The sequence below is a fragment of the Pseudomonas trutticola BRTCR10 genome, assembly GCF_056155105.1.
In genome coordinates, this window is the sequence record NZ_CM149552.1 from 5,730,492 (window position 1) to 5,961,177 (window position 230,686).

General features: G+C 58.8%; 212 protein-coding genes, 6 tRNA genes and 3 rRNA genes (2 of these 221 only partly in view). 89 read left to right on the forward strand and 132 right to left on the reverse strand.

What is annotated here, in order from left to right; genetic code table 11:
• From ACVVH8_RS26035 to ACVVH8_RS26050, 4 genes are all read left to right on the forward strand, one after another.
• Positions 1 to 674 carry the 3' portion of a hydroxymethylpyrimidine/phosphomethylpyrimidine kinase gene (locus ACVVH8_RS26035; protein ID WP_475227063.1) on the forward strand. It extends 124 nt beyond the left edge of the window, so 674 of the gene's 798 nt are visible here — the last part of the coding sequence; the start codon falls outside the window, past its left edge; its stop codon occupies positions 672 to 674.
• An 18-nt stretch (positions 675 to 692) separates the two neighbouring features.
• Positions 693 to 1,316 carry a thiamine phosphate synthase gene (thiE, locus tag ACVVH8_RS26040; RefSeq protein WP_103303671.1) on the forward strand — a complete coding sequence of 208 codons (624 nt, stop codon included), beginning with the start codon at positions 693 to 695 and terminating at the stop codon, positions 1,314 to 1,316.
• Positions 1,317 to 1,331: 15 nt separating this feature from the next.
• Entirely contained in the window at positions 1,332 to 2,615 is a 1,284-nt protein-coding gene (gene hemL / locus ACVVH8_RS26045; RefSeq protein ID WP_475227066.1) for a glutamate-1-semialdehyde 2,1-aminomutase, read from the forward strand.
• Positions 2,616 to 2,840: 225 nt separating this feature from the next.
• Positions 2,841 to 3,395: a tetratricopeptide repeat protein gene (locus tag ACVVH8_RS26050; protein ID WP_003228518.1), complete on the forward strand. Its 555-nt coding sequence runs from the start codon at positions 2,841 to 2,843 to the stop codon at positions 3,393 to 3,395.
• 192 nt (positions 3,396 to 3,587) lie between these two features.
• On the opposite strand, the gene ACVVH8_RS26055 is transcribed toward ACVVH8_RS26050, so the two are convergent.
• On the reverse strand, positions 3,588 to 3,917 hold the full coding sequence (locus tag ACVVH8_RS26055) for a DUF1820 family protein (RefSeq protein ID WP_077045543.1): 330 nt from the start codon (positions 3,915 to 3,917) through the stop codon (positions 3,588 to 3,590).
• A 132-nt stretch (positions 3,918 to 4,049) separates the two neighbouring features.
• Between ACVVH8_RS26055 and miaB the strand changes: the two genes are divergently transcribed.
• The 5 genes from miaB to lnt all read left to right on the forward strand — a co-directional run bounded on the left by miaB (position 4,050) and on the right by lnt (position 9,752).
• Positions 4,050 to 5,378 carry a tRNA (N6-isopentenyl adenosine(37)-C2)-methylthiotransferase MiaB gene (gene miaB / locus ACVVH8_RS26060; RefSeq protein ID WP_103303673.1) on the forward strand — a complete coding sequence of 443 codons (1,329 nt, stop codon included), beginning with the start codon at positions 4,050 to 4,052 and terminating at the stop codon, positions 5,376 to 5,378.
• Positions 5,379 to 5,621: 243 nt separating this feature from the next.
• Entirely contained in the window at positions 5,622 to 6,620 is a 999-nt protein-coding gene (locus tag ACVVH8_RS26065; RefSeq protein ID WP_042704951.1) for a PhoH family protein, read from the forward strand.
• On the forward strand, positions 6,613 to 7,107 hold the full coding sequence (gene ybeY, locus ACVVH8_RS26070) for an rRNA maturation RNase YbeY (RefSeq protein WP_475227069.1): 495 nt from the start codon (positions 6,613 to 6,615) through the stop codon (positions 7,105 to 7,107). The genes ACVVH8_RS26065 and ybeY overlap by 8 nt, the downstream gene beginning before the upstream one ends.
• Before the next feature lie 5 nt (positions 7,108 to 7,112).
• Positions 7,113 to 7,952, forward strand: a complete 840-nt coding sequence (locus ACVVH8_RS26075) for an HlyC/CorC family transporter (RefSeq protein WP_007909641.1) — start codon at positions 7,113 to 7,115, stop codon at positions 7,950 to 7,952.
• Between the two features lie 276 nt (positions 7,953 to 8,228).
• A complete protein-coding gene (gene lnt, locus ACVVH8_RS26080) occupies positions 8,229 to 9,752 on the forward strand; it encodes an apolipoprotein N-acyltransferase (protein ID WP_475231234.1) in 1,524 nt (507 codons plus the stop codon).
• A 123-nt stretch (positions 9,753 to 9,875) separates the two neighbouring features.
• On the opposite strand, the gene ACVVH8_RS26085 is transcribed toward lnt, so the two are convergent.
• Both ACVVH8_RS26085 and ACVVH8_RS26090 read right to left on the reverse strand, forming a co-directional pair.
• Positions 9,876 to 10,643: a YdcF family protein gene (locus ACVVH8_RS26085; RefSeq protein WP_103303675.1), complete on the reverse strand. Its 768-nt coding sequence runs from the start codon at positions 10,641 to 10,643 to the stop codon at positions 9,876 to 9,878.
• A 105-nt stretch (positions 10,644 to 10,748) separates the two neighbouring features.
• Positions 10,749 to 11,072 carry a hypothetical protein gene (locus tag ACVVH8_RS26090; protein WP_103303676.1) on the reverse strand — a complete coding sequence of 108 codons (324 nt, stop codon included), beginning with the start codon at positions 11,070 to 11,072 and terminating at the stop codon, positions 10,749 to 10,751.
• A 254-nt stretch (positions 11,073 to 11,326) separates the two neighbouring features.
• Here ACVVH8_RS26090 and leuS point away from each other — a divergent pair, with 254 nt between their 5' ends.
• From leuS to ACVVH8_RS26115, 5 genes are all read left to right on the forward strand, one after another.
• Positions 11,327 to 13,933 carry a leucine--tRNA ligase gene (gene leuS / locus ACVVH8_RS26095; protein WP_475227073.1) on the forward strand — a complete coding sequence of 869 codons (2,607 nt, stop codon included), beginning with the start codon at positions 11,327 to 11,329 and terminating at the stop codon, positions 13,931 to 13,933.
• 87 nt (positions 13,934 to 14,020) lie between these two features.
• On the forward strand, positions 14,021 to 14,626 hold the full coding sequence (locus tag ACVVH8_RS26100) for an LPS-assembly lipoprotein LptE (RefSeq protein WP_103303678.1): 606 nt from the start codon (positions 14,021 to 14,023) through the stop codon (positions 14,624 to 14,626).
• A gap of 39 nt (positions 14,627 to 14,665) precedes the next feature.
• Entirely contained in the window at positions 14,666 to 15,703 is a 1,038-nt protein-coding gene (gene holA / locus ACVVH8_RS26105; protein ID WP_475227076.1) for a DNA polymerase III subunit delta, read from the forward strand.
• A gap of 138 nt (positions 15,704 to 15,841) precedes the next feature.
• Entirely contained in the window at positions 15,842 to 16,006 is a 165-nt protein-coding gene (gene arfA / locus ACVVH8_RS26110) for an alternative ribosome rescue factor ArfA (RefSeq protein ID WP_103303680.1), read from the forward strand.
• A gap of 61 nt (positions 16,007 to 16,067) precedes the next feature.
• Positions 16,068 to 17,390 (forward strand): lytic murein transglycosylase, encoded by a 1,323-nt coding sequence (locus tag ACVVH8_RS26115; RefSeq protein ID WP_103303681.1) that lies wholly within the window; start codon positions 16,068 to 16,070, stop codon positions 17,388 to 17,390.
• 117 nt (positions 17,391 to 17,507) lie between these two features.
• On the opposite strand, the gene ACVVH8_RS26120 is transcribed toward ACVVH8_RS26115, so the two are convergent.
• The 13 genes from ACVVH8_RS26120 to ACVVH8_RS26180 all read right to left on the reverse strand — a co-directional run bounded on the left by ACVVH8_RS26120 (position 17,508) and on the right by ACVVH8_RS26180 (position 30,165).
• On the reverse strand, positions 17,508 to 18,458 hold the full coding sequence (locus tag ACVVH8_RS26120) for a S66 peptidase family protein (RefSeq protein WP_475227079.1): 951 nt from the start codon (positions 18,456 to 18,458) through the stop codon (positions 17,508 to 17,510).
• Positions 18,459 to 18,708: 250 nt separating this feature from the next.
• The gene (gene lipA / locus ACVVH8_RS26125) at positions 18,709 to 19,707 is read right to left on the reverse strand and encodes a lipoyl synthase (protein WP_160768663.1); all 999 of its coding nucleotides are present in this window, start codon (positions 19,705 to 19,707) and stop codon (positions 18,709 to 18,711) included.
• A gap of 25 nt (positions 19,708 to 19,732) precedes the next feature.
• On the reverse strand, positions 19,733 to 20,380 hold the full coding sequence (gene lipB, locus ACVVH8_RS26130; protein WP_475227081.1) for a lipoyl(octanoyl) transferase LipB: 648 nt from the start codon (positions 20,378 to 20,380) through the stop codon (positions 19,733 to 19,735).
• Positions 20,380 to 20,655: a DUF493 domain-containing protein gene (locus ACVVH8_RS26135; protein ID WP_095188445.1), complete on the reverse strand. Its 276-nt coding sequence runs from the start codon at positions 20,653 to 20,655 to the stop codon at positions 20,380 to 20,382. Before ACVVH8_RS26135 ends, lipB begins: the two co-directional genes overlap by 1 nt.
• A 79-nt stretch (positions 20,656 to 20,734) precedes the next feature.
• Entirely contained in the window at positions 20,735 to 21,892 is a 1,158-nt protein-coding gene (locus ACVVH8_RS26140) for a D-alanyl-D-alanine carboxypeptidase family protein (protein ID WP_038361911.1), read from the reverse strand.
• Positions 21,893 to 22,079: 187 nt separating this feature from the next.
• The gene (locus tag ACVVH8_RS26145; protein WP_103303684.1) at positions 22,080 to 23,090 is read right to left on the reverse strand and encodes a septal ring lytic transglycosylase RlpA family protein; all 1,011 of its coding nucleotides are present in this window, start codon (positions 23,088 to 23,090) and stop codon (positions 22,080 to 22,082) included.
• Complete coding sequence (gene mltB / locus ACVVH8_RS26150; RefSeq protein WP_103303685.1) at positions 23,090 to 24,100, reverse strand: lytic murein transglycosylase B; 1,011 nt, start codon at positions 24,098 to 24,100, stop codon at positions 23,090 to 23,092. The genes ACVVH8_RS26145 and mltB overlap by 1 nt, the downstream gene beginning before the upstream one ends.
• A 17-nt stretch (positions 24,101 to 24,117) precedes the next feature.
• Entirely contained in the window at positions 24,118 to 25,221 is a 1,104-nt protein-coding gene (gene rodA, locus ACVVH8_RS26155; protein WP_177431391.1) for a rod shape-determining protein RodA, read from the reverse strand.
• 31 nt (positions 25,222 to 25,252) lie between these two features.
• The gene (gene mrdA / locus ACVVH8_RS26160; RefSeq protein ID WP_475227084.1) at positions 25,253 to 27,148 is read right to left on the reverse strand and encodes a penicillin-binding protein 2; all 1,896 of its coding nucleotides are present in this window, start codon (positions 27,146 to 27,148) and stop codon (positions 25,253 to 25,255) included.
• A gap of 10 nt (positions 27,149 to 27,158) precedes the next feature.
• On the reverse strand, positions 27,159 to 27,626 hold the full coding sequence (gene rlmH / locus ACVVH8_RS26165; RefSeq protein WP_475227087.1) for a 23S rRNA (pseudouridine(1915)-N(3))-methyltransferase RlmH: 468 nt from the start codon (positions 27,624 to 27,626) through the stop codon (positions 27,159 to 27,161).
• Between the two features lie 9 nt (positions 27,627 to 27,635).
• A complete protein-coding gene (gene rsfS, locus ACVVH8_RS26170; RefSeq protein WP_016986117.1) occupies positions 27,636 to 28,130 on the reverse strand; it encodes a ribosome silencing factor in 495 nt (164 codons plus the stop codon).
• 72 nt (positions 28,131 to 28,202) lie between these two features.
• Positions 28,203 to 28,925 carry a nicotinate-nucleotide adenylyltransferase gene (gene nadD, locus ACVVH8_RS26175; RefSeq protein WP_103303688.1) on the reverse strand — a complete coding sequence of 241 codons (723 nt, stop codon included), beginning with the start codon at positions 28,923 to 28,925 and terminating at the stop codon, positions 28,203 to 28,205.
• Positions 28,894 to 30,165: a glutamate-5-semialdehyde dehydrogenase gene (locus ACVVH8_RS26180; protein ID WP_475227090.1), complete on the reverse strand. Its 1,272-nt coding sequence runs from the start codon at positions 30,163 to 30,165 to the stop codon at positions 28,894 to 28,896. Before ACVVH8_RS26180 ends, nadD begins: the two co-directional genes overlap by 32 nt.
• 177 nt (positions 30,166 to 30,342) lie before the next feature.
• Between ACVVH8_RS26180 and ACVVH8_RS26185 the strand changes: the two genes are divergently transcribed.
• The 6 genes from ACVVH8_RS26185 to ACVVH8_RS26210 all read left to right on the forward strand — a co-directional run bounded on the left by ACVVH8_RS26185 (position 30,343) and on the right by ACVVH8_RS26210 (position 42,859).
• The gene (locus ACVVH8_RS26185; RefSeq protein WP_103303690.1) at positions 30,343 to 31,062 is read left to right on the forward strand and encodes a DNA-3-methyladenine glycosylase; all 720 of its coding nucleotides are present in this window, start codon (positions 30,343 to 30,345) and stop codon (positions 31,060 to 31,062) included.
• Between the two features lie 133 nt (positions 31,063 to 31,195).
• Entirely contained in the window at positions 31,196 to 32,512 is a 1,317-nt protein-coding gene (locus ACVVH8_RS26190; RefSeq protein ID WP_103303692.1) for a bifunctional DedA family/phosphatase PAP2 family protein, read from the forward strand.
• Positions 32,513 to 33,048: 536 nt separating this feature from the next.
• On the forward strand, positions 33,049 to 34,920 hold the full coding sequence (locus tag ACVVH8_RS26195; protein ID WP_475227092.1) for a hypothetical protein: 1,872 nt from the start codon (positions 33,049 to 33,051) through the stop codon (positions 34,918 to 34,920).
• A 177-nt stretch (positions 34,921 to 35,097) separates the two neighbouring features.
• On the forward strand, positions 35,098 to 38,589 hold the full coding sequence (locus ACVVH8_RS26200; protein ID WP_475227094.1) for a calcium-binding protein: 3,492 nt from the start codon (positions 35,098 to 35,100) through the stop codon (positions 38,587 to 38,589).
• A gap of 369 nt (positions 38,590 to 38,958) precedes the next feature.
• Entirely contained in the window at positions 38,959 to 40,737 is a 1,779-nt protein-coding gene (locus ACVVH8_RS26205) for a hypothetical protein (protein WP_475227096.1), read from the forward strand.
• Between the two features lie 163 nt (positions 40,738 to 40,900).
• Positions 40,901 to 42,859 (forward strand): hypothetical protein, encoded by a 1,959-nt coding sequence (locus tag ACVVH8_RS26210; protein ID WP_475227099.1) that lies wholly within the window; start codon positions 40,901 to 40,903, stop codon positions 42,857 to 42,859.
• 62 nt (positions 42,860 to 42,921) lie between these two features.
• Here the strand turns inward: ACVVH8_RS26210 and ACVVH8_RS26215 are convergent, their stop codons facing one another.
• From ACVVH8_RS26215 to ACVVH8_RS26235, 5 genes are all read right to left on the reverse strand, one after another.
• Positions 42,922 to 43,500: a hypothetical protein gene (locus ACVVH8_RS26215; RefSeq protein ID WP_475227101.1), complete on the reverse strand. Its 579-nt coding sequence runs from the start codon at positions 43,498 to 43,500 to the stop codon at positions 42,922 to 42,924.
• Between the two features lie 77 nt (positions 43,501 to 43,577).
• Positions 43,578 to 43,808 carry a hypothetical protein gene (locus ACVVH8_RS26220; RefSeq protein ID WP_103303698.1) on the reverse strand — a complete coding sequence of 77 codons (231 nt, stop codon included), beginning with the start codon at positions 43,806 to 43,808 and terminating at the stop codon, positions 43,578 to 43,580.
• 114 nt (positions 43,809 to 43,922) lie between these two features.
• Entirely contained in the window at positions 43,923 to 44,513 is a 591-nt protein-coding gene (locus tag ACVVH8_RS26225) for an LON peptidase substrate-binding domain-containing protein (RefSeq protein ID WP_213026679.1), read from the reverse strand.
• A 10-nt stretch (positions 44,514 to 44,523) separates the two neighbouring features.
• Complete coding sequence (locus ACVVH8_RS26230; RefSeq protein ID WP_103303700.1) at positions 44,524 to 45,240, reverse strand: LrgB family protein; 717 nt, start codon at positions 45,238 to 45,240, stop codon at positions 44,524 to 44,526.
• Entirely contained in the window at positions 45,240 to 45,602 is a 363-nt protein-coding gene (locus ACVVH8_RS26235) for a CidA/LrgA family protein (protein WP_213026680.1), read from the reverse strand. The genes ACVVH8_RS26230 and ACVVH8_RS26235 overlap by 1 nt, the downstream gene beginning before the upstream one ends.
• Positions 45,603 to 45,782: 180 nt before the next feature.
• Between ACVVH8_RS26235 and ACVVH8_RS26240 the strand changes: the two genes are divergently transcribed.
• The 3 genes from ACVVH8_RS26240 to ACVVH8_RS26250 all read left to right on the forward strand — a co-directional run bounded on the left by ACVVH8_RS26240 (position 45,783) and on the right by ACVVH8_RS26250 (position 48,745).
• On the forward strand, positions 45,783 to 46,238 hold the full coding sequence (locus ACVVH8_RS26240; protein WP_475227104.1) for a MaoC family dehydratase: 456 nt from the start codon (positions 45,783 to 45,785) through the stop codon (positions 46,236 to 46,238).
• Positions 46,239 to 46,348: 110 nt separating this feature from the next.
• Positions 46,349 to 48,076 carry a C13 family peptidase gene (locus ACVVH8_RS26245; protein ID WP_103303702.1) on the forward strand — a complete coding sequence of 576 codons (1,728 nt, stop codon included), beginning with the start codon at positions 46,349 to 46,351 and terminating at the stop codon, positions 48,074 to 48,076.
• A gap of 27 nt (positions 48,077 to 48,103) precedes the next feature.
• A complete protein-coding gene (locus tag ACVVH8_RS26250; protein ID WP_475227107.1) occupies positions 48,104 to 48,745 on the forward strand; it encodes an oxidoreductase in 642 nt (213 codons plus the stop codon).
• A 130-nt stretch (positions 48,746 to 48,875) separates the two neighbouring features.
• Here the strand turns inward: ACVVH8_RS26250 and ACVVH8_RS26255 are convergent, their stop codons facing one another.
• The 4 genes from ACVVH8_RS26255 to ACVVH8_RS26270 all read right to left on the reverse strand — a co-directional run bounded on the left by ACVVH8_RS26255 (position 48,876) and on the right by ACVVH8_RS26270 (position 53,344).
• The gene (locus ACVVH8_RS26255) at positions 48,876 to 49,172 is read right to left on the reverse strand and encodes a YceK/YidQ family lipoprotein (protein ID WP_475227110.1); all 297 of its coding nucleotides are present in this window, start codon (positions 49,170 to 49,172) and stop codon (positions 48,876 to 48,878) included.
• A complete protein-coding gene (gene ubiX / locus ACVVH8_RS26260; protein ID WP_315445968.1) occupies positions 49,165 to 49,812 on the reverse strand; it encodes a flavin prenyltransferase UbiX in 648 nt (215 codons plus the stop codon). The genes ACVVH8_RS26255 and ubiX overlap by 8 nt, the downstream gene beginning before the upstream one ends.
• Positions 49,809 to 51,158: a UDP-N-acetylmuramate:L-alanyl-gamma-D-glutamyl-meso-diaminopimelate ligase gene (mpl, locus tag ACVVH8_RS26265; RefSeq protein WP_103303705.1), complete on the reverse strand. Its 1,350-nt coding sequence runs from the start codon at positions 51,156 to 51,158 to the stop codon at positions 49,809 to 49,811. The genes ubiX and mpl overlap by 4 nt, the downstream gene beginning before the upstream one ends.
• A gap of 266 nt (positions 51,159 to 51,424) precedes the next feature.
• Positions 51,425 to 53,344: a sigma-54-dependent Fis family transcriptional regulator gene (locus ACVVH8_RS26270; RefSeq protein ID WP_103303706.1), complete on the reverse strand. Its 1,920-nt coding sequence runs from the start codon at positions 53,342 to 53,344 to the stop codon at positions 51,425 to 51,427.
• A gap of 302 nt (positions 53,345 to 53,646) precedes the next feature.
• On the opposite strand from ACVVH8_RS26270, the gene exaC reads away from it, so the two are divergent.
• The 12 genes from exaC (at position 53,647) to ACVVH8_RS26330 (ending at position 66,394) form a co-directional block, all read left to right on the forward strand.
• Positions 53,647 to 55,167, forward strand: coding sequence for an acetaldehyde dehydrogenase ExaC (gene exaC / locus ACVVH8_RS26275; RefSeq protein WP_213026685.1), 1,521 nt, complete (start codon positions 53,647 to 53,649; stop codon positions 55,165 to 55,167).
• A 370-nt stretch (positions 55,168 to 55,537) separates the two neighbouring features.
• Entirely contained in the window at positions 55,538 to 56,908 is a 1,371-nt protein-coding gene (eat, locus tag ACVVH8_RS26280) for an ethanolamine permease (protein WP_103303708.1), read from the forward strand.
• A gap of 265 nt (positions 56,909 to 57,173) precedes the next feature.
• Positions 57,174 to 58,568, forward strand: a complete 1,395-nt coding sequence (locus ACVVH8_RS26285) for an ethanolamine ammonia-lyase subunit EutB (protein ID WP_475227113.1) — start codon at positions 57,174 to 57,176, stop codon at positions 58,566 to 58,568.
• Positions 58,569 to 58,573: 5 nt separating this feature from the next.
• Positions 58,574 to 59,398, forward strand: a complete 825-nt coding sequence (gene eutC, locus ACVVH8_RS26290; protein ID WP_103303710.1) for an ethanolamine ammonia-lyase subunit EutC — start codon at positions 58,574 to 58,576, stop codon at positions 59,396 to 59,398.
• A 115-nt stretch (positions 59,399 to 59,513) separates the two neighbouring features.
• Positions 59,514 to 59,975, forward strand: coding sequence for a GNAT family N-acetyltransferase (locus tag ACVVH8_RS26295; protein ID WP_074691599.1), 462 nt, complete (start codon positions 59,514 to 59,516; stop codon positions 59,973 to 59,975).
• A 375-nt stretch (positions 59,976 to 60,350) separates the two neighbouring features.
• On the forward strand, positions 60,351 to 61,001 hold the full coding sequence (locus tag ACVVH8_RS26300; protein WP_103303711.1) for a DedA family protein: 651 nt from the start codon (positions 60,351 to 60,353) through the stop codon (positions 60,999 to 61,001).
• Positions 61,002 to 61,005: 4 nt separating this feature from the next.
• The gene (locus ACVVH8_RS26305) at positions 61,006 to 61,818 is read left to right on the forward strand and encodes a M90 family metallopeptidase (protein WP_103303712.1); all 813 of its coding nucleotides are present in this window, start codon (positions 61,006 to 61,008) and stop codon (positions 61,816 to 61,818) included.
• 112 nt (positions 61,819 to 61,930) lie between these two features.
• Entirely contained in the window at positions 61,931 to 62,458 is a 528-nt protein-coding gene (ppa, locus tag ACVVH8_RS26310) for an inorganic diphosphatase (RefSeq protein WP_008052339.1), read from the forward strand.
• A 223-nt stretch (positions 62,459 to 62,681) separates the two neighbouring features.
• The gene (locus tag ACVVH8_RS26315; RefSeq protein ID WP_475227116.1) at positions 62,682 to 63,428 is read left to right on the forward strand and encodes a S24 family peptidase; all 747 of its coding nucleotides are present in this window, start codon (positions 62,682 to 62,684) and stop codon (positions 63,426 to 63,428) included.
• 474 nt (positions 63,429 to 63,902) lie between these two features.
• Positions 63,903 to 64,325: a DUF4952 domain-containing protein gene (locus ACVVH8_RS26320; RefSeq protein WP_475227118.1), complete on the forward strand. Its 423-nt coding sequence runs from the start codon at positions 63,903 to 63,905 to the stop codon at positions 64,323 to 64,325.
• 313 nt (positions 64,326 to 64,638) lie between these two features.
• Positions 64,639 to 65,808 carry a GGDEF domain-containing protein gene (locus ACVVH8_RS26325; protein WP_475227120.1) on the forward strand — a complete coding sequence of 390 codons (1,170 nt, stop codon included), beginning with the start codon at positions 64,639 to 64,641 and terminating at the stop codon, positions 65,806 to 65,808.
• A 154-nt stretch (positions 65,809 to 65,962) separates the two neighbouring features.
• Positions 65,963 to 66,394 (forward strand): hypothetical protein, encoded by a 432-nt coding sequence (locus tag ACVVH8_RS26330; protein WP_103303716.1) that lies wholly within the window; start codon positions 65,963 to 65,965, stop codon positions 66,392 to 66,394.
• A gap of 9 nt (positions 66,395 to 66,403) precedes the next feature.
• On the opposite strand, the gene ACVVH8_RS26335 is transcribed toward ACVVH8_RS26330, so the two are convergent.
• From ACVVH8_RS26335 to ACVVH8_RS26360, 6 genes are read right to left on the reverse strand one after another with little or no spacing between them, the layout of a single operon-like run.
• The gene (locus ACVVH8_RS26335) at positions 66,404 to 67,216 is read right to left on the reverse strand and encodes a YfaP family protein (protein ID WP_103303717.1); all 813 of its coding nucleotides are present in this window, start codon (positions 67,214 to 67,216) and stop codon (positions 66,404 to 66,406) included.
• A gap of 3 nt (positions 67,217 to 67,219) precedes the next feature.
• Positions 67,220 to 68,839: a DUF2300 domain-containing protein gene (locus tag ACVVH8_RS26340; RefSeq protein ID WP_475227124.1), complete on the reverse strand. Its 1,620-nt coding sequence runs from the start codon at positions 68,837 to 68,839 to the stop codon at positions 67,220 to 67,222.
• 1 nt (position 68,840) lies between these two features.
• On the reverse strand, positions 68,841 to 73,415 hold the full coding sequence (locus ACVVH8_RS26345) for an alpha-2-macroglobulin family protein (RefSeq protein ID WP_475227127.1): 4,575 nt from the start codon (positions 73,413 to 73,415) through the stop codon (positions 68,841 to 68,843).
• On the reverse strand, positions 73,412 to 74,062 hold the full coding sequence (locus tag ACVVH8_RS26350) for a DUF1175 domain-containing protein (protein ID WP_034153738.1): 651 nt from the start codon (positions 74,060 to 74,062) through the stop codon (positions 73,412 to 73,414). Before ACVVH8_RS26350 ends, ACVVH8_RS26345 begins: the two co-directional genes overlap by 4 nt.
• Positions 74,047 to 75,759 (reverse strand): DUF2138 domain-containing protein, encoded by a 1,713-nt coding sequence (locus ACVVH8_RS26355; RefSeq protein WP_475227130.1) that lies wholly within the window; start codon positions 75,757 to 75,759, stop codon positions 74,047 to 74,049. The genes ACVVH8_RS26350 and ACVVH8_RS26355 overlap by 16 nt, the downstream gene beginning before the upstream one ends.
• Positions 75,760 to 75,794: 35 nt before the next feature.
• Positions 75,795 to 76,586 carry a YfaP family protein gene (locus ACVVH8_RS26360; RefSeq protein ID WP_103303720.1) on the reverse strand — a complete coding sequence of 264 codons (792 nt, stop codon included), beginning with the start codon at positions 76,584 to 76,586 and terminating at the stop codon, positions 75,795 to 75,797.
• Positions 76,587 to 76,864: 278 nt separating this feature from the next.
• On the opposite strand from ACVVH8_RS26360, the gene ACVVH8_RS26365 reads away from it, so the two are divergent.
• The 5 genes from ACVVH8_RS26365 to ACVVH8_RS26385 all read left to right on the forward strand — a co-directional run bounded on the left by ACVVH8_RS26365 (position 76,865) and on the right by ACVVH8_RS26385 (position 83,419).
• Entirely contained in the window at positions 76,865 to 78,010 is a 1,146-nt protein-coding gene (locus ACVVH8_RS26365; RefSeq protein WP_475227132.1) for a Fic family protein, read from the forward strand.
• Positions 78,011 to 78,247: 237 nt separating this feature from the next.
• The gene (locus ACVVH8_RS26370; RefSeq protein WP_003228627.1) at positions 78,248 to 78,490 is read left to right on the forward strand and encodes an exodeoxyribonuclease VII small subunit; all 243 of its coding nucleotides are present in this window, start codon (positions 78,248 to 78,250) and stop codon (positions 78,488 to 78,490) included.
• The gene (ispA, locus tag ACVVH8_RS26375) at positions 78,487 to 79,374 is read left to right on the forward strand and encodes a (2E,6E)-farnesyl diphosphate synthase (RefSeq protein ID WP_475227135.1); all 888 of its coding nucleotides are present in this window, start codon (positions 78,487 to 78,489) and stop codon (positions 79,372 to 79,374) included. Before ACVVH8_RS26370 ends, ispA begins: the two co-directional genes overlap by 4 nt.
• A gap of 91 nt (positions 79,375 to 79,465) precedes the next feature.
• Complete coding sequence (gene dxs / locus ACVVH8_RS26380) at positions 79,466 to 81,364, forward strand: 1-deoxy-D-xylulose-5-phosphate synthase (RefSeq protein ID WP_103303722.1); 1,899 nt, start codon at positions 79,466 to 79,468, stop codon at positions 81,362 to 81,364.
• 171 nt (positions 81,365 to 81,535) lie between these two features.
• Positions 81,536 to 83,419, forward strand: coding sequence for a TonB-dependent receptor domain-containing protein (locus ACVVH8_RS26385; protein WP_475227139.1), 1,884 nt, complete (start codon positions 81,536 to 81,538; stop codon positions 83,417 to 83,419).
• Positions 83,420 to 83,562: 143 nt separating this feature from the next.
• Here ACVVH8_RS26385 and ACVVH8_RS26390 read toward each other — a convergent pair whose 3' ends face one another.
• The 12 genes from ACVVH8_RS26390 to nrdR all read right to left on the reverse strand — a co-directional run bounded on the left by ACVVH8_RS26390 (position 83,563) and on the right by nrdR (position 92,499).
• Complete coding sequence (locus tag ACVVH8_RS26390; protein ID WP_475227142.1) at positions 83,563 to 84,369, reverse strand: cobalamin-binding protein; 807 nt, start codon at positions 84,367 to 84,369, stop codon at positions 83,563 to 83,565.
• Positions 84,369 to 84,788, reverse strand: a complete 420-nt coding sequence (locus ACVVH8_RS26395) for an MFS transporter (protein WP_103303725.1) — start codon at positions 84,786 to 84,788, stop codon at positions 84,369 to 84,371. Before ACVVH8_RS26395 ends, ACVVH8_RS26390 begins: the two co-directional genes overlap by 1 nt.
• Positions 84,785 to 85,402 carry a GTP cyclohydrolase II gene (gene ribA, locus ACVVH8_RS26400; protein WP_103303726.1) on the reverse strand — a complete coding sequence of 206 codons (618 nt, stop codon included), beginning with the start codon at positions 85,400 to 85,402 and terminating at the stop codon, positions 84,785 to 84,787. Before ribA ends, ACVVH8_RS26395 begins: the two co-directional genes overlap by 4 nt.
• 244 nt (positions 85,403 to 85,646) lie before the next feature.
• Positions 85,647 to 86,393 (reverse strand): substrate-binding periplasmic protein, encoded by a 747-nt coding sequence (locus ACVVH8_RS26405; protein ID WP_103303727.1) that lies wholly within the window; start codon positions 86,391 to 86,393, stop codon positions 85,647 to 85,649.
• A gap of 37 nt (positions 86,394 to 86,430) precedes the next feature.
• The gene (locus ACVVH8_RS26410; RefSeq protein ID WP_103303728.1) at positions 86,431 to 86,934 is read right to left on the reverse strand and encodes a phosphatidylglycerophosphatase A family protein; all 504 of its coding nucleotides are present in this window, start codon (positions 86,932 to 86,934) and stop codon (positions 86,431 to 86,433) included.
• The gene (gene thiL / locus ACVVH8_RS26415) at positions 86,931 to 87,896 is read right to left on the reverse strand and encodes a thiamine-phosphate kinase (RefSeq protein ID WP_213026703.1); all 966 of its coding nucleotides are present in this window, start codon (positions 87,894 to 87,896) and stop codon (positions 86,931 to 86,933) included. Before thiL ends, ACVVH8_RS26410 begins: the two co-directional genes overlap by 4 nt.
• 27 nt (positions 87,897 to 87,923) lie before the next feature.
• Entirely contained in the window at positions 87,924 to 88,424 is a 501-nt protein-coding gene (nusB, locus tag ACVVH8_RS26420) for a transcription antitermination factor NusB (protein WP_103303730.1), read from the reverse strand.
• Positions 88,421 to 88,897, reverse strand: a complete 477-nt coding sequence (ribH, locus tag ACVVH8_RS26425) for a 6,7-dimethyl-8-ribityllumazine synthase (RefSeq protein WP_003228649.1) — start codon at positions 88,895 to 88,897, stop codon at positions 88,421 to 88,423. Before ribH ends, nusB begins: the two co-directional genes overlap by 4 nt.
• Positions 88,898 to 89,083: 186 nt before the next feature.
• Positions 89,084 to 90,175 (reverse strand): bifunctional 3,4-dihydroxy-2-butanone-4-phosphate synthase/GTP cyclohydrolase II, encoded by a 1,092-nt coding sequence (ribBA, locus tag ACVVH8_RS26430; protein WP_103303731.1) that lies wholly within the window; start codon positions 90,173 to 90,175, stop codon positions 89,084 to 89,086.
• 16 nt (positions 90,176 to 90,191) lie between these two features.
• Entirely contained in the window at positions 90,192 to 90,857 is a 666-nt protein-coding gene (locus ACVVH8_RS26435; RefSeq protein WP_103303732.1) for a riboflavin synthase, read from the reverse strand.
• Between the two features lie 47 nt (positions 90,858 to 90,904).
• Positions 90,905 to 92,038, reverse strand: a complete 1,134-nt coding sequence (ribD, locus tag ACVVH8_RS26440; RefSeq protein WP_475227145.1) for a bifunctional diaminohydroxyphosphoribosylaminopyrimidine deaminase/5-amino-6-(5-phosphoribosylamino)uracil reductase RibD — start codon at positions 92,036 to 92,038, stop codon at positions 90,905 to 90,907.
• A complete protein-coding gene (gene nrdR, locus ACVVH8_RS26445; RefSeq protein WP_003228656.1) occupies positions 92,035 to 92,499 on the reverse strand; it encodes a transcriptional regulator NrdR in 465 nt (154 codons plus the stop codon). Before nrdR ends, ribD begins: the two co-directional genes overlap by 4 nt.
• Before the next feature lie 128 nt (positions 92,500 to 92,627).
• On the opposite strand from nrdR, the gene ACVVH8_RS26450 reads away from it, so the two are divergent.
• The 3 genes from ACVVH8_RS26450 to trxA all read left to right on the forward strand — a co-directional run bounded on the left by ACVVH8_RS26450 (position 92,628) and on the right by trxA (position 94,803).
• Positions 92,628 to 93,092, forward strand: coding sequence for a YbaY family lipoprotein (locus tag ACVVH8_RS26450; RefSeq protein ID WP_103303777.1), 465 nt, complete (start codon positions 92,628 to 92,630; stop codon positions 93,090 to 93,092).
• The gene (locus tag ACVVH8_RS26455) at positions 93,089 to 93,742 is read left to right on the forward strand and encodes a class I SAM-dependent methyltransferase (protein ID WP_103303734.1); all 654 of its coding nucleotides are present in this window, start codon (positions 93,089 to 93,091) and stop codon (positions 93,740 to 93,742) included. The genes ACVVH8_RS26450 and ACVVH8_RS26455 overlap by 4 nt, the downstream gene beginning before the upstream one ends.
• 188 nt (positions 93,743 to 93,930) lie before the next feature.
• Positions 93,931 to 94,803 carry a thioredoxin gene (gene trxA / locus ACVVH8_RS26460; protein WP_103303735.1) on the forward strand — a complete coding sequence of 291 codons (873 nt, stop codon included), beginning with the start codon at positions 93,931 to 93,933 and terminating at the stop codon, positions 94,801 to 94,803.
• 89 nt (positions 94,804 to 94,892) lie between these two features.
• Here trxA and ACVVH8_RS26465 read toward each other — a convergent pair whose 3' ends face one another.
• Positions 94,893 to 95,249 carry a hypothetical protein gene (locus ACVVH8_RS26465; protein ID WP_213026706.1) on the reverse strand — a complete coding sequence of 119 codons (357 nt, stop codon included), beginning with the start codon at positions 95,247 to 95,249 and terminating at the stop codon, positions 94,893 to 94,895.
• A gap of 216 nt (positions 95,250 to 95,465) precedes the next feature.
• On the opposite strand from ACVVH8_RS26465, the gene ACVVH8_RS26470 reads away from it, so the two are divergent.
• From ACVVH8_RS26470 to ACVVH8_RS26495, 6 genes are all read left to right on the forward strand, one after another.
• Entirely contained in the window at positions 95,466 to 96,032 is a 567-nt protein-coding gene (locus tag ACVVH8_RS26470; RefSeq protein ID WP_475227148.1) for a hypothetical protein, read from the forward strand.
• Between the two features lie 158 nt (positions 96,033 to 96,190).
• Positions 96,191 to 96,784 (forward strand): DUF2796 domain-containing protein, encoded by a 594-nt coding sequence (locus tag ACVVH8_RS26475; RefSeq protein WP_475227151.1) that lies wholly within the window; start codon positions 96,191 to 96,193, stop codon positions 96,782 to 96,784.
• Between the two features lie 139 nt (positions 96,785 to 96,923).
• Positions 96,924 to 97,634, forward strand: coding sequence for an ABC transporter ATP-binding protein (locus ACVVH8_RS26480; protein WP_475227154.1), 711 nt, complete (start codon positions 96,924 to 96,926; stop codon positions 97,632 to 97,634).
• 1 nt (position 97,635) lies between these two features.
• Positions 97,636 to 98,901 (forward strand): ABC transporter permease, encoded by a 1,266-nt coding sequence (locus tag ACVVH8_RS26485; protein WP_475227158.1) that lies wholly within the window; start codon positions 97,636 to 97,638, stop codon positions 98,899 to 98,901.
• 11 nt (positions 98,902 to 98,912) lie between these two features.
• A complete protein-coding gene (locus ACVVH8_RS26490) occupies positions 98,913 to 99,431 on the forward strand; it encodes a DUF3299 domain-containing protein (protein ID WP_103303778.1) in 519 nt (172 codons plus the stop codon).
• A gap of 247 nt (positions 99,432 to 99,678) precedes the next feature.
• Complete coding sequence (locus tag ACVVH8_RS26495) at positions 99,679 to 100,377, forward strand: OmpW/AlkL family protein (protein WP_103303741.1); 699 nt, start codon at positions 99,679 to 99,681, stop codon at positions 100,375 to 100,377.
• A 240-nt stretch (positions 100,378 to 100,617) separates the two neighbouring features.
• Here the strand turns inward: ACVVH8_RS26495 and ACVVH8_RS26500 are convergent, their stop codons facing one another.
• Both ACVVH8_RS26500 and ACVVH8_RS26505 read right to left on the reverse strand, forming a co-directional pair.
• On the reverse strand, positions 100,618 to 101,547 hold the full coding sequence (locus tag ACVVH8_RS26500; RefSeq protein ID WP_213026709.1) for an NAD-dependent epimerase/dehydratase family protein: 930 nt from the start codon (positions 101,545 to 101,547) through the stop codon (positions 100,618 to 100,620).
• Positions 101,540 to 102,424: a sugar nucleotide-binding protein gene (locus ACVVH8_RS26505; RefSeq protein WP_103303743.1), complete on the reverse strand. Its 885-nt coding sequence runs from the start codon at positions 102,422 to 102,424 to the stop codon at positions 101,540 to 101,542. Before ACVVH8_RS26505 ends, ACVVH8_RS26500 begins: the two co-directional genes overlap by 8 nt.
• A gap of 302 nt (positions 102,425 to 102,726) precedes the next feature.
• On the opposite strand from ACVVH8_RS26505, the gene ACVVH8_RS26510 reads away from it, so the two are divergent.
• Positions 102,727 to 107,013 (forward strand): DEAD/DEAH box helicase, encoded by a 4,287-nt coding sequence (locus tag ACVVH8_RS26510; RefSeq protein ID WP_475227160.1) that lies wholly within the window; start codon positions 102,727 to 102,729, stop codon positions 107,011 to 107,013.
• Positions 107,014 to 107,169: 156 nt separating this feature from the next.
• On the opposite strand, the gene ACVVH8_RS26515 is transcribed toward ACVVH8_RS26510, so the two are convergent.
• The gene (locus ACVVH8_RS26515) at positions 107,170 to 109,260 is read right to left on the reverse strand and encodes a mechanosensitive ion channel family protein (protein ID WP_475227163.1); all 2,091 of its coding nucleotides are present in this window, start codon (positions 109,258 to 109,260) and stop codon (positions 107,170 to 107,172) included.
• 421 nt (positions 109,261 to 109,681) lie between these two features.
• Between ACVVH8_RS26515 and ACVVH8_RS26520 the strand changes: the two genes are divergently transcribed.
• The 4 genes from ACVVH8_RS26520 to ACVVH8_RS26535 are packed head-to-tail and all read left to right on the forward strand — an operon-like array spanning position 109,682 to position 113,656.
• Entirely contained in the window at positions 109,682 to 110,608 is a 927-nt protein-coding gene (locus ACVVH8_RS26520; RefSeq protein ID WP_475227166.1) for a DUF72 domain-containing protein, read from the forward strand.
• Positions 110,605 to 111,402 (forward strand): endonuclease/exonuclease/phosphatase family protein, encoded by a 798-nt coding sequence (locus ACVVH8_RS26525; RefSeq protein ID WP_103303747.1) that lies wholly within the window; start codon positions 110,605 to 110,607, stop codon positions 111,400 to 111,402. The genes ACVVH8_RS26520 and ACVVH8_RS26525 overlap by 4 nt, the downstream gene beginning before the upstream one ends.
• A complete protein-coding gene (gene clsB / locus ACVVH8_RS26530) occupies positions 111,399 to 112,673 on the forward strand; it encodes a cardiolipin synthase ClsB (RefSeq protein WP_475227169.1) in 1,275 nt (424 codons plus the stop codon). The genes ACVVH8_RS26525 and clsB overlap by 4 nt, the downstream gene beginning before the upstream one ends.
• Complete coding sequence (locus tag ACVVH8_RS26535; protein WP_315445933.1) at positions 112,670 to 113,656, forward strand: lysylphosphatidylglycerol synthase domain-containing protein; 987 nt, start codon at positions 112,670 to 112,672, stop codon at positions 113,654 to 113,656. The genes clsB and ACVVH8_RS26535 overlap by 4 nt, the downstream gene beginning before the upstream one ends.
• Positions 113,657 to 113,900: 244 nt before the next feature.
• On the opposite strand, the gene ACVVH8_RS26540 is transcribed toward ACVVH8_RS26535, so the two are convergent.
• From ACVVH8_RS26540 to ACVVH8_RS26550, 3 genes are all read right to left on the reverse strand, one after another.
• A complete protein-coding gene (locus ACVVH8_RS26540; protein WP_103303750.1) occupies positions 113,901 to 114,659 on the reverse strand; it encodes an alpha/beta hydrolase family protein in 759 nt (252 codons plus the stop codon).
• On the reverse strand, positions 114,649 to 115,758 hold the full coding sequence (locus ACVVH8_RS26545; protein ID WP_475227171.1) for a DUF3182 family protein: 1,110 nt from the start codon (positions 115,756 to 115,758) through the stop codon (positions 114,649 to 114,651). The genes ACVVH8_RS26540 and ACVVH8_RS26545 overlap by 11 nt, the downstream gene beginning before the upstream one ends.
• 301 nt (positions 115,759 to 116,059) lie before the next feature.
• Entirely contained in the window at positions 116,060 to 117,052 is a 993-nt protein-coding gene (locus ACVVH8_RS26550; RefSeq protein WP_475227174.1) for a GlxA family transcriptional regulator, read from the reverse strand.
• A gap of 100 nt (positions 117,053 to 117,152) precedes the next feature.
• Between ACVVH8_RS26550 and ACVVH8_RS26555 the strand changes: the two genes are divergently transcribed.
• The 7 genes from ACVVH8_RS26555 to ACVVH8_RS26585 all read left to right on the forward strand — a co-directional run bounded on the left by ACVVH8_RS26555 (position 117,153) and on the right by ACVVH8_RS26585 (position 122,397).
• Positions 117,153 to 117,701 (forward strand): cysteine hydrolase family protein, encoded by a 549-nt coding sequence (locus ACVVH8_RS26555; protein WP_103303753.1) that lies wholly within the window; start codon positions 117,153 to 117,155, stop codon positions 117,699 to 117,701.
• A gap of 238 nt (positions 117,702 to 117,939) precedes the next feature.
• On the forward strand, positions 117,940 to 118,521 hold the full coding sequence (locus ACVVH8_RS26560; RefSeq protein WP_230679397.1) for a YjfI family protein: 582 nt from the start codon (positions 117,940 to 117,942) through the stop codon (positions 118,519 to 118,521).
• Between the two features lie 17 nt (positions 118,522 to 118,538).
• On the forward strand, positions 118,539 to 119,237 hold the full coding sequence (locus tag ACVVH8_RS26565) for a PspA/IM30 family protein (protein ID WP_475227176.1): 699 nt from the start codon (positions 118,539 to 118,541) through the stop codon (positions 119,235 to 119,237).
• Between the two features lie 210 nt (positions 119,238 to 119,447).
• On the forward strand, positions 119,448 to 120,086 hold the full coding sequence (locus ACVVH8_RS26570; protein ID WP_103303756.1) for a DUF2491 family protein: 639 nt from the start codon (positions 119,448 to 119,450) through the stop codon (positions 120,084 to 120,086).
• A 15-nt stretch (positions 120,087 to 120,101) separates the two neighbouring features.
• The gene (locus ACVVH8_RS26575) at positions 120,102 to 120,527 is read left to right on the forward strand and encodes a DUF350 domain-containing protein (RefSeq protein WP_103303757.1); all 426 of its coding nucleotides are present in this window, start codon (positions 120,102 to 120,104) and stop codon (positions 120,525 to 120,527) included.
• Positions 120,528 to 120,544: 17 nt separating this feature from the next.
• Positions 120,545 to 121,237 carry a DUF1190 domain-containing protein gene (locus ACVVH8_RS26580; protein ID WP_475227179.1) on the forward strand — a complete coding sequence of 231 codons (693 nt, stop codon included), beginning with the start codon at positions 120,545 to 120,547 and terminating at the stop codon, positions 121,235 to 121,237.
• Positions 121,238 to 121,239: 2 nt separating this feature from the next.
• Positions 121,240 to 122,397 (forward strand): glutathionylspermidine synthase family protein, encoded by a 1,158-nt coding sequence (locus tag ACVVH8_RS26585; RefSeq protein WP_401302944.1) that lies wholly within the window; start codon positions 121,240 to 121,242, stop codon positions 122,395 to 122,397.
• A gap of 77 nt (positions 122,398 to 122,474) precedes the next feature.
• Here the strand turns inward: ACVVH8_RS26585 and ACVVH8_RS26590 are convergent, their stop codons facing one another.
• The 3 genes from ACVVH8_RS26590 to ACVVH8_RS26600 form a co-directional block, all read right to left on the reverse strand.
• Complete coding sequence (locus ACVVH8_RS26590) at positions 122,475 to 123,680, reverse strand: acyltransferase family protein (protein ID WP_475227182.1); 1,206 nt, start codon at positions 123,678 to 123,680, stop codon at positions 122,475 to 122,477.
• Between the two features lie 273 nt (positions 123,681 to 123,953).
• Positions 123,954 to 124,478 carry a single-stranded DNA-binding protein gene (locus ACVVH8_RS26595; protein WP_008081898.1) on the reverse strand — a complete coding sequence of 175 codons (525 nt, stop codon included), beginning with the start codon at positions 124,476 to 124,478 and terminating at the stop codon, positions 123,954 to 123,956.
• Positions 124,479 to 124,487: 9 nt separating this feature from the next.
• Positions 124,488 to 125,885: an MFS transporter gene (locus ACVVH8_RS26600; RefSeq protein ID WP_103303761.1), complete on the reverse strand. Its 1,398-nt coding sequence runs from the start codon at positions 125,883 to 125,885 to the stop codon at positions 124,488 to 124,490.
• A gap of 191 nt (positions 125,886 to 126,076) precedes the next feature.
• On the opposite strand from ACVVH8_RS26600, the gene uvrA reads away from it, so the two are divergent.
• A complete protein-coding gene (gene uvrA, locus ACVVH8_RS26605) occupies positions 126,077 to 128,911 on the forward strand; it encodes an excinuclease ABC subunit UvrA (protein ID WP_103303762.1) in 2,835 nt (944 codons plus the stop codon).
• A gap of 65 nt (positions 128,912 to 128,976) precedes the next feature.
• On the opposite strand, the gene bfr is transcribed toward uvrA, so the two are convergent.
• From bfr to tyrS, 55 genes are all read right to left on the reverse strand, one after another.
• Positions 128,977 to 129,441: a bacterioferritin gene (bfr, locus tag ACVVH8_RS26610; RefSeq protein WP_103303763.1), complete on the reverse strand. Its 465-nt coding sequence runs from the start codon at positions 129,439 to 129,441 to the stop codon at positions 128,977 to 128,979.
• Positions 129,442 to 129,590: 149 nt separating this feature from the next.
• Positions 129,591 to 131,045 carry a catalase gene (locus ACVVH8_RS26615; protein ID WP_103303764.1) on the reverse strand — a complete coding sequence of 485 codons (1,455 nt, stop codon included), beginning with the start codon at positions 131,043 to 131,045 and terminating at the stop codon, positions 129,591 to 129,593.
• Positions 131,046 to 131,285: 240 nt separating this feature from the next.
• The gene (rplQ, locus tag ACVVH8_RS26620) at positions 131,286 to 131,672 is read right to left on the reverse strand and encodes a 50S ribosomal protein L17 (RefSeq protein WP_003176402.1); all 387 of its coding nucleotides are present in this window, start codon (positions 131,670 to 131,672) and stop codon (positions 131,286 to 131,288) included.
• 42 nt (positions 131,673 to 131,714) lie between these two features.
• On the reverse strand, positions 131,715 to 132,716 hold the full coding sequence (locus ACVVH8_RS26625; RefSeq protein ID WP_003186012.1) for a DNA-directed RNA polymerase subunit alpha: 1,002 nt from the start codon (positions 132,714 to 132,716) through the stop codon (positions 131,715 to 131,717).
• Positions 132,717 to 132,738: 22 nt separating this feature from the next.
• Positions 132,739 to 133,359 (reverse strand): 30S ribosomal protein S4, encoded by a 621-nt coding sequence (rpsD, locus tag ACVVH8_RS26630; RefSeq protein WP_003176404.1) that lies wholly within the window; start codon positions 133,357 to 133,359, stop codon positions 132,739 to 132,741.
• Positions 133,360 to 133,377: 18 nt separating this feature from the next.
• Positions 133,378 to 133,767 (reverse strand): 30S ribosomal protein S11, encoded by a 390-nt coding sequence (gene rpsK, locus ACVVH8_RS26635; RefSeq protein ID WP_002555466.1) that lies wholly within the window; start codon positions 133,765 to 133,767, stop codon positions 133,378 to 133,380.
• 30 nt (positions 133,768 to 133,797) lie between these two features.
• Positions 133,798 to 134,154, reverse strand: coding sequence for a 30S ribosomal protein S13 (gene rpsM / locus ACVVH8_RS26640; RefSeq protein ID WP_003186020.1), 357 nt, complete (start codon positions 134,152 to 134,154; stop codon positions 133,798 to 133,800).
• 130 nt (positions 134,155 to 134,284) lie between these two features.
• Positions 134,285 to 134,401 carry a 50S ribosomal protein L36 gene (gene rpmJ, locus ACVVH8_RS26645; protein ID WP_002555468.1) on the reverse strand — a complete coding sequence of 39 codons (117 nt, stop codon included), beginning with the start codon at positions 134,399 to 134,401 and terminating at the stop codon, positions 134,285 to 134,287.
• Between the two features lie 27 nt (positions 134,402 to 134,428).
• On the reverse strand, positions 134,429 to 135,757 hold the full coding sequence (gene secY / locus ACVVH8_RS26650) for a preprotein translocase subunit SecY (protein ID WP_003228718.1): 1,329 nt from the start codon (positions 135,755 to 135,757) through the stop codon (positions 134,429 to 134,431).
• Complete coding sequence (rplO, locus tag ACVVH8_RS26655) at positions 135,758 to 136,195, reverse strand: 50S ribosomal protein L15 (protein WP_003228720.1); 438 nt, start codon at positions 136,193 to 136,195, stop codon at positions 135,758 to 135,760.
• Between the two features lie 3 nt (positions 136,196 to 136,198).
• A complete protein-coding gene (rpmD, locus tag ACVVH8_RS26660; protein ID WP_003176408.1) occupies positions 136,199 to 136,375 on the reverse strand; it encodes a 50S ribosomal protein L30 in 177 nt (58 codons plus the stop codon).
• 2 nt (positions 136,376 to 136,377) lie between these two features.
• Positions 136,378 to 136,878: a 30S ribosomal protein S5 gene (gene rpsE, locus ACVVH8_RS26665; RefSeq protein ID WP_003186035.1), complete on the reverse strand. Its 501-nt coding sequence runs from the start codon at positions 136,876 to 136,878 to the stop codon at positions 136,378 to 136,380.
• 3 nt (positions 136,879 to 136,881) lie between these two features.
• Positions 136,882 to 137,232 carry a 50S ribosomal protein L18 gene (gene rplR, locus ACVVH8_RS26670; RefSeq protein ID WP_003186037.1) on the reverse strand — a complete coding sequence of 117 codons (351 nt, stop codon included), beginning with the start codon at positions 137,230 to 137,232 and terminating at the stop codon, positions 136,882 to 136,884.
• 10 nt (positions 137,233 to 137,242) lie between these two features.
• Positions 137,243 to 137,776 (reverse strand): 50S ribosomal protein L6, encoded by a 534-nt coding sequence (gene rplF, locus ACVVH8_RS26675; RefSeq protein ID WP_003176412.1) that lies wholly within the window; start codon positions 137,774 to 137,776, stop codon positions 137,243 to 137,245.
• Between the two features lie 12 nt (positions 137,777 to 137,788).
• A complete protein-coding gene (gene rpsH, locus ACVVH8_RS26680) occupies positions 137,789 to 138,181 on the reverse strand; it encodes a 30S ribosomal protein S8 (protein WP_007966178.1) in 393 nt (130 codons plus the stop codon).
• Positions 138,182 to 138,390: 209 nt separating this feature from the next.
• Positions 138,391 to 138,696: a 30S ribosomal protein S14 gene (rpsN, locus tag ACVVH8_RS26685; RefSeq protein ID WP_003228726.1), complete on the reverse strand. Its 306-nt coding sequence runs from the start codon at positions 138,694 to 138,696 to the stop codon at positions 138,391 to 138,393.
• A 13-nt stretch (positions 138,697 to 138,709) separates the two neighbouring features.
• Positions 138,710 to 139,249, reverse strand: coding sequence for a 50S ribosomal protein L5 (gene rplE / locus ACVVH8_RS26690; RefSeq protein WP_003176415.1), 540 nt, complete (start codon positions 139,247 to 139,249; stop codon positions 138,710 to 138,712).
• A gap of 20 nt (positions 139,250 to 139,269) precedes the next feature.
• Positions 139,270 to 139,584 carry a 50S ribosomal protein L24 gene (gene rplX / locus ACVVH8_RS26695; RefSeq protein WP_008081905.1) on the reverse strand — a complete coding sequence of 105 codons (315 nt, stop codon included), beginning with the start codon at positions 139,582 to 139,584 and terminating at the stop codon, positions 139,270 to 139,272.
• An 11-nt stretch (positions 139,585 to 139,595) separates the two neighbouring features.
• A complete protein-coding gene (rplN, locus tag ACVVH8_RS26700) occupies positions 139,596 to 139,964 on the reverse strand; it encodes a 50S ribosomal protein L14 (RefSeq protein ID WP_002555479.1) in 369 nt (122 codons plus the stop codon).
• 23 nt (positions 139,965 to 139,987) lie between these two features.
• Positions 139,988 to 140,254 carry a 30S ribosomal protein S17 gene (gene rpsQ / locus ACVVH8_RS26705; protein WP_003194644.1) on the reverse strand — a complete coding sequence of 89 codons (267 nt, stop codon included), beginning with the start codon at positions 140,252 to 140,254 and terminating at the stop codon, positions 139,988 to 139,990.
• A 2-nt stretch (positions 140,255 to 140,256) separates the two neighbouring features.
• Positions 140,257 to 140,448 (reverse strand): 50S ribosomal protein L29, encoded by a 192-nt coding sequence (gene rpmC, locus ACVVH8_RS26710; protein ID WP_002555481.1) that lies wholly within the window; start codon positions 140,446 to 140,448, stop codon positions 140,257 to 140,259.
• Complete coding sequence (gene rplP, locus ACVVH8_RS26715; RefSeq protein WP_007896757.1) at positions 140,448 to 140,861, reverse strand: 50S ribosomal protein L16; 414 nt, start codon at positions 140,859 to 140,861, stop codon at positions 140,448 to 140,450. Before rplP ends, rpmC begins: the two co-directional genes overlap by 1 nt.
• Positions 140,862 to 140,873: 12 nt before the next feature.
• On the reverse strand, positions 140,874 to 141,560 hold the full coding sequence (gene rpsC / locus ACVVH8_RS26720; RefSeq protein ID WP_003176422.1) for a 30S ribosomal protein S3: 687 nt from the start codon (positions 141,558 to 141,560) through the stop codon (positions 140,874 to 140,876).
• 13 nt (positions 141,561 to 141,573) lie between these two features.
• Positions 141,574 to 141,906 (reverse strand): 50S ribosomal protein L22, encoded by a 333-nt coding sequence (gene rplV / locus ACVVH8_RS26725; protein WP_003103908.1) that lies wholly within the window; start codon positions 141,904 to 141,906, stop codon positions 141,574 to 141,576.
• 11 nt (positions 141,907 to 141,917) lie between these two features.
• Positions 141,918 to 142,193 (reverse strand): 30S ribosomal protein S19, encoded by a 276-nt coding sequence (gene rpsS / locus ACVVH8_RS26730; RefSeq protein ID WP_003228731.1) that lies wholly within the window; start codon positions 142,191 to 142,193, stop codon positions 141,918 to 141,920.
• 16 nt (positions 142,194 to 142,209) lie between these two features.
• The gene (gene rplB, locus ACVVH8_RS26735; protein WP_003228734.1) at positions 142,210 to 143,034 is read right to left on the reverse strand and encodes a 50S ribosomal protein L2; all 825 of its coding nucleotides are present in this window, start codon (positions 143,032 to 143,034) and stop codon (positions 142,210 to 142,212) included.
• A 14-nt stretch (positions 143,035 to 143,048) separates the two neighbouring features.
• Positions 143,049 to 143,348: a 50S ribosomal protein L23 gene (gene rplW, locus ACVVH8_RS26740; protein WP_002555488.1), complete on the reverse strand. Its 300-nt coding sequence runs from the start codon at positions 143,346 to 143,348 to the stop codon at positions 143,049 to 143,051.
• Complete coding sequence (rplD, locus tag ACVVH8_RS26745) at positions 143,345 to 143,947, reverse strand: 50S ribosomal protein L4 (protein ID WP_103303765.1); 603 nt, start codon at positions 143,945 to 143,947, stop codon at positions 143,345 to 143,347. The genes rplW and rplD overlap by 4 nt, the downstream gene beginning before the upstream one ends.
• Positions 143,948 to 143,959: 12 nt before the next feature.
• Complete coding sequence (gene rplC / locus ACVVH8_RS26750; protein ID WP_003228738.1) at positions 143,960 to 144,595, reverse strand: 50S ribosomal protein L3; 636 nt, start codon at positions 144,593 to 144,595, stop codon at positions 143,960 to 143,962.
• An 80-nt stretch (positions 144,596 to 144,675) separates the two neighbouring features.
• The gene (rpsJ, locus tag ACVVH8_RS26755) at positions 144,676 to 144,987 is read right to left on the reverse strand and encodes a 30S ribosomal protein S10 (RefSeq protein ID WP_003186070.1); all 312 of its coding nucleotides are present in this window, start codon (positions 144,985 to 144,987) and stop codon (positions 144,676 to 144,678) included.
• A 157-nt stretch (positions 144,988 to 145,144) separates the two neighbouring features.
• The gene (gene tuf, locus ACVVH8_RS26760) at positions 145,145 to 146,338 is read right to left on the reverse strand and encodes an elongation factor Tu (RefSeq protein ID WP_103303766.1); all 1,194 of its coding nucleotides are present in this window, start codon (positions 146,336 to 146,338) and stop codon (positions 145,145 to 145,147) included.
• Positions 146,339 to 146,369: 31 nt separating this feature from the next.
• Positions 146,370 to 148,475: an elongation factor G gene (fusA, locus tag ACVVH8_RS26765; protein WP_103303767.1), complete on the reverse strand. Its 2,106-nt coding sequence runs from the start codon at positions 148,473 to 148,475 to the stop codon at positions 146,370 to 146,372.
• A 30-nt stretch (positions 148,476 to 148,505) separates the two neighbouring features.
• Complete coding sequence (gene rpsG, locus ACVVH8_RS26770) at positions 148,506 to 148,979, reverse strand: 30S ribosomal protein S7 (RefSeq protein WP_007916467.1); 474 nt, start codon at positions 148,977 to 148,979, stop codon at positions 148,506 to 148,508.
• A 107-nt stretch (positions 148,980 to 149,086) separates the two neighbouring features.
• On the reverse strand, positions 149,087 to 149,458 hold the full coding sequence (gene rpsL / locus ACVVH8_RS26775) for a 30S ribosomal protein S12 (RefSeq protein ID WP_003186084.1): 372 nt from the start codon (positions 149,456 to 149,458) through the stop codon (positions 149,087 to 149,089).
• 215 nt (positions 149,459 to 149,673) lie between these two features.
• Positions 149,674 to 153,873 carry a DNA-directed RNA polymerase subunit beta' gene (gene rpoC, locus ACVVH8_RS26780; protein ID WP_025113548.1) on the reverse strand — a complete coding sequence of 1,400 codons (4,200 nt, stop codon included), beginning with the start codon at positions 153,871 to 153,873 and terminating at the stop codon, positions 149,674 to 149,676.
• Between the two features lie 64 nt (positions 153,874 to 153,937).
• The gene (gene rpoB / locus ACVVH8_RS26785; RefSeq protein ID WP_103303768.1) at positions 153,938 to 158,011 is read right to left on the reverse strand and encodes a DNA-directed RNA polymerase subunit beta; all 4,074 of its coding nucleotides are present in this window, start codon (positions 158,009 to 158,011) and stop codon (positions 153,938 to 153,940) included.
• Between the two features lie 221 nt (positions 158,012 to 158,232).
• Entirely contained in the window at positions 158,233 to 158,598 is a 366-nt protein-coding gene (gene rplL / locus ACVVH8_RS26790; RefSeq protein WP_003228750.1) for a 50S ribosomal protein L7/L12, read from the reverse strand.
• A 74-nt stretch (positions 158,599 to 158,672) separates the two neighbouring features.
• Positions 158,673 to 159,173: a 50S ribosomal protein L10 gene (gene rplJ / locus ACVVH8_RS26795; RefSeq protein ID WP_008081912.1), complete on the reverse strand. Its 501-nt coding sequence runs from the start codon at positions 159,171 to 159,173 to the stop codon at positions 158,673 to 158,675.
• 198 nt (positions 159,174 to 159,371) lie between these two features.
• Entirely contained in the window at positions 159,372 to 160,067 is a 696-nt protein-coding gene (gene rplA, locus ACVVH8_RS26800) for a 50S ribosomal protein L1 (RefSeq protein ID WP_003228754.1), read from the reverse strand.
• A complete protein-coding gene (gene rplK, locus ACVVH8_RS26805) occupies positions 160,067 to 160,498 on the reverse strand; it encodes a 50S ribosomal protein L11 (RefSeq protein ID WP_003228756.1) in 432 nt (143 codons plus the stop codon). Before rplK ends, rplA begins: the two co-directional genes overlap by 1 nt.
• Positions 160,499 to 160,615: 117 nt before the next feature.
• On the reverse strand, positions 160,616 to 161,149 hold the full coding sequence (gene nusG / locus ACVVH8_RS26810; RefSeq protein ID WP_007916492.1) for a transcription termination/antitermination protein NusG: 534 nt from the start codon (positions 161,147 to 161,149) through the stop codon (positions 160,616 to 160,618).
• Positions 161,150 to 161,158: 9 nt separating this feature from the next.
• Positions 161,159 to 161,527: a preprotein translocase subunit SecE gene (secE, locus tag ACVVH8_RS26815; protein ID WP_007916493.1), complete on the reverse strand. Its 369-nt coding sequence runs from the start codon at positions 161,525 to 161,527 to the stop codon at positions 161,159 to 161,161.
• A 45-nt stretch (positions 161,528 to 161,572) separates the two neighbouring features.
• A tRNA-Trp gene (locus ACVVH8_RS26820) sits at positions 161,573 to 161,648 on the reverse strand.
• 53 nt (positions 161,649 to 161,701) lie between these two features.
• Complete coding sequence (gene tuf, locus ACVVH8_RS26825) at positions 161,702 to 162,895, reverse strand: elongation factor Tu (protein WP_475227186.1); 1,194 nt, start codon at positions 162,893 to 162,895, stop codon at positions 161,702 to 161,704.
• Positions 162,896 to 162,980: 85 nt separating this feature from the next.
• A tRNA-Thr gene (locus ACVVH8_RS26830) sits at positions 162,981 to 163,056 on the reverse strand.
• A gap of 26 nt (positions 163,057 to 163,082) precedes the next feature.
• Positions 163,083 to 163,156: transfer RNA gene (locus ACVVH8_RS26835), tRNA-Gly, on the reverse strand.
• Between the two features lie 25 nt (positions 163,157 to 163,181).
• Positions 163,182 to 163,266 (reverse strand) — tRNA-Tyr (locus tag ACVVH8_RS26840).
• Between the two features lie 143 nt (positions 163,267 to 163,409).
• The gene (locus ACVVH8_RS26845; RefSeq protein ID WP_475227189.1) at positions 163,410 to 163,847 is read right to left on the reverse strand and encodes a hypothetical protein; all 438 of its coding nucleotides are present in this window, start codon (positions 163,845 to 163,847) and stop codon (positions 163,410 to 163,412) included.
• A 394-nt stretch (positions 163,848 to 164,241) separates the two neighbouring features.
• Positions 164,242 to 165,195 carry a bifunctional biotin--[acetyl-CoA-carboxylase] ligase/biotin operon repressor BirA gene (gene birA, locus ACVVH8_RS26850; RefSeq protein WP_103303770.1) on the reverse strand — a complete coding sequence of 318 codons (954 nt, stop codon included), beginning with the start codon at positions 165,193 to 165,195 and terminating at the stop codon, positions 164,242 to 164,244.
• Positions 165,196 to 165,327: 132 nt separating this feature from the next.
• Positions 165,328 to 165,443: ribosomal RNA gene (gene rrf / locus ACVVH8_RS26855) — 5S ribosomal RNA — on the reverse strand.
• 154 nt (positions 165,444 to 165,597) lie between these two features.
• A 23S ribosomal RNA gene (locus tag ACVVH8_RS26860) occupies positions 165,598 to 168,491 on the reverse strand.
• Positions 168,492 to 168,738: 247 nt separating this feature from the next.
• A tRNA-Ala gene (locus ACVVH8_RS26865) sits at positions 168,739 to 168,814 on the reverse strand.
• A gap of 30 nt (positions 168,815 to 168,844) precedes the next feature.
• A tRNA-Ile gene (locus tag ACVVH8_RS26870) sits at positions 168,845 to 168,921 on the reverse strand.
• A gap of 81 nt (positions 168,922 to 169,002) precedes the next feature.
• Positions 169,003 to 170,539, reverse strand: a 16S ribosomal RNA gene (locus ACVVH8_RS26875).
• The 16S, 23S and 5S rRNA genes sit together here with 2 tRNA genes alongside, the layout of an rRNA operon.
• 553 nt (positions 170,540 to 171,092) lie before the next feature.
• Entirely contained in the window at positions 171,093 to 172,292 is a 1,200-nt protein-coding gene (gene tyrS, locus ACVVH8_RS26880; protein WP_475227191.1) for a tyrosine--tRNA ligase, read from the reverse strand.
• 213 nt (positions 172,293 to 172,505) lie between these two features.
• Between tyrS and ACVVH8_RS26885 the strand changes: the two genes are divergently transcribed.
• Both ACVVH8_RS26885 and ACVVH8_RS26890 read left to right on the forward strand, forming a co-directional pair.
• A complete protein-coding gene (locus tag ACVVH8_RS26885) occupies positions 172,506 to 173,930 on the forward strand; it encodes a peptidoglycan DD-metalloendopeptidase family protein (RefSeq protein ID WP_475227194.1) in 1,425 nt (474 codons plus the stop codon).
• A gap of 3 nt (positions 173,931 to 173,933) precedes the next feature.
• On the forward strand, positions 173,934 to 175,025 hold the full coding sequence (locus ACVVH8_RS26890) for an anhydro-N-acetylmuramic acid kinase (RefSeq protein WP_475227196.1): 1,092 nt from the start codon (positions 173,934 to 173,936) through the stop codon (positions 175,023 to 175,025).
• A 74-nt stretch (positions 175,026 to 175,099) separates the two neighbouring features.
• Here ACVVH8_RS26890 and erpA read toward each other — a convergent pair whose 3' ends face one another.
• Both erpA and argC read right to left on the reverse strand, forming a co-directional pair.
• On the reverse strand, positions 175,100 to 175,450 hold the full coding sequence (erpA, locus tag ACVVH8_RS26895) for an iron-sulfur cluster insertion protein ErpA (RefSeq protein ID WP_003228776.1): 351 nt from the start codon (positions 175,448 to 175,450) through the stop codon (positions 175,100 to 175,102).
• Positions 175,451 to 175,618: 168 nt separating this feature from the next.
• Complete coding sequence (argC, locus tag ACVVH8_RS26900; RefSeq protein WP_016983465.1) at positions 175,619 to 176,653, reverse strand: N-acetyl-gamma-glutamyl-phosphate reductase; 1,035 nt, start codon at positions 176,651 to 176,653, stop codon at positions 175,619 to 175,621.
• 135 nt (positions 176,654 to 176,788) lie between these two features.
• Here argC and hemJ point away from each other — a divergent pair, with 135 nt between their 5' ends.
• The 6 genes from hemJ (at position 176,789) to coq7 (ending at position 181,365) form a co-directional block, all read left to right on the forward strand.
• Positions 176,789 to 177,217, forward strand: a complete 429-nt coding sequence (gene hemJ / locus ACVVH8_RS26905) for a protoporphyrinogen oxidase HemJ (RefSeq protein WP_103304384.1) — start codon at positions 176,789 to 176,791, stop codon at positions 177,215 to 177,217.
• A gap of 33 nt (positions 177,218 to 177,250) precedes the next feature.
• Positions 177,251 to 178,219 (forward strand): NAD(P)H-dependent flavin oxidoreductase, encoded by a 969-nt coding sequence (locus ACVVH8_RS26910; RefSeq protein ID WP_213026731.1) that lies wholly within the window; start codon positions 177,251 to 177,253, stop codon positions 178,217 to 178,219.
• 77 nt (positions 178,220 to 178,296) lie between these two features.
• A complete protein-coding gene (locus tag ACVVH8_RS26915; RefSeq protein WP_401304221.1) occupies positions 178,297 to 179,253 on the forward strand; it encodes a DUF805 domain-containing protein in 957 nt (318 codons plus the stop codon).
• A gap of 61 nt (positions 179,254 to 179,314) precedes the next feature.
• Positions 179,315 to 180,103 (forward strand): SDR family NAD(P)-dependent oxidoreductase, encoded by a 789-nt coding sequence (locus tag ACVVH8_RS26920; protein WP_025113537.1) that lies wholly within the window; start codon positions 179,315 to 179,317, stop codon positions 180,101 to 180,103.
• Positions 180,104 to 180,184: 81 nt separating this feature from the next.
• The gene (locus ACVVH8_RS26925; protein WP_003228789.1) at positions 180,185 to 180,523 is read left to right on the forward strand and encodes a histidine triad nucleotide-binding protein; all 339 of its coding nucleotides are present in this window, start codon (positions 180,185 to 180,187) and stop codon (positions 180,521 to 180,523) included.
• Positions 180,524 to 180,717: 194 nt separating this feature from the next.
• Complete coding sequence (coq7, locus tag ACVVH8_RS26930) at positions 180,718 to 181,365, forward strand: 2-polyprenyl-3-methyl-6-methoxy-1,4-benzoquinone monooxygenase (RefSeq protein WP_103304494.1); 648 nt, start codon at positions 180,718 to 180,720, stop codon at positions 181,363 to 181,365.
• A gap of 119 nt (positions 181,366 to 181,484) precedes the next feature.
• On the opposite strand, the gene speD is transcribed toward coq7, so the two are convergent.
• Both speD and ACVVH8_RS26940 read right to left on the reverse strand, forming a co-directional pair.
• Positions 181,485 to 182,279 (reverse strand): adenosylmethionine decarboxylase, encoded by a 795-nt coding sequence (gene speD / locus ACVVH8_RS26935; protein ID WP_475227199.1) that lies wholly within the window; start codon positions 182,277 to 182,279, stop codon positions 181,485 to 181,487.
• Positions 182,280 to 182,516: 237 nt separating this feature from the next.
• A complete protein-coding gene (locus ACVVH8_RS26940; protein WP_007941657.1) occupies positions 182,517 to 182,939 on the reverse strand; it encodes an OsmC family protein in 423 nt (140 codons plus the stop codon).
• 237 nt (positions 182,940 to 183,176) lie between these two features.
• On the opposite strand from ACVVH8_RS26940, the gene crp reads away from it, so the two are divergent.
• Complete coding sequence (gene crp / locus ACVVH8_RS26945) at positions 183,177 to 183,821, forward strand: cAMP-activated global transcriptional regulator CRP (RefSeq protein ID WP_103304388.1); 645 nt, start codon at positions 183,177 to 183,179, stop codon at positions 183,819 to 183,821.
• Between the two features lie 9 nt (positions 183,822 to 183,830).
• Here crp and ACVVH8_RS26950 read toward each other — a convergent pair whose 3' ends face one another.
• The 4 genes from ACVVH8_RS26950 to ACVVH8_RS26965 form a co-directional block, all read right to left on the reverse strand.
• Positions 183,831 to 184,529 (reverse strand): lipoate--protein ligase family protein, encoded by a 699-nt coding sequence (locus ACVVH8_RS26950; protein ID WP_475227201.1) that lies wholly within the window; start codon positions 184,527 to 184,529, stop codon positions 183,831 to 183,833.
• A gap of 97 nt (positions 184,530 to 184,626) precedes the next feature.
• Positions 184,627 to 185,466 carry an indole-3-glycerol phosphate synthase TrpC gene (gene trpC, locus ACVVH8_RS26955; protein WP_103304390.1) on the reverse strand — a complete coding sequence of 280 codons (840 nt, stop codon included), beginning with the start codon at positions 185,464 to 185,466 and terminating at the stop codon, positions 184,627 to 184,629.
• Complete coding sequence (gene trpD, locus ACVVH8_RS26960; protein ID WP_475227204.1) at positions 185,463 to 186,512, reverse strand: anthranilate phosphoribosyltransferase; 1,050 nt, start codon at positions 186,510 to 186,512, stop codon at positions 185,463 to 185,465. Before trpD ends, trpC begins: the two co-directional genes overlap by 4 nt.
• Before the next feature lie 9 nt (positions 186,513 to 186,521).
• Positions 186,522 to 187,115 (reverse strand): aminodeoxychorismate/anthranilate synthase component II, encoded by a 594-nt coding sequence (locus ACVVH8_RS26965; protein ID WP_213026735.1) that lies wholly within the window; start codon positions 187,113 to 187,115, stop codon positions 186,522 to 186,524.
• Positions 187,116 to 187,522: 407 nt separating this feature from the next.
• Here ACVVH8_RS26965 and estP point away from each other — a divergent pair, with 407 nt between their 5' ends.
• Complete coding sequence (estP, locus tag ACVVH8_RS26970; RefSeq protein WP_401302911.1) at positions 187,523 to 189,430, forward strand: esterase EstP; 1,908 nt, start codon at positions 187,523 to 187,525, stop codon at positions 189,428 to 189,430.
• A 306-nt stretch (positions 189,431 to 189,736) separates the two neighbouring features.
• Here estP and trpE read toward each other — a convergent pair whose 3' ends face one another.
• The 10 genes from trpE to ACVVH8_RS27020 form a co-directional block, all read right to left on the reverse strand.
• Complete coding sequence (gene trpE, locus ACVVH8_RS26975; RefSeq protein WP_475227206.1) at positions 189,737 to 191,215, reverse strand: anthranilate synthase component I; 1,479 nt, start codon at positions 191,213 to 191,215, stop codon at positions 189,737 to 189,739.
• 71 nt (positions 191,216 to 191,286) lie between these two features.
• The gene (locus ACVVH8_RS26980) at positions 191,287 to 192,105 is read right to left on the reverse strand and encodes a phosphoglycolate phosphatase (protein ID WP_103304395.1); all 819 of its coding nucleotides are present in this window, start codon (positions 192,103 to 192,105) and stop codon (positions 191,287 to 191,289) included.
• Positions 192,102 to 192,776, reverse strand: coding sequence for a ribulose-phosphate 3-epimerase (rpe, locus tag ACVVH8_RS26985; RefSeq protein ID WP_007918813.1), 675 nt, complete (start codon positions 192,774 to 192,776; stop codon positions 192,102 to 192,104). Before rpe ends, ACVVH8_RS26980 begins: the two co-directional genes overlap by 4 nt.
• Before the next feature lie 80 nt (positions 192,777 to 192,856).
• Positions 192,857 to 194,005, reverse strand: coding sequence for an iron-containing alcohol dehydrogenase (locus ACVVH8_RS26990; RefSeq protein ID WP_475227208.1), 1,149 nt, complete (start codon positions 194,003 to 194,005; stop codon positions 192,857 to 192,859).
• Between the two features lie 292 nt (positions 194,006 to 194,297).
• Positions 194,298 to 195,122, reverse strand: a complete 825-nt coding sequence (locus ACVVH8_RS26995; RefSeq protein ID WP_064589486.1) for an ABC transporter permease — start codon at positions 195,120 to 195,122, stop codon at positions 194,298 to 194,300.
• 12 nt (positions 195,123 to 195,134) lie between these two features.
• Complete coding sequence (locus tag ACVVH8_RS27000) at positions 195,135 to 196,382, reverse strand: ABC transporter permease (RefSeq protein WP_103304397.1); 1,248 nt, start codon at positions 196,380 to 196,382, stop codon at positions 195,135 to 195,137.
• 198 nt (positions 196,383 to 196,580) lie between these two features.
• Positions 196,581 to 197,624 carry an ABC transporter substrate-binding protein gene (locus ACVVH8_RS27005; RefSeq protein ID WP_016983607.1) on the reverse strand — a complete coding sequence of 348 codons (1,044 nt, stop codon included), beginning with the start codon at positions 197,622 to 197,624 and terminating at the stop codon, positions 196,581 to 196,583.
• A gap of 48 nt (positions 197,625 to 197,672) precedes the next feature.
• Positions 197,673 to 198,797 (reverse strand): ABC transporter ATP-binding protein, encoded by a 1,125-nt coding sequence (locus ACVVH8_RS27010; RefSeq protein ID WP_475227211.1) that lies wholly within the window; start codon positions 198,795 to 198,797, stop codon positions 197,673 to 197,675.
• 348 nt (positions 198,798 to 199,145) lie between these two features.
• On the reverse strand, positions 199,146 to 199,775 hold the full coding sequence (locus ACVVH8_RS27015; protein WP_103304495.1) for a response regulator: 630 nt from the start codon (positions 199,773 to 199,775) through the stop codon (positions 199,146 to 199,148).
• Between the two features lie 127 nt (positions 199,776 to 199,902).
• A complete protein-coding gene (locus ACVVH8_RS27020; RefSeq protein ID WP_475227213.1) occupies positions 199,903 to 202,299 on the reverse strand; it encodes a PAS domain-containing sensor histidine kinase in 2,397 nt (798 codons plus the stop codon).
• Positions 202,300 to 202,373: 74 nt separating this feature from the next.
• On the opposite strand from ACVVH8_RS27020, the gene ACVVH8_RS27025 reads away from it, so the two are divergent.
• Positions 202,374 to 203,363, forward strand: a complete 990-nt coding sequence (locus ACVVH8_RS27025) for an alpha/beta hydrolase family protein (protein WP_475227215.1) — start codon at positions 202,374 to 202,376, stop codon at positions 203,361 to 203,363.
• 135 nt (positions 203,364 to 203,498) lie between these two features.
• On the opposite strand, the gene ACVVH8_RS27030 is transcribed toward ACVVH8_RS27025, so the two are convergent.
• Genes ACVVH8_RS27030 through ACVVH8_RS27040 form a run of 3 tightly spaced genes read right to left on the reverse strand, consistent with a single transcriptional unit; the run spans position 203,499 to position 205,955 of the window.
• Entirely contained in the window at positions 203,499 to 204,266 is a 768-nt protein-coding gene (locus ACVVH8_RS27030; protein WP_103304403.1) for a TerB family tellurite resistance protein, read from the reverse strand.
• Between the two features lies 1 nt (position 204,267).
• Positions 204,268 to 204,939 carry an N-acetylmuramate alpha-1-phosphate uridylyltransferase MurU gene (gene murU, locus ACVVH8_RS27035; protein ID WP_103304404.1) on the reverse strand — a complete coding sequence of 224 codons (672 nt, stop codon included), beginning with the start codon at positions 204,937 to 204,939 and terminating at the stop codon, positions 204,268 to 204,270.
• Positions 204,936 to 205,955, reverse strand: coding sequence for an aminoglycoside phosphotransferase family protein (locus ACVVH8_RS27040; protein ID WP_475227217.1), 1,020 nt, complete (start codon positions 205,953 to 205,955; stop codon positions 204,936 to 204,938). The genes murU and ACVVH8_RS27040 overlap by 4 nt, the downstream gene beginning before the upstream one ends.
• Positions 205,956 to 206,085: 130 nt before the next feature.
• Between ACVVH8_RS27040 and ACVVH8_RS27045 the strand changes: the two genes are divergently transcribed.
• The 11 genes from ACVVH8_RS27045 (at position 206,086) to ACVVH8_RS27095 (ending at position 220,225) form a co-directional block, all read left to right on the forward strand.
• The gene (locus ACVVH8_RS27045; protein ID WP_401302891.1) at positions 206,086 to 208,923 is read left to right on the forward strand and encodes an LPS-assembly protein LptD; all 2,838 of its coding nucleotides are present in this window, start codon (positions 206,086 to 206,088) and stop codon (positions 208,921 to 208,923) included.
• On the forward strand, positions 208,904 to 210,220 hold the full coding sequence (gene surA, locus ACVVH8_RS27050; RefSeq protein WP_146041241.1) for a peptidylprolyl isomerase SurA: 1,317 nt from the start codon (positions 208,904 to 208,906) through the stop codon (positions 210,218 to 210,220). Before ACVVH8_RS27045 ends, surA begins: the two co-directional genes overlap by 20 nt.
• Positions 210,217 to 211,206, forward strand: a complete 990-nt coding sequence (gene pdxA / locus ACVVH8_RS27055; RefSeq protein ID WP_475227220.1) for a 4-hydroxythreonine-4-phosphate dehydrogenase PdxA — start codon at positions 210,217 to 210,219, stop codon at positions 211,204 to 211,206. Before surA ends, pdxA begins: the two co-directional genes overlap by 4 nt.
• Complete coding sequence (gene rsmA, locus ACVVH8_RS27060) at positions 211,203 to 212,021, forward strand: 16S rRNA (adenine(1518)-N(6)/adenine(1519)-N(6))-dimethyltransferase RsmA (protein WP_103304408.1); 819 nt, start codon at positions 211,203 to 211,205, stop codon at positions 212,019 to 212,021. The genes pdxA and rsmA overlap by 4 nt, the downstream gene beginning before the upstream one ends.
• A 113-nt stretch (positions 212,022 to 212,134) precedes the next feature.
• A complete protein-coding gene (apaG, locus tag ACVVH8_RS27065; RefSeq protein WP_103304409.1) occupies positions 212,135 to 212,515 on the forward strand; it encodes a Co2+/Mg2+ efflux protein ApaG in 381 nt (126 codons plus the stop codon).
• Complete coding sequence (locus tag ACVVH8_RS27070) at positions 212,515 to 213,396, forward strand: symmetrical bis(5'-nucleosyl)-tetraphosphatase (RefSeq protein ID WP_103304410.1); 882 nt, start codon at positions 212,515 to 212,517, stop codon at positions 213,394 to 213,396. The genes apaG and ACVVH8_RS27070 overlap by 1 nt, the downstream gene beginning before the upstream one ends.
• A gap of 33 nt (positions 213,397 to 213,429) precedes the next feature.
• Entirely contained in the window at positions 213,430 to 213,759 is a 330-nt protein-coding gene (gene glpE / locus ACVVH8_RS27075) for a thiosulfate sulfurtransferase GlpE (RefSeq protein WP_016983139.1), read from the forward strand.
• 298 nt (positions 213,760 to 214,057) lie between these two features.
• On the forward strand, positions 214,058 to 215,980 hold the full coding sequence (locus tag ACVVH8_RS27080; protein ID WP_007910115.1) for a PrkA family serine protein kinase: 1,923 nt from the start codon (positions 214,058 to 214,060) through the stop codon (positions 215,978 to 215,980).
• 121 nt (positions 215,981 to 216,101) lie between these two features.
• Complete coding sequence (locus ACVVH8_RS27085; protein WP_007910114.1) at positions 216,102 to 217,373, forward strand: YeaH/YhbH family protein; 1,272 nt, start codon at positions 216,102 to 216,104, stop codon at positions 217,371 to 217,373.
• On the forward strand, positions 217,370 to 218,932 hold the full coding sequence (locus ACVVH8_RS27090) for a SpoVR family protein (RefSeq protein WP_103304412.1): 1,563 nt from the start codon (positions 217,370 to 217,372) through the stop codon (positions 218,930 to 218,932). Before ACVVH8_RS27085 ends, ACVVH8_RS27090 begins: the two co-directional genes overlap by 4 nt.
• A 63-nt stretch (positions 218,933 to 218,995) precedes the next feature.
• Positions 218,996 to 220,225: a multifunctional CCA addition/repair protein gene (locus ACVVH8_RS27095; protein WP_213026749.1), complete on the forward strand. Its 1,230-nt coding sequence runs from the start codon at positions 218,996 to 218,998 to the stop codon at positions 220,223 to 220,225.
• A gap of 82 nt (positions 220,226 to 220,307) precedes the next feature.
• On the opposite strand, the gene folK is transcribed toward ACVVH8_RS27095, so the two are convergent.
• On the reverse strand, positions 220,308 to 220,826 hold the full coding sequence (gene folK / locus ACVVH8_RS27100; RefSeq protein ID WP_213026750.1) for a 2-amino-4-hydroxy-6-hydroxymethyldihydropteridine diphosphokinase: 519 nt from the start codon (positions 220,824 to 220,826) through the stop codon (positions 220,308 to 220,310).
• Positions 220,817 to 221,173, reverse strand: a complete 357-nt coding sequence (gene folB, locus ACVVH8_RS27105; protein ID WP_475227222.1) for a dihydroneopterin aldolase — start codon at positions 221,171 to 221,173, stop codon at positions 220,817 to 220,819. Before folB ends, folK begins: the two co-directional genes overlap by 10 nt.
• 74 nt (positions 221,174 to 221,247) lie before the next feature.
• Between folB and plsY the strand changes: the two genes are divergently transcribed.
• Positions 221,248 to 221,817, forward strand: a complete 570-nt coding sequence (plsY, locus tag ACVVH8_RS27110) for a glycerol-3-phosphate 1-O-acyltransferase PlsY (protein WP_103304415.1) — start codon at positions 221,248 to 221,250, stop codon at positions 221,815 to 221,817.
• A 23-nt stretch (positions 221,818 to 221,840) separates the two neighbouring features.
• On the opposite strand, the gene tsaD is transcribed toward plsY, so the two are convergent.
• Entirely contained in the window at positions 221,841 to 222,866 is a 1,026-nt protein-coding gene (gene tsaD / locus ACVVH8_RS27115; RefSeq protein WP_103304416.1) for a tRNA (adenosine(37)-N6)-threonylcarbamoyltransferase complex transferase subunit TsaD, read from the reverse strand.
• Positions 222,867 to 223,065: 199 nt separating this feature from the next.
• Between tsaD and rpsU the strand changes: the two genes are divergently transcribed.
• From rpsU to ACVVH8_RS27135, 4 genes are all read left to right on the forward strand, one after another.
• A complete protein-coding gene (gene rpsU, locus ACVVH8_RS27120) occupies positions 223,066 to 223,281 on the forward strand; it encodes a 30S ribosomal protein S21 (RefSeq protein ID WP_002551877.1) in 216 nt (71 codons plus the stop codon).
• Between the two features lie 485 nt (positions 223,282 to 223,766).
• Positions 223,767 to 225,731 carry a DNA primase gene (gene dnaG, locus ACVVH8_RS27125; RefSeq protein ID WP_475227227.1) on the forward strand — a complete coding sequence of 655 codons (1,965 nt, stop codon included), beginning with the start codon at positions 223,767 to 223,769 and terminating at the stop codon, positions 225,729 to 225,731.
• A 67-nt stretch (positions 225,732 to 225,798) separates the two neighbouring features.
• Positions 225,799 to 227,646 (forward strand): RNA polymerase sigma factor RpoD, encoded by a 1,848-nt coding sequence (gene rpoD / locus ACVVH8_RS27130; RefSeq protein ID WP_103304418.1) that lies wholly within the window; start codon positions 225,799 to 225,801, stop codon positions 227,644 to 227,646.
• A 126-nt stretch (positions 227,647 to 227,772) separates the two neighbouring features.
• Positions 227,773 to 230,686 carry the 5' portion of a bifunctional diguanylate cyclase/phosphodiesterase gene (locus ACVVH8_RS27135; RefSeq protein WP_103304419.1) on the forward strand. Its footprint extends 833 nt past the window's final position, so only the first 2,914 of its 3,747 coding nucleotides appear in the window; its start codon is at positions 227,773 to 227,775; the stop codon falls past the right edge of the window.

Genomic DNA, 230,686 nt, shown 5'->3' on the forward strand with positions numbered 1-230,686 from the left:
TCACCGCCCTGACCGTGCAAGACACCGTCAACGTCACTGACTTTCGCGTCCTCGACCGTGAGTGGGTGTTGGCCCAGGCCAATGCCGTGCTCAACGACTCCGAAGTCGCGGCGGTCAAACTGGGCATGCTCGGTTCGCTGGAAATGGTCGACACCGTTGTCGAACTGCTCTTGGCGCACCCGCACCTGCCGGTGGTCTGTGACCCGGTGTTGCGCGCCGGTGGCGGCGGACGCCTGGGCAAGGACGAAGTCGGTTATGCGATGCGCGAGCGTCTGCTGCCACTGTCGATCATTGCCACCCCTAACCTTCCCGAAGCCCGCATCCTCGCCGAACTGCCCGAAGGCACCGCAGACGAGTGCGCTGAAAAACTCCTGCCGTTCGTCAAAAACCTGCTGATCACTGGCGGCCACGGCGACGAAACTGAAATCCACAACCGTCTGTACAGCCGCGATGGCTTGCGTGAAACCTTCTATTGCCAGCGTTTGCCGGGCAGCTACCACGGTTCCGGCTGCACGTTGGCCAGCGCTTTGGCTGGTCGTCTGGCACAAGGTGAGAATCTCGCCAGCGCCGTCCGCAGTGCGCTGGATTACACCTGGCGCACCTTGCGCGATGCCGAACAACTGGGCAAAGGCCAGTTCGTACCGCGTCGCCTGCCGCTGGATTTCTGCTCGTAACGCCGTGAGGTCTGCCCGATGAAGCTACGTGGCCTGTATGCCATTACCGACAGCCAATTGCTGGCCGGCAAGTTTCTGTCTTATGTGGAGGCGGCGCTGGAAGGCGGCGTCACCCTGCTGCAATACCGCGACAAGAGCAGCGATGAGGCCCGGCGTTTGCGTGAGGCTGAAGCGTTGCGCGATCTGTGCGAGCGCTACAAGACCCAGTTGATCATCAACGATGACGCTGAGCTGGCCGCACGCCTCAACGTCGGTGTACATCTGGGCCAGACTGACGGCCCGCTGTCGCCGACCCGCGCCCTCCTCGGTTCGAAAGCAATTATCGGTTCGACCTGCCACGCGCAAATCGCGCTGGCCGAACAAGCGGCCAAAGAAGGTGCGAGTTACGTCGCTTTCGGCCGCTTCTTCAATTCCAACACCAAGCCCGGCGCGCCGACCTGCAGCCTCGATCTGCTCGACGAAGCCAAGCGCTCGCTGCACCTGCCGATCTGCGCGATCGGCGGCATCACCCTCGACAACGCAGCGCCATTAGTCGCGCACGGCGTTGATCTGCTGGCCGTCGTCCATGGCCTGTTCGGCGCTGAAAGCACCGCCGAAGTGACCCGCCGCGCCCGCGCATTCAACGAATTACTGAAAGTCTGATTTGAGAGCCCGATCATGTCTCGTTCCGAAACCCTGTTTGCCAATGCCCAGAAACACATTCCCGGTGGCGTGAACTCGCCGGTCCGCGCGTTCAAGAGCGTTGGCGGCACGCCGCTGTTCTTCAAACACGCCGAAGGCGCCTACGTCACTGACGAAGACGACAAGCGTTATGTCGATTACGTTGGCTCGTGGGGCCCGATGATCCTCGGCCACAGCCACCCGGACGTGCTGGACGCCGTGCGCAATCAGCTGCAACACGGTTTGTCCTACGGTGCGCCGACCGCGATGGAAACCGAGATGGCCGATCTGGTCTGCTCGCTGGTGCCGTCGATGGACATGGTACGCATGGTCAGCTCCGGTACCGAAGCGACCATGAGCGCGATCCGCCTGGCCCGTGGCTACACCGGCCGCGACAGCATCATCAAGTTCGAAGGCTGCTACCACGGTCACTCCGACAGCCTGCTGGTCAAGGCCGGCTCCGGCGCACTGACCCAAGGCGTGCCAAGTTCGGCCGGCGTGCCGGCGGCATTCGCCAAGCACACCCTGACCCTGCCGTTCAACGACATCGACGCCGTTGAAAAAATGCTCGCGGAAGTTGGCCAGGATGTGGCGTGCATCATCGTCGAGCCAGTGGCCGGCAACATGAACTGCGTGCCGCCGGCGCCGGGTTTCCTCGAAGGCCTGCGCTCGCTGTGCGACAAGCACGGCGTGGTGCTGATTTTCGACGAAGTGATGACCGGTTTCCGCGTCGCCCTCGGCGGCGCCCAGGCTTACTACGGCGTGAATCCTGACCTGACCACCTTCGGCAAGATCATCGGCGGCGGCATGCCGGTCGGCTGCTTCGGCGGCAAACGCGAAATCATGGAGCGCATCGCACCGCTGGGCCCGGTTTATCAAGCCGGCACCCTGTCCGGTAACCCGTTGGCCATGGCAGCCGGTTTGACCACTCTGCGCCTTATCAGCCGTCCGGGTTTCCACGACGAACTGACCGACTACACCACACGCCTGCTCGACGGCCTGCAACAACGTGCTGATGCTGCGGGTATCCCGTTCGTGACCACTCAGGCGGGCGGTATGTTCGGTCTGTACTTCAGCGGTGCCGACGATATCGTCACTTTTGAAGACGTGATGGCCAGCGACGCCGCGCTGTTCGGGCGTTTCTTCCACCTGATGCTGGAAGGCGGCGTGTACCTGGCGCCAAGTGCATTCGAAGCCGGTTTCACCTCGATCGCTCACGGCGATGCCGAGTTGAAAATCACGCTGGATGCGGCCGAGCGCGCCTTCGCTGCCCTGAAGTAATCGCTTCAACGCTGACGTTGGCCATTGCCAGCGTCAGCTATCACCTACATCGACAGCCGTTTTCCGATGCTCCTGCTAAAAATCCCCCATAAAGTGGGCGATATATTCCCCGCGCAGCAGAAAAACGAGTAAAGACTTTGTAAGGTTGGCCCTGCTTATTTCATAATGCGCGCTTATTGGATCCCTCGACGGGTCCGCGTGCCCTTCAGAGGTAAGTCGATTCCCATGAACCGCACCGGCCGCACCCTTGCCTTGGGCTGCCTGTTGCTCCTTCAGCCCCTGCTCGCGCATGCACAAGCAGGCGGCAACTCGTTGTTGATCCCGGCGATGGGTCGTTGCACCCTCAATACTCAGCCGCAAGACGTCACGCAGGCACTGGCCGCCTGCCAGAAAGCGGCGGACGAAGGGGATGCGCAAGCGCAATACGAGTTGGGTGAGTTCTACTACGACGGCAAAAATGCGCCGCGCGACCTCAATCAAGCCCTGAGCTATTTCGAAAAAGCCTCACTGCAAGGCCACGCTCAGGCGCAATTCAAACTCGGCACCATGTTCTTCCACGGCGAAGGCGTGCAGGCCAACAATATTCAGGCGTACATCGTGCTGAAGATGGCCGCGGTCAACGGCGCCGAAGATGCGCTGGACACCGCCGACGAAGTCTCCGAAAAAATGTCCCGCGAAGACCTCGAAACCGCTACCCAGGTGCTTGGGCAAATTTTCCGTAAATACCTGATGGAATTGCAGAGCGCCGATGGGCGTACGCCGTTTTCGCCTCTTCCCTGAATGTAAGCGGAATGAGGTCTGTGGTGATTGCTCATTGTGGCGAGGAGATTTATCCCCGATCGGCTGCGCAGCAGTCGCAAATCCATTCAGCGCGGTAATTCAAGAAGATCAAAGTTGCAGGTTTTGGGGCCGCTGTGCAGCCCATCGGGGATAAATCCCCTCGCCACAAGAGCCCCTCACTCAATTCAGGTTTTACTTCTCAGGCATCGGCACCGGAAACGGCATAACGTTGCCGACCGCGCCGCGGGCTTCGCTGATTTTCGGGGTACCCAGACGTTCCACCTCGTCGATACGCACAATCGAATGCATCGGCACAAAGCTGCGCACCACGCCTTCAAACTGCGCCTTGAGCTTTTCTTCGCTCGGATCGACGACCACTTGCGTGCGCTCGCCAAAGACGAATTCTTCCACTTCCAGAAAACCCCACAGATCACTTTGATAGATCTGCTTGGCGTACATTTCGAACACCTGGCCCTGGTTGAGGAAAATCACCTTATAGATTGGAGCTTCGCGTTTGGTCATGGCGGGGGATAACATCGGGGATAAAAATGAGGGCGCAAACTATAGCATAGCCACCGGACGCACAGCGGTAGGAACCTGCGGGCTTGTTCCCTATAATGCGCGGTTCTTTGAATCACGTGATGACCCTAATCCATGGCCAAGAAGCTTTACATCGAAACCCACGGTTGCCAGATGAACGAGTACGACAGCTCGCGCATGGTCGATCTGCTGGGTGAACATCAGGCCCTGGAAGTCACCGCTCGCGCGGAAGACGCCGACGTGATTCTGCTCAACACTTGCTCGATCCGCGAGCGCGCCCAGGATCGGGTGTACTCGCAGCTCGGCCGCTGGCGCGAACTGAAACTGGCCAATCCTGAAATGGTGATTGCCGTCGGCGGTTGCGTGGCCAGCCAGGAAGGCGCGGCCATCCGCGACCGCGCGCCGTACGTCGACGTGGTATTCGGCCCGCAGACCCTGCACCGCCTGCCGGAAATGATCGACGCCGCGCGCAGCACCAAGCTGCCGCAAGTCGACGTGTCGTTCCCGGAAATCGAAAAATTCGACCATTTGCCCGAGCCTCGTATCGACGGCCCGAGCGCCTACGTGTCGGTGATGGAAGGCTGCAGCAAGTACTGTACGTTCTGCGTGGTGCCTTACACCCGTGGCGAAGAAGTCAGCCGGCCGTTCGACGACGTGATCGCCGAGATCATTCACCTCGCCGAAAACGGCGTGCGTGAAGTGACCCTGCTCGGGCAGAACGTCAACGGCTACCGTGGTACCACCCATGACGGGCGCCTGGCCGATCTCGCCGAGCTGATCCGCGTGGTCGCCGCCATCGATGGCATCGACCGCATCCGCTACACCACGTCGCACCCGCTGGAGTTCTCCGACAGCCTCATCCAGGCCCACGCCGACGTGCCGGAACTGGTGAAGCACCTGCACTTGCCGGTGCAGTCGGGTTCAGACCGGATTCTGGCGGCGATGAAGCGCAACCACACCGCGCTGGAGTACAAATCCAAGTTGCGCAAACTGCGCGCGGCGGTGCCGGGCATCTGCATCAGTTCGGACTTCATCGTCGGTTTCCCCGGCGAGACCGAGAAAGATTTCGAACAGACCATGAAGCTGATTGCCGACGTCGGTTTCGACTTTTCCTACTCGTTCGTTTACAGCCAGCGCCCGGGCACCCCGGCTGCCGATCTGGCTGACGATACCCCGGAAGAACTGAAGAAAGAACGCCTCAACGCGCTGCAACATCGCTTGAATCAGCAAGGTTTCGAGATCAGCCGACAAATGGTCGGTTCGATCCAGCGCATTCTGGTGACCGATTACTCGAAGAAAGACCCGGGCGAGTTGCAAGGGCGCACCGAGAATAATCGAATCGTCAACTTCCGCTGCGACAATCCAACCCTGATCGGCCAGTTCGCCGACGTGCACATCGACGCGGCGCAACCGCACTCGCTGCGCGGCTCGCTGGTCCAGTAACAAATATCAGAAGCACAGAGAAACCTGTGGGAGCTGGCTTGCCAGCGATAAGGCCATCAGCCCCGACAAATATGTCGCCTGCTGCACTGCTATCGCTGGCAAGTCGAATCGTCGCACCGCAGCTCCCACAGTGGACAGCATTGTTCTTCAGAATGTACTCATCCATTTAAGAGCTTTCGCACCCAAGCCTCTGGCGTTATCCTTGATTTCATCTCAATTGCCCCAGGGCGGCTAAATACGACCTTGAACGCACCCATAGAACCACATCGTTTTATCCTCGAGCCCTTTGAGGCTCGCCGCTTCGCCAATCTGTGCGGGCAATTCGACGAGCATTTGCGCTTGATCGAACAGCGCCTGACCATCGAGATCCGCAACCGCGGAAACCAGTTCGAGCTGATCGGCGACCCCAAGCACACCACGTCTGCGGAAAATCTGATTCGTCGCCTGTACCGGGAAACCAAAGGTTCAGAGCTGTCGCCAGATACGGTTCACCTGTTCCTGCAGGAATCGGCCGTGGTCGAGCTGGACAACCACGCTCCCGCCGAAGCTTCCGTCGCCCTGCGTACCAAGAAAGGCATGATTCGCCCACGCGGCTTGAATCAATTGCGTTACGTGAAGGAAATCCTCGGCAACGATATCAACTTCGGCATCGGCCCGGCCGGTACCGGCAAGACCTATCTGGCCGTGGCTTGCGCTGTCGATGCACTGGAGCGCGAGCAGATCCGCCGCATCCTGCTGGTGCGTCCGGCGGTTGAAGCGGGTGAAAAGCTCGGTTTCCTGCCCGGCGACCTGTCGCAGAAAATCGACCCGTACCTGCGCCCGCTCTACGACGCACTCTATGAAATGCTCGGCTTCGAATACGTGGCCAAGCTGATCGAACGTCAGGTGATCGAAGTTGCGCCGCTGGCCTACATGCGCGGTCGCACGCTGAACAACAGTTTCATCATTCTCGACGAAAGCCAGAACACCACCGTCGAACAAATGAAGATGTTCCTGACCCGGATCGGCTTTGGCTCTACGGCGGTCATCACCGGTGACATCACCCAGGTCGACCTGCCGAAAGGCACCAAATCGGGTCTGCACCATGTGATCGAAGTGCTCAAGGACGTGCCGGGCATCAGCTTCACGCACTTCCAGCCCAAAGACGTAGTGCGTCACCCGCTGGTGCAGCGCATTGTCGAAGCCTACGAGCGTTTCGAGAACCGTGACGATGCGCCCAAGGACACTTCGCGAAATGCTTGAGCTAGACCTGCAAATCGCTACCGAAGCGAGCGCCCCGAGTGAAGCCGACTTCCGCCAATGGTGCGAACTGTCCCTGCGCCAACGCACCGCCGACTCGGAAATGACCATTCGTCTGGTCGACGAGGAAGAAGGCCGCGAACTCAATCACACCTGGCGTCACAAGGATTACGCGACCAACGTCCTGTCGTTCCCGGCCGAAGTACCCGACGAGTTTCTCGATATCCCGCTGCTGGGCGATCTGGTGATCTGCGTGGCCGTGGTCGAGCGCGAAGCCGCCGAACAAGGCAAGGAACTAAAGGCCCACTGGGCACATCTGGTCATTCACGGCTGCTTGCATCTGCTTGGTTACGACCATATAGATGACGAGGAAGCCGAAGAAATGGAAGCACTGGAACGCGAGTTGCTTGCTGAACTTGGGTATCCCGATCCGTACGCGGACGACGAACCCGAACCATCCCCTATCGTTACAACAAAGGATTCAGAGTAATCGCTATGAGCGAAGATCGATCGAGCAACGGGCAGAAGTCATGGCTGGGTAAATTGACCCAGGCTTTTGCCCACGAGCCGAAGAACCGTCAGGAGCTGCTTGAGCTGCTGCGCGATGCACATCAGAACAAACTGCTGGACAGCGAAGCGCTGGCCATCGTCGAAGGCGCCATTCAGGTGGCTGACCTGCAAGTACGCGACATCATGGTGCCGCGTTCGCAGATGATCAGCATCAAGGCGACCCAGACTCCCCGTGAATTCCTCCCCGCTGTGGTCGATTCGGCCCACTCGCGCTACCCGGTCATCGGCGAAAGCCACGATGACGTGATGGGCGTGCTGCTGGCCAAGGATCTGCTGCCGCTGATCCTCAAGGAGAACGGCGACAGCTTCAACATCAAGGACCTGCTGCGCCCGGCCACTTTCGTGCCGGAGTCCAAGCGTCTGAACGTGTTGCTGCGTGAATTCCGCGCCAACCACAACCACATGGCCATCGTCATCGACGAATACGGCGGTGTGGCCGGTCTGGTGACCATCGAAGACGTGCTCGAACAGATCGTCGGCGACATCGAAGACGAGCACGACGTCGAAGAAGACAGCTACATCAAGCCGCTGCCAAGTGGTGACTTCCTGATCAAGGCCCTGACGCCGATCGAGAACTTCAACGAGTTCTTCGACAGCGAGTTTTCCGACGATGAGTTCGACACCGTCGGCGGCCTGGTGATGAGTGCGTTCGGGCACTTGCCAAAACGCAATGAAATCACTGAAATCGGCGCCTATCGTTTCCGCATCCTGAACGCCGACAGCCGTCGGATTCACTTGCTGCGACTGACGCCAATCGCTCGTTAATTCTAAGGATTGGGGTATGTCATCAGCTATTTCCTGCATCGCGTTGCGCCTGAAAGCGGGCCAGGCAAGGCGTAGTCCGCAGGGAATGGCATTCCCTTTCCAAGGACTGCAACGCAGCATGGCCCGCTTTCAGGCGTAACCCAGAGGGCCGGGCCTGCTGTTACGCAGGGCTGCGTTACTCGTCGTTCATTTGAAAAACCAAACTTCACTCCTCGCGCCTTGCCCTGCGTAACAGCAGACCCGGCGCGATACAGGAAATAGCTGATGACATACCCCCTGCGCTGGACAACCCGCCCCGGCTGGCCCGGTAACCTGCTGGCCGTGGCGGCCGGTGCAATCACCACCTTCGCTCTGGCACCGTTCGATATCTGGCCGCTGGCTTTGCTGGCGGTCGGTTTGTTCTATGCCGGTTTGCGCGAGCTGAGCCCGCGCCAGGCGCTGGGCCGTGGCTGGTGCTTCGGTTTCGGCCTGTTTGGCGCCGGGACCAGCTGGATCTACTACAGCATCCACCACTTCGGCGGCGCTTCTGTGCTGCTGGCCGGGTTTCTGATGCTGCTGTTTACCGCAGCGATTGCGTTTTTCTTCGCCCTGCCCGCCTGGCTCTGGGCGCGCTGGTTGCGTCGCAACGAGGCGCCACTGGCCGACGCTTTGGCGTTTGCTGCTTTGTGGGTCGGCCAGGAAGCGTTTCGCGGCTGGTTTCTCACCGGTTTCCCGTGGCTATATTCCGGTTACAGTCAGCTCGACGGCCCGCTGTCCGGCCTCGCACCAGTCGGCGGCATGTGGCTGGTGTCGTTCGTTCTGGCACTGACCGCTGCACTGATCTACAACACGCCACGCCTGCTGCAAACCGGCCGCAAAGCGTTTGTTGCCGTTGGTCTATTGTTGCTGGCCGGGCCGTGGGTGGCAGGCATTGCCCTCAAGAACCACGCCTGGACCAGCCCCTCCGGCGCGCCGCTGACGGTCGCGGCGATCCAGGGCAATGTCGAACAAAGCATGAAGTGGGACCCGGCGCAGCTCAACGCGCAACTGGCGCTGTACCGCGATCTGAGCTTCCGCTCGAAACCGGTGGACCTGCTGATCTGGCCGGAAACTGCGGTGCCGGTGCTCAAGGAGTCCGCCGAGGGCTACCTGAGCATGATGGGCAACTTCGCCGCCGAGCGTAAATCGGCGCTGATCACTGGCGTGCCGATTCGCGAAACGGTGCGTCACGAAAAACGCTTCTTCAACGGCATCACTGTCGTGGGCGAAGGTGACGGCACTTACCTGAAGCAAAAACTGGTGCCGTTCGGTGAATACGTGCCGTTGCAGGACATCCTGCGCGGGTTGATCGCATTCTTCGACCTGCCGATGTCCGACTTTGCCCGTGGCCCGGCCGATCAGGCGCTGTTGCAAGCCAAGGGTTATCAGATTGCACCGTTCATCTGTTACGAAGTGGTGTACCCGGAGTTCGCCGCCAGTCTGTCGGCGCGCAGCGATCTTTTGCTGACGATCAGTAACGACACCTGGTTCGGCACCTCGATCGGTCCGCTGCAACATTTGCAAATGGCACAGATGCGCGCACTCGAGGCCGGACGCTGGATGATCCGCGCCACCAACAACGGCGTGACCGGACTGATCAATCCGTTCGGGCAGATCACCGAACAGATTCCGCAATTCGAGCAAGGTATTTTGTACGGCGAAGTGGTGCCGATGCATAACCTGACGCCGTATCTGCAATGGCGTTCGTGGCCGCTGATCATTTTGTGCTTGCTGCTGTTTGGCTGGGCGCTGATGGCGAGCCGGATGTCGAAAACCCTTTAAAGCCGCCCGACAATGATAGTTCCCACGCTCCGCGTGGGAACGCCGCCGGGGACGCTCCGCGTTCCGCTTCGAATGTGGCGCAGAGCGCCACGGGATGCATTCCCACGCGGAGCGTGGGAACGATCAATCACCGCGGTAGAACAACGAATACCCCACCTGCCCCACCGCTTCATTCAGCAACTGCCCGCTCTGCCAGATCGACTTGAACTCCGGCAGCCAGCCACCAAACGGTCTTGCGTTATCGGTGCCTAAAAATCCGACCGGCGCGGGCACCACTTCGAATCCTGCCTGCTCGAAACACCACACCGCTCGGGGCATGTGCCAAGCCTGCGTCACCACGACCACACGCTTGATCCCCTGAGGCAACAGCATGTCGGCGCTGAACTTCGCGTTTTCCCATGTGGTGCGGCTTTCGCCTTCCTGCCAACGCACGGTCACGCCGAAATCATCCAGCAACGAATCCGCCATCAACTTCGCTTCGGTCGGCGGCGTACCATAATGCAGGCCGCCACTGGTCAGAATCGGCAATCCTGAGGCCTTGGCCAACCGCGCCGCGTAGCGCTGACGCTCAAGCCCCACGCCGGTCGGCTGATCCTCGCCCCAGGCCAGATCACCCCGCTCGCGCCCGGACCCCAGCACCACAATGGCATCGGCCTTTTGTGCCAGCAGCGCCCACTCTTCACGGGCCAGCGGCGGCTCGCGCTCCAGCGCTTTTGCGCCCCACTGCACCACCACCGGCAGGCTCATCAGCCAGAACCCGCCCAAACCGATTGCAAAACACAGTCCAGCCAGTCGCGGCCGCGAGCGTCGCAGCCACCAGGCAAGCAGCAACAGCAGTAAAAGAATGCCGGGCGGCAATAGAAGTTGTTTGATGAAATAACGAAAAGGCATCGGGCATCTCCAAAGATGCCCGAAGCCTAAGTGGGTTAATACAACGCGACAACCGATAGGGTGGGATCCTGTTGAAAAAGATCCGTTTCTTGACCTGCCATGCGCTTACTTGGCCTGCAAAGCCCGCACCTTGACGGTGTCTTTGCGGGGCGCCTTGTCCTTGAGCCAGATGACCTTGGCCGAATGTGCTGCATCGAGCTGCTTCACTGCTTGCGACAAGCATCCATGCGTTTCACGTTCACTACGATCCAGATAGGCCTTGACCAGTTTGAACTCGGCGGGGCTCAAGCCACGCAATTCCAGTTCCAGGGGGCGCTCATCGCGCAGCCGGTCAGCGGTTTTTGCAGCATCCAGGGCCATGCCCAGACGGTTCATCAACCGTTCGTACAACTCAGGTTTCGTGACGTTTTTCTGCTGTTGCTCCACCATCCCTCACCTCATTGAAGATAAGACTCACTCCCCAGTTAGAGCTTAGCTTCGCTGCACAAACCGGCTGCACGCCGCGACCAACGGCCCTCGCCACGGATTGACCGGGCCAAACAGCTGTAATCAGGGTTTCCCTAGGCCAAGCGCGGTCATGTATGCTACGGCGCTTCCTGTAATTCCACTTCCAGCTCGTCCGGGCCATCCCGGAACCTGCGTTGAAGAGGATTAGGCCACCCCTATCCAGTACAAAAGTAGCCATGCACGAACAATATCAGCCCCGTGAAATCGAAGCCGCCGCCCAGTCATTCTGGGACGAGCAAAAGTCCTTTGAAGTCAGTGAACAGCCAGGCAAGGAGACTTACTACTGCCTGTCGATGTTCCCTTACCCCAGCGGCAAGCTACACATGGGGCACGTGCGCAACTACACCATCGGCGACGTGATCTCCCGCTACCAGCGCATGCAAGGCAAGAACGTTCTGCAACCGATGGGTTGGGACGCCTTCGGCATGCCGGCGGAAAACGCCGCGATGAAGAACAACGTCGCACCGGCCAAGTGGACCTACGAAAACATCGCCTACATGAAAACCCAGCTGCGTAGCCTGGGTCTGGCGGTCGACTGGTCGCGTGAAGTCACCACCTGCAAACCGGATTACTACCGCTGGGAACAATGGCTGTTCACTCGCCTGTTCGAAAAAGGCGTGATCTACCGTAAAAACGGCACCGTGAACTGGGACCCGATCGATCAGACCGTTCTGGCCAACGAACAGGTGATCGACGGTCGCGGCTGGCGTTCCGGCGCACTGATCGAAAAGCGCGAAATCCCGATGTACTACTTCAAGATCACCGCCTACGCGGATGAGCTGCTGGAGAGCCTCGACGATCTGCCGGGCTGGCCTGAACAGGTCAAGACCATGCAGCGCAACTGGATCGGCAAATCCCGTGGCATGGAAGTGCAGTTCCCGTACAACGTCGATTCCATCGGCGAAGCCGGCACCCTGAAAGTCTTCACCACCCGTCCGGACACCCTGATGGGCGCAACTTATGTTGCCGTTGCTGCCGAGCACCCGCTGGCCACACAAGCCGCGCAAAACAATCCTGAGCTGCAAGCGTTCATCGCTGAATGCAAGGGCGGCAGCGTTGCCGAAGCCGACGTCGCCACGCAAGAGAAGAAAGGTCTGCCGACCGGCCTGTTCGTCGAGCACCCGCTGACCGGTGAAAAACTGCCTGTCTGGGTCGCCAACTACGTACTGATGCACTACGGCGACGGCGCGGTCATGGCGGTCCCGGCTCACGACGAGCGCGACTTCGAATTCGCCCACAAGTACAACCTGCCGGTGAAATCGGTGGTGCGTACCAGCTCCGGCGACACCAATCCGGCCCCATGGCAAGACGCCTACGGCGAGCATGGCACGCTGATCAACTCCGGTGAGTTCGACGGTCTGGACTTCGCTGGCGCCTTCGACGCCATGGAAGTCGCCCTGATCAAAAAACAACTGGGCGCCTCGCGCACCCAGTTCCGCCTGCGCGACTGGGGCATCAGCCGTCAGCGCTACTGGGGCTGCCCGATCCCGATCATCCACTGCGATGCCTGCGGTGACGTGCCGGTGCCGGAAGACCAACTGCCAGTCGTGCTGCCGGAAGACGTCGTGCCTGACGGCGCCGGTTCGCCACTGGCGCGCATGCCTGAGTTTTACGAGTGCAACTGCCCGAAATGCGGTCAGCCTGCCAAGCGTGAAACCGACACCATGGACACCTTCGTAGAGTCGTCGTGGTACTACGCCCGTTATGCCTCGCCGCACTTTGAAGGCGGTCTGGTCGAGAAATCCGCGGCCGACCACTGGTTGCCGGTGGATCAGTACATCGGCGGTATCGAACACGCGATTCTGCACCTGCTCTACGCGCGCTTCTTCCACAAGCTGATGCGCGACGAAGGCCTGGTGAGCTCCAACGAGCCGTTCAAAAACCTGCTGACCCAAGGCATGGTGATCGCCGAAACGTACTATCGCCGCGAAGCCAACGGTGCCTACACCTGGTTCAACCCGGCAGACGTAGAACTTGAGCGTGATAGCAAAGCCAAAGTCATCAGTGCCAAGCTGAAGTCTGACGGCTTGCCGGTAGAAATCGGCGGCACCGAGAAGATGGCCAAGTCGAAGAACAACGGTGTCGACCCTCAGTCGATGATCGACCAGTTCGGCGCCGACACCTGCCGCCTGTTCATGATGTTCGCATCGCCACCGGACATGAGCGCCGAATGGTCCGACTCCGGCGTTGAAGGTTCGCACCGTTTCCTCAAACGCGTCTGGCGACTGGCGCAAGCCCACGTCACTCAGGGCCTGCCGGGCAAGCTCGACATCGCCAGCCTGAACGACGAGCAGAAAGCCGTTCGCCGTGCGATCCACCTGGCCATCAAACAGGCCAGCCATGACGTCGGTCAGAACCACAAATTCAACACCGCCATCGCTCAGGTGATGACGCTGATGAACGTGCTGGAAAAAGCTCCGCAAGGCACCGAGCAGGATCGCGCGCTGATTCACGAAGGTCTGGAAGCCGTGACATTGCTGCTGGCTCCAATCACGCCGCACATCAGCCACGAGCTGTGGAATCAACTGGGCCATGCTGACGCGGTCATCGATGCCGACTGGCCTGCTGTAGACGAAAGCGCGCTGGTACAAGACAGCCTGACGCTGGTTATTCAAGTGAATGGCAAACTGCGCGGCCAGATCGAAATGCCGGCCAGCGCGACCCGTGAAGAAGTCGAAGCCGCCGCGCGTACCAACGAAAACGTGCTGCGCTTCGTCGATGGCCTGACTATTCGTAAAGTGATTGTAGTGCCCGGGAAACTGGTCAATATCGTCGCCAGCTAATTGGATCGGGCGCCGGGTTTGCCCGGCGCCAAGTAAAACCTTTCGGGCCGCATGAACGGCCCACATGGTTTCAAGGGGAGCAACACAATGATCAAACGCAATCTGCTGGTGATGGGCCTCGCTGTGCTGCTGAGCGCCTGCGGTTTCCAGCTGCGTGGTACCGGTACCAATGAACTGTCGATCAAGGAACTGGATCTGAGCGCACGTAACGCCTATGGCGAGACCGTCACTCAACTGCGTCAGGTACTGGAATCCAGCGGCGTCAAGGTTTACAGCGGTGCACCGTACAAGCTGTTCCTGGCTGACGAACAGGAAAGCCAGCGCATTCTCAGCTACGCCGGTGCCGGCCGTACGGGCGAATATCAGGTCAGCACTGTTCTGAGCTATGACATTCGTGGCGACAAGAACCTTTCCCTGCTGAGCGACAAGCTTGAAGTGCAGAAAGTGTTTATCCACGACGGCAACAACCTCGTCGGCTCTGACCAGGAAGCCAACGACGCGCGTCGCGATATTCGTCGCGAGCTGGTTCAGCGCATGATGCTGCGCCTGCAACAGCTGACCCCGGGTCAACTGGAGCAACTGCAGCAAGCCGCCAACAACCGCGCCAAGGCTGAAGCCGACGCGCTCGAGGCGGCGCAAAAGGCTGAAGCGGAAACCCCGCGTCAGTCGCCGCTTGAAATTCCGCAGCAGTAAGACGTTCGGGGCGCTCAGGCGCCCCGTTCGATTGTTCTTATGAAGCTCGCTCCCGCTCAACTCGGCAAACACCTGCAAGGCGCCCTCGCGCCGGTCTACATCATCAGTGGCGATGACCCGCTGCTGTGCCAGGAAGCCGCCGACGCCATCCGCAGTGCTGCGCGCCAGCAAGGTTTCGACGAACGTCAGGTCTTCGCCGCCGACGCCAATTTCGATTGGGGTACGTTGCTGCAGGCCGGCGCGAGCATGTCGTTGTTCGCCGAGAAACGCCTTCTTGAGCTGCGTCTGCCTTCGGGCAAACCTGGTGACAAGGGCGCTGCCGCCTTCATCGAGTACTGCTCGCGCCCTGCGGAAGACACTGTGCTGCTGATCAGCCTGCCCAAGCTCGATGGCAGTGCGCAGAAGACCAAGTGGGGCAAGGCGCTGGTCGAAGGTCAGCAGACCCAGTTCATCCAGATCTGGCCGGTGGATGCCAATCAGCTGCCAAGCTGGATTCGTCAGCGTTTGTCGCAGGCCGGCTTGTCGGCCAGTCAGGACGCCGTCGAACTGATTGCCGCGCGCGTCGAGGGCAACCTGCTCGCCGCCGCGCAGGAAATCGAAAAGCTCAAGCTGATGGCCGAGGGTGGCCAGATTACCGTCGAAACGGTGCAGGCGGCTGTGGCCGACAGTGCACGATTCGACGTGTTTGGCCTGACCGATGCGGTGCTCAACGGTGAACCGGCCCACGCCCTGCGCATGCTCGAAGGCCTGCGTGGCGAGGGTGTCGAACCGCCAGTGATTCTCTGGGCGCTGGCGCGGGAGTTGCGCCTGCTGGCCAATATCTCGCTGCAATACAGCCAGGGCACGCCGCTGGACAAGTGTTTCAGTCAGGCGAGGCCACCGGTCTGGGACAAGCGCAAACCGTTGATGAGCAAAGCCCTGCAACGCTATACGGCGCAACGCTGGGCGCAGTTGCTGCTCGAAGCGCAGCGCATCGATGCGCAGATCAAGGGCCAGGCGGCCGGATCGCCATGGATGAGCCTGAGTCGTTTGGCGTTATTGATGGCCGGCCAGCGACTGTCTTTGCCTGCTGAATAAGACGCTCAACCGCATAACGGCCATTCGCGAGCCGGCTCGCGAAAGCGCCAGAACATTCCTACACAACAGGCACTGGACAGACGCCCGACATCGGCAGATTATTTGCCGCGCAAAACCCACTCGATCGAGAGAACCCTCATGAGCAAAAAGCCAGCGAAACATCGCCCCAACAAGGCCAAATCCATCGTCGCCCAACCCTTGTTCCGCAGTCGCCAGGAACGACCAACCAAGGGCAAAGGCAGCTACCGCCGCGAAGCCTTCCAGTCTGACAGCTGGGAGGCTTCTTACTTTCTGGCCGCCTGAAGCGCAGTACCCCCCGGTCATGTTAAGGTCTGCACCTGATTCGTTTCCCCTGGAACTGTGCATGCCCCTAAGTCTTTCCCGTCGCTGGCCTGTTCGCCAGATGATCGCTGCCTCCAGCTTCATTCTGCTTGTCGCCTGCGCGGAAAAACCGACCGCCGCCGACGCGCAACCTCTCCAAGCCGCTCCTGTCGCCACGGCCCCAGCGATCATCCCGCCGGTAGTGCCGTCCGCCGACCCTCTCGATCTTCAGCCGACCCAGACCTTTGCCGAATGGCAAGCAGGTTTCCGCAAGGATGCCCTGGCCGCCGGGATCCGCGCCGACCTGTTTGATCGCGCCTTTGCCAATGTCAGCTTCGACGCCAGCGTCATTCGCGCCGACCGCAGTCAGCCGGAATTCTCCCGCCCGGTGTGGGAATACCTCGATGGCGCCCTTTCGCCATTGCGCGTGCGCAAAGGTCAGGCATTGATCAACCAGTACGCCGACATTCTGCAAAGCATCGAACAGCGTTATGGCGTTGACCGTCAGGCCTTGGTGTCGGTGTGGGGCATGGAGAGTAACTTCGGTCAGTTCCAGGGCAGCAAGTCGGTAATCAACTCGCTGGCCACCCTCGCCTACGAAGGCCGCCGCCCGGGCTTTGCCCACGCGCAATTGATCGCAGCCCTGCAGATCCTGCAACAGGGCGATATCACTCCGGAGAAGATGCTTGGCTCTTGGGCTGGCGCGATGGGTCAGACTCAATTCATTCCGACCACCTACAACACCCATGCGGTGGATTTCGATGGCGACGGCCGCCGCGACATCTGGGGCAGCCCTGCCGATGCGCTGGCCTCGACGGCGCATTACCTGCAAAGCTCAGGCTGGCAGCGCGGGCAGCCGTGGGGTTTTGAGGTGCAATTGCCGAGCAGCTTCAACTACACGCTGGCCGACGGCGCCATTCGTAAAAGCGTCGCCGAATGGCGGCAACTGGGCGTGATCCTGCCGAATGGCGGTCAAGTACCTGCGGGCTCCGAGCAACTGTCGGCCGCCCTGTTGCTGCCGGCCGGTTATCGAGGCCCCGCGTTCCTGATCCTCGACAACTTCCGAGCGATCCTCAAGTACAACAATTCTTCGTCGTACGCCCTGGCGGTGAGCCTGTTGTCCGAGCGCTTCAATGGCGGTGGTCTGATCAACGGCACCTGGCCGAAAGATGATCTGCCGCTGAGCCGTACCGAGCGCATCGAGTTGCAGACCCTGCTGAGTGCACGCAACTATGATGCGGGCACAGCGGACGGGATTATCGGCGCCAATACGCGCAAGGCGATCCGCAGTGCACAGCAGTCGTTTGGCTGGCCGGCGGATGGCTATCCGACGCATAAGCTGCTTGAGAGCCTGCGTAGCCAGTAAAAGCATCGCGGGCAAGCCCGCCCACACAGGTTCAGCGGTGATCACAATATCTGTGTACACCACGAACCTTGTGGGAGCGGGCTTGCCCGCGAAGACTGACGAATTGACGATAACTCTCTACCGTCGAACCACCACATCCTGCTCCAGCATCAACTCCTTCTTCCCCGCATCCAGTCGAACCAGCGCGCCCAACGGCAGCGTCAGATTCGGATCGCAGTGCCCGCTACGCCACCCCGATAGCACCGGAATCCGCAACGGTTCGAAAGTCTGCTTGAGCAAGCAGTTGAGCGCCTCGACTTCTACCCCCGCGATATCCCCGACCAGCACACCGCGCAGTTTTGCCAACTTGCCGGCCAGACGCATCTGGGTCAGCAATCGGTCGATGCGATACAGCGGTTCGTTGACATCTTCGATGAGCAAAATCACCCCCTCGACATCGATTTCATAAGGCGTACCGAGGGTCGAGGCGATCATTGCCAGATTGCCGCCTAGCAAGCGTCCATGGGCGATCCCGGGCTCGACCGTGGTCAATGGGTGAGCCACCGGGTGACTCAACACACTCCCCGCCTTCACCTGGCCACGGAGCATGGCGAAAAACGAGGCGACGGTCGGCGGTTCCTTGTCACCCAACAAGTCCGCATTGAGCAACGGCCCGTGAAAGGTTACGAAGCCTGCGTAACGGCTGATGGCCAGGTGCAGGGCGGTGATGTCGCTGTAGCCGACAAACGGCTTGGCGTTGCGGCTCAGCAGATCGAAGTCGATACGGTCCAGCAGCCGTGGCGTACCGTAGCCACCGCGCAGGCAGATAATGGCGTCGACCTCGGGATCAGCGAATGCGGCATGCAAATCGTTGAGTCGCACGTCATCGCTGCCGGCCAGGTAGCCGTCCTTCTCATAAACCCCCGGGAACACCCGTAATTCGTAACCACGGGCACGCATCCACTGCACAGCCTTGTCCGTGTCCAGCGCGCCGGGGCCGGCTGGGGCAATGACACCGATCAGCCCCTCTGACGGCAAGGCCGGTACAGGTTTATGCGGGAACAGGGTGTGGGTCGGTCGAACGGTCATCCGTGGGGCTCCGTGTGTGAAGTCGTGCAGACACAGTAGTCAGGAACACATATAAACAAAAGAGGCATTGTGGCCCAGTAACTTGTGGCGAGGGAGCTTGCTCCCGCTAGAGTGCGCAGCAGTCCCAAGCATACTGGGGTCGCTGCGCAACCCAGCGGGTGCAAGCTCCCTCGCCACAGGTTAAGTGGTCAAACTTCCCATACAAAAATACCCGCCGAGGCGGGTATTTTGTGAAGCCTTCAGCGCTGGATCAGGAACCCAGCAGCTCAGCCTTGACCAGCTTCGCCTGCTCGTCGGCGTGGTACGAAGAACGCACCAGCGGACCCGAAGCAACGTTCTTGAAGCCCATCTTGTAACCTTCCTCGGCGAACCAGGCGAAGGTGTCCGGGTGCACGAAACGCTGCACCGGCAAGTGGCTGCGCGACGGTTGCAGGTACTGACCGAGGGTCAGCATGTCGATGTCGTGTTCGCGCATGCGCTTCATGACTTCGATGACCTCTTCGTCGGTCTCGCCTAGACCCAGCATCAGGCCGGATTTGGTCGGAATGTGCGGCATCATCTGCTTGAAGCGTTGCAGCAGGGTCAGCGACCACTGGTAGTCCGAACCCGGACGCGCAGCCTTGTACAGGCGCGGTACGGTTTCCAGGTTGTGGTTGAACACATCCGGCGGCTCGGCGGCAGTGATTTCCAGGGCGATGTCCATGCGACCACGGTAGTCCGGAACCAGGGTTTCCAACTGCACGTTCGGCGACAGTTTGCGAATTTCGCGGATGCAGTCGGCAAAGTGCTGAGCACCGCCATCACGCAGGTCGTCGCGGTCAACGGAGGTGATCACCACATACTTGAGCTTGAGGTCAGCGATGGCGATGGCCAGGCTTTCCGGCTCGTTGACGTCCAGTGGCTTCGGACGACCGTGGCCAACGTCGCAGAACGGGCAGCGACGGGTGCAGATGTCGCCCATGATCATGAAAGTCGCGGTGCCGCCGGAGAAGCATTCGCCCAGGTTCGGGCAGGACGCTTCTTCGCAAACGCTGTGCAGCTTGTGTTTGCGCAGCAGGCTCTTGATCCGGTCGACTTCCGGCGAAACCGGAATACGTACACGAATCCAGTCAGGTTTTTTCGGCAGTTCGGTGGTCGGAATGATCTTTACCGGGATGCGTGCAACCTTCTCGGCGCCGCGCAGCTTGACGCCGGCTTCAACCTTGGGACGCGGGGCCGGGCGCTCGGTCACGTCGAGCGTCGGGATCATGGTTTGCACTGCATCAGTAGTCATATCAGTCGATTCCGCCCGTCAGGGTCGTCTGCTCAGCATAGTCGAGGTGTTTGACGAGCTGCGCACGCAGCCGGGCACTTACCTCGGCAAATTCAATCGATCCTGCGTGATCGCTCAGCTGGGTCATCGCCAGCCCGGCATAGCCGCAGGGATTAATCCGTCGAAACGGTTCCAGGTTCATATCCACGTTCAGGGCCAGGCCATGAAAGGAACAACCGTGGCGAATCCGCAAACCCAGTGAAGCGATTTTCGCTCCATCGACGTAGACGCCGGGAGCATCGGGCTTGGCCGCTGCGGTCACGCCGTAGCTGGCCAGCAATTCGATCAGGCAAAGCTCCATGCGACTGACCAGATCACGCACGCCGAAACCCAGCTTGCGCACATCCAGCAACAGGTAAGCCACCAATTGGCCGGGGCCATGATAAGTCACCTGCCCGCCGCGATCGACCTGCACCACCGGGATATCTCCCGGCAGCAACAGATGTTCGGCCTTGCCGGCCTGGCCCTGAGTGAACACCGGCGGGTGTTCGACGAGCCAGATTTCGTCGGCGGTATCGCTGCCGCGTTCGTTGGTAAAGCGTTGCATGGCATGCCAGACCGGCTCGTAAGCCATCTGGCCGAGCTCACGAAAGCCCAGCGTGCCAGACATCACAACACCATGTGCACGAAGCCGGTCGCCCGCAGTTCGCTGTTGATGTTGTACAGCTGATCCTGGTCGGTCGCGACGATGTGCAACTGGATAGTGGTGTATTTGCCGTTGCTGCTCGAGCGCTCGTCAACACGCTCATCGTTGATTTTCGCGAATTTCTTCACAATCTCGATGATCTTGTCTTTGTGGCCGACGCCCGTATCGCTGATCACCTTAATCGGATAATCAGTCTGAGGGAATTCGATCTTTGGCGCCTTTACTTCGGTATCGGTCATGGCGTAACGGCCTCGTAAGCCGTGGTAACGCACATGGCCCCGCACCGGATCGGGGCGGGGCCATGCAGGTCAACACAAATCAGTTGAACAAGCCGTAGAAGAATAGACGGATGCTATCCCACATGCGGCGGAAGATACCACCCTCCTCGACGCCATCCAGAGCAATCAGGTCAGCGCTGTGCACGACCTTGTCTTCCAGCTTGACTTCGACTTTACCGATCACGTCGCCCTTGGCGATTGGCGCGGTCAGTTGCGGGTTCATGGTCATGCTGGCAGCGAGCTTCTTCAGCTGGCCTTTCGGCAGAGTCATGGTCAGGTCTTCAGCCAGGCCGGCCTTGACTTGATTGGTGGTGCCTTTCCACACCGGGGCCTGAGCCAGTTCGGTGCCCTTCTGATAGAAGGTCTGGGTTTCGAAGAAGCGGAAACCGTAGGTCAGCAGCTTCTGGGTTTCAGCGGCGCGAGCCACTTCGCTGTTGGTGCCGAACACTACAGCGATCAGGCGCTGGCCGTCACGTACAGCCGAGGACACCATGCAGTAGCCGGCTTCGTCGGTGTGACCGGTTTTCAGGCCGTCAACAGTCTTGTCGCGCCACAGCAGCAGGTTGCGGTTAGGTTGCTTGATACCGTTCCAGAAGAACTCTTTCTGCGAGTAGATCGCGTAGTGAGCCGGGTCTTCGTGGATGATCGCGCGGGCCAGGATCGCCATGTCGTGAGCCGACGAGTAGTGCTCAGGGTTTGGCAGACCGGTCGGGTTCATGAAGTGGGAGTTGGTCATGCCCAGATCGGTGACAGTCTTGTTCATCAGGTCGGCGAAGGCGTCTTCGCTGCCGGCGATGTGCTCGGACAGCGCCACGCTGGCGTCGTTGCCGGACTGAATGATGATGCCGTGCAGCAGGTCGCTGACCGTCACCTGCGAGCCGACCTTGATGAACATCCGCGAACCACCGGTGCGCCAGGCGTTTTCGCTGACGGTCACCGGGTCGTTTTCACCGATCTGGCCGCGACGGATTTCCAGCGTAGCGATGTACGCGGTCATCAGTTTGGTCAGGCTGGCCGGAGGCAGGCGCTGGTCGCCATTGTTTTCGACCAGCACGTTGCCGCTGCTGGCGTCCATCAGAACGTAAGCTTTTGCGGCCAGTTGAGGTGGCGACGGCATCATCTCGGCCGCGAAGGCGGCTGGCGAGAGGAGCAGCGGGACTAGCAGACACAGGCGTTTGGCAAAGGTGGTGATGTTCATCCGTCTCTCGAAATCGCTAATGGAAACTGTCCTTGCGGACAAAATTTAATCAGATGACTTTCTAACGAGCCATCGCGTGTTCAGTTGCTCACTCCAGTCACCCTTGCCGGGCTTTTGTTCTTCGACGAGCCAACAACCTGGTTCACCCCCCAATACCGCAAGTGAACCGTCAATCAAGTTCTACGTATTACTCGGTGACCACACTTGGCGAACCAAGGTTGGCCAGGCGCACGCTGTTCTGCACCTGGGCAATTTCACCCGGCGAGCCGATCGGCCCCAGGCGAACCCGGTGCAGGGTCTGCTGATTGCGCACGATCGAGCTGATGAACACCGGAGCGCTCACCATCCCGCTGAGCTTCGACCTCAGCAGTTCTGCAGCGTCCGGGTTGGCGAACGCGCCCACCTGCAGATACTGGCCAGTTGCTGTTGCAGAAGCGTTTTTTTTTGCACTCATCGGCACAGGGACGGTGTCAGAGGCATGTTGTTGCGGCGGCGGCGTCCACTGCTCGACAGTGCCGGCCGAGGCCGTGATCACCGGAGCGCTGTTCTGCGCGACTTGTGGCTCGTTGAGCATCAAAGGCGCCGGACGGCCCTTGGCGGCCCACCACTGCTGGGGATCGATGCCTTCGACCTTGACCCGCGCCGTACCGATTTCGGCGTAACCGAGTTTCTTGGCGGCCGCGTAAGACAAGTCGATGATGCGATCAGAGTAGAACGGCCCACGGTCGTTGACTCGCAGGATCACGCTCTTGTTGTTGTCCAGATTGGTCACCCGAACGTAACTTGGCAGTGGCAAAGTCTTGTGGGCGGCGCTCATGCCGTACAGGTCATAAACCTCGCCGTTGGCGGTGTTCTGACCGTGAAACTTGGTGCCGTACCACGACGCCGTGCCAGAGGCGACGTAGGTCTTGGATTCCTGCAACGGGAAGTAGGTTTTGCCCAGTACGGTGTACGGGTTGGCCTTGTACGGACCGGTGTGCAGGGTCGGCGTGGCATCCGGGATGCGCGACACATCGACGTCCCACCACGGCGCGCCATCTTTGTGCGCGCGGTTGATATCCAGACCCGGCTGCGCTCGCACAACGGTATTGGCGGTTTTCGGCGTCGGGGAACGGCTGGTCGTGCAACTGGCGACCAATACCGCCAACGCAGCGAATGCCACCAGCTTCAGGGGTTTATTGTTAGGCAATGCCCGCATTACTTGACGCCCCGTGCTTGTACCAGCTGTTCAGACAGTTGATGTACGGCCATGGCGTACATCACGCTGCGGTTATAACGCGTGATCGCGTAGAAATTCTTCAGGCCCATCCAGTATTCAGGGCCGTTGTCGCCTTCGAGGCGAAATGCAGTAACCGGCATATCATCGCGCAGCGCATCATGACTTGACCAGCCCAGCGCTCGCAACTCTCCAACCGTCTTTGTCGGCTCGATGCCGGTGGTCAGACCTTCATCGACCTGCTCGCCGCGCACATCCGCCCGGCTGACCACCGGCTCACCGGCGACCCAGCCGTGACGCTTGAAATAACTCGCGACGCTGCCGATCGCATCATCCGGGTTGTTCCAGATATTGATGTGGCCGTCACCGTCGAAGTCCACCGCATAGGCGCGAAAACTGCTCGGCATGAACTGCGGCAGGCCCATGGCCCCGGCGTACGAGCCTTTGAGCGTCAATGGATCGACCTGCTCTTCACGGGCCAGTAGCAGGAACTCACGCAGTTCCTTGCGGAAAAATTCGGCACGGGGAGGATAGTCGAATCCGAGCGTGGACAAGGCATCGATCACCCGGTAATTACCGGTATTACGTCCGAAAAAGGTCTCAACGCCGATAATCGACACGATGACTTGTGCCGGCACGCCGTATTCCTGCTCGGCACGCGCCAGAGTGGCCTCGTGCTGGCGCCAGAAGTCCACACCTCGCGCAATGCGCGCGTCAGTGATGAACATCGGGCGATATTCTTTCCACTGTTTGACCCGCTCGGCGGGTCTGGAGATGGCGTCGAGAATCGCCTGTTTGCGCTGAGCCTCGCGGAAAACACCCATCAATTGCTCACCGGCGAAACCGTAGTCGCGGGTCATTTCACCGACGAATTCGGCCACCTGAGGTGAGCCTTCGTATTCGCCGGCCAGCGCTTCCTGGACGCTGCCCAGCAGGCCCATCAGGCCAACCAGCGGCGCGCATCGAGTCGCCCAGCCACGCATTACTTGCATTGAACTCTTCACCTTATTCAAACCTGTGCGATCCACTTGCGATGGGTATGGATCGACATCAAAACCCCAAACGCTGACAGCAGCGTCACCAGCGAAGTTCCTCCGTAGCTAATGAATGGCAACGGCACCCCTACGACCGGCAACAGGCCACTGACCATACCGATGTTGACGAAAACGTAAACAAAAAACGTCATGGTCAACGCGCCAGCGAGCAATTTGCCGAACAGCGTCTGCGCCTGAGCGGTGATCACCAGCCCTCGGCCGATCAGTAAAAGGTAAATCAGCAGCAGCGCGCAGATGCCCACCAGACCGAACTCTTCGCCCAGTACGGCAATAATGAAGTCGGTGTGGCTTTCCGGCAGGAAGTCCAGGTGCGACTGGGTGCCGAGCAGCCAGCCCTTGCCGAAGACGCCGCCGGAACCGATCGCGGCTTTCGACTGAATGATGTTCCAGCCCGTGCCGAGCGGATCGCTTTCCGGGTCGAGGAACGTCAGGATTCGTTGCTTCTGGTAGTCGTGCATGATGAAGAACCACATGGCCACGGCCACGGGTACGGCAGCCGCCAGCACGCTGAGAATCCAGCGCCAGCGCAAGCCGCCCATGAACAGCACGAACGCGCCACCAGCGAGAATCAGCAGCGAGGTGCCGAGGTCGGGCTGACGCACGATCAGAATGAAGGGCACACCGATCAGCATCAGGCTGATGCCGACATGCTTGAGTTGCGGCGGCAAGGTGCGTTTGGACAGATACCAGGCAATGGTTGCCGGCATCAGGATCTTCATGAACTCCGAGGGCTGGAAGCGGATCACCCCGGGGATGTTGATCCAGCGCGTGGCACCCATGGCGTTGTGGCCCATGATGTCCACCACCATCAGCAGCACCACGCCGATCACATAACCGAGTGGCACCCAGCGCGCCATGAAACGCGGCTCGAACTGGGCGATGACGATCATCGACACCAGACCGATGCCGAACGAAGTGGCCTGTTTGGCCAGCAGATCCCAGCTCTTGCCGCTGGCCGAATACAACACGAACAGGCTGCCGGCGGCGAGGATCAGCAGCAGGATCAGCAACGGGCCATCGATATGCAGTCTTTGCAGCAGCGTCGCGCGGCGACGCATCACATCCTCACTGGAGAGCATGCGATCAAAATTATTCATCACGGGCCGTAGCCTCCGCACTGATTGGGCTGGCGTATTCGGCCTTCAAACGTCCGTCCTGATCGAGCAGCCAGGCGTCCATGACCTGACGCACCACTGGCGCGGCAACGCCGGAGCCGGATTCACCGTTCTCGACCATCACCGACACGACGATTCGCGGGTCATCGGCCGGGGCGAAGCCGACGAACAAGGCGTGGTCACGATGGCGCTCCTGAACCTTGGAGCGGTCGTACTTCTCGCCCTGCTTGATCGCCACCACCTGCGCCGTACCTGATTTACCGGCGATACGGTATTGCGCGCCAATGGCCGCTTTGCGCGCGGTGCCGCGGGCACCGTGCATCACTTGCTGCATGCCGTGGTTGACCTTGGTCCAGTCCGACGGATCACGCAGGATAATGTCCGGCATCGGGTTTTCGTCCACCGGCTTCACCCCTTCGAGGGATTTGGCCAGGTGCGGGCGGTTCCACACGCCTTTGTTGGCGACCAGCGCCGTGGCCTGGGCCAGTTGCAGCGGGGTTGATTGCATGTAGCCCTGGCCGATCCCGAGAATCAGGGTTTCGCCCGGGAACCAGGCCTGCTTGCGGGTCGCACGTTTCCATTCGCGAGACGGCATCAGGCCAGGAGATTCTTCGAACATGTCCAGCGAGACCTTCTGGCCGATGCCGAACTTGTTCATGTAAGCCGACAGCCTATCGATGCCCAGCTTGTGCGCGAGGTCGTAGAAATAGGTGTCGTTGGAACGCATGATCGCCGTATCGAGGTCGACGAAGCCGTCACCGGTGCGGTTCCAGTTACGGTACTTGTGATCGTAGTTCGGCAGCATGTAGTAGCCCGGGTCGAACACCCGGCTCGACGCCGTCACCACACCCGAATCGAGACCGGCAATCGCCACCGCCGGCTTGATCGTCGAACCCGGCGGGTACAGACCGCGCAGCACACGGTTGAACAGCGGCCGGTCGATGGAATCGCGCAGCTCGGCGTAGGCCTTGAAGCTGATCCCGGTGACGAACAGGTTCGGGTCGAAGCTCGGCTGACTGACCATGGCCAGCACTTCGCCGGTCTTCGGATCCAGCGCAACCACCGCACCACGACGCCCGCCGAGCGCAGCTTCGGCCGCTTCCTGCAATTTGATGTCGAGGCTGAGGACAATATCCTTGCCGGGAATCGGATCGGTACGCTTGAGCACGCGCAAGACGCGGCCACGGGCGTTGGTCTCGACTTCTTCGTAACCGACCTGACCGTGCAACTCCGGCTCGTAGAAACGCTCGATACCGGTCTTGCCGATGTGGTGGGTGCCGCTGTAGTTGACCGGGTCGAGGGTCTTCAGCTCTTTCTCGTTGATCCGCCCCATGTAACCCACCGAGTGCGCGAAGTGCGCGCCCTGTGGATAGTGACGAACCAATTGCGCGACCACTTCAACGCCGGGCAGACGGAACTGATTCACCGCGATGCGGGCGATCTGCTCTTCGGTCAGCTCGAACAGGACCGGCACCGGCTCGAATGGCCGGCGCCCCTGACGCATGCGTTTCTCGAAGATCACCCGGTCCTCGGGCGTCAGTTCCAGCACTTCGACGATCACATCAAGCACTTGCTGCCAGTCGCCGGAGCGCTCGCGGGTCATGCTCAGGCTGAAACTCGGCCGGTTGTCCGCCACCACCACACCGTTGCGGTCGAAAATCAGCCCGCGCGTCGGCGGAATCGGCTGAACGTGGACGCGGTTGTTTTCCGACAGCGTCGAGTGGTACTCGTACTGGATCACCTGCAAGTAATACAGCCGCGCAATCAGCACACAAATCAGCGCCACCACCACAACGGCCCCGAACACGACGCGGCTACGCACCAGGCGTGCGTCCTTTTCGTGGTCCTTGATGCGGATCGGCTGAGACATGAGGGCAGGCTTACTTGTGGTAAGGGTGACCGGACAGCACGGTCCAGGCACGGTACAACTGTTCGCCGATCAGGATCCGCACCAGCGGGTGCGGCAGCGTCAACGGTGACAACGACCATCGCTGATCAGCGCGGGCGCAGACTTCCGGCGCCAGACCTTCCGGTCCACCGACCATGAAATTGACCGTGCGCGAATCCAGCCGCCAACGGTCGAGTTCGACCGCAAGCTGCTCGGTGCTCCAGGGTTTGCCGTGGACTTCCAGCGTGACGATCCGCTCGTTCGGCCCGACCTTGGCCAGCATGGCTTCGCCTTCCTGGCGGATGAAACGGGCCACGTCGGCATTCTTGCCACGGGTGTTGAGCGGTATTTCCACCAGTTCCAGCGCCAGCTCGGACGGAAGACGCTTGGCATATTCACGCCAGCCTTCTTCCACCCATTTGGGCATGCGTGAACCGACGGCGATCAGTCGCAGTCGCACAGCAATCCCTTACAGCTGGTCTTTGTTGAGCTTGGTGAAATGCTCGTGGGTGTTTTCCGGGCTGTGGTGCTTGGCGTCGGCCGCACGGCTTTGCTCGGCACCGGCCCACAGGCGCTCCAGGTCGTAGAACTGACGCGCCGAGGCAGTCATCATGTGCACGATCACCAGATCGAGGTCGAGCAGTACCCAGTCGCTGTCGCCCTTGCCTTCTTCGCCCAGCGGCTTGGCGCCCTGCTTTTTCACTTCTTCGCGAACCTTGTCGAGCATCGCGTTGATCTGGCGATTGGACGTACCGGTGGCGATGATCATGTAGTCAGTGATGCTTTGCTTGTCGCGAACATCAATGATTTGAATGTCCTGCGCCTTGACGTCTTCCAGGGCTGCAACAGCGAGCTTGACCAGTTCGTCACCTTTCAGCGGCTCGTTGGTGTTGACCGGCTCTGGCAGCGGAGCGCTCTTGAATGTGCCTTTGCGCTTAACTTTGGTTTGGTCTTTGTCAGTCATATAAAACTCGTTTTGCTCATATTTTCGGCGGCTTGGCGACACGTGGATTCGTATCAGTGAAGCACGCCTTGTTCAGTTCGACGCACGATACAGACCGTGCGCATCGATGTAGGCCAGGACCGCGTCGGGCACCAGGAAACGTACCGACTTACCGCTGGCCAGCAGTTGACGGATCTGGGTGGCGGAGACCGCGAGCGGAGTCTGCCAGACGAATGCAATCTGTCCGCTCGGCCCTTTCAGGGCCAGCGGGTCGCTCACCGAACGCGCTGCCAGCAGGTTGCGCAAGGCATCCGGCGGTTCGCTGTCGGCGTCCGGGCGCTGTAGCACCAGGATATGGCAATGCTGGAGCAACTCTTCCCAGCGGTGCCAAGTGGGCAGGCCGCAAAATGCGTCCCAGCCCAAAAGCAGAAAAACCTGGGTCTCGGCGGGCATTTCGGCACGCATCAACTCCAGGGTATCAATGGTGTAGGACGGTTTGTCCCGCTGCAATTCGCGGGCGTCCACCACCAGCGGCGGCACTCCGGCCACCGCGCACTCGACCATCGCCAGCCGGTCCTGCGCCGACACCTGCGGCGTATCGCGATGCGGCGGCCGCGCGCTCGGCGTCAGGCGCAACTCATCAAGCGCTAGCGCCTCGGCGACTTCCAGCGCACCGCGCAAATGGCCGATGTGCACCGGATCGAACGTTCCGCCCAGCACGCCGATGCGTCGGGGGCGAGACTCGCTGCCGGTTTGCGGCGCTGTCAGGTCGAGGTCGGTCAAGTCAGACCGGCGCCTGGCCGCGCAACTGGCCATCTCCGACCACGATGTACTTCTCGCAGGTCAGTCCTTCGAGGCCCACCGGGCCGCGGGCGTGCAGCTTATCAGTAGAAATGCCGATCTCGGCACCCAATCCGTATTCAAATCCATCGGCGAAGCAGGTCGGGGTGTTGATCATCACCGACGCCGAGTCGACTTCGGCCACGAACCGGCGGGTGTCGGCGAGGTTTTCGCTGGCGATCGAGTCGGTGTGGTGCGAGCCGTAATGGTTGATGTGTTCGATGGCCTGGTCCAGACCGTCGACCACGCGGATCGACAGGATTGGCGCCAGGTACTCGGTGCTCCAGTCGTCTTCGCTGGCCGCTACGGCCTCGATAATCGCCCGGGTGCGCTCGCAACCACGCAGCTCAACGCCTTTTTCGCGGAACTGGGCGGCCATCGACGGCAGGAAATCCTTGGCAACAGTTTGATCGACCAGCAATGTCTCCATCGCACCGCAGATGCCGTAGCGATAGGTCTTGGCGTTGAAGGCGATACGCTGGGCTTTCGCCAGATCGGCGTGAGCACTGACGTAAACGTGGCAGATGCCATCCAGATGCTTGATCACCGGCACACGGGCATCGCGGCTGATGCGCTCGATCAGGCCGCGGCCACCGCGGGGGACGATCACATCGACGTACTCGGGCATGGTGATCATCGCGCCGACGGCGGCACGGTCGGTGGTTTCGACCACTTGCACCACGGCAGCGGGCAATTCTGCCTCGGCCAGACCGCGTTGAATGCAGGCAGCAATGGCACGGTTGGAGTGAATCGCTTCCGAGCCACCGCGCAGGATGGTTGCGTTGCCAGACTTCAGGCACAGGCTGGCGGCATCGATGGTCACGTTGGGACGGGACTCGTAAATGATCCCGATCACCCCCAGTGGCACGCGCATCTTGCCAACCTGAATCCCCGACGGGCGGAAGCTCATGTCACGGATTGCCCCGACCGGATCCGGCAATGCCGCCACCTGGCGCAAACCAACGATCATGCCGTCGATGCGTGCGGGGGTCAGTTCCAGACGCTCCAGCAATGCCGGCTCCAGACCATTGGCGCGACCAGCGGCCAGATCCTGTTCATTGGCTGCGGCCAGCTCCGCACGAGCAGCGTCCAACGCATTGGCAGCGGCCTGCAAGGCGCGGTTTTTCTGCGCGGTGCTGGCACGGCCGATGACCCGGGAGGCTTCGCGGGCGGCGCGACCCAATCGGGTCATGTAGTCAAGAACGGACTCAGTCATGGTCTGCTGGGGTCTTGGCAAAGAGGAAAGCGGCAGATTATAGCTGTCGCGTCCCGGGACTAACAGCGGTGACGGGCGGATGGTCGAAATGGATTGCGAATTGCCAATGTTCAGCCGTAATTAAGCCTCGGATTGTTATCATTCCGACCTTCTCAGCCTGGATAACCCCTGCCTGCCATGTCCAACCTGACCATTCGCAACAGCGCCGAGCGCCTGCCATTGGGCCTTCCGGACGCTTTTTTCGACCGTGACGCGCAGCTGCTGGCCCGGGATCTGCTGGGAAAAGTCATCCGCCACCGGGTCGGCAATCTGTGGCTGAGCGCGCGAATCATCGAAACCGAAGCCTATTACTGCGAAGAAAAAGGCAGTCACGCCTCCCTCGGATACACAGAAAAACGTAAAGCTTTGTTTCTGGATGGTGGCCACATCTATATGTATTACGCCCGCGGCGGCGATTCGCTGAACTTCAGTGCGCAAGGGCCCGGCAATGCGGTACTGATCAAATCGGCTTATCCGTGGGTCGATGAAATCAGCGGCCCGGCGAGTCTGGCGCAGATGCTGCTGAACAATCCGGATGCACAAGGTCGTCCGCGCCCGTCGCAGAAACTCTGCGCCGGCCAGACATTGCTGTGCAAGGCGCTCGGCTTGAAGGTGCCGGTATGGGACGCCAAGCGTTTCGACCATGAGGTGCTATTGGTGGAAGATACCGGGCCGGCGCCCTCGCACATCATTCAAACCACGCGCCTGGGCATCCCTCACGGTCGTGACGAGCACTTGATGTATCGCTTCGTCGACGCTGCTTACGCTCAATGGTGCACGCGGAACCCGCTGCGCCGGGGTCAGGTCGAAGGTCGCGATTATTTTGTATTGCCCACGTCGGAAGCAGATTTGAAGTAGACGGAATTCCCTGTGGGAGCGAGCCTGCTCGCGAAAGCGCTCGGTCAGCCATGGTTATTTCGCCTGACACTCCCTTTTCGCGAGCAGGCTCGCTCCCACAAGGGCCAATTGAAGATTTGATGGAGTTGTTTGTATGGGCCCATGGCTCGATAGCGTGACCGGATGGCTGGCCGCCAATCCACAATGGCTGGCCGCAGCGGTGTTCATTGTGGCCTTTGTCGAATGCCTGGCGATTGCCGGGTTGATCGTACCCGGCACCGTGATGCTGTTTGCCGTGGCAGTGATGGCCGGCAGCGGCGCCTTGTCGTTGAGCGAAACCCTGTTGCTGGGTTTTCTCGGCGGCATCCTCGGCGATCTGGTTTCGTACTTCCTCGGCCGCCACTTCCACCAGAACATCCGCAGACTGCCCGGCCTGCGCCATCATCCGGAATGGATGGCGGGCGCCGAGACCTATTTCCAGCGCTACGGGATCGCCAGTCTGCTGGTCGGACGCTTCATCGGCCCGCTAAGACCGATGCTGCCGATGGTCGCGGGGATGTGCGACATGCCTTTCCCGCGCTTCGCCGCCGTCAGCCTGCTGGCCGCCGCCGGCTGGAGCCTCGCCTATCTGCTGCCCGGCTGGGCCACCGGCGCGGCTTTCCGTCTGCCATTGCCGGAAGGTTTCTGGCTTGAGGCGGGCATCGTTGCCGCCAGTATTGCCGTCATGGTCGGCCTCAGCGTGAACAGCAGCCTGCGCCGCCACCGCCGCGCGACGATCTGGATCAGCAGCATGAGCCTGCTGATTCTGATCGGTCTGTTCATCGGTTATCCGTACCTGACCGCCCTCGATCAAGGCGTGATGACCCTGGTCCAGGAACATCGCCAACCGGTGCTGGATGAAATCGCGGTCACCCTGACGTTGATCGGCGAGTTCCGCAACATGTTGCTGTTCAGCATCTTGCTGACTGGCCTGTTGCTGGTGTGCCGCCAGTGGCGTCAGGCCGTTTTCGCGGGCGGCACCCTCCTCGTCACCGCACTCGCCAACACCGTCACCAAACAGTTTTTCGCCCGGGTACGCCCGGAAGTGCTGACCGATCCGATCACCAGTTACAGCATGCCCAGTGGCCATGCCTCCGGCTCGTTCGCGCTGTTCCTGACCCTGGCCGTCCTTGCCGGACGCGGGCAGCCGCCACGCATGCGACTGACGTGGCTGCTGATCGGCTGCATACCGGCAATGGCGATTGCGCTGTCGCGCGTCTATCTCGGCGCCCACTGGCCGACGGACATTCTCGCCGGCGCCATGCTCGCCGCCTGCATGTGTGCGGCAAGCCTGTGGCTGAACCAGCGCCAATCGCCGCTCAATGCCATGCCGTTCAAGGTCTGGTGGCTGATCCTGCCGGCAATGGTGGCGTTGTTCGGCTTTTTCGTGCTGCGTCATTTGCCCCATACGCTGTTGCGCTACGCCTACTGATCAAACGCTTCTTTACGCATCTCCCCTGCCCACTCTCCGAGGATTTTTCCGACGAGAGTGAGGCCAACTTCTTATTCCCATCTCTGATTCTTCCCAGCCAACTTCCTACAAGCCTCAGTTTTATCGAAAATAAAAAACTGAAGTTACACATTCAAGATAAAAGCATTGCAACTCCCCCCTCACGCTCAGTACAAAATCAATTAGATTAAGCCCACGCGCTCACCCCGCATCCGACAAAGCAAATCACTCTCGCGAATTTGGCTTTGTACTTGAGCGCACGTCAAATAAATACTCTGCCAATACGTACCCAGCAACAGCCAACTTTATACAAGTTCAATGGCAACGGAGTTTCAATGAGCCCGAAGATACCCAGAAAGCCACCCACTACATCTCCGAACAAGACAGAAAACAATTCACCCACTACTCGACAACCCGACAACAACCCGTTGTCTTCATCGCCTTTCGCCAGGCCGGTCGATACCTGGCCGCACAATACGGCGACTGAAATTTCTCTGTCCCGCACCAGCAGGGATCCGGTGCGCAAGCCTGCCGTGGTCATCAGCGAATTGCCGGGCAGCCGCATTACCGCACAGGCAGCAGACAATCCGTTTAACCAGTACTGGCTGAGACCCGACTTCCTGCGTGGTCTGCAACAGGCCGATGCAGCGGGCTTTCGATTTATTGTCGGACGCCGCTTCGTCGACGTGGAACATGAAGGCGCACTGCATACGGCACATGTCGAATTCGATGCAACACTCGGCACCTGTCAGGTCAAGTTGCTGACGGAGCGCGATGCGTCCGGCCCACTTTTGGTAAAAAATCCCGGACGCCCGACCTGGCGACTCGCGACCCAGACCGGTGCAAACCCCGTCGTCAACCGAGCGCCACAAGCGGCAAACAATACACCGGCAAAAAGACCGGGTCCGGCCGGGGACGTGCAAAGCGAAAGCGCGGCCAAACAGCCGCGCGCTTCCAAACCCGCCACCATACTCAAGCAGAGCCAATACACGGCATCGGTGCACTCTCCCGATGGGCAAGGTTATTACCACCTCAAACCGGCACTGGGCTCACTGGAAACCGGCACGCGCTTCGCCTTCAAGGATCGCCACGGCAACTGGATTGAGGTCGATCCGCCAAGCGCTGGTTTCAGTGCGCAGCCCACGCATTTGAAACACTGGACCGACCAGGAAATCTGGGAGGTGTACGCCATTCAAGGGGCTGACATAGCGCGGTTCAGGGTAGAAGCGCAAACACTCGGCAAGCCCCCGCAATGGGCTGAAGCCAATGTCACGGCAAACCCGGCCGCTGACCTGCTGCACGACAGCCTGCGCTGGCTGCACCCGACACTCAGCCCGGATGCACGCGAAGCGTTGTTGCAGTCCTATAACCTGCTACCGAGCCAATTGCTGCGTTTGCGCCTGGAGATGAAGACCGAACTGAAGATTGCGCCGTGGGCCCAAGCACACAAGCAACTGACGGCAGACTTGAGTAATCCGCAGACTCTCACCCGGCTGAGTCAGGACCTGAGCAACGAACTCAATCTCAAACACGGCGCCCGGCACGACTGGTATCACCCCGAAACCAGCCTGACCACGCCGTTACGTGAGGCACTGCTGGCCAGGTTGGGTTATCGGCGCAACAAGAATGACTGCCTGTATCGAACTGACGTACCGGCCTTGTTCAGGGGCGATGATCGCACCCCGTTCGAACTGGCGAATGACAATGCAATGCTCCCCCGTTATGCGCACAAACCGGGCGCGGCGACGCACAAACCGATCAGCGCCACCTTCAGTCTGAAGGAAGGCCTGATGTATGGCAGCGCACCGGACCCCGAGTATCTCCAGTACAACTCCCAGACCAACAAATATCCCGGCAAAAGCGCCGGTGGGGCCACTTCGGATAGCAGTTCGGGTGACTCCAGTGACAGCGACAGCAGCTCGTCATCCGGTTGGTCGGACGCCGACGATCCAGTCTTTCTGGATAACGAACGCAACTACGTGACGATCCGCGAACGTCAGACCGAAATGTTCATTTACGCGCTGGACACCCGAACCCTGGAAGTCGTGCCGCATGAAGAGAACCACCTGTTCAATTCAAAGGCCCGCGAGCAGCCGCAGACCTGGTTTCCCGACGACGACTATGAAGGCCTGATTTCGGTCACCCAGGCAGGACTCGAAGCCGAGCGCATCTGGCTGTTGAACTCGACCCTGACCAAGGGCGCAAAAGTCCAGGACATTACCGAGCAGGCCGGGGACCGCGCCGAACATATTGAAGCGGCCACCCATGCCGGACGAGCCAATAAACATGAATATGACCAGTTGATTGATCAAGTCGAGGCGAGTGGCAAACCGATATTGATGTTGTCCGGCGATAAAAAAGAATATGGCGATGACATTGTCTGGCCTTGAATAACAAACGCCCGACAGACCTAGCCAGTCAATCCGCAGCAAGTTACCGACTGCTAATAAACAGCAACTCCAACAAACATGATTACAACTCCCGCATGACGCTACGGGAGCACTTTCGTTCGCCCGCCGGTATGGAAACCGGGGCCGCATCGCGGTTATTTATAAAGGATTGAAACAATGGCAAAACTTATTCAACCCGCTGTCGAACTGGTAACTTTTCGCACACTTGAGGTTTCGGAAATCGACGCTTCGGCCAACACCCACGCACCACCGGCCGGGCATCTGCAAGTACCTGCCGCGCTGCCTGAGCCGACAGCCAAACCGGACAAGTCCTCAACACCGACACTCAAGTCTCTCGACAAACGTCATGGCCCGTTGCGCATCGGCGAATTCACCGTGTCCCGGGTCGAGCTTGAGGTTCTCGGGGCGAAAATCAACGGAATGCCCCTCAGTCCGGACAATGTCAATCTGAAAGTGGCCGATCTGGACTTTCTCGACTCCATGAGTTTCGACCCGGCCAAAGTCGTGGCCCGTATCGTTGCCACGGACGTGGCCGCAAGTGAGACCGTGGCGACGCTGATGTTCGAGATTTCCACATTGCGCTCGGTCGATGCGCCCGCTCTCATGGTCAGCGCCGAACCGGTCACGCCCGGCAGCCAGATAGATCGTCTGGACAAGCTGACCAATGCCGCGCAGAAAATCGATATCCGCCGCGTCGACGCTCTCGACTACCTGCCATCCTGGGTCCACAAGGGCAAAACCTACCTCACCAGCGGTGCTGGCGTGGGTTTGCAGGCTTATGGCATCTACAGCGGTTATATGGGTCTGGTAGAAGCCATCAAGGTCGGTGACTGGGGCGAAGCGGCGTTCAACGGTGGCGCCATCAGCGCTGAACTCGGATCCTTGATCATCGAGCGGGGCTTGACCAAAACCGGTGAAGCGATGCTTCAGAATGGTTCGAAGATGTTCGGGCGGTTCCCCGCCACCACCGTAGGAAAATACCTTTCTCGGGGCGCCGGGCTGATCGCGAGCATCATCACTTTGCCGTTTGACATAGTCAGTGCGATCAAATCGTTCAATGCCGCCGCCGCAACTTCCGGCAAGGAAAGCCAGGATCATTACGTTGCGGGCGGTTTGGCGGTGGCAGGCGCAGTCATCAGCATCGCGCTCGGCATCGCCGCAATGCTCGGCTTTGGTGCCATCGCCGGCCCACTGGGCATCCTCGCGGCTGTTGTGCTCATCCTCACGGCAGAAATCTACCGGGCGGTCAGGGTTGTCGACGACATCGATGATTACATCGAGTTGACCGTCCACGAACGCTTGCGCTCCGGCTGGTTCGCCTTCACCCGGCAGGAGCTGGATGAAGACGTCATGGATCGCTTCAAAATCGCACAGTTCTCCGCTCACTATCAAAAACAACTGCAGGGCGCGACCGAGCAACTGCTTGAAGGCGCCTACAAGAATTATGTGGAACATGTCGTCAATGGCAACTACCGGGTGGTGCTCGAACCGGTGAAAGTCTGGCGCTACCAGTGGGACGAAACGCTGGGCGAACAACCCTATAAAGCAGACAAGCTGCCCACCGTAATCAGCGCCGATGACCGCATCGACGCCCGCGACGGGCTGCCGGCCGACCTCAAAGGCGTGATCACCGGCACACCCGGGGACGACAAGGCCATTTTGTGGCGACTGGGTGGCGGCAATGATCAGGTTGTCGGCGTACAGGCCAGGCACAATATTTTCAGTTATGCCGAAGGCGAGAAAATACTGACCGGGGGTGACAAGAATGATGTGTTCTATTTCGAGAGCACCCACCAGGAATTCGCGCGGGTAGAAAAACCGGCAAAAAGCAGCGTCCTTGATGCAGGTGAAGGCAATGACACGCTGACCTTCGAAGGCTCGCGCCCGACCCGCGATACTCGCCATGTGGGTTACGACGTGAACCTGCAGACCGGCAAGATCGCGTTGCGAAGTCACGATGCTACGGTCGCTGACCTGGAAGTGGCACAACTCCAATCCATCGAAAATGTTTCGACACTGCGCAATGGCTCAAATCGAATCACCGGCAGCGACGAGGCCAACCAGATTTCGGCCAACGGCAACGACCACGTCACGGCCGGTGCCGGTGACGATACGATCATCATCCGCGGGACGGACTGTCGGGTCGGTGGCGGCGTCGGCATCGATCGCTATTACATCGCCGACACCGCAGCACGCCCCGTGATCATCGAAGACGGCAAGGAAACGAGCATCATCGAGTTCGGCTGGCCGTTGGCGCGGATTCAACGCTGGCAGGTCATTGGCACCTCGCTGGTCGTCACCTCCCTCAAAGGCGTGGATGGCGAGGAGCCCGATCATGTGTTGACGATTGAAGGGGTTTATCAACAGATCGACGACAAACGCGTGATAAAAAACAGCCGGCTGCTGCTCAAGACCCAGGACCGTTACGAACTGGAACCGATACTGGCGCTGGAACTGGCGGATAACCTGGATCATGACGTCGAGTGCCGGGTGCTGGTCATTGGCGACCGCCCACCTGCGCCGCACATCGCCAACAGCGGCACGGTTGATATCTTTACGCACCCGGCCGCGCATCATTTTGTCTCGCGCAATGGAAAGCGCCTGAATATTTTCGCCCCCGCCAGCACTGCCAAAGCCGCCCGAACCCTTCATCTGGACTACGACGCCGACGAAATCCTCGATGTCAGGGTCAGTTACGACGTCAGTGTCAGCAGCAATGCGGCAGGCGTTCGCTATTTGCAGTACGAACAGTTCAACCTTTGGCTGCGTCTTCCGTCGAAGCTGCTTAATTTCACCGGTGTGATCAAGGCCAGAAAAGAACGCGATAGTCAGACCGGCTTCAACAATATCAGGACCACCCTCGTGCAGGTCAGACACCCGATCGTACTGATCATGCGCGATGGCACCTCGTATAACGTTGCCGCTCCGCGCGTGCCCTACCGGGAAGACGCCGATGCACCAGGCAGCAAAACCCTGACGACCCGGGAATGCCTGAAACTCAGGCAAGGCAAGTACCCGTTCGTCAGACCTGGGCCCATCAAACCCGTGCAACTGGGCGCCAAACCCCAGGAAATCAACTTTCCGCCACCGCCACACAATGGCACTTACGTATTGCACGGCCAGGCGTCTACCTACGATGTCTATCCGGTCAGCAACAGCACGTTCAGCCTGTCCACTCCCGGGGCCATTGCGCAAACGTCCGACGCGTCGGCATGGACCATTTTCACTACAAAAATGACTGAAAAGATTACCCGCGACGATATCCGGCTGGATGCACACCATCTGCAAATCGGTAGCGTCGTCATTCAACTTCCCAGTCTGGACCACGCCGGCCCGGTGGAGTCGATCAGCGTTGCGACGTCGACCGGCAATATCTACCAGGTCGAGCTGCTGTTTGAAGTGATGCAACTTTACGCAATCGACGCGCAGGGCTACGCAGACCTCGACAGCTTGATGGCCGATATTCGTTTGCATCAGGAAAAGAAAGAGCTGGCGACGAAAATCACCGTCAAGAACATCGGCTTTACACCGCCCATGTCCGGGAGGGTTTACTACAACTCAGTGGACAACTATTGGAGCATCGATAGCGATCCAGCCCTGCGCATCAAGGAACAGGACCTGTTTATCAAGGCGAGCCAAACCGCCTGACGCTTTACCTGCTGGTTTGTGCCCTATTCGTCCTCTGCGTCGAACCGGGTTTACCAGAGCCAGCCGACGGATCGGCTCGCTCATTGAACATGGAGTGCAATTTTTATGCGGCAAAAACCTCGACCACGCTCGCCTGTGGCGCCTGAACTGCCAGGCAGTTCCACCAAACGACCACGTTTCGATGAGACGGGCTCTGATCCATTCAGGGATTTCTCTCAATGGAAGCAGGGATTGGACTCCACATCTCCAAGGGACACGCCGTCCACCGAGCCGTCCCCTGCTGATCTGCAAACATCACCTGCCGTGACCGTGCACGATTTGCCGACAACCAGTAACCCGACCACCCACACGCCCGGTCCAGGATCATTGATGGATTACACATTCGACCCGTCTTTGTTGAATAGGAAGACGATAGAAACTGACGCGTTCGGGGTAAAAGACTTCGGCGCCGCTAAGTTCGTGGACCTGGAAATCAACGGTAAAACACATCATGCCTTCGTCATGTTTGACCCAAGCATCAATATGTGGCGAGTAAAGAAGTGGTCGGAACTAGAGCCGGGCCCGGTGATTTACCGATCCATCAAAAACAACCTGTGGCAGGAAAGCCGCCATCTGACCTTTCTGAACAGCCATCAGATCTTTCTGGACGGCGAAAGCCATATAGTTGCCGAATCCGCGAGTGCCAACGGATTCCACGAAGTACGCAATCTCGGCTCCGACAGCGACGCGCCCATTGTCGCCCATGCCTACAGGGACCATAACCATCGATGGGTGGAAGTTGACCTGTCCCAACCCCGAGACACCATCCCGCCACCGGTAAAACTGGCGAATTGGACGGATGGCGATCTGCGGCAAACGTACAACCTGACCGACGCCCAACTGTCGGACTTCCGTGCCGAGGCGGATGCATCCGGCAAACCGCCGTCCTGGGCCACGCGCATCCAGCACGACCAGGATCTCGTGCAGGTGACAGATTCGTTGAGGTGGATCCACCCGACAATGTCCCGCAAAGAGCGTCGCCATCTACTGCGCAGCTACAACTTGACGGCATCGCAATTGAAGCACCTGCGCACGGACCTCGAAAGCTACCAGATGCCCGCATGGGCCGAAGAACATAAACGCATGACCATGAACAAGGACGATGATCAGCGCTTCAAACTGATCGCCGAAGAACTTGAACATCACGTGCAGATGCTGAGGACCCGAGGTAGCAAATTCGACCACGGTGACCCGACTTCTCGCTATAGCAAGGAGTTCCTTGCCGACTACACGGCCCGCCTCGGCTACCTGCGCAACAAATACGACGTGATTTACCGTACCGATATTCCGGCCATGTTCAGAGGCGAGACGCGAACGCCATTCGAGCTGTCCAGGGACAGGCGCATGATCCATCGCAAGGGCAACCCGAGCGGCACAACCACCAAGCGCGCGTTCAGCGCGACCTTCGGCCTGAAAAACGCCGAGAGTTACGCTGCATCATATGGTGGTTACTTTCACGAGCGGCACTACAACTCGCAGGCCAACCGTTACCCCGGCATCGATCCGGACGCGGGGACAAGAAAAAGGCCTTCGGGCGACGACGACAATGTCTCGCAAAACGGCGACGGGTCCGATGGCTACGACTCTGATGCCAGTATCGCTTCCCGTGGAGAACGTGAAGGTAACGAATCCGACTCTGACAGTTCGTTCGTTTTCGATGACACGCAAAACTACACCTCCAATCGCCGCAAGCAGACAACTTCTTTTGTGTATGCCATAGACACACGTGGCGTAGAAGTCGTCCCGGGGCACGAGGAACTAGCCTTCAATAACAAGAACAGATTCTGGTTCGACGAACTGGAAGGGCATATATCAATGCCGACTCGGGGCGTGAGTGCCGAACGAATCTGGCTGGTGCGCTCGGACCTCAGACGGGCAGCCCGAGTGGACGACATTTACGCAATGGCGGAGAGCAACGACAGTCTCGAATATTACGAGGAGAGCATTTGGGCGGGGACCGACTTCGACAACTATCACCGAAGATCCCTCTGCGACGGACTCATCGACGAAATCGCCAGTTCTGGCGGCGTAGTGCTTGAACTGCCGAAAGGTGATCTCACCTTCGCCGACGACATCGTCTGGCCGGTGCCTGAGCACTACCGAACCTGACTGCAACACTGTCGACCAGGCTCGCGCCGGCCTTCGATCATCGAGCCGGCAACGGCCCACGACCTGTTTAACGTGAAACGCCCGATGTGACGTCCATCATCACATCGGGAAACTTCAGTCAGCCATTGGATCGGCTGACTCATCGACATGGAGTCACACCTTAATGCGCAACAAACCCAAAGCCCCTCGATTAACGCCTGAGGCCGATATAGCCACGCTTTCGACATCCCGCCCCGCCACACCTGACAAGGGGCTGGAACACCTGGATTTCAATCTGCCCGGTCGCAAAACACCCGGGGGGGCAAACCCGCTCTCATCAGAGGGCGCAGTGGAAGGTTCATCAGGAAGGACAGTGCACCCCGAGCCTGCGGTGACGGTATCGGTCACGCCGCTATCGGACACTGCCCCGGCGGCGCATACGGCCCCGGTTTCGCCACTGCAACCCTACGTACAAAAGCCCGGACGCGAGCTATCCGCGCCAGATGCAGCCGGACTGAGATCCTACAAAGGCCGGCAATTCGCCGAGGTGGCTGGGGATCATGCAGGAAGCGGCACTCAGACAGTGATGGTGATGTTCGATGAAGTTATGAAAGCCTGGCGGGCAAAGCTGCCGTCCGAACGCAATCCCTCCGGGCCACCGCTTTATCGAATCGCCAACGGCAACACCTGGAGCCTGAAAAAACCGGTTGAGTATTACGATCACCTCGACTACTCCATCCATCATTTACCCGATAGCCAAGGCTACTACGGCGTTTCCAGGCGGGACTTTTTCAATGTCAATCGATGGTTACCCACTGACCTTTGGGCTTTCAGGGATTCTCGTAATGGCAATTGGGTCAAGGTCGTGCGGGTCACCGCGCTGGGAGATTCATCTGCTACACCGCTTGCACACTGGACCGATGGCGAAATCTGGAGTGCGTACCGCCTGCACGGTGCCGAAGCTCAAGTCTTTCGCACCGAAGCACAATCCCTTGGCAGGGCACCTGACTGGGCCCGCCGTTTCGACGAACCGGACGTCTCCCGGTATTTGACCGACTCGTTGAAATGGCTGCATCCGCACAAGTCCCTGAGCGAACGCTCGGACCTCCTGCGCAGCTACAACTTGACGGCGGCCCAGCAAACTCGTTTGCGGCAGGACCTGCAAAATGGACCGTTCCCCGAATGGGCCGAACAGCACAAGCAATTGACTCAGAGCAATGACGAGCAGCGGTTCAAGCACATTGCCGAGGAACTGGATCCGTATTGCCTGCGATTAAGAAATGAAGGCGAAAACTTCAGCGACTCATTACCCGACGTTGATAAACGCTATGACCGTCAGTTTCTGGAGAGCTATCTGCAGCAAGCAGGTTACAAGCGCAATGTGCATGACTCGCTGTATCGGACTGATATCCCGGGAATGTTTCGCGCTGATCTGCGCACACCTTTTGAACTGGCCAGGGACAAACGCCTGGTAAAGTTGCGGGGCAATCCCTCCGACACCACAACCAAACGGGCTTTAAGCGCGACATTTGGTCTGGCCAATGCCTTGTCCTACATGAGTTTTGATTACTACTCCAACCCTCGGCATTACAACAGCCAGGCCAATCGCTACCCAGGGCATTTCAGTGACAGTGATTCGTCAACCGGAAATCGACACAGCACGGACGGGGAATCGGATACATCGTTTGAAATGGACGACTCGCGCGACTATCCACTGCTAAGGCGCAACCAAAAACTTGGGTTTCTTTATGTCATCGACACCCGCGGCGTCGAAGTCGTACCCCGGGTGGAAAACATTTATCTGAACAACATGGACTTTGACGGCGATACGCTCGAAGGCCGGATATCAATGCCTACGCGGGGAATCAGCGCCGAGCGGATCTGGCTGGTGCACTCGGACCTGAAGCGAGCTGCCCGGGTGGAAGATATCTTTCGACAAGCGGGCGACGACGCCGAGGAAATCGAGAGCGCAACGTGGGCAGGCGTCGATGCCGACTCCGTAGAACGCGTTGGCCACACCCCTTACGATGCATTGATCAATCAAATAGCCGACTCTGGCGGGGAAATACTGGATTTGCCGAATGGTAACGGTACATTTGCCAATGACATTGTCTGGTCCGTTCCCGAACATTACAGAACCTGATTCACAAACAAGTTGAACATGTGAATTACGCCATTCATTGCACAAATGAATGGCGTATACCCTCAGGCTTCGAGGGGCAGCTTATCAATAAGCTTGAACACAAAAACTACCGGTTTATTGTTATAGGCGACATGCCCGGTCACATTGGGATCTACACTCTTGAAAATATTCATTCGATTAACTGTGTCACGATACAACGGCTTTTTATTCGACTCGCTCGCCAGTTCAATATAAGTCGGGCCGACTTCAAGTTCACCCAGCGTGGCGCGCATCACTCCGGTTTTACTGATTGAAAAGAACTCACTCTGTTCGTGCCGACTGACCAGCAGATTGTGCGTACGACTCTCTATAACCAAACGTGCGCCATCATTCACACCGCGCAGCACAATGTTGATCGCATAGCTGTCACCCTGTGGCGTGAATTTAAGCAGCAGCGGTTTATCATCCTCATGGTCGGCGAGCGTAATAAAGCTCGATTCGCGCGCGTCCGCCAGTGCCACTTCAGTATCGAGTTTTTCACGCTGGGTTATCCGCGAGTCGCGCAAGCGCTGCTTCAAGCGTTGTTGATTAAGCACCACCGGCAGCCCGTTGACATAGAGATTTGCAGTGAATGCAACGTTGTCGCTTTTATTTGTAGACATAAAACCACCTCCTCGCAGAAGTCTTGCCGCTTATGCATTCGCAGCACCTGATCATTCTGCATGACAAGAAAATTGATTCAGGCCGCAACCATCGGAGCGACAGACTCTGCCGTGGCGGAAACACGAGCAATTTCGTTGACAGGAATTTTGGCGGCCTTGCGTTTACGACGCTCAATGACCATCAAATCGGCGTAGACCGCCGCCGCTTCAATAACGTGATTAACGTTATGATCGCTACCGGCATGTTTGAAAATATACTTACCGGCAATATCGTCCCAGAACCCCCACTCATCTTCATAAACAGTCATGAATATTCCTTATTCTTAATAAAAGGCACCCGCATCCTGCGGGCAACTTGAAATTAAGTTAAAGGAATAGCCAACACAATGCTGGCAAGTACCGCGAGTTGATTCAAAGTAAAACTAGGCGAACAGCTCACCTTGTAATTCATCGAGCAATGCTTGTATTGCATCCAGGCGTTGCTGAGGGTCGTCGAGTTGCAGCAGGTCGATCTTGTCTTCTTCCGCAAAGGGCAACAGATACGCCAACTGATTGGCCAGCGATTGCTGGCCGACCGCTTCGGTGCCCATGTTCAACGCTTCGACCATCGGATGTTCCGCCAGCGCCTTGAGCAACGCCACCAAATCGGCGTCTTCATCCTGCAACGGTTGCTCGGGTTCGTCGTCCAGCCACTCGACGTCGGCGATGATCAGTTGATCGCGCTGCACTTCAGTGCGCAGCACGTGGAAGCGTCGCCCGCCCTGCACGCGAATCCCCAGCAGGCCATTGTCCTGCTGTTGGAAATCGGTAATGCGCGCCTCGCATCCGACCAGAGCAAAACCTTGCGGCGCGACGCCGACTTCATGGCCATCGAGGATGCACACCACGCCAAAGCCGACGCCCTGCTTCATGCAGCGGCCGATCATGTCCAGATAGCGCGCCTCGAATATCTGCAAGTCGAGGTTGCAGCCGGGAAACAGCACTGTGTTCAGCGGAAAAAGCGGCAGACTCATAGACATTTCCTTACACCACCATCGACACCGCCAACGGCAGGAACACCGCCGTGGCCACGCCCATCAGACTCATCGCCAGCGCCGCGAAGGCGCCGCACTCCTCACTTTCCTGCATCGCCACCGCCGTGCCGACCGCATGCGCGGTCATGCCCAGCGCCATGCCGCGTGCCTCGGGGCTGTGCACGCCGAGACGGTTCAACAACGCCGGGCCGAAGATCGCGCCGATCACCCCGGTGATCAGCACGAACACCGCTGCCAGCGCCGCGACGCCACCGATCTGCTCGGCCACCAGCATCGCAATCGGTGAGGTCACCGACTTCGGCGCCATGGTCATCAGGATCATGTGCTCGGCGCCGAACCACCAGCCCAGCGCCACACCCATGCCCGTGGCGACCACCCCGCCTATCACCAGCGTAGTAAAAATCGGCCAGAACAATTGACGGATGCGCCGCAGGTTGAGATACAGCGGCACGGCCAGCGCCACTGTCGCCGGCCCCAGCAAAATACTGAGAATCTCGGTGCTCTTGCGGTACTCGGCATAGGTCAGGCCGCAGCCCACCAGCACGCCGATCACCAACAGCATGGAGACCAGCACCGGTTGCAGAAAGATCCAGCGGGTTTTCTCGAACGCCGCCAGCACCAGTTGATAGGCACCGAGGGTGATGCCGATGCCGAACAGTGGATGATGAATCACCGACGCCCAGGCGCCATGCCAGTCGAAGAGCATCAGGACTCCTCCGAATGCCGCGCGTGGCGCTTGACCAGACGCTGCATCAGCACACCGGCGAACGCCATCGACAGGATCAGCGACACCACCAGCGCACCGACTATCGCCCAGAAATCGGCGGCAATCGCCGTGGCATAGACCATCACGCCCACCGCGGGTGGCACCAGCAGCAACGGCAGATAACGCAGCAAACTGCTGGCGGCGAGGTTCAGCGGCTCGCCGACTTCACCGCGAATGATCAGGAATATCAGCAGCAACAGCAGGCCGATGATCGGCCCCGGCAATACCGGCAACAGCAAATGATTGAGTGCCGTGCCGAGCAATTGGAACAGCACCAGCAGGGTCAGGCCACGTAACAACATCTGACATCTCCGACAGAAAGCGCCCGGCATTATAAGCACGCCTGCGCTATGGATCGGCATTCGCCAAAAGCATGGTCGGTTGACCGGAGCAAATCGCCATGATGATCTACAGTGGTTCGCAGGGCGGTCAAATCCCCCACCTGAAAAACTATAAAACCGATGAACCCAAGGAGAGTCTCAATGCCCTATGTTCCCGTTGCAGAGCTCAAAGATTATGTCGGCAAGGAACTCGGACGTTCCGAATGGCTCACCATCGATCAGGAACGCATCAACCTGTTCGCCGAAGCCACCGGTGATTATCAGTTCATTCACGTCGACCCGCTCAAAGCCGCGCAAACGCCATTTGGCAGCACCATCGCCCACGGTTTCCTGTCGTTGTCGCTGATCCCGAAATTGATGGAAGACATCCTCGTGCTGCCGCAGGGCGTGAAGATGGTGGTCAACTACGGCCTCGACAGCGTGCGTTTCATCCAGCCGGTCAAGGTCAATTCCAAAGTTCGCCTGAAGGTCGATCTGGGCGAAGTGACCGAGAAAAAACCGGGCCAGTGGTTGCTCAAAGCCACCGCAACACTGGAGATAGAAGGCTCGGACAAACCGGCCTACATCGCCGAGCCGCTGTCGCTCTGCTTCGTTTAAGCGCCGGGATGCGAAGCAGCGCACGCTGTTTCGCATCCGCTCACTTCCGGCGGCTGTATAAGGTCACATAGCTGCGGCATACTCGGTCGCCTAATTGCCCGGATCCCGCTATGCGCCCACTCGCTTCTCTTGCCCCTATTGCCTTGACCCTGATGCTTGCCGCTTGCGGCGACGGCGAGTCGCTGTTGCCGCCGGATGCGCGCCTGCCGGACGGCGGACGCTATCGTGGCGAGTTGGTCGATGGCTTGCTGCAGGGCCAAGGGCGCGTCGACTACCCTAACGGCAGTTGGTACGCCGGGCAGTTCGACAAGGGCCAGTGGCATGGCCAGGGCGAATGGCACGGCAGCAACGGCGAGGTCTATCGCGGTCAGTTCCAGCAAGGGCTGTTCGACGGTCAAGGCAGCCTGACCACCAACGCCAGCAGTTACACCGGCGGGTTCAAGCTCGGTCGACGTGATGGCGAAGGCACTCTCAAAGAAAACGCCATGACCTACCGTGGAGAGTTCAAGGCCGATCAATATTCCGGGCTCGGCCGTCTGGAAATGGATGACGGCAGCTCCTATCAAGGCCAGTTCGCCCACGGCAAACCGAATGGCGAAGGCCAGCGCGGCGACGCCAGCGGCAACTCGTTCACCGGCCATTTCGTCAACGGCCAGCTGGAAGGCAACGGCACCTTCAACAGCGCCGACGGCGACATCTATGTCGGTGGTTTCAAGAACAATCAATTGCACGGCAAGGGCCGTTACGAAAACGCCGACGGTGATGTCTGGCTCGGCCAGTTCAAGGAAGGCGCGCTGACCGGCAAGGGCGAACTGATCGGCGCCGACGGCAGCCATTACATCGGCTCGTTCAGCGACTGGCGTTTCAGTGGCCAGGGTCGTTTGAACCTGCCCGACGGCAGTTTCTACATCGGCGGCTTCGACAGCGACAGTTACGCCGGACGTGGCACCTTGGTGCTGACCGATGGCAGCGTGCTCAGCGGCACCTGGGTCAACGGCCAGCGTGTGCGCGATGCCGACGGCAAGTTGCTGCCCGACACCCTTGAACTCGGCTTGCTCGCCCAGGGCCGCCTGCTCGATGACGCACTGGCAGCCATCCCGGCCTCGACGCCTGCGGTCGAGTTGTACACCCTGACCCTCGGCGGCGACGGCAAGCAGAGCGTGTTCCTGCGCGAGTCCGATTACGTCGCCAACATGCTCAGCACGCGTTTCGGCGCCTATGGCCAGATCCGTCTGGTCAACCACCGCGACCACCTCGGCGACCGGCCGATGGCCACCCGCGAAAACCTGCGCCGCGCCGCGCAAACCCTGGCCGAACGCAGCGGCCCGGAAGATTTGCTGTTCATCTACCTGACCAGCCACGGCACCGCCGAACACGAACTGGTGCTCGACCAGCCGCGCATGGAACTGGCCGACCTGCCCGCCGACGAACTCGCCGCCGTGCTCGCACCACTGAAAAATCGCGACAAGATCATCGTGATTTCCTCATGCTATTCCGGCGGTTTCATCCCGGCCCTCAAAGACGAACGCACGCTGATCATGACCGCCTCGCGTGCCGATCGCGTTTCCTTCGGCTGTTCCGAGGAGGCTAACTTCACCTACTTCGGCGATGCGCTGTTCGCCCAGGCGCTGAACCAGACCGACGATCTCGAACAAGCTTTCAAACTGGCCAAGGCCACCGTCGCCGAGCGTGAACTGGCGGACAATTTCGAAGCCTCGGAGCCGCAAATCTGGGCGCCGAAAACCGTGCTGTCGCACTGGCAGTTGCTGCGTAAACAGCAAGCCAGAAAAGCGTTGCAAAGTGCTGCATTGAACGACGGAGCGACAAACAGCAACTAAGCTGAACAGTATCAAGGGAGAGACACTATGTACTTGACGCCTCAGCACGTATTGCTTGCCGGAGCCACCGGATTGACCGGTGAACATCTACTCGACCGTTTGCTCAACGAGCCAACGATTACCCGCGTGCTCGCCCCTTCCCGTCGGCCACTGGCCGAACATCCGCATCTGGAAAACCCGGTCGGCGATCCGCAGGCGTTTCTGCCGCAGCTCAGCGGGCGCGTCGACATCGCTTACTGCTGTCTCGGCACCACGATCAAACAGGCCGGTTCGGAAGCTGCGTTCCGTGCGGTGGATCTGGACATGGTGGTGGCGTTCGCCAAGCGTGCGCGGGAGATGGGTGCGCGGCACCTGATCGTGATCAGTGCGCTGGGCGCCGATCCGAAGTCGTCGATTTTCTACAACCGGGTCAAAGGCGAAATGGAGCAAGCGCTCCGCGCCCAAGACTGGCCGCAACTGACCATTTGCCGACCGTCGCTGCTGTTGGGTGAGCGCACAGAGCCACGCTTGGCCGAGCAATTGGCGGGGCCGCTGTCGAAATTGATTCCCGGCAAGTACCGCGGCATCGAAGCCTGCCAACTGGCTCGGGCGATGTGGCGGCTGGCGCTGGAAGAACAGGATGGGGTTCGGGTGATTGAGTCCGATGACTTGCGCAAGTTAGGCAAATAATTCATCCGCCCATGATGATCGTTCCCACGCTCTGCGTGGGAATGCAGCCATGGACGCTCTGCGTCCCAAAAAGCGTGACGCGGAGCGTCACAGGAGGCGTTACCACGCAGAGCGTGGGAACGATCAGTCACTACAAGCCGCCAGTCGCCTGAAAACCTACGCCAAGCACCGTCAGCAAAGACAACGGCAACAGCAGCGTATCGAGCAAAGCACTCGCCGGCAGATCCACACCCGGATAACTCGGCGCCTCAGCGCCAAACCGATCCATCGCGCAACACCCGCCATTCATCGCATACAAATCAAGCCGCGTTCCGGAGTACACCACTGGCGCCCCGGGCTTGGCCGCATCGAGCGTTCGCGCCGTAGCGCACCCGGCCAATTGCAGCGCCAGCAGCATCATCAGCAGAGATGCCAGCAGCTTATTCATCGCTGCTCAGATGATGCTCGCCCCAACGGGGCAGCATGTCCTGTGGAATACCCAGCAGATTGAGAATCCGTGCCACGACGAAATCGATCAGGTCATCGATGGTCTGCGGCTGGTGATAAAAACCAGGGGACGCAGGAAGAATGGTCACGCCCATGTTCGACAGCTTGAGCATGTGCTCCAGATGAATGCTCGAATACGGTGCTTCGCGTGGTACCAGAATCAACTGGCGACGCTCCTTCAATGTCACGTCTGCGGCCCGTTCGATCAGGTTGTTGCAGGCACCGGTGGCAATCGCCGACAGCGTGCCGGTCGAGCACGGCACCACCACCATCGCCGCTGGGGCGCCGGAGCCGGAAGCCACCGGCGACATCCAGTCTTCCTTGCCGTACACGCGGATCTGCCCGGCGGCTGCGCCGGTGTATTCGGTGAGGAACGCCTGCATCGTCTGCGGCTTGGGCGGCAGTGTGACGTCGGTCTCGGTGGCCATCACCAGTTGCGCTGCCTTGGAGATCAGGAAGTGCACCTCGCGATCTTCACGCACCAGACAATCGAGCAGGCGCAAACCGTACTGCGCGCCTGAGGCGCCGGTCATCGCCAGCGTGATGCGTTCCGGGCCGCCGTTCTGCGAAAAAGTGTTCATTGCAGCGCCTCGGCGAGTTTGCCGTGCAGGCCGCCGAAGCCGCCGTTGCTCATGATCACCACGTGGGTGCCGGGCTGAGCTTGGCTCTTCACGCGATCGATGATGCCTTCCAGCGAATCGCTGACAATCGACGGCACGCTGCACAGCGCAGCAGTCGCGCCCAGATCCCAGCCAAGATTGGCCGGCGCGTACCAGATCACCTGGTCGGCGTCGTTCACACTCTCTGGCAAACCGTCACGGTGCGCGCCGAGTTTCATCGAGTTGGAGCGCGGCTCGATGATCGCGATCAGCGGTGCATCGCCGATGCGCTTGCGCAGGCCGTCGAGCGTGGTGGCAATGGCGGTCGGATGATGGGCGAAGTCGTCGTAAATGGTGATGCCGCGCACTTCAGCGACTTTCTCCATGCGCCGTTTGACGTTCTTGAACGCACTCAACCCGGCAATGCCCATCGACGGCACGACACCAACGTGACGCGCCGCCGCCAGCGCGGCCAAGGCATTGGCGACGTTGTGCTGACCGGTCAGCTCCCACTCGACCGTGCCCTGGGACACGCCTTCGAACATCACCTCGAACGCTGAGCCATCGTCTTTAAGCAACTTGACCTGCCACTGACCGCCGACGCCGGTGGTCTGCACCGGGGTCCAGCAGCCCATCTCGATCACACGCTGCAAGGCCGGCTCGGTGGTCGGGTGGATCACCAGGCCTTCGCTCGGGATCGTACGCACCAGATGATGGAATTGCCGCTCGATCGCTGGCAGATCAGGGAAGATGTCCGCGTGATCGAACTCAAGGTTGTTGAGGATCGCGGTGCGTGGGCGGTAGTGAACGAACTTCGAACGTTTGTCGAAGAACGCGCTGTCGTATTCGTCGGCTTCGATCACGAAGAACGGCGTACCGCCCAGACGTGCGGATACCGAGAAGTTCTGCGGCACGCCGCCGATCAGGAAACCCGGGCTCATGCCGGCGTGCTCCAGCACCCAGGCGAGCATGCTGCTGGTGGTGGTTTTGCCGTGGGTGCCAGCGACAGCCAAGACCCAGCGACCTTGCAGCACATGATCGGCCAGCCACTGCGGGCCGGATACGTACGGCAGGCCTTTGTTCAGCACATATTCCACCGCTGGATTGCCGCGGGACATGGCGTTGCCGATCACCACCAGATCCGGCGCCGGATCGAGCTGGGCCGGGTCGTAGCCCTGAGTCAGCTGAATGCCTTGGGCTTCAAGCTGTGTGCTCATCGGCGGATAGACGTTGGCGTCGGAGCCGGTCACGTGATGGCCCAGCTCTTTGGCCAGTACGGCCATCGAGCCCATGAAAGTCCCGCAGATACCCAGAATATGAATGTGCATAGTCGACCTCGTAAAACATGGCCGCAGGTTAGCGTAGGGAGGGGGAAATCGCACTCTTTAGCTGATGGGGCGGGACGGTTGGGCATGGCATTCGGGCTCGGCTGTAGATAGTTGCCCCTCACCCCAGCCCTCTCCCGAGGGAGAGGGAGCCGATCGATGTCGCTTTCAGATCTTGAGTTCGACTCGATAATCCACGTCGGCGTAGCTCGAAATAACAACTCGGTCAGTCCCCTCTCCCTGCGGGAGAGGGTCAGGGTGAGGGGCTTCTAACTGACACACCGCTCAATCCCATGTTTGCGCAGCTTTCTATAAAGGGTGTTACGGCTTACGCCGAGCCGCAACGCGGTTTGGGTCATGTGCCAACGGGTCTGCTCCAAAGCATTGAGCAATGCCGAGCGTTCGGCGTCTTCCAGCGGATGATCGGATTGCATAACCTCCAACTCTACCGCCGGCCGTGCCTGACGAATCATCACCGGCAAATCCTCCAGCCCGATCCGCCCTTCATCACACAACGCCGCCAGCGTACGCAGCACGTTGCGCAACTGCCGCACGTTCCCCGGCCAATTGAACGCCAGCAATGCCTGCCGCGCCGGCTCTTCGATCAGAATCGTTTCGCCGCCCGCCTCCTCGGCCAGCAGGAAATCCAGCAACTGCGATTTATCACTGCGCTCACGCAACGCCGGCAACGCCACTTCCAGGCCATTGAGCCGGTAATACAGATCCTCGCGAAAACTGCCGTCCGCCACCCGCTCCAGCAGATTGCGGTGAGTGGCGCTGATGATCCGCACGTTGACCGCTTCCGGCTCGCCGCCGATCGGCACCACCTGTCGATCCTCCAGCACCCGCAACAAGCGTGTCTGCAAGGCCAACGGCATGTCGCCGATTTCATCGAGGAACAACGTGCCGCCATCGGCCTGCTGCAACTTGCCGCGCATGCCGTCCTTGCGCGCACCGGTGAAGCTGCCGCCGCGATAACCGAACAGCTCGCTCTCGATCAGGCTCTCGGGAATCGCCGCGCAGTTGAGGGCAACGAAGGCTTTACTGGCGCGTTGGCTGGCCTGATGGACAGCCTTGGCGAACGCCTCTTTGCCGGAGCCGGTCTCGCCATTGATCAGCAGCGGCACATCGCGCTCGAACACGCGCAGGGCTTTGCGGAAGTCCGCTTGCAAAGCCGTATCGCCGAGGCAAATGCTCGATAGACGCGGCGCCTCCGCCACAACCGGCGACGAAGGAATGATCGGCGTCGACTTGCGCGACTCGCCGCGTAATACGGCAAACAAATGTCGCCCATCGCGGGTGCGCAACGGCCAACTGGCGCTGGCATTGGCACTCGCGCGGCCGAGCAATTCATCCAGCGAACAATCGAAAAACGCCTCCACCGGCTTGCCCAGCAATCCGCCGCGAATATGCCCCAGCAGATTCAGCGCACTCTGGTTGACCGCACTGATCCGCCCTTCCCCGTCGAACGCCAGCAAGCCCTCACTGAACAACCCGACCGACTCGGCCTGCAAGTGAAAACGCAGCAACCACTGGTTATCGAAGCAACGCAGGAAATAGCAGCTCTCGATCATCTTCGCCGACAGATTGACCAGCGCCATGGTGTGGAACTGGCTCTGCCGCGAAACGTCGTGGCGCGCCGAGGACACGTCGAGCACCGCGAGCAGTTCGCCATGCGGATCGAACACCGGACTCGCCGAACAGGTCAGGCCGGTGTGGCGTCCGCGAAAGTGTTCGTCCTGGTGAATGGTCAGCGCCTGACGTTCGACCAGGCAGGTGCCGATGCCATTGGTGCCTTCACAGGCTTCGCTCCAGTCGGCGCCGAGCCAGAGGCCGGCACGTTCGAAGATCTTGCGTTCGGCAGGTGCAGTGACGCAGTTGAGGATCACCCCGCGCGCATCGGTCAGCAAAACTGCATGGCCGGCGCCGGAGAGTTGTTGATGCAGGCTGCTCATTTCGTTGCCGGCGATCTGCAACACCTGTTGCAGACGCTCGCGGCTTTCAAGCACGCGCCCGTGCTCAAGCACGGTGGGCGCCATGCTCAGGGCCGGATCGAGGTGATAGTCCTCAAGACAGCGCAGCCACGAGCGGGCAATTGATGGATCGGCTCCCGGCCCGTGCAGGTGCGGTTTGCCCTGGGTGGCGGTAAGAACCTGTTGGGCATGGCGACTCAAATGGTTGTCGTGCATTTCTTATTGTTCTCCCCGAGGCTCGGCGGCCCAATGCTTGAGGTGACGCCCAGCATCCTCCAGCCGCTCCGGCAATGCAATGCTGGCAAGACTGCCCGGTCACCAGCTGTGCCAAAAGCGGTACACACTGTCACCCAATCTGTACCGAAACCGTCACAGGCGTTATCCGCCCGTCCGACAAAAACCGCGCAAGGCCTTGATTTCACTGCCCTGCACGGCAGTGGCCCGACCCTTGCTCTACGCTTATAGCAAGCGCACTTGCGCGTTTCTCTAATAAGTACAAAGCCAAGGAGAACATCATCATGCGTTACGCTCACCCCGGTACTGAAGGCGCCAAAGTCTCGTTCAAGAGCAAGTACGGTAACTACATCGGCGGCGAGTTCGTCGCGCCTGTCAAAGGTCAGTACTTCACCAACACCTCGCCAGTGAATGGCCAACCGATTGCCGAATTCCCCCGCTCCACTGCCGAAGACATCGACAAAGCACTGGACGCCGCCCACGCCGCTGCCGATGCCTGGGGCGCGACCTCCGTGCAGGCGCGCTCGCTGATCCTGCTGAAAATTGCCGACCGTATCGAACAGAACCTCGAGCTGCTGGCGATCACCGAAACCTGGGACAACGGCAAAGCCATCCGCGAAACCCTCAACGCCGACATCCCGCTGGCCGCCGACCATTTCCGCTACTTCGCTGGCTGCCTGCGCGCCCAGGAAGGCAGTGCTGCCGAAATCGACGGCAACACCGTGGCCTATCACATTCATGAACCACTGGGCGTGGTCGGCCAGATCATCCCGTGGAACTTCCCGATTCTGATGGCCGCGTGGAAACTCGCACCAGCGCTGGCCGCCGGCAACTGCGTGGTGCTCAAGCCTGCCGAGCAGACCCCGCTGGGCATCTCGGTGCTGGTCGAACTGATCGGCGACCTGCTGCCGCCGGGCGTGCTGAACATTGTTCAGGGCTACGGCAAAGAAGCCGGCGAAGCGCTGGCGACCAGCAAACGCATTGCCAAGATCGCCTTCACCGGCTCGACCCCGGTCGGCTCGCACATCATGAAATGCGCTGCCGAGAACATTATTCCGTCCACCGTTGAGCTGGGTGGCAAATCGCCGAACATCTTCTTCGAAGACATCATGCAGGCCGAGCCGACTTTCATTGAGAAAGCCGCCGAAGGTCTGGTGCTCGCGTTCTTCAACCAGGGCGAAGTCTGCACCTGCCCGTCCCGCGCGCTGGTGCAGGAGTCGATCTACGACGAATTCATGCAAGTTGTGATGAAGAAAGTCCTGCAGATCAAACGTGGCGACCCGCTGGACACCGACACCATGGTCGGCGCCCAGGCGTCGGAACAGCAATTCGACAAAATCCTTTCGTACCTGGAAATCGCCAAGGGCGAAGGTGCCGAGCTACTGACCGGCGGAAAGGTGGAAAAACTCGAGGGCAGTCTGTCGACCGGCTATTACATCCAGCCGACCCTGCTCAAGGGCACGAACAAAATGCGTGTGTTCCAAGAAGAAATCTTCGGCCCGGTGGTGAGCATCACCACCTTCAAGGACGAAGCCGAAGCGCTGGCCATTGCCAACGACACCGAGTTTGGCCTTGGTGCCGGGCTGTGGACCCGCGACATCAACCGCGCCTACCGCATGGGCCGCGCCATCAAGGCCGGTCGTGTATGGACCAACTGCTACCACCTGTACCCGGCGCATGCCGCGTTCGGCGGATACAAGAAGTCCGGCGTCGGCCGTGAGACGCACAAGATGATGCTCGATCACTATCAGCAGACCAAAAACCTGCTGGTGAGCTACGACATCAATCCGTTGGGCTTCTTCTAAAACCTGAGGGCGACACTGATGTTTCGGTGTCGCCCATTCGACCGCCATCGCTGGCAAGCCAGCTCCCACAGGGTTGTGGGTGAATCCACTTTTTGAGTTCGGCTCAGATCACTGTGAGAGCTGGCTCCCACAGGGTTGTGGGTGAATCCACTTTGTTGAGTTCGGCTCAGATTACTGTGGGAGCTGGCTTGCCAGCGATGGCGCCCTGACTGACACACCACCAATGGCCTGGCCGCTCTGGCACGGCCCTTGCGTACCCGTCATTCAGGATTTGCACTGAAACCGCCGCTGCGTGAACAGCACCTATCCACTTCAACCGCCACACCCGAAAGTCCAACAGATCAAACAATAAAAAAGACAGCGAGGACTTATGACTTCCACCACACAGCTCAAACCCACACTCGGCACCCTGCACCTCTGGGGCATTGCCGTCGGCCTGGTGATTTCCGGCGAATACTTCGGCTGGAGTTACGGCTGGGGCACCGCGGGCACTCTGGGTTTTCTGGTCACGGCGCTGATGGTCGCGACGATGTACACCTGCTTCATTTTCAGCTTCACCGAACTGACTACTGCAATCCCACATGCCGGCGGGCCGTTTGCCTACAGCCGTCGGGCGTTCGGCGAGAAGGGCGGACTGATCGCCGGGATCGCCACGCTGATCGAGTTCGTCTTTGCGCCACCGGCGATTGCCATGGCCATCGGCGCCTATCTGAATGTGCAGTACCCGGAGCTTGATCCGAAGATCGCGGCGGTTGGCGCGTATTTCGTGTTCATGACCCTGAATATTCTAGGCGTCAGCATTGCTGCGACTTTTGAACTGGTGGTCACCGTACTGGCCGTCGCCGAATTGCTGGTGTTCATGGGCGTGGTTGCGCCGGGCTTCAGCTTCAGTAACTTCGTGCTTAACGGCTGGTCGGGTTCGAACGAATTCACCATGGGCTCGATCCCCGGGATCTTTGCGGCGATACCGTTTGCGATCTGGTTCTTCCTTGCCATCGAAGGCGCGGCCATGGCCGCCGAAGAAGCCAAAGACCCGAAACGCACAATTCCCAAGGCCTATGTCAGCGGGATTCTGACCCTGGTGTTCCTCGCCATCGGCGTGATGGTGATGGCCGGCGGTGTCGGCGACTGGCGCCAACTGTCGAACATCAACGACCCGCTGCCACAGGCCATGAAAGCCGTGGTCGGTAACAACTCGACATGGATGCACATGCTGGTGTGGATCGGCCTGTTCGGGCTGGTGGCGAGTTTCCACGGCATCATTCTTGGCTACTCGCGACAGTTCTTCGCCCTCGCTCGCGCCGGTTATCTGCCGAAAAGTCTGGCCAAGCTCTCACGCTTTCAAACGCCACACCGGGCTATTCTGGCCGGCGGCGTGATCGGCATTGCGGCGATCTACAGCGACGGTCTGGTCAATCTGCAAGGCATGACGCTGACCGCTGCGATGATCACCATGTCGGTGTTCGGCGCGATCGTGATGTACATCATCAGCATGCTCAGCCTGTTCAAACTGCGTAAAACCGAGCCGAACCTGGAGCGCACCTTCCGCGCCCCTGGCTATCCGGTGGTGCCGGCCATTGCGCTGTTTCTGGCGCTGGTGTGTCTGGTGGCGATGGCGTGGTTCAACACGCTGATCGGTTGCGTGTTCCTGGGCTTCATGGCCGCTGGTTATCTGTACTTCCAGCTGACCGCCAAACAACGCGCCGAAGCGCCGGCAGACGCTATGCTCGAAGGTATTTAGTTGCACCGGCACCGGGCTTCGAACCCGGTGCCCGCTATATAGAAGTGCATACACCTCCCTTGTGCGGGAGATGAACCTGTGGCGAGGGGATTTATCCCCGATCGGCTGCGAAGCAGTCGTAAACCCATTTATCGCTGTGTAGCTGATACTCCGCGATCTCAGGGTTTGCGGCCGCTGCGCGCCCCATCGGGGATAAATCCCCTCACCACGGAGTTCGTTCCCACAAGGAACTGAGTTATCCACAGAATCAAGAGGACACCGCCCCATGGCCGCATTTGCCCATTCCGTCGGCGCCCAGACCTATCGCTTCGACAGCCTCAAGGATGTGATGGCCAAAGCCAGCCCGGCGCGTTCCGGGGACTTCCTCGCCGGCGTCGCCGCGCTCAATGACGGCGAACGCGTGGCCGCACAAATGGCGCTGGCCGACATCCCGCTGACGCTTTTTTTGCAGGAAGCGCTGATTCCTTACGAGTCCGATGAAGTCACCCGGCTGATCATCGACACCCACGACAAACAGGCCTTTGCCGTGGTCAGCCACCTCACCGTCGGCGGTTTCCGCGACTGGCTGCTCAGCGAGGCGGCCGATGAAACCAGCCTGCGCGCCCTCGCCCCCGGACTGACGCCGGAAATGGTCGCGGCGGTGTCGAAGATCATGCGCGTGCAGGATCTGGTGCTGGTCGCGCAGAAAATTCGCGTGGTGACGAAATTTCGCGGCACCCTCGGCCTGCGCGGGCGTCTGTCGACCCGTCTGCAACCCAATCACCCGACCGACGAGCCGTCCGGTATTGCCGCGAGCATTCTAGACGGCCTGCTGTACGGCAACGGCGACGCGATGATCGGCATCAACCCGGCCACCGACAGCATCGCCTCGATCTGCGCGATGCTGGAAATGCTCGACGCGATCATCCAGCGCTACGACATCCCGACTCAGGCCTGCGTGCTGACCCACGTCACCACCTCGATCGAGGCAATCAACCGTGGGGTGCCACTGGACCTGGTGTTCCAGTCCATCGCCGGCACCGAAGCGGCCAACGCCAGTTTCGGCATTAACCTGAATGTCTTGCAGGAAGGCTACGACGCCGGCCTGAGCCTGAATCGCGGCACCCTCGGGCAAAACCTGATGTATTTCGAAACCGGTCAGGGCAGCGCCCTGTCAGCCAACGCCCACCACGGCGTCGATCAACAGACCTGCGAGACACGGGCCTACGCCGTGGCGCGACATTTCAAGCCGTTTCTGGTGAACACAGTCGTAGGATTTATCGGCCCGGAATACCTCTACAACGGCAAACAGATCATCCGCGCCGGCCTCGAAGACCACTTCTGCGGCAAGCTGCTCGGCGTACCGATGGGCTGCGACATCTGCTACACCAACCACGCCGAAGCCGATCAAGACGATATGGACACCCTGCTGACCCTGCTCGGTGTCGCCGGGATCAACTTCATCATGGGCATCCCCGGCTCCGACGACATCATGCTCAATTACCAGACCACTTCGTTCCACGACGCACTCTATGCGCGCCAAACCCTGGGTCTGAAACCGGCGCCGGAGTTTGAACAATGGCTGGCCAGGATGGGCATCTTCACCCAAGCGGATGGCAAGGTGCATTTCGGCAATAACCTGCCGCCGGCCTTTCGCCAGGCCTTGGCGCAACTGGGATGAGTCTTATGGAAAAACCGCCTGTCGACCCGCAAAACCCATGGCTGGAACTGCGCCGGCTGACCCCGGCACGCATCGCCCTCGGCCGTACCGGCACCAGCCTGCCGACCAGTGCCCAGCTGGATTTTCAGTTTGCTCACGCGCAAGCGCGAGATGCGGTGCATCTGCCGTTTGATCACGCCGGACTCAGCGCGCAACTCAGCGAGCGCGGGCGCGAGAGCCTGTTGCTGCACAGCGCGGCGACCGATCGCAACAGCTACCTGCAACGCCCGGATCTGGGGCGCAAGCTCAGCGATGACTCGGCGCAAACCCTGCGCGATTACGCGCAAGCGCATCCCGGCGGCGTTGACCTGGCGATTGTCGTGGCTGACGGCCTGTCGGCACTGGCTGTGCATCGGCATACATTGCCGTTCCTCACACGCCTGGAAGAGCAGATGAGTGCTGACAACTGGTCCATTGCCCCCGTCGTTCTGGTGGAACAGGGGCGGGTCGCCGTCGGTGATGAAATTGGTCAACTGCTCGGCGCAAAAATGGTCGTGATGCTGATCGGTGAGCGCCCGGGCCTCAGTTCGCCGGACAGCCTCGGTTTATATTTCACCTACAATCCAAAAATCGGACTGACCGATGCCTACCGCAATTGCATTTCCAACGTGCGGCTGGAGGGCTTGAGCTACGGGATGGCGGCGCATCGCTTGCTGTACCTGATGCGCGAGGCCTGCCGGCGGCAGCTGTCGGGGGTCAATCTGAAGGACGAGGCGCAGGTTCAGACGCTGGAAGCGGACGCCGGTGCAGACATGAAAGGAAACTTCCTACTCGGTCCGCCCCCAACCTGAACCGTTTCCGCATTGCGTTTCTGCGCAGGTTTCAGGCAGGATCGATACACGGCCGCCAGGGTTTCCCATCGCCGTCAGAGCAGTTGAAGACAGCCACTTGAAGACGAGACCTATCATGCGGATTATTCAAGCGACCCTCGAACATCTGGATTTGTTGACTCCGTTGTTCGTCAAATATCGCGAGTTCTACGGTTCCCTGCCTTATCCGGATTCCTCCCGCGCGTTTCTCGAAAAACGCCTGCGCCGCAAGGAATCGGTGATCTATCTGGCCCTGGCCGATGATGACGACAAAAAACTGATGGGCTTCTGTCAGCTGTATCCAAGCTTTTCCTCGCTGTCGCTCAAGCGCGTGTGGATCCTCAATGACATTTACGTCGCCGAAGACGCCCGCCGCCAATTGGTCGCCGACAACCTGATCCGCACCGCGAAAAAAATGGCCAAGGAAACCCAGGCCGTGCGCATGCGCGTGTCCACCAGTGCCGATAACGAGGTGGCGCAGAAAACCTATGAATCGATCGGATTCAAGGAAGACACCGAGTTCAAGAACTACGTGCTGCCGATCAGCGAAGAGCTCTGAACACCTGCATCGACGGTATATTTGTGGGCAGTTCCTGTGGCGAGGGAGCTTGCTCCCGCCGGGCTGCAAAGCAGCCCCAAGCCCCAACACCTCGATCCTGCAGGCTCACCGCATGCCTGCGGGTTCGGGAGTGCTGCGCCCTCCAGCGGGAGCAAGCTCCATCACCACAACAAAGCGCTCGGCACGACAACCCATGCTTCCCTGACAAATCCTCACACCCCGACATCCCCCGCTACAAAACCAACGCGCTTTTCATCTTTCAGACCGTATAATCCCGATCTTTCCGGCTTGTAAGAAAAACTACACCCCGTTGTAGGCTTACACCAAGTCATCCGCACAGGCCTGCCGAGTCGGGCCATCACCACAGGTGCCTCCATGGATTTCAACCCGCTCGACCTTATCCTGCATCTCGACGTCTACCTCGATTTGCTGGTGAACAATTACGGGCCATGGATCTACGCCATCCTGTTCCTGGTGATTTTCTGCGAGACAGGTCTGGTGGTGATGCCGTTCCTGCCGGGCGATTCGCTGCTGTTCATCGCCGGCGCCGTTGCGGCGGGCGGAGGCATGGACCCCGTGCTGCTCGGCGGCCTGCTGATGCTGGCGGCAATCCTGGGCGACAGCACCAATTACGTGATCGGAAGAACGGCCGGAGAAAGGCTGTTCAGCAACCCGAACTCGAAAATCTTCCGCCGCGATTACCTGCAACAGACCCACGACTTCTACGACAAGCACGGTGGCAAGACCGTGACCCTGGCGCGTTTCCTGCCGATCATTCGTACCTTCGCGCCATTCGTCGCCGGCGTGGCAAAGATGCCCTACCCACGCTTCTTCGGTTTCAGCGTCTTCGGTACCGTGCTGTGGGTCGGCGGTCTGGTGACGCTGGGTTACTTCTTCGGCAACGTGCCGTTCATCAAGAAGAACCTGTCGCTGCTAGTGGTGGGCATCATCCTGCTGTCGCTGGTGCCGATGATCATCGGCGTCGTGCGTAGCCGTTTCGGCGGCACCAAAGCGCAATCGCACTAAGCCGATGTGGTCGCTGAGCGCCTGGCGACGCCGGCGCATTCTGGCGAAGCACCCGATTGCCGATGACATGTGGCAAAGGGTGCGCCATCACCTGAGCTTTCTTGACGGCATCACCGCCGCCGAAGACCAGTGGTTGCGCGAAGCCTGTGTGCTGTTTCTCGAAGACAAACACCTGACCGCCCTGCCCGGCGTCGAACTGCATCAGGAACAACGCCTGCTGCTCGCCGCCCAAGCGCAATTACCGCTGCTCAATCTCGGTGATTTGAACTGGTATCAGGGTTTCCACGAAATCGTCCTCTATCCCGACGACTTCCTCAGCCCGCAACGCCATCGCGATGCCAGCGGCGTCGAGCATGAATGGGATGGCGAACACAGCGGCGAAGCCTGGCAGCAGGGGCCGATCATCCTCGCCTGGCCCGGCGTGATGGCCAGTGGTGGCTGGGAAGGTTACAACCTGGTGATTCACGAACTGGCGCACAAACTCGACATGCTCAACGGCGACGCCAATGGCCTGCCGCCGTTGCACGCCGACATGCGCGTCAGCGACTGGGCCGAGGTGATGCAAAAGGCTTACGACGACCTCAACCATCAACTCGACCGCAACCCTGACGCCGAAACGGCCATTGACCCGTATGCCGCCGAGAACCCGGCCGAGTTCTTCGCCGTCACCAGCGAGTACTTTTTCAGCGCCCCGGATCTGCTCGACGAAGCTTATCCACAGGTCTACGCGCAACTGCAGCTTTTCTATCGTCAGGATCCGTTGGGCAGACTGCGGCAACTTCAGGCCACGGACCCGGTCTATCAGGCGCACGACTAAGCTCTGCACGACTTTCGGTACATGGCGCGCCCGGCAGAATATGCCTATAATCGCCGCCACTTTTTGGTCAATCCGGCCAAGTGTTTTTGGTCAACTACGGGGGCAACGCCCAATGAGCTACAGCAAGATTCCGGCTGGCAAAGACCTGCCGAACGACATCTACGTCGCGATCGAGATCCCGGCCAACCACGCGCCGATCAAATACGAAATCGACAAAGACAGCGATTGCCTGTTCGTTGACCGTTTCATGGCCACCCCAATGTTCTACCCGGCCAACTACGGTTACATCCCGAACACCTTGGCTGACGACGGTGATCCCCTCGACGTGCTGGTTGTGACCCCTTACCCGGTTGCGCCAGGCTCGGTCATCCGCGCACGTCCAGTCGGCATCCTGAACATGACCGACGACGGCGGCGGCGATGCCAAAGTCATCGCAGTTCCACACGACAAGCTGTCCCAGCTGTACGTCGACGTGAAGGAATACACTGACCTGCCACCACTGCTGATCCAGCAGATCGAACACTTCTTCGCGAACTACAAAGATCTCGAAAAAGGCAAATGGGTCAAGATCGAAGGTTGGGCCGGTGCAGACGCCGCTCGCGACGCGATCACCAAGTCGGTTGCTGCCTACAAAGGCTAAGCACCTGCGCTATGCGTGATGCTTGAAGAAAACCCCGGTTGATCCGGGGTTTTTTGTGCCCGGGAAAAACCGCCTTAAACAGAGTGTTTATGGAGGCCTACAAAAAAGTTTTAGCCTGTGTAATTTCCCACAAGGACGTCTTACATCCCGTCGCAAAATTCAGCCCGTTTTTGAACGCCCGGTTTATTCAAACTGCTCTGGCACGGCCGTAGACTCCGTGTTTATGAGAAAGAACACTAGCGGTCCAAGATTCAAGGCACTCCTGGAAGCTGCGAACATCTCGACGACGGGTTTCGCAAAGTTCTGGGGCACGGAAGCCCAAAATGTCCACAACTGGTACACCCGGGGCGTCCCGGCGTATCGCATGGAAGAAGTCTCACGCCTGCTGTCCGTCAACAGCGAATGGCTGAAAACCGGCGAAGGCACAAAAGAGGTGCCGAGCCTGACTCCGCCTGCCAGCAACGGCGACAGCTATGACGCCCAAGATCCCCAGGGCGCCTATCGATTCATCCACCCCAACGACCTCGAACTGGCATTCTTCAAAGAAACACCCCTCGCCAACGGCTCCGACAAAACCCACGTCATTCAAGACCCGGACTTCTCCATCCGCCTGCTACGCGCGCACCTGGACCAACTGGAAATTCGCCCCGCCGACGCCATCTGCGCGCACATGATCGGCAACAGCATGGCCGAACGCATCGAAGACGGCTCTATCGTCGCCATCGACCGCAGCCTGACCCAAGTCGTTGACGGCGAAATCTACGCCATCGAACACGACGGCATGCTGCGCATCAAATACCTGCACCGCATGCCCGGCAACGGCCTGCGACTGCGCAGCCACAACAACGCCGAATACCCGGACGAAGTCTTCCACCCGGCGCAGATTGAACAGCAAAGGATCCATATATTGGGTTGGGTATTCTGGTGGTCGACCCTGAGCAAACGCCGGCCAGTGGTGCCGTTTCTCTGAGTTGTTTTGACTTACGCCGGTTCACACAGAACTCTGTGGGAGCGGGCTTGCCCGCGAAGAGGCCCTGAAAAACAGTACAAAATCCTGATTTGTACCGCTGCAGTCGCTCTAAACCGCACTTCAGGCTGGGAATCCCAGGCAAAACTCAGTATCCTGCGCCCCACATTTGCGCATCGACCCGCTCCCAGCGGCTGCGATGACGCCCGACGCGGCAGACCAACGTCTGACCAAGTCCCACAGCCGGACGCAGATCCGGGTGTACGTTTTGAAGGCTGGCGCGGTTTACCAAAAATAAACCAAGCCAGTCCCCGAGAAGCCGGCCACAAGCCGGCTTTTTAATGTCTGAAATAATCTTCCTGATAACTTGAGCAGTGTGACGCTGTATCAATAGGCGCCCAATACATGGCCTCGCCGCCTGATCGTATGAGAGAAGCACGAGGAAAATACGTTGGCGCACTTATCGTGGATAACTACATGAGCAGACTGATTAGCGGACTTGTCTTCGCTGGCTTATCCCTGTTGGCTGGCAGCGCGATGGCCGGACCGCAATGTGGGGATTTTCTGGCGAAACTCAGCGACAAGCCTGCCTTCGTCGAATTTCTGGAGTGTACTCAAGACAACGAACAGTTGGGCAAACCGCTCAATGCTCGATATCGCGTCAAAGGCTCGGATGCACTTGCGGCTGAACGCTACATGAGCGGCAGCTTCGCAATGCCCAAGCTGCGGTATATCTGTTGCGGCTGGGATTCATCATTTTTTTCTTATCGTGATAACAATACGCAGCTTTGGTATGTGTTAGGAATGGGCTCCGAAGAAACGCCCGTAAACAGGCGTGAATCGTGGTCAGAAGTAACATTCTTTTATATCAATGCGTCAGTTACGACCGAAGATTTCTAAGCCGTATTTGAGGCGCAACGCCAGTAAGCGTCAGCGTGACGCCCGCAGGTTGTGTCGATGCGGCGGCGTCAGGACCAGGCGACGAGCATTTCGGCGTTTCCTTGACGCCCCAAATCTCCAGTACCGATACCACGCCGTTAAACGCGGAAACAGGGTTGAGCCTGGAGGGGTTCCGGTGAATCCCTGCGCAGCCAGCACTTGCCAATTCCACCGCCTCGGTGCTAAATCCCGGCCCAATCACCACCCCTCTGTAATTACCCGCATCCCCTTCACCGGCCGGATTCCGGTATTGAGCCCCACGGGAATCCATGGAATGGTCCTGCATATCCCGACCCTGCTGGTCGTTTCGGTCTTCGTCTTCTTTTTGATGGGACTGCTGACCCTGCACGCCTGGTATCGCGAAACCCGTGAACCTTCACTGGCCTACCTCGGCGGCATGATGTTGCTGGGGGCGCTGGGTGTGGTGCTGGTCAGTTGGCGTGATCGGGGCGCCGATTTCATTCCGATCCTTTTCGGCAACGTTGTTCTGCTGCTCAGTGCAGCGTTCAACTGGACGGCCATGCGCACACTGGTCGGTCGCAAGCCTTGCTTGCCGGGGATTCTGGCTGGCTGCGTGATCTGGCTGCTGATGTGTCTGATACCGGCCTTCTACCATTCGATGCCGAACCGTGTGTTGGTCTATTCGCTGCTGGCATTCGGTTACGGCGTATTGACGACGCTGGAACTCTGGCGCAGCCGCCACAGCCTGGACGTCGCATTCATGCCAGCGTTGCTGTTGACGGTTTCGCATACCGTGTTCTACGCCGTGCGCAGTGCCACCGATGACGGCTTGCCGGTGACCAAAGCCTTGCTCGGCAACGGTGAAGGCGTACCGTTCTTTTCGTTCATGCTGTTTGAGTCGATGTTGTATGTCATTGGCATCGCTTACATCACTCTGGCGATGGTGAAAGAGCGCGCCGAGCTGAAACTCAGGGCTGCGGCGTTCAGCGATCCATTGACCGGCATCGGCAATCGTCGAGCCTTCATGCTGCACGCCAGCCACTTGCTGGACGACAGTCAACAGCGGGCCGAACCGGCGGCGCTGTTGCTTTGCGATCTGGATCACTTCAAGCGTTTGAACGACACCTACGGCCATCCTGTCGGCGATCAGGCGTTGATCGCGTTCAGCGATGTCCTGATGGATAGCCTGCGTGAGGAGGATGTTTTCGGGCGCATCGGCGGCGAGGAGTTTGCCTGCCTGCTCGGTGCATGCAATGAGCCGACTGCGCTGGAGATTGCCGAGCGAATCCGCCACGCCTTCGCCCGGCTCTCCATTCTGGAACCGGGTCTGCTCAGCGTCAGTATCGGCGTGGTCACCACCCGTGAATCGGGTTACGACCTGTCGCGGCTGCTTTCTGAGGCGGATCAGGCGCTTTATGGCGCCAAGCATCAGGGACGCAATCGGGTGCAGACGTTGCGTTCGTTGTATCTGGGGCTGGCGTAGCGCGTCCGTAGCAGAAGCCGAAATCCTGAAAAGCGCCATCGCCAGCAACTCGACAACCACATTGCCATTGGTTTGCTGGAAACCCTTTAAGTAGCCGTCCAACGTAGTTGGCCAAGCTATAAGTCCGAGAATCACTCCACAAGGAAGTTAAAAATTGATCCCCCGCACTCTGAGTTCACAACTGAAATCCGCCGCCGCAATAACGCTGTACCTCTGTCTTTCCGCATGCGTCGGAGTAGGCATCTCCCTCCCGGAAAAAGTCACACTGAAAACCGATGCCTACAGAGCGCAAAGTTACCGCTCGATCACCCCGCAAATCACCCGAACAGCAACATCAACTCCCACCCGCGAATGGTGCGGGATCACGGTCTGGGCGCTGGTGATCCCGGTGCCGTTGAAGCTGCCGGTGTGCAGTTCGTACTACGAGCAATCCTTTGGCAGCGACGAATTCGGCAGGGAAGTTGTTCTGCTCGACACGCAACAAACAGTGTCATCCCCGCTCTACGCCTGCGGCCCACTCATGGTGCTGGGGCCGATTGTTCACGGTTACGAAGGCAATGCCCTGTGCGGTGTTTTTCCTAAATGATTAGGTGATTCACGGGTAGCTGAAGGACTTCACCAAGGTCAACTCCCCCACCGCCCGCATCGGCACCAGGAAGGTCTCCATTTTCTCGCTTGGAGTTCCTTCCTCCGTGATCACCGTGACTTGCGCGGTGGTCAGCGGTTGCACCGCTTCATCGCTGCCGTCTTCATCGCTGCGATAACCACCGCCGAAGTAGTTTACGTACACCAGATACTGCCCCTTGATCGGCGCCGGCATGGCGAAGATTTCCGGGCCGTAACCCGTGGTCACGTCAACGTCGAGCGCTGCGCCGTTGGCGGCGGTGCGGTCGCCGTACCAGATGTGCGCGCCGTCGGGGGTGATCAGGTGCAGGTCGAGGTCGGTGCCGTCGCTGTCCCACGCCAGCAGAACGCGCAGCTTGGCCGGGGTGGCGCCGCCGCTGGTGTTGAGGAACTGCGTGCGGTGACGTTGTTGCCCGTCGGGGCTGCGCACTTCGACGCTGTTGCTGCCGTTGGGGAAGGAGAACGGGCGGTCGAAGCGCCCGCTGTCGTCGATTTTCAACGGCATGCTGACGCCGTTGACGATCAAGCGGCCGGGCTCGCGGCTCTTTGGCGTGGCTTTGATTTCGCCGCTGATGCGGGCGGTGTTGGCCTGACCGACCGGGGTATTTACCGACGAGGCCGGGTAGTTAACGGTCTGGCGGAAGCTTTCACCCTCGCCTTCGGGGGCGCCGCTGCGCCAGCCGCCGATCGGGGTGTCGAGTTTGACGCTGTCGGCGGCGATGGCCGGCGATAGCGCGGTCAACGTGCAGAGCAGCAGCAAGACCTGTGGATAACGGAGTGTCATGGCCTATTCCAGCAAGAGGTGACGGGCGAGCCCTTCAATGTAGGTTTCATCCTGGCCATTGGGATGTGCTTCAAAGGCCAGGTGCAGATATTCGTGAGTCAGGTCGAGGCGATCCTGCAGAGTCAGCACGCCGCGCACGTAGATACGTTGGCGTTCGCGGTCGACGAAGGGCCTGCCGAACGCCAGTTTGCACACGGCGAAAGTGCTGACTTCGTTGTAGCCGGTTTCGCTTTCCAGTTTCGGGCGCCAGCCGCGTCGTTGTTTCTGCAGCCAGTCTTGCGCAGCGGGCAGTGCTTCGCAGGAAGCGACCGGGTTATCCCAGCGGCTGAGGCTGGCGCGCGGGTAGGCGTGCAGCAGAATCGCGTCGTAACGTTGACCGGCCTTGGCTTGCTCGACGGCTTGTTGCCAGGCGAGTTTGTCCGGGCCGGGTTGATCGGAGTGATAGGTGACGGTGCTGCCGGCCAACACCAGATCCGCCGTCCACGCCGCGATGTTGCGTGAGTCCACCGAAGCTGGCCGTGGTGCGACGCGCTGGCGATTGCTGCTGTCATCGATGCTCAGGCAGTCGCCGTTGCGTGTGGCGTTTTGCAGCAGATAAGTGCGGATTGCCACGGCCAGCGCTTTGGCCGCTTCGACAGGTTGCGGTTTGGCTTCGCGCTCAAGGACGCGGGCGACGTACTCTTCGCGATCAAGCCTTGCGACCAGTTTGTCGTTGAGCAGAAACAGTTCGCCGTCGCTGTGGATATCCAGCGCGTTGCCATTGGCGAATTCGATGCGGTAGTCGCCCTGCAACGGGCCGGATGTCACCACCCGCTCGTCAGCCAAAACCCGCGTGAGCGGATAGCGCGAGAACAATCCGACTTCAACACAACGTCCCACATCTGCCGGCCATGCCGCTGGCAACACCGTCGCCAGTGCCTGACCGTAATGCCGCAAAACCATCTGACTGGTGCCGCGTCCACCAGCCCAAAGCGGCGAGCCATCAGCCGTCCAACCAGCAAAACCACCCTGCCGCGAATGCCGATCCTGATCGCCGAGCCAGCTCCAGGTTTTCACCCGCAGGCGTCCGCCGAGTTCACCGACGACATTGCCGTCGGCAGCGTTCAGCACCACATCGAGCAACACCCGGCGCATCTGCTCCTGCGCTGGCAGCGAAGCCAACACCTTGAGCAAGTCAGCCACAGAAACCCGCGTGGCCGGCTGCACGGAAGGCAATTCCAGCAACCACGACGGCGCCTGCCGAGCCTGCCAATACGTGCGCCAATCGGCAGACGAAATGCCCAATCGCGCCGGTTCAAAGTACAACCCGCAGGATTTCACCAGTGCCTGATCACGCTCGATCTTGCCGCCCGCCGAGCAGCAGTAGACTTCCTCTTTCGACTGCCCGCGACATTCATAAGCCGGTTCGCGTGCACCGGTATCCACCAGCCACGCATAAACGAACAACTTCCACAGACTGCCCAGCGGTGCATCCAGCGAAGACGGCAACGGTTCGCGAGCAATCAGCTGCGTTTGACTCAACGACAACAACTCACCCTTGTACGCCACGCGCAACGGCTCGTCCTGCGCCGTCGCCAGCGCAGGAATCAGCCATAACAGCAGCCACAACAGCGGCCGGGTCATGTCAGTTGACCGTGACCTGACCGAGGGCGGCTTTCGCTTCCTGAGCCTGATGTTGCGGCGCGTAGACCTGGGTGAAACGCACCGGCGGCAGGCTGAACTGCCCCTTCTGCGAGAACCGCACCAGATGACGCAGACGCAATTCGCCGCTCAGCGCATCCACCGGCACCGCGTAGGCCAGTTGCCCCGGTTCGAAGCGCGCCTTCTCCAGCGCGGTCGGCTCGGTGCCGTCCTTGCCCTGCAACTTGATGCCCCACGTGGTGCGTTCGACATCGGCACCCGGTGGCAGCGGCACTTCGAGCATGCCGTAGCGCAGCGGCTTCGGCGCTTTGCTGGTGAGGATCACTTCGTCCAGATACAGGCTGTCGCTGGACAGAGGCTTAGTGCCGACCGCCTCCAGTTTGAAGGTGAACGCTTCGTCGCCCGGCACCAGTCGCGACAGACGACGGGTGATGGTCACGGCCATTGGATCGACGGCCGGTTGCTGGGTCTGGAAGCTCAGCGCGGCGCGCAGCGGACGCTCTTGAGTGCCCGAGACGGACAACACGCTCGGCACCGGCGTCGCGCCCTGCCATGTCCAGAACATCTCGCCGGTCGCGCCGTAATTTTTCTTCCAGCCTTCTCCCGGGGTCAGCGCGATGGTCGGCGACGCCTGAGCGATGCTGCGTTGCAACCAGCTCAGCGCCAAGGCGCGTTCGAGGGTCGATTGCTGTGGCAGCAGGCGTTGCAGCAACGCCGTCGCACGAGCCTGATCAAACGGTTGCAGCGACAGATTAAGCGCCTCGGCGAAAGGCTGCGAGCTGACCGACAGACGTTGTTGCGCCGCACCTACCTGACGATTGAACGCTTCGGGCAATGCCACTTTCGATTGCGTGGCCAGCGACGCGGTCAAGACTCGCGCCGCGGCCAGACCGAGCGCCGATTGCGGATCGCTCATCACCAGACTGTCTCCGCCATCGTCCATCAGGGTTTCGGCGTTGCCTTCACCAGCCTTGGCCAGATCGTCCATCAAACCGCTGAGCAGCGTGTTAACCGGCAAATGCATCTGCTTGGCGAACGACAGAATCAGCGCCCGTTGCAGCAGCGGCGTGTTCGGCGCCTGCTTGGCATAGACCTCCAGCACCCGCTGCCAATGCTCCGGCGGCAGGGTCAATTCCAGCACCTGGCTGGCGTTCCAGTCGGCGTAATAGGCGTACGCGGTAAGGAACGCGTCAGGCTCACCGTCGTAACCCCACCAGGTGAAGCTCGCCGACGGCCCGGCCATTTGCACCAGACGCAGACGGCTGTTCTGCATGATCAGACGCAAGCGATCGCGGATTTGCGGGTTCGACGCCAGCGATGGATAAGCGATGCTCAACGGCAACAAACGACTGGCCGTCTGCTCGACGCCGCCGTACGGGTAGCTCAGCAGATCATCGAGGGCCGAACGGAACAACGCTTGCGGACTGTCATCCAGACGCAGGCGAATGTCGGTGGCGTCCGCCGGCAGGCTTAGCGGTGTGTCGCCGCTGGCCACGTCGAGGCTCTGGGTCTGCGTTACTTGCCAGCCGTCACCCGTCGCACTCAGGCGCACAGCGAGGGAGTCGGCAGTTTTGCCGTCCTGCACCAGCTCCGCCGTCCACTCGCCGGAGGCCAACGTGAATGCTGGCAGCGGTAGGTAGTTGATGCCGTTGTTCAGGGTCACCGGCAGGCGCTGTTCGGTGCCAGCGTAATGGGTGACCAGTTCAGCCTTCACCGGTTTCTCGGCCTGACTGAACGCGAACACGCCGAGCTGCGGCTGATCGCCCTTGCGGAATTTGCTCGGGCCGCTCCACTTCAGGTACAGCGGTTTTTCCGAGCGGACGAATTGCTTCTTCTGTCCGACCTGACCGTCATCGGCAATCGCCCGCGCGGTGATGCGCCAGCGGGTCAGCGAGTCCGGCATCTTGAAGGTGAAACGGGTTTTGCCGTCAGCACCGGTCAACAACTCTGGTTGCCATGCGGCGGTGTCGACGTCTTCGCGACGCGGACGCTCCAGCACTTTCACTCCGCGCTCGCTGCGGTTGGCCTTGCCAGGCGCGCCGGGGCTGCCCGGCAACGCCACGTCGTAACTGATAAACGACAGGCTGGCGCTGGTACGCACATTGTTACGACGCGGGTGGTAGAAGAACTGGTCGATGGTCGGCGCAACTTCCGGTTGCAGCGCGTAGACCATTTCATCGACCACGCTGACGGTCAGGTGCGCCGGTATCGCTTTGCCGGCGAACTGCGTGGTCAGGTCGACGGTGACGGTATCACCCGGCAGATAAACCGCTTTGTCAGTGCTGATCGCCACGTCGATTTGCGGGGCAATCACCTTGATCCCGGCGTTCTGGAAGCTGTACTGGCCACCCTTGGTGTACAGCACGGAGAAGGTCAGGTTCGGCGCAAAGTTGTCCTTCACCGGGATGCGCGCGCGGTATTGGGTGTCGCTGAGTTTTTCCAGTTTCAGCCAGTCGCCACCCTTGGCCAGCAGCGCGGTGGCTTCGACCTTGTCACGCTCCAGCGACAGCAGTGCATCGCTCACTGGCTCCGGGAAGGTGATCAACGCCAGCGCTTCATCGCCGGACTTGTACTCCGGTTTGTCGAGGACGATTTCCACGGTGCCCGGCACCGCTTTGACGCCATCGCCAGTGACCGAGTGGCCGGTGGCACCGAGTACGCGACCGTGTTGATCCTTCAATGTCAGGTTGTAAGTACCCGGACGCTCGAAGGCAATGCTGAAACCTTTGTCCTTGGCCGCAAGCTTGCCCTCGCCGGTGCTCTGGTCTTCCAGACGCACCCAGGCGTAACTGCTCGGCGTGACCGCTTTGCTCTGCTCGGTGCCGCCCTCGTTGGCGTAGCTGAACGCAACCTTGTCATTGACGGCACTGAAGCGTTGCGGCGCGCTCAAGCGGAAGCTTGCCGCGCCCCGGTCGATGAGGATTTCCTTGGTGGTCTTGACCCGATACGCCGCGCCGTCGCTGGCAAACACGGTGAGCATGTAGCGGCTCGGCTTGTCGGCGGCCGGCAGGTCGAGGGTCGCGTTGCCCTTGCTGTCGGTGGTCAGTTCGGTGCTAGTCAGTTCCACCGGGAATTGCCCAAGGTATTGCAGCTCGTTGTCGACCATCGACAATTGCTGGGCACGCAGACTCAGGGTCAGCTTGGCGTTGGCCACCGGTTTACCGTCTGGGTAGAGCAGCACCAGGCTGCCCTTGACCGGTTCGCCCGTGCGGTATTCCTGCTTGGCCAGGTTCAGCGAAATTTCAAAGTGCGGCTTGATGTACTCGGCAACACGGAAGGCGCTGCTGTAGGCCTGATCCTTATAGTGGAAACGAATCTCGTAACCACCGGCCACGGCGTTATCCGGCAACTGGAAACGGCCCTGAGTGCCGGCCTTCGAATCGAGTTTCAAATCGAGACGCTGCAATTCGGTGCCCGTCGCATCCAGCACGCTGACAGTGACATCGGCCGCCCCCGGCAACACCGAATCCCGTGCATTCTTGAACTCGCGACCGACAATTTTCAGCGACACCCAATCGCCCGGGCGATACAGCGGCCGGTCGGTGAAGGCATAGAGTTTGGTGTCGTAGATTTCGCTGTCGTAATAGAAGTTCTCGGAGACGAACACCCCGCCCTCTTCGTCTTCGCCAATCACGAACGAACGCTCGGGGCTGACGTGTTTCAAGCGCAGCAAACCATCGGCATCGGTGGCGCCGCTGCTCATCACGCCGAGTCCATCGGTCCACAGCACATTGACCTTCGGCACCGAACTGCCTTCGTGTTTGCGCGCAGCCCAGACCAGCAACTCATCACCGGCAATCTTGCTGACGGCAACGGTGTTGGAGACGAAAACCATGGTGGTCGCGCGGTACTTGCCGATCAGTGCTTCGACCAGATACAGACCCGGCTTCAGGTTGCCCAGAGGGATGTAGACGTTGCCCGGCGCGACACTGACGAAGTCGCTGGAAGAGCCGGCCAGATTGACCCCGGCCGGCGGCTGAATCGGCTTGGCCTGCCACAGCGGATAACGGAACTGGCTGACCACCGGCAGACCCGGGATCAGCGCAAATTGCGGCTGTGCGTCGTATGGCGTCGGCGCGGCGATGGCATTGCCCATCTTCAGTTCCGGCACTTCCTCGGTGACCTGTTTGCGCGATTCGTAGGAGAACGCACGCTGCATCACCCGACGGGATTTGCGGTACCAGTTGTCCCACAGATACGCGAGGGTATTGGACAGGCCTTCACCCTTGAACTGACCGTCACTGACCACGCGGTGCAGGTTCTTCTGGCGCTTGAGGAAGTCCAGCGGCTTATCGATGCGATACACGCGAATGTCCGCGCCGCCGTACGGTTCCATGCGGAACCGGCGGTAGTCGCGGCCCGGCGCTTCAAGGCGCACCATCGCCTGTTCGTCGGCGGCGAAACTGCTGTCGGCGAGCAGGAAGAAGCTTTCACCGGAGACCGGCGTGTAGCCGCTTGGCTCCACCGAGTCTTCAGCGTTGACGGTCGCCAATGGCAGCAACAGCGCCAGCAGCAGGGGAATTCGAGCGCAGAGTCGCAGCATGCGGGCACCGGTCATTGGGAGAGAAAGTTCAGTCGATAGACGCCGATGAAGTTGGGGTTGGCTGCGTCGGGTATCCATCGGGTGTCCTTCCATGTCATGAGTTGCTGCAGGCTTGCCGAACGCATGCCGTTGTCAGTGGGGGTGGTGGTGCCGGTGTGATAGGCAATGTAGCGACCCATCCAGATCATCAGGTGCTGGTCGTCGCCCTGATCGAAAAACATCAGGTCGCCGGGGCGTGCCTGGGACACGTCGCGGCTGACCAGATGACTGTTGAACTGAATCAGTTTGATTGCGTTGACGTACGGCCCGACCTTGCCGCCACCCTGCTGCCATTGCTGGGCGAGCTTGCGTTGCTCGTCGCTGAGCGACAGTTCCGGCGGCAGGTAGCGATTGGACAGGCCATTGCTGCGCAGCCACTTGTCGTCGTGGACTTTCAGCGCTTCGTTGGCGGCAAAACGCACCAGCCCGGCACAATCCTGCTGATACCAGCGCGGGCTTGGACCCTGGCTCAGTTGCTCCTGAGCGATGCGCACGAACCAGGCGCGAAATACCTGGGACTGTGCTGGATCCAGCGCTGGCGCCTCAACGGCTCGGGCACCCGCGCTGAGCAACAACGCGAGCAGGCCGAGGCTGCGGATCAGTGCTGTCACAGCGCTTTCCATTCCAGCGGCAACCACTGCCAGTGGCCGTCAGGCTCGCTGCCTTCGGGCAGGGTCAGGGCATATTTGCCGTAGCCACCGAGGGTGCGCAGTTTCGGGATCAGGTAGGTTTGCGCGGCGTTGTAGAACACCGGTTCCATGTCCTGCGGCAGGCTGTCGAGGGTTTCCTGCTGCATCAGTTGCGCCATCGAATCCGGGCCGAAGTAGATCGGCATCAGCACGTCTTTGGGCAGTACGTCGGCCATCGGCGGGAAGCGTTTGTCGAGCGTGCCGAGAGCCTTGTCGACGAGTTTGTCGTCGAGAGAAAACAGCAGTGTCGAGCCGTGGCGGGCGAGGCTGACTTTCATGAACGCCTTGCCGCTGATCGCGTCCGGATTCTCGGCAGTCTTCGCCGCATAGGGGCCGAAATTGGAGCTGACCTGACGCTGCCAGACGTGGCTCTGACCTTGTTGTTTCTCGACCACCGGGAAGACGTTTTCTTCAACGTTGGACTCGAATGCACCGACCATCGAGCCGAACAGTTTGCCGAGGTCGCCGTCGAGTTTGCTGCTGTCCTCGTCCTTCAGACTGGCGACCAGCAATGGCGTGTACAAACGTGAATCGGCGTACCAGCACAGGCCCGCAGCGCCGGCCACATGCTCGGTGAGGGTCTGCGCGACGGCTTCTTCGGCGCCGAGTTTCACCAGCAGAGGTTTCTGTGGTTCAGCCGCGACCGGCAAGGTCACGCAAGCACTCGCACCCAGCGGCATCGCTTGCCACACCGGTTTGAAATCGAAGTCCGGCTGGTTGTCCAGTTCGTCCATGGCCAGGTAGCTGTGCCAACCCTTGTCGTCCATGTCGAAGCGCAGCCCGGCGAAGTTCGGGATAAAACGCTGATAACCCATGGCGAGGACGCTGGAGTTGACCGAGAGACGCTGTTTGGTCTCAGGTTTTTTTGCTGGCAGGCCGAAGGCTTCCGGGAACAGTTTTTCACCGTTGAGCAGGGCCGCCAGCGCTTGCGGCGAAACGTGACCCGACTCTTCAGAGACGCCACTTTCCGGGTCGTAATACTTGGCCGGGTTGGACAGCACCACCAGTTTGTCGCCGTGGGAGGCGAACAACAGGGCTTTGCTGGCGTTGTAGGTCAGTTGAAACAGGGGCACGGTATCGCCACCGACCTTGAGTTCACCCATCTGGCTAAGCTGCGTGTCATCCAGCGCGACTTTCGCCAGTGGCTCCAGCAGTTTCGCCAGCCCGCCGCGATCCATCACCAGCAGGAAATCCTTCAAGCGGCCATCAGCGCCGCGCCACAGCGCAACGTCCGCGGGTTGATCGAAAAGTTGTTCGATCAAACTGTCCTGCAGCTTCAGGTCATGCTCGTAGATGATCCGGCGCAGACTGCCGATCAGGCCCAGGCGGTCGGCGTGGGTTTCGTAATAGAAGACGAAATCTTCGGTGAGCGTGGCCTTGAGGAACGGCACCGTCAGCAGGTCTTTGGGCAACTGGCTCAGGGAGCGGGTTTCGAGCAACGCATCCGGACGGCTCAGGCCAAGCTTGTCGCTGGCCAATTCCGCCGGCGGTGCCTTGGGCTTGAGCAGCAGCCAGCCAAAACCACCCGCCATGCCGGCCACCAGGCACAACCCGGCCAGCAGCAAAGGCCAGCGCCGCGAAGGTTTGGCCGCTGGCGTGTCGGCAGCCGAAGTAACAATGTTATCGCTCATCTTCTCAAAGCCCGATTTCATCCGTGGCGGGATGCTTAATAGTTGAAAGTCTTGACCAGCAGCAGATCACCGATCGCCCGCAGGGGCACGATGAAGGTCTCGCGTTTTTCGTCGACGGTGTTTTCGTTGAGCACCAGCGTGATTTGCGAGGTAATCACCTCGTTCTGGTTGCTGGTCTCATCGAAGTTATAGCCGCCGTTACCGTAGTTGCCCCAATAGTTGACGTAAACCAGATAGGTGCCATGCAGCGGCGCGGTCATGGTGAACATCTCCGGACCGGGACCATCGACGCCATCCGGGTCGAGACCGCCGCCGTTGCTCAGCGCCGGCCGCGCCCAAAAGGCATGCTGGCCATCGGGCGTGACAATGTGCAGATCAAGTTCGGCTTTCGGATCGTCCCATCCCAAGACAAGACGAATTTTCGCCGGCGTGCGCAGGTTATTTGCTTCATAAAATTGCACACGCTTGAGCGACTGGCCTTCGGCGCTGATCACCTCGACGCTGTTCGACCCCGCGCCAAACGCATACGGGCGGGCAAATCGCCCCTGGTCGTCGGTGTACAGATTCAGGGGATTGCCGTTGACGGCGAGGCTGTGCGGCGGGCGCATATGGCCGATGGCTTTGAGCTGGCCTTCGATCATTGTGCGATTACGCTGGATGCCGCGATCGATCGGCGGCGTCGGGTAGGCGACTTGCGGGTTTTCCGTGCGGTCGAGCAAACCGTGATAACGCCAGCCGCCCACCGGTTCCGCCAACTCGGCAGTCGGCGCGGCCAGCAGCGCGGGCGCGCAGGCCAACCCGATCAGCAGCATAAGAAATGAACGCATGTGATGCCTCCTGCCATGCCTGAACGAAACCTTGCACCCGATCCTCGGTACTTCACAGCGGTGAAAACTGCGTTTCGTCTGAAAGACCCGTGACTGTCGGGTCGTAGAAGGCGCGAAGATTAGCCATTCGGCAGTTTTTTAACAATCGGATACATCTGGATTTGCGGTGAGAATCACGTCCTCTTGGTGGACGGTGAGCCGAATAGCCGTCATATTCGGCTCACTAAATGAGCCGAATAGCATTTCTATTCGGCTCACACGCTCAGGAACCACACTTTATGGCGACGCACTGGATCTGGCAGCAACCCGATTGGCCCGACTTCAACTGGCAGGCAGACCGCCTCACGCTGTTGCTGCGCGAGTGTGTGCAGGCGCAAGGCCAATTGCTGGGCATGGCCGGCTCAGTGAGCAATTCCCTCAGCGCTCAAGCCGAACTTGATGCCTTGCTGCAAAACATTGTGACCTCCTCGGCCATTGAGGGTGAGCAATTGAATGTCGGCTCGGTGCGCTCGTCATTGGCGCGGCGCCTCGGGCTGAAAATGGCTGATGACGAGAACGTCAGTCCACGTAGTGAAGGCCTTGCGCAACTGATGCACGACGCTACCCGGTGTTTCGCAGAGCCGCTAACGCTGGAGCGTTTGCTGGAATGGCATTCGCTGCTGTTTCCAGAACAGGAAAATGGTCTTTCGTCACGCGCAATCAACGTCGGTGCGCTGCGCGGTGATGAGCCGATGCAAGTGGTTTCCGGACGAATCGAGCGTCCGACCGTGCACTTCGAGGCCCCGCCGAGGCATGGCCTTGAGCAGCAACTCGAGCGTTTCCTCAAGTGGTTCGAGACCAGTCAGCATGAAGCTGGACTCGATCCTCTGCTGCGCGCCGGCATCGCGCATTTCTGGTTTGTCACACTGCACCCGTTCGACGACGGAAACGGCCGACTCACCCGAACCATTACCGATCTGGCGCTGGCCCAAGGTGAAGCCCGGGCAATCCGTTTTTATGCCATGTCGGCCAGCATTCTCGACGATCGCGGCGGCTATTACCGGACACTCGAATCCAGCCAGAAAGCCACGTTGGACATCACTGAATGGCTAACGTGGTTTCTGCAGACACTGCTGCGCAGCCTGCAACAAGCCATCGTGCGTATAGAAAGTGTGCTGAGCAAAACGCGATTCTGGCAAGCACATCGCGAATCCGAACTGTCGGTTGAGCAGGTCAAGGTTCTCAATCGCTTGCTCGACGGCGGGGAGCGTGGGTTCGAGCATGGCATCAGTGCGGCGCAGTATCAGGCTGTGGCGAAAGTGTCCAAAGCCACGGCGACCCGACATCTGGCGGAACTGCTGGAAAAGGGTTGCCTGGAACGCTTGCCGGGGGGCGGGCGAAGTACGCGCTACCAAATCAATTACCCGGACGATTTTCCGATCTGACCGCCTCCTGTGGCGAGGGGATTTATCCCCGATCGGCTGCGCAGCAGTCGTATATCGCCATGTGCGGTATTCCTGACAGAGCCGGTTGCTGGTTTTGGGGTTGCTGCGCAACCCATCGGGGATAAATCCCCTCGCCACAGGGTTATGTGCACGGCCTTGGACCAGGTACCTTATTTGCCCATAACCCCCCTATCTGCTAGTGTCGCGCCGGTTTAACGTCAACCGGAAATCGCCGCCATGGCCCGCAAAAAAGCTGCACTGGATTTCGAACAGTCCCTCGCCGACCTGCAAACACTGGTCGAGCGTCTGGAGAATGGTGAATTGTCGCTGGAAGACTCGCTGACCGCTTTCGAGCAGGGCATCGGCCTGACCCGTGACTGCCAGGCAGCGCTGGCGCAAGCCGAGCAGAAGGTGCAAGTGCTGCTGGAGCGCGATGGCGAACTCGCCGAGGAACCCTTCGACGCGGAACAGCCAGAATGATTGCAGCGTATTCGGCGACCAGTCAGGCCCGGGTCAACGCGGCCCTGGAAACCCTGTTCAACTCTCCGCTGCCAGAGCTGGCGCGCCTGTATGAAGCGATGCGCTACAGCGTGATGAACGGCGGCAAACGCGTGCGTCCACTACTGGCCTACGCCGCGTGCGAAGCGCTCGGCGGCAAGGCAGAGCAGGCCAACGGCGCGGCCTGCGCCGTTGAACTGATCCACGCCTATTCGCTGGTGCACGACGATTTGCCGGCGATGGACGACGACGATCTGCGTCGCGGCCAGCCAACCACCCACAAGAAATTCGACGAAGCCTGCGCGATTCTCGCCGGTGACGGCTTGCAGAGCCTGGCGTTCAGCGCCCTGCTCGACCCGCGCCTGAGCGATCTGAGCACAGACATTCGCCTGCAACAGGTCACAACGCTGGCGCATGCGGCAGGCCCGGCGGGTATGGTCGGCGGTCAGGCCATCGACCTCGGCTCGGTTGGCCTGAAGCTCGATCAGAAAGCCCTCGAACAGATGCACCGGCACAAGACCGGCGCGTTGATCGAGGCCAGCGTCAAACTCGGCGCCCTGGCCAGCGGCCGGGCCGAGCAGGATGAACTCAAGGCCCTGCAGACTTATGCACAGGCCATCGGCCTCGCCTTCCAGGTGCAGGACGACATCCTCGACGTCGAAAGCGATACCGAAACCCTCGGCAAACGCCAGGGCGCCGACATTGCCCGCGACAAGCCGACCTACCCGGCCCTGCTCGGTCTGGACGCCGCCAAGGCCTATGCCCTGGAACTGCGCGATCAGGCCCTGCACGCCCTGCGACCGTTTGACGCGGCAGCCGAGCCGTTGCGCGAGCTGGCCCGGTATATCGTCGAGCGCCGCAACTGACGGCGAATCAGCCAAAAAAGACCAACGCGTGGGCAGGGGGCGATGCATCAGGTAAACTGCCGCATCTTTTATACCTATAACGATTCGCCTGATGCCCACGACGTTTCATGAGATTCCCCGCAAGCGCCCGACCACGCCCCTGCTCGACCGCGCGAATACGCCGGACGGCCTGCGCCGGTTAGGCGAAGCCGAGCTGGAAACCCTGGCCGATGAGTTGCGCCTGGAATTGCTCTACACGGTCGGCCAGACCGGTGGGCATTTCGGTGCCGGCCTGGGCGTCATCGAGCTGACCATCGCGTTGCATTACGTCTTCGACACCCCGGACGACCGGCTGGTGTGGGACGTCGGTCATCAGGCGTATCCGCACAAAATCCTCACCGGTCGCCGCGAGCGCATGGAATCCCTGCGCCAGAAGAATGGCATCGCCGCTTTCCCGCGCCGCTCCGAGAGCGAGTACGACACCTTTGGCGTCGGCCACTCCAGCACCTCGATCAGTGCAGCGCTGGGCATGGCGATTGCCGCCCGCCTGCAAAACAGTGATCGCAAGGCGATTGCCGTGATCGGCGACGGCGCACTGACGGCGGGCATGGCCTTCGAGGCGCTGAACCATGCGCCGGAAGTCGACGCCAACATGCTGGTGATCCTCAACGACAACGACATGTCGATCTCGCGCAACGTCGGCGGTCTATCGAACTATCTGGCGAAGATCCTTTCCAGCCGCACCTACGCGAGCATGCGTGAGGGCAGCAAGAAAGTCCTGTCGCGCCTGCCAGGCGCCTGGGAAATCGCCCGTCGCACCGAAGAATACGCAAAAGGCATGCTGGTCCCCGGCACGCTGTTCGAAGAGCTGGGCTGGAACTACATCGGCCCGATCGACGGCCACGACCTGCCAACGCTGATCGCTACGCTGCGCAACATGCGTGACCTCAAAGGCCCGCAGTTCCTGCACATCGTCACCAAAAAAGGTAAAGGCTTCGCCCCGGCGGAAGTCGACCCGATCGGTTACCACGCAATCACCAAACTCGAACCGCTGGACGCCCCGGCCGCTGCGCCGAAGAAAGCCGGCGGGCCGAAGTATTCGGCAGTGTTCGGCGAGTGGCTGTGTGACATGGCGGCGGCTGATCCACGCCTGGTCGGGATTACCCCGGCAATGAAGGAAGGCTCGGATCTGGTGGCGTTCAGCGAACGCTTCCCGCTGCGCTACTTCGACGTGGCGATTGCCGAACAGCACGCGGTGACGTTCGCTGCCGGCATGGCCTGCGAAGGCGCGAAACCGGTGGTGGCGATCTACTCGACATTCCTCCAGCGTGGCTACGATCAACTCGTCCACGATGTGGCGGTGCAGAACCTCGACGTGCTGTTCGCCATTGACCGTGCAGGCTTGGTAGGCGAAGACGGCCCGACCCACGCCGGCAGTTTCGATCTGTCGTACCTGCGTTGCATCCCGGGCATGCTCATCATGACTCCGAGCGATGAGAACGAATTGCGCAAAATGCTCACCACCGGCCACCTGTACAACGGCCCGGCGGCGGTGCGTTACCCGCGCGGCAGCGGCCCGAATGCGACCATCGAGAAAGATCTCGAGCCTATCGAAATAGGTAAGGGCATCGTCCGTCGCCAGGGCAGCAACGTCGCTCTGCTGGTGTTCGGCGTGCAACTGACCGAGGCGCTGAAAGTCGCCGAGAAGCTGGATGCGACGGTGGTCGACATGCGTTTCGTCAAACCGCTGGATGAGGCACTGGTGCGCGAGATTGCCGGCAGCCACGAGTTGCTGGTGACGATCGAAGAGAACGCGATCATGGGCGGCGCCGGTGGCGCGGTCAGCGAATTTCTCGCACGCGAGAATATTCTCAAGTCGATGCTGCATCTGGGCTTGCCGGACAGCTACGTCGAGCACGCGAAACCGGCGCAGATGCTGGCGGAGTGCGGGCTGGATGAGGCCGGAATCGAAGCGTCGATCCGCGAGCGTCTGGAACTGCTCAACCGCTAAATCGCTGGATACATGCAATACCCCATGTGGGAGCGGGCTTGCCCGCGAAGGCGTCGGCACAGTCAACATTGATGTTGAATGTGCCGGCCTCATCGCGGGCAAGCCCGCTCCCACAGTGTTTTGTAGAACTCCAAAAATTTGTGAACACCTGAAACACCATTGGACTGCCCGATGAAACTCTCGCGCCTCGCCCTACCCTTCCTTCTGCTGCCAGCCGCCAGCGCCCTCGCCGACACCTTCGAACGCGATCAAGCGCTGAAGCTGCCTGACACGCTGATCAGCGCCAACCGCCAGGTCGAAGCACGCAACGACAGCAGCGCGGCCAACACTGTATTTACCCGCGAAGACATCGACCGCCTGCAACCGAGCGATGTGCCAGACCTGCTGCGTCGGGTGCCGGGCGTGCAGGTGGCGCAGGCCGGCGGGCGTGGCAGTCTGCCCGGGATTTATATTCGCGGCACGCAGTCGGCGCAGAGTCTGGTGCTGGTCGACGGCCAGCGCATCGGCAGTTCCACTTCCGGCGACAGCAACCTGCAACACCTGAACATCGAGCAGATCGAGCGCGTTGAAGTGCTGCGCGGTTCGCGTTCGGTGATTTACGGCAGCGACGCGATTGGCGGGGTGATTCAGATCTTCACCCGGCGCGGCACTGAGCAGGGTTTGCAGCCGCGCCTGCATGCTGGCGTCGGCAGCAACCAGACCTTGGAGCGCAGCCTCGGCTTGTCTGGCGGCGATGACAAAACCCGCTTCAACCTCGGCGCCAGTCTCGATGAAACCGCCGGCATTGATCGCACCCACGAGTCATATCCCAGCGATAGCGATCACGATGCTTACCGCAACAAGTCTCTCAGCCTGAGTCTCAGTCATGCACTGACTGATGACATCGAAGTCGGTGCCAACCTGCTGGATAACCGTGGCAAGAGCGAATTCGACAACCCATTCGGTCGTTTTGACATGAATACTTTCGAATCGGTGCAGCAGCAGCCTTACAGCGATTTCAACGTCAGCAGCGTCAGCAGTTACGTCGATGCCCGGATCAACGAAACCTGGAAAACCCGCGTCGAATTCGGCCATACCGAGAACCGCGAGAAGACCCTCGACAAGCTTAGCGATGAACGCACGGTGTTCAACACCTACCGCGATTCGATGAATTGGCAGAACGACCTGACCCTCGACGCACGTAACAGCCTGATCCTTGGCGGCGACTGGTATGAAGACCGGGTCAACAGCAGCACCGCGTTCGATGAGGACAGCCGCTGGAACCGCGCCGCGTTCATCCAGCATCGCTATCAGGCCGACAGCTTCTCCACCGAACTGGGCCTGCGTCACGACGACAACCAGCAATTCGGCAGCCAGAACACCTGGAGCGGCACCTTTACCCTGCCGTTGAATCCGGACAACGACCTGTTGCTCAGCTACAGCGAAGGCTTCCGCGCGCCGACCTTCAACGACTTGTACTACCCGGACTTCAGCAATCCGAACCTGAAACCGGAAACCTCGAAAAGCTACGAGTTGCAATGGCGCAGCCAGTTGAGCGACAGCAGCCGTCTCGAAGCCTCGATTTACCGTACGGACCTGGAAGACGCGATCATTTTCGGCAGCAATTCACGACCTGAGAACGTCGCCTCGGCGCGGATCAACGGTTTTGAAGCGGCGCTGAAACAGCAACTGTTCGGCTGGCAGAGCAACCTTGGCGTATCGATCATTGACCCACGCGACCGCGATACTGGCCATACCCTGGCGCGGCGTGCACGGCGCACGCTGAGTTGGGATCTGGATCGGCAGTTCGACCGTCTGAGCCTCGGCGCCAGTTGGCAGGCGGTAAGCAGCAGCTATGACGACCGGGATAACCGGCAGTCGTTGGGCGGCTATGCATTGTTCGGCTTGCGCAGCAGCTGGGCGCTGAACCGCGAGATCAAGCTGGATCTGAAGGTGGATAACCTGCTGGACAAGGGCTACAGCCGGGCGAATTACAGCTATGACGGCAGCCAGTATGGTTATCGCGAGGAAGGTCGGGCGTGGATGTTTGGCGTCACTTGGACGCCGCAACTCTAAGATCAAACTCGATCAACTGTGGCGAGGGGATTTATCCCCGATGGGTTGCGAAGCAGCCCCAATACAGACACCTCAGTGAATCAGCCAGATTGAGCTCACCGGTTTACGGCTGCTACGCAGCCGGTCGGGGATAAATCCCCTCACTACAGGTTATCGTCAGGCGCGATGAGGTGGCAAAGCTTGGCTGTCGCATCGATCATCTGCCCGCTGGGCCTTTCCAGGCCCTTGTCAGTGACAAGCAGCAGTTTCCCCTGTGTCACCGCCGCCACCTGCTGCCAGGATTTCCACGCATCGAGCTGAGCCTGATCACTCGCCAGAATCACCTCGGGATTGCGCTGCAACACGGCTTCAATACTCACCTGCGGCGCCGGCAGACTGAGGTCGGCGAACACGTTGCGCGCCCCGCACACCTGCAGCGCGTCGCTGATGATCTGCCCTCCGCCCACCGTATACAGCGGCTTGTCCCAGACTTGATAGAACACCTTGAGCGGCGTGTCGCGACGATAGCGCTGGCGAAGGCCATCAAGTGTCTTGCGCAGATCCGCCGCCAACTTCTGCCCCCGCTCAGGCCGACCAAGTTGAGCGGCAATCGCTTCGATCTGCCCGGAAAGCTGTTCGAGGCTGTGCGGTTCGGCAACGAATGTGGGGATGTTCAAACGCTTGAGCTGATCACGCTGTGCCGGGCCGACACTGCCGGGCCAGAGCAACAACAGATCGGGTTTCAGGCTGAGCAGTTGCTCCATGTCGAGCTGGCCATAGCGGCCAACGGAAGGCACTCCGGCAATGGCCGCCGGGCGCTCGCCGGCATCCAGCACGCCGACCAGCAGGTCGGCTGAATCCAGTTCAACGACGATTTCCGACAGAGACGGCGCGAGGCTGACCACGCGCAGACTCGCCAGCGCCGGAGCACTGGCGGCCAGCAGCAGAAGCGCCAGCCAGAGTTGGCGCATCAACCGAGTTGACGCGGAATACGGTAGAGGTAGAACAGCACCGCCGTGGACAACGCCAGCAGCATCAAGGGCACCGCTTCGAGGCCGACGAACACCGCCAGCGCGCCGATCCACGCCGGCAGCGCAGCCACAAGGAAGGCGCTGCGACGACGCGCCGCGAGAGCGATCCACGCCGCAGGTTCTTCAGGGGTATCGAGGGCTTTCTGGGTGGCGATCAGTGCGTGTTTATAACGGCCGAAAAACTTCAGGCTGACAAACATCGACGCCACGCCGGCGATAAAGAACGGCATCGCCAGCACCGGCATGATCCCTTCGCCCTCACCGAACAGTGCGTTGAAGACAAACAACGGCACCAGCGCCAGCGCCAGGTATTTCCACCAGTCGACGCTGAGGCGACGGCGCACCTGACCGCGGGTCACGCGCGGTCGACCTCGCCCTGATGCTCGTTGCCCATCATGTGGTCGAGCTTGCTGGCCTTGGTCGCCAGGTAGAGTTTGTTGTGCGGGTTGTGCCCGGTGTGCAGCGGCACGCGCTCGGCGACGGTGATACCCATGTCGGTCAAGGCTTTGACCTTGCGCGGGTTGTTGGTCATCAGTCGCAATGACTTGACGCCCAGATGCTCGAGCATCGGCAGGCACATGGCGTAGTCGCGCTGGTCGGCGGCGAAACCCAGACGCTCGTTGGCTTCAACGGTGTCGGCGCCGCCGTCCTGCAATTCGTAGGCGCGGATCTTGTTCAACAGCCCGATGCCACGACCTTCCTGACGCAAGTACAGCAGCACGCCACGACCTTCACGGGCGATGGCTTTGAGCGCGCCTTCGAGTTGCGAGCCGCAGTCGCAACGCTGGCTGAACAAGGCATCGCCCGTCAGGCATTCGGAATGCAACCGGCCGAGTACCGGGGCACCGTCGGCGAAATCACCCAGGCTCAGCACGACGTGCTCGCGCCCGGTGGCTTCATCGAGAAAACCGTGCATGGTGAATTGCGCAAAAGGCGTTGGCAGCTTGGAAGCGGCGACAAAAACGACAGGCACCGGTGTGCTCCTGATCTAAAAAAGTCTGAAGATTCGCTGGGCGGCATTGTAACAGCAGCTTTGGGCAGGCGCTTAGGCTGAATTATCGGGCATAACGATCAAAAAGTTTGATAACTACCCCAAGAACACTGCGTCCCTGTGGGAGCTGGCTTGCCAGCGATGGCGTCATATTTGCCACCACTGCGGTTACTGACCCAGCGCTATCGCTGGCAAGCCAGCTCCCACAGGGTTCTTTACCAGCCGGTCAATCGTGATCCGTCGAGACGAACGGATACGGCTGCTTCCACTTCTCGAAGATCGGCTTCAGCTCGCCGCTCTTCACCAACTGGTCCATGCGCTGGTCATACAACGCCATCAATGTGCGGGCCTGTGGCGTATTGGCAAAGCACAGGTACAGCGGCAGTTCGGCGATATGGGTTTTACGGAACTGCGACGGATCCCTGGCCCGGCCGACCACGTAATCGACTTCAGTCTGCGCATCAATGTAATAGTCGGCACGGTTGTGGGTCAGCATCGACAGAATCCCGGTGCGCCGGATGACCTCGTTGTAGCTTTTCACGTTGGGCAAATAATTCTGGTAGTCGTAGCCGCGTACCCAGGCCAGTCGATAGTTGCCCAGGGTTTCCGGACTCGGTGCCGGATTACTGGCGAGGCCCAGCGCGTAGATATGATCGGTGTCGAAGTTCCAGCGCGGATAAAGCAGATCACTGGTCTCTTCATGATAAGAGCCGACACAGGCATCGACTTCGCCACGTTGAGCCAGCCCCACGGAACGCGTGTAAGGCTCGGTACGAATGTCGAGTTTCACCCCGGCCGGCTCGAACACCTTGCGCAACACGTCCCAGCCGAGGCCATGACCATCGGCGGCGGTGTAATCTTCCCAGTCTTCGCTGGCCAGATGAATGACCGAAGGCGTCGGCGCGGCGTCCTGCGCATTGGCGACAGTGCCCAGCAGGATAAAAAACACAAGCGCCCACCAACGTCGAGCCATCCCCAGTCCCCTCACGTAACCCTGACGCCCCCTGGGATCAGGTGAACAGCCACACCAGCCCCTGCATCGCCAGCCAGGCAAAGACACCGGCCAGCACGTCGTCGAGCATGATGCCAAAGCCGCCATGGACATGCCGGTCGACCCAGCGGATCGGCCAGGGCTTGAGAATGTCGAAGAAACGGAACACGAGGAAACCCGCGAGCAACCAGTACCAGCCTTCCGGCACCAGCCACAGGGTGATCCACATCCCGACCATTTCGTCCCAGACGATGCCTTCGTGGTCGTGCACCCGCAGATCGTCAGCGACCTTGCCGCACAGCCAGAAGCCGAACAGCATGGTGATGCCGAGCATCAGCCAGTATCCCCAATCGGGCAGCATCTGCCACAACGGGATAAAGGGTAGCGCAACTAGCGAGCCCCACGTGCCCGGCGCTTTCGGCAGCGTGCCGGAACCAAAGCCGAACGCGAGAAAATGCCAGGGATTGCGCCAGACCGACGGCGGCACGAATTCGGCCGGAACCTGTTTCGGGTGATCTGTCACGGTGTCTCCTGAAAATGTTGATAGCCCCGGATTTGCGGAGTGATGTCACGCCCCTCGCGATCCAGCAGCGCCACGCCCTGCCCCTCGGTCACACGGCCGATCACGTGAATCGGCCAACCGCCGGCCAGCAATGCCGGCAACTCGACGGACGGTAGGGTGAAGGCCAGCACGTAATCATCGCCGCCGCTCAACGCTGCACGCTCGGCACCGCGCTGCCCGAGAAACGCCACTAATGCATCCGACAACGGCACGCGCTCGCGTTCAATCTCGAGTCGAACCTTCGACGCCAGCGCGATATGACCGCAATCGGCGAGCAAGCCGTCCGAGATATCCAGCGCTGACGTGGCTTTGCCGCGCAAGGCCTGACCGAGGGCCAGTTGCGGTTGCGGCGACCAATAGTGGTCGAGCAATGGCTGGCCAATCTCCGGCGCGGCGTCGCGCTGGCCCAGCACCAGCGGCAATGCGCCGGCGGCATTGCCCAGCTCACCCCCGACGCACAACAAGTCCCCCGGTTGCGCGCCGCTGCGGGTCAAGGCTTGTCCGGCGGGCACTCGACCGAACACGGTGACGGTCAGGCTCAACGGCCCACGCGTGGTATCGCCTCCGACCAGCGCGACGCCGCAGTTTTGTGCCATGCGGTTCAAACCACGGGCATAGGCCTGCAGCCACTCGGCGGTCACCGTCGGCACAGTCAGGGCAAGGGTGAAGGCAACGGGCGTGGCGCCCATGGCGGCCAGATCGCTGACCGCGACGGCCAGCGAGCGCTGACCGAGCAGAAACGGATCGCAGGGGTCGGCGAAATGCACGCCGGCCACCAGCGTATCGGTGGAAATCGCCAGCTGTTCCCCGGGAGGAACCGCCAGCAGGGCACAGTCATCGCCGATTCCCAGTGCAACGCCCTCGCCGCCCTGCGCACAAGGCGCGGCGGCGAAGAAATTGCGGATCAGCTCAAACTCGCCCATGGCTGAGACAAAGAGTTCAAGCGCCGATCAGCGCTTGAACGCCTTCACTTCAGCTTCACGCAGGCGCGGAGCCAGCTTGTCGAGTACGCCGTTGACGAACTTGTGGCCGTCGGTCGAACCGAACACTTTGGCCAGCTCGATACCTTCGTTGATCACAACACGGTACGGCACGTCGACGCGCTTGAGCAGCTCCCAGGTGGACAGGCGCAGAACGGCCAGTTCAACCGGGTCCAGCTCTTCGATCGCCAGATCCAGGCAAGGCGTCAGGGCGTTGTCGATTTCGGTCTTGAACTGCGGAACCCCGTGGAGGATTTCGCGGAAGTAAGCACCGTCGACATCAGTGAAATCGTTATCAACGCGGAACTGCGCTTCGATCTCGTTCAGCGATTGCCGAGCCATGTGCCACTGGTACAGCGCTTGAGTCGCGAGCTGACGGGCTTCGCGACGCTTGACGCTTTTCGAGGGCTTGCCGGCATCCGCAGGTTTTGGATCGCGCGGGTTGAAACGATCGCTTTCGTCGCTAATCACTTGGCCTCCAACTGCGCCAGCAGGCTGACCATTTCCAGAGCGGACAGGGCAGCTTCGGCACCTTTGTTACCGGCCTTGGTGCCGGAACGTTCGATGGCTTGCTCGATGGAATCAACGGTCAGGACGCCGAACGCGACCGGTACGCCGAACTCCATGGACACCTGGGCCAGACCCTTGGTGCACTCGCCTGCTACGTATTCGAAGTGCGGAGTGCCGCCACGAATGACTGCGCCGAGGGCGATGATGGCTGCGAACTCACCTTTCTGGGCGACTTTCTGCGCGACCAGCGGGATTTCGAAGGCGCCAGGTGCGCGGATGATGGTGATGTCGCTTTCGCTCACGCCGTGGCGAACCAGGGCATCAACTGCACCGCTGACCAGGCTTTCAACAACGAAGCTGTTGAAGCGGCCCACTACCAAAGCGTAGCGGCCTTTAGGGGCGATGAAGGTACCTTCGATGGTCTTCAGGGTCATTCGTCAGTTCTCTTAAAGAGCCGGGACGCGTCTCGTACGCATCCCTCAGTGATATTAGCTGTGGCGAGGGGATTTATCCCCGATGGACTGCGTAGCAGTCCCAAAACAGGGGCCGCTGCGCAGCCGTCGGGGATGAATCCCCTCACCACAAGAATCCATGTCAACAATGCCGGAAACAACCGGTCATTATTCGGAGGGCACGTATTCTACAACTTCCAGATCGAAACCGGATATCGCATTAAATTTCATTGGCGCGCTCATCAAACGCATTTTGCGCACTCCGAGGTCACGCAGGATCTGCGAACCGGCACCGACGATGCTGTAGGTGGTCGGTTTTTTCGGCGCGGCCTGATCACCGGTTTCACGAATGTGCGCCAGCAACACGTCACCATCGAGCGGGTGACCGAGCAACAGCACCACACCGCTGCCCGCTTCGGCAACCGCAGCCATCGCGGCGCGCAGGCTCCAGCGGCCAGGTTGCTTGACCATCAGCAGGTCGCGCAGAGGGTCCATGTTGTGTACGCGAACCAGGGTCGGTTCTTCGGCGCAAACAGTGCCCAACGTCAGGGCCATGTGCACGTCGCCTTCCACCGAATCACGATAGGTCACCAGGTTGAATTGGCCCAGTTCGCTGTCCAGCGGCTGCTCGGCAATCCGCTGAACGGTACGTTCGTGGATCATCCGGTAGTGAATCAGGTCGGCGATGGTGCCGATCTTGATGTTGTGTTCGGCAGCGAAAGCTTCCAGTTCGGTGCGGCGGGACATGGTGCCGTCGTCGTTCATCACTTCGCAGATCACGCCGCTCGGCTCGAAACCGGCCATGCGCGCCAGGTCGCAAGCGGCCTCGGTGTGGCCGGCGCGAGCCAGGGTGCCACCGGCCTGTGCCATCAGCGGGAAGATGTGGCCCGGGCTGACGATGTCTTCAGCCTTGGCGTCTTTGGCGGCAGCGGCTTGCACGGTGCGTGCACGGTCGGCGGCGGAGATGCCGGTGGTCACGCCTTCGGCCGCTTCGATCGACACGGTGAACTTGGTACCGAAACCGGAACCGTTACGCGGGGCCATCAGTGGCAGCTTCAACAGTTCGCAGCGCTCGCGGCTCATCGGCATGCAGATCAGGCCACGGGCGTGCTTGGCCATGAAGTTGATGTGCGCAGCCGTGCAGCATTCGGCGGCCATGATCAGGTCGCCTTCGTTCTCGCGGTCTTCGTCATCCATGAGGATGACCATCTTGCCTTGGCGGATGTCTTCAACCAGTTCTTCGATGCTATTGAGCGCCACAAGGCACCCCCTTCAGTCAGGATTTGAGGTAGCCGTTGGCGGCCAGAAAGCTTTCAGTGATCGTGCCGCCAGCGCTCGGCTCTGCGGCCTTGTCGCCCAAGAGCAGACGCTCCAGATAACGCGCCAGCAAGTCGACTTCCAGATTCACCCGGCGACCTGGCTTGTAGGACGCCATGATGGTTTCACTCAGGGTGTGCGGAATGATCGTCAGCATGAATTCGGCGCCATCGACCGCGTTCACGGTCAGGCTGGTGCCGTCGACGGTGATCGAGCCTTTGTGGGCGATGTACTTGGCCAGTTCCTTCGGCGCGCGGATGCGAAATTCCACCGCGCGGGCATTGTCGGCGCGCGAGACGATCTCGCCGACACCGTCGACGTGACCGCTGACCAGATGCCCGCCGAGACGGGTGGTCGGCGTCAGGGCTTTTTCCAGATTGACCGGGCTGCCGCTTTTCAGGTCATTCATGGCAGTGCAGTCGAGGGTTTCGCGGCTGACGTCGGCAGCGAAGCCGTCTCCCGGCAGCTCAACGGCCGTCAGGCAGACGCCATTGACTGCGATGCTGTCGCCGAGTTTGACGTCGCTCAGGTCGAGCTTGCCGGTTGCAACATGCACCCGTACATCGCCGCCCTTTGGGGTCAGTGCACGGATACTGCCGATGGATTCGATGATGCCGGTAAACATGGGGTTCTCCTTGAGAACGAAGCCAGCGCTAACGCGATGGCCGGGAATTATACGCTCGCCGATGGAACAGGGATGGCAGTGACTCGCCAGTCATCGCCAACCGCGCGAATTTCAGTGATTTTCAGCTCGGGGGCGTCCTTCATGAAGGACAGCGGCCAGTCCAGCAGCGGACGTGCCGAGGAACCCAGAAACTTGCCGGCGATGAAGATCACGAACTCGTCGACCAGACCGAGCTGAGCAAACGCACCGGCCAGCCGCGGGCCAGCCTCGACCAACACTTCATTGACGCCACGGCCGGCCAGTTCGATCAGCAGTTGATGCAGATCGACCTGACCGTCATCGCCCGGCACGATCAGACACTCCGGACCGTTGGCGTATTGCTCTTCGACTGCCATGCACGTGGCGACCAGCGCCGGCCCAGCCTTGAAGAATGGCGCGTCGAGCGGCACCCGCAGACGACCATCAATCAGCACGCGCAATGGCGGGCGGCTGATGGCCAGAGCAGTTTGTTCGGCATCCAGGCCCAACTCGTCAGCGCGCACGGTCAGGCGGGCGCCATCGGCCAGCACCGTGTCAGCACCGGTCAGGACCACGCTGGCCTGGGCGCGCAAACGCTGCACCGCCGAACGTGCGGCCGGGCCGGTGATCCATTGGCTCTCGCCGCTCTCCATCGCCGTGCGACCGTCGAGGCTCATGGCCAACTTGACCCGCACGAACGGCAAGCCGTGTTCCATGCGTTTCAGGAAACCTTGATTGAGCTTGCGCGCCTCACCTTCCAGCACGCCGCTTTCGGTGGCGATACCGGCATCGGCCAGACGCTGCAAGCCACGGCCGGCCACTTGCGGGTTGGGATCGCGCATTGCTGCGACCACACGCCCAACGCCGGCATTGACCAACGCATCGGCACACGGCGGCGTGCGGCCATGGTGGCTGCAAGGTTCCAGCGTCACGTAAGCGGTGGCGCCCCGGGCCAGTTCACCGGCGGCGCGCAAGGCGTGGACTTCGGCGTGCGGTTCGCCGGCACGTTCATGCCAGCCTTCGCCGACAATCTGCCCGTCCTTCACTATCACGCAGCCCACACGAGGGTTGGGATGCGTGGTGTAGTGACCTTTGCGCGCCAGTTCCAGCGCGCGGGCCATGAAATGGACGTCGAGGATGGCCTGCTCGGCGGCGCGGGTCATTCTTTCACCGGTTCGCGGGCGAGGCGGTCGATCTCTTCGCGGAACTCGTTGAGGTCCTGGAAGCGTCGGTACACCGAGGCGAAACGGATGTAGGCCACTTCATCGAGCTTTTGCAGCTCGGCCATCACCAGTTCGCCGACCACGAGGGATTTGACCTCGCGCTCGCCGGTGGCGCGCAGCTTGTGCTTGATATGGACCAGAGAGGATTCGAGGCGCTCGACGCTCACCGGACGTTTCTCCAGGGCGCGTTGCATGCCGGCGCGGAGTTTTTCTTCGTCGAACGGTTGGCGGCTGCCGTCGGTTTTGATCAGGCGCGGCAACACCAGTTCGGCCGTCTCGAACGTCGTGAAACGTTCGCCGCAGGCCAGGCATTCACGCCGGCGGCGCACCTGTTCGCCCTCGGCGACCAGACGCGAGTCGATGACCTTGGTGTCGTTGGCACCGCAGAAGGGACAGTGCATGGTGGCTGGCAACAAAAAAAGGGAGGGCCATGGTAGCGCATCCCGGTGGCAAGACAAGCCATAGGGTTTGCGGTATACAGACGGGCATGATCGTTTGATCCATGGATTTCATTTTGCCGGAGCCGCCAATGCCTTTACGTCCGCTCGTTTTGCTCAGTCTTTTCAGCCTGCTGGTGGCCTGTGGCAGCGATGCGCCCAAGCCGCAACCGCCGACGCCGGGACCTGCGCCTCAACAGGCACAGAAAAAAGCCAAGGAGGCCGCCGACCTCGGCCCGCTGCCCGCCTATCAGCGCGAATTGAGCGGCACCCTGCAAGGCGTACCAGCCGGTGCCGAAGTCGAACTGGCGCTGCTGGTGATCGATGAAAAGGATCGTCCGCAACAATTGCTCGCCAGTTCCAGCCTGATCGGCAACAACCAGATCCTGCCGTTTCGCCTGCGCTTCAACCCGGACGCGTTTCCGGCCGGGGCACGGGTTGAGCTACGCGGCCGCGCCAGCCAGTCCGGCCAGTTGATCCTGCACCTGCCGTCGCAGACCATCACTCAGCCGACCACGCAGGCGCTGGGCCAACTGCAATTTGTCAAAGCACCATGAATGCACCGCTCGACCTGCAACAGGCCTTAGGTGAATTGCTCGGCGACGCCAGACTCAAGGCCTGTGCGTTGCCGGACACCGATTTAAAGCTGTGGCTGATCGACGGCGACAACATGGCCCGCGAATTCAGTCAGGAAGAAACCCAGCGAATCCTGCACGAACCGCCGTACTGGAGTTTTTGCTGGGCCAGTGGACTGGCAGTGGCGCGTTATCTGGCCGAGTTTCCAGAATGGGTTCGTGGCAAACGCGTGCTGGATTTCGGCGCAGGGTCCGGCATCGCCGGGATTGCCGCAGTGAAGGCCGGGGCACTGGAAGTGGTGGCCTGCGATCTCGATCCGCTGGCGATCGCCGCGTGCCGGGCGAATGCCGAACTCAACGATGTGCAGATGAGTTATTCGACGGACTTTTTTGCCGAAGCGGATCGCTTTGATCTGATCCTGGTGGCGGATGTGTTGTATGACCGGGAGAATCTGCCGTTGCTTGATGCGTTTCTCAGCCGTGGCCGTGAAGCGTTGGTGGCGGATTCGCGGGTTCGGGACTTTCAGCATCCTTTGTATGAGCGGATTGAGATGCTTGAGGCGATGACCTTGCCGGATCTGGCGGAGCCTGAAGAGTTTCGCCATGTCAGCCTGTACCACGCCCGGCGCTGACTAAAAAGCATCGCGGGCAAGCCCGCTCCCACAGTGACCGAGTCGAACCGAGATTTTGTGTACGACACAGAACCCTGTGGGAGCGGGCTTGCCCGCGATGGCGTCCTCCCTGACAACTCATCTCTAACTTTCGGCCACACCCCACCAAGCCGTATAGTTGCCCCATCCACGCTTTGACGAGATCCCCCATGAGTGAGCCAACGCCGTACATCTTCGACGCCACGACTGCCGATTTCGACCAGTCGGTAATCGAAGCCTCTTTCAACAAACCTGTGCTGGTGGATTTCTGGGCCGAATGGTGTGCGCCGTGCAAAGCGCTGATGCCGATGCTGCAAGGCATTGCCGAGAGCTATCAGGGCGAACTGCTGCTGGCCAAGGTCAACTGCGACATCGAGCAAGACATCGTCGCCCGCTTCGGCATTCGCAGCCTGCCGACCGTGGTGCTGTTCAAGGACGGGCAACCGGTCGACGGTTTTGCCGGGGCACAACCGGAATCCGCCGTACGCGCCTTGCTTGAGCCGCATGTGCAGATGCCGGCGCCGGCCGCTGCCGATCCATTCGAACAGGCTCAGGCCTTGTTTGATGACGGCCGTTTCGCCGATGCCGAAGCGGCGTTGGTGGTCATGCTCAATGAAGACAACACCAACGCCAAGGCGCTGATCCTCTACGCCCGCTGCCTGACCGAACGCGGTGAACTGGACGAAGCACAAACCGTGCTCGACGCGGTCAAGAGCGATGAGCACAAGGCCGCTCTGGCCGGGGCCAAGGCGCAGATCAAGTTTCTCGGCCTTGCCCGCGACCTGCCGGACGCTGCCGACCTGAAAGCGCGTTTGGCGAAAGATCCGCAGGACGATGAAGCTGTCTATCAACTGGCGATTCAGCAACTGGCTCGTCAGCAGTACGAAGCCGCGCTGGAGGCACTGCTGAAGTTGTTCATCCGCAACCGCAGCTATGGCGAAGGTTTGCCGCACAAGACCTTGCTGCAAGTGTTCGAGTTGCTCGGTAACGATCATCCGTTGGTGAATGTGTACCGTCGCAAGGTGTTTGCCGCGCTTTATTAAGATCAAGAGATCGCAGCCTTCGGCTGCTCCTGCATGGATTTTTTACGTCCCTCCTGTAGGAGCTGCCGCAGGCTGCGATCTTTTACGCTCTACTCGATCCAGCTGTAGAGCGGCGTATCTGCGCCGCTCACCACTTTCACATCCGAACTATGGCGCAAACGCACCAACAGGCGCTTGCCTGAAACCGCGCTGCCCGTCAGCCCTTCCAGTTGTTCGAGCAGATCAGGCCCGCTGAGCTGGCCAGCCTTGCGCAGCAAATCCCTGGCGACCTGCCACAAGGCATCGTCCTGATTCAGCGGTTTCGCCACTGGCGCCGAAGCGGTTGCCGCTTGAGCAATCTGCGGCTGCGCGCCAAGGGCCGAGCCCAGCTTCGCCCAATCGCTGTCATCCAGTTCCACTGTCAAATCCACCGGCACGTCACCGACGGTTCCGCGTATCCGCAACATTGAGTTCGCTCCCGCACATTTCTGACCTGCATGCTCCCACGGGACTTGTGTAACGCCAAGCGCACCTGCATCACATGCGTCTGACACTTTTCACGCAATCATCTACATTGCTCTCTTTCCCTTGGAAAGGATGCCCATGTCTTCAGGACGAAAACTGGCCTCGAAGGGAGGCCCAATCTGATGCAGCCACAAAGGCATCAAGTGTCACCCGCTCAAATGAACCGCCTGTTTTGGGTACTCCTGACAATTGTGCTTCTGCTGATCGCGGGTTGGCGTTTTTGGTCGCCTGTCGACCTTTCATCGTGCCAACGCGACGCGACTGCATCAGGGCCACTTACCGCATTCATTCGTGACTACTTTGAGCACAACGCTCGTATCGACTGGCGGGACATGGATGACCGTTTCGACATACTTTCCACTGCCGAAGGCCAAAAGATTGCTGGCCAATCACAGCTGTACACCTGCGAAGCGCTGCAGATACTGCAAAGCCCGGCGTTCAGTCAGAGTGAAAAAATATTCACTACGGCGTTGATGTTCCATTTGCCGATCAGTCAGTACATGGGTTTCATGGATCGCAGCCATCAACTCTACAAAGAGCACAGCATCGATCGGGAAGTGATGAAGCTTGTGGTACTGCCGCGCGGAACAGCAATCAACTACTGGTGGCTTCCGGCTTGGCGCCAGCGCTTCACTCGCGATGCCCCGCACGTACTCGATGCAAATCTGACCAGGCATGTGCTCTCGGGCCATTACTGGTTCGACTATCCCGGCGCAGGCTTCTGACTCTACAAGCATGACCTGCAATCTACGCACCGCTCTGGAATCTGTCCCGGGCGGAGCTCAGTCTTGCCTTGCGCAAAACGGAGCGCACGGGCAAACTCTGCACACTTTCGTTATAAGATTACATAACAAACTCTTCACTTTACTTCCCGGAGACCGCCATGCGTAGTCTGCTGCTCGCTTTGCCGTTTGCCCTGTTGCCGCTGGCCATCGCCCATGCTGCCGATGAGCATGATCACGACCATGAACACGGCAGCCTCGGCGCGCATGAACATGGCGTTGGTCGTCTGAACGCCGCACTCGACGGCCAGACCCTGGAACTGGAGCTGGAAAGCCCGGCGATGAATCTGGTCGGATTTGAACACGTCGCCAGCACTGACGCCGACAAAGCCAAAGTCGCCGCCGCCCGCGCTCAGCTTGAGAAGCCATTGGCCCTGTTCAACCTGCCCGGCGCTGCCGGTTGCAAAGTGGTCAGCCAGGAACTGGAAAGCCCGTTGTTCGGTGACAAGCCGGATGCCGACGACCATGACGACGATGAAGCGGACAAGGACGGTCACGAGCATCACCACGATCACAGCGAAATCCATGCGCACTATCAGTTCAACTGCGCGGCGCCGGGTGCACTGAAGACGCTGGATCTGGCGAACATCTTCAATACCTTCCCGGCCACCCAGAAGATTCAGGTACAACTGATCAGCGCGAGCGGCCAGCAAGGCACCGAAGTGACGGCCAAGGCTGCTGCGCTGAAATTCTGAATCCTGTAGAGATCCCCTGTAGGAGTGAGCCTGCTCGCGATGACGCTGGCACATTCGGCAACCATGCTGACTGACCCACCGCCATCGCGAGCAGGCTCACTCCTACACAAGGGCCACTCAACTATCCGACCGGTTTCAAATGACCCAAGCACTCATCGAACTGTCCGACCTGGGCTTCAGTTGGCCCGGTCACCCGCCGCTGCTGGACATCCCGGCGTTTCGTCTAGAGCCGGGTGAAACCCTGTTCCTCAAAGGCCCCAGCGGCAGCGGCAAGACCACTCTGCTTGGTCTGCTCGGCGGTGTGCAGAAGCCCGATCGCGGCAGCATCCGCCTGCTCGGCCAGGAGTTGACCGATCTTTCCGCCGGCGCCCGCGATACCTTCCGCGTCGATCACACCGGCTACATCTTTCAGCAATTCAACCTGCTGCCCTTCCTCTCGGTGCGCGAAAACGTCGAGTTGCCCTGCCACTTTTCCAAACTACGCGCCGAGCGGGCGAAACAGCGTCACGGCAGCGTCGATCAAGCCGCGGCCACGTTGCTCGCCCACTTGGGCCTGAAGGATGAAAGCATCCTCAGTCGTCGTGCCGATTCGCTGTCGATTGGTCAGCAACAACGAGTCGCCGCCGCCCGTGCATTGATCGGCCAACCGGAACTGGTGATCGCTGACGAGCCGACTTCGGCATTGGACTACGACGCCCGGGAGAACTTCATCCGCCTGTTGTTCGCCGAATGCCGCGAGGCCGGTTCCAGTCTGTTGTTCGTCAGTCATGACCAGAGCCTGGCGCCGCTGTTCGACCGTCACCTTTCCCTGGCCGAGCTCAATCGCGCCGCCACGTCTGCCGAGGTCTGAGATGTATTTGTTTCGTCTAGCCATGGCCAGCCTGGCCAACCGCCGTTTTACTGCGTTGCTCACTGCCTTCGCCATTGCCCTGTCGGTGTGCCTGCTGCTCGCCGTAGAACGGGTGCGCACCGAAGCCAAAGCCAGTTTCGCCAGCACCATCAGCGGCACCGACCTGATCGTCGGCGCCCGTTCCGGCTCGGTGAACCTGTTGCTGTACTCGGTGTTCCGCATCGGCAACGCCACCAATAACATCCGCTGGGACAGCTTCGAACATTTCGCCAACAACCCGAAAGTGAAGTGGGCGATCCCGATGTCCCTGGGTGATTCCCATCGCGGCTATCGTGTGATGGGCACCACCGAAGCCTATTTCGAGCACTACCAGTACGGCCGCCAGCAGCATCTGCAACTGGTCGATGGTCGCGCCTTCGCCACCGATCCGTTTGAAGTGGTGCTGGGTGCCGAAGTGGCCGAGGCCCTGCATTACAAACTCGGCGACCAACTGGTGCTGGCCCACGGCGTGGCGGCGATCAGTCTGGTCAAGCACGACGATAAGCCGTTCACTGTGGTCGGCATTCTCAAGCGCACCGGCACCCCGGTGGATCGCACGCTGCACATCAGCCTCGGTGGCATGGAAGCAATTCACATTGACTGGCACAACGGCGTGCCGGCGCGGGGCAACGGCCGGATCACGGCGGATCAGGCACGCAACATGGACCTGACGCCGCAAGCGATCACCGCGTTCATGCTCGGCCTCAACAGCAAGATTTCCACCTTTGCCCTGCAACGCGAGATCAACGAGTTCCGTGGCGAACCGATGCTGGCGATCCTGCCAGGCGTGGCCCTGCAAGAGTTGTGGAGCCTGATGAGCACCGCAGAAAAAGCCTTGTTCGTGGTCTCGCTGTTCGTGGTGCTGACCGGGTTGATCGGCATGCTCACGGCGATTCTCACCAGCCTCAACGAACGGCGCCGGGAGATGGCGATCCTGCGCTCGGTCGGCGCACGGCCGTGGCACATCGCGAGCCTGCTGGTACTGGAAGCCTTTGCCTTGGCGTTGACCGGGGTGATCGCCGGGCTGGCGTTGCTGTACATCGGCATCGCCGCTGCGCAAAGTTATGTGCAGGCCAATTACGGCTTGTATCTGCCGCTGGCGTGGCCGAGCGAGTATGAATGGACGCTGCTCGGTGGCATTCTGGCGGCCGCGCTGCTGATGGGCAGCGTGCCGGCCTGGCGCGCGTATCGCCAATCTCTGGCCGATGGCCTGTCGATCCGTTTATGAGGATGTTCACCATGCCCCGCGCCGTGCTTGCGCTGTTATTGCTGGTCGCCCTGCCCGTTTGGGCGGCGGCGCCGAAAGACCTGACCTGGTCGGAAATGATCCCCCCGGACGCCGCGCCGGAAGTGCCGAACATGACCCCGCTGCACGACCTGTCGAAGATGAGCGATGCGCTGTCCGCTGAATCTGCGCCAGCGGCCAGACAGGACATGCCGAACGCGCCGGTGGTGCAATCACTCGACGGTCAGAACATTCGTTTGCCGGGCTACATCGTGCCGCTGGAAGTCAATGAAGAAGGACGCACCACGGACTTTTTGCTGGTGCCGTACTTCGGCGCGTGCATCCATGTGCCGCCACCGCCGTCGAACCAGATCGTGCATGTGAAAAGCGAACTCGGCGTGAAGCTCGATGAGCTGTATCAGCCGTATTGGGTCGAGGGGCCGTTGCAGGTCAAGGCGTCGAGCAGTGAACTGGCGGATGCCGGGTATCAGATGGATGCCGACAAGATTTATGTGTATGAGCTGCCGGAGTGAGCCCGACAGTTCTGTGCAGTTTGTAGGGACCTCATCGCTGGCAAGCCAGCTCCCACAGGTTTTGTGAGTGATACAGGTTTTGTGAACGACTCGATCACTGTGGGAACTGGCTTGCCAGCGATGAGCCCCTCAAAGGTTCCACAAGAAATCATCCCTTCACTGTTTCATTGAGCTGAGTCAAAAGACCGTATCAGTTGGCTTCGTACCATAGGACATCAAACATTTTTAACGTCCTTTCGGAGCCCCCATGAACAAGTCCTTGCTCAGCGCTTCGCTGTTTGCTCTCGCGCTCGCAGCCCCGCTCGCCCACGCTCACGATGCCGGTGACATCCTGATCCGTGCCGGTGCAATCACCGTCAATCCGAAGGCCGACAGCTCCAGCGTCAAGGTCGATCAGGGTCCGCTGAGCGGCACCAACCTGGGCGGCAAGGCGACCATGAGCAGCGACACTCAACTGGGCCTGAACTTCGCTTACATGCTCACCGACCACGTCGGTATCGAGTTGCTCGCGGCCACGCCGTTCGAACATGACGTGAAGATCAAAGGCACTGCCCTGCCAGCCGCCAACGGCAAGCTGGGTACGCTGAAGCACCTGCCACCGACTCTCAGCGTCGTCTACTACCCACTGGATTCGAAGTCGCCGTTCCAACCGTATGTCGGCGGCGGCATCAACTACACCTGGATCTACGACGAGCACGTTGGCAGCGAAGCCAGTGCCAACGGCTTCAGCAACTTCAAGGCGAAAAACTCCTGGGGTCTGGCCTGGCAGGTCGGTGCTGATTACATGCTGACCGACAACATCATGCTCAACGCCCAGGTGCGCTACATCGATATCGATACCCGCGCGACTGTGGAGAACAACGCCGTTGCGCCGGGCACTCGTGCTCGGGTGAACGTAGACGTTGATCCATTTGTGTACATGGTCGGTCTGGGCTACAAGTTCTAAGGAACATTCGCGTGGTGGTGAATGCGGGCTAATGTGGCGAGGGAGCTTGCTCCCGCTGGGCTGCGAAGCGCCCCCAAAACAGGCACTAGCGGTGCTTCAGAAAAACCGCAGATTGGATTGGCGACTGCTACGCAGTCGAGCGGAAGCAAGCTCCCTCGCTACAGGGATCGCATCTGAGTCAAAGCGATACCCCGCCCACAAAAAAGGCGCCTGCAAAGGCGCCTTTTTTGTTTCTGCGTTTTATCTTCCCAGCAACCGCGCCAGACCCACGCTCATCGGCGTCTGCTCTGGCATCTTGAATCGCTCCAGCAGGCGCCCGTTGTTCGCACGCGAATGACGGATGTCGCCGGAGCGAGCCGGGGCGTAGCTGATCGCAGGCAGTTCGCCGACCACTTTCTGCAATTCGGCGAGCATCTGCTTCAGGCTCATCGCCTGATTCCAGCCGGCATTCACCGGACCGACTTCCACTTCAGGCTTCTCGAGCGCCTGCACCAGAAGAGCAACCAGATCCTCGACATAGAGAAAGTCGCGCGTCTGCTCGCCATCGCCGAACACGGTGATCGGCAAGCCTTTCTGCGCACGCTCGCTGAAAATGCTGATGACGCCGGAGTACGGCGAGGACGGATCCTGGCGCGGGCCGAAGATATTGAAGAAGCGAAAAATCGCCGGCTCCAGACCGTGCTGGCGGCGATAGAAGTCGAAGTAATACTCGCCCGCCAGTTTGTCTGACGCGTAGGGCGTCAGCGGCGCCTTGGGCGTGTCTTCATCAATCGACTCGCCCTCGCCATTGTTGCCGTAAACCGCCGCACTGGAGGCGTACACCACGCGTTTGACGCCGGCCAGACGCATGGCTTCGCAGACATTCAGCGTGCCGATGAAATTGCTCTGATGAGTCTTCACCGGATCGTCCACCGACGCCTGCACCGAGGCGACTGCTGCCAGGTGAACGACCGCGCTGCAACCTTGCACCGCCTGGGCAACCAGTGCCGCATCGGCGACATCGCCGACAATCAGCTCGACCCGAGGATTATCCAGCGGCAGATTGCTGCGTTTGCCGGTCGACAGATCGTCGAGGATTCGCACCGAGTGCCCCTTGGCAAGCAAGGCATCCGTCAGGTGCGAACCGATGAAACCGGCGCCGCCGGTGATTAAAACAGTACCTTCAGCCATGACGATAAAACCTATCCAGTAAGCCCGGGAGAGCGGCACGCCAGGCGCGCGGCTTGATCCCGAAAGTGTGTAGAATTTTTTTGCAGGCGAGCACCGCGTGTTGCGGTTCCTCGGCTGCGTCCGGGCGCGCGGCGTGAGCCTGCGCGGTGGGTGCTTCGATGGCCAGCGCATGCAGGCTGCGGGCTTCGGTCAGAATCGCCTGGCCCAGCGCTAGCGGGGTGGTCGCCTCGTGGCCGGCGTAATGATACGTACCCCACAGCGGCGCCGCGCAATCGAGTTGCTTGAGCACCGAGATAATCACCCGGGCGGCGTCGTCGACCGGGGTCGGATTGCCCCGGCGGTCGTCGGCCAGAAGCAATTCTTCCGGTTGCTCGGCACGGGCGAGGAAACGTCCGAGGGTGCCATCAGGGCTGTCATCGAGCAGCCAGCCGAAACGCAACAGAACGTGCTGCGGGCAGGTCGCGCGCACGCTTTGTTCGATCCGCCACAACGCCTGACCGCGCAGGCCCAGTGGCACCGGTTCGTCTTTTTCGCTGTATGCAGTGGCACGCGAACCGTCGAACACCCGATAACTGGACGGTTGCACGAGGACGATATTGTGGTGCTGGCACAGTTCGGCGAGCCGCTCGATGGCGCGTTCCTGCCCGGCCATGCGGCTTTCGCTGACCGTCTCGGCCTGAAACCAGTCGAAATAGTAGGCGAGATTGATCAACGCATCGGGACGAGTATCGTCGAGAAGTTGCGTCAGGCTCGCGGCATCCCAGCCGTCTTCGGGCGGGCGGGGGGCGAGGAAACCGATGTCTTCCTCCGCACCGAGGCGAATCAGCGCCTGCCCAAGGGCATTTCCGCCGCCCAGTAACATAAGGCGCATTCGCATAAAGTCAGCAGGCCCAGTCTGATAGGAACGATGGCTTTGGCGACGGGACTTGTGGAACCGTCGTCGATAATTGCCGGAATCGTTGCATTTTGCGGGTTTAGTGCGCAACCGTCATCCGTAAAGTGTAGATCCCCTGATTTATGCCGTAGCTACTGGCCCCATCGCTGGCAAGCCAGCTCCCACAGGATTTGTGTACAGCGCGGACCCTGTGGGAGCTGGCTTGCCAGCGATGGGGCCCTGATAGCCAGTGGAGATCCCAGCGGTACTTGCATCTTCCCGCCCTCACCCGCATAACTTGTCCCATGAATCTGCCCCTTCCCACGGACGCGGCGCTGGCAGGCTTTCACCCCGCCGTCAGCGCCTGGTTCAGCAGCACTTTCCCGACGGTCACCGCCGCCCAGGCCCGCGCATGGCCGCTGATCCGCCAGCGCCGCTCGACGCTGATTGCCGCACCGACCGGTTCGGGCAAAACCCTCACCGCATTCCTCGCCGTGCTCGACGATCTCGTCCACCGGGGCCTGGCAAAATCTGACGGACTGCCCGATGAGACCCTGGTGGTCTATGTCTCGCCGCTCAAGGCGCTGTCCAACGACATTCGCATCAACTTGCAGAATCCGCTGGCCGGGATCACCGAGCAACTGCGCCAGATGAACCTGCCGGAACTGCACATCACTACCGCCGTGCGCACCGGCGACACCCCGCAAAAAGAACGCGCCGCCATGCGCAAGACCGCTCCGCACATTCTGGTGACCACCCCGGAATCGCTCTACGTGCTGCTTGGTTCAGAATCAGGCCGGAAAATGCTCGGCACCACGCGCACGGTGATCATCGACGAAATCCACGCGATGGCCGCCGGCAAGCGCGGCAGTCATCTGGCCCTGAGCCTGGAACGGCTGCAAGCGCTGTGCGCCGAACCGCTGACCCGCATCGGCCTGTCCGCCACGCAGAAACCGGTAGCAGCCGTGGCGCAATTCCTCGTTGGCAGCGGTCGCCCCTGCGAAATCATCGACATCGGCCATTCGCGCCCCCGGGATCTGGGGATCGAAGTACCGCCCGTGCCGTTGTCGGCGGTCATGGCCAACGATGTCTGGGAGCTGGTTTACGAGCGCCTCGCCGAACTTGCCCGCGAACACCGCACCACACTGATTTTCGTCAACACCCGCCGCCTCGCCGAACGCCTGAGCCGCCACCTCAGCGAGCGTCTCGGCAAACACGCGGTGGCGGCGCACCACGGCAGTCTGGCCAAGGAATTTCGTCTCGACGCCGAACAGCGGCTCAAGCGTGGCGAACTGCAAGTGCTGATCGCCACCGCGTCACTGGAACTGGGTATCGATATCGGCGAAGTCGACCTGGTCTGCCAAATCGCCTCGCCGCGCTCCATCGCCGGATTTCTGCAACGGGTCGGGCGCTCCGGCCACCAGGTCGGAGGCACGCCCAAGGGGCGCTTGTTCGCCACTACCCGTGACGACCTGATCGAGTGCGCCGCCCTGCTCGACTGCGTGCGCCGTGGCGAACTCGACACCCTGCACATCCCCGAAGCACCGCTGGATGTACTGGCGCAGCAGATCATCGCCGAAGTCAGTTGCCAGGAATGGCCGGAAGACGCGCTGCTGGCGATGTTCCGTAAAGCTTCGCCCTATCGCGATCTCGATGAAAAACACTACCAGGCCCTACTGGCGATGCTCGCCGAGGGCTACAACGGCCGACAAGGTATTCGCAGCGCTTACCTGCATCGCGACGCGGTCAGCCGCACCTTGCGTGGCCGGCGCGGCTCGCAACTGACGGCGGTGACCAGCGGCGGCACTATCCCGGACAACGCCGATTACAGCGTGATGCTCGAGCCCCAAGGCCTGAACATCGGCAGCGTCAACGAAGACTTCGCGGTGGAAAGCATCGCCGGCGATGTATTTCAGCTCGGCAACACCTCCTACCGAATCCTGCGGGTGGAAACCGGTAAGGTGCGGGTCGAGGATGCGCAAGGACAGCCACCGACCATTCCGTTCTGGCTCGGCGAAGCGCCGGGGCGCAGCGATGAACTGTCCTCGGCGGTGGCACGCCTGCAAGCGCAGCTCGACGAGTTGCTCGGCGCCAGCCCCGGCAATCTGCAACCGGCGCTCGACTGGCTGACGCAAACCCTCGGCCTCAACCTTGCCAGCGCCGAACAACTGGTCGAATACCTCGCTCGCGCACGCCAGACCCTTGGCGCCCTGCCCTCGCAAGACACGTTGTTGATGGAGCGGTTTTTCGACGAGTCCGGAGGTACCCAACTGATCATCCATTCGCCGTTCGGCAGCCGCATCAACCGTGCCTGGGGTCTGGCCCTGCGCAAGCGTTTCTGCCGCACCTTCAACTTCGAGTTGCAGGCGGCGGCCAGTGAAGATGCGATCGTGCTGTCGCTGTCCACCAGTCACAGTTTCGAGCTTGATGATGTCTGGCGTTATCTGCACAGCAACAACGCCGAGCACACCCTGATTCAAGCGGTGCTTGATGCGCCGCTGTTCGGCGTGCGCTGGCGCTGGAATGCCGGCGTAGCGCTGGCGTTGCCGCGTTTTACCGGCGGACGCAAAGTCGCGCCGCAGTTGCAGCGCATGAAGAGCGAAGACCTGATCGCCAGCGTGTTCCCCGATCAGATCGCCTGCCTGGAAAACCTCGCCGGCGAGCGCGAGATTCCCGAGCATCCGCTGGTGGAGCAGACCCTCGACGATTGCCTGCACGAGGCGATGGACAGTGAAGGCTGGCTCCATCTGCTGCGGCGCATGGAAAGTGGCGAGGTGCGCCTGATCAGCCGCGATCTGCCGGCGCCGTCACCGCTGGCGGCAGAGATTCTCAGCGCCCGCCCCTACACCTTTCTCGATGACGCGCCGCTGGAAGAGCGCCGCACCCAAGCGGTGATCAACCGACGCTGGAGCGATCCGCAATCCACCGATGATCTGGGTGCGCTGGATACCGACGCGATCAACGCGGTGCGTGAAGAAGCCTGGCCGACGCCCGCGAACATCGATGAAATGCATGAAGCACTGATGAGCCTTGCCTGCATCAGCGACCGTGAAGTTCAGGCGGGCGAACACTGGCGCGAATGGCTCGACACGTTGACTGCGAGCGGTCGCGCCTGCCACTTGCAGATCGATTCACAGCGCTCGTTGTGGCTGGCCCGAGAGCGCCTGACGTGCCTGCAAGCGCTTTATCCACAGGCCACGCTGCAACCGCCGCAACAAGCACTGCCCGGTTTCGATGAGGTCTGGACGTTCGATGACGCATTGGTTGAAGTGATCCGCGCCCGACTCGGCGCCTTCGGTCCGCTGCCGTTAGCCGCCATTGCCGAACTACTCGCGTTGCCGACACCGCAGGTCAATCAGGCCCTCGCGCAACTGGAACGCGAGGGTTACGTATTACGCGGCCAATTCACGCCGGGATCGGCAGTGGAAGAATGGTGCGAGCGCCACTTGCTGGCGCGGATTCATCGCTACACGGTCAAGCGCCTGCGCCGGGAAATCGAGCCGGTGGCGTTGCAGGACTTCATGCGGTTTCTGTTCGACTGGCAGCATCTGGCCCCCGCCACGCAAGGCCAGGGCAGCGCGGTTTTACCAGCGATTGTCGGTCAGTTCGAAGGCTATGCGGCGGCCGCATCGGCGTGGGACAGCGACATCCTCCCGGCGCGGCTGAAGGACTACTCGCCGAGCTGGCTGGATGATTTGTGCCGCAGCGGCAAACTGGTGTGGACGCGCCTCAGTGCCCGCCAGAAAGTCAGCGGCACGGCATTGCGCAGCACGCCGATTGTGCTGCTGCCGCGCAGCCAGGTCGGGTTATGGAGTGCGCTGGCCGAACAGACGCCGGCCAGCGAACTGTCGCCGAAAACCCGGAAGGTGTTCGAGGCATTGAGTCAGCACGGCGCACTGTTTTTCGATGAGTTGATTCATGAGGCGCATCTGCTGCGCAGCGAACTGGAAATCGCCTTGCAGGAACTGGTCGGCGCAGGGTTGGTGAATGCCGACAGCTTCGCCGGCCTGCGCGCGCTGATCACCCCGGCGAGCAAGCGCCAGCAGCGTAGCAGTCGTCGCGGACGCGGCGCGTTTGTCGGCGGCATGGACGATGCCGGGCGTTGGGCTTTGCTGCGGCGCGGGCAGGCTGTGGACAACAACCAAATTCTGGAACATGTCGCGATGACTTTGCTGCGCCGCTACGGCGTGGTGTTCTGGCGCCTGCTGGAACGTGAGGCCGACTGGTTGCCGAGCTGGCGTGAGTTGCTGCGTACCTTTCATCGACTGGAAGCACGCGGCGAGATTCGTGGCGGGCGGTTTGTCAGTGGCTTGGCCGGTGAACAGTTTGCCTTGCCCGAAGCGATTCCGTTGCTGCGTGAAGTACGGCGGCGGCCGCACGACGGGAGTTTGATTGCGGTGTGCGGGGTTGATCCGCTGAACCTGGCCGGGACTTTGTTGCCGGGGGTGAAAGTGCCGGCGCTGGCGAGCAATCGGTTGGTGTATCGGGATGGTTTGCCGGCGGCGGCGGTGATTGCCGGCAAGCAGCAGATCTGGCTGGAGCTGGATCAGATCTCGATGGAACAAATGCGCAGCAAACTGATCCGGAATTGAGGTTGGTGGTTCTGGCCTCATCGCTGGCAAGTCGAATCGTCGCACCGCAGCTCCCACAGTGATTTGTGGTGTGCCTTCTATTCCAGCATCACCCGGTACCCTGTGGGAGCTGGCTTGCCAGCGATAGGGCCAGCACTCACACCACAAATCCCCCAGTCAAGTCCGCGACTCCTGCGGCAACTCGGTCGCGATTACCTCCTGCGGCTGCCGCTTCGGCAACAAAACCTGCTGTGGATAAGTCTGCGCAAAGTGCACCGTCGGGTTGTTATCCACAAGCTTCTTCAACCGCTGGTTGAACGCACGACTCACCGCATACTGCCCGCCCGACACCGTACGGAACTGCGCCGTCAGTACCACGCCGTTCAGATCCATCTTGTCCACGCCAAACACATCCAGCGGCCCTTGCAGGTTGTACTTGAGGAACGGGTCTTCGCGGATCGAATCACCGGTCTCGCGGATCAATTCGATAGCCTTGTCGACATCCGTGTCATAGGTGAACTGCACCGAGAAAAACGCATAGGCGAATTGCCGCGATTGGTTGGTGACAGCCTTGATCTGGCCGAACGGCACCGAGTGCACAAAACCCTTGCCGTCACGCAGGCGCAGGGTGCGGATGGTCAGCCCTTCCACTGTGCCGGCATGTCCGGAATCGAGCACCACCCAGTCGCCGATCGACAGAGTGTCTTCAATGATGATGAACAGCCCGGTGATCACGTCCTGCACCAGTTGCTGCGAACCGAAGCCGATGGCCAGACCGACCACCCCGGCACCGGCCAGCAGCGGCGCGACGTTGATCCCCAGATTGGCCATGGTGGTGATCGCGCAGATCACCACGAGGATGATTTTGATCGCATTGCGCAGCAGCGGCAGGATGGTTTTCACCCGAGTGCTGGGCTGGCGCGCGGCGCGTTTACTGAGTGGCGGTTTCAGGGCTTCCTGAATCGCCGTGTCGAGCACCACCCACAACAACCACGTCACCAGAAAGATCAGGCCGATGCTGCTCAAGGCGTTACTGATTGCCCGCCCGACCGTGCTGCTCTGGGCGAAATCGAGCAGCGACACGCCCCAGATCCGCCCGAGGATATCGATGAAGGCAATCGCGATAACGATCCGCAGCAACGCGTGCAACAGGCTGAGAAAGCGCTCCTTGTAGGCGCTACTGCGTTGTAACGCCTCGGCTTTTCGCGACTTGAACAGGTGCTGCAGGATGGTGCTGAGAAACACCGTGCCGATCAACAGCACCGTGGTGAACAACGCGCAGCGCAGGGCCTTTTGATTGTCCTCGCCAATGCCGATCAGATTGACCGCCGAGACCAGCACCATCAATACAATCGGCCAGTACCAAAGCCCGGAAAAAATCCGCAGCGACTCCTGCAATGACGGTTGTTTCAACCGCTGGCTCAAAGGCCGGTTGCGGATCAGATGCGCCACCGGACGGCGCAGGCGAATCACCAGCAAACCGAAGATGATCGAAGCGATCAGCCCGGTGAACACCGCGATGCTGCTGGTGATGTTGCCGCCCAGTTGCCGGGCAATCTGCGGGCTGGTCAGTGCGTCGCTGAGGGCGGCGAGGAAGCCGATCAGGAACAATGGGCGCGGGCAGTAGTCACGAATGATCTGCGCCGCCGGGCGTTTGTGGCCGACATTGAACATCACCACCACGCACAACAACATCGAGGTGGAAAAGATGCCGCTGCTGGTGGCGTAGGCCAGGCATAGCGCCAGCGCACGCCCCACCGAAGCTTGCAGAAAATGGCTGACGTATAAGGTCAGCGGCAAGCAAATCAGCGCCGGCACGGTGTACGGCAGCAAATAACCGAGCAGATCCTGACTGCGCTGACGGGTGCGAAACCATCGGCTCTCGCGCAGGCGTTTGGCCGAAAGACTGCCGAGCACGGTCAGCAATGCAAAAGCGCCCAGCCATACGCCGGACAACGTCAGGAAATCACCGGCAACGCTCCAGCCCGAGCGGTTCGAGGGTTGATTGACCAGTTTGTCGACTTCGTCCGCCGCACGATCGGCACGCAGGCGCCAGGCGTCTACCAGATGTTCGTTGAGATCGAGTTTGTCCTGGACGTCGTCGATGCTCGAACTGATGGCGCCGAGCAGGCCGCCCTGCACGATGGGCTCGGGTTTGGCCGGCTCTTCAGCAGCGGCCGGAACGCCCGGCAGCGCGGCGGCTTCGAGTTCGTTGGCACCGAGAAACAACAATGCTCCCAGCAGAATGGCGATCCTGAACTTGATCAAAACTCCGATCTCCCGTTGGCTGAACGTGTAAGGAACTGATCGGTGAATGGCGGACAAGTTCGGTTTTTGCCTCAATAACCCACTGAACCCACAGTAAGCTCTCTGAATGCCATTTTTTTGAAACCTTCCCCTGTGGCGAGGGGATTTATCCCCGATAGGTTGCGAAGCGGCCCCAAGCCCGAACTCCCTTTTTCCAGCTAGAGCGAGTTGGCTGGTTTGCGACTGCTGCGCAGCCGATCGGGGATAAATCCCCTCGCCACAAAGGCTCTCTCCAAGATGATGATTTCAACAATGACAGTCATCTGGGGCTTTTGCGGTGTTTTCAAGAATGCACCGTCCGTAACGCCGTCGAAACTTTCCCGAACCGTGCGCAGTCATCAGCAGACAGAGGCTGTACGAGGACTTTCAACGGGAGGGCGGCATGGCAACGATTCACATCGGTATTTCCGGCTGGCGCTACGCTCCGTGGCGCGGGGATTTCTACCCGAAAGGACTGGCGCAGAAGCGCGAATTGCAGTTCGCCTCGCGGGCCGTCAACAGCATCGAAATCAATGGATCGTTCTACGCCCTGCAACGGCCCGAACGCTATGCGCAGTGGTACGTCGAAACGCCCGATGACTTCGTTTTCAGCGTCAAGGCGCCGCGTTTCATTACCCAAATTCGCCGCTTGCGCGAGATCGAAAAACCGCTGGCGAATTTCTTCGCCTCCGGGGTGCTGGAGTTGAAGGAAAAGCTTGGCCCGATCCTTTGGCAATTCCCGCCCAACTTCAAATTCGACGCCGAACGCTTCGAGCATTTCCTCGCCCTGCTGCCCCACGACACCGAGGCGGCTGCCGCCCTCGCCCGTCAGCACGATTCCCATCTGCATGGCCACGCCAGCCTGAAGGCTTACGGCAAGAAACCGTTGCGCCACGCCGTGGAAATCCGTAACGACAGCTTCATCGACCCTGACTTCGTGCGCATGTTGAAACGCTACAACACCGCACTGGTGATCGCCGACACCGGCGGCAAGTGGCCGTACCGCGAGGACGTGACCAGCGATTTCGTCTACCTGCGCCTGCACGGTGCCGAAGAACTGTACGCCAGCGGCTACACCGCCCCCGCGCTCAAACGCTGGGAAGAGCGGATCGACGCCTGGCACCACGGCCAGCAACCGAAAGACGCGCACTTGATCGCTCCACGGGTAAAACCCCGGGCGCGAAAATCCCGCGAAGTATTTTGCTATTTCGACAACGACATCAAAGTCCGCGCGCCGTATGACGCACGTGATCTGCTGCATCGTTTCGACCTCGATGGAGGACTCGCCACCACCCCCGGCGAACCCGCCGGCGAAGGGGTGCTGGCATGAGTATTCCAGAGCCGGTCGGTTTCACTGACGAAGGCGCCGAGGTCGCGTCATCCGTGCGCTGTTTCACCGTGCTGACGGTCAACACCCACAAGGGTTTCACCGCACTGAACCGGCGTTTCATCCTGCCGGAGTTGCGCGAAGCAGTGCGCAGCGTAGCCGCCGACGTGGTGTTTCTGCAGGAAGTCCATGGCACCCACGAGCACCATCCCCAGCGTTACGACAACTGGCCGAAGATGCCGCAATACGAATTCCTCGCCGACAGCCTCTGGCCGCAGTTCGCCTACGGGCGCAACGCGGTGTACCCGGAGGGTGATCACGGCAATGCGCTGCTGTCGAAATTCCAGATCATCCGTCACGACAACCTCGATGTGTCGATCAGCGGCCACGAGAATCGCGGCTTGCTGCATTGCGTGCTGCGCCTGCCCGGTGACGGCGTCGAGGTCCATGCGATCTGCGTGCATCTGGGCCTGCGTGAAAGCCACCGCAACGCGCAACTCGGCTTGCTCATGCAACGCCTCGCCGAACTGCCGGACGACGCGCCGGTGATTGTCGCCGGCGATTTCAATGATTGGCGCCAGCGGGCCAGCGAATTGCTCAAACCTTGTGGTCTGCGCGAAGTATTCGCCGAGCATCACGGCAAACCGGCGCGCAGTTTTCCGGCGCGGCTGCCCGCGCTGCGGCTGGACCGCATCTACGTGCGCAACCTCAAGGCCCGCCAGCCGAAAGTCCTGGCGAACCGGCCCTGGTCACACCTTTCCGACCACGTACCGCTATCGGTGGAGATCGAACTATGAGCAGCGCACCGCTGGAGAAGTCCGCCGTGGAACCGATCAGCATCAATCCGCCGATCCGCGAGCCCGGTCAGGTCGATGTCGAGTACCACTGGCAGGGCAACAACCGCGTCGAACTGTTGGAAAACGGCGAGGAATATTTCCCGCGAGTGTTCGAAGCGATGCGGGCGGCGAAGAGTGAAATCCTGCTCGAGACCTTCATCGTTTTCGAAGACAAGGTCGGCGCCGAACTACAAGAGATTCTGATCGATGCCGCGCAACGTGGTGTGCGCACCACCGTCAGCCTCGATGGCTTCGGTTGTGGCGAACTCACCAGCGGTTATCTCTCGGCGCTGAGCGATGCCGGCGTACACCTGCAAATCTTCGATCCGGCCCCCAAACACCTGGGCTTTCGCACCAACTGGTTCCGCCGTTTGCACCGCAAGATCGTGGTGGTCGACGGCTTGATCGCGTTCATTGGCGGGATCAATTTTTCAGGCGATCACTTGTTGGATTTTGGCCCGGAAGCCAAGCAGGATTACGCGGTCGAAATCCAGGGACCGGCGGTGGCCGACATCCATCATTTTGCCCTGCTGCAAAGCGGTCGCCCCGGACGAGCGCGGTTCTGGTGGCAGCGCCGGCGCCAGCGCCGCGCAGATATGGCCTTCACTGAACACGACGGCCAGGTACGACTGGTGTTTCGCGATAACGACCAGCACCGCAGCGATATCGAAGAGGTGTATTTGCAGGTCCTGCGCCGCGCCAAGCGCCGGGTGGTCATTGCCAACGCCTACTTTTTCCCCGGCTATCGCCTGCTGCGTGAAATCCGCAACGCCGCACGGCGCGGCGTCGAGGTGCGGCTGATCCTGCAAGGTCAGCCGGACATGCTGGTGGCGAAACTCGCGGCGCGCATGACCTACGACTATCTGCTCAAGGCCGGCGTGCAGATCCATGAATACTGCCAGCGGCCGTTACACGGCAAAGTCGCGTTGGTGGACGAGGAATGGAGCACCGTCGGCTCGAGCAATCTCGACCCGCTGAGCCTGTCGTTGAACCTCGAAGCCAACGTGCTGATCCGCGACCGCGCGTTCAATCAGGAACTGTTCCGACGCCTCGAAGACCTCAGCCAGAACCACTGCAAAGCCATGGACGCCAGCAAGTCGCCGCGCGGGCGGGTCTGGCACATGACCGTGGGTTTTCTGGTGTTCCACTTTTTGCGGCATTTTCCGGCGATGGCCGGTTGGCTGCCTGCGCACAAACCGAGGCTCAAGCCGTTTCGAGGTAATCGCTCATGAGCCGTTCCGAAGCCCATCCGCATCAGCAATCAGCGCCAGCTACTCACTCACGCTGGAGTAAATGGAAGCGTCCGCTGACGGTGCTGTTTTTTCTCGCGTTGATCGTGCTGCTGACAATGTTCGCCCGACGCATCGAATGGGCCGAAGTGTTGCAGACCCTCGCTGACTTCAAAGTGCGCACGCTGATCATCGCCGCCAGCGTGACGTTGCTGAGTTTTCTGACTTACGCCAGTTTCGACCTGATCGGCCGTACTTACATCCGCCAGGACCTGACCTGGAAACAGATCCTGCCGGTGGGGATCATCAGCTACGCGTTCAACCTCAATCTCAGCGCCTGGGTCGGCGGCATCGCCATGCGTTACCGGCTGTATTCGCGCCTCGGCGTAAGCAAAAGCAACATCGCCAAGATTCTCGGCCTGAGCCTGGCGACCAACTGGTTCGGCTACATGACCATCGCCGGCGTGGTGTTCAGCAGCGGATTGGTGAGCATGCCGCCGGGCTGGAAAATCAGCACCACAGCGTTGCAAGGCATCGGTGTGCTGTTGCTGCTGATCAGCGCCGGGTATCTCGCGGCGTGCCAATTTTCCAAGCGCCGTGAATGGTCGATTCGTGGCGTGGAAATCAACCTGCCATCGCTGCGCATGGCGGTGTTGCAGTTGCTGCTGGGCGCGTTGAACTGGTCGCTGATGGCCGCGGTGATTTTCACGTTGCTGCCGAGCAAACTCGACTATCCGTTGGTGCTTGGGGTGTTGTTGATCAGTGCGATTGCCGGGGTCATCACCCATATTCCTGCGGGGCTCGGGGTACTGGAAGCGGTGTTTGTGGCGCTGCTGCAACATGAGGCGTCGCGGGGCAGTCTGGTGGCGGGGTTACTGGCGTATCGGGCGATTTATTTTCTGTTGCCGTTACTGATTACGCTGGTGATGTATCTGCTGGTGGAGGCGAAGGCCAAGTCACTGCGGATCGAAAAGAAACCTTCCTGACATTCTTGTAGAGGCCGATGGCCTCATCGCTGGCAAGCCAGCTCCCACAATGGAATGCATTTTCCTGGGGATTGTTGAGGCTGAAGGCACCATCGCTGGCAAGCCAGCTCCCACAATGGAATGCATTTTCCTGTGGATTGTTGAGGCTGATGGCACCATCGCTGGCAAGCCAGTTCCCACATTGGAATGAATTTCCCTGTGGGAGCTGGCTTGCCAGCGATAGCGTCAGGAAGAACAACACAACCTATGAAGATTGGATGATGCTCAACCGCTCACCCACGACCATCTCGGTGATCCAGTCCACCAGAATCGACGTATACGCCTGCTGCGAAACCGGGTCGCTCAACGCATGATCCGCGCCATCAATGATCCGGTGCGTCAACGAATGGGTCTGCTGACACGCGGCGCGGTAACTCATGATCGTTGCGTGGGGCACGTAGGCGTCGGTTTCCGACTCCACCAGCAACACGTCTCCGGTGAATTGCGAACATGCGTGCAGCGCCCGATTGCTGTCGGCGCGTACCAGGGTGCCGCGATAATCACGCAAGTCAGCCTTGTCCAGATCACGCTTGGGTGTGTGCCATTGCTCGTCGCGGTACAGCGCCGGCACTCGCAGCGCCAGCCAGCGTACCGGGCGTAAGGAGGTGAGGATCGAAGCCAGATAGCCGCCGTAACTGGTACCGACCACGGCAATCGCGGAGGTATCCAGCGCCGGGTGCGAAAGCAAGCGATCATACGCTGCCAGAAGATCGCGCAGATTGTCCTCACGCGTTACCCGCGTCAGTGGAATCCCGGTGCCGCCCGTGTGCCCGCGCAAATCGAAGGTCAGGCACACACAACCCAGGCCGGCAATACCTTTGGCCCGCTCAAGATCACGCTCCTGGCTACCGCCCCAACCGTGGACAAACAACACTCCCGGCACCTTGGATTTGGGACTGAGAAATGTCCCGCTCATCTGCTCGTCATCAATGTCGATTTGAATGCTTTCGCTTCTAGCCGTCATAGGATTTGACCGTTACGTACTTAAGGAGAAATTCGCTGTTCTCGGCCGGGCCGCGATACACCTCGATGGCGTCCGCCGGCAGCGGCTGATCAATATAGGTTTCCACCGAAGACACGCGTATCGCGCGCATCGTCGGGTCGTTGACGAAACTTTGCAGCGCCGCCACTTCGGCGCTGCTGGCGCCGCCCATGCGCCAGGATTGTTCGAGCACGCCGCTGCGGGTTTGGCCATTGCTGTCCAGCCCCTGAGCGATGTCGTAGTTGCGCCGCGAGGCGTAGAAGCGCGGGTAGGCTTCATCGGCGGCGCTGTCGAAAACCTGCGCCTGTTCGATGGCCAGGCGCACAGGATCAGGCAGCTCCAGTGTCAGCAAATCCTCGTAGCCGCCCTGCACCACCAGCAGATTCGAGCCGCCGTAGACGTCTTCACCGTGAGCGTCCTGGGTCAAGTATTGATCACCGCAGTAGCTCAGCACTTTATCGCCGATGAATGACTGGCCGACGCTGTGGGTGATGACCTCGCTCAAGTCCTGCTCCAGCACCACGCCTTCGCTGAACAGCGCTTGAGCTTCGGGGCGGGCGAGGATTTCATCGAAGGCATCGAGGCTTTTGATCACTTCCTGACCGCGACCGGCGCAGGCGTGAATCGGCTTCAACCGAATCGGTCCGCTGTACAACAAATGCTCGGCGGCAGGTCGCGCATCGTCGAGGGAAAACACGCTGAGACCGTCGAGAACCACGTTACGCACGCGTTCGGAAAACAGCGGCGACCAGCCTTTCGGTGCGTGAGCCAAATGACTGCGCAGGCCATGGCTGATGGCTTTGGTGCAGATGAAATCGTGCTCGACGTAACCGCCCCACAGATCATCCGGGCCTTTGATGCCTAATTCGTGAGCCTTGGCGGCGCCGACAATGGTCTGCGTCGGCAACAGATAGAGGTCACGGCCACGATGTTTTTCAGCGTCGTAACTGCCGCCAAATTTGAGACCGAGAATCTGCGCCAGCCAACGGGCCAGGGCCTTGTTGGTCTGCACTTCGTGCTGGGGCGCGGTGGCGCGTACCGAATGGGCGACGACTTGTTTTTTGCTCGGTATCGGGGTCATGCGTTTCCCCTTACATCGACGCGTGAATGTAGTGGAAAGGGGTGCAGAGATCAGGCCAACGGTGCAGCTGGGGAAAATGCCAGTGAATCAACTGCTTGCCAAAATCGTGATGGCACCGCGCCCGTTTCAATCTGCACGACCCCCTATAAAATCCCGGCAAATTGCACGATCCACGGCATCACACAAAACCCTGTGGGAGCTGGCTTGCCAGCGATAGCTGGTGTATCAGCCAACGATGTGTCTACTCTCAAAAAACCAATCGCTGGCAAGCCAGCTCCCACAGGTATTGAGGTGAGTCGGTTTACCGCGTTGAACCAAAACGTGCGCGATACTCACTCGGCGCCAGGCCCGTGACTTTCTTGAAGATTGCACGAAACGCCCCCGGGTCCTGATACCCCACCGTCCACGCAATGTGATCAATCGTGCCGTTGGTAAATTCGAGCATTTCCCGCGCCTTGCCCACGCGCAGATGTTGGCAGTATTCGGTCGGTTTCAATCCGGTTGCCGCGCGAAACCGGCGCAGGAACGTACGTTCCTCCAACCCCGCCCGCTCGGCCATCATGGTTAGCGAAACTTCCGTAGCGCCGCTACCCTGCAACCAATGCTGAACCTTGAGAATCGGCGCATCGCCATGGCTGAGGATCGGCGCAAAGTTACTGCCGCAGGCACTGGCACTATCGCTGTGCTCGACCACGAGAAACCGCGCGGTGCCGGTGGCGATGCTCGGCCCGAGCAGACGATCGACCAGACGCAGCCCCAGTTCCGACCAGGCCATCAACCCGGCTGTGGTGATCAGATCCCCGTCATCGACAATCGGCGTATCGGCCTTGAGTCTGATCTTCGGATAGCGCTCGGCGAAGGCTTTGGCCGACGTCCAGTGCGTGGTGGCGCTGCGGCCGTCGAGCAAACCGCTTTCGGCCAGCAGCAGCGAACCCACGCAGACGCCACCGAGGGTGGCACCGCGAGCGTGTTGATCACGCAGCCACTGCAATAAACCGGTGGGCATCTGTGCTGCAGAAAACCCGCCGATCGACGGCGGAATCAGTACCGCCAGCAAAGCACCTTCACCACCCGGGCCGCTGTCGAAAACCCGCTGCGGCGCCTGATCGCCTTCAACCTGCCAGTGACTGACGCGTAGCAACGGCAACTGCGCCGACTGATGTTCGGCGGCGATCCGGTTGGCCACCGCGAACAGGTCGGTCAGGCCATGCACCGCCGCCATCTGCGCACCGGGATAGATCAACACGCCCAGTTCGCTAATGGCAGGTGCGCCGGCGGCCTTTTCTGCGCCCATTGTCAGTTTTCCCCTGTCTATTGTCGGTGCGGCCAATCCTCGTATTAACCGGCAGCGCCAATACTGAAGCCACTTCCAGCCAACTCACGAGGACACACCCATGGCCCAGCAAGCGCTCATCGTAGTCGATATCCAGAACGACTACTTCCCCCAAGGCAAGTGGCCGCTGGTCGGTGCGGACGCCGCCGCCGACAACGCCGCGCGACTGATCGCGGCCTTCCGTGATGCCGGTGATTCGGTGATCCACATCCGCCACGAATTCACTTCAGCGGACGCACCGTTCTTCACCCCGGGCTCTGACGGCGCCAAGCTGCATCGCAAAGTGCTGAACCGCGCCGACGAGCCCGTGGTGCTCAAGCATTTCGTCAACGCGTTCCGCGAAACCGAATTGCAGTCGATCCTTGACGAAAAAGCCATCAAGGAACTGGTGGTGGTCGGCAGCATGAGCCACATGTGCGTCGACGGCATCACCCGTGCGGCGGCGGATCTGGGTTATGCCGTCACGGTGATTCACGATGCCTGCGCCAGCCGTGACTTGGAGTTCAACGGTTTGACCGTACCGGCAGACCATGTCCACGCGGCGTTCATGTCGGCACTGGGATTCGCCTATGCCAACGTGGTCTCCACCGACGAGTTTCTCCAGCGCTAAGCGCCCCGCAAATACTTTGCAAAATCCTGCGCCCGCAACCTCGCGGGCGTTTTGCGTGGGCCGATAAAATCTCACGCGTGAGCCATTGATGGCATTTTGAATTGGTTGTAGTGTGCCTCACGCGTGAGATGTTCATAACGGAGTCACTGCCATGAAAAGCCCCTCCCCCGCGACTAAGTCAGGGAGCCCGAAGGGAGAGCGCTCGAAACCGTCCGCGAAAAAACCATCGAGCTTTTATATGAAGCAGATGCGCGCGGGCCTGGCCGCCGCCGGTTATGTGAAACACGAAACTTGGGTACTTCCGGAAAACCGGAGCTTGCTCAAGCAAATGGAGCAACAGCTACGCCAACCGATTCTGGCTGGCTCATTCATGTCGGAGAATTACATGAGCGCAGGCAACAACTGGAACATCGATAGCCTCTTCAACGCCCTCAAGGCACTGGATGAGGTGGCTTCGCACGAGATCACACTGTCTCTGATCCAGAGCTCCGAACCCAGCATCAAGCTGGAAATGAACGAATTCGGCGGTCTGCCGATTCACATCGCCGTGGCCGGTCAGCAGATCATCGTCGACACCGTGCTGGTGGACATCGATTCGATCACTGACGTGCGCGCCTTCAACGATGCCGTGCTGCGCAGCCGGGAAATGTTCCCGCTGTCGTCGATCGGTATCGAGTCGATGCCCAACGGCCAGACCGTCTACAACATGTTTGGCGCCCTCAGCGCCGACTCGAGCCTGACCAACGTCGTCACCGAGGTGAAAACCCTGGTCGACAACGTGCAGCGCGCCAGCGAAGCCTTCGAACACTTCTTCAAGTAATCCACAGGGAATATCCAATGACTCAGTCCATCTGGAGCAAGTTGTTCACCGCGCTGCGCGGCGGCGCCAGCGAAGTCGGCGAAGCCATCGTCGATCAACAGGCCCTGCGCATCCTCGACCAGGAAATCCGTGACGCCGACACCGCGCTGTCGAACGCCCGTCGCGAACTGGTCACCATCATGGCCAAGCACAAACTGGCCGCCGATCGCGTGAGCGAGTACGACGCCAAGATCAAGGATCTGGAAGCCAAGGCTGTTGCCGCCCTGAACGCCGGCCGTGAAGACCTGGCGCTGGAAGTCGCCGAAGCGATTTCGACCCTGACCAACGACCTGACCGCCGAGAAGAAGCTGAGCGACGAATTTGGCACTTACGCCGAAAACATGCGCAAGGACATCAACAAGGCCGAAGCGCGGATCAAGAGCCTGCGCCAGCAAGTGGACATGGCCAAGGCCCGCGACAGCGTGCAGAAAGCTCAGGTCAGCGCCTCCATCGCCAGCGGCGGTGCTAACGGCAAACTGGAAACGGCAGTCAGCACCCTCAACCGTCTGCAAGCCAAACAACAGCAACGAGCTGCCGAGCTGAGCGCGGCGGATGAGTTGGCGGATGCGTCGACCGGTAACGACCTGGAGCGCAAACTGCGCGACGCCGGGATCACGCCGAACGAAGGCAGCGCGAATGCGATCCTTGAGCGCCTGAAGCAGAAGTCCGCTCAGTAAGCGTTTACGCAAAACCCCTGTAGGAGTGAGCCTGCTCGCGATGAGGCCGGAACATTCAACCAACGTGTTGTCTGAACCGCCGCCATCGCGAGCAGGCTCACTCCTACATGGTTTGCGGCGTGCAATTGCTTCTGCTCGTTCACGCGTAGCCCGGTACACTAGCGGCGCTTTTTTACGACGACTACTCCACCCGCCTCAAGGAATGTACCCATGGGATGGTTTAAAGACTTGCTGGGCACCACCGCTGCGCCAGCGCCACCCGTCGCCGATGGACCACTCGGCATGGCGCAAGGCAAAGGGGTCAGGTTCGATTCGACCCTGACGTTGTTGCTCGATGGCTCAAGCTCCGTACGCGTACCTGTCGATCAGGCGATCTGGAGCGCCGGCTGGGTCGACCTCGGCCAATCCAACAAGCTGCGTCGCTACTACATGAATGACGAAGATTTCTGGTTGCAAATCCACGTCACCGGCGACGATCAGATCGAATCGGTCATCCTGTTCAATTACCTCAGTTACGTGACCGTCAACACCGACGCCGAGCTGCAGCGCCTCGCTGGCCCCAACAGTTTGATCGGCCTGCCGACCTACACCCACGAGGGGATCGAATACACCCGTGAGTGGGGCACCGAACAAGGCCAGACCGAGCTGGTGCCATTGACCGAGCAGGTGGTCAATCCGGACGAGAGCTACACCATCCGGCACCATTCGATGCTCTACGCCCGCGAGACCGGCCTGACCGATCGCCGCGAGCTGTTGCTGTTCTCCGTTGAACAGGACGAAGAAGGCACCGTCAGCCTGAGCACGTCGCTGGGCATTTCGCTGTACACGACTGACCTGAGCGCCATTTAACAAAGGAAGTTTTTCATGCTGGAAGTGCTGGCCGTTTCCCTGAACAAGACCGCGTTGACCGGTTTCGTCGTTTACCTGATCGGCGCCGTGCTGCTGTTCATGCTGTTTCAGTTTGTCTACACGCGCATCACCCCGCACAAAGAGTTCGAGCTGATCCGCGCCGGCAACACCGCCGCCGCGATCGCACTGGCCGGCGCAATCATTGGTTTCGCCATCCCCGCCAGCAACGTGATCGCCTTTTCGGTCAACGTCCTCGACTTCGTGCTCTGGGCGGTGATTGCAGCGGTTGTGCAACTGTTGGCGTTTCTCGCCACGACTCTGGTGCTCAAGGGCACATCCCAGCGCATCGCCAACGGTGAAATTGCCTCCGGCATCTACGTGGCCGCTGTGGCGATCAGCGTCGGCATGCTCAACGCGGCGTGCATGACACCGTCCAACTGATCGGCAGGAAGCCTTAGATGAAACGAAGCAAATACGTTCAGTTGTCCCTCGCGGCGTCGGTGGCCATGGCCATTACCGGCGAAGCGGCGGCGGTGGATCAGCCGCGTAACTTCCAGAGCGTCGAACAATGCGTCGATGCCGAAGTGGCCGCCGAGGTCTGCTCGAACGCCTATGTGGCGGCACTCACCGAACACCGGCGCATCGCCCCGGCGTACGACGACAAGACCAAATGCGACGAGGATTTCGCCGCCAACTGGTGTCAGAAAAATTCTGATGGTCGCTTCGTGCCGAAACTCGGCGGTTTCAAAGTGCCGCAGAAAGGCGATGCGGTGCAGAACCTCGACGCCATTGCCGATGCGCCAATGCCGGCCGATGACACGACAACGACCCACGCGACCCAGACCACCACACACTACTCCGGCGGTGGCGGTGGTAATGGCTGGCTGAGCGGCTGGTTGTTCGGCAATGCGACGAGCAACAACGCGAACCGCACGGTTTACCGCGACCGCGATACGCGGCAGACCTACGACACCTCGACCCAGTACCGCAAAATCGAATCGGCGCCACGCAGTCAACCGGACTATGAAAGCAGCAAAAGCAAACCGGTGAACGTCGCATCGTCGACGTCCCGCGGCGGCTTCGGCAGCCAATCCAGCGCTCGCAGCGGTTGGGGTGGCTGGGGCAGCAGTTCCGGTCGATCGAGCAGCTGACGATGAAGAAGATCCACTGCGCCGAGCGCCACGACTGGAAACAGACAGCGGAAAGCCTCGGCTTCATGTTCCACACCATCGACGACGAACCCTACTGGGACGAGCGCGCGTACTACCAGTTCACGCTCGCGCAGATCGAAAACGATCTGGAGGACCCGACCACCGAACTGCATGAGATGTGCATGGACCTGGTCGACCGCGTCGTGCACAGCGAGGAGCTGCTGGATCGCCTGAGCATCCCGGCGTCGTACTACGACATGATCCGCACTTCCTGGCTGGAAGGTCATCCGCATCTGTACGGACGCATGGACTTTTCCTACAGCGGCAACGGTCCGGCAAAACTGCTGGAGCTCAACTACGACACCCCGACCAGCCTTTACGAAGCAGCGGCGTTCCAGTGGGGCTGGCTGGAGCAGTGCATCGAGCGCGGTACCCTGCCGCGCCATGCCGACCAGTTCAACAGCATCGACACCAAGCTACATCAGGCCTTCGCCGAGTTGCAGCTCAAGCGACCATTCTATTTCGCCTCGATGAAAGACTCGGTTGAAGACAAAGGCACCACGGACTACCTGCGCCTGATCGCGGAAAAGGTCGGCATCGAATCGCGGCACATCGACATCGAAGACATTGGCCTGACGGCTGCCGGGCGCTTTGTCGACCTTGAGGATCGCTGGATCCCGCACCTGTTCAAGTTGCACGCCTGGGAGTTCATCTTCCACGAACCGTTCGGCGCGGCGATTGCCGAGTGCGATACGCAGTTTTTCGAGCCGCCGTGGAAGGCGATCCTCTCAAACAAAGGCGCGCTGCCGTTGCTGTGGGAGCTGCACAAGGGCCATCCGAATCTGCTCGCGGCGCACCTCGACCCGAACCCGACCAGCGCTGTGCCCAAGGGTTGGGTGCGCAAACCGTACTTTTCCCGGGAAGGCGCCAACATCGAGTTGCAAACCGCTGACGGACTGATCGTCAAAGAGGACGGGCCGTACACCGATGCGCCGTTCATCCTGCAGGAATTTGCACCGCTGCCGAAGTTCGATGACAGCTACACACTGATCGGCTCCTGGGTGATCGGCGATCAGGCGGCGGGGATTGGCGTGCGCGAAGACAACAGTTTGATCACCAAGGATTCGAGCCGGTTTCTGCCGCATCTGATCCTCGACTGATCGTTCAGGCGCAGCAACTGGCTCCCATGAAAAAGCCGTAGCGTTGAGGCGCTACGGCTTTTTTGTGCTTGCCTGGACTACGACAGTTCAGTGGTGCGCGATGGCACCTGTGCCGGGACTTCTTGCCTGGCGGATTCCGGCGAGGCGACCCCGGCCATTCGGCGACGGGAGATCTCCGCCCCCCGACGACGCAACGGGGTTTCGACAAAGCGATAGTTCAGTTCGCTGCACACCACCATGATCAACAACGACGTGAGCGCGAGCTCAAGCGTGTATCCCGGGCCTAGCGTCGTGCCACTGGCAGCAGCAACGCGAGTCCAGATTTCGGTACTCAGGTGATACGCGAAGATGTGCACGACGTACAACGCGTAGGAACGTGAGCCCAGCCATTCGAACAGTCCACGCAACAGCACCGGGCAATAGATGTAGCCCTTCTGATAACTGGCCAGCCACACCGTGATCGCGGTTGTCATCGCCACCAGCCCGAATGCGATCGGCACATTGATCATTTGACCCGAGATAGCGCCCAGCATGTACAGCAGGAACAACGTGATCCCCAGACGCTTGAGCAGGCTACCGCCGAGCGCGACCGGTTCAATCTCCTTGTACAGCGAGGTGCGCGAAAACAGACAGAGCACGATCCCCCACATCATGGCGTCCATACGGAACGAGAACAGCAGAGGCGCTGGCGGCGCACCGAAACCGTTTCGATCAAAGCCGAACTGCAGGGCAATCAGCGCCAGCAAGATGATCAGCCGCCAGCGCGTCGACGTCACCAACAGCAGAAACAACGGAAATATGAAGTAGAACTGCTCTTCCAGCGCCAGGCTCCAGTACACCGAGTTAGGTCCCAGAAGCGTGCCGTGCAGGTTCGCCAGGTTGCCGGTGAATGTGGCGACCGCGGTAAAACTGCGCAGATTGTCGAACCAGGACTGAAAGGCGTTCGACTGGTTGAAAAATATCGAGAAAACCAGCGGTATCAGCACCCACAGCCAGGCTGTCGGCAAAAGACGATAGGCGCGTCTGATCCAGAACGAGGTGGCGGCAAGGCCGAACCGGTTCTGCTCACGATTTTTGTCGAAGTAATCGAGGTAAGCCTTGCTGACGACATAACCCGAGATGCAGAAGAACAGATCCACCCCGGTCCATGGCGAATAGATGCTGAACACCTTCAGGATGTACATATCGTAAAACGGCAGCAGTTGGGGCAGATGGGTGAAGATCGTCATGACGATGGCCGCGCCACGCAGATACTCGATTTCCTTATTCTTGATACTGCTCATCGGATTCTCTTGTTGTTAAAGACCAGGCGGCTGATCTGAGTTTCTTTTCCGGGAGAATTGCACGGGTATGCCCGTTTCCGGGACGGATCATGGAACGGCTGGTCCTCGCCTTCAAGAGCCTCCCCGAAACTTTAATGCCAACGGTTTGCACGGCGTACGCGCATTCTTCGGGAGGTGGCGTCGGTGTCAGCAGCTTTTTCAGTTCTCCAAAACGACAAAACCCCCGCAATGCGGGGGTTTTGTACTCAAGCCAGACAGTGGCTCAAGCGGGTATCAGAACGGGATATCGTCATCAAAGCTGTCGAAATCCGGAGCCGGTTGTGGTGCGGCCTGCTGTGGAGCCGGGGCCGAACGCTGTTGCGGAGCCGATTGCTGTGGACGCGGAGCCTGCTGGCGTGGAGCCGGAGCGGACTGCTGGTAGTTGTTGCCACCGCCTTGTTGGTCGCCCTGTTGTGGACGGCCGCCGAGCAGTTGCATGGTGCCTTGCATGTCGACCACGATTTCGGTGGTGTAACGCTTGATACCGTCTTTTTCCCACTCGCGGGTCTGCAGCTTGCCTTCGATGTACACCTGCGAACCTTTACGCAGGTATTCGCCGGCGATTTCGGCGACTTTGCCGAACATCGACACACGGTGCCATTCGGTCTTCTCGACCTTCTGACCGGTTTGCTTGTCGGTCCATTGTTCGCTGGTGGCCAGACTCAGGTTGGTCACGGCGTTACCGTTAGGCAAGTAGCGAACTTCGGGATCCTGGCCGCAAGTGCCGACCAATATGACTTTGTTAACCCCACGGGCCATAACGTTCTCCTAGGCTTCGCAAGCAGCCCCGGCCGGGTTGTTCACCAGGCGTTCGAGGGTGTCGCGATCCACTAATTCTTTGTCCAGTTTGATGTAAACAGCCGCTTCGTCAGCGACTATTACTGCATCGGTTACCCCTACGAGGGCCTTGAGGCGCTCGACCAGACCCGCTTCGCGGATCGCCTCGGGCGACAACGGCAGGCGCAGACTCGTCACGTAGGGAGGTTCGCGCATGGTAACAGCAAAGGCCAGCCAAAGTGCAGCCAGCGCGGCGCATCCGAGGAACACAACCGACAGACCGCCATGCTGAAACAACCAGCCGCCGAGTATCCCGCCGAGTGCCGAACCGAGGAACTGGCTGGTGGAATACACGCCCATGGCCGTGCCCTTCCCGCCCGCCGGTGAAACCTTGCTGATCAGCGACGGCAATGAAGCTTCCAGCAGATTGAACGCGGTGAAAAATACCACCGTGCCGATCACCAGAGCCCGCAAGCTGTCACCGAACTGCCAGAAGAATAGCTCAGTGAGCATCAGCGTCATGACGGCGCCGAGCAAAACTCGTTTCATTTTGCGTTTCTTCTCGCCATAGATGATGAACGGGATCATGGCGAAGAACGAAATCAGCAATGCGGTGAGATAGACCCACCAGTGCTGCTCCTTGGGCAAACCGGCTTTTTCCACCAGCGCCAGAGGCAGCGCGACGAAGCTAGACATCAACATGGCATGTAACACAAATATGCCCAGATCGAGGCGCAGCAGGTCTGGATGCTTGAGCGTCGGCATCAACGCCTGACGCGCCACGCCGGACTCACGATGCTGCAGCGGCCCGGTGGATTTGGGCACCATGAACATGATGATCAGGATACCGACCAGCGCCATGCCGCCGGTGGCCAGGAACAGGCCGGACAAACCGAATGCACGGGTCAGCAACGGCCCGACAACCATGGCGACCGCGAACGACAGGCCAATGGTCATGCCGATCATCGCCATCGCTTTGGTGCGGTGCTGTTCACGGGTCAGGTCGGAGAGCAGCGCCATGACCGCTGCGGAAATCGCCCCGGCGCCCTGCAGGATCCGGCCGGCGATCACGCCCCAGATCGAGTCGGCCTGTGAGGCCAGCACACTGCCGAGGGCGAAGACGATCAGCCCCAGGTAAATCACCGGGCGACGGCCTATGCGGTCGGAAATGATCCCGAACGGAATCTGAAAAATCGCCTGGGTCAGGCCGTAAGCACCAATGGCCAACCCGATCAGGGCCGGCGTCGCGCCCGCCAGATCCATGCCATAGGTCGCCAGTACCGGCAACACCATGAACATGCCCAGCATACGGAAGGCGAACACCAGGGCCAGACCGCTCGCCGCGCGGGTCTCGCTGCCACTCATGCGTTCGCTGTGGGGATCGTGCATGGAAAAACCTCATGTGAACCGGCGGCGATTCTACCAGTCCCATCGAAAGACGGGGTATATCGCGACGCTTTGCCACGCATAGATGAAACTCTCTTCATGCAGGGCAAAAAACGCTCTGCTTGATAGTGTGCATCCATCCAGTATTTGCCCGTATACTCCTACGTTTTCGACGCCCGCCGAGCGAGGCCACTTTGGACAAGATCCTGATACGTGGGGCCCGTACCCACAACCTGAAGAACATCGACCTGACCCTGCCACGGGACAAACTGATCGTCATCACCGGCCTGTCCGGATCCGGCAAGTCGTCCCTGGCGTTCGACACGCTGTACGCCGAAGGCCAGCGCCGCTATGTCGAATCGCTGTCGGCCTACGCCCGGCAGTTCCTGTCGATGATGGAAAAGCCCGACGTCGACACCATCGAAGGGCTGTCGCCGGCCATCTCCATCGAACAGAAGTCGACCTCGCACAACCCGCGCTCCACGGTCGGCACCATCACCGAAATCTACGATTACCTGCGCCTGCTCTATGCACGCGTCGGGACGCCGCGCTGCCCGGATCACGACATTCCACTGGAAGCGCAGACCGTCAGCCAGATGGTCGATCTGGTGCTGGCTCAGCCGGAAGGCAGCAAACTGATGCTGCTGGCGCCGGTGATCCGTGAGCGCAAAGGCGAGCACCTGTCGGTGTTTGAAGAGCTGCGTGCGCAGGGCTTCGTCCGCGCCCGGGTCAACGGCCGGATCTGCGAGCTCGACGAACTGCCGAAACTGGATAAACAGAAGAAGCATTCGATCGATGTGATCGTCGACCGCTTCAAGGTTCGCGCCGACCTGCAGCAACGTCTGGCCGAGTCCTTCGAGACCGCACTGAAACTGGCCGACGGTATCGCCCTGGTGGCACCGATGGACGACGAGCCGGGCGAAGAAATGATCTTCTCCGCGCGTTTCGCCTGCCCGATCTGTGGTCATGCGATCAGCGAACTGGAGCCGAAGCTATTCTCCTTCAACAACCCGGCCGGCGCCTGCCCGACTTGCGATGGTCTGGGGGTGAAGCAGTTCTTCGACATCAAACGACTGGTCAATGGTGACCTGACGCTGGCCGAAGGCGCGATTCGCGGCTGGGACAGGCGCAACGTCTATTACTTCCAGATGCTAGGCTCACTGGCCGCGCATTACGGCTTCAGTCTGGAAGTACCGTTCAACGAACTGCCGGCCGATCAGCAAAAGTTCATCCTGCACGGCAGCGGCTCGCAGAACGTCGACTTCAAATACCTGAATGACCGTGGCGACATCGTCAAGCGCTCGCATCCGTTCGAAGGCATCGTGCCCAACCTTGAGCGCCGCTACCGCGAGACCGAATCGGCGAGCGTGCGTGAAGAGCTGGCGAAGTTCCTCAGCACCCAGTCTTGCCCGGACTGCCGCGGTACCCGTCTGCGTCGTGAGGCACGTCACGTGTGGGTAGGCGAGAAAACGCTGCCAGCGGTCACCAACCTGCCAATCGGCGATGCTTGCGAGTACTTCGGCGAGCTGAAGATGACCGGCCGTCGCGGCGAGATCGCCGACAAGATCCTCAAGGAAATCCGCGAGCGCCTGCAGTTCCTGGTCAACGTCGGCCTCGATTATCTGTCGCTGGATCGCAGTGCCGACACGTTGTCCGGGGGTGAGGCACAACGGATTCGTCTGGCCAGCCAGATCGGCGCCGGCCTCGTAGGCGTGCTGTACATCCTCGACGAACCGTCCATTGGTCTGCATCAGCGCGATAACGACCGACTGCTCGGCACGCTCAAGCATCTTCGCGACATCGGCAACACGGTGATCGTGGTCGAGCACGACGAAGACGCGATTCGTCTGGCCGACTACGTTGTGGATATCGGTCCGGGCGCCGGTGTACATGGCGGGCAGATTGTCGCCGAAGGTACGCCGGCCGAAGTCATGGCGCACCCGGACTCCCTTACCGGCAAATACCTGTCGGGGCGGGTGAAGATCGAAGTGCCGGCCAAGCGCACACCGCGCAACAAGAAGCAGGTTCTGGCACTCAAGGGCGCGCGCGGCAACAACTTGCGCAACGTGGACCTCGAGATTCCGATTGGCTTGCTCACTTGCGTGACTGGCGTGTCCGGTTCGGGCAAATCGACGCTGATCAACAACACGCTGTTCCCGCTGAGTGCCACTGCTCTCAATGGCGCGACTACGCTGGAAGCCGCGGCGCACGACAGCATCAAAGGTCTGGAACATCTCGACAAGGTCGTCGATATCGACCAGAGCCCGATTGGCCGTACCCCACGTTCCAACCCGGCAACTTACACCGGCCTGTTCACACCGATTCGCGAACTGTTCGCCGGCGTACCGGAATCGCGCTCCCGCGGTTACGGCCCGGGGCGTTTCTCGTTCAACGTCAAGGGTGGTCGCTGCGAGGCGTGCCAGGGCGATGGCTTGATCAAAGTGGAAATGCACTTCCTGCCGGACATCTACGTGCCGTGCGACGTGTGCAAGAGCAAGCGCTACAACCGCGAAACCCTTGAGATCAAGTACAAGGGCAAGAGCATCCACGAAACCCTCGAGATGACCATCGAGGAAGCCCGGGTGTTCTTTGACGCGGTGCCGGCGCTGGCGCGCAAGCTGCAAACGTTGATGGATGTCGGCCTGTCCTACATCAAGCTCGGGCAATCGGCGACGACCCTGTCCGGCGGTGAGGCGCAGCGGGTCAAGCTGTCTCGCGAGCTGTCGAAACGCGACACCGGCAAGACGCTGTACATCCTCGATGAGCCGACCACCGGTCTGCACTTCGCCGATATTCAGCAATTGCTCGACGTACTGCACCGTCTGCGCGATCACGGCAACACTGTGGTGGTGATCGAGCACAATCTGGATGTGATCAAAACCGCCGACTGGCTGGTCGACCTCGGGCCAGAAGGTGGCTCCAAAGGTGGACAGATCATTGCCACCGGTACGCCGGAGCAAGTGGCCGAGATGAAGCAGTCTCACACCGGCCATTACCTCAAGCCGTTGCTGATCCGCGATCGTGCATAAACAACGGACATGAAAAAGCCCCTGTCACTTCATCAGTGACAGGGGCTTTTTTGTATCTGTGGCAATCAGGTGTGGGATTGCAGGTAGTTCTCGAGACCGATCAGCTTGATCAGACCCAACTGCTTTTCCAGCCAGTAGGTGTGATCTTCTTCAGTGTCGTTGAGCTGAACCCGCAGAATCTCACGGCTGACGTAGTCTTTGTGCAGTTCGCAAAGCTCAATGCCTTTGCACAGCGCAGCGCGGACTTTGTATTCGAGACGCAGATCCGCTTCGAGCATCTCCGGCACGGTGGTGCCGACATCCAGATCATCTGGACGCATGCGCGGGGTGCCTTCAAGCATCAGAATGCGGCGCATCAACGCATCAGCGTGACCAGCCTCTTCTTCCATTTCATGGTTGATTCGCTCGTAGAGCTTGGTGAACCCCCAGTCCTCATACATCCGCGAATGAACGAAATATTGGTCACGCGCGGCCAGTTCGCCGGTCAGCAACGTGTTGAGGTAATCGATAACGTCTGGGTGGCCTTGCATCGCCCTACATCTCCCTGCTTGAAAGTCTGTAGTTTGAACCAAGATGACTGGAAGGTCACCCACTTCGCGCAATAAAAGCGAAGATATTCTTAGAAAAGCAGCCTAAATAACGCAAAAACCGCCCAAATGAGGGCGGTTCTGCTTCTCGTTTAGACTTCGTTAAGCTGTACGTTGAGCAGCTTTGCGATTGCTTCTCCATACGCCGGATCGGCTTTGTAGAAATGCTGCAACTGGCGATCAACGACATCACTGGAAACACTGGCCATCGCACCGGCAATGTTGCTCACCAACAGCGCTTTCTGATCGTCGCTCATCAGACGGAACAGCGCGCCGGCATGGCTGTAGTAATCGGTATCTTCACGGTGATCGTAACGATCCGCTGCACCGCTCAGGGCCAATGCCGGCTCAGCGTAATGCGGCGCTTGCTTCGGCGACTCGATGTAGCTGTTCGGCTCGTAGTTAGGCGCTGCCCCACCGTTGCTGCCGAAAGCCATCGAACCATCGCGCTGGTAGGTATTCACCGGGCTACGGGGTGCGTTGACCGGCAGTTGCTGGTGATTGGTACCGACGCGGTAGCGATGGGCATCGGCGTATGCGAACACGCGGCCCTGAAGCATGCGATCCGGCGACAGACCGACGCCAGGCACCATGTTGCTTGGGCCAAATGCCGCTTGCTCGACCTCGGCGAAATAGTTGAGCGGATTACGATTCAGTTCAAGCTCACCTACTTCGATCAGCGGAAACTCTTTCTGCGACCAGGTCTTGGTTACGTCGAACGGATTCTCGTAATGCGCCGCTGCTTGAGCTTCGGTCATGATCTGGATGCACACGCGCCATTTTGGGAAGTCCCCGCGCTCAATGGCTTCGAAAAGATCACGTTGTGCGTAGTCAGGATCGGTGCCCGCCAGGCGAGCAGCATCTGCAGGCGCGAGGTTCTTGATCCCTTGTTTGGTTTTGTAGTGCCACTTGACCCAATGACGCTCACCTTTGGCGCTGATCAGGCTGTAAGTGTGACTGCCGAAACCGTGCATGTGACGGTAGCCGTCCGGGATGCCGCGATCGGAAAACAGAATGGTGACCTGATGCAGCGCCTCGGGCGAATGCGACCAGAAATCCCACATCATTTGCGCACTTTTCAGATTGCTCTGCGGGAGGCGTTTCTGTGTATGGATGAAATCCGGGAATTTCAGCGGGTCACGAATGAAGAACACCGGCGTGTTGTTACCAACGATGTCCCAGTTGCCTTCTTCGGTATAGAACTTCAGTGCAAAGCCGCGTGGATCACGTTCAGTGTCGGCCGAACCGCGCTCGCCACCTACGGTTGAAAAACGCAGGAACGTCGGAGTTTGTTTGCCGACAGCTTCGAACAGCTTGGCACTTGTGTACTCGGTGATGTCGCGAGTAACAGTGAAAGTGCCGTAAGCACCCGAGCCTTTAGCGTGTACTCGGCGCTCAGGGATGTTTTCACGGTTGAAATGGGCAAGCTTCTCGATCAGGTGAAAATCGTCGAGCAGCAGCGGGCCACGTGGACCGGCGGAGCGAGAATTCTGGTTATCAGCGACAGGTGCGCCACTGGCGGTCGTAAGCGTTTTGATCTGGCTCATACGGTCTTCTTCCTCTGTCAGTCTTGAAACTGCCGGCTAATCGGCTTGCTGAGAAGTATTGATCATCCATGTGAGACCTACAAATTCATTAACTTGTAGACATCGATAGATAATTACTAATTATGTTTCTCAGCACATAGTGACAACAGAACAGTGTCAGAAGCTTGTACGAACAGCGCATTTTCTAGCGGACACAAAAAACCGGGCACTAGGCCCGGTTTTTCGTTTCAGACTGACGTCTTACTCGGCGGATACAGCTTCGCCAGCAGTAGCACGATCAACCAACTCGACGTACGCCATAGGCGCGTTGTCGCCAGCGCGGAAACCGCACTTGAGGATGCGCAGGTAGCCACCCTCACGGGTAGCGTAACGCTTGCCCAGGTCGTTGAAGAGCTTACCAACGATAGCTTTCGAACGAGTACGGTCGAAAGCCAGACGGCGGTTAGCCAGGCTGTCTGTCTTGGCCAGAGTGATCAGCGGCTCGGCAACGCGGCGCAGTTCTTTGGCTTTTGGCAGAGTAGTTTTGATCAGCTCGTGCTCGAACAGCGACACCGCCATGTTTTGGAACATGGCCTTGCGGTGCGAGCTGGTGCGGCTCAGGTGACGACCACTTTTACGATGACGCATGGTTCATTCCTTACCAAACACTACGTTCGGTGATTACGACGATCAGGCAGTCGCCTTGTCGTCCTTCTTAAGACTTGCAGGCGGCCAGTTGTCGAGGCGCATGCCGAGGGACAGACCGCGGGAGGCCAGAACGTCCTTGATTTCAGTCAAGGATTTCTTGCCCAGGTTCGGAGTCTTCAACAGCTCTACTTCGGTACGCTGAATCAGGTCGCCGATGTAGTAGATGTTTTCCGCCTTAAGGCAGTTAGCCGAACGTACAGTCAGTTCCAGATCGTCAACCGGGCGAAGCAGGATCGGATCGATCTCGTCTTCCTGCTCGACAACCACTGGCTCACTGTCACCTTTGAGGTCGACGAACGCAGCCAACTGCTGTTGCAGGATGGTTGCAGCGCGGCGAATAGCCTCTTCAGGATCCAGAGTACCGTTGGTTTCCAGATCAATAACCAGCTTGTCCAGGTTGGTACGCTGCTCGACACGGGCGTTTTCCACCACGTATGCGATACGGCGAACCGGGCTGAACGAAGAGTCGAGCTGCAAGCGACCGATGCTGCGGCTTTCATCTTCATCGCTCTGACGCGAGTCGGCTGGTTCATAACCACGACCACGAGCTACGGTGAGCTTCATGTTCAGGGCGCCGTTAGACGCCAGGTTAGCGATTACGTGATCGGGATTAACGATCTCGACATCATGATCCAGCTGAATATCGGCAGCGGTAACCACCCCCGAACCCTTCTTCGACAAGGTCAGCGTAACTTCGTCACGACCGTGCAGCTTGATGGCCAGACCTTTAAGGTTCAACAGGATTTCAATTACGTCTTCCTGTACACCTTCGATGGCGCTGTACTCGTGGAGCACACCGTCAATCTCGGCCTCGACTACTGCGCAGCCGGGCATTGAGGACAACAGGATGCGTCGCAGCGCGTTGCCCAGGGTGTGGCCAAAACCACGCTCGAGAGGCTCGAGAGTGATCTTGGCGCGGGTTGGACTGACAACCTGCACATCAATATGGCGGGGTGTCAGGAACTCATTTACCGAAATCTGCATGGATGCACCTATTTTCTAGCCCTTACTTGGAGTAGAGCTCGACAATCAGGCTTTCGTTGATGTCGGCGGACAGATCACTGCGAGCAGGAACGTTCTTGAAAACGCCCGACTTCTTCTCAGTGTCTACTTCTACCCATTCTACGCGGCCACGTTGGGCACACAGATCGAGAGCTTGGACAATGCGAAGTTGGTTTTTTGCTTTCTCGCGAACTGCAACCACGTCACCAGCACGAACCTGATACGACGGAACGTTTACGGTCTGACCGTTAACGCTGATCGACTTGTGCGATACCAGCTGACGGGATTCGGCACGAGTCGAACCAAAGCCCATACGGTATACAACGTTGTCCAGACGGCATTCGAGCAGTTGCAGCAGGTTTTCACCGGTTGCACCTTTCTTGCCAGCAGCTTCTTTGTAGTAGCCACTGAACTGACGCTCGAGAACGCCGTAGATACGACGGACCTTCTGCTTTTCACGCAGTTGGGTGCCGTAATCGGACTGGCGACCGCGGCGTTGGCCGTGGATACCAGGTGCTGCTTCAATGTTGCACTTCGATTCGATCGCGCGCACGCCGCTCTTCAGGAAGAGATCGGTGCCTTCGCGACGAGCGAGTTTGCATTTTGGACCAATGTAACGAGCCATTCTTTACAATCTCCTGGATTACACGCGGCGCTTCTTCGGCGGACGGCACCCGTTGTGCGGGATTGGCGTCACGTCGGTGATGCTGGCGATCTTGTAGCCACAGCCGTTCAAAGCGCGGACTGCGGATTCACGACCTGGACCTGGACCCTTGACGTTAACGTCGAGGTTTTTCAGGCCGTATTCCAGCGCAGCTTGACCAGCACGTTCAGCAGCTACTTGAGCAGCAAACGGGGTGGACTTGCGGGAACCGCGGAAACCCGAACCACCGGAGGTAGCCCAGGAAAGAGCGTTACCTTGACGGTCGGTAATGGTCACGATGGTGTTGTTAAAAGATGCATGGATGTGGGCGATGCCATCAACCACTGTCTTTTTAACTTTTTTACGAGGACGAGCAGCAGGTTTTGCCATGATTAAATTCCTGTCGATTCGCTGGGGCGATTACTTGCGGATCGGCTTACGCGGACCTTTACGGGTACGCGCGTTGGTCTTGGTACGCTGACCGCGTACTGGCAGACCACGACGATGACGCAGACCGCGATAGCAACCGAGGTCCATCAAGCGCTTGATTTTCATGTTGATTTCGCGACGCAGGTCACCTTCAGTGGTGAACTTCGCCACTTCGCCACGCAGCTGTTCAATTTGCTCGTCGCTCAGATCTTTGATCTTTGCTGCTGGGTTTACCCCAGTCACTGCACAGATCTTCTGCGCAGTAGTGCGACCAACACCATAGATGTAGGTCAGCGAGATAACAGTATGCTTGTTATCTGGAATGTTAACGCCTGCAATACGGGCCATTCAGTGGGACTCCAATTGACAGCTACCTACGCCCCGGAAGCCAAGAAATAGGGCGCGAGATAATATCGCTGTAATAACAAATAATCAACCCGGTAGCGCACTAGCTACCGGGCTTGAAGCACAATCACACTCAGCCTTGGCGCTGTTTGTGACGCGGTTCCGCGCTGCAAATTACTCGAACAACACCTTCGCGGCGAATAATCTTGCAGTTACGGCACAGCTTTTTCACCGATGCACGAACTTTCATCACCAACTCCTCGAACCTTATGGGTACTCAGCGCAACATGCCGCTGCCGTAACCCTTCAGGTTGGCTTTCTTCATCAGGGATTCGTACTGGTGCGAAACGAGGTGCGATTGTACTTGGGACATGAAGTCCATCACAACCACGACCACGATCAGCAACGAGGTCCCGCCAAGGTAGAACGGAACGTTTGCTGCAACCACCAGGAACTGGGGCAACAGGCACACGGCCGTCATGTAAAGAGCACCGAACATGGTCAAGCGAGTCAGAACGCCATCAATGTAGCGCGCAGACTGCTCACCTGGACGGATGCCCGGAATAAAGGCACCGGACTTCTTCAGGTTTTCCGCTACGTCTTTCGGATTGAACATCAACGCCGTATAGAAGAAGCAGAAGAAAATAATCCCTGCACTAAACAGCAGAATATTCAACGGCTGACCAGGAGCGATCGACTGCGAGATGTCCTGCAACCAGCCCATACCTTCAGACTGACCAAACCAGGCACCCAACGAAGCCGGGAACAGCAAAATGCTGCTCGCGAAAATAGCCGGAATAACACCGGCCATGTTCACCTTCAGCGGCAAGTGGCTTGTCTGCGCAGCAAAAACCTTGCGGCCCTGCTGACGCTTGGCGTAGTGAACAGCAATACGACGCTGACCACGCTCAATGAACACCACGAAACCGATAATCGCTACTGCCAGCAAACCGATGGCAACCAAGGCGAAGATGTTGATATCACCCTGACGCGCAGACTCGAAAGACTGCCCGATTGCTCTCGGAAGACCGGCGACGATACCCGAAAAAATCAACATCGAGATACCGTTGCCTACACCACGCTCAGTAATCTGCTCACCCAGCCACATCATGAACATCGCACCAGCCACAAATGTGGATACCGCGACGAAATGGAAGCCAAAGTCACCAGTGAACGCAACGCCCTGCCCCGCCAGACCAATGGACATACCAATAGCCTGAACGAGAGCGAGGACGACGGTGCCGTAGCGGGTGTACTGGCTAATCTTGCGACGGCCAGCTTCACCTTCCTTCTTCAACTGCTCCAGCTGCGGGCTGACGGCGGTCATCAGTTGCATGATGATCGATGCCGAAATGTACGGCATGATCCCCAGTGCAAAGATGCTCATCCGTTCCAGCGCGCCGCCGGAGAACATGTTGAACAAGCTAAGAATGGTCCCCTCATTCTGTCGAAACAGGTCTGCGAGTCGGTCCGGGTTGATACCTGGAACCGGGATGTGTGCGCCTATTCGGTAGACGATAATCGCCAGGAACAGAAAACGCAGACGAGCCCAAAGTTCAGACATACCGCCTTTGCCGAGCGCAGAGAGAGCACCTTGCTTAGCCATTTATTCCTCGAACTTGCCGCCAGCTGCTTCGATAGCCGCACGCGCACCTTTGGTGGCGCCGATTCCCTTGCCGATAGTGACAGCGCGAGTCACTTCACCGGACAGCATGATTTTCACACGCTGTACGTTGACGTTAATCACGTTGGCATCTTTCAGGGACTGCACAGTGACGATGTCGCCTTCCACTTTAGCCAGCTCGGACAGACGCACTTCTGCGCGATCCATGGCTTTCAGGGAAACGAAACCGAACTTAGGCAGGCGACGATGCAGCGGCTGTTGACCGCCTTCAAAGCCTGGAGCAATGGTGCCACCGGAGCGGGAGGTCTGACCTTTGTGACCACGGCCACCAGTCTTACCCAAACCGCTACCGATACCACGGCCCGGACGATGCTTTTCGCGACGGGAACCCGGCGCTGGACTCAGATCATTGAGTTTCATCGATTAACCCTCGACACGCAGCATGTAGTAAGCCTTGTTGATCATCCCGCGATTCTCGGGAGTATCCTGGACTTCTACAGTGTGACCGATGCGACGCAGACCCAGACCCTTAACGCACAGTTTGTGGTTAGGGATGCGGCCGGTCATGCTTTTGATCAGCGTTACTTTAACGGTAGCCATGATCAGAAGATCTCCTTGACGCTTTTGCCACGCTTGGCGGCAATGGATTCAGGAGACTGCATAGCCTTCAAACCTTTGAAAGTGGCGTGAACCACGTTTACCGGGTTAGTCGAGCCGTAGCACTTGGCCAGAACGTTCTGAACGCCAGCAACTTCGAGGACAGCACGCATAGCGCCACCAGCGATGATACCGGTACCTTCAGAAGCAGGCTGCATGTACACCTTCGAAGCGCCGTGAGCGGACTTCATTGCGTACTGCAGAGTGGTGCCGTTCAGGTCAACTTGAATCATGTTGCGGCGAGCAGCTTCCATTGCCTTCTGGATCGCAGCAGGCACTTCACGCGACTTGCCACGGCCGAAGCCAACACGCCCTTTACCATCACCAACCACGGTCAACGCGGTGAAAGTGAAGATACGGCCGCCTTTAACGGTTTTGGCTACGCGGTTAACTTGAACCAGCTTCTCGATGTAGCCTTCGTCGCGCTTTTGGTCGTTATTTGACATAACTTAGAACTCCAGCCCAGCTTCACGAGCAGCATCAGCCAGCGCTTTAACGCGGCCGTGATACTTGAAGCCAGAGCGGTCGAAAGCCACTTGCGAGACGCCAGCGGCCTTAGCACGCGTAGCGACCAGCTGGCCAACCTTTGTGGCCGCGTCGATGTTGCCAGTGGCGCCATCACGCAGTTCTTTATCCAAAGTCGAGGCGCTTGCCAGGACTTTGTTGCCGTCGGCCGAGATGACCTGGGCGTAGATGTGCTGCGACGAGCGGAACACGCAGAGACGCACGACTTCGAGTTCGTGCATTTTCAGGCGTGCTTTGCGAGCGCGACGCAGTCGAGTAACTTTTTTGTCGGTCATTTGCTATGCCCTACTTCTTCTTGGCTTCTTTACGACGGACAACTTCGTCCGCGTAGCGCACACCTTTGCCTTTGTACGGCTCTGGTGGACGGAAGTCGCGGATCTCAGCAGCCACTTGACCTACCAGTTGCTTGTCGATGCCCTTGATCAGGATATCGGTCTGGCTAGGAGTCTCAGCGGTGATGCCTTCCGGCAGTTCGTAATCCACTGGGTGCGAGAAGCCAAGGGCCAGGTTCAAAACCGTGCCTTTTGCTTGCGCTTTGTAACCAACACCGACCAGCTGGAGCTTGCGCTCGAAGCCTTGGCTTACGCCTTGGACCATGTTGTTTACCAACGCACGCGTGGTACCGGCCATTGCGCGAGTTTGTTGATCGCCATTGCGAGCAGCGAAACGCAGCTCACCAGCTTCTTCAACGATCTCAACGGACGAATGGATGTTCAGTTCAAGAGTACCCTTGGCACCCTTCACCGAAAGCTGTTGGCCTGCGAATTTTACTTCGACACCGGCTGGCAGCTTAACGGGGTTCTTAGCGACGCGAGACATGCTTATCCCCCCTTAGAACACAGTGCAAAGAACTTCGCCGCCGACACCGGCAGCGCGCGCAGCACGATCCGTCATCACACCTTTGTTGGTGGAGACGATAGACACGCCAAGACCGCCACGAACTTTCGGCAGATCTTCAACGGACTTGTACTGACGCAGGCCTGGACGACTAACGCGCTTCACTTCTTCGATAACCGGACGGCCTTCGAAGTACTTCAGCGAGATGGACAGCGACGGCTTAGCGTCGGTGGTGATCTGAAAATCCGCGATGTAACCTTCGTCCTTCAGGACTTTTGCTACAGCCACCTTCAGCGTGGAAGACGGCATGCTTACGACAGACTTTTCAGCCATCTGGGCATTACGGATTCGAGTTAGCATGTCCGCTAACGGGTCCTGCATACTCATGGGCTAGACGCTCCTAATACAGAAAAATTAGCCTTGCGGCTACTACTTGTCGCCGAGAACTTCCGGGCATGAAAAACACGGGCTCAGGCGAGCCGGTCATTCTAGACACACCCCAGAAATGAATCAAGCCCCAAAAGGGGCTTGATTCAGATTCAAGGCCACCGATGGTCAGGTTCTTGCGAACCCGACCATCAAGGCTTTGACAACGATTACCAGCTGGCTTTAACCAGACCTGGAACGTCACCACGCATTGCAGCTTCACGCAGCTTGTTACGGCCAAGGCCGAACTTGCGGTAAACGCCGTGCGGACGACCAGTCAGGCGGCAACGGTTACGCATGCGCGAAGCGCTTGCGTCACGTGGTTGCTTCTGCAGAGCTACGGTAGCTTCCCAGCGCGCTTCTGGACTTGCGTTCAGATCGACGATGATAGCTTTCAGCGCTGCACGCTTGGTGGCGTACTTGGCAACAGTGAGCTGACGCTTCAGCTCACGGTTTTTCATGCTCTTCTTGGCCATTTTCCTACTCCAATCAGTTGCGGAACGGGAATTTGAAAGCACGCAGCAGAGCGCGGCCTTCATCATCGTTCTTGGCAGTGGTGGTCAGGGTAATGTCCAGACCGCGGAGAGCATCGATCTTGTCGTAGTCGATTTCCGGGAAAATGATCTGCTCTTTCACGCCCATGCTGTAGTTACCACGACCATCGAAGGACTTGGCATTCAGGCCGCGGAAGTCGCGAACCCGAGGCAGGGAGATCGACAGCAGACGATCCAGGAACTCGTACATACGCTCACGGCGCAGGGTCACTTTGACGCCGATCGGCCATCCTTCGCGGACTTTAAAGCCAGCGATGGATTTACGAGCGTAGGTCACAACGACTTTCTGGCCGGTGATCTTTTCCAGGTCAGCAACAGCGTGCTCGATGACTTTTTTGTCACCAACAGCTTCGCCCAAACCCATGTTCAAGGTGATTTTTGTAACGCGTGGAACTTCCATCACGTTCGAAAGCTTAAGTTCTTCCTTAAGCTTCGGTGCGATTTCCTTCCAGTAAATCTCTTTTAGTCGTGCCATGGTCTTCTACCTAGCAGTGTTCAAGCATCAACCGCTTTTTGGGTCGACTTGAAGACACGAATTTTCTTGCCGTCTTCTACTTTAAAACCAACGCGGTCAGCCTTGTTGGTTTCGCCGTTGAAAATGGCGACGTTAGAAGCGTCCAGTGGAGCTTCTTTTTCGACGATACCGCCTTGTACGCCCGACATCGGGTTAGGCTTGGTATGACGCTTAACCAGGTTCAGACCGCTAATAACCAGACGGTTATTAGCAAGAACCTTAAGCACCTTACCGCGCTTACCTTTGTCTTTGCCGGCGATCACGATGATCTCGTCGTCACGACGAATCTTTTGCATGTCGGATCTCCTTACAGCACTTCTGGGGCGAGCGAGACGATCTTCATGAACTTCTCAGTACGAAGCTCACGGGTCACTGGCCCAAAGATACGGGTGCCGATCGGCTCTTGCTTGTTGTTCAGAAGAACAGCAGCGTTGCCATCAAAGCGGATAATGGAGCCATCAGCACGACGTACGCCGTGACGAGTGCGGACTACAACAGCAGTCATCACTTGGCCTTTTTTCACTTTACCGCGAGGAATTGCTTCCTTCACGGTAACTTTGATGATGTCACCGATACCAGCGTAACGACGATGGGAGCCACCCAGCACCTTGATGCACATAACGCGGCGAGCGCCGCTGTTATCGGCCACATCGAGCATGGATTGAGTCTGAATCATATAATTTCTCCGACCCCTAGCCCTTAGACTTCCACAGCGCGTTCGAGAACATCAACCAGCGCCCAAGACTTGGTCTTGGCCATCGGACGAGTTTCACGAATAGTGACTTTGTCGCCGATGTGGCACTGATTGGTTTCGTCGTGCGCGTGCAGCTTAGTCGAACGCTTAACGTATTTACCGTAGATCGGGTGCTTTACGCGACGCTCGATCAGAACGGTGATGGTTTTGTCCATCTTGTCGCTGACAACACGGCCAGTCAGCGTACGGACAGTTTTTTCGGCTTCAGCCATGATTACTTACCTGCCTGCTGGTTGAGCACAGTCTTCACGCGAGCGATGTCACGCTTAACTTGCGAGAGCAGATGAGACTGCCCCAACTGGCCAGTTGCTTTCTGCATACGCAGATTGAACTGGTCGCGCAGCAAGCCGAGCAGTTGCTCGTTCAGCTGCTGTGCGGATTTTTCACGAAGTTCATTCGCTTTCATCACATCACCGTCCGTTTAACAAAGGCGGTGGCGAGCGGCAGCTTTGCAGCAGCCAGGGCAAAAGCCTCACGCGCCAGCTCTTCAGAAACACCCTCGATTTCATACAGGACTTTGCCTGGCTGAATCTGGGCTACCCAGTATTCGACACTACCCTTACCTTTACCCATCCGAACTTCGAGGGGCTTTTTGGAAATCGGCTTGTCCGGGAATACACGGATCCAGATCTTGCCGCCACGTTTAACGTGACGGGTCAGAGCACGACGCGCTGACTCGATCTGACGAGCGGTGAGACGACCACGAGCTACAGACTTCAACGCGAACTCGCCGAAGCTGACTTTGCTACCGCGCTGAGCCAGACCACGGTTGTGGCCTGTCATCTGCTTGCGGAACTTCGTACGCTTAGGTTGCAACATTTGGCGTACCCCTTACTTAGCAGCTTTTTTACGAGGCGCTGGTGCTTGTGGTTTCAGCTCTTCTTGGCGACCACCAATTACTTCGCCTTTGAAGATCCAAACCTTTACACCGATCACACCGTAAGTGGTGTGAGCTTCGTAGTTGGCATAGTCGATGTCGGCACGCAGGGTGTGCAATGGCACACGACCTTCGCGATACCATTCAGTACGTGCGATTTCAGCACCGCCGAGACGACCGCTCACTTGGATTTTGATGCCTTTGGCACCAATGCGCATGGCGTTCTGAACTGCGCGCTTCATAGCGCGACGGAACATTACACGACGCTCCAGCTGCTGAGCTACGCTCTGCGCAACCAGCATACCGTCGAGCTCCGGCTTGCGGATCTCTTCGATATTGATGTGCACAGGCACACCCATTTGCTTGGTCAGGTCCTGACGCAGTTTCTCAACATCCTCACCTTTCTTCCCGATAACGATACCTGGACGAGCGGTGTGGATGGTGATACGTGCAGTTTGGGCCGGACGATGGATATCGATACGGCTTACGGACGCGCTTTTTAGTTTGTCTTGGAGATACTCACGCACTTTCAGATCTGCGAACAAGTAGTCCGCATAAGTCCGACCGTCTGCGTACCAGACGGAGGTGTGCTCCTTGACGATTCCCAGGCGAATGCCAATGGGATGTACTTTCTGACCCATCTCTTCGACTCCGTTACTTGTCAGCAACCTTGACAGTGATATGGCAAGACCGCTTGACGATGCGATCAGCACGGCCTTTGGCACGTGGCATGATGCGCTTCAGCGAACGCCCTTCGTTGACGAAAACAGTGCTGACCTTCAGGTCATCAACGTCTGCGCCTTCGTTATGCTCGGCGTTGGCTACGGCCGACTCCAGCACTTTCTTCATGATCTCGGCGGCTTTCTTACTGCTGAAAGCCAACAAGTTGAGCGCTTCGCCCACCTTCTTCCCGCGGATCTGGTCGGCGACCAAGCGGGCTTTCTGGGCGGAGATTCGAGCGCCCGACAACTTAGCGGCTACTTCCATTTCCTAACCCCTTAACGCTTGGCTTTCTTGTCTGCCACGTGCCCACGATAAGTGCGGGTACCGGCGAACTCGCCCAGTTTATGGCCGACCATGTCTTCGTTCACGAGAACTGGGACGTGCTGACGACCGTTATGTACGGCGATGGTCAGACCGACCATCTGTGGCAGGATCATCGAACGACGCGACCAAGTCTTAATTGGTTTGCGATCGTTCTTTTCCGCCGCCACTTCGATCTTCTTCAGTAGGTGAAGATCAATAAAAGGACCTTTTTTCAGAGAACGTGGCACTGTCGTATCCCTCTATTTACTTGCGACGACGGACGATCATTTTGTCGGTACGCTTATTACCACGAGTCTTCGCGCCCTTAGTCGGGAAGCCCCATGGCGATACCGGATGACGACCACCAGAGGTACGACCTTCACCACCACCATGTGGGTGGTCAACCGGGTTCATGGCAACACCACGAACGGTTGGGCGAACGCCACGCCAGCGTTTGGCACCAGCTTTACCCAGCGAACGCAGGCTGTGCTCGGAGTTCGAGACTTCGCCCAGGGTCGCACGGCATTCAGCCAGGACTTTACGCATTTCACCGGAACGCAGACGCAGGGTAACGTAAACGCCTTCACGAGCGATCAGCTGAGCCGAAGCACCAGCGGAACGAGCGATCTGAGCGCCTTTACCTGGCTTCAGTTCGATGCCGTGTACGGTAGAACCGACTGGAATGTTGCGCAGTTGCAAAGCGTTGCCTGGCTTGATTGGAGCCAGAGCGCCTGCGATCAGCTGGTCGCCAGCACTCACGCCTTTAGGGGCAATGATGTAGCGACGCTCGCCGTCTGCGTAGCAGAGCAGTGCGATGTGAGCAGTACGGTTTGGATCGTATTCAATACGCTCGACAGTGGCGACGATGCCATCTTTGTCGTTGCGACGGAAATCGACCATACGATAATGCTGCTTATGACCACCACCGATGTGACGAGTGGTAATACGGCCATTGTTGTTACGACCACCAGTCTTCGATTTTTTCTCGAGCAGCGGTGCGTGAGGAGCGCCTTTATGCAGCTCCTGGTTGACCACCTTGACCACAAAACGGCGGCCAGGGGAAGTCGGTTTGCATTTAACGATTGCCATGATGCACCCCTTCCTTACTCAGCACTGCTGCTGAAATCGAGATCTTGGCCTGGCTGAAGGGAGATAACTGCCTTCTTCCAGTCATTACGCTTGCCCAGACCGCGAGCAGTGCGCTTGCTCTTACCCAGAACATTCAGGGTAGTGACGCGCTCTACTTTCACGCTGAACAGGCTTTCGACGGCCTTCTTGATTTCCAGCTTGGTTGCGTCAGTTGCAACCTTGAAAACGAACTGGCCTTTCTTGTCAGCCAGAACCGTAGCCTTCTCGGAAACGTGCGGGCCAAGCAGAACTTTAAATACGCGTTCCTGGTTCATCCCAGCAGCTCCTCGAATTTCTTCACGGCCGACACGGTGATCAACACCTTGTCGTATGCGATCAGACTAACTGGATCGGAACCTTGAACGTCACGTACATCTACGTGCGGCAGGTTACGAGCAGCCAGGTACAGGTTCTGATCAACAGCGTCCGACACGATCAGAACGTCGGTCAGGCTCATGTTGGTCAGCTTGCCCAGCAGATCTTTGGTTTTCGGAGTTTCAACAGCGAAATCCTGAACCACAACCAGACGATCAGTACGCACCAGCTCAGCAAGGATGGAACGCATTGCTGCGCGATACATCTTCTTGTTCAGCTTCTGAGAGTGATCCTGTGGACGAGCTGCAAAAGTGGTACCGCCGCCACGCCAGATTGGGCTACGGATAGTACCGGCACGAGCACGGCCAGTACCTTTCTGACGCCATGGGCGCTTACCGCCACCACGAACGTCGGAACGGGTCTTTTGCTGCTTGGTACCTTGACGGCCGCCGGCCATGTAGGCCACGACTGCTTGGTGAACCAGCGTCTCGTTGAACTCGCCGCCAAATGTCAGTTCGGAAACTTCGATCGCTTGAGCGTCATTTACATTTAATTGCATGTCAGCTTCCCCTTAACCGCGAGCCTTGGCTGCTGGACGTACAACCAGGTTGCCGCCAGTAGCGCCAGGAACAGCACCCTTGACCAACAACAGATTGCGTTCAGCGTCCACGCGCACTACTTCCAGGGACTGCACGGTCACGCGCTCAGCGCCCATATGACCGGACATTTTTTTGCCCTTGAATACACGACCAGGAGTCTGGCACTGGCCGATAGAGCCTGGGACGCGGTGGGATACGGAGTTACCGTGGGTGTTATCTTGCCCGCGGAAATTCCAACGCTTGATCGTACCCTGGAAGCCTTTACCCTTGGACTGACCGGTTACATCAACCAGTTGACCAGCGGCGAAGATTTCAGCGTTGATCAGATCGCCAGCCTGGTACTCGCCTTCTTCAAGACGGAATTCCATGGTGGTGCGACCAGCGGCAACGTTCGCCTTAGCGAAGTGGCCAGCTTGAGCTGCTGTTACACGCGAAGCACGACGCTCGCCGACAGTGACTTGCACTGCACGATAGCCATCGGTCTCTTCAGTTTTGAACTGGGTGACGCGATTCGGCTCGATCTCAATGACCGTGACCGGAATGGAGACACCTTCTTCGGTGAAAATACGGGTCATACCGCATTTACGACCGACTACACCAATAGTCATGTTGTAAACCTCATGAGTGTACGGGGCTTTCACCCGCTATGGCCGCCCATTTCAGAGCGTTACACGACTAAGACCGAGTCTTAGCCGAGGCTGATCTGCACTTCCACACCGGCCGCAAGATCAAGCTTCATAAGAGCATCAACGGTTTTATCCGTTGGCTGGACGATGTCCAGAACGCGCTTATGAGTGCGGATTTCGTACTGGTCACGCGCGTCTTTGTTGACGTGCGGGGAAACCAGAACGGTGAACCGCTCTTTACGGGTAGGCAGTGGAATTGGACCACGCACTTGAGCACCAGTACGTTTCGCGGTTTCCACGATTTCCTGGGTTGATTGGTCGATCAGGCGATGGTCAAAAGCCTTCAACCTGATACGGATTTGCTGATTTTGCATTGGATTTCAGACTCCGGCTGCTATTCCCACCGGGCGCAATACGCCCGTTAAAAGGAGGCGCAATTCTATAGACGCCCCAGATAGGTGTCAACCCAATAAAAAAGCCCCCGCTGAGCGGGGGCTTTTTCAATCCATCAAGCTAACTCTATAAAAGAGATTACTCGATGATTTTGGCTACGACGCCAGCGCCGACGGTACGACCGCCTTCACGGATAGCGAAACGCAGACCGTCTTCCATCGCGATGGTTTTGATCAGGGTAACAGTCATCTGAATGTTGTCACCTGGCATTACCATTTCAACGCCTTCTGGCAGCTCGCAGTTACCAGTCACGTCAGTAGTACGGAAGTAGAACTGTGGACGGTAGCCTTTGAAGAACGGAGTGTGACGACCGCCTTCTTCCTTGCTCAGAACATAAACTTCTGCAGTGAACTTGGTGTGCGGCTTAACCGAACCCGGCTTAACCAGAACCTGACCACGCTCAACGTCGTCACGCTTGGTACCACGCAGCAGAACGCCGCAGTTCTCGCCAGCACGACCTTCGTCGAGCAGTTTGCGGAACATTTCAACGCCGGTGCAAGTGGTAACAGTAGTGTCACGCAGACCAACGATTTCCAGCGGATCCTGAACGCGAACGATACCGCGCTCGATACGACCAGTCACAACAGTACCGCGACCCGAGATCGAGAATACGTCTTCGATTGGCATCAGGAATGGCTTGTCGATCATACGAACTGGTTCTGGGATGTAGGTATCCAGAGTTTCAACCAGTTTACGAACGGCAGTGGTGCCCATTTCGTTGTCGTCTTTGCCTTCCAGAGCCATACGAGCCGAACCGATGATGATCGGAGTGTCGTCGCCTGGGAAGTCATAGGTGGACAGCAGGTCGCGAACTTCCATCTCAACCAGTTCCAGCAGCTCAGCGTCGTCTACCAGGTCAGCCTTGTTCAGGAAAACCACGATGTACGGAACGCCTACCTGACGGGACAGCAGGATGTGCTCACGGGTTTGTGGCATCGGACCATCAGCGGCCGAGCAAACCAGGATCGCGCCGTCCATCTGGGCAGCACCGGTGATCATGTTCTTCACGTAGTCAGCGTGACCTGGGCAGTCAACGTGAGCGTAGTGACGAATAGTCGAGTTGTACTCAACGTGAGCGGTGTTGATGGTGATACCGCGAGCTTTTTCTTCTGGAGCGCTGTCGATCTTGTCGAATTCAACTACGGCCGAACCGAAAACTTCGGAGCAGACGCGAGTCAGAGCAGCGGTCAGAGTGGTTTTACCGTGGTCAACGTGACCGATAGTGCCAACGTTGACGTGCGGTAGGGAACGATCAAATTTTTCTTTAGCCACGACAATTAACTCCTAGCCTAAAGGGGCTGAATCAGCCTTGTTTTTTGGTTACGGATTCGACGATGTGCGACGGAGCCGTATCGTATTTTTTGAATTCCATAGAGTAGCTTGCGCGACCCTGAGACATGGAACGAACGTCGGTCGCATAACCGAACATTTCACCCAGTGGAACTTCGGCACGGATAACCTTGCCGGACACTGTGTCTTCCATACCCTGGATCATGCCGCGACGACGGTTAAGGTCGCCCATTACATCACCCATATAGTCTTCAGGCGTAACAACCTCTACTGCCATGATCGGCTCGAGCAACTCACCACCACCCTTCTGGGCCAGTTGCTTGGTCGCCATGGAAGCAGCCACCTTAAACGCCATCTCGTTGGAGTCGACGTCGTGGTAAGAACCATCGAACACGGTAGCCTTCAGGCCGATCAGCGGATAGCCGGCAACAACGCCGTTCTTCATCTGCTCTTCGATACCCTTCTGGATAGCCGGGATGTATTCCTTAGGAACCACACCACCTACAACTTCGTTCACGAATTGCAGACCTTCCTGACCTTCGTCAGCAGGAGCAAAACGGATCCAGCAGTGACCAAACTGGCCGCGACCACCGGATTGACGAACGAACTTGCCTTCGATTTCACAGTTCTTCGTGATGCGCTCACGATACGAAACCTGAGGCTTGCCGATGTTGGCTTCGACGTTGAACTCACGGCGCATCCGGTCAACCAGGATGTCCAGGTGCAGCTCGCCCATGCCGGAGATGATCGTCTGACCAGTCTCTTCATCAGTTTTAACGCGGAAAGACGGGTCTTCCTGAGCAAGCTTGCCCAGAGCGATACCCATTTTTTCCTGGTCATCCTTGGTCTTAGGCTCTACGGCAACCGAAATAACCGGCTCCGGGAAGTCCATACGAACGAGGATGATTGGTTTGTCAGCGTTGCAGAGGGTTTCACCAGTGGTGACGTCCTTCATGCCGATCAGGGCCGCGATGTCACCAGCGCGTACTTCCTTGATCTCTTCACGGGCGTTTGCGTGCATTTGCACCATACGACCCACGCGCTCTTTCTTGCCTTTAACCGAGTTGATCACGCCGTCGCCGGAGTTCAACACGCCCGAGTAAACGCGGACGAAGGTCAAAGTACCCACGAATGGGTCGGTAGCGATCTTGAACGCCAGAGCCGCGAAAGGCTCGTTGTCGTCTGCATGACGCTCCATCTCTTCTTCCTCGTTATCAGGGTTAGTACCCTTGATAGCTGGAATGTCAGTTGGTGCAGGCAGGTAGTCGATAACGGCGTCGAGAACCAGGGGAACACCCTTGTTCTTGAAGGAAGAACCGCAAACGGCCAGAACGATTTCACCGGCGATAGTACGCTGACGCAGAGCAGCTTTGATCTCTTCGATCGACAGCTCTTCGCCTTCCAGGTACTTGTTCATCAGCTCTTCGTTGGCTTCAGCAGCAGCTTCAACCATGTTGTTGCGCCACTCTTCAGCCAGCTCTTGGAGCTCAGCAGGAATGTCCTTGCGAACAGGGACCATACCTTTGTCAGAGTCGTTCCAGTAGACAGCTTGCATATTGATCAGATCGATCTGACCCTGGAAGTTGTCTTCGGAACCGATGGCCAACTGAATCGGCACCGGAGTGTGACCCAGACGCTGCTTGATCTGACCGATCACGCGCAGGAAGTTGGCGCCAGCACGGTCCATCTTGTTTACGTAAACAAGACGTGGAACGCCGTACTTGTTGGCTTGACGCCATACGGTTTCCGACTGAGGCTCAACACCCGAAGTACCGCAGAACACAACGACAGCGCCGTCGAGTACACGCAGGGAACGCTCAACTTCAATAGTGAAGTCTACGTGGCCCGGGGTATCGATTACGTTGAAACGGTGCTCGTGCGAGTACTGCTTCTCGGAACCTTTCCAGAAGGCGGTGATAGCAGCAGAAGTAATGGTAATACCACGCTCCTGCTCCTGCACCATCCAGTCTGTGGTCGCGGCGCCATCATGCACCTCGCCCATTTTGTGACTTTTGCCGGTGTAAAAAAGGACGCGCTCGGTGGTGGTGGTTTTACCAGCATCCACGTGAGCGACGATACCGATGTTACGGTAGCGGCTAATCGGAGTAGTACGAGCCATAAAGCCCTCGCAAAATTAGTGAAGCTAAAATTAGAAGCGGTAGTGCGAGAAAGCTTTGTTGGCTTCAGCCATACGGTGCACGTCTTCACGCTTCTTAACAGCAGCACCTTTACCTTCAGCAGCATCCAGCAGTTCGCCAGCCAAACGCAGAGCCATAGACTTCTCGCCACGCTTACGGGCGAAGTCTACCAACCAGCGCATTGCCAGAGCGTTACGACGGGAAGGACGAACCTCGACCGGAACCTGGTAAGTAGCACCACCAACGCGGCGCGACTTCACTTCGACCAGCGGAGCGATGGCGTCGAGTGCTTTTTCGAAGAGTTCCAGGGGATCGGTGCCAGCCTTACGGGTCGCAACGGTTTCCAGGGCACCATAAACGATACGCTCGGCAACGGCTTTCTTGCCGCTTTCCATAACGTGGTTCATGAATTTGGCGAGGATCTGGCTTCCGTATTTCGGATCGTCCAGAATCTCACGCTTTGCTGCTACGCGACGTCTTGGCATGATAAGCCCTCAAGCGGTCTTCAGGTTAGCTCGGGACAGATCCGATGGATGCGTGCCCGACCTTACTCTTATCGACTCAATAAAATGAAAATCTGCAAAACGGCCGATTACTTCGGACGCTTGGTACCGTACTTCGAACGACCCTGATTACGACCTTTAACGCCGGAAGTATCCAAGGAGCCGCGAACGGTGTGGTAACGAACACCTGGCAAGTCTTTTACACGACCGCCGCGGATCAGTACCACGCTGTGCTCTTGCAGGTTGTGACCTTCACCACCGATGTACGAGGAAACCTCGAAACCGTTGGTCAGGCGCACACGGCATACTTTACGCAGTGCCGAGTTAGGTTTTTTCGGCGTAGTGGTGTACACACGGGTGCACACGCCACGACGTTGCGGGCAGTTCTGCAGCGCAGGTACGTCGGATTTCTCGACGATACGCTTACGCGGCTGACGTACCAGCTGGTTGATAGTTGCCATCTACTAGCTCCACTGTTGTCTTGCGACGCTATTGTCTTGCAAGAAAAGCAAAATGGCAGGAACGAATTCCCGCCAAATTTAGGGGATCAAGAGTCTAAAGAGGATCTTGTCCCCAGTCAAGGCAAGGCCCCGACCTCCCCGCTCGTCGAACCTTGACAATTTGTCTCGATTCGACGAACGGAGCGATCAGGGCCTCAGCTCATGTATCGCAGAACTCAGTTACCGCTCGAGTTCAGCGCTTCGGTCAGTGCCGCTTCCACTTCACTGGCGCTTACGCGCAACGGCTTGTCAGCATCACGACGACGCTTGCGCTCGCTGTGATATGCCAGACCGGTACCAGCCGGGATCAGACGACCCACGACCACGTTTTCTTTCAGGCCGCGCAAGTAATCGCGCTTGCCGGTGACTGCCGCTTCGGTCAGTACACGGGTGGTTTCCTGGAAGGAAGCCGCCGAGATGAACGATTCGGTGGACAACGACGCCTTGGTGATACCCAGCAGAACGCGAGTGAACTTGGAGACAAACTTGTCTTCCGCGCCCAGACGCTCGTTCTCTACCAGTACGTGAGTCAGTTCCATCTGGTCGCCCTTGATGAAGCTGGAATCGCCGGACTCGGAGATCTCAACCTTACGCAGCATCTGACGCAGAATGGTCTCGATGTGCTTGTCGTTGATCTTCACGCCTTGCAGACGGTAAACGTCCTGGATCTCGTTCACGATGTACTTGGCCAGCGCGCTCACACCCAGCAGACGCAGGATGTCGTGCGGATCGCTTGGACCGTCGGAGATAACTTCGCCGCGGTTTACCTGTTCGCCTTCGAACACGTTCAGGTGACGCCACTTCGGAATCAGCTCTTCGTACGGATCGCTACCGTCGTTCGGGGTAATGACCAGACGGCGCTTGCCTTTGGTCTCTTTACCGAACGCGATGGTGCCGCTGACTTCAGCCAGAATCGACGCTTCTTTCGGACGACGAGCTTCGAACAAGTCGGCAACACGCGGCAGACCACCGGTGATGTCACGGGTTTTCGAAGTTTCTTGCGGGATACGAGCGATAACATCACCGATCGCAATCTTCGCGCCGTCAGCTACACCGACCAAGGCGTTGGCTGGCAGGAAGTACTGAGCGATAACGTCAGTGCCTGGCAGCAACAGATCCTTGCCGTTGTCGTCGACCATCTTCACTGCCGGACGAATTTCTTTGCCCGCAGCTGGACGATCTTTCGCGTCGAGTACTTCAATGTTGGTCATACCGGTCAATTCGTCAGTCTGACGCTTGATCGTGATGCCTTCTTCCATGCCCACGTAGGTCACGGTACCTTTCATTTCGGTAACGATTGGGTGAGTGTGCGGATCCCACTTGGCCACGATTGCGCCAGCGTCGACCTTGTCACCTTCTTTAACCGAAATCACAGCACCGTACGGCAGCTTGTAACGCTCGCGCTCACGACCGAAGTCATCAGCGATTGCCAGCTCACCGGAACGGGACACAGCAACCAGGTGACCATCCACTCGCTCAACGTGCTTCAGGTTGTGCAGACGGACAGTACCGCCATTCTTCACCTGAACGCTGTCGGCTGCGGAAGTACGGCTTGCCGCACCACCGATGTGGAACGTACGCATCGTCAGCTGGGTACCCGGCTCACCGATGGACTGGGCAGCAATAACGCCGACCGCTTCACCGATGTTCACCTGGTGACCACGAGCCAGATCACGGCCGTAGCACTTGGCGCAAATGCCATAGCGGGTTTCGCAGCTGATCGGCGAACGCACGATCACTTCATCGATGCTGTTCAGCTCGATGAACTCGACCCACTTCTCGTCTACCAGAGTGCCGGCAGGAACGATAACGTCCTCGGTACCTGGCTTGAATACGTCACGGGCAATGACACGACCCAATACGCGCTCACCCAACGGCTCTACAACGTCACCGCCTTCAATGTGCGGAGTCATCAGCAGACCGTGTTCGGTGCCGCAATCGATCTCGGTCACAACCAGATCCTGCGCCACGTCTACCAGACGACGAGTCAGGTAACCGGAGTTCGCAGTTTTCAACGCGGTATCCGCCAGACCTTTACGAGCACCGTGAGTGGAGATGAAGTACTGAAGTACGCTCAAACCTTCACGGAAGTTCGCAGTAATCGGCGTTTCAATGATGGAACCGTCCGGCTTGGCCATCAGACCACGCATACCGGCCAGCTGACGAATCTGTGCTGCGGAACCCCGCGCACCCGAGTCAGCCATCATGTACATCGAGTTGAACGACTCTTGGTCGACTTCAACGCCGTGACGGTCGATAACCTTCTCTTTCGAGAGGTTGGCCATCATCGCCTTGGAGACTTCGTCGTTCGCTTTCGACCAAAGGTCGATCACTTTGTTGTACTTCTCGCCCTGGGTTACCAGGCCGGAGGCGTACTGGCTCTCGATCTCTTTCACTTCGTCGGTGGCAGCACCGATGATGCGGGCTTTTTCATCCGGGATAACGAAGTCGTTAACACCGATGGAAACGCCGGAAATAGTCGAGTAAGCGAAACCGGTGTACATCAACTGGTCAGCGAAGATAACGGTCTCTTTCAGACCAACCACGCGGTAGCACTGGTTGATCAGCTTGGAGATCGCCTTTTTCTTCATCGGCAGGTTGACGACGTCGTACGACAGACCTTTTGGCACAACCTGGAACAGCAGCGCACGGCCGACGGTGGTGTCGACGATACGGGTACCGCTCACGCTGTTGCCGTCACGGTCGTTGACGGTTTCGTTGATACGTACTTTAACTTTGGCGTGCAGTGCGGCTTCGCCAGCACGGAACACACGGTCAACTTCCTGCAGATCCGCGAATACACGACCTTCGCCTTTGGCGTTGATCGCTTCACGAGTCATGTAGTACAGACCCAATACAACGTCCTGCGACGGAACGATGATTGGCTCACCGTTGGCTGGCGACAGAATGTTGTTGGTCGACATCATCAACGCACGCGCTTCGAGCTGGGCTTCCAGCGTCAGCGGTACGTGCACGGCCATTTGGTCGCCGTCGAAGTCGGCGTTGTACGCGGCGCAGACCAGAGGGTGCAGCTGGATAGCCTTACCTTCGATCAGTACCGGTTCAAACGCCTGGATACCCAGACGGTGAAGGGTCGGTGCACGGTTGAGAAGAACCGGGTGTTCGCGAATCACTTCAGCGAGAACGTCCCAAACCTCCGGCAGTTCGCGCTCGACCATTTTCTTGGCCGCTTTGATGGTGGTCGCGAGACCACGCATTTCCAGCTTGCCGAAAATGAACGGCTTGAACAGCTCGAGAGCCATCTTCTTCGGCAGACCGCACTGGTGCAGACGCAGGGTCGGACCTACGGTAATTACCGAACGACCGGAGTAGTCAACACGCTTACCGAGCAAGTTCTGACGGAAACGACCTTGCTTACCCTTGATCATGTCAGCCAGGGATTTCAGAGGACGCTTGTTCGAACCGGTGATAGCGCGGCCACGACGACCGTTGTCGAGCAGTGCATCGACAGCTTCCTGCAACATACGCTTTTCGTTGCGCACGATGATGTCCGGAGCGGACAGATCCAGCAGGCGCTTCAAACGGTTGTTACGGTTGATCACTCGACGATACAGATCGTTGAGGTCGGAAGTCGCGAACCGACCGCCATCCAGCGGGACCAGTGGACGCAGATCTGGCGGCAGAACCGGCAGAACGGTCAGCACCATCCACTCTGGCAGGTTGCCGGAACCCTGGAAGGCTTCCATCAACTTCAGACGCTTGGACAGTTTCTTGATCTTGGTTTCCGAGTTGGTTTGCGGAATTTCTTCACGCAGGCGGCCAATCTCGTGTTCCAGGTCGATAGCGTGCAGCAGTTCGCGAACAGCTTCAGCACCCATGCGGGCGTCGAAGTCATCACCGAACTCTTCCAGCGCTTCGAAGTACTGCTCGTCATTCAGCAGCTGACCTTTCTCAAGGGTGGTCATGCCTGGATCGATAACGACGTAGCTCTCGAAGTAGAGAACGCGCTCGATATCACGCAGGGTCATGTCCATCAGCAAGCCGATACGGGACGGCAGCGATTTCAGGAACCAGATGTGAGCAACCGGCGAAGCCAGTTCGATGTGCGCCATGCGCTCACGACGAACCTTGGCCAGTGCAACTTCAACGCCGCACTTCTCGCAGATCACACCACGATGCTTCAAGCGCTTGTACTTACCGCACAGGCACTCGTAATCCTTTACCGGGCCAAAGATCTTGGCGCAGAACAGACCGTCACGCTCAGGTTTGAACGTACGGTAGTTGATGGTTTCCGGCTTTTTAACTTCACCGAACGACCATGAGCGGATCATCTCAGGCGAGGCCAATCCGATACGGATGGCGTCGAACTCTTCGACTTGACCCTGGTTTTTCAGCAAATTCAGTAGGTCTTTCAAGGCCTTTCCTCCTGGCGGAGCAGAGAGCGGGCAATCCTGCCCCGCTCTCGATTCGCGTCACGTGTTATTCGGTTTCCAGATCGATATCGATGCCGAGGGAACGAATTTCCTTGATCAACACGTTGAAGGACTCGGGCATGCCCGGCTCCATACGGTGATCGCCATCCACGATGTTTTTGTACATCTTGGTACGGCCGTTCACATCGTCCGACTTCACTGTGAGCATTTCTTGCAGAGTGTATGCAGCACCGTATGCTTCCAGTGCCCAGACCTCCATCTCCCCGAAACGCTGACCACCGAACTGCGCCTTACCACCCAGCGGCTGCTGGGTAACCAGGCTGTACGAACCGGTAGAACGCGCGTGCATCTTGTCGTCTACCAAGTGGTTCAGCTTCAGCATGTACATGTAGCCAACGGTAACTGGACGCTCGAACTTGTTGCCGGTACGGCCGTCAGTCAGCTGCATCTGGCCGCTTTCCGGCAGGTCTGCCAGTTTCAGCATGGCCTTGATTTCGCTTTCCTTGGCGCCGTCGAACACTGGAGTGGCCATTGGAACACCGCCACGCAGGTTCTTCGCCAGATCCAGGATTTCCTGATCGGAGAAGCTGTCCAGATCTTCGTTACGACCGCCGATCTGGTTGTAGATCTCGTCCAGGAAGGTGCGCAGTTCAGCGACTTTACGCTGCTCTTCGACCATCCGGTTGATCTTCTCGCCCAGACCTTTGGCCGCGAGGCCCAGGTGGGTTTCAAGGATCTGACCAACGTTCATACGCGAAGGTACGCCCAGTGGGTTGAGGACGACGTCGACCGGGGTGCCATTGGCATCGTGCGGCATGTCTTCAACCGGCATGATCACGGAGACCACACCTTTGTTACCGTGACGACCGGCCATCTTGTCGCCCGGCTGGATGCGACGACGGATTGCCAGGTAAACCTTGACGATTTTCAGCACGCCCGGAGCCAGGTCATCGCCCTGCTGCAGTTTGCGCTTCTTGTCTTCGAACTTGTCGTCCAGCAGACGGCGACGATCAACGATGTAGGCCTGAGCCTTCTCGAGCTGCTCGTTCAGAGCATCTTCAGCCATGCGCAGTTTGAACCACTGACCATGCTCAAGACCGTCGAGAACTTCGTCGGTGATGTCCTGACCTTTCTTCAGACCTGCGCCGCCTTCAGCCTTGTGGCCTACCAGAGCGGAACGCAGACGTTCGAAAGTTGCGCCTTCAACGATACGGAACTCTTCGTTCAGATCCTTGCGGATCTCGTCCAGCTGGGACTTCTCGATCGACAGTGCACGAGCATCACGCTCAACGCCGTCGCGGGTGAAGACCTGTACGTCAATGACAGTACCTTTGGTGCCGGTTGGCACGCGCAGGGAGGTGTCTTTAACGTCGCTGGCTTTTTCACCGAAGATTGCACGCAGCAGTTTTTCTTCCGGAGTCAGTTGGGTCTCGCCTTTCGGAGTGACCTTACCTACCAGGATGTCGCCTGCGCCAACTTCAGCACCTACGTAAACGATACCGGCTTCGTCCAGCTTGTTCAGTGCAGCTTCACCCACGTTAGGGATGTCCGCAGTGATTTCCTCTGGGCCAAGCTTGGTGTCACGAGCCACACAGGTCAGTTCCTGAATGTGGATCGTGGTGAAACGGTCTTCCTGAACAACACGCTCGGACAGGCAGATGGAGTCTTCGAAGTTGAAGCCGTTCCATGCCATGAACGCGATGCGCATGTTCTGACCCAGCGCCAGTTCACCCATGTCGGTGGACGGGCCGTCGGCCATGATGTCGCTACGTTGAACGCGATCACCCTTGCTCACCAGCGGACGCTGGTTGATGCAGGTGTTCTGGTTCGAGCGGGTGTATTTGGTCAGGTTGTAGATGTCGACACCAGCTTCGCCGGTTTCTACTTCGTCATCAGCAACACGAACCACGATACGGCTGGCATCAACGGAATCGATCACGCCGCCACGACGAGCCACGACACAAACGCCGGAGTCACGAGCTACGTTACGCTCCATGCCGGTACCTACCAGCGGCTTGTCAGCACGCAGGGTTGGTACAGCTTGACGCTGCATGTTCGAACCCATCAACGCACGGTTGGCGTCGTCGTGCTCGAGGAACGGAATCAGCGACGCAGCAACCGAAACTACCTGCTTCGGCGAAACGTCCATCAAGGTGACTTCTTCAGGCGCCTTGACGGTGAATTCGTTCAGGTGACGTACGGCTACCAGTTCGTCGATCAGGACTTTCTGGTCGTTCATGGTCGCCGAAGCCTGCGCGATCACGTGGTCGGCTTCTTCAATAGCGGACAGGAATACGATCTCGTCGGTGACCACACCCTCTTTCACCACGCGGTACGGGCTTTCCAGGAAGCCGTACTGGTTGGTGCGAGCGTAAGCAGCCAGGGAGTTGATCAGACCGATGTTCGGACCTTCCGGCGTTTCAATCGGGCATACACGACCGTAGTGAGTCGGGTGTACGTCACGGACTTCAAAGCCTGCGCGCTCACGAGTCAGACCGCCAGGGCCGAGTGCAGAGACACGACGCTTGTGGGTGATCTCGGACAGCGGATTGTTCTGGTCCATGAACTGCGAGAGCTGGCTGGAACCGAAGAACTCTTTCACCGCCGCAGCCACTGGCTTGGCGTTGATCAGGTCTTGCGGCATCAGGCCTTCGCTTTCAGCCATCGACAGACGCTCTTTGACCGCACGCTCAACACGTACCAGGCCAACGCGGAACTGGTTCTCGGCCATTTCGCCTACGCAGCGAACACGACGGTTACCCAGGTGGTCGATGTCATCGACGATGCCTTTACCGTTACGGATGTCGACCAGAGTCTTCAGTACCGCAACGATGTCTTCCTTGCACAGCACGCCCGAACCTTCGATTTCGGTACGACCGATACGACGGTTGAACTTCATCCGGCCGACCGCAGACAGGTCATAGCGCTCAGGACTGAAGAACAGGTTGTTGAACAGGGTTTCGGCAGCGTCTTTGGTTGGCGGCTCGCCTGGACGCATCATGCGATAGATCTCGACCAGCGCTTCCAATTGGTTGCTGGTGGAGTCGATCTTCAGCGTGTCGGAAACGAACGGACCGCAGTCGATGTCGTTGGTGTACAGAGTTTCGATGCGAACAACGCCAGATTTGGCAATCTTGGCCAGGACTTCGGTGTTCAGCTCGGTGTTGCACTCTGCCAGGATTTCGCCGGTGGCCGGGTGCACGATGACCTTGGCGGTGGTGCGACCCAGGACGTAGTCCAGAGGCACTTCCAGTGTCTTGATACCGGCTTTTTCGATCTGGTTGATGTGGCGCGCAGTAATACGGCGGCCCGCTTCAACAATGACCTTGCCCTTCTCGTCCTGAATGTCCAGAACTGCGATTTCACCACGCAGGCGCGAAGGCACCAGTTCCAGGCTGAGGGTTTCGCCGCTCAGGTGGAAAACGTTGGTGGTGTAGAACGCGTCCAAGACTTCTTCAGTGGTGTAGCCGAGCGCGCGCAGCAGTACCGAAGCCGGCAGCTTGCGACGACGGTCGATACGCACGAATACGCAGTCTTTCGGGTCGAACTCGAAGTCCAGCCACGAACCGCGGTAAGGAATGATGCGCGCGGAGTACAGCAGTTTGCCGGAGCTATGCGTCTTGCCGCGGTCGTGGTCGAAGAACACGCCCGGGGAACGGTGCAGCTGGGAAACGATTACACGCTCGGTACCGTTGATTACGAAGGTACCGTTCTCAGTCATCAGGGGAATTTCACCCATGTAGACTTCTTGCTCTTTGATGTCCTTGATCGCTTTGTTCGACGATTCTTTGTCGAAAATGATCAGGCGCACTTTTACCCGCAAAGGTACGGCGAAAGTTACACCGCGCAATACGCATTCTTTGACATCAAATGCCGGTTCGCCCAGGCGATAACCGACGTACTCCAGCGCAGCATTGCCGGAGTAGCTGATGATCGGGAAAACGGATTTGAAGGCCGCATGCAGGCCCACGTCGCGGAACTGATCTTTAGTCGCTCCCGCTTGCAAGAATTCACGATACGAATCCAGCTGGATGGCCAGGAGGTACGGCACATCCATGACGTCCGGCAACTTGCTAAAGTCCTTGCGGATACGTTTTTTCTCAGTATATGAGTAAGCCATCAGCGTTCCCCAGCTTGGTCACCTGCTTGTTTGGCCCCTCCCGACGGGAGCAGCCAGAAAATCGTGCAAACCCCATGGTTTGCGCCACCGCATCGGGTGGTTACAGCGCCCTTATCAGCGCCGACCCAGTCGGCTGCCAATAACGGAAAAAGGCCGGTGGCAAGAGCCACCAGCCATCAGCCTGTCGCTTGACGCTCGGGCTGGAGGAGCAAAGTCGATACTTATTTCAGCTCGACTTTAGCGCCTGCTTCTTCCAGCTTCTTCTTGGCGTCTTCAGCCGCTTCTTTCGAAACGCCTTCAGCTACAACCTGAGGAGCGCCGTCTACTTTCTCTTTGGCTTCTTTCAGGCCCAGACCAGTCAGTTCACGAACTGCCTTGATCACGTTAACCTTCTTCTCGCCAGCTTCCAGCAGAACAACGTTGAACTCGGTTTGCTCTTCAACAACAGCGGCAGCAGCAGCTGGACCAGCCGAAGCAGCAGCAGCGGTAACACCGAAGGTTTCTTCCATCGCTTTGATCAGCTCAACGATTTCCACTACGGATTTCTGGCCGATTGCTTCGATGATTTGTTCGTTAGTCAGAGACATGACTCAATTCCTGAATTGGGGGACGGCCTACGCGACCATCGAAATAAACAAAAAACGCGAGAAGTTGACGAGCCTTAGGCTGCGGCAGCTTCTTTCTGGTCGCGAATTGCCGCCAGAGTACGAGCCAATTTGCTGGTAGCGCCTTGAATCACGCTCATCAGCTGAGAAATTGCTTCGTCACGGGTCGGCAGAGTTGCCAGTACGTCGATCTGATTAGCTGCGAGGAACTTGCCCTCGAACGCAGCTGCCTTGATCTCGAACTTGTCCTGACCCTTGGCAAACTCTTTGAAGATACGAGCAGCAGCGCCCGGATGTTCGTTCGAGAATGCAATCAGGGTCGGGCCGGTGAACACGTCGTTGAGGACACTGTATTGAGTGTCAGCAACAGCGCGTTTGAGCAGGGTGTTACGTACAACACGTACGTAAACGCCAGCTTCACGAGCCTCTTTACGGAGTCCGGTCATTGCGCCTACTGTTACGCCACGTGCATCAACCACGACAGCGGACAGAGCGACTTTGGCAGCCTCGTTGACTTCAGCGACGATGGCCTTCTTGTCTTCGAGATTAATTGCCACGGGTTTAACTCCTGCTTGTTACCGTTTCATTCGATCGGAACCGAATGTCGTTTTGGTGTCTGATTCGGTAAGGAACCGGGAGCACCATCTGCGTAGGCTTATGGTTTAAGGCTTGCGCCGCCTACGGTCTTGGATAGCCCCCGCCAGGCAGGGACCCCAATTTTTCAATTGGCGCGAACAATCGCGCCAACCTTTGTCTTACGCGTCCAGCGAGCTCTGATCGATAACCAGACCTGGGCCCATAGTGGTGCTCAGGGTAACGCGCTTGACGTAGATACCTTTCGAAGAAGCAGGCTTGATACGCTTCAGATCAGCGATCAGCGCTTCAACGTTTTCCTTCAGCTTGACGGCATCGAAACCGATCTTGCCAACGGAGGTGTGAATGATGCCGTTTTTGTCGGTGCGATAACGAACCTGACCAGCCTTGGCGTTTTTAACCGCGGTAGCTACGTCTGGAGTTACGGTGCCGACCTTCGGGTTAGGCATCAGGCCGCGTGGACCGAGGATCTGACCCAACTGACCTACAACGCGCATGGCATCCGGGGATGCAATCACTACGTCATAGTTCAGGTCGCCGCCTTTCATTTCGGCAGCCAGGTCGTCCATGCCTACACGGTCAGCGCCGGCAGCCAGAGCGGCCTCAGCAGCTGGACCCTGGGTGAACACAGCAACGCGAACGGTCTTGCCAGTGCCGTGTGGCAGCACAGTAGCGCTACGAACAACCTGGTCAGATTTACGCGGGTCAACACCCAGGTTTACAGCTACGTCAAACGACTCGCTGAACTTGACAGTCGACAGCTCAGCCAGCAGAGCAGCGGCGTCTACAATGTTGTAGGCCTTGCCTGCTTCGATTTTGCCGGCGATAGCCTTTTGACGCTTGGTCAGCTTAGCCATTACACACCCTCCACGTTAAGGCCCATGCTACGAGCAGAACCGGCGATAGTACGCACGGCCGCATCCATATCAGCTGCAGTCAGATCCGCGTTTTTGGTTTTCGCGATTTCTTCCAGCTGAGCACGGGTAACAGTGCCAACCTTAACGGTGTTCGGACGAGCGGAACCGCTGGTCAGACCGGCCGCCTTCTTCAGCAGAACCGAAGCAGGGGTGGATTTGGTTTCAAAAGTGAAGCTACGGTCGCTGTAGACAGTGATGATCACTGGAGTCGGCAGACCTGCTTCAAGACCCTGAGTACGGGCGTTGAAAGCCTTGCAGAATTCCATGATGTTCACGCCGTGCTGACCCAGAGCAGGACCAACAGGTGGACTTGGGTTAGCCTGAGCGGCCTTCACTTGCAGCTTGATGTAAGCGGTAATCTTCTTGGCCATGAGGCACTCCAATTACGGGTTCGAACGCCTCGAAAGGCTCCCCGGTTACTTGCGCGTTTATCCCAGTGACGACAAAACCCCACAGCCTAGGGCTGCGGGGTTGGGATGCTTGTCCAGTTAGACCTTTTCGACCTGACTGAACTCCAGCTCTACCGGAGTAGAGCGACCGAAAATAAGCACTGCCACTTGGATCCGGCTCTTTTCGTAGTTAACTTCTTCAACAACGCCATTGAAATCAGCGAATGGACCGTCGTTGACTCGCACCGTTTCGCCTGGCTCGAAGAGAGTCTTCGGCTTCGGCTTGTCGCTACCATCAGCAACACGACGCAGAATTGCTTCCGCCTCTTTATCGGTGATCGGCGCAGGCTTATCAGCAGTACCGCCGATAAAACCCATCACCCGAGGAGTGTCCTTGACCAAGTGCCAAGTACCCTCGTTCATATCCATCTGCACCAGCACATAGCCTGGGAAGAACTTGCGTTCGCTCTTGCGCTTCTGGCCATTACGCATTTCAACCACTTCTTCAGTGGGAACCAGAATCTCGCCGAAGCCATCTTCCATGCCAGCCAGCTTTACGCGCTCGACCAGCGAGCGCATCACATGCTTCTCGTAACCCGAGTAAGCATGCACAACATACCAACGCTTAGCCACGGGACACCCTTAGCCGACAATCAAGGAAACAAGCCAACCGAGGAGGGAATCAAGCCCCCACAACAGCAACGCCATAACCAGAACAACAGCCACCACAATCAGGGTGGTCTGCGTGGTTTCTTGGCGAGTTGGCCACACGACTTTACGAATCTCGGTGCGAGCTTCCTTAACCAGTACAAAGAAAGACTTGCCCTTCGCAGTCTGCAGGCCTACAAAGGCAGCTACAGCAGCAATGACAAGCAAAGCGAGTACACGGTACAGGATCGGCGAAGCAGAGTAATACTGATTGCCAACAACGCCTACAACTACCAAAGCGACTACTACAAGCCACTTGAGCAGATCGAAGCGAGAGCCTTGTGCTTCAGCCTTAGGAGTCATCTATGAAGATCCTGTGAAAAGAAAGCCAGACACACTGAGTGAATCTGGCAGGTCAGGAGGGAATCGAACCCCCAACCTACGGTTTTGGAGACCGTCGCTCTGCCAATTGAGCTACTGACCTAAAACAAAATCAGGCCGACCATTATGCCGGCCCGAAAAATACATTACAACCGCTTATTCGATGATTTTGGCTACGACGCCAGCGCCGACGGTACGACCGCCTTCACGGATAGCGAAACGCAGACCGTCTTCCATCGCGATGGTTTTGATCAGGGTAACAGTCATCTGAATGTTGTCACCTGGCATTACCATTTCAACGCCTTCTGGCAGCTCGCAGTTACCAGTCACGTCAGTAGTACGGAAGTAGAACTGTGGACGGTAGCCTTTGAAGAACGGAGTGTGACGACCGCCTTCTTCCTTGCTCAGAACATAAACTTCTGCAGTGAACTTGGTGTGCGGCTTAACCGAACCCGGCTTAACCAGAACCTGACCACGCTCAACGTCGTCACGCTTGGTACCACGCAGCAGAACGCCGCAGTTCTCGCCAGCACGACCTTCGTCGAGCAGTTTGCGGAACATTTCAACGCCGGTGCAAGTGGTAACAGTAGTGTCACGCAGACCAACGATTTCCAGCGGATCCTGAACGCGAACGATACCGCGCTCGATACGACCAGTCACAACAGTACCGCGACCCGAGATCGAGAATACGTCTTCGATTGGCATCAGGAATGGCTTGTCGATCATACGAACTGGTTCTGGGATGTAGGTATCCAGAGTTTCAACCAGTTTACGAACGGCAGTGGTGCCCATTTCGTTGTCGTCTTTACCTTCCAGAGCCATACGAGCCGAACCGATGATGATCGGAGTGTCGTCGCATGGGAAGTCATAGGTGGACAGCAGGTCGCGAACTTCCATCTCAACCAGTTCCAGCAGCTCAGCGTCGTCTACCAGGTCAGCCTTGTTCAGGAAAACCACGATGTACGGAACGCCTACCTGACGGGACAGCAGGATGTGCTCACGGGTTTGCGGCATCGGACCATCAGCGGCCGAGCAAACCAGGATCGCGCCGTCCATCTGGGCAGCACCGGTGATCATGTTCTTCACGTAGTCAGCGTGACCTGGGCAGTCAACGTGAGCGTAGTGACGAATAGTCGAGTTGTACTCAACGTGAGCGGTGTTGATGGTGATACCGCGAGCTTTTTCTTCTGGAGCGCTGTCGATCTTGTCGAATTCAACTACGGCCGAACCGAAAACTTCGGAGCAGACGCGAGTCAGAGCAGCGGTCAGAGTGGTTTTACCGTGGTCAACGTGACCAATGGTCCCAACGTTGACGTGGGGCAGGGAACGATCAAATTTTTCCTTAGCCATCGATATCACCCTCAAACAGAAGAATTAGACAAACAATATCAACCATTAAAACAAAGGCAGATATTTTCATATCTGCCTTGTTATATGGAGCTCTTGAGCGGATTTGAACCGCTGACCTCACCCTTACCAAGGGTGTGCTCTACCAACTGAGCTACAAGAGCAAAACACTTTGCACAACCTGCAAACTTGGAGCGGGTAGCGGGAATCGAACCCGCATCATCAGCTTGGAAGGCTGAGGTTCTACCACTAAACTATACCCGCGGAGCCTGCAGCTCACGCTCAAATCTGGTGGAGGGAGAAGGATTCGAACCTTCGAAGTCGTAGACGTCAGATTTACAGTCTGATCCCTTTGGCCGCTCGGGAACCCCTCCTAATCAGGCCGGCATTTTATACTACGCCAGACCCTTGTCAAGCATTTTCTCATTTAAAAACCTGAGGTTAGCTGCATTGACATCACTTCACTTTGACAACCTGTTGGGGTCTTCACTGTGGAGCGGGCGCCATTCTATGCAAACTATTCAGTAGGTGCAACCCCCTCGCACAGCATTATTTTATGTTTTAACTCATTGAATTCGTTGGAAAGGTTTTGCAATTGAGGATCACCCAGCAATCGCTGGCTTTCAGGAGCAACACGCAGCCAAAATCCGGATGCAGGAATGCCGCTAAGGAGAGGTTGAGCCTTGATATCCATCTCAGACAAGCGCCGACTCAGCGCCACAACCAGCTCCTGACGAACAAATCCCCCCACATAAAGACACTGCTCCTCAGACCGTTGCAACTCCGACCTCCCACGAGAAGCAGCTGCCGTCTCGCTGAGCAGACGTATATCTTGCTGCGAACCCTTATACAAACTGAGAGGAGTTACGTCCTTTGCTCGCAAAGGTGCTTCCTGCTGATGCCAGACGTAGTAAAAAACATTGAGAACAACCAGCAACAGGAACAACCAACGCATACATACCTCTAGATAAGGACACGCCACGGCGAAAGCTCGAACACCAGGTTAGGCACAATCCTAACTTCTGGCACGACATCAGCTACCACCCAGCATTGACATCGCACGACAGAGCCAAAAAGCCCGTAATTTTCATAACCGCTCTGACATCAGTTATTTCATACGAAGACATTTCACAACCAAGCGATGCACAAAGCTCCCGCCCAAGCATTTAAATCGGCTCATCACTATCACGGCGGTACAAATACTATCCAACCGACACTCGCTCGATAACACTCTATTCTGCCCCGCAGGCCCACACGCAAGGCCTCCTCGGAGCCCTGCTCTGAAACCAAAGTAGCAGGGGGCGATATTCAATACTCGCAGCTCTATCAAGCTGTTGTCGCAATCGTACTCACCTATCATCACGCAACCTCAAGCTGAGTTCCCCACCACTAAAAACCTTTTCTACGCCATTCACCATCAATCGCAGTGCACCCTGATTATCAATTCCGAGTACGACTCCATCTACCTGGCTGACGCCAGCAATCAACGACACCGATCGATCCTGCCACAAATGATTTTCTTCCCACTCTGCTTGGAGTACCGAAAAACCATCTGCCTGCTGACGCCGTATATAAGCTTGCAGTTGCTCACTCAACTCAGTTGCCAGAACGTTACGATCACAGGTTTCCCCAGACTCCAACCGGATGGATGTCCATTGCTGGTCGACCTCATCGGCAATCTGCATGTTCACGTTAATGCCTATGCCCAATACCACATGACACACATCTGCCGGATCCCCAACAAGCTCCAAAAGAATTCCGGCAATTTTCTTATTGCCAACAAGAACATCGTTCGGCCACTTCAAACCCGCATCAGGTACTCCCAACTTTCGCAGAGTTTGCATAACGGCCAGCCCAACAACCAGACTCAAGCCCTCTAGCTGGCGCATCCCACCGTCAATGCGCAGCACAAGACTGTAATAAAGGTTTTCGGCAAACGGACTAACCCACTTGCGCCCTCTTCGTCCGCGCCCAGATAACTGTCGCTCGGCCAGTACCAAAAATGGCGCCGTTCTCCCCTGAGCGATAGCGCGTAGCGCCTCAGCGTTCGTGGAGTCTATAGAATTGAAGGTCGTGATCGGCCAGCCCGTCTTCATCCCACCTATTTTTAAAGAATCGAGCAGCATCAACGGCGCAGACAACTGATAGCCGCGCCCCCGAACTTTGTGGATAGATAGCCCAAGCTCAGCCTCAAGATGCTGAAGCTGCTTCCATACGGCACTTCGACTAATTCCCAAGGCAGCGCCCAGGTCCTGGCCAGAATGGAATCGGCCGTCCTTCAGTAGATTCAACAGCGTCAACATGCAGGTTTCGCCTCATAATGAGGCCCGAATAATAGCCATGCCCTGCGCGGCTGCATAGAAATCAAGTAAGCACATTTCCTGCGGGCAAAACAAAACCCCAATTGCTTTCGCAATTGGGGTTTCGGAATTTAATCTTGACGATGACCTACTCTCACATGGGGAAACCCCACACTACCATCGGCGATGCATCGTTTCACTGCTGAGTTCGGGATGGGATCAGGTGGTTCCAACGCTCTATGGTCGTCAAGAAATTCGGGTACTGAGTCGTGGCCAGATGGCCTCGCTTCAGCAAATTGGGTATGTGACAGCTAGGTGTTTTGTGAACATCGAACTTTCGGTTCGTTTCGTCTTCACACACCGCAATCTGGTCTCTTTCGAGTCTACAGATTGCTTGGGTGTTATATGGTCAAGCCTCACGGGCAATTAGTATTGGTTAGCTCAACGCCTCACAGCGCTTACACACCCAACCTATCAACGTCGTAGTCTTCGACGGCCCTTCAGGGAACTCAAGGTTCCAGTGAGATCTCATCTTGAGGCAAGTTTCCCGCTTAGATGCTTTCAGCGGTTATCTTTCCCGAACATAGCTACCCGGCAATGCCACTGGCGTGACAACCGGAACACCAGAGGTTCGTCCACTCCGGTCCTCTCGTACTAGGAGCAGCCCCTCTCAAATCTCAAACGTCCACGGCAGATAGGGACCGAACTGTCTCACGACGTTCTAAACCCAGCTCGCGTACCACTTTAAATGGCGAACAGCCATACCCTTGGGACCGGCTTCAGCCCCAGGATGTGATGAGCCGACATCGAGGTGCCAAACACCGCCGTCGATATGAACTCTTGGGCGGTATCAGCCTGTTATCCCCGGAGTACCTTTTATCCGTTGAGCGATGGCCCTTCCATACAGAACCACCGGATCACTAAGACCTACTTTCGTACCTGCTCGACGTGTCTGTCTCGCAGTCAAGCGCGCTTTTGCCTTTATACTCTACGACCGATTTCCGACCGGTCTGAGCGCACCTTCGTACTCCTCCGTTACTCTTTAGGAGGAGACCGCCCCAGTCAAACTACCCACCATACACTGTCCTCGATCCGGATAACGGACCTGAGTTAGAACCTCAAAGTTGCCAGGGTGGTATTTCAAGGATGGCTCCACGCGAACTGGCGTCCACGCTTCAAAGCCTCCCACCTATCCTACACAAGCAAATTCAAAGTCCAGTGCAAAGCTATAGTAAAGGTTCACGGGGTCTTTCCGTCTAGCCGCGGATACACTGCATCTTCACAGCGATTTCAATTTCACTGAGTCTCGGGTGGAGACAGCGCCGCCATCGTTACGCCATTCGTGCAGGTCGGAACTTACCCGACAAGGAATTTCGCTACCTTAGGACCGTTATAGTTACGGCCGCCGTTTACCGGGGCTTCGATCAAGAGCTTCGCGTTAGCTAACCCCATCAATTAACCTTCCGGCACCGGGCAGGCGTCACACCCTATACGTCCACTTTCGTGTTTGCAGAGTGCTGTGTTTTTAATAAACAGTCGCAGCGGCCTGGTATCTTCGACCGGCATGAGCTTACGGAGCAAGTCCTTCACCCTCACCGGCGCACCTTCTCCCGAAGTTACGGTGCCATTTTGCCTAGTTCCTTCACCCGAGTTCTCTCAAGCGCCTTGGTATTCTCTACCCAACCACCTGTGTCGGTTTGGGGTACGGTTCCTGGTTACCTGAAGCTTAGAAGCTTTTCTTGGAAGCATGGCATCAACCACTTCGTCATCTAAAAGATAACTCGTCATCAGCTCTCGGCCTTAAGATCCCGGATTTACCTAAGATCTCAGCCTACCACCTTAAACTTGGACAACCAACGCCAAGCTGGCCTAGCCTTCTCCGTCCCTCCATCGCAATAACCAGAAGTACAGGAATATTAACCTGTTTTCCATCGACTACGCTTTTCAGCCTCGCCTTAGGGACCGACTAACCCTGCGTCGATTAACGTTGCGCAGGAAACCTTGGTCTTTCGGCGTGGGTGTTTTTCACACCCATTGTCGTTACTCATGTCAGCATTCGCACTTCTGATACCTCCAGCAAGCTTCTCAACTCACCTTCACAGGCTTACAGAACGCTCCTCTACCGCATCATCCGAAGATGATACCCGTAGCTTCGGTGTATGGTTTGAGCCCCGTTACATCTTCCGCGCAGGCCGACTCGACTAGTGAGCTATTACGCTTTCTTTAAAGGGTGGCTGCTTCTAAGCCAACCTCCTAGCTGTCTAAGCCTTCCCACATCGTTTCCCACTTAACCATAACTTTGGGACCTTAGCTGACGGTCTGGGTTGTTTCCCTTTTCACGACGGACGTTAGCACCCGCCGTGTGTCTCCCATGCTCGGCACTTGTAGGTATTCGGAGTTTGCATCGGTTTGGTAAGTCGGGATGACCCCCTAGCCGAAACAGTGCTCTACCCCCTACAGTGATACATGAGGCGCTACCTAAATAGCTTTCGAGGAGAACCAGCTATCTCCGAGCTTGATTAGCCTTTCACTCCGATCCACAGGTCATCCGCTAACTTTTCAACGGTAGTCGGTTCGGTCCTCCAGTTAGTGTTACCCAACCTTCAACCTGCCCATGGATAGATCGCCCGGTTTCGGGTCTATTCCCAGCGACTAGACGCCCTATTAAGACTCGCTTTCGCTACGCCTCCCCTATTCGGTTAAGCTCGCCACTGAAAATAAGTCGCTGACCCATTATACAAAAGGTACGCAGTCACAGAACAAAGTCTGCTCCCACTGCTTGTACGCATACGGTTTCAGGATCTATTTCACTCCCCTCTCCGGGGTTCTTTTCGCCTTTCCCTCACGGTACTAGTTCACTATCGGTCAGTCAGTAGTATTTAGCCTTGGAGGATGGTCCCCCCATATTCAGACAAAGTTTCTCGTGCTCCGTCCTACTCGATTTCATGACCAAGAGATTTTCGCGTACAGGGCTATCACCCACTATGGCCGCACTTTCCAGAGCGTTCCGCTAATCTCAAAGCCACTTAAGGGCTAGTCCCCGTTCGCTCGCCACTACTAAGGGAATCTCGGTTGATTTCTTTTCCTCAGGGTACTTAGATGTTTCAGTTCCCCTGGTTCGCCTCTTGCACCTATGTATTCAGTACAAGATAACCATCTTATGATGGCTGGGTTCCCCCATTCAGACATCTCCGGATCAAAGTCTGTTTGCCGACTCCCCGAAGCTTTTCGCAGGCTACCACGTCTTTCATCGCCTCTGACTGCCAAGGCATCCACCGTATGCGCTTCTTCACTTGACCATATAACCCCAAGCAATCTGGTTATACTGTGAAGACGACATTCGCCGAAAATTCGAATTTCTCAACTAAGAGAACTCACAAATTTTACCTTAGCCTGATCCGTTACCAGTGAAAGTAACGTTCAGTCTATCTTTCTATCACATACCCAAATTTTTAAAGAACGAACTAGTCAAAGACTAGAAATCAACATTCATCATCTCAACGATGGAATGCTCATTTCTAAGCTTTCAAACTTCAGAAGCAGTAGTGGTGGAGCCAAGCGGGATCGAACCGCTGACCTCCTGCGTGCAAGGCAGGCGCTCTCCCAGCTGAGCTATGGCCCCGTATTTCTACAGGCGTTTCCCACACAAAATTGGTGGGTCTGGGCAGATTCGAACTGCCGACCTCACCCTTATCAGGGGTGCGCTCTAACCAACTGAGCTACAGACCCAATTTCGGGCTGCTTCTTTCGTCTTCTTCAATGAATCAAGCAATTCGTGTGGGAGCTCATGGAGCAGCTGATGTCGTCGATTAAGGAGGTGATCCAGCCGCAGGTTCCCCTACGGCTACCTTGTTACGACTTCACCCCAGTCATGAATCACACCGTGGTAACCGTCCCCCCGAAGGTTAGACTAGCTACTTCTGGTGCAACCCACTCCCATGGTGTGACGGGCGGTGTGTACAAGGCCCGGGAACGTATTCACCGCGACATTCTGATTCGCGATTACTAGCGATTCCGACTTCACGCAGTCGAGTTGCAGACTGCGATCCGGACTACGATCGGTTTTATGGGATTAGCTCCACCTCGCGGCTTGGCAACCCTTTGTACCGACCATTGTAGCACGTGTGTAGCCCAGGCCGTAAGGGCCATGATGACTTGACGTCATCCCCACCTTCCTCCGGTTTGTCACCGGCAGTCTCCTTAGAGTGCCCACCATTACGTGCTGGTAACTAAGGACAAGGGTTGCGCTCGTTACGGGACTTAACCCAACATCTCACGACACGAGCTGACGACAGCCATGCAGCACCTGTCTCAATGTTCCCGAAGGCACCAATCCATCTCTGGAAAGTTCATTGGATGTCAAGGCCTGGTAAGGTTCTTCGCGTTGCTTCGAATTAAACCACATGCTCCACCGCTTGTGCGGGCCCCCGTCAATTCATTTGAGTTTTAACCTTGCGGCCGTACTCCCCAGGCGGTCAACTTAATGCGTTAGCTGCGCCACTAAGAGCTCAAGGCTCCCAACGGCTAGTTGACATCGTTTACGGCGTGGACTACCAGGGTATCTAATCCTGTTTGCTCCCCACGCTTTCGCACCTCAGTGTCAGTATCAGTCCAGGTGGTCGCCTTCGCCACTGGTGTTCCTTCCTATATCTACGCATTTCACCGCTACACAGGAAATTCCACCACCCTCTACCATACTCTAGCTTGTCAGTTTTGAATGCAGTTCCCAGGTTGAGCCCGGGGATTTCACATCCAACTTAACAAACCACCTACGCGCGCTTTACGCCCAGTAATTCCGATTAACGCTTGCACCCTCTGTATTACCGCGGCTGCTGGCACAGAGTTAGCCGGTGCTTATTCTGTCGGTAACGTCAAAACAGCAAAGTATTAATTTACTGCCCTTCCTCCCAACTTAAAGTGCTTTACAATCCGAAGACCTTCTTCACACACGCGGCATGGCTGGATCAGGCTTTCGCCCATTGTCCAATATTCCCCACTGCTGCCTCCCGTAGGAGTCTGGACCGTGTCTCAGTTCCAGTGTGACTGATCATCCTCTCAGACCAGTTACGGATCGTCGCCTTGGTGAGCCATTACCTCACCAACTAGCTAATCCGACCTAGGCTCATCTGATAGCGCAAGGCCCGAAGGTCCCCTGCTTTCTCCCGTAGGACGTATGCGGTATTAGCGTTCCTTTCGAAACGTTGTCCCCCACTACCAGGCAGATTCCTAGGCATTACTCACCCGTCCGCCGCTGAATCCAGGAGCAAGCTCCTTTCATCCGCTCGACTTGCATGTGTTAGGCCTGCCGCCAGCGTTCAATCTGAGCCATGATCAAACTCTTCAGTTCAAACATCTTTGGGTTTTTAAGAAACCCTAAACTTGGCTCAGCAATCGTTGGTTACATCTTTGATTTCTCGCGGAGTAACTTGTGATGCTGATAATCTTGTTGACTATCAGTCTGACTCCACAAGCACCCACACGAATTGCTTGATTCAGTTGTTAAAGAGCGGTTGGTTAAGATCTTTCGTCTCAACCGAGGCGCGCATTCTACAGCAGCCTCATTTGCTGTCAAGTGATTATTTTCAGAAGTTTTCGAAGAATTCTTCAACAACTTCAACCACTTGCGCTTCCGATCTCTCGTTAGCGGGAGGCGAATTCTACAGCGTTACTCGCTGTTGTCAACACCTCTTTTTCTCCGCTTTCGACCGAGAAGATCGAACCGTTAAAAGAGTCAAACATCACGACGCTTTCAACTCCTTCCAGGCTTCGATGAACTGAAGCGACCCACTCTCGAAAACCGTATAACTCATTGAATCTCAAGGAGTTTTCCGTTTCGACTGCGCCGGAAGTGGGGCGAATTATAGACCTCTGGAATTCGCCGTCAACCCCTAATTCCAACTTTATTCAGATTTCAGCTTAATGCGTGCAAAAGCCTTCTTGCCAGCCTGGCAAACGTGGGTCGCGCCCACTGCGTATATAAAGGAGCGATCAACCACCTCACCATCTATACGTACACCGCCAGCTGCCAGCAGATCACGAGCAGCTGCCGAGTTCTTCACCAGGCCTGCCTTATTAAGGACAGCGGCAATCGGCATATCCTCAGCCGAGGTCAGTTCGATTTCCGGCAGATCATCCGGCAACTCACCTTCTTTCATGCGATTGCCCGCACCGCGGTGAGCATTCGCTGCTGCTTCTTCGCCATGAAAACGCGCAACGATCTCTTCAGCCAGCTTGATCTTGATGTCACGAGGATTGGCACCCGCCTCTACATCAGCACGGAACGCATTGATCTCATCCATCGAACGGAAGCTGAGCAATTCGAAGTAACGCCACATCAGCGCATCCGGAATCGAAACCAGCTTGCTATACATGACACCCGGAGCTTCCTGAATACCGACATAGTTGCCCAGCGACTTGGACATCTTCTTCACGCCATCCAGACCTTCAAGCAACGGCATGGTCAGAATGCACTGAGCCTCTTGACCATAACCACGCTGCAACTCACGACCCATCAGCAAATTGAACTTCTGATCGGTACCACCCAACTCGACATCCGCGCGCAGAGCAACCGAGTCATAACCCTGAACCAGCGGATAGAGGAACTCATGAATGGCAATCGGCTGATTGGTGGTGTAGCGCTTGTCGAAGTCATCACGCTCAAGCATACGAGCGACAGTGTATTGCGAAGTCAGGCGAATGAAGTCCGCCGGCCCCATCTGATCCATCCAGGTGGAGTTGAACGCAACTTCGGTTTTCGCCGGATCAAGAATCTTGAAAACCTGAGTCTTGTAGGTCTCGGCATTCTCGAGAACCTGCTCGCGAGTCAGTGGCGGACGAGTGGCGCTCTTGCCACTCGGGTCACCGATCATCCCGGTGAAGTCACCTATAAGGAAGATCACCTGATGCCCCAGCTCCTGGAACTGACGCAGCTTATTAATAAGCACGGTATGACCCAAGTGCAGATCCGGGGCGGTCGGATCGAAACCAGCCTTGATACGCAGCGGTTGGCCGCGCTTGAGCTTCTCGATCAGCTCGGACTCGACCAATAGTTCTTCCGCACCACGTTTAATCAGCGCTAGCTGCTCTTCAACCGACTTCATAACAGACCCGCAAGGCTCAGATTCAAAGGGAACCAACCATACAAGATCGTGCACCAATTACAAGTTTTGCCCGGCGCACGGACACCAATCCACAGACGAGGCGTCTGTAGACTTGCTTCAGAGATGATTTGGTTATATTTTATACAGTTATTTCATCTTCATCATGTCATTCATCTTTTCCAATTCATCACTTTTCAAAAGTCAAAATTACTTATGACCACCGAACCGTCTAAAGCGCCACCGCTTTACCCGAAGACCCACCTGCTCGCCGCAAGTGGAATCGCCGCCCTACTTAGCCTGGCGCTCCTGGTATTTCCTTCCAGCGATGTTGAAGCCAAAAAGACGACCCTGAGCCTTGAACTGGAAAGTCCTGCTGAACAACTGACACAAGATCAAGACGCTGCCGACGCGGCTCAAGCCACAAATGAGCCTGTAACCTCCCCGTTTGCACAGATAGAAAACAGCGACGAAACCACTTCGCAAACGGCTGAAGCCGCACCTGCGCTGGCACCCGTCGCCGAAAAACCAAAAGCCCCAGGTCATCGAGAAGTTGTTGTCGCGAAAGGCGATACGCTATCTACGCTGTTTGAAAAGGTAGGCTTGCCGGCCGCGGCCGTGCATGAAATTCTGGCCAGCGACAAGCAAGCCAAGCAGTTCAGCCAGCTCAAACACGGCCAGAAGCTCGAGTTTGAACTCAACCCCGAAGGCCAGCTGACCAGCCTGCACAGCAAGGTCAGTGATGTTGAAACCATCACCCTGACCAAGAATGACAAGGGTTATGCCTTTAATCGCGTCACTGCAAAGCCAACCGTTCGCACCGCTTACGTCCACGGCGTAATCAATAGCTCGCTGTCTCAGTCTGCTGCCCGCGCCGGCCTGTCACATAGCCTGACCATGGATATGGCCAGCGTATTCGGCTATGACGTCGACTTTGCTCAGGACATCCGTCAGGGCGACGAATTCGACGTGATTTACGAACAGAAAGTGGTCAACGGCAAGGCTGTCGGCAATGGCCCGATCCTCTCGGCGCGCTTCACCAACCGCGGCAAGACCTACACCGCCGTGCGTTACACCAACAAGCAAGGCAACAGCAGCTATTACACCGCCGATGGCAACAGCATGCGCAAGGCATTCATCCGTACGCCGGTGGACTTTGCCCGTATCAGCTCCAAGTTCTCCATGGGCCGCAAACACCCGATCCTCAACAAGATCCGTGCTCACAAAGGCGTTGATTACGCAGCCCCACGCGGCACGCCAATCAAGGCTGCCGGTGACGGTAAAGTGCTGCTCGCCGGCCGCCGCGGCGGTTACGGCAACACGGTGATCATCCAGCACGGCAACACCTACCGCACGCTGTACGGCCACATGCAGGGCTTCGCCAAAGGCGTGAAAACCGGCGGCACCGTGAAGCAGGGGCAAGTGATCGGCTACATCGGCACTACCGGCCTGTCGACTGGCCCGCACTTGCACTACGAGTTCCAGGTTAACGGCGTGCACGTCGACCCACTGGGCCAGAAGCTGCCAATGGCCGATCCGATTGCCAAAGCCGAGCGTGCTCGCTTCCTCGCTCAGAGCCAGCCGCTGATGGCACGCATGGACCAAGAGAAGGCCACCATGCTGGCCTCGAGCAAACGCTGAGTCATGGCCCTGTATATCGGCGTGATGTCCGGAACCAGCCTCGACGGTCTGGACATCGCCCTGATCGAACAGACCTCGGCGATCAAGCTGATCGCCACGCATTACATTCCCATGCCTGAATCGCTGCGCACCGAGCTCCTCGGCTTGTGCGCCAGCGGTCCCGACGAGATCGCCCGCTCGGCGATTGCTCAGCAGCACTGGGTGAAGCTTGCAGCCCAGGGCATTCATACCCTTCTCGATCAGCAGCAACTCAAACCTGAACACATCCGCGCAATCGGTAGCCATGGCCAGACCATCCGCCATGAGCCCGTTCGCGGTTTCACCGTACAGATTGGTAACCCTGCCCTGTTGGCCGAGCTGACGGGCATTACCGTTGTCAGTGACTTCCGCAGTCGAGATGTCGCCGCCGGCGGCCAAGGCGCGCCTCTGGTGCCAGCCTTCCATGAAGCGTTGTTCGAAGAGCGTACCGGCAACCAGGCGGTCTTGAATGTCGGCGGTTTCAGCAATCTCAGCCTGATTGAGCCGACCAAGCCTGTAGCCGGTTTCGACTGCGGCCCTGGGAACGTTCTGATGGACGCCTGGATTCAGCAGCAACGCGGCGAAAACTATGATCGCAATGGAGACTGGGCGAAAACAGGTACCGTTGAGCCGACATTACTGGAAGCGCTACTCAGCGATCCATTCTTCGTCACCAAGGGCCCGAAAAGCACCGGACGAGAGGTGTTCAACCTACTCTGGCTGGAGCAACACCTTTCGCACCTGCCAGCCTTCCCCGCTGAAAACGTGCAAGCCACGCTGCTCGATCTGACCGCTCTGACCATTGTCGAGTCGCTGCAAAGCGCTCAGCCGGATACTCAGGAACTGTTGGTCTGCGGCGGCGGCGCGCACAACGCAACGCTAATGCAACGCTTGGCCGATTTGCTGCCGAACACAAAAGTCGCCAGCACCGCCACCCACGGTGTAGATCCAGACTGGGTCGAAGCCATGGCCTTTGCCTGGCTGGCTCATTGCTGCCTCGAAGGCATAGCTGCCAATCGCCCAAGCGTCACCGGCGCCAAAGGCCTGCGCGTACTCGGCGCCATCTATCCCAACTGAATAAATCGCTAACAACAAAAAACGCCGCAGAACCGTGAGGCTCTGCGGCGCTTTGTTGTGTGCAGCGAGTGCAATCAGATCGAGAACGAAGACCCGCAACCACACGTGGTGGTGGCGTTCGGATTCTTGATCACGAAGCGCGAACCTTCCAGACCTTCCTGGTAGTCCACTTCGGCACCCGCCAGGTATTGGAAACTCATCGGATCCACCACCAGACTCACGCCTTCGCGCTCGACAATGGTGTCGTCCTCGGCCACATCTTCATCGAAGGTGAAACCGTACTGAAACCCCGAACAACCGCCGCCCGTAACGAATACGCGCAGCTTCAAGCGATCATTCCCCTCTTCATCGACCAGGCTCTTCACCTTGTGCGCGGCACCCTGGGTGAATTGCAAAGCCGTGGGGGTGAAGGATTCGACGCTCATGCTGACTATCTCCCGGCGTTACGCCGCCATAATGCGTGATGACGCGCATTATCCGCTTGTCCTAGAAAATCGGTCAACTATTGTTACGGTATATCAATAAAGCCGATCACCGGTTCAGAATGCAAAAAGGCCCGCTTAACGGGCCTTTTTGCTGTGCGCGATAAAGTGTTACGGCAGCATACCGGCATGGGACAGGCCGAAGCGCTCATCCAGGCCAAACAGAATGTTCATGTTCTGCACAGCCTGACCCGACGCGCCCTTGACAAGGTTATCGATCACCGACAACACCACCACCAGATCACCATCCTGCGGACGATGCACCGCGATACGGCAAACGTTGGCACCACGCACGCTGCGGGTTTCCGGATGGCTGCCAGCCGGCATCACGTCGACGAACGGTTCATTGGCATAGCGCTTTTCGAACAATGCCTGCAAATCCACCGAACGATCGACCACCGTCGCGTAAAGCGTCGAGTGGATACCACGAATCATTGGCGTCAGGTGCGGAACGAAGGTCAGACCAACGTCCTTGCCTGCTGCACGACGCAGGCCCTGACGAATTTCCGGCAGGTGACGGTGACCCTTTACCGCGTAAGCCTTCATGCTTTCCGACGTCTCGGAGTACAGCGAACCTACAGCCGCACCGCGACCGGCACCGCTGACACCGGATTTGCAGTCGGCGATCAGACGCGAGGCATCGGCCAGACCCGCCTCAAGCAACGGCAGGAAACCCAGCTGAGTAGCAGTCGGATAGCAGCCCGGAACAGCAATCAGGCGCGCTTTTTTTATCTGCTCGCGATTGACTTCAGGCAGACCGTAAACCGCCTCGTCCAGCAGCTCCGGCGCGCCGTGCGGCTGACCGTACCACTTGGCCCACTCTTCTGCATCCTGCAGACGGAAGTCGGCCGACAGGTCAATGACCTTGGTGCCCGCTGCCAGCAGTTCACCCGCCAGTGCGTGAGCAACACCATGCGGCGTGGCGAAGAACACCACGTCGCAAGCGCCCAGAGTTTTGATGTCCGGCACGCTGAATGCCAGGCCGTCGTAGTGGCCGCGCAGGTTCGGGTACATGTCAGCCACGGCCAGACCGGCCTCGGATCGGGAAGTGATCACGACCACTTCTGCCTGCGGATGCTGTGCCAACAGACGCAGCAGTTCGACACCGGTGTAACCCGTGCCGCCGACGATACCGACCTTGACCATAAACCTGCCCTCAACGAACCCACTGGAAAGCCGTCGATAATAGGGGCCGCGCGCGCCTGCGACAACCGTCAAGGTGACGTGCGGACGCTCAAGCCTCTACTATCCGGGCTACCGTGAACCTGGGAATAACTAAAAATGCTCTATCTATGGATCAAAGCGTTTCATATCGTCAGCATCGTGTGCTGGTTTGCCGGCCTGTTCTATCTGCCGAGACTGTTCGTTTATCACGCGCAAAGTGAAGACACGATCAGCAAAGAACGCTTCAGCGTCATGGAGCGCAAGTTGTATCGCGGCATCATGGGGCCGGCGATGATCGCCACGTTGATCTTCGGCGGCTGGCTGATCTATCTCAATCCGAACATCTTCAGCATGGGCGGCTGGATCCACGCCAAGCTGACCCTTGTGGTCCTGCTGATCGGTTACCACCACATGTGCGGCGCGCAGGTAAAACGTTTTGCCCGTGGCGAGAACACCCGCAGCCATGTCTTTTATCGCTGGTTCAATGAAGTCCCGGTTCTGATATTGCTGGCTATCGTAATTCTGGTCGTGGTCAAGCCGTTCTAACTTCAACAAGTACAACTCTTTGGGGTGTTCATAATGTCGTTGCCCGCTTTGCTCGAACAACGTCTGCGTTTGCCGGTAGTGGCGGCGCCGATGTTCCTGATTTCCAACCCGGAACTGGTGCTGGCCTGTTGCCGAAACGGCGTGGTCGGCAGCTTTCCGGCACTGAATCAACGCGAAAGCAGCGGGTTCAAAGCCTGGCTGGAGCAGATCGAGGCGGGCCTAGCGACACTGGACAACCCGGCGCCATACGCAGTGAACCTGATTGTTCACAACAGCAACCCGCGCTTGCAGGCGGATTTGAACATCTGCGTCGAGCATAAAGTGCCGATCGTCATCACCAGCCTTGGCGCCGTCAAGGAACTGGTGGATGCGGTGCACAGCTATGGTGGACTGGTCTTTCACGACGTCACCACGCGCCGGCATGCCGAGAAGGCTGCCGAGGCCGGTGTCGACGGTTTGATCGCGGTTGCGGCCGGCGCCGGGGGTCATGCTGGCACCTGGAGCCCGTTTGCGCTGATCGCCGAGATCCGCGAGTTCTTCGACAAGACGTTGCTGCTTGCAGGATGTCTGAACCATGGTCATGAGATTCTGGCTGCGCAGATGCTTGGTGCGGATTTGGCCTACTTCGGCACGCGCTTTATCGGCACCACCGAAAGTCATGCGCCTGACGCCTACAAGGAGATGCTGCTGACAGCCAAAGCAGCAGACATCATCCATACTCCAGCGGTGTCGGGAGTACCGGCCAGTTTCATGCGCCAAAGCCTGGAGGCGGCCGGTTTTGACTTGGCCGCACTGCAAGGCAAAGGTGAAGTGAATTTCGGCGACAAGCTCAAACCGATCAGCGACGAAGCCAAGGCCTGGAAGACCGTGTGGTCAGCCGGCCAGGGTGTGGGGCAGATCGATGATCTGCCAAGCGTCGATCAGTTGATCACGCGCCTCGACGCGGAATATCGTCAGGCCCAGGAACGTGCAGCACAGTTGCCGAAGCGCTGGCCGCGCTAAAAAATCAGGCCAGTCGCGAGCAGACTGGCCTTACACTGACGACCTTTGAATCTAATCGCGACAAGGATGCCTCGGCCATGAGTGACCCCCGTTACAAGATCGTTTTCGACGGTGCTCTACAGCCCGGCGTCGACATCACCACTGCCAAGCTCAATCTGGCAGACCTGTTCAAAAGCGACGTGGCCGCCATTGAGCGCCTGTTCAACGGCCGCACAGTGGCACTCAAACGCGATCTGTCCCATAGCGACGCGCAAGCCTATCTGCAAGCGCTGAGCAAAACCGGGATCGATGCACGCGTCGAAACTGAAACTGCCATCGAGCTGAATCTCTCGGACGTCCACGAGCACTCCCCTGCTCCTGCCTATGCAGAGCCTAGCTCGCCTTATGCACCTCCCCAGGCCAACGTCGGTGAAAACCTTCCGGCATTCGCCATGCTCAAGCCGTTCAGCGTCGAAGGCCGGATCGGGCGCCTGCGCTTTCTGGCCTGGACCATGGTCGTAACGCTGGTGAGCCTGCCGATTCTCAGCATATTCGCGCTGATCGCCGTGGGACTTGTAAGTTCCGACTCCACCGGTGGCCTGATCATCGGCGGCATCGTCGCGGTCTTTTTAGGCTTGGCGCTGGTCATCATCAGTATTCTGTTCACTGTTCAGCGCCTGCACGATATCGGCTGGTCCGGCTGGCTGTGGTTGCTCAACCTCGTCCCGCTGGTCGGCAGTATTTTTCCTTTTGTGATCATGGTCGTACCAGGCAATACCGGCGCCAATCGTTACGGCCCACCACCGCCGCCCAACAGCACGGCGGTCAAAGTGCTGAGCGCACTGTGGATCGTGTTTATCGGGCTGTTTTTTGTGGGTGGAATGCTCGGAGGGATCTCGGCCATTCAGCAGGAGTACGAAACCAGCCTCGAAAGCAGCTACGACAGCGGCTCGGTGACCACCGATGAAATCGACGTAGAGGTCGAACCGGCAGCGAATTCCGCTGACGATGCAGCCGAAGCGGCGCAGGCCCCTGTAGACTCTGCGAAAGAATGAACAGCGCTCCCCGCCGTGACACCCGCGTCGCTGGCGCGGAGCTGTTGCGATGGAGAATTGCATGACCCGTTACGCTCTGATCACTGGCGCCTCCAGCGGCATTGGCCTGGCCATGGCCGAAGCCCTGGCTCGGCGCGGCCGCAGCTTGATTCTGGTGGCAAGACAGCGTGATCAGCTGGAAAGTATTGCAATCGAACTGACCCAACGCTTCGGCGTTGAGGTGTTGTTTCGTGCCTGCGACCTGGGCGAGCCGTTGCGCCTGTCCGGTTTCCTGCTGGAGCTGGAAGAAGGCGACCGGCAGATCGATCTGTTGGTGAACTGCGCCGGCATTGGCACCTGCGGCCCGTTTCTCGCTCAGGACTGGATGACCGAGCAGGACCTGATTGAAGTGAACATCCTCGCCCTCACCCGCCTGTGCCATGCCATCGGCAACAGCATGGCGCTGCAGGGTGGCGGCCAGATTCTCAACGTCGCCTCGGTAGCGGCGTTCAATCCTGGCCCGTGGATGAGCACCTATTACGCCAGCAAAGCCTACGTGCTGCACTTCTCCGAAGCACTGCGGGTCGAGCTCAAACAAAGCGCGGTAAAGGTATCGGTGCTCTGCCCCGGCCCTACCCGCACGGCTTTCTTTCGTACCGCACAACTGAACAGCGACAAACTCAAAGACAGCAAATTGCTGATGAGCCCGGAAGAAGTCGCGCTTTACACCGTGCGAGCACTGGAGAAGAACCGCGCGATCATCATTCCGGGACGACGCAATCGCTGGTTCGCCTTTCTACCGCGACTGGGTTCGCGCTGGCTCAATCGCACCATCGTTGGCATGGTCAACAAGGCCTACTGCCCGCGCTGAACCGTCCTACGGCAAAACAACTGGGCGGGTTCATTCCCCATGAGTAGACTCAGACTCGCCCACACAACGGAGAAAACAGCAGTGGATACTCTGTTCACCAAGATCATCAACCGGGAGATCCCGGCCAAGATCATTTACGAGGACGACCAGGTTCTGGCGTTCCATGACATCGCTCCACAGGCACCGGTGCATTTTCTGGTGATCCCGAAGAAACCGGTGCGCACCCTCAACGACCTCACCGAAGACGACAAGGCACTGGCCGGGCACATCCTGTTCACAGCGCAACGTCTGGCGCTGGAGCTGGGCTGTGAAGAAGGCTTCCGGGTGGTGATGAACTGCAATGAAAAAGGTGGGCAGACCGTCTACCACATTCATATGCATGTACTCGGTCAACGCCAGATGAACTGGCCGCCGGGCTAAACGTCACACGCACACTGTGGGAGCGAGCCTGCTCGCGAAGACGTCGGCACATTCAATTCATCAGCGCCTGACAATATGCCTTCGCGAGCAGGCTCGCTCCCACGAAAGCTTGACCGCGCATCAAATGACCCAGCGCAAACCTTCTCCGGCCGATTCGGTTAAACTGGCCGCCGAGATTCTTCCCGGAGGTCAGCATGACTACCCAACGTCACTATTCGCCAATTGACCGTCTTCTGCTGCAAGCCGATGCCGCGATGCGTACCTTGTTGCCCTTCAGCGGTCAGCCGTACCGTCCTTCGCCGGCGATTCTGCAGCCGGAAACGCAAATGAGCGACGAAGACACTCGCCATGTTGCCGGCCTCATGCGCATCAACCATACCGGCGAAGTCTGTGCCCAGGCGCTGTATCAGGGGCAGGCACTGACCGCCAAGCTGCCGCAGGTACGCGAAGCCATGGAGCACGCGGCCGAAGAAGAGATTGATCATCTGGTCTGGTGCGAACAGCGCATTCACCAGTTGGGCAGCCATACCAGTGTGCTAAATCCGCTGTTCTACGGCATGTCATTCGGTATTGGCGCGGTTGCCGGGCTGATCAGCGACAAGGTCAGCCTCGGGTTTGTTGCGGCGACCGAGCATCAGGTGTGCAAGCATTTGAATGAGCATCTGGAGCAGTTGCCGGCCGAGGATGAGAAGTCCCGGGCGATTCTTGAGCAGATGCGCATCGATGAAGAACATCACGCAGAGAGTGCATTGGAGGCGGGTGGTTTCCGGTTTCCGGCGCCGGTGAAGTTCGGGATGAGCTTGTTGGCCAAGGTGATGACCAAAAGCACTTATCGGATCTGAGATCTGTTTGGGTGCTGAGGGCCTCATCGCGAGCAGGCTCACTCCTACAGGGCTCTTTGTTTGAGCAATAAAAAAGGCGACGGTCCTGAGACAGTCGCCTTTTTTTGTGCCTGAAACTCTTACGCTGGCATGTTGCGCGCGTAGAAAATCTCGAGCATTTCGTGTTTCACACGTTCGGTCACCTGGGCACGCTGCTCAGAGGACAGGTTGCTTGTGGCGTCGCCGAACAGGTAGTTGTCCAGTTCGAAGTTTTTCAGCAGCATTTTGGTGTGGAACAGGTTTTCCTGGTACACGTTCACGTCGGTCATCTGATACGCGTCGCGAGTGTCTTCGGACAGGTAGTTCTGAATCGAATTGATCTCGTGGTCGATGAAGTGCTTGTTACCCTCAACGTCACGGGTGAAGCCGCGCACACGGTAATCCACAGTCACGATGTCCGAATCGAACTGGTGAATGAGGAAATTGAGCGCTTTAAGCGGTGAAATGACACCACAGGTCGACACATCGATATCCACACGGAAAGTCGCGATACCGGCGTCCGGATGGATCTCCGGGTAGGTATGCACCGTGATGTGGCTCTTGTCGAGGTGGGCCAGGATAATTTCGGGCAAAGGACCCGGCGATTCTTCGATCTGGCTTTCGGTCGGGGTTACCGGCTCTTCCGAGATCAGAATCGTGACGCTGGCACCCTGAGGCTCATAGTTCTGACTCGCAATGTTCAGAATGTTGGCACCAATGATTTCGACAACTTCCGTGAGGATCTGCGTCAGGCGTTCGGCGTTGTACTCTTGATTGATGTACTCGACGTAAGCCTGCTGGTCTTGCGGGGTCTCCGCGTAGCAGATGTCATAGATGTTGAAGCTCAAGGTCTTTGTCAGGTTATTGAACCCGTGGAGCTTGAGTTTGCTTTTCACCGTTAAAAACTCTCTATGTATGCGGCACGGCCGCGTGATCAAGCATGCCCGTCAAGTGCGAACAACGCACCTGCGTAGGACGGTTAACACCTCTTCGCGATGGCGATTTTGGTTATCTGTTCAGGCGGATGACCCGTCGGTTGACCGATCACTGCCCTGAAAAAAGTGGCGCATTATGCAGACGTCAGCGGGGGATCGCCAGAGTCTGCACTGCTTTTATGATAGTTGAATGTCGGCTCAACCGAGTTCGATGATTTCGTAGTCGTGGGTAATTGCCACACCTGCGGCGCCAAGCATGATCGAGGCCGAGCAATACTTTTCGGCGGATAGCTCGATGGCGCGTTTGACCTGAGCTTCTTTCAGGCCACGGCCCTTGACCACGAAGTGCATGTGAATCTTGGTGAACACCTTCGGATCTTCGGTTGCGCGCTCGGCTTCAAGGAAGGCTTCGCAGCTCTCAACAGCCTGACGGGACTTCTTCAGAATGCTGACCACGTCGAAGTTACTGCAGCCGCCGACGCCCAGCAGCAGCATCTCCATCGGGCGAACACCCAGATTACGACCACCGGCGTCCGGCGGACCATCCATGACCACGACATGACCGCTGCCGGACTCGCCGAGGAACATGGCTTCGCCAGCCCATTGGATGCGTGCCTTCATCGCCAAGACTCCACTGTAGAAAAAAGGGTCGCCAGCTTAGCACAGCGCCCCGGTCTGACAGCCAGCGGCGATCCTAGGACGGATGCCTCTAGGACGTAGGTAATTTCTCGAATTTTCGACGAAGTGTCTGGTAAGCTGGCGCCAATTCGCTGGCGCCCATGCCAGCTGTGTAGCGACCGCCTTCAGCGCCTCATAAAAAAATCAAACATCACCGTGCAGTCTTTTCGGGATACAACCATGGTTGCTATTACCCCAACACCCAAAATCAAGAACCTCGACAAGCTGCTGATGCATTGCCAGCGTCGTCGCCATGCGGCCAAGAGCAACATTATTTGTGCTGGCGACCGTTCCGATACGCTGTACTTCATCATCAAGGGCTCGGTGACGATCCTGATCGAGGATGACGATGGCCGCGAGATGATCATCGCTTACCTCAACGCCGGAGATTTCTTCGGTGAACTGGGCCTGTTCGAACAGGCGGGCCAGGAGCAAGAACGCAGTGCCTGGGTGCGAGCCAAGGTCGAATGCGAAATCGCCGAAATCAGCTACGCCAAGTTCCGCGAATTGTCCCAGCAGGATCCAGACATTCTTTACGTGCTGAGCGGACAAATCGCGCAACGCCTGCGCAACACCACGCGCAAGGTCGGCGATCTGGCATTCTTCGACGTCACTGGTCGTGTCGCCCGTTGCCTGCTGGAGTTATGTAAGCAGCCGGACGCCATGACCCACCCGGACGGCATGCAGATCAAGGTGACGCGTCAGGAGATCGGGCGGATTGTCGGCTGTTCACGGGAGATGGTCGGTCGCGTGCTCAAGGATCTTGAGGAACGCAACCTGGTCGACGTGAAAGGCAAGACCATGGTGGTCTTCGGTACGCGGTAAGCCGGTAAATCAGGCGCTGTACATCTGCGCCAGCATCAGACGAAACAGCTCATCAAGACGCGCCAACGCCTGTGGCGCGTTGAATTTTTCGTGCAGGGCAATGTGGCTTTGCGCCCGCACCCGCTGCTCCAGGCCGCAAGCTTCATTGAAGCGATTGACCGCCGCCACCATCGATTCACGCTCGTTATCCATCAGCATTGCACCGTGGACCAAGCCAACCGGACGTTGTCCGCCCTGACTCTGGCGCCAGCGCTGCGCGGTGCCGACCATCTTGCGTCCGTCGAGATTGACGTTGAAACGACCGTCGCAGAACGCACCGTCGATTTCACCCAACGACGAAACGCCACCCAACTCATCGAGTAACTGACAGATCGGATCGCATAGACGTCGATAGCCGGTTTCGATCCGGTTCAGATCGCCTTCGCTGCGTGGCGGGGCGTAGACCAAGGCGATGTTGATGGTTGCGGCCGATTGCGGGACCGGTTCACCGCCGGTTTCACGCAACAGCACCGGCCAACCGGCAGCAGCGGAGACTTCGCAGGCGTGTTCGAATCCGGGCAGGCGATTGAGGCGGCGCGGCATGACCAGGGCGCGGTCGCTGGGTTGCCAGAACAGCAGGCCGAACTCGGCGTCGCCGGCGCAGATCGAGGCCAGTAAATCCTGTTCGGCTTGCAGGCCGGCTTCGATGGTCAGGGGGGTGGGGATCATAAGGGTTCCGTAGGACGATGAGTCTGAGGTGAGTCTTATGCCGCCTTCGCGGGCAAGCCCGCTCCCACAGGGGACGCGGGCGCCTGAGAAGACTTGATCAGTCGAGGGTCGAACCGCTGACTACCGGACCACCGCGCTCCGGGAAGAACAACCGCTGCAGTTCGGTGCCCGGGTTTTCCGCGCGCATGAACGCCTCGCCGACCAAAAACGCGTAAACGTCGCTGATTTCCATTAGCTCGACATCGGCGCGGTTGAGAATGCCGCTCTCGGTAATGACCAGGCGATCACGCGGAATACGCGGCAACAGGTCGAGGGTGGTTTCAAGGCTGACGTCGAAGGTGTGCAGGTTGCGGTTGTTGATCCCAACCAACGGCGTGTCGAGGGTTTTCAACGCGCGCTCCAGCTCATCGCCGTCATGCACTTCCACCAGCACGTCGAGACCGACGCCTTTGGCGACGGATGCCAGCTCGGCCATTTTCACGTCATCCAGTGCGGAGACGATCAACAGCACGCAGTCGGCGCCGAGCGCACGGGCTTCGACGATCTGGTACGGGTCGATCATGAAGTCCTTGCGGATCACCGGCAACTTGCACGCCGCACGCGCCTGTTGCAGGTAGATGTCGGCGCCCTGGAAGTAATCGATGTCGGTCAGCACCGACAGGCAGGTCGCCCCGCCCTTCTCGTAGCTTTTGGCGATGTCGGCCGGCACGAAGTTCTCGCGGATCACGCCTTTGCTCGGCGAGGCCTTTTTGATTTCGGCAATCACCGCAGGCTGCTTCTTCTTGGCTTGCGCCAGTAATGCCTGGGCAAAACCACGGGGTGCATCGGCCGCCTTGGCCAGACTTTCCAGCTCGCTCAGGCTGACGCGAGCGCTACGCTCGGCAACTTCCTGAACTTTGCGCGCCAGAATGTTTTCCAGAACCGTCGGTACACTCATCCCTCATTCTCCACTTTGAATACCGCGGTAAAGGCACCCAGCTCCTCGAGTTTTTCCCGAGCGAGCCCAGTGTGCAGAGCGTCGTGCGCAAGCTCCACGCCCTGTTTCAAACTGCTGGCCAGGTCAGCGGCATACAGCGCCGCACCGGCATTGAGCACAATCATTTCGGCGGCTTTCTGGCCGTTTTCGGTTTTGCGCTTGCCCAACGCGTCGCGAATCAGCGCCAGCGACGCTTCCGGGCCTTCGACCGACAGACCGTGCAGGCTCTGGCTCTTCATGCCCAAGTCTTCGGGTTCGACCCAATATTCAGTGATTTCGTTGTTTTTCAGCTCGGCGACAAAAGTCGGCGCAGCGAGGCTGAATTCGTCCAGGCCATCTTTCGAATGCACCACCAGTACGTGTTTGCTGCCCAGACGCTGCAAGACTTCGGCCAGCGGCCGGCACAAGGCTTGAGTGAAAACGCCCACCACCTGATGTTTCACACCGGCCGGATTCGTAAGCGGGCCGAGCATGTTGAACAGCGTACGCAGACCGAGATCGCGGCGCGGGCCGGCGGCGTACTTCATGGCTTTGTGGTGCGTCTGGGCAAACATGAAACCGATGCCGACGTTGTCGATGCAACGGGCGACTTGAACCGGCGTCAGGTTCAGATAAATGCCGGCCGCCTCCAGCAGATCGGCACTGCCGCTTTTGCCCGAGACCGCGCGGTTGCCGTGTTTGGCCACGGTGCAACCGGCAGCGGCGACAACAAAGGAAGAAGCGGTCGACACGTTGAAGATGTTGGCACCGTCACCGCCGGTACCCACCACATCGACCACGCCGTCGAGGGTTTTCAGTTCAACCTGATCGGCCAGCTCGCGCATGACCGACACGGCGCCGACGATTTCGTCGATGCTCTCGCTCTTCATGCGCATGGCCATCATGAACGCGCCGATCTGCGCGTCGGTGCATTGGCCAGTCATGATTTCGCGCATCACGTCGCGCATTTCATCGGTGCTGAGGTCGAGGTGATCGACGACACGGCTCAGGGCTGTCTTGATATTCATGGGAAGTCCTTAGCGCGTGCCGCCGGTTTGTTTGAGGAAGTTGGCAAACAGTTCATGGCCCTGTTCGGTCAGGATCGACTCGGGGTGGAACTGTACGCCCTCAATGTTCAGGGTCTTGTGACGCAGGCCCATGATTTCGTCGACGCTGCCGTCATCGTGTTGCGTCCACGCGGTCAGCTCCAGGCAATCGGGCAACGTCTCGTGCTTGACGATCAGCGAGTGATAGCGGGTAACGGTCAGCGGATGATTCAGGCCTTGGAAAACGCCCTTGTCCTCGTGGAATACCGGGCTAGTCTTACCGTGCATGACTTGGCGGGCACGTACTACGTCGCCACCGAAGGCCTGGCCGATGGACTGGTGGCCGAGGCAGACACCGAGGATCGGCAGTTTGCCGGCAAAGTGCTTGATGGCTTCGATGGAGATGCCGGCTTCGCTCGGCGTGCAAGGACCGGGGGACACCACGATACGCTCGGGGTTGAGTGCTTCGATTTCGGCGATGGTCAGTTCGTCGTTGCGCACGACTTTGACTTCGGCACCCAGCTCGCCGAGGTATTGCACAACGTTGTAAGTAAAGGAGTCGTAGTTGTCGATCATCAGCAACATGGCGTTTCGAACCTCTTGAATTCTGACTTGAAGACAGCCTTCAGATGACTTGCCCGCAGGGCGCTGCACGATGTCGGACGCGCCAGTGGCGTCGGCAAAGCGGTATTTCAAACGGGCAAGGAAGGCAAAGCGATACAGATCCGGCGGAGCCGGCAGAAAAGATTCAGGCGCGCCAACGCCAGCGGGCGTGTGCCTTGATGACTTGATCCAGAAGTTTGCTGGTGATCAACACGGGGAAGGTCTCGTTCATACGTTCCGGCACAGTAACTTAGCTGGGCGGAGCGTGCAATATGGCCGGGCCTGCGGGAGATAAAACCGGGGGAGGATTCGCGACCGATGGCAAAAGGCCGGAAGTTTTTGGTACTGTCGTTTCGTTCACCTACAACAATAAATAAACGGACTTGCTCATGATCAAACAGACGTTGTTTGTACCGCTGGCCGGATGCTTGCTCGCACTGGCCTGCGCCCAGGCGAATGCAGCGCCAAATCCCTACTCGAATTTCATTGTCTTCGGCGACAGCCTCAACGATGCCGGGACCTTCACCGACACCGGCGGCCCGGCCGGTGCCACTCAGCGCTACACCAACCGTACCGGCCCGGTTTATCTGGACGGCAGCGGTGAACAGCGCTCGCTGAATGCCACCCAACTGCTCGGTGGCCGCCTCGGTTTCACCCCGGACCAGACAGCGTCTTCCAGTTCGGCTGTACGCGCCAACGAGGGCCTGCCGGATGGCAACAACTGGGCAGTGGGCGGATATCGTACCGACCAGATTCTCGATTCGATCACCACTCAATCCGCGACCGGCGAACGCACCCGCGCAGGCTACTTGCCGTCGAACGGTTTGCGCGCCGATCCGAACGCGCTGTACTACATCTCCGGCGGCGGCAACGACTTCCTGCAAGGGCGGATTCTCAGCCTGCCTCAAGCCAATGCCGGTGCCGACCGATTGGCCGACAGTGTGCAAGCGCTGCAAACCGCCGGCGCCAAATACGTGATGGTCTGGCTGTTGCCTGACGTCGGCCTTACCCCGGCCATCAACGGCACCCCGTTGCAGGCGTTCAGCAGTCAGCTCGCCAGCCAGTTCAACAGTCAACTGGTGACCCGCCTGCAAGGCATCAACGCCGAAATCATTCCGTTGAACATTCCGGTGTTGTTGTCGGAAGTGTTCGCCGACCCTGGGCGCTTCGGCCTCGCCACCGATCAAAACCTGACCGCGACCTGCTTCAGCGGCAGCAGTTGCCCGGAAAACGCCCGTTACGGCATCAACAGTGCGACACCGGATCCGAGCAAGTTGATCTACAACGACGGCGTACACCCGACCGAAGCCGGACAGAAACTCATCTCCGATTACGCCTATTCACTGCTCGCCGCGCCGTGGGAACTGACACTGTTGCCGGAAATGGCCCACGCCACCGTGCGTGCGCATCAGGATGAGCTGCGCAGCCAATGGCAGGCGGACTGGGAGAACTGGCAAGCGGTCGGCCAATGGCGGGCGATTGTCTCCGCCGGCGGCCAACACTTGGATGTCGACAGCCAAAGCAGCGGCGCCAGCGCCGATGGCAGCGGTTACAACCTGAATGTCGGCGGCAGTTATCGCCTCAACGATGCTTGGCGCGTTGGCGTGGCAGCGGGCTTCTACCGGCAGAACCTGGAGGCCGGTCATAACGATTCGGACTACAAACTCAACAGCTATCTGGCTACAGCGTTTGCCCAATTCCAGCAAAACCGTTGGTGGGCTGACGCGGCATTGACCGGCGGCAAACTCGACTACGACAACCTCAAGCGCAAGTTCGACCTGGGCGCCAGCGAGGGTGCGGAAAAGGGTGATACCGACGGCCATCTGTGGGCCTTCAGCACCCGTGTCGGTTACGACATCGCTCAGCCAGGCAGCGAATGGCATCTGTCGCCGTTCGTCAGCGCCGATTACGCCAGCGTCGATGTCGATGGCTACTCGGAGAAGAGCAACCGCGCCACGGCACTGACCTTCGATGACCAGGCTCGCGATTCGAAACGTTTGGGCGTCGGCATTCAGGGCAAGTACAACTTCACTCCGCAAACTCAGGTGTTTGGTGAGTACGCGCATGAGCGTGAGTACGAAGATGATGTGCAGAAGGTCAACATCGCGCTTAATACCTTGCCGGCGAATGACTTCAAGCTTGAGGGCTATACGCCGCAGAGCCACTTGAACCGTTTGAGTTTGGGCGTCAGCCACAAGCTCACGGCGGATCTGGCGCTGCGTGGCGGGTACACATTGCGCAAGGATGATGACTTTACCCAGCAGGGCGTGAATGTTGGGGTGGTATTGGATTTTTAAGCGGTAGATCAAAAGATCGCAGCCTACGGCGGCTCCTACAGGGGTTTGCTGCAGGCCATAAAAAAGCGGCGCCCTCACAGGCGCCGCTTTTTTTATGGATCATATTTTCCGGGATGGGCGACATTGACCTGTGGCGAGGGGATTTAGCGAAACGTCGCACTGCCCCGATCGGCGGCGCAGCAGTCGCAAATCCATTGCGCACGGTACACCTGAAGAATCCGTGTTGCAGCTTTCAGGGCCGCTTCGCGCCCCATCGGAGATAAATCCCCTCGCCACAAAGGCTCACGCCTACAGGGGGATGTGTGGTCAGTCCGGGGTTTGCTCGGCCAGGGCCACGGCGCGGAACATCGCGCGGCGTTTGTTCAGGGTCTCTTCCCATTCCAGCACCGGGACCGAGTCGGCGACGATGCCGCCACCGGCCTGCACGTGCAACTCGCCGTTCTTGATCACCGCGGTGCGGATCGCAATCGCAGTGTCCATGTTGCCGTTCCAGGCGAAGTAACCGACTGCACCGCCATACACGCCACGTTTGACCGGTTCCAGCTCGTCGATGATTTCCATCGCACGAATTTTCGGCGCGCCGGACAAGGTGCCCGCCGGCAGAATCGCCCGCAATGCGTCCATCGCCGTCAGCCCGGCCTTCAACTGCCCGGTAACATTGGAAACAATGTGCATCACGTTGGAATAACGCTCGATGACCATTTTCTCGGTGAGCTTCACCGAACCGATTTCCGAAACACGCCCCGTGTCGTTACGCCCCAGATCGATCAGCATCAAGTGCTCGGCAATCTCTTTGTCGTCCGACAGCAGGTCTTCTTCCAGCGCCAGATCGGCTTCTTCGGTGGCGCCACGCGGGCGCGTGCCGGCAATCGGGCGCACGGTGATCAGGTTGTCTTCGACCCGCACCAGCACTTCCGGCGAACTGCCGACGACGTGGAAGTCGCCGAAGTTGAAGAAGTACATGTACGGCGTCGGGTTGAAGCAACGCAGGGCGCGGTACAGATCGATCGGCGCAGCCTTGAAGTCGATCGACATGCGCTGCGACGGCACGACCTGCATGCAGTCACCGGCGAGGATGTACTCCTTAATGGTATCAACGGCTTTTTCGTAGTCGTCCTGGGTGAAACTGGAACGGAACACCGGATCAGCCGCTTGCTGCTTGCTGAAGTCCAGGCCACGGCGCGGAGTGATCGGCTGGCGCAATTTCTCCAGCAGTTCCTGCAATTGCGCCTGACCTTGCTCGTAGGCATCTGTCTGCGAAGGATCGGCCAGGACGATCGCGTGCATCTTGCCGGCGAGGTTGTCGAACACCACGACAGCGTCGGAGACCATCAGCAAAATGTCTGGCACGCCCAGCGGATCCGGGTTCGGGCATTTGCCCAGGCGCTTCTCGACATAACGCACGCAGTCGTAACCGAAGTAACCGACCAGGCCACCGTTGAAACGCGGCAGGCCGGCGATGGTCGGCACGTTGTAGCGCGCCTTGAAGGTTTCGACGAAGGCCAACGGATCTTCAACGTCGTGGCTTTCGGTTTCGACGCCATCAACAGTGATGCTCACGTGATGGTCGTGAACCCGCAACACGGTGCGGCACGGCAGGCCGATGATCGAGTAACGGCCCCATTTCTCGCCGCCCTGCACCGATTCGAGCAGGTAGGAGTTGGGCTGGTCGGCCAGTTTCAGGTAGATCGACAGCGGCGTGTCGAAGTCGGCCAGGGTTTCGCAGGCCAGCGGGATGCGGTTGTAGCCGTCGGCGGCCAAGCGCAGGAATTCTTCGCGGATCATAAGGTGCCTCGTGGTGTGAGGGGCAAATCAGTCAGGTGTGCAAACGCGCCGGCAGGCCGGCCAGGAACAAGTCAGGCGCGCCAACGCCAGCGGGCCAGGGCCTTGATGACTTTCATCCAGAGTTTGCGGGTGACCACCACGATGGCGTTTCCAGAAGGGGATTGAGAAGCGTCGGGCAACGTTATCTCAGCGGCCGTACCGAGGCAACCGGGAATTAGCTTGCGCAGATCGTCGATCACCAGCGCCGGGGATTCCTCGGCAATCGGTCGGCCATGGTTGTAGCCGTAACTCAGTGCCACGCATTTGACCCCTGCCGCTTTCGCCGCCAGCACGTCGCTGCGCGAGTCGCCGACGAACAACGATTGCGAGGCCGGGATGTTGGCCATTTTCATCACGAAGAACAGCGCGGCCGGGTCAGGCTTCTTCTGCGGGAGCGTGTCACCGCCGATGATCCACTTGAAGTAGCGGCCGATCTTCATCTGATCCAGCAACGGCGCGACGAAGCGCTCCGGCTTGTTGGTGATCAGCGCCATGGCCACGCCCTGCTTGTGCAGCCACTTGAGGGTGTCGCGCACGCCGGGATAAACCACGGTCAGCTCATGGCTGGCGCCGTAAGCCTCCATGAAAACCTCGAGCGCGTGCTCGGCCTCGACGTCATCCACGGCGGAATGATCGATGCCACCGGCCAGTGCGCGGCGTACCAGCACTGGCGCGCCGTTGCCAACCCACTCGCGCACCGCGTCGATGCCCGCAGGTTGGCGGCCGAGGGTGAGCAGCATGTTGTCCACCGCTGCCGCCAGGTCGGGAACCGAGTCGATCAGCGTGCCATCCAGATCGAACATCACCAACCGTGGCAGTTTGCCCGGGAACAGCTGCTCAAAACCGCTCATGGACGTGCCAGCGCCAGCTCGGAACGCATCTTGTCGATGACTTCCTGATAGTTCGGCGCGTTGAAGATCGCCGAGCCGGCCACGAACGTGTCGGCGCCAGCGGCGGCGATTTCACGGATGTTGTTGACGTTGACGCCGCCATCGATTTCCAGACGGATGTCACGGCCCGAGGCATCGATGATCGCCCGCGCTTCGCGCAGTTTGTCGAGGGTGCCGGGAATGAACTTCTGCCCGCCAAAGCCCGGGTTGACGCTCATCAGCAAGACCATGTCGACCTTGTCGATCACGTACTTGAGCACGTCCAGCGGGGTCGCCGGGTTGAACACCAGACCGGATTTGCAGCCGCCCTCACGGATCAGTTGCAGCGAGCGATCGACGTGCAGCGTGGCTTCCGGGTGGAAGGTGATGTAAGTCGCGCCGGCCTCGATGAAGTCGCCGACGATGCGGTCCACCGGGCTGACCATCAGGTGCGCGTCGATTGGCGCAGTGACGCCGTATTTGCGCAGTGCCGCGCAGACCATCGGACCAATGGTCAGGTTGGGCACGTAGTGGTTGTCCATGACATCGAAGTGAACGAAGTCGGCACCAGCGGCCAGAACGTTGTCTACTTCTTCGCCGAGGCGGGCGAAGTCGGCAGAGAGAATCGACGGAGCAATTACGAAGGGCTGCATGACGCACCTTTTCTGAGCTAAATCACGATGGCGCGCATTGTATACCTCAAGTTTCCGCGCGCGCACCGTGACCGCGATGATCAGTAGGCTGCGCGGTAGATCTTCTCGATATCGATGGCGCTGAGCTTGCGCGGGTTATTACGCATCAAGCGCTCGATGCCCGCGGCCTCCACGGCCATGGCCGGGATCGCCTCTTCCGGCACACCGAAACTGCGCAGACCGACGGGAATTTCCACCGCCACGCACAAGTCGGTCATCGCCTGCACGGCTTTGTCTGCCGCTTCGCTGGCACTCAGATGAGCGGTCTTCACCCCCATGGCTTCGGCAATATCCTGCATGCGTTCGACGCAGGCCATTTTGTTCCAGGTCATGACATACGGCAGCAACAAGGCATTGCTGACCCCGTGAGCGATGTTGTAGCGCCCGCCCAACGGATACGCCAGCGCATGCACCGCGCCAACCCCGGCATTACCGAACGCCATGCCGGCCATCAGGCTTGCGGTGGCCATGTCTTCGCGGGCTTGCAGATTGGCGCCGTTGGCGTAGGCCTTGGGCAACGCCTTGGCAATCAGTTTGATGGCACCGATGGCCAGCGAGTCGGTGATCGGCGAGGCATTTACCGACAGATAGGACTCTATGGCGTGAACCAGCGCGTCGACGCCACTGGCGGCGGTGACGCTGCGCGGGCAAGTCAGGGTCATCTGCGGGCTGACCAGCGCCACGTCCGGTAATAGAAAGTCGCTGACGATGCCTTTCTTCAACTGCGCGACTTTGTCGGAGAGGATCGCCACGTTGGTTACTTCCGAGCCGGTGCCGGCGGTGGTCGGAATGGCGATCAGCGGCGGGCCTTTGCGCGGCACCTGGTCGACGCCAAACAAGTCTTCCAGCGCACCGTGATAACCGGCATACGCCGCGACACTTTTGGCGATGTCGATGGCACTGCCGCCACCCAAGCCGATCAAGCCGTCATGCCCGCCCTCGCGATAAACGCGCATGCAGTCTTCGACGATGGCGATTTCCGGGTCCGGCAGTACGCGGTCGAAGATCTCGTAATCGCGCCCGCCGAGTTGTACCAGCGCCAACTCGACGGTGCCGGACTTGACCAGCGCGGCGTCGGTGACGATCAGTGGGTTGTCGATGTCGAGGCGTGTCAGCTCGGCCGCCAGTTGTTCGATGGCTGCAGCGCCGGTGATCAGTTTGTGAGCGATTTTGAACTGGGACAGACTCATCGTGCGCAGCCTCTTATAGATGTGGGAGCTGGGCACAAGATTAGCTGAGGGTTTGGGGTTGTCTGCTATTCAGGTGGTGAATGACTATCGAAGACGATAGCAAGAGCAAGAGCCCCTCACCCTAACCCTCTCCCCGGGGAGAGGGGACTGACCGAGGTGGATGGAGGAGATACACCGAAGTGCGATACCGCGTCGAACTCAGGTTTTGAAAACCATGAACATCCGCTCCCTTTCCCCCTCGCCCCCCTGGGGGAGAGGGCTGGGGTGAGGGGGTAAGCTTTTGATCTGGCTCTTAAACCTGAGCGGTACGCAGTTTTTCACTACGGCCGCGCAGCCATTCGAGGGTCAGCAGCAGGATGACGGAGAAGGCGATCAGCAACGTGGCAGCAGCGGCAATCGTCGGACTCAGGTTCTCCCGAATCCCGCTGAACATTTGCCTTGGCAACGTCGCCTGCTCAGGCCCGGCCAGAAACAGTGTCACCACCACTTCATCAAACGACGTCGCGAAGGCAAACAGCGCCCCGGAAATTACCCCCGGCGCAATCAGCGGCAAGGTCACCCGGCGGAACGCCGTCAGCGGCGATGCACCGAGACTCGCGGCCGCACGCACCAGATTGTGGTTAAACCCCTGCAACGTCGCCGACACCGTGATGATCACAAACGGCACACCCAGCACCGCATGCACCACGATGAGCGAAAAGAAGCTGTTACCCAAACCCAACGGCGCGAAGAACAGATAACTCGCCACACCAATGATCACCACCGGCACCACCATCGGCGAAATCACCAGTGCCATTACCAGTGATTTTCCGGGAAAGTCGCCACGGGTCAGGCCGATCGCCGCCAGCGTGCCAAAGACCATCGCCAGCACCGTCGCGGCCGGGGCGACGATGATGCTGTTCTTCAGGGCGCGCATCCATTCCGCCGAAGCAAAAAAATCCTGATACCAATGCAGGGAAAAACCCTGCAACGGATACACGAGGAAACTGCCCGAGTTGAACGACAGCGGCACGATCACCAGCACCGGCAGAATCAGAAACAGCAGGATCAGGCCGCAGAGGATCCGCAAGCTGTAGAACCACACCCGTTCGATGGGCGACATGTAAGGACTCAGCATTTCAAATTCCCCTTAGCTCAGGCGCAGGCGACTGGCGCCCACCAGCCAGCTGTAGATCAGATAAAGCACCACGGTCGCCAGCAGCAGCAAGCCGCCCAGCGCAGTGGCCATGCCCCAGTTGATGCTGGTGTTGGTGTAGAACGCGACGAAGTAGCTGACCATCTGATCGTTCGGACTGCCGAGCAGCGCCGGGGTGATGTAGTAGCCGATGGCGAGGATGAACACCAACAGGCAACCGGCGCCGACACCGGCATAGGTCTGCGGGAAGTACACCCGCCAGAAACTGGCGAACGGATGGCAGCCCAGCGAGATAGCGGCGCGCATGTAGGTCGGCGAGATGCCTTTCATCACGCTGTAGATCGGCAGGATCATGAACGGCAGCAGGATGTGCACCATCGAGATGTACACGCCGGTCCGGTTGAACACCAGTTCCAGCGGTTTATCGATGATGCCCATGGCCAGCAGCGCACTGTTGATCAACCCGCCTGATTGCAGGAGCACGATCCATGCGGCGACCCGTACCAGAATCGAAGTCCAGAACGGCAGCAGCACCAGAATCATTAACAGGTTGCTCTGGCGCGATGGCAGGTTCGCCAGCAGATACGCCAGTGGATAAGCGAGGAGCAGGCAGATCACCGTGATGATCAGGCCCATCCAGAAGGTGCGGGCAAAGATATCGAGGTAGATCGCCTGATCCGGCGTGGCCGGGGCGATTTCGCCGAGGTCGTCGATACGGTGGTCGACCGCCGCCAGCAGGTAGTAAGGCGTGATACTGCTGGTGTTGCGTTTCACCGCTTGCCAGTAGGCCGGATCGCCCCAACGCTCGTCGAGCGCTTCCAGTGCTTCTTTATAGGAGGCCGGTTCGCTGGCGAATGGCAGCGCCCGGGCGGTTTTGGTCAGCAGGCTGCGATAGCCGGCCAACTCCATGTTCAAGCGCTTGGACAGATCGCCCAGCGTCTGGTTTTTGCGTGCTTCGGCGAGGTCTTCGCCGGCGGCTTTGTAGACCGGCTCAGCGGGCAAGCCACGGCCGTCCCAACTGGCGATGGCCGCCACCGTGCGCGGCATGCCGCCGACCACTTCGGGGTTGCCGACGCTTTTGTAGAGCAGCGCCACGATCGGCACCAGGAACACCAGCAACAGAAACAGCACCAGCGGCGCAATCAGCGCCTGGGCCTTCCAGCGGTTGACCCGCTCGGCGCGTTTGAGCTTCTGCTTCAAGGTGGGGCTGGCGCCCTCGTTCAGGGGAACGGCGATGGCCATGACGTACTCCGCAAATCTTTGATCGTTACAGAGGTGGCGAACGCTACCTCGAACTTTGGGTACTGATCGTTCCCACGCTCTGCGTGGTAACGCATCCAGTGACGCTCTGCGTCACAGGGACGCGGAGCGTCCCGGGCGGCATTCCCACGCAGAGCGTGGGAACGATCATCCGGAAAGCCCTCGGTCCGTATGCTCGGGTTACTTCGCAGCCCAGGAGTTGAAGCGCTGTTCCAGTTGCTCGCCGTTGTCAGCCCAGAAGCTGACGTCGATCTGCACCTGGTTGGCGATGTTTTCCGGGGTGGTCGGCATGTCTTTCAGGACATCCTTGGCCAGCAGCGGCACAGCCTGGGTATTGGCCGGGCCGTAGGCGATGTTTTCCGAGTAGGTCTTCTGCTGCTGCGGTTGTACCGAGTAGGCGATGAATTTCTTCGCCGCTTCCGCACGCTTGGCGTCCAGACCTTTCGGGATGGCCCACGCGTCGAAGTCGTAAATGCCGCCGTTCCACACCACTTTCAGGTTGGATTCTTTCTGCACCGCAGCGATGCGACCGTTGTAGGCCGAGCTCATCACCACGTCACCGGAAGCGAGATATTGCGGCGGCTGAGCGCCAGCCTCCCACCACTGGATGTTTGGTTTCAGCTCATCGAGTTTCTTGAACGCGCGATCCTGGCCACCCTTGCTCGCCAGTTCCTTGTAGACGTCTTTCGGCGCAACGCCATCAGCCATCAACGCGAATTCGAGGGTGTACTTGGCACCTTTGCGCAGACCACGCTTGCCCGGGAATTTCTTCGTGTCCCAGAAATCCGCCCAGCTGGTCGGCGCGGTTTTCAGCTTGTCAGCGTTGTAGGCCAGTACGGTCGACCAAACGAAGAAGCCCACGCCGCAAGGCTGAATCGCGCCTTTGACGTAGTCTTCGGTTTTGCCGAACAGCGCCGGATCGAGTTGCTCGAACATGTCTTCGTCGCAACCACGGGACAGCTCTGGCGACTCAACTTCCACCAGGTCCCAGGACACGCTCTTGGTGTCGACCATGGCTTTGACCTTGGCCATCTCGCCGTTGTACTCGCCAGCAACGATCTTGCCGTTGCCCGCCGCTTCCCACGGTGCATAGAAGGCTTTGACTTGCGCCGCCTTGTTCGCCCCGCCAAACGACACCACGGTCAAATCCGGGCCAGCGGCCATTGCGCTTGCCGCACCCATCAGGCCCAGGGTCAGGGCGGTGAACTTCAGGGATCTCAACATTTATTGTTCTCTCCACGTGCAGGGTTGGTGTTGGTATTGCCGGGGCGATTAATGCGCCTCTAGAAGTGGATCGAGCGCACGAACGTGCTCGACCTGCCAGCCAAGCGGTACCACGTCGCCGACGGCGAGCGCAGGATCGAGCTCGGCAATCGGTTGTTTCACGAAGAAGTCAGTCTTGCCGCAGACTTCCAGGCGCACCCGGACGTGGTCGCCCAGATAGATGAATTCCGCCACCCTCCCTGAGAAGCGGTTGACGCATTGGTCGCTGGAACCGTTGAGGCTCACGCGTTCCGGACGGATCGACAGGGTCACCGGTTCACCGGTCTGGCCGACGTTGACTGCCAGCGCCTCGACCTTTTCGCCACGCCCCAACTCGACCACGCAGCGCTCGCCGCTCTGACTGAGCAGGCGACCATTGAGGCGGTTGTTCTCGCCGATGAAGTTGGCGACGAAGGTGTTTTTCGGTTCTTCGTAAAGCGTGCGCGGTGGCGCGATCTGCTGGATTTCGCCCTGATGGAAGACTGCAACGCGATCAGACATGGTTAGCGCTTCACCCTGATCGTGAGTCACGTAGACCACAGTCACGCCGAGACGCTGGTGGAGGTGTTTGATCTCCATTTGCATGTGTTCACGCAGTTGTTTATCGAGGGCGCCGAGCGGTTCGTCCATCAGCACCAGTTGCGGCTCGAACACCAAGGCGCGGGCCAGTGCCACACGTTGCTGCTGACCACCGGACAACTGCGCCGGGTAGCGCGAGGCGAACGCATCGAGCTGGACCATGCTGAGGACTTTCTTCACGCGGTCGCTGACGTCGCTCTTGTTCAAGCCACGTACGGTCAGCGGGAAGGCGAGGTTTTCCGCGACAGTCATGTGCGGGAACAGCGCGTAGTTCTGGAACACCATGCCGATGTCGCGCTTGTGCGGCGGCACGTTATTGATTGCGCGACCGGCCAGAAGGATTTCGCCGGCGGTCGGCGTCTCGAAACCGGCGAGCATCATCAGGCTGGTGGTCTTGCCGGAACCGGACGGCCCGAGCAGGGTGAGAAATTCGCCTTTGCGAATGTCCAGGTTGAGGTCTTTGACGATCAGGTTCTCGCCGTCGTAGCTCTTCTGCACTCCACGAAAGCTGACCAGCACATCACTGGCCCCTGCGTTTGAATCGACCTGGCTCATACCCACACCTTTGTTGTTGATGACTGCTTGTGTATCAAGCCTAGTGGCTGGCGGCAGGCACGCAAATCGGGGCGCAGGAGAGATTCGCCTCAGCCGGATGGAAGGTTGGGGGTAGGGATTGCCCTACAAGGATGGCGCGATTGGATAAGGCAGCCGTGAGTGACAAGCTGCAAGCCGCAAGAACAAGCAAAAGCGCCTGTCGCTAACAGATATGCCCACATTCTCCGGACACACAGAGAAACCTGTGGGAGCTGGCTTGCCAGCGATAGCGGTGGGTCAGCCGACATTGATGTGACTGACACTCCCTCATCGCTGGCAAGCCAGCTCCCACAGGTTTTTGTGGTGTGCTTAGAGAAGTTTGTGTTCCATCGCGTATTTCACCAGTTCGGCGAGCGAGGTGATGTTGAGCTTCTGCATCAACCGCGCCTTGTGCGTACTGATGGTTTTGCTGCTCAGGGCCAATTGCTGGGCAATGTCGTTGACGTTGGCGCCTTGGGCGAGGCGCTCGAACACCGAGAACTCACGCTCGGACAACAAGGAGTGCAGTGGCCGCGTATCAGTCAGGCCAACTTCGAAGACCATGCGATCCGCCAGATCCGGATCAATGTAACGCCCGCCCGCCGCGACTTTGCGGATCGCCGTGAGCAACAGCGCCGGATCGCTGTCCTTGGTCGCATACCCGGCCGCACCAACCTTCAAGGCGCGAGCGGCCATTTGCGCTTCGTCGTGCATCGACAGCACCAGAATCGCCGGTGGGTTGTTCAGCGCACGGATTCGCGGGATCGCCTCCAGACCGTTTACGCCGGGCATGGAGATATCGAGCAACACCACTTCGCACGGCACGTTGCGCAGGGTTTCGAGCAACTGTTCGCCATTGCTCGCCTCCCCCACTACTTGCAGATCCTTGGCCAGGCCGATCAATTGCTTGATGCCTTCACGGACGATGGTGTGGTCTTCGGCTACCAGTACACGGATCACGTTTTTCTCCATTGTTCTTATTCAGCGCCAGGGTCATTCGCGAGCAGGCTCGCTCCCACAGGGAAAAGCATTCCAATGTGGGAGCGAGCCTGCTCGCGAAAGCGTCGACCCAAACACCACATAACCATCAGACCTCATTCACCGGCACCCAGACATGCAGACTGGTGCCCTCCCCCGGCTCACTCTCCAGCACCAGCCGCCCGCCCATGATCAGCACCCGCTCTCGCATGCCGACCAGGCCAAACGAGGTCGGCCGAGCGGCAGCGGCGACAAAGCCTACGCCGTCATCACTGACCGTCAGACACAATTCATCGCCTTCCAGCGCCAGCGTCAGTTCGACAGTATGCGCCTGAGCATGGCGCATGACGTTGGTCAGCGCCTCTTGCAGGATGCGGAACAGGCCAATCGCCTTGGCATCGCTCAGCGCCGGCAGATTGTCCGGCACCTGCACCAGACACGGGATCTGCGTGCGCGCCTCGAACCGTCGCGCCTGCCACTCGATGGCCGAGGCAATCCCGGCGTCGAGAATCGGCGGACGCAATGCCGTGGCCACATCGCGCACCAATTGAAACAACTGAGCGATCAGGCGTTTCATGCTGTTCAGCCGCTCATTCAGTCCGGGGTCGAGTTGTGCATAGGCAAGTTCGCACATCGACGTCTCCAGTTTCAGCACCGTGAGCATCTGCCCCAGCTCATCGTGAACCTCGCGGGCGATTCGCGCCTTCTCCTCTTCGCGCACGCTCTCAAGGTGCGCCGACAGTTCCCGCAGTTGCTCACGCGACGCCGCCAGCTCCAGCTCGATGCGTTTGCTCTCGGTGATGTCCCAGACGATGCCATCCCAGACATAGGCGCCATCTTCCAGTTGTCGGGTAATCGCCTTGATTTCGGCCCAGCGCTGTTGCCCCTGGCGCGTGAGAATTCGCCCCTGCCACGACCAATCGCTGTCAGTGTCCAGCGCCTGATCCTGGGTCTGGTGATAACTGGCCCTGTCGTCCGGATGCACCAGACTGCGCAGGCCCATGTCGCGGTGAGCGATGGCCGCTGGCGCGTAACCCACCAGACTTTCACTGCCCTCGGAGATGTAGGCAAAGTCGATCTGCCCGGTCACCGGCGCCCGCTCCAGCCGGAACACCAGCCCCGGCACGTTGGCGGCGATACCCTGCAGGCGCGCCTCGCTTTCCTGCAACGCGGCCAGTGCCCGGCGGCGCTCGGTGACGTCATTGAGATAGACCACCAGATATTCACTGTCGCGAAAACGCAGGAAACTCAGCGACACGTCCGCGGGTAAAACACTGCCGTCGGCACGTACGCAGCTTGTTTCAAAACTCAGCGGCCCTTCTTCACTGGCCCGTGCGCGTTTCCACAGGTTGAGCCAGCGGTCCATGTGCAAACCCGGTTCGAAGTCGATCAGCGGTCGTTCGATCAGCCCACCCGATGGATAACCGAGCATGTTTTCCGCCGCGCGGTTGGCGTAGCGCACATGGCTGTCCCAATTGACCCAGAGGATGCCGACGGTGCTTTGGTCGATGGAAAACTGCGTCAACCGTAAGGCTTCTTCGCTGGCGGCACGCAGGGCGATGTCTTCGCGCGCGGCCAGCAGACGCTGTTCGAGACTGTGCTGCTGGCGCCGCTGCCAGAACACGATGGCCACGCAACTGAGCAACATGACGGCAAACAACAGACTGAGGTTCTGCCAGAACCCCGGCGACTCCGACAGTCGCGGGTATTTCGGTTGCAGCCATTGGTTGTGCAGGCGTTCGAGATCCTTGGCCGGGATCACACGCAATGCGCTCTGGACGATACCGGCCAGTTCCGGCCAGTCACGGCGCGATGCCACCCGCAGCAGTTGCGGCAGCCCGATATCGCCGACCACCACCAGTTCGGCAAACTCCGGTTCTGCCGAAAGTCGACCGAGCTGCGCCTCATCAACGATCGCGTATGACGCTTGCTGACTCAACAACAGCTGCAATGCCTGACGCTCAAGGGGCACGCCTTGCAGGTTCAAATGCGGATAGTTGCCGCGCAGATAGTCGGCGGTGGTGCTCGGCATGCGCACGGCGACGCGGGTCTGGCTGTCGAGTTTCTCCAGATCCACCCCGCCGCTGGCCTTCTGATCGCTGACCACCAATTGCGGCACACGCATGTACGGATCGGAGAACTGCCAAAGACGCAGGGCGCTGGGCGTCTGGGTCAGCCCCGGGGCGATATCGATTTCGCCTTCGCGCGCGGCCGCTTCCAGTTGCGCCAGATCCTGAAAGTTGCGCCAGCTCAGCTCGACATTGAGCGCCTTCGCCAACAGCTTCATCAGCTCGACGTTGGCCCCGGACAAGCGCTGCAAGCGCCGGTCGTATTGCGCATACGGCGCCTGCAACACCAGACCGACGCGCAATTCGTTGTGCTGCGCGAGCCATTGCTGTTCACTCGCCGACAACTGCACAACGTGCGCTGGTGGCGCAGGCGCCGCCCAGCCCATCAAGGGAAGCCACAGACAGCCGATAACCCACAGGCAGCAAAATCGCTTCATTGAAGTCCCATACACTGACAAATTCTGACCAACCCATTAGGCTGCCGGGATACTTTTCTGGCCTGGAATAACCGATGCCCTCTGTCTACCGCCTGGCAATGCCAGCATTGTGCCTGTCGCTGATCCTGCCTTGTGCGTTTTCCGTCAACGCGGCCGATCCGGCCCCGGCCGCCGCTGCGGAAAAATCCGCTGAAGAAAAACCGGCCGAACGCCAGCCACTGCTTGAGCGTAGTCAGGAAGAAGCCGCCGCACTGCAACGCAAAGTCCCGGCGCAGGAACAGCAACAGTTGCAGGCCGCCAGCGACACCTTCCTCGCCTTGTGGAAACCGGCCAATACCGCCGAGCCCAAAGGCGCGGTGATTATCATCCCCGGCACGGGCGAAACCGCTGACTGGCCTCAGGCAATCGGCCCGTTACGGCGCAAGTTGCCGGACGTTGAATGGAGCAGCCTGAGCATCACCCTGCCCGACCTGCAAGCCGACGTCATCGCGCCGCGTGTGATCGAGGCGGCTGCGGCCCCGAAAGCGCCTGAGTCGGGCAGCAAGGATTCCACCACCGCGCAACCAATCGAGCAAGCGGCGGGCGGTGAGGCTGAAGTGGCCGACCAGGTGGTTGCCGAGACGACCGAAGAACAATCCAAAGCCGATGCCGAACGCATCTTCACGCGAATCGATGCAGCCATTGCCTACGCCGAACAGCAAAGTGCGCGGCGCATTGTCGTGCTCGGTCACGGTACCGGCGCGTATTGGGCCGCACGCTACTTGAGCGAACGGCAAACGGCGCAGGTGGAAAAATTTGTCATGGTCGACGCGCAGACACCGCTCAAGGCCAAGCCGGCACTGGCGGAACTGACGCCGACGCTGAAGCTGCCGACGGCGGACATTTTCTACATGGACAAACCGCTGGATCGCAATGCCGCGCTGGAGCGCATGCAGGCGAGCAAGCGTTTGAAGACGTCGGCATTCAGCCAGGTGGCGCTCAAGGCACTGCCGGATAACAACGCTGAGCAGGAGCAGCTGTTCCGCCGCGTGCGTGGCTGGTTGAATCCGCAGAACACCGACTGATCGATAGACCGAGTCGCATCCATCGCGAGCAGGCTCACTCCTACAGGTGATTACGCTCCAATTGAAGGAACCCGATCAACTGTAGGAGTGAGCCTGCTCGCGATGAGGCCACTTCAAACGATACACATCTAACGACTAGCGAAAATCCCGCCGCTCACGAATCAATGTATAGGCGTTGTGCAGCTCGCGGGTTTTCTCGGTCGCGTCGCGCACCTGCGCTGGCGTCGCACCACTGCCGGCAATCTTGTCCGGATGATGACGACTGAGCAGACGCCGATAGGCACGCTTGATCTGCGCCGGCTCGCTGGATGCCGACACACCCAACAGGCGCATCGCCTCCTGATAGCTCACCGCCGCACTGACGATGGGCCGCTTGCCGGGCTCGTAATCACTGGCCAGTGCTTGCACCTGATGCGTCGTCCAGCCCAGCCATTTACCCCACTGCGCCAACAATTCCCGCTCACTGACGCCCGCCCGGCCATCGGCCCAGACCATCCGCCAGCAGGCGCGCAACACACCTTCGGCCGCGTGTGGCTGCGCACTCAGGCGGCGCAGATAACCGCGCAGACGATCGCCACCGGACTTGCCCCGGTTGAACGCCGCGATCGCCCGACGCGTTGCCGGTTCACTCATCTCCAGCGCGCGCATCTCGTTCCGCGCCTGCTGGATATGCCCGTCCGTGACCCGCCCGTCGCTCTTGGCCAGACGCCCGAGCAACACGAACAATAATTCGTCGTTGCGCAGCATCGGCCGGCCGCCGAGTTTCTCCCGTAAATGCCCCCAGCTCTGCAAGTGCAGGCGCCGATCCAGCGCCTGTCCCAACAACGCCCCAAGCATGGCCCCCGGAATGCTGGCGATCGCAAAACCCGCTCCGGCTCCAATCAGAGTCCCTGGCCACAACATATCAGCGACTCGCTTCTATCAAGGTTTCAGCTTCGGCCAGACGCTCATGCGTACCGACATCCACCCAGTGACCTTTCAGCCGCTCGCCTGTCACTTCGCCGTCTGCCATGGCTTTACGTAGCAGCGGCGCCAGTTTGAAGGCACCGTCCGTGCAGCCATCGAATAATTGCGGATGCAGCACGGCGATACCGCTGTAGGTCAGGGTCTGCGCGTCCGGATGGCCGTCGTGCACCTTCCCGTCGGTCAGGGTGAAATCACCGCTCGGGTGATGCGCAGGGTTGTCCGCCAGCACCAGATGCGCCAGACCATTGATCGGCTGATGCAGCACGCTGAAGTCGTAATCGGTCCAGATATCACCGTTGACCACCAAGAACGCATCGTCGCCGAGCAACGGCAGCGCACGGAAAATCCCGCCACCGGTTTCCAGCGGCTCGCCTTCCGGCGAGTACTGAATGCTCACGCCGAATTGCGAACCGTCGCCCAGATAATCCTCGATCTGCTGACCGAGCCAGGCGTGGTTGATCACGATCTCATTGAAACCGGCGGCCGCGAGGGCGCGCAGGTGATATTCGATCAAGGGCACGCCGCCGGCACGTACCAGCGGTTTCGGGGTGGTCAGGGTCAGCGGGCGCATGCGCTCGCCTTTGCCTGCCGCCAGAATCATTGCCTTCATGCTGTTGCTCCACCCCGCAGGCTGGTGAACAGCGCTTGCAATTCGGCCAGTTCAGGACGACGGGCAATCACCGCTTCTATATAAGAGAAGAAACGCGGCACGTCGGCCAGGTAACGCGGCTTGCCATCGCGGTGGCAGATACGCGCGAAGATGCCGATGACTTTCAAATGACGCTGCACGCCCATCAGGTCGCTGGCACGCAGGAAGTCTTCGAAATCCGGCTGCACCGGGATGTTCAGTGCCGAGGCTTGCTGCCAGTAATTTTCCAGCCAGCCACGCACGCGCTCTTCAGGCCAGCTGAGGAAAGCGTCCTTGAACAGGCAGGTTACGTCGTAGGTCACCGGGCCATAGACCGCATCCTGAAAATCCAGCACGCCAGGGTTTGGCTCGCTGAGCATCAGGTTGCGCGGCATGTAATCGCGGTGCACCAGCACTTTCGGCTGGGCCAGGGCGCTGTCGATCAACAGGTCGCTGATCTGCTGCCACTGTTGTTGCTGAGTCGAATTGAATTCGACGCCCAGTTCATGCTTCACGTACCACTCAGGGAACAGTTCCAGCTCACGGCGCAGCAATGCGACGTCGTAACTCGGCAGGGGCGCGACCATCGGCAACTGCTGAAAAGCCAGCAGTGCTTTCAGGGCATCGTTGAACAATGCGTCGGCATTTTCGCCATCGATCACGTCGAGATAGGTCTTGTTGCCCAGGTCATTGAGCAAAAGAAAGCCGCGTTCGAGGTCTTCGGCATAAATTTTCGGCACATTAATTCCGGATTTTGCCAGCAAAAAGGCGATATCCACGAACGGTTTGCAGTTTTCCTGGGGTGGCGGCGCATCCATCACGACGAAGCTGCGACCCGCGCCTTCCCAGCGGAAGTAACGGCGGAAACTCGCGTCGCTACTGGCCGCGGTCAACGTGGCCGGGGGCACGGCGCCCCAGCCCTGATCTGCAAACAGGATTGCCAACTGCTCATCGAGCCAAACTTTCAGGTGTTGCAAGCGTACATCTTGGTCAGGCATTGCAAGGGTCTCCGACGGCGCTAGCCGTCAAGCGGGTCATGCTTTATTATCCAGCATCTTTTTCAGACCATCGAGAGGCGTGCGGCCCACACCGCGGGCAGATGGCACGCAGGAAGCCCGGACTAATAAGATGGCATTGAAATCCCCCGCGTTTCGTAAAAAATTTCCGTTGTTGGTAACCGGCAGTCTGCTGGCTATGCAACCTCTGGCCAGTCAATTCGTTGTCGCCGCCGAGCAGTATGACTGCTCTGTCTCGGCTACGGGTGCCTGGGACTGTTCGCCCAAGACGCCGGCGGCTGCATTGCCTCCGCGTCCAGTGCATGACGGCAGTGCCGTCAGCGCCACCGGCGAAGCCCCGGCACAGAACGGTTCGACTTCCGACACTGGCGCCAAACCAGCGCTGGTGACCGAAGCCAAGGGCCGCGGACTGAAATCCCGTAGCGAAGACTTCAGTCACCTCGACTGGGTTCCGCGCGAGAAACTCACCGCTGCCCAATTGGCTGAAACCGGTCCGTATTGCTCTGGTGCTTACATCGAGCCGACTCGTCCTGGCATGAATGACAAGACGAATAAAAGCGATGCACCGACCTTTATCGGCGCAAAAGCTTCGCGCTATAACACCGATGATCAAGTTGGCACCCTGGCCGGTGATGTTGTCCTGCGTCAGGGCAGCATGCAGGTCGAGTCCGATGAGGCGAGCCTGTATCAGGCCGAGAGCCGCGCCGAACTCAACGGCGATGTGCGTATCCGCGACAATGGCGCGCTGATCGTCGGCGACCACGCCGATGTGCAGCTCGACACTGGTGAAGCCAAGGTCGACAACGCCGAATACGTGATGCACAAATCGCGCATCCGCGGTAACGCGCTGTACGCCAAGCGTGCCGAAAACGCGATCATTCGTCTCAAGGACGGCACGTACACCACGTGCGAACCGAACAGCAACGCCTGGCAGCTCAAGGGTAATAACATCACCCTGAACCCGGCCACCGGCTTCGGTACCGCGACCAACGTGACGTTGCGTGTAAAAGACATTCCGATTCTGTACACGCCGTACATCTACTTCCCGATCGATGACCGTCGCCAGTCGGGCTTCCTGCCGCCGACCATCGGCAGCGGCAGCGATACCGGCTTCATGCTGGTCACCCCGTACTACTTCAACCTGGCGCCTAATTACGACGCCACGTTGTACCCGCGCTACATGAGCAAGCGTGGCATGTTGGTGGAAGGCGAGTTCCGTTACCTGACCAAGTCCAGCGAAGGCCAGTTCGGCGCTGCGTATCTCAATGACGAGGACCATGATCGCGACAAGCAGACAGACGCCAAGCAGACTCGTTACATGTACAACTGGCAGCACAAGGGTGGTCTCGACTCCCGCGTGCTCACCGAGGTTGATTACACCAAGATCAGCGATCCGTATTACTTCCAGGATCTGCAGACTGACCAGATCGGTGTGAAAAGCAGCGACTTCGTGAACCAGCAGGGCGCGATCACTTACCGTGGTGACAGCTACACCGCACGCCTGAATGCTCAGCAGTACCAGTTAGCGACCGTTTCCAACATCACCCCATATGGTCGTCTGCCGCAGATCACCTTCAATGGTCAACTGCCATATCACCCGGAAGGTTTGAATTTCGATTACGAGACTGAGCTCGTTCGTTTCGATCGAGATCTTCTGACGGGTAACTACCTGGATAAAAATGGCGGCCCGATCAACGCTGATGGCACAGTCGGCAGTCCACGCCTGGACAACAACATCACTGGTCTGGCACGCGCCAATGGCGATCGCTTGAATCTCAAGCCAGGTGTCAGCCTGCCGATGAACTGGACTTATGGCTTCCTGAAGCCGTCGCTCAAGTACCAGTACACCCAGTATCAATTGGATCTGGACGGTACCGGCAAACAAGACATCATTGACCAGCAGGCTGCAGCAGCACGTGAAGGAACCCGCTACGTAGGTGGCAAGTTCGGTAGCAACCAGAATCGTGGCGTACCGATTGCCAGCATCGACAGCGGCCTGTACTTCGACCGTAATACGTCGTACTTCGGCAAGAACTATCGCCAGACACTGGAACCGCGACTGTTCTACCTCTATGTGCCTGAAGAAAATCAGGAAGATATTCCTGTATTCGATACCAGCGAATACACCTTCAACTACTCGTCGCTGTTCCGTGACAACCGCTTCTCCGGTTCCGACCGCGTCGGTGACGAGAACAAACTGTCGCTGGGCGTAACCAGCCGCTGGATCGAAGACAACGGTTTCGAGCGTCAACGCATCAGCGTCGGTCAGGCGCTGTACTTCAAGGATCGTGAAGTCCAACTGCCGGGCATCGATGCAAAAACCCGTGATGACGCGAAATCCAACGTTTCGCCATACGCACTGGAATACGAATACCGCTGGAACCGCGACTGGCGCACCACTGCCGACTACAACTGGGATCCGGACAGCCGCAGCCCGCGTTCCGGCAGTGCGATGTTCCACTACCAGCCTGAAGACAACCCGAACAAGGTCATTAACGCCGGTTATCGCTATCGCAATGACCAGGTTCGTTACGACCAGAACACCGGTAAATGGTCGGTAGGCGGCGGTGACTACGGTACTCCAGGCCAGCCTGGCTACGTGAAGGACTACTACAAGATCCAGCAGCATGACTTCTCGGTCATCTGGCCGATCGTTCCACAGTGGAACGCGATCAGCCGCTGGCAGTACGACTACAACCGTAACCGTACCCTGGAAGCTTTCGGTGGTTTCGAGTACGACAACTGCTGCTGGAAACTGCGCCTGATCAACCGTTACTGGGTTTCCTATGACGAGTTCAGCCAGGAAGCTCCGCAAAACGAAAAAGGCGACCATGGCGTCTTCCTCCAAATTGTTCTGAAGGGACTCGGTGGCCTCACTGGCGCCAAGGTAGAGAGCTTCCTCGACAAAGGCATTCAAGGTTATCGTGAACGTGAAGACCAAGCTTTCTGATTGTCTGCGCCCGCTGATGCTGGGCGCGCTGTTCCTGGGTACGGCGGCCAACGCCGCCGTACAGTCCATCGATAAAGTGGTAGCGATCGTCGACAACGACGTGGTCATGCAGAGCCAACTGGACCAGCGCGTCCACGAAGTTCAGCAGACCATCGCCAAGCGTGGAGGTGGCTTGCCACCTCCAGGTGTACTGGATCAACAGGTGCTTGAGCGCCTGATCGTCGAAAACCTGCAACTGCAGATCGGCGAACGTTCCGGCATCCGCATTACCGATGAAGAACTGAACCAGGCTGTCGGCACCATCGCCCAGCGCAACAACATGACTGTTGACCAGTTCCGCGCCGCCCTGGCACGCGACGGCCTGTCTTATGACGACGCTCGTGACCAGATCAAGCGCGAGATGGTCATCAGCCGTGTCCGTCAGCGCCGCGTGGCAGAACGCATTCAGGTCTCCGAGCAGGAAGTGAAGAACTTCCTCGCCTCCGACCTGGGCAAGATGCAACTGTCCGAAGAGCTGCACCTGGCCAACATCCTGATTCCGACCCCGGAAAGCGCCAACTCCGAAGCCATTCAGAGTGCCGCGCGTCAGGCCATGGAGGTTTACCAGCAGCTCAAGCAAGGCGCCGACTTCGGTCAATTGGCAGTGGCCAAATCCGCCAGCGACAACGCACTGGAAGGTGGCGACATGGGCTGGCGTAAAGCCGCTCAACTGCCACCTCCGTTCGATCGCGAGCTGAGCAGCATGGCCGTTGGCGATGTAACTCAGCCGGCACGTACGCCAGGTGGTTTCATCATCCTCAAGTTGCTGGCCAAGCGCGGCGGCGAAGCCCAGACCCGTGACGAGGTGCATGTGCGCCACATCCTGGTCAAGCCAAGCCCGATCCGCGACGAAGCCAAGACCAAAGCCCTGGTTCAATCGCTGTATGAGCGAATCCTGGCAGGTGAAGACTTCGCCACTCTGGCGAAGAGCTACTCTGAAGACCCGGGTTCCGCCCTCAACGGTGGCGACCTGAACTGGATCGACCCGAACGTACTGGTGCCGGAATTCCGCGAAGTGATGGCCAAGACCCCACAAGGTCAACTGTCCAAGCCGTTCCAGACCCAATACGGCTGGCATGTTCTGGAAGTCCTTGGCCGTCGCGCCACCGACAGCACCGAGCAGGCCCGCGAGCAGCAGGCAATGACCGTACTGCGTAACCGCAAATACGACGAAGAGCTGCAAACCTGGCTGCGTCAGATCCGTGACGAAGCGTACGTAGAGATCAAACTCCCTGGTGCAGACCAGGCAGCGCAGTGAAACCCAAGCGTTTCGCGCTGACACCCGGCGAACCAGCCGGCATCGGTCCCGACCTGTGCCTGCTGCTCGCCTCGCAAGCCCAGCCAAATCCCCTGATTGCCATCACCAGCCGCGACCTGCTCCTTGAGCGGGCCGCGCAGCTGGGGCTGGCCGTCAATCTGCTGGATGTCGGCCCGGATCACTGGCCGGACGCCCCGGCGCCCGCCAACAGCCTGTATGTCTGGGACACTCCGCTCAGCGCCCCTGTGGTGGCCGGGCAACTGGACAAGGCCAATGCGGCCTTCGTCCTCGAAACCCTGACCCGCGCCGGCAACGGCTGCCTCAGCGGCGATTTCGCCGGGATGATCACAGCACCCGTGCACAAGGGCGTGATCAACGAGTCGGGTATCGCCTTCTCTGGACACACGGAATTTCTCGCTGACCTGACCCATACCGCCCAGGTGGTGATGATGCTCGCTACCCGCGGTTTGCGTGTGGCACTGGTCACCACTCACCTGCCCCTGCGCGACATCGCCGATGCGATCACGCCGGAGCGGCTGGAGCGGGTCACGCGGATTCTGCACAGCGACCTGCAAAACAAATTCGGCATCGCCCAGCCACGCATCCTCGTTTGCGGGCTCAACCCGCACGCCGGTGAAGGCGGACACCTGGGCCATGAAGAAATCGACATCATCGAACCGACATTAGAGCGCCTGCGCGGCGAGGGCATGGACCTTCGTGGCCCGCTGCCCGCCGACACTCTGTTTACCCCCAAATATCTGGAGCACTGCGATGCAGTGCTGGCGATGTATCACGACCAGGGCTTGCCTGTGCTTAAGTACAAAGGCTTCGGCGCTGCCGTCAACGTGACCCTGGGTTTGCCGATCATCCGTACATCGGTCGACCATGGCACCGCCCTGGATCTGGCCGGCAGCGGCAAAATCGACACCGGCAGCCTGCAAGTCGCCCTGGAAACCGCCTACCAGATGGCCGAGACCCGTTTATGACCGAGCAATACCAACACAAGGCGCGCAAACGCTTTGGCCAGAACTTCCTGCACGATGCCGGCGTCATCGACCGCATCCTGCGCTCCATCAGTGCCAAGTCCGAAGACCGCCTGCTGGAAATCGGCCCGGGCCAGGGCGCACTGACCGCCGGCCTGCTCAACTCAGGTGCGCAACTGGACGTGGTGGAACTGGACAAGGATCTGATCCCGATCCTCAATCAGCAGTTCGCCGGCAAGAGCAACTTCAACCTGCATCAGGGCGATGCGCTGAAGTTCGACTTCAACACGCTCAACGCCGCGCCGAACAGTCTGCGCGTCGTCGGCAACCTGCCGTACAACATCTCTACACCGCTGATTTTTCACTTGCTGAACAACGCCGGCATCATTCGCGACATGCACTTCATGTTGCAGAAAGAAGTGGTCGAGCGCCTGGCAGCAGGCCCTGGCGGTGGCGACTGGGGTCGCCTGTCGATCATGGTTCAGTACCACTGCCGCGTAGAGCACCTGTTCAACGTCGGCCCGGGCGCGTTCAACCCGCCGCCGAAAGTTGATTCGGCCATCGTCCGTCTGGTGCCACACGCGGTACTGCCTCACCCGGCCAAGGATCATCGCCTGCTGGAGCGCGTTGTGCGCGAAGCCTTCAACCAGCGCCGCAAGACCTTGCGCAACACGCTCAAGCAATTGATGACCGCTGCCGAGATCGAAGCGGCCGGCGTCGATGGCAGTTTGCGTCCGGAGCAACTCGACCTGGCCGCGTTCGTGCGCCTGGCCGACAAGCTCAGCGAACAAGTCCCGCCAGCACCCGCCGCCGACTGACCGGCGATGAACGCTATCGGGCAGGACGCCACTCTGGTTTACTGCCCGATACTTGCCTAGACTGATTCCCCATCAGCTACGCCTCGCGTTCCGCTTTGTTTAAGGCCCTTTGCATGTCCGATCCTCGTTATCAGGTCGATGTCAGCGTCGTTACCCACTATCTGGCAGACCAATCGCAACCCGAACACGACCGCTTCGCCTTCGCCTACACCATCACCGTGCAGAACAATGGCGAGCAACCCGCACGCCTGATGTCGCGCCACTGGGTGATCACCGACGGTGACGGCCATGTCGAAGAGGTACGCGGCGCGGGTGTCGTCGGCCAGCAACCGCTGATCGAATCAGGCAAAAGCCACACTTACAGCAGCGGCACGGTCATGACCACCAGGGTCGGCACCATGCAAGGTACTTACGAAATGGTCGCCAGTGATGGCAAACATTTCGACGCAATCATCAAGCCCTTCCGCCTCGCCGTCCCCGGAGCCCTGCACTGATGGCGACGTATGCCGTCGGCGACCTGCAAGGCTGCCTCGAACCGCTCAAGTGCCTGCTCAAGCAAGTCGCTTTCGACCCGAAACTCGATCGGCTCTGGCTGGTGGGCGATCTGGTCAACCGTGGCCCGCAGTCGCTGGAAACCCTGCGTTTTCTCTATGCCATGCGCGATTCGCTGGTCTGCGTCCTCGGTAATCACGACCTGCATCTGCTGGCCGCAGCAAAGAATATCGAACGCTTGAAGAAGTCGGACACGCTGCGCGAGATCCTTGAGGCGCCAGACTGCGCCGAACTGCTTGAGTGGGTGCGACAACAAAAGTTGATGCACTACGACGAGCAGCGCGACGTCGCCATGGTCCACGCCGGCATTCCACCGCAGTGGTCGCTGCGCCGCGCCTTGAAGTGCGCCGACGAAGTCGAAACCGCCCTGCGCGACGACAACCTGTTTCCTGCTTACCTCGACGGCATGTACGGCAACGATCCGGCGAAATGGGACAACGACCTCAAAGGTGTGACCCGCCTGCGCGTCATCACCAACTATTTCACCCGCATGCGTTTCTGCACCGCCGAGGGCAAGCTCGACCTCAAGAGCAAGGAAGGCCTCGACAGCGCACCGCCAGGCTACAAACCGTGGTTCCAGCACAAGGAACGCAAGACCAAAGGGCTGCGAATCATTTTTGGTCACTGGGCGGCGCTGGAAGGCAATATCCATGAGCCAGGCATCTCGGCGCTGGACACCGGTTGTGTCTGGGGCGGCAGCCTGACCCTGATGAACGTCGACAGCGGCGAACGCCTGTCGTGCAAATGCGATGAACATGGCGGCCTCGCCCCGACCGTCGCACCACTTATCCCCGAAACTTCGCCAGTCAGCGCACCGCGCTAGACTGCGCATTCAGCCGAGCAACAGGAACCCGCCATGAGCGAATTCAAACGAATCCCCCCGGAGCAGGCTCAAGCCCTGCGTGAGCAAGGTGCTGTCGTGGTAGACGTGCGCGACCCGGCGACTTTCGCTGCCCTGCATATCAGCGGCTCGAAGCATCTGGACAACCACTCACTGCACGCCTTCATCCAAGGCGCCGATCTCGATGCACCGACCGTTGTCGTCTGCTACCACGGCAATTCCAGCCAAGGCGCTGCGGCGTACCTGATCAGTCAGGGCTTTTCCGACGTCTACAGCATGGACGGCGGCTTTGAGCTGTGGCGTACGACCTATCCTGCAGAAACTGCCCAAGGCACCGCCGAATAATTTTTTTTGTCACGCGCAGGCCCCGGCTGCCGTGGGCCTGCGCCGGGCAGACGAACGGTCTGCCACAACTAATTACGTATCTCGCCTTTACCTCCCGAATTCCCAACTATCCTTAAGCCCAGGCCATCCAAAACAGGGGAGAGCCGGTACACCGGCGCACGGGTCATCGGGAGTGACTTTCACGATTGTCGGTCGTGAAAGTGTTCTGGGGGGTAAACAAACAGCTGCCACAACGGTTGTTTGCCAGCATCGACTGAGTGATCCGGCGTCGGCTCCACGTATCGAGCGAGGTGACGTCATGAGTATCTTTAGCCACTTCCAACAACGCTTCGAGTCCACACGCCAGGAAGAACTCTCGCTGCAAGAGTACCTGGAGCTGTGCAAGAAAGACCGAAGCGCCTACGTTTCCGCCGCCGAGCGTCTATTGCTGGCCATCGGCGAACCGGAACTGCTCGACACCTCGACCAACTCGAGGCTGTCACGCATCTTCTCCAACAAGGTGATCCGTCGCTATCCGGCCTTTGAAGACTTCCACGGGATGGAAGAATGCATCGACCAGATCGTCTCGTATTTCCGCCACGCCGCCCAAGGCCTGGAAGAGAAGAAACAGATCCTTTATCTGCTCGGCCCTGTTGGTGGCGGTAAATCGTCACTGGCCGAGAAGCTCAAGCAACTGATCGAAAAAGTACCGTTCTATGCGATCAAGGGCTCGCCGGTATTCGAATCGCCTCTGGGTCTGTTCAACGCCACCGAAGATGGCGCGATCCTCGAAGAAGACTTCGGCATTCCACGACGCTACCTGAACACCATCATGTCGCCATGGGCGACCAAGCGCCTGGCCGAATTCGGCGGCGACATCAGCCAGTTCCGCGTGGTCAAACTCTACCCGTCGATCCTCAATCAGATCGCCGTGGCCAAGACCGAACCGGGTGACGAGAACAACCAGGACATCTCTGCCCTGGTTGGTAAAGTCGACATCCGCAAACTCGAGGAATACCCACAGAACGACGCCGACGCCTACAGCTACTCCGGTGCGCTGTGCCGGGCCAACCAGGGCCTGATGGAATTCGTCGAAATGTTCAAGGCACCGATCAAGGTGCTGCACCCATTGCTGACTGCGACTCAGGAAGGCAACTACAACAGTACCGAAGGTCTCGGCGCGATTCCGTTTACCGGGATCCTGCTCGCCCACTCCAACGAATCGGAGTGGCACACCTTCCGCAACAACAAGAACAACGAAGCGTTCATCGACCGGATCTACATCGTCAAAGTGCCGTACTGCCTGCGGGTCAGCGACGAAGTGAAGATCTACGACAAACTGTTGTTCAACAGCTCTCTGGCCAAGGCCCATTGCGCACCGGACACGCTGAAGATGCTCGCGCAGTTCACCGTGCTGTCGCGCCTCAAGGAGCCGGAAAACTCCAACATCTATTCGAAGATGCGCGTCTACGACGGCGAAAACCTCAAGGACACCGATCCGAAAGCCAAGTCGATTCAGGAATACCGCGACTCTGCAGGCGTGGATGAAGGCATGAACGGTCTGTCGACTCGGTTTGCGTTCAAGATCCTGTCCAAGGTGTTCAACTTCGATCCGCACGAAATCGCCGCCAACCCGGTACACCTGCTCTATGTGCTGGAACAGCAGATCGAACAGGAACAGTTCCAGGCTGAAACCCGTGAGCGTTACCTGCGCTACCTGAAGGAATACCTGGCTCCGCGTTATATCGAATTTATCGGCAAGGAAATTCAGACCGCGTACCTCGAGTCTTACAGCGAGTACGGACAGAATATCTTCGACCGCTACGTGCTGTATGCGGACTTCTGGATTCAGGATCAGGAATACCGTGATCCGGAAACCGGCGAAATCCTCAACCGCGTGGCCCTCAACGAGGAACTGGAAAAAATCGAAAAACCGGCCGGCATCAGCAATCCGAAGGATTTCCGCAACGAAATCGTCAACTTCGTCCTGCGCGCCCGAGCCAACAACAACGGCAAGAACCCGACCTGGCTCAGCTACGAAAAACTGCGGGTGGTCATCGAGAAGAAAATGTTCTCGAACACCGAGGATCTGCTGCCAGTCATCAGCTTCAACGCCAAGGCCAGCAAAGAGGATCAGCAGAAACACAACGACTTCGTTACACGAATGGTCGAACGCGGCTACACCGACAAACAGGTACGGCTTCTTTCCGAATGGTACCTACGGGTACGGAAGTCGCAGTGAAGCAGCTGCAAGCTTCTAGCTACAAGCTGCAAGAACAAAGCGCGTAACCCACTGATGCCCGGGAACCTGCTTTTACTTGCAGCTTGAAGCTCACAACTTGAAGCTGCCCGGAGGGCCTCCTATGAGTTATGTGATCGACCGACGTCTCAATGGCAAGAACAAGAGCACGGTGAACCGTCAGCGCTTCCTGCGGCGTTACCGTGACCACATCAAAAAGGCTGTCGAAGAGGCGGTCAGCCGGCGCTCCATTACCGATATGGAACACGGCGAGCAAATCAGTATTCCCGGTCGCGACATCGACGAACCGGTGCTTCACCACGGCCGTGGCGGCAAGCAGACCGTGGTTCATCCTGGTAACAAAGAATTCACGGCCGGCGAACACATCGCCCGGCCACCGGGTGGTGGCGGCGGGCGCGGACCGGGCAAGGCCGGCAATTCCGGCGAAGGCATGGACGAATTCGTCTTCCAGATCACCCAGGAAGAATTCCTCGAATTCATGTTCGAAGACCTCGAACTGCCCAACCTGGTCAAACGCAACCTCAGCGGCACTGACACGTTCAAAACCGTACGCGCCGGGATCAGCAACGAAGGCAATCCGTCACGGATCAACATCATCCGCACCCTGCGTTCGGCTCATGCTCGGCGCATTGCCCTGTCCGGCAGCAGTCGGGCGAAACTGCGCGAAGTCAAAGAAGAACTGGAGCGCCTGAGACGCGAAGAGCCGGACAACTTCGGCGATATTCAGGAACTCGAAGCCGAAATCGAAAAACTCAGCGCGCGCATCCACCGTGTGCCGTTTCTCGATACCTTCGACTTGAAATACAACCTGCTGATCAAACAACCTAACCCCAGCTCGAAAGCGGTGATGTTCTGCCTGATGGACGTCTCCGGCTCCATGACCCAGGCGACCAAGGACATCGCCAAACGCTTTTTCATCCTGTTGTATCTGTTCCTCAAGCGGAACTACGACAAGATCGACGTGGTGTTCATCCGCCACCACACCAGTGCCCGGGAAGTCGATGAAGAAGAGTTTTTCTATTCGCGGGAAACCGGCGGCACCATCGTTTCCAGTGCGCTGAAGCTGATGCAGGAGATCATGGCCGAGCGTTATCCGAGCAATGAATGGAACATCTACGCGGCACAGGCTTCCGACGGCGACAACTGGAACGACGACTCGCCGATCTGCCGCGACATACTGATCAACCAGATCATGCCGTTTGTGCAGTACTACACTTATGTGGAGATCACCCCGCGCGAACACCAGGCCCTCTGGTACGAATACGAGCGCATCGCCGAAGCCTTTTCCGACACGTTTGCCCAGCAGCAACTGGTCTCGGCCGGGGATATCTATCCGGTCTTCCGTGAACTCTTCCAGCGCAGGTTAGTGACATGACCGCCAAAGAGCAGAAGCGCCAACCCATTTCCACCGGCTCCGAATGGACATTCGAGCTGATCCAGACCTACGACCGCGAAATCGCCCGTATCGCGGCCGGTTATGCGCTGGATACTTATCCCAACCAGATCGAAGTGATCACCGCCGAGCAGATGATGGATGCGTACGCCTCGGTGGGCATGCCGCTGGGTTACCACCACTGGTCCTATGGCAAACACTTCCTCAGCACCGAAAAATCCTACAGTCGCGGGCAGATGGGGCTGGCCTACGAGATCGTGATCAACTCCGATCCGTGCATCGCCTATCTGATGGAAGAAAACACCATCTGCATGCAGGCGCTAGTGGTGGCGCACGCGTGCTACGGCCACAACAGCTTCTTCAAGGGCAATTACCTGTTCCGAACCTGGACCGACGCCAGCTCGATCATCGATTACCTGGTGTTCGCCAAGCAATACATCATGCAATGCGAGGAACGCCACGGCATCGACGCGGTGGAAGACCTGCTCGACTCCTGCCACGCCTTGATGAACTACGGCGTCGACCGCTACAAGCGCCCCTATCCGATTTCCGCCGAGGAAGAACGGCGGCGGCAGAAAGATCGCGAAGAACACATGCAGAAGCAGATCAACGATCTGTGGCGCACGATTCCCAAAGGTGCAGACAAATACAGCGACAAGGACAACGCGCGCTTCCCCGCAGAACCGCAAGAAAACATCCTGTACTTCATCGAAAAACACGCGCCGTTGCTGGAACCGTGGCAACGCGAGATTGTGCGGATCGTGCGCAAGATCGCCCAGTATTTCTATCCACAACGCCAGACTCAGGTGATGAACGAAGGCTGGGCAACGTTCTGGCACTACACGCTGATGAACGATCTGTATGACGAAGGCCTGGTCACCGACGGTTTCATGATGGAGTTCCTGACGTCGCACACCAGCGTGGTGTTCCAGCCAGGTTTTGACAGCCCCTACTACAGCGGCATCAACCCTTACGCCTTGGGCTTCGCCATGTACCGGGACATCAGGCGCATGTGTGAAGAACCCACTGAGGAAGACCGTCACTGGTTCCCGGACATTGCCGGAACCGACTGGCTGTCGACCATCAAGTTCGCCATGAGCAGCTTCAAGGACGAGAGCTTCATCCTGCAGTACCTGTCACCCAAGGTAATCCGCGACCTGAAACTGTTCAGCATCCTCGATGACGACCAGAAGGACGATCTGCTGGTACCGGCAATCCACGACGAAACCGGTTACCGGATCATCCGCGAAACCCTGGCAGCGCAATACAACCTCGGCAATCGTGAGCCGAACGTGCAGATCTACAGCATTGATCGACGGGGTGATCGCTCCCTGACCTTGCGCCATCAGCAACATGACCGCAAACCGTTGGGCGACTCCACCGACGAAGTGCTCAAACACCTGCATCGCCTGTGGGGCTTCGATATTCATCTGGAAACCCTGCAGGGTGACCAGATCATGAAGACCCATCACGTTCCGCCACGCAGTGAACACAGCGAAGGGGATTACGGTCGGCTCGACCTGGCCGTCATTCATCTTTGATCCGGTTCTGGCCTCCGAAAGTCCGACGCAAGAGTTATCCTGTCGGGCTAACGGAGGTTTTTTATGCAGATTTATAAGGTCGGCGGTGCAGTACGCGATCGCCTGCTGGGCAAACCGGTCACCGATATCGACTGGGTCGTTGTCGGCGCCAGCACCGAGGAAATGCTCGCGCAAGGCTATCGCCCGGTCGGCGCGGATTTCCCGGTGTTTCTTCACCCAAAAAGCGGCGAGGAATATGCCCTCGCCCGCACCGAACGCAAGAGCGGTCGTGGGTACGGCGGTTTCACCTTTCACGCCAGCCCCGAAGTAACGCTTGAAGAAGACCTGATCCGCCGCGACCTGACCATCAACGCCATGGCCGAGGACGATCAGCAGAACCTAACCGATCCGTATCACGGTCAGCGCGACCTTGAAGATCGAATTCTTCGCCACGTTTCCCCGGCGTTCGCCGAAGATCCCTTGCGTGTCTTGCGCGTTGCTCGCTTCGCCGCACGCTATGCCGAACTGGGCTTCACCGTCGCGCCCGAGACCCTGGAGCTGATGCGTCAGCTCAGCGAATCCGGCGAACTGCAAGCGCTGACTGCCGAACGTAGCTGGAAGGAAATCTCCCGGGCACTGATGGAAGATCAGCCGCAGGTATTCATTGAGGTTTTGCGTCAATGCGGAGCACTGAAAGTGCTGATGCCGGAAGTCGATGCCTTGTTTGGCGTGCCGCAACCGGAAATCCATCACCCGGAAATCGACAGCGGCATCCACACCCTGAGCGTGCTGGAGCAATCGGCGCTGCACAAACAACCACTGACCGTACGCTGGGCCTGCTTGCTGCACGACCTCGGCAAAGGGCTTACGCCAAAAGAAGAGTGGCCGCGACACATCGCCCACGAACACACGGGGTTGAAGCTGATCAAAGCGGTCAATGAGCGCTTCAAGGCACCGAAGGACTGTCAGGAATTGGCGCTACTGGTCGGCCAGTACCATACCCATGGACATCGCGCTCTGGAGTTGAAGGCTTCGACGCTGCTGGAGTTACTGCAGAGTTTTGATGTGTATCGCCGGCCGCAGCGCTTTGAGGAATTCATCATCGCTTGCGAGATGGATGCGCGCGGACGCAAGGGGCTGGAACAGCGCAGTTATCCACAGGCGGATTATCTGCGCGGCGCGGCCAATGAGGCGCGGGGCGTGGCGGTGCAGCCGTTGCTGGAGAAGGGATTTAAAGGCCCGGAGCTGGGCGAAGCGCTCAAGCGCGAACGGCTCAAGGCGTTGAAGGCTTACAAAGAGGCTTACACCTCCTGAAATGCTTCGCGAGCAGGCTCGCTCCCACATTGGAATAGGATCTCCTGTGGGAGCGAGCCTGCTCGCGAAAGCGTCCGTCAGATCAACGCAAATCCGAACGGGTCAGTTGTTCGCCGCGCCATTCAAAGGCGACCGGCGCCAACACCTGATCAATCTGCGCCTCGGCCCACAACGTTGCGAAGCTTTTTCCCACGCCCGGATGCACACATTCCGGCGCAATCAGCGACAGCGGCCACAGCACAAAAGCGTTTTTCAGGATTTCTGCCCGCGGCAGAACCAGACCGTCGAAGTTACCCACCAGATCGCCATACAGCAGCACGTCGATATCCAGCGGCAACCCCTTGCGCTCCGGCGCATAGCGCCCATTGTCCGCCTCGATGAACTTCAAGCGCCGATCCAGCTCCATCAACGGCAAATCGGTATACGCCGACACCACGAAGTTGAAGAATGGCCCGCTCTTGATGCCCACCGGTTGACTCTCGAACACGGCCGAACAGCGGATATCCACGAGGAAAGTCGCCAACGCGTCGAGCCCGGCGCGCAAATGGGTTTCGCGCTCGATATTGCTACCGAGCCCAAGATACACCTGAGTCAGCGACATCCGCGCTCGATCTCCACACCCACACCACCCTTGGCGGCCGGCACAGCGCCGGGCTTGGTCAGCTTCAGGCGGACCCAGGTAATCTTGAATTCCGTCATCAGCACTTCAACCAGGCGCTCGGCAAACGTCTCGACCAACAGGAATTGCGCCTGCTCGGCAAACGCCTGAATGCGTGTGGAAACGCTGGCGTAGTCGAGCGCCAGGGTGAGGTCGTCACCGGCGGCGGCCGGGCGATTGTCCCAAGCGAAGCTCAGATCAAGACGCAGGCACTGTCGGATGCCGCGCTCCCAGTCGTAGGCACCGATCACGGTGTCAACTTCCAGGCCCTCGATAAACACTCTGTCCAAGCACTTTTCTCCGCTGCACGACAAGGGCGCAATGCGCCGTTAGAATCAGGGCGTCCTCGCCCGGAATAGTTAGCATGTTTTGGTTACTGGCGATCCTCGCCTACCTGCTCGGCTCGCTGTCCTTCGCCATTTTGCTCAGCCGCCTGACCGGAAACCCGGATCCGCGAATGAGTGGCTCGGGTAATGCCGGCGCCACCAACATGCTGCGCCTGGCCGGTCGCAAACTCGCGATCCTGACCTTGCTGGGTGATCTGTGCAAAGGCTTGCTGCCGGTGCTGATCGCAGCGGCTGCGGGCCTTTCGTTGCAGGATCAGGCCTGGATCGGCGTGTGCGCCGTGATCGGTCACCTGTTCCCGCTGTACTTCCGTTTTCGTGGCGGCAAGGGCGTTGCCACTGCCGCCGGCATGCTGCTGGGCCTGTATCCGCCCGCCGCGCTGCTGGCCGTATGCGCCTGGCTGCTGACGTTCTATCTGACCCGCACCAGCTCGCTGGCGGCGCTGATCGCCACGCCGCTGACCCTGCCGTTGCTCGCTTGGCAGGAACCGGAAGCGTTGCTGCCGATGAGCGCACTCACACTGCTGATCGTCTGGCGCCACCGCGGCAATCTACGCGACCTGTTTGCCGGGCGCGAACGGCATTTTTAAATACCGTTCATGAACGCCGCTCATCACAACGCCGACAACTGCTCCATCGGCCAGCGCGCCTGCACGCTGATCGCCAGACTTTCCTGCTGACCGGCCTGCAAACGCTGGCAACCGGCAAACGCGATCATCGCGCCGTTGTCGGTGCAAAACTCGGGACGGGCGTAAAACACATCGCCTTTCATGTCACCAAGCATTTTCTCCAGCGAAATGCGCAACGCCTTGTTGGCACTGACGCCGCCAGCGATCACCAGACGCTTCATGCCCGCCTGTTTCAGGGCGCGCTTGCACTTGATTGTCAAAGTCTCCACCACGGCCTGCTGGAACGCCAGCGCGATGTCGCAACGGGCTTGCTCGCCGTCGTCCCCGACGCTGACGCATTGCTGCCAGGTGTTGAGGGCGAAGGTTTTCAAGCCGCTGAAGCTGAAATCCAGCCCCGGGCGATCACACATCGGACGCGGGAAGGTGAAACGTCCTGCGACGCCCTTCTCCGCCAACTTGGCGATTTCCGGTCCGCCCGGATAATTGAGGCCCATCATCTTTGCGGTCTTGTCGAACGCTTCGCCGGCGGCATCGTCGAGCGTCTCGCCAAGCAGGCTGTATTGACCGATACCATCGACCTGAACCAGCTGCGTATGACCTCCGGAGACCAACAAAGCGACGAACGGGAATTCAGGCGGTTTTGGCTCCAGCATCGGCGCGAGCAAATGGCCTTCCATGTGATGCACGCCCAACGCCGGAATGCCCCAGGCGAACGCCAACGCTTGAGCGCAGGAGGCGCCGACCAGCAGCGCGCCAACCAGGCCAGGACCCGCGGTATAAGCGATCGCATCGATCTCGGTCGGCACACAGTCAGCCTCGGCCAACACCTGACGAATCAAGGGCAGCATGCGCTTGACGTGGTCACGCGAGGCCAGCTCAGGCACCACACCGCCATACACGCGATGCAGGTCGATCTGGCTGAACAATGCATCGGCCAGCAGACCGCGTTCACTGTCATATAATGCGACGCCGGTTTCGTCGCAGGAGGTTTCTAATCCCAGTACTAGCATGGGTTTGCGCCTTGTTTAGGCTGAATTCGAAGGCGCGCATAATAGTCGCCGCGTGATGCCCCGACCAGCGGTTTTCGATCAGAGGCTTTGCATTCCGAGCGATGAGGGGTTAACATCCGCAACCCTTAAAAACCGACGTCTTCAAGTGCTCTTTTGCCGCGAGGATGTTGACCCCGGTAATGAATGAAGGTAGCTCTGGATGCCAGCCGTCAAAGTTAAAGAGAACGAACCCTTCGACGTAGCTCTGCGTCGTTTCAAGCGCTCCTGCGAAAAAGCCGGTGTACTGGCTGAAGTTCGTAGCCGCGAATTTTACGAGAAGCCAACTTCTGAGCGTAAGCGCAAAGCAGCAGCCGCTGTTAAGCGTCACGCCAAGAAAGTTCAGCGCGAACAGCGCCGCGCCGTTCGTCTGTACTAATACACAGACGTTCGTAGCAAGCTTCTTGCCTAAGCCCGGCCCTCAGCCGGGCTAATGGCATTTGCGTAAAACGCTTGATGCTTCACCGTCGAAGCCGCACACGCGACCGAGACAAACCTGCTTCACGCGTCAGACCTGGCTCTTTTGCCAGCGGTGCACGTCTTTTCTGACGAGCCTTTCAAGGCTACTGACGAGCACACCCACTGATTCCTCTTACGACGATCAGCCCAAGGCACCTGCATGCGTGCCCGCTTTATTGAGCTATCCGAGGCCCTTTATCGGCCGTCAGCGGATTCAGCGAAACACTTTCAAATAGTCGAAGACTGATCGGTACTAACGTCAGTGGATTTTCGGCAGATACACTTCCCGACAGCGATAACGCAGACGACACCGGTCGAGCCGCATATTTTGCGTGCCTACAGTAACGACCCGCGTCCGACAGCCTTTCGTATCGGACCCATTACAGCGCAGACGACGAGAACGCCATGGCCGGGCTGATTCCCCAGAGCTTCATTGACGACCTGCTGAACCGCACCGACATCGTCGATGTGGTCAGCTCGCGCGTGCAACTGAAGAAGGCCGGCAAGAACTACACCGCCTGTTGCCCGTTTCACAAAGAAAAAACCCCGTCTTTCAGCGTCAGCCCCGACAAACAGTTCTACTACTGTTTCGGCTGCGGCGCTGGCGGCAACGCCCTCGGCTTCCTCATGGATCACGACAATCTGGATTTCCCCCAGGCAGTCGAGGATCTGGCGAAAGCCGCTGGCATGGAAATTCCCCGCGAAGAAAGCGGCCGTCCGCACAAACCGCGCCAGCCGACCGATTCGCCGCTGTACCCACTGCTGACCGCCGCTGCCGACTTTTATCGGCAGGCACTCAAGAGCCATCCAGCTCGCAAAGCCGCCGTGGATTACCTCAAGGGCCGTGGCCTGACTGGCGAGATCGCCCGGGATTTCGGCCTCGGCTTTGCTCCGCCAGGCTGGGATAACCTGTTCAAACACTTGAGCAGCGACACGCTTCAGCAAAAAGCCATGATCGATGCCGGCCTGCTGATCGAAAACGCCGAAACCGGCAAACGCTATGACCGCTTCCGCGATCGCGTGATGTTCCCGATCCGCGATACCCGGGGGCGCATCATCGCTTTTGGCGGTCGCGTCCTCGGCGACGACAAGCCGAAATACCTGAACTCACCGGAAACCCCGGTATTCCATAAAGGCCAGGAACTCTACGGCCTTTATGAAGCGCGCAAGAACAACCGCAACCTCGATGAAATCATCGTCGTCGAAGGTTATATGGACGTCATCGCCCTCGCCCAGCAAGGCCTGAAGAATGCCGTCGCAACACTGGGCACCGCGACCAGCGAAGAACATATGAAGCGCCTGTTCCGAGTCGTACCGAACGTATTGTTCTGCTTCGACGGCGACCAGGCTGGCCGCAATGCTGCGTGGCGCGCACTGGAAGCGACACTTCCGTGCCTGCAGGACGGACGCCGTGCGCGCTTCCTGTTTCTGCCCGAAGGCGAAGACCCGGATACCCTGGTGCGCGCCGAAGGCACTGACGCGTTCAAGGCGCGGATCAATCAGCACGCCCAGCCATTGGCAGATTACTTTTTCCAGCAACTGACGGAAGAAGCCGACCCGCGCTCGCTCGAAGGCAAGGCCCATATGGCCACCCTCGCGGCACCATTGATTGACAAAGTGCCGGGCGCCAACCTGCGCATCCTGATGCGCCAGCGCCTGACCGAAATCACCGGCCTGAGCAGCGAAACCGTCAGTCAGTTGACCCAAAGTGCGCCGCAGGAAGCGCCGCCCGCTTACGATCCGGGCATCGATTACGACGCAATGCCGGATTACAGCGACTACCATCAGCCGCAGGCACAGGACATGTATGTGCCGCAGCAGGAATGGACGCCGAAGAAACCCGGCGCCGGCGGCAAGAAATGGGACAAGAAACCCTGGGACAAGAATGGCAAGCGTGGCGGCGATCGGGACCAGCAGCGCCCGCGCACGCCGATTGGCGTCGAATCGCCGACCCTGACCGCCCTGCGCACACTGCTTCATCACCCGCAACTGGCCGAGCGCGTCGAAGATGCCGGGCACATTGCGGACGAAAATCAGACCAACGCCCAGTTGCTTGTGGCGTTGCTCGAAGCCGTACAGAAGAATCCCAAGCTAAACTCATTTCAGTTGATCGCGCGATGGCACGGCACTGAACAGGGTCGATTGCTCAAGGCACTGGCAGAAAAGGAATGGCTGATTGACGGAGATAACCTTGAACAACAGTTTTTCGACACCATTACTAGCTTGTCAGCCCGCCAACGCGAGCGAAATCTGGAACAACTACTCAGGAAAGCGCGTCAAAGCGAACTGAGCCTGGAAGAGAAAAATCAACTGCGCGACCTTTTAAGTCGCAATGTTTCCGCATCAAACCCGACCTCAACTGGCGCGTGAGGTCATAGCTCAGGTATAATCCTCGGCTTGTTTTTTGCCCGCCAAGACCTTCAGTGGATAGGGTGTTATGTCCGGAAAAGCGCAACAGCAGTCTCGTATTATTGAGTTGATCAAACTGGGTCGTGAGCAGAAGTATCTGACTTACGCCGAGGTCAACGACCACCTGCCCGAGGATATTTCAGATCCGGAGCAGGTGGAAGACATCATCCGCATGATTAACGACATGGGGATCCCCGTACACGAGAGTGCTCCGGATGCGGACGCCCTTATGTTGGCCGACGCCGATACCGACGAGGCCGCTGCGGAAGAAGCAGCCGCCGCGTTGGCAGCGGTGGAGACCGATATCGGTCGCACTACTGACCCGGTGCGCATGTACATGCGTGAAATGGGTACGGTCGAGCTTCTGACTCGTGAAGGCGAAATTGAAATCGCCAAGCGTATCGAGGAAGGCATCCGTGAAGTGATGAGCGCAATCGCGCACTTCCCTGGCACGGTTGACCATATTCTCTCCGAGTACACTCGCGTCACCACCGAAGGTGGTCGCCTGTCCGACGTCCTGAGCGGTTATATCGACCCGGACGACGGCATTGCGCCGCCTGCAGCGGAAGTGCCGCCGCCGATCGACGCGAAAGCGGCGAAGGCCGACGACGATACCGACGACGATGAAGCCGAATCTTCCGATGACGAAGAAGAAGCCGAAAGCGGTCCGGATCCGGTTATCGCTGCCCAGCGTTTCGGCGCTGTGTCCGATCAGATGGAAATCACTCGCAAGGCCCTGAAAAAGCACGGTCGTCACAACAAGGCAGCGATTGCCGAGTTGCTGGCCCTGGCCGAGCTGTTCATGCCGATCAAACTGGTGCCGAAGCAATTCGAAGCCCTGGTCGAGCGTGTTCGCAGCGCCCTGGATCGTCTGCGTCAGCAAGAGCGCGCGATCATGCAACTGTGCGTACGTGATGCACGTATGCCACGCGCCGATTTCCTGCGTCAGTTCCCGGGTAACGAAGTCGACGAAAGCTGGTCCGACGCCCTGGCCAAAGGCAAGAGCAAGTACGCCGAGGCCATCGGTCGTGTTCAGCCGGACATCATTCGTTGCCAGCAGAAACTGACTGCGCTGGAGACCGAGACCGGTCTGACCATCGCAGAAATCAAGGACATCAACCGTCGCATGTCGATCGGTGAGGCCAAAGCCCGCCGCGCGAAGAAAGAGATGGTTGAAGCCAACTTGCGTCTGGTGATCTCGATCGCCAAGAAATACACCAACCGCGGCCTGCAGTTCCTCGATCTGATCCAGGAAGGCAACATCGGCCTGATGAAAGCGGTGGACAAGTTCGAATACCGTCGTGGTTACAAGTTCTCGACCTATGCCACCTGGTGGATCCGTCAGGCGATCACTCGCTCGATCGCCGACCAGGCCCGCACCATCCGTATTCCGGTGCACATGATCGAGACGATCAACAAGCTCAACCGCATTTCCCGGCAGATGTTGCAGGAAATGGGTCGCGAACCGACCCCGGAAGAGCTGGGCGAACGCATGGAAATGCCTGAGGACAAGATCCGCAAGGTATTGAAGATCGCTAAAGAGCCGATCTCCATGGAAACCCCGATCGGTGATGACGAAGACTCCCATCTGGGTGACTTCATCGAAGACTCGACCATGCAGTCGCCAATCGATGTCGCCACTGTTGAGAGCCTGAAAGAAGCGACTCGCGAAGTGCTGTCCGGCCTTACTGCCCGTGAAGCCAAAGTACTGCGCATGCGTTTCGGTATCGACATGAACACCGACCATACGCTCGAAGAAGTGGGCAAACAGTTTGACGTAACGCGTGAGCGGATCCGTCAGATCGAAGCCAAGGCGCTGCGCAAGCTGCGCCACCCGACGCGAAGCGAGCATCTGCGCTCCTTCCTCGACGAGTGATACCAGAACCCCCGGCCCAGGCCGGGGGTTTTGTTTATATGGCAGATTAAATTCCTCGCAACGCCCCTCCCCCGCATACCCCGTCTACACTCGAAACAATCATCCCCGAGCCATAACGAGAGCGTTATGCCCAGATTGGCGTCCGTGCTTTTTTTGCTGTCACTGATGATCTGGACCGCAACGGCTGACGCGCTGACTCTGACCGATGAAGAACGTAGCTGGCTGGCGGCTCATCCGGACTTGCGCCTGGGTGTAGATGCGTCGTGGCCGCCCTTCGAGTTTCGCGATGACCAGGCGCGTTATCAGGGGCTCGCGGCGGACTATATCGATGTGATTCGCCAACGCCTGGCGATCAAGCTCACCCCCATCGAGCCGGTGAGCTGGACGGTGGTGCTGGAACAGGTAAAAGCAGGCAAGATCGACCTGCTGCCGGGCATCATGTCCACTCCGGAACGCCAGACCTACCTGTCATTCACCCGTCCCTATCTCGACTTCCCGATCGTCATTCTGGCCCACGTCGGTGGCGCCCAACCGCGCAAACTCGAAGATCTGTACGGTTTGAAGATCGCCGTGGTGGAAAACTATGCACCCCACGAGTTGCTGCGCACCCATCACCCGGATCTGAACCTGGTGGCCATGCCTAACGTCAGTTCGGCGTTACAGGCATTGGCAACCGATGAAGTGGATGCCGTGGTGGGCGACCTTGCTTCCAGTGTCTGGAGTCTGCGCCAACTGAAACTCGACGGCTTGTATGTCAGCGGCGAAACCCCGTATCGCTACCAACTGGCAATGGGCGTGCCCCGGGACAACAAAGTGCTGGCGGGGATTCTGGACAAAGTCCTCGCCGACATGACCCCGGAAGAAATCAGCAGCATTCAAGAACATTGGGTGGGCAACGTTCTCGATCATCGGACATTCTGGTCTGATCTGCTGATTTACGGCCTGCCCGGCCTGTTGCTGCTGGTGATCATTCTGGCAGTGGTCATCCGCATCAACCGGCGCTTGAGTTCGGAAATTGCTCGACGTATCGACCTCGAACAGGAACTGCGCAGCAGCGAATATCACTATCGCGGTCTGGTAGAGAGCCTGTCGGCCATTGCCTGGGAAGCGCGGATGAGCGACTTCACCTACAGCTATGTCTCTCCGCATGCCGAAGATCTGCTCGGCTACCCACTGTCGCATTGGCTGATTCCGGGGTTCTGGCGCAACATCATCCATCCCGCCGACCTGACCCGCGCCCAAAGCTTCTGTGATCACGAAGTGTTGGCCGGACGCGATCACAGCCTCGATTACCGGGTGATCACCGCCGATGGTCGCTGCTTGTGGGTACGCGACATCGTCAGCCTGATCGAGCACGGCCATGAACCGGTGATGCGCGGGTTGATGATCGACATCAGCGAAACCAAGCGCACCGAAGAAGCGTTGCGGCTATCGGAGCAGAAATTCGCCTCGGTCTTTCAGCAATGCCCGGACATTCTGGTGATCGCGCGGCTATCCGACGGCTGCCTGCTGGAGGTCAACGAAGCCTTTGAGGAACAGATCGGACTGAAAGCAGAAGAGGTCATCGGTCAGACAGCCACCGAGCTGAACATCTGGGGCATTCCCGGCGTGGGCCCGGGCCTCTTGCAGCGTTTGCAGGCCGGCAGCATCCGCAACCTGGAGATGCCCTTTCGCCGCAACAACGGTCAGGTGTTTACCGGCCTGATCTCCGCCGAACCCTTCGACCTCGACACCACGCCAGCCTTGGTGGTGGTGGTGCGTGACATCACTCAGCTCAAGGAAACCCAACAGCAACTGCAAACCTCGGAAGAGAAGTTTGCCAAGGCCTTTCATGCCTCGCCGGACGGCTTGCTGCTATCGCGCCAGAGTGACGGTTTGCTGCTGGAGGTCAACGAAGGTTTCAGCCGCATCACCGGTTTCAACAGCGCCATGTCGGTCGACCGCTCGGCGCTGGACCTGGGGATCTGGGTCAACCTCAACGAACGCAAACAGATGCTCGACCTGCTGCACCGTGACGGCTTCGTTCGCGATTTCAGCTGCCATATTCGCCGTAGCGACGGGCAGATCCGCCTCTGCGAAGTATCCGCCCGGCCGCTACCGATCGGCGAAGAAGACTGCATGCTGACCATCGCCCGCGACATCACCGAACGTCATCTGATGCAGGAAAAGCTGCAACAGGCCGCCACGGTATTCGAGAGCACTGCCGAAGGCGTATTGATCACCGATACCCAGCAGCACATCAGCGCCGTCAACCGTGCTTTCACCGAGATCACCGGCTACACGGAAAGCGAAGCCCTCGGCCACACCCCACGCCTGCTCGCCTCGGGCCTGCACGACAGCGCGTTTTATGCGGCGATGTGGCACCAATTGACCGACGAAGGTCACTGGCAAGGCGAGATATCCAACCGACGCAAGAACGGCGAGCTGTATCCGAGTTGGCTGACCATCAGCGCCGTGCGCAACCGCGACAAGTTCATCACACACTTTGTCGCCGTATTTGCCGACATCTCCAGCCTCAAGCACGCCCAGGCGAAACTCGATTATCAGGCTCACCATGACCCGCTCACGGGCCTGCCGAACCGGACGCTGTTCGAAAGCCGCCTGTTGATGGCGCTGAACAGTCAGCAGGAAAACGGTGGCCAGGGCGCTGTGCTGTTCCTCGACCTCGACCGCTTCAAACACATCAACGACAGCCTTGGCCATCCGGTCGGCGACCTACTGCTCAAAGGCATCGCGGTGCGCCTGAAAGAACAACTGCGCGACATCGACACCGTCGCTCGCCTGGGCGGTGATGAGTTCATCATCCTGTTGCCCGGCCTGCAGCAGGCCAGCGACGCCGATAACATCGCGCTGAAACTGCTCAATTGTTTCGGGGCCCCCTTCCAGGCCGGCGAGCACGAGTTTTTCATCAGTGCCAGCATCGGCACCAGCCTGTACCCACGCGACGGCTGCGACGTGGCCACGTTGGTGAAAAACGCCGACGCGGCGATGTATCGCTCCAAAGCCAAAGGCCGCAACCGGGTCGAGAGCTACACTCGCG

Bases quoted from the DNA above. Each gene is read 5' to 3' on its own strand.
- ACVVH8_RS27090 (WP_103304412.1), top strand. From the start codon at position 217,370: ATGACCGCCAAAGAGCAGAAGCGCCAACCCATTTCCACCGGCTCCGAA.
- arfA (WP_103303680.1), top strand. From the start codon at position 15,842: ATGAGCAAAAAGCCAGCGAAACATCGCCCCAACAAGGCCAAATCCATC.
- ACVVH8_RS26120 (WP_475227079.1), bottom strand. From the start codon at position 18,458: ATGACCGTTCGACCGACCCACACCCTGTTCCCGCATAAACCTGTACCG.
- ACVVH8_RS26345 (WP_475227127.1), bottom strand. From the start codon at position 73,415: ATGACCGGTGCCCGCATGCTGCGACTCTGCGCTCGAATTCCCCTGCTG.
- folK (WP_213026750.1), bottom strand. From the start codon at position 220,826: ATGTCGCTGACTCAGGTGTATCTTGGGCTCGGTAGCAATATCGAGCGC.
- ACVVH8_RS27010 (WP_475227211.1), bottom strand. From the start codon at position 198,797: ATGAGCCAGGTCGATTCAAACGCAGGGGCCAGTGATGTGCTGGTCAGC.
- rpsJ (WP_003186070.1), bottom strand. From the start codon at position 144,987: ATGCAAAATCAGCAAATCCGTATCAGGTTGAAGGCTTTTGACCATCGC.
- ACVVH8_RS26240 (WP_475227104.1), top strand. From the start codon at position 45,783: ATGCCCTATGTTCCCGTTGCAGAGCTCAAAGATTATGTCGGCAAGGAA.
- ACVVH8_RS26485 (WP_475227158.1), top strand. From the start codon at position 97,636: ATGTATTTGTTTCGTCTAGCCATGGCCAGCCTGGCCAACCGCCGTTTT.
- ACVVH8_RS26995 (WP_064589486.1), bottom strand. From the start codon at position 195,122: ATGCTGAGTCCTTACATGTCGCCCATCGAACGGGTGTGGTTCTACAGC.
- ACVVH8_RS26500 (WP_213026709.1), bottom strand. From the start codon at position 101,547: ATGGCTGAAGGTACTGTTTTAATCACCGGCGGCGCCGGTTTCATCGGT.
- tuf (WP_475227186.1), bottom strand. From the start codon at position 162,895: ATGGCTAAGGAAAAATTTGATCGTTCCCTGCCCCACGTCAACGTTGGG.
- rplF (WP_003176412.1), bottom strand. From the start codon at position 137,776: ATGTCTCGCGTCGCTAAGAACCCCGTTAAGCTGCCAGCCGGTGTCGAA.
- ACVVH8_RS26390 (WP_475227142.1), bottom strand. From the start codon at position 84,369: ATGCGCCAACTCTGGCTGGCGCTTCTGCTGCTGGCCGCCAGTGCTCCG.
- mltB (WP_103303685.1), bottom strand. From the start codon at position 24,100: ATGCAAGTAATGCGTGGCTGGGCGACTCGATGCGCGCCGCTGGTTGGC.
- ACVVH8_RS26490 (WP_103303778.1), top strand. From the start codon at position 98,913: ATGCCCCGCGCCGTGCTTGCGCTGTTATTGCTGGTCGCCCTGCCCGTT.
- rpe (WP_007918813.1), bottom strand. From the start codon at position 192,776: ATGCAGCCCTTCGTAATTGCTCCGTCGATTCTCTCTGCCGACTTCGCC.
- ispA (WP_475227135.1), top strand. From the start codon at position 78,487: ATGATTGCAGCGTATTCGGCGACCAGTCAGGCCCGGGTCAACGCGGCC.
- glpE (WP_016983139.1), top strand. From the start codon at position 213,430: ATGAGCGAATTCAAACGAATCCCCCCGGAGCAGGCTCAAGCCCTGCGT.
- coq7 (WP_103304494.1), top strand. From the start codon at position 180,718: ATGACTACCCAACGTCACTATTCGCCAATTGACCGTCTTCTGCTGCAA.
- rplO (WP_003228720.1), bottom strand. From the start codon at position 136,195: ATGAAACTCAATGATCTGAGTCCAGCGCCGGGTTCCCGTCGCGAAAAG.
- ACVVH8_RS27020 (WP_475227213.1), bottom strand. From the start codon at position 202,299: ATGAAGCGATTTTGCTGCCTGTGGGTTATCGGCTGTCTGTGGCTTCCC.
- ACVVH8_RS26910 (WP_213026731.1), top strand. From the start codon at position 177,251: ATGTCGTTGCCCGCTTTGCTCGAACAACGTCTGCGTTTGCCGGTAGTG.
- ACVVH8_RS27045 (WP_401302891.1), top strand. From the start codon at position 206,086: ATGGCATTGAAATCCCCCGCGTTTCGTAAAAAATTTCCGTTGTTGGTA.
- ACVVH8_RS26965 (WP_213026735.1), bottom strand. From the start codon at position 187,115: ATGTTGCTGATGATCGACAACTACGACTCCTTTACTTACAACGTTGTG.
- murU (WP_103304404.1), bottom strand. From the start codon at position 204,939: ATGAAGGCAATGATTCTGGCGGCAGGCAAAGGCGAGCGCATGCGCCCG.
- secE (WP_007916493.1), bottom strand. From the start codon at position 161,527: ATGACTCCTAAGGCTGAAGCACAAGGCTCTCGCTTCGATCTGCTCAAG.
- rpoB (WP_103303768.1), bottom strand. From the start codon at position 158,011: ATGGCTTACTCATATACTGAGAAAAAACGTATCCGCAAGGACTTTAGC.
- rplQ (WP_003176402.1), bottom strand. From the start codon at position 131,672: ATGCGTCATCGTAAAAGTGGTCGTCACCTGAGCCGCACCAGCTCGCAC.
- rpsN (WP_003228726.1), bottom strand. From the start codon at position 138,696: ATGGCCAAGAAGAGCATGAAAAACCGTGAGCTGAAGCGTCAGCTCACT.
- ACVVH8_RS26520 (WP_475227166.1), top strand. From the start codon at position 109,682: ATGGCAACGATTCACATCGGTATTTCCGGCTGGCGCTACGCTCCGTGG.
- ribH (WP_003228649.1), bottom strand. From the start codon at position 88,897: ATGACCCTGAAGACCATCGAAGGTACCTTCATCGCCCCTAAAGGCCGC.
- rplK (WP_003228756.1), bottom strand. From the start codon at position 160,498: ATGGCCAAGAAGATTACCGCTTACATCAAGCTGCAAGTGAAGGCCGCT.
- ACVVH8_RS26845 (WP_475227189.1), bottom strand. From the start codon at position 163,847: ATGCGTTGGTTGTTCCTGTTGCTGGTTGTTCTCAATGTTTTTTACTAC.
- rplX (WP_008081905.1), bottom strand. From the start codon at position 139,584: ATGCAAAAGATTCGTCGTGACGACGAGATCATCGTGATCGCCGGCAAA.
- rplP (WP_007896757.1), bottom strand. From the start codon at position 140,861: ATGTTGCAACCTAAGCGTACGAAGTTCCGCAAGCAGATGACAGGCCAC.
- rpsG (WP_007916467.1), bottom strand. From the start codon at position 148,979: ATGCCAAGACGTCGCGTAGCAGCAAAGCGTGAGATTCTGGACGATCCG.
- ACVVH8_RS26285 (WP_475227113.1), top strand. From the start codon at position 57,174: ATGGCCGCATTTGCCCATTCCGTCGGCGCCCAGACCTATCGCTTCGAC.
- ACVVH8_RS26450 (WP_103303777.1), top strand. From the start codon at position 92,628: ATGCCTTTACGTCCGCTCGTTTTGCTCAGTCTTTTCAGCCTGCTGGTG.
- ACVVH8_RS26570 (WP_103303756.1), top strand. From the start codon at position 119,448: ATGGGATGGTTTAAAGACTTGCTGGGCACCACCGCTGCGCCAGCGCCA.
- rpsU (WP_002551877.1), top strand. From the start codon at position 223,066: ATGCCAGCCGTCAAAGTTAAAGAGAACGAACCCTTCGACGTAGCTCTG.
- ACVVH8_RS26950 (WP_475227201.1), bottom strand. From the start codon at position 184,529: ATGATCCCCACCCCCCTGACCATCGAAGCCGGCCTGCAAGCCGAACAG.
- ACVVH8_RS26590 (WP_475227182.1), bottom strand. From the start codon at position 123,680: ATGAGCAGTATCAAGAATAAGGAAATCGAGTATCTGCGTGGCGCGGCC.
- rplB (WP_003228734.1), bottom strand. From the start codon at position 143,034: ATGGCAATCGTTAAATGCAAACCGACTTCCCCTGGCCGCCGTTTTGTG.
- rplD (WP_103303765.1), bottom strand. From the start codon at position 143,947: ATGCAATTAAATGTAAATGACGCTCAAGCGATCGAAGTTTCCGAACTG.
- ACVVH8_RS26920 (WP_025113537.1), top strand. From the start codon at position 179,315: ATGACCCGTTACGCTCTGATCACTGGCGCCTCCAGCGGCATTGGCCTG.
- ACVVH8_RS26940 (WP_007941657.1), bottom strand. From the start codon at position 182,939: ATGAAGGCACGCATCCAATGGGCTGGCGAAGCCATGTTCCTCGGCGAG.
- ACVVH8_RS27030 (WP_103304403.1), bottom strand. From the start codon at position 204,266: ATGTTGTGGCCAGGGACTCTGATTGGAGCCGGAGCGGGTTTTGCGATC.
- ACVVH8_RS26230 (WP_103303700.1), bottom strand. From the start codon at position 45,240: ATGCTCTTCGACTGGCATGGCGCCTGGGCGTCGGTGATTCATCATCCA.
- tyrS (WP_475227191.1), bottom strand. From the start codon at position 172,292: ATGAAGTCGGTTGAAGAGCAGCTAGCGCTGATTAAACGTGGTGCGGAA.
- ACVVH8_RS27070 (WP_103304410.1), top strand. From the start codon at position 212,515: ATGGCGACGTATGCCGTCGGCGACCTGCAAGGCTGCCTCGAACCGCTC.
- ACVVH8_RS26550 (WP_475227174.1), bottom strand. From the start codon at position 117,052: ATGGGCGCAGAAAAGGCCGCCGGCGCACCTGCCATTAGCGAACTGGGC.
- rplA (WP_003228754.1), bottom strand. From the start codon at position 160,067: ATGGCTAAGCTGACCAAGCGTCAAAAGGCTATCGCCGGCAAAATCGAA.
- mrdA (WP_475227084.1), bottom strand. From the start codon at position 27,148: ATGTCTCAGCCGATCCGCATCAAGGACCACGAAAAGGACGCACGCCTG.
- holA (WP_475227076.1), top strand. From the start codon at position 14,666: ATGAAGCTCGCTCCCGCTCAACTCGGCAAACACCTGCAAGGCGCCCTC.
- miaB (WP_103303673.1), top strand. From the start codon at position 4,050: ATGGCCAAGAAGCTTTACATCGAAACCCACGGTTGCCAGATGAACGAG.
- lipB (WP_475227081.1), bottom strand. From the start codon at position 20,380: ATGTCTGGCACGCTGGGCTTTCGTGAGCTCGGCCAGATGGCTTACGAG.
- ribD (WP_475227145.1), bottom strand. From the start codon at position 92,038: ATGACCCGCGCCGCCGAGCAGGCCATCCTCGACGTCCATTTCATGGCC.
- argC (WP_016983465.1), bottom strand. From the start codon at position 176,653: ATGGTCAAGGTCGGTATCGTCGGCGGCACGGGTTACACCGGTGTCGAA.
- ACVVH8_RS26990 (WP_475227208.1), bottom strand. From the start codon at position 194,005: ATGAGTCTGTCCCAGTTCAAAATCGCTCACAAACTGATCACCGGCGCT.
- thiE (WP_103303671.1), top strand. From the start codon at position 693: ATGAAGCTACGTGGCCTGTATGCCATTACCGACAGCCAATTGCTGGCC.
- dxs (WP_103303722.1), top strand. From the start codon at position 79,466: ATGCCCACGACGTTTCATGAGATTCCCCGCAAGCGCCCGACCACGCCC.
- leuS (WP_475227073.1), top strand. From the start codon at position 11,327: ATGCACGAACAATATCAGCCCCGTGAAATCGAAGCCGCCGCCCAGTCA.
- trpD (WP_475227204.1), bottom strand. From the start codon at position 186,512: ATGAATATCAAGACAGCCCTGAGCCGTGTCGTCGATCACCTCGACCTC.
- ACVVH8_RS26140 (WP_038361911.1), bottom strand. From the start codon at position 21,892: ATGAACATCACCACCTTTGCCAAACGCCTGTGTCTGCTAGTCCCGCTG.
- ACVVH8_RS26090 (WP_103303676.1), bottom strand. From the start codon at position 11,072: ATGGTGGAGCAACAGCAGAAAAACGTCACGAAACCTGAGTTGTACGAA.
- ACVVH8_RS26315 (WP_475227116.1), top strand. From the start codon at position 62,682: ATGAGAAAGAACACTAGCGGTCCAAGATTCAAGGCACTCCTGGAAGCT.
- rplC (WP_003228738.1), bottom strand. From the start codon at position 144,595: ATGACTATTGGTGTAGTCGGTCGTAAATGCGGTATGACCCGTATTTTC.
- ACVVH8_RS26595 (WP_008081898.1), bottom strand. From the start codon at position 124,478: ATGGCCCGTGGGGTTAACAAAGTCATATTGGTCGGCACTTGCGGCCAG.
- nadD (WP_103303688.1), bottom strand. From the start codon at position 28,925: ATGGCCAGTTGCGCGGCCAGGCGCCGGTCTGACTTGACCGACCTCGAC.
- ACVVH8_RS26050 (WP_003228518.1), top strand. From the start codon at position 2,841: ATGAACCGCACCGGCCGCACCCTTGCCTTGGGCTGCCTGTTGCTCCTT.
- ACVVH8_RS26145 (WP_103303684.1), bottom strand. From the start codon at position 23,090: ATGCGGGCATTGCCTAACAATAAACCCCTGAAGCTGGTGGCATTCGCT.
- rpoD (WP_103304418.1), top strand. From the start codon at position 225,799: ATGTCCGGAAAAGCGCAACAGCAGTCTCGTATTATTGAGTTGATCAAA.
- ACVVH8_RS26370 (WP_003228627.1), top strand. From the start codon at position 78,248: ATGGCCCGCAAAAAAGCTGCACTGGATTTCGAACAGTCCCTCGCCGAC.
- ACVVH8_RS26385 (WP_475227139.1), top strand. From the start codon at position 81,536: ATGAAACTCTCGCGCCTCGCCCTACCCTTCCTTCTGCTGCCAGCCGCC.
- ppa (WP_008052339.1), top strand. From the start codon at position 61,931: ATGAGCTACAGCAAGATTCCGGCTGGCAAAGACCTGCCGAACGACATC.
- trxA (WP_103303735.1), top strand. From the start codon at position 93,931: ATGAGTGAGCCAACGCCGTACATCTTCGACGCCACGACTGCCGATTTC.
- ACVVH8_RS26205 (WP_475227096.1), top strand. From the start codon at position 38,959: ATGGATTACACATTCGACCCGTCTTTGTTGAATAGGAAGACGATAGAA.
- estP (WP_401302911.1), top strand. From the start codon at position 187,523: ATGATCAAACAGACGTTGTTTGTACCGCTGGCCGGATGCTTGCTCGCA.
- ACVVH8_RS26885 (WP_475227194.1), top strand. From the start codon at position 172,506: ATGACCACCGAACCGTCTAAAGCGCCACCGCTTTACCCGAAGACCCAC.
- ACVVH8_RS26235 (WP_213026680.1), bottom strand. From the start codon at position 45,602: ATGTTGTTACGTGGCCTGACCCTGCTGGTGCTGTTCCAATTGCTCGGC.
- birA (WP_103303770.1), bottom strand. From the start codon at position 165,195: ATGTTGACGCTGTTGAATCTACTGAAGGACGGCCGATTCCATTCTGGC.
- crp (WP_103304388.1), top strand. From the start codon at position 183,177: ATGGTTGCTATTACCCCAACACCCAAAATCAAGAACCTCGACAAGCTG.
- rpmD (WP_003176408.1), bottom strand. From the start codon at position 136,375: ATGGCTACCGTTAAAGTAACGCTGATCAAAAGCATGACCGGCCGCATC.
- trpC (WP_103304390.1), bottom strand. From the start codon at position 185,466: ATGAGTGTACCGACGGTTCTGGAAAACATTCTGGCGCGCAAAGTTCAG.
- ACVVH8_RS27000 (WP_103304397.1), bottom strand. From the start codon at position 196,382: ATGGCCATCGCCGTTCCCCTGAACGAGGGCGCCAGCCCCACCTTGAAG.
- ACVVH8_RS26350 (WP_034153738.1), bottom strand. From the start codon at position 74,062: ATGGAAAGCGCTGTGACAGCACTGATCCGCAGCCTCGGCCTGCTCGCG.
- rpsH (WP_007966178.1), bottom strand. From the start codon at position 138,181: ATGAGTATGCAGGACCCGTTAGCGGACATGCTAACTCGAATCCGTAAT.
- ybeY (WP_475227069.1), top strand. From the start codon at position 6,613: ATGCTTGAGCTAGACCTGCAAATCGCTACCGAAGCGAGCGCCCCGAGT.
- ubiX (WP_315445968.1), bottom strand. From the start codon at position 49,812: ATGAACACTTTTTCGCAGAACGGCGGCCCGGAACGCATCACGCTGGCG.
- ACVVH8_RS26115 (WP_103303681.1), top strand. From the start codon at position 16,068: ATGCCCCTAAGTCTTTCCCGTCGCTGGCCTGTTCGCCAGATGATCGCT.
- rpsQ (WP_003194644.1), bottom strand. From the start codon at position 140,254: ATGGCTGAAGCCGAAAAAACTGTCCGTACGCTGACTGGCCGTGTTGTC.
- secY (WP_003228718.1), bottom strand. From the start codon at position 135,757: ATGGCTAAGCAAGGTGCTCTCTCTGCGCTCGGCAAAGGCGGTATGTCT.
- lipA (WP_160768663.1), bottom strand. From the start codon at position 19,707: ATGATCCCGACGCTCGACGTGACCGAGCGCCCGGCCCCGCGTCCCAAG.
- ACVVH8_RS26575 (WP_103303757.1), top strand. From the start codon at position 120,102: ATGCTGGAAGTGCTGGCCGTTTCCCTGAACAAGACCGCGTTGACCGGT.
- rpsL (WP_003186084.1), bottom strand. From the start codon at position 149,458: ATGGCAACTATCAACCAGCTGGTACGTCAGCCGCGTAAGCGTATCGTC.
- ACVVH8_RS26185 (WP_103303690.1), top strand. From the start codon at position 30,343: ATGTCCAACCTGACCATTCGCAACAGCGCCGAGCGCCTGCCATTGGGC.
- ACVVH8_RS26215 (WP_475227101.1), bottom strand. From the start codon at position 43,500: ATGTCTACAAATAAAAGCGACAACGTTGCATTCACTGCAAATCTCTAT.
- ACVVH8_RS26305 (WP_103303712.1), top strand. From the start codon at position 61,006: ATGTGGTCGCTGAGCGCCTGGCGACGCCGGCGCATTCTGGCGAAGCAC.
- rplL (WP_003228750.1), bottom strand. From the start codon at position 158,598: ATGTCTCTGACTAACGAACAAATCATCGAAGCAATCGGCCAGAAATCC.
- ACVVH8_RS26510 (WP_475227160.1), top strand. From the start codon at position 102,727: ATGAATCTGCCCCTTCCCACGGACGCGGCGCTGGCAGGCTTTCACCCC.
- rsfS (WP_016986117.1), bottom strand. From the start codon at position 28,130: ATGACTGACAAAGACCAAACCAAAGTTAAGCGCAAAGGCACATTCAAG.
- ACVVH8_RS26525 (WP_103303747.1), top strand. From the start codon at position 110,605: ATGAGTATTCCAGAGCCGGTCGGTTTCACTGACGAAGGCGCCGAGGTC.
- ACVVH8_RS26915 (WP_401304221.1), top strand. From the start codon at position 178,297: ATGAGTGACCCCCGTTACAAGATCGTTTTCGACGGTGCTCTACAGCCC.
- ACVVH8_RS26245 (WP_103303702.1), top strand. From the start codon at position 46,349: ATGCGCCCACTCGCTTCTCTTGCCCCTATTGCCTTGACCCTGATGCTT.
- ACVVH8_RS26250 (WP_475227107.1), top strand. From the start codon at position 48,104: ATGTACTTGACGCCTCAGCACGTATTGCTTGCCGGAGCCACCGGATTG.
- erpA (WP_003228776.1), bottom strand. From the start codon at position 175,450: ATGAGCGTCGAATCCTTCACCCCCACGGCTTTGCAATTCACCCAGGGT.
- ACVVH8_RS26555 (WP_103303753.1), top strand. From the start codon at position 117,153: ATGGCCCAGCAAGCGCTCATCGTAGTCGATATCCAGAACGACTACTTC.
- ACVVH8_RS26190 (WP_103303692.1), top strand. From the start codon at position 31,196: ATGGGCCCATGGCTCGATAGCGTGACCGGATGGCTGGCCGCCAATCCA.
- ACVVH8_RS26505 (WP_103303743.1), bottom strand. From the start codon at position 102,424: ATGCGAATGCGCCTTATGTTACTGGGCGGCGGAAATGCCCTTGGGCAG.
- ACVVH8_RS26335 (WP_103303717.1), bottom strand. From the start codon at position 67,216: ATGACACTCCGTTATCCACAGGTCTTGCTGCTGCTCTGCACGTTGACC.
- ACVVH8_RS26355 (WP_475227130.1), bottom strand. From the start codon at position 75,759: ATGAGCGATAACATTGTTACTTCGGCTGCCGACACGCCAGCGGCCAAA.
- ACVVH8_RS26220 (WP_103303698.1), bottom strand. From the start codon at position 43,808: ATGACTGTTTATGAAGATGAGTGGGGGTTCTGGGACGATATTGCCGGT.
- eutC (WP_103303710.1), top strand. From the start codon at position 58,574: ATGGAAAAACCGCCTGTCGACCCGCAAAACCCATGGCTGGAACTGCGC.
- ACVVH8_RS26890 (WP_475227196.1), top strand. From the start codon at position 173,934: ATGGCCCTGTATATCGGCGTGATGTCCGGAACCAGCCTCGACGGTCTG.
- mpl (WP_103303705.1), bottom strand. From the start codon at position 51,158: ATGCACATTCATATTCTGGGTATCTGCGGGACTTTCATGGGCTCGATG.
- ACVVH8_RS26225 (WP_213026679.1), bottom strand. From the start codon at position 44,513: ATGAGTCTGCCGCTTTTTCCGCTGAACACAGTGCTGTTTCCCGGCTGC.
- ACVVH8_RS26340 (WP_475227124.1), bottom strand. From the start codon at position 68,839: ATGACCCGGCCGCTGTTGTGGCTGCTGTTATGGCTGATTCCTGCGCTG.
- thiL (WP_213026703.1), bottom strand. From the start codon at position 87,896: ATGGGCGAGTTTGAGCTGATCCGCAATTTCTTCGCCGCCGCGCCTTGT.
- rpsK (WP_002555466.1), bottom strand. From the start codon at position 133,767: ATGGCAAAACCTGCTGCTCGTCCTCGTAAAAAAGTTAAAAAGACAGTG.
- ACVVH8_RS27040 (WP_475227217.1), bottom strand. From the start codon at position 205,955: ATGCCTGACCAAGATGTACGCTTGCAACACCTGAAAGTTTGGCTCGAT.
- ACVVH8_RS26270 (WP_103303706.1), bottom strand. From the start codon at position 53,344: ATGCACGACAACCATTTGAGTCGCCATGCCCAACAGGTTCTTACCGCC.
- ACVVH8_RS26540 (WP_103303750.1), bottom strand. From the start codon at position 114,659: ATGACGGCTAGAAGCGAAAGCATTCAAATCGACATTGATGACGAGCAG.
- ACVVH8_RS26600 (WP_103303761.1), bottom strand. From the start codon at position 125,885: ATGCACGATCCCCACAGCGAACGCATGAGTGGCAGCGAGACCCGCGCG.
- ACVVH8_RS26470 (WP_475227148.1), top strand. From the start codon at position 95,466: ATGAACCGCCTGTTTTGGGTACTCCTGACAATTGTGCTTCTGCTGATC.
- ACVVH8_RS26455 (WP_103303734.1), top strand. From the start codon at position 93,089: ATGAATGCACCGCTCGACCTGCAACAGGCCTTAGGTGAATTGCTCGGC.
- ACVVH8_RS26325 (WP_475227120.1), top strand. From the start codon at position 64,639: ATGGTCCTGCATATCCCGACCCTGCTGGTCGTTTCGGTCTTCGTCTTC.
- trpE (WP_475227206.1), bottom strand. From the start codon at position 191,215: ATGATCCGCGAAGAATTCCTGCGCTTGGCCGCCGACGGCTACAACCGC.
- ACVVH8_RS26560 (WP_230679397.1), top strand. From the start codon at position 117,940: ATGAAGCAGATGCGCGCGGGCCTGGCCGCCGCCGGTTATGTGAAACAC.
- ACVVH8_RS27095 (WP_213026749.1), top strand. From the start codon at position 218,996: ATGCAGATTTATAAGGTCGGCGGTGCAGTACGCGATCGCCTGCTGGGC.
- eat (WP_103303708.1), top strand. From the start codon at position 55,538: ATGACTTCCACCACACAGCTCAAACCCACACTCGGCACCCTGCACCTC.
- rplR (WP_003186037.1), bottom strand. From the start codon at position 137,232: ATGACCGACAAAAAAGTTACTCGACTGCGTCGCGCTCGCAAAGCACGC.
- ACVVH8_RS26565 (WP_475227176.1), top strand. From the start codon at position 118,539: ATGACTCAGTCCATCTGGAGCAAGTTGTTCACCGCGCTGCGCGGCGGC.
- dnaG (WP_475227227.1), top strand. From the start codon at position 223,767: ATGGCCGGGCTGATTCCCCAGAGCTTCATTGACGACCTGCTGAACCGC.
- ACVVH8_RS26085 (WP_103303675.1), bottom strand. From the start codon at position 10,643: ATGCCTTTTCGTTATTTCATCAAACAACTTCTATTGCCGCCCGGCATT.
- rodA (WP_177431391.1), bottom strand. From the start codon at position 25,221: ATGCGTCGCCGCGCGACGCTGCTGCAAAGACTGCATATCGATGGCCCG.
- ACVVH8_RS26475 (WP_475227151.1), top strand. From the start codon at position 96,191: ATGCGTAGTCTGCTGCTCGCTTTGCCGTTTGCCCTGTTGCCGCTGGCC.
- rplE (WP_003176415.1), bottom strand. From the start codon at position 139,249: ATGGCACGACTAAAAGAGATTTACTGGAAGGAAATCGCACCGAAGCTT.
- ACVVH8_RS26295 (WP_074691599.1), top strand. From the start codon at position 59,514: ATGCGGATTATTCAAGCGACCCTCGAACATCTGGATTTGTTGACTCCG.
- rpsM (WP_003186020.1), bottom strand. From the start codon at position 134,154: ATGGCCCGTATTGCAGGCGTTAACATTCCAGATAACAAGCATACTGTT.
- ACVVH8_RS26615 (WP_103303764.1), bottom strand. From the start codon at position 131,045: ATGAGCCAGATCAAAACGCTTACGACCGCCAGTGGCGCACCTGTCGCT.
- ACVVH8_RS26210 (WP_475227099.1), top strand. From the start codon at position 40,901: ATGCGCAACAAACCCAAAGCCCCTCGATTAACGCCTGAGGCCGATATA.
- ACVVH8_RS26480 (WP_475227154.1), top strand. From the start codon at position 96,924: ATGACCCAAGCACTCATCGAACTGTCCGACCTGGGCTTCAGTTGGCCC.
- ACVVH8_RS26495 (WP_103303741.1), top strand. From the start codon at position 99,679: ATGAACAAGTCCTTGCTCAGCGCTTCGCTGTTTGCTCTCGCGCTCGCA.
- ACVVH8_RS26055 (WP_077045543.1), bottom strand. From the start codon at position 3,917: ATGACCAAACGCGAAGCTCCAATCTATAAGGTGATTTTCCTCAACCAG.
- clsB (WP_475227169.1), top strand. From the start codon at position 111,399: ATGAGCAGCGCACCGCTGGAGAAGTCCGCCGTGGAACCGATCAGCATC.
- ACVVH8_RS26465 (WP_213026706.1), bottom strand. From the start codon at position 95,249: ATGTTGCGGATACGCGGAACCGTCGGTGACGTGCCGGTGGATTTGACA.
- exaC (WP_213026685.1), top strand. From the start codon at position 53,647: ATGCGTTACGCTCACCCCGGTACTGAAGGCGCCAAAGTCTCGTTCAAG.
- ACVVH8_RS26180 (WP_475227090.1), bottom strand. From the start codon at position 30,165: ATGACTGAGTCCGTTCTTGACTACATGACCCGATTGGGTCGCGCCGCC.
- ACVVH8_RS26360 (WP_103303720.1), bottom strand. From the start codon at position 76,586: ATGCGTTCATTTCTTATGCTGCTGATCGGGTTGGCCTGCGCGCCCGCG.
- ACVVH8_RS26545 (WP_475227171.1), bottom strand. From the start codon at position 115,758: ATGACCCCGATACCGAGCAAAAAACAAGTCGTCGCCCATTCGGTACGC.
- ACVVH8_RS26435 (WP_103303732.1), bottom strand. From the start codon at position 90,857: ATGTTTACCGGCATCATCGAATCCATCGGCAGTATCCGTGCACTGACC.
- hemJ (WP_103304384.1), top strand. From the start codon at position 176,789: ATGCTCTATCTATGGATCAAAGCGTTTCATATCGTCAGCATCGTGTGC.
- ACVVH8_RS26200 (WP_475227094.1), top strand. From the start codon at position 35,098: ATGGCAAAACTTATTCAACCCGCTGTCGAACTGGTAACTTTTCGCACA.
- ACVVH8_RS27025 (WP_475227215.1), top strand. From the start codon at position 202,374: ATGCCCTCTGTCTACCGCCTGGCAATGCCAGCATTGTGCCTGTCGCTG.
- ACVVH8_RS26580 (WP_475227179.1), top strand. From the start codon at position 120,545: ATGAAACGAAGCAAATACGTTCAGTTGTCCCTCGCGGCGTCGGTGGCC.
- rpsC (WP_003176422.1), bottom strand. From the start codon at position 141,560: ATGGGTCAGAAAGTACATCCCATTGGCATTCGCCTGGGAATCGTCAAG.
- ACVVH8_RS26535 (WP_315445933.1), top strand. From the start codon at position 112,670: ATGAGCCGTTCCGAAGCCCATCCGCATCAGCAATCAGCGCCAGCTACT.
- ACVVH8_RS26255 (WP_475227110.1), bottom strand. From the start codon at position 49,172: ATGAATAAGCTGCTGGCATCTCTGCTGATGATGCTGCTGGCGCTGCAA.
- rplW (WP_002555488.1), bottom strand. From the start codon at position 143,348: ATGAACCAGGAACGCGTATTTAAAGTTCTGCTTGGCCCGCACGTTTCC.
- ACVVH8_RS26585 (WP_401302944.1), top strand. From the start codon at position 121,240: ATGAAGAAGATCCACTGCGCCGAGCGCCACGACTGGAAACAGACAGCG.
- plsY (WP_103304415.1), top strand. From the start codon at position 221,248: ATGTTTTGGTTACTGGCGATCCTCGCCTACCTGCTCGGCTCGCTGTCC.
- ACVVH8_RS26625 (WP_003186012.1), bottom strand. From the start codon at position 132,716: ATGCAGATTTCGGTAAATGAGTTCCTGACACCCCGCCATATTGATGTG.
- ACVVH8_RS26300 (WP_103303711.1), top strand. From the start codon at position 60,351: ATGGATTTCAACCCGCTCGACCTTATCCTGCATCTCGACGTCTACCTC.
- fusA (WP_103303767.1), bottom strand. From the start codon at position 148,475: ATGGCTCGTACTACTCCGATTAGCCGCTACCGTAACATCGGTATCGTC.
- ACVVH8_RS26100 (WP_103303678.1), top strand. From the start codon at position 14,021: ATGATCAAACGCAATCTGCTGGTGATGGGCCTCGCTGTGCTGCTGAGC.
- ACVVH8_RS26980 (WP_103304395.1), bottom strand. From the start codon at position 192,105: ATGAGCGGTTTTGAGCAGCTGTTCCCGGGCAAACTGCCACGGTTGGTG.
- rpmJ (WP_002555468.1), bottom strand. From the start codon at position 134,401: ATGAAAGTTCGTGCATCGGTGAAAAAGCTGTGCCGTAACTGCAAGATT.
- tsaD (WP_103304416.1), bottom strand. From the start codon at position 222,866: ATGCTAGTACTGGGATTAGAAACCTCCTGCGACGAAACCGGCGTCGCA.
- rplV (WP_003103908.1), bottom strand. From the start codon at position 141,906: ATGGAAGTAGCCGCTAAGTTGTCGGGCGCTCGAATCTCCGCCCAGAAA.
- ACVVH8_RS26075 (WP_007909641.1), top strand. From the start codon at position 7,113: ATGAGCGAAGATCGATCGAGCAACGGGCAGAAGTCATGGCTGGGTAAA.
- ACVVH8_RS26405 (WP_103303727.1), bottom strand. From the start codon at position 86,393: ATGGCTCGACGTTGGTGGGCGCTTGTGTTTTTTATCCTGCTGGGCACT.
- nrdR (WP_003228656.1), bottom strand. From the start codon at position 92,499: ATGCACTGTCCCTTCTGCGGTGCCAACGACACCAAGGTCATCGACTCG.
- ACVVH8_RS27005 (WP_016983607.1), bottom strand. From the start codon at position 197,624: ATGTTGAGATCCCTGAAGTTCACCGCCCTGACCCTGGGCCTGATGGGT.
- ACVVH8_RS26320 (WP_475227118.1), top strand. From the start codon at position 63,903: ATGAGCAGACTGATTAGCGGACTTGTCTTCGCTGGCTTATCCCTGTTG.
- ACVVH8_RS26135 (WP_095188445.1), bottom strand. From the start codon at position 20,655: ATGACCGATACCGAAGTAAAGGCGCCAAAGATCGAATTCCCTCAGACT.
- bfr (WP_103303763.1), bottom strand. From the start codon at position 129,441: ATGCAAGGCCACCCAGACGTTATCGATTACCTCAACACGTTGCTGACC.
- rpsD (WP_003176404.1), bottom strand. From the start codon at position 133,359: ATGGCTCGTTACATTGGTCCAAAATGCAAACTCGCTCGTCGCGAAGGC.
- ACVVH8_RS26365 (WP_475227132.1), top strand. From the start codon at position 76,865: ATGGCGACGCACTGGATCTGGCAGCAACCCGATTGGCCCGACTTCAAC.
- rpsE (WP_003186035.1), bottom strand. From the start codon at position 136,878: ATGTCAAATAACGACCAAAAGCGCGACGAAGGCTACATCGAGAAGCTG.
- rpmC (WP_002555481.1), bottom strand. From the start codon at position 140,448: ATGAAAGCGAATGAACTTCGTGAAAAATCCGCACAGCAGCTGAACGAG.
- apaG (WP_103304409.1), top strand. From the start codon at position 212,135: ATGTCCGATCCTCGTTATCAGGTCGATGTCAGCGTCGTTACCCACTAT.
- rsmA (WP_103304408.1), top strand. From the start codon at position 211,203: ATGACCGAGCAATACCAACACAAGGCGCGCAAACGCTTTGGCCAGAAC.
- hemL (WP_475227066.1), top strand. From the start codon at position 1,332: ATGTCTCGTTCCGAAACCCTGTTTGCCAATGCCCAGAAACACATTCCC.
- ACVVH8_RS27080 (WP_007910115.1), top strand. From the start codon at position 214,058: ATGAGTATCTTTAGCCACTTCCAACAACGCTTCGAGTCCACACGCCAG.
- rplN (WP_002555479.1), bottom strand. From the start codon at position 139,964: ATGATTCAGACTCAATCCATGCTCGATGTGGCCGATAACAGCGGCGCT.
- ACVVH8_RS27085 (WP_007910114.1), top strand. From the start codon at position 216,102: ATGAGTTATGTGATCGACCGACGTCTCAATGGCAAGAACAAGAGCACG.